This is a genomic window from Pseudomonas sp. Fl4BN1 (assembly GCF_009908285.1).
Classification (GTDB): Bacteria; Pseudomonadota; Gammaproteobacteria; order Pseudomonadales; family Pseudomonadaceae; genus Aquipseudomonas.
This window is the reverse complement of record NZ_JAAARM010000009.1, coordinates 55,354-225,630: the sequence shown is the minus strand read 5'-3', so window position 1 is coordinate 225,630 and position 170,277 is coordinate 55,354. Positions and strand designations below refer to the sequence as shown.

Sequence of the window (170,277 nt, the reverse complement as noted above, 5' to 3'; positions counted from 1 at the left end):
CATCTGGACCTCTCCTCTGATGCACGCTGCCTTTTGGCCGCCCCCACCCACCCGTTGCCTGATCAGGCAAGCGGGCAAGTGTTGCCGAACCAAAAGGCAGCGTGCATCAGAGGAGAGGTCCAGATGAAGCGTCATGTCATAGGTGCAAGCCTGGTGTTGATCAGTTGCGCCAGTATCGCCGTCGAACCCGTCCCTTCCGAACCGGTGCGCAGCAATGCCGCCAACAAGCCCTTTCCGCATATTTCCTGGCGCAGCGATGACGGTGACAGCAGCCTGGATATCGGCGGCGCCCTGCGGCTGAACTACCGCGACGAGCATTGGCAGACCACGGAAAACAACGGCCGGTTGCTGTTCGATACCTTCCGCCTGGATGTCCAGGCCACCTACAAGAATCTCTACAGCGACCTGGGCTACTGGTTCCAGGACGACGGCAAGCACTCCATCGACCGGGGGTTTGTCGGCTACCGGCTGACCCCGCAAGCAACCCTGCAATTGGGCGCACCGTTCAAGCCCTTCGGCCTGGAACCCTATCCGCAGTTCGGCTGGAGCTACCACATCCCGTTCTTCCTCGGTTACGGCTCCAGCGCCGGCAGTGGCCTGAAGTACAGCTACAAGGACGCGGACTGGGATGTGCAACTGGCCTACTTCCCACGGATGCTGCCCAGTGACATCCGCTACTCGCCGGAAGTCGGGCGCTTCGCCGACCTCAAGGACAACGCCATCGCCGCCGTGCAGTCGCGCCAGGACAATGAGAAACGCAACCAGCTCAACGCCCGGGTGGCCCGGACCTTCAGCGTCGACGACTGGAAATCCGAGATCGGCGCCTCCCTGGCCACGGCCCAGCTGTACAACGCCAGCACCCGGGACAACGGCGACTACTGGGCCGCCGGGCTGCACGCGGTGATCAACAAAGGTCCCTGGACCCTGACCACCCAGGCCATCCGCTACCAGTTCGATCCGCAGAACCCCACTGGCGTCAGCAAGGACTCGGTGCTGATGGGCGGCAACGGCCTGACCCCGGCCTACCTGATTGCCGCCAAAGCCAGCGTGGCCTCGCTGAACCTGGGGTATGACATCTACACCCCACGGCTTGGCCAGTTGAAGAAGATCAAGCTGTACAACGACTACAGCCGCATGCGCAAAGACCAGAAGAACTGGGACGACTCGCAGATGTACACCGTCGGAGCGCAATTCCTGGCGATGCCGGTGATGGCCTGGCTGGACCTGACCTGGGCCAAGAATGCCAACCCCTATGGCGGCGCGGAGAATGGCAGCGGCTTCACCAGCACCACCTCCAGCGGCAGCAACCAGTGGTATTACCGGACCAACATCAACATCGGCTACTACTTCTGATCCCCCGCGCCGGTAGGAGCCGGCTTGCCGGCGAACAAGACCTCAAGACCGGCGCCGCTCAAACGGGCCCCTTCGCTGGCAAGCCAGCTCCTACAGCTGGCAGGGAGATTGCGGGGAGTGTAGGAGCCGGCTTGCCGGCGAAGCCGTTCTTGCGGGCCCCTTGGGGCCCCTGTTCGCGGGGTTTTGCGGGGCGTGACAAGAACCGATTCAGCCTCCCGCCCCGCCTGCCGTTCCTCGGCTCGACGCGCTATATGCAGACGGCGAGCCCGCGCACCGGTATAGTGCGCCCCCTCTCCACGTGGGCAGCCGTCGGTAACGAGGCTCAAACCCACGGGAAACCCGAACTAATAACAACCCGCGAATAGAGAACCGGGACGAACAATCGCCCCACCGCTTTGCCGTGCGTGCAGTCAGCGGTGTAACAGAATGTTTCCGTCCGCTCTGCTTTTGCCTACACAAAAAACAGCGAGGAATACTCCATGCTCGAAGTCATCAACGACTTCCTCTCAGGGAAAGTGCTGATCGTGCTCATTGTCGGGCTCGGCAGCTACTTCACGATCCGCTCGCGTTTCGTTCAACTGCGCCACTTCTTCCATATGTTCTCGGTGTTCGGCGACAGCCTGAAAAGCAGCGCCGGCCAGCTCAGCTCGTTCCAGGCGCTGATGCTCAGCCTCGCCGGCCGGGTCGGCGCGGGCAACATCGCGGGCGTCGGCATCGCCGTGACCCTGGGTGGCCCGGGCGCCGTGTTCTGGATGTGGGTGACCGCGCTGGTGGGTATGTCCAGCAGCTTCTTCGAGTGCTCCCTCGGCCAGCTCTACAAGCGCTGCGACTCCGAAGGCCAGTACCGTGGCGGCCCGTCCTACTACATCCAGCACGGCCTGCAGAAGCGCTGGCTGGGCATGATCATGGCCTTCCTGCTGCTGGTGACCTTCGGCTTCGCCTTCAACGGCCTGCAAGCCCACGCCGTGACCCACTCGCTCAAGGACGCTTTCAACTTCGACACCACCTACTCCGGCATTACCATGGCCGTGCTGCTGGGCCTGGTGTTCGTCGGTGGTATCAAGCGCATCGCCAAGGTCGCCGACCTGCTGGTACCGGTGAAAACCCTGGCCTACATCGGCGTGACCCTGTACGTGATCGTGCTGCAGATCGACCACGTGCCAGGAATGCTGATGACCATTGTCAAAAGCGCCTTCGGCCTGGACCAGGCCTTTGGCGGCCTGATCGGCAGCGCCATCATCATGGGCGTGAAGCGTGGTGTGTTCGCCAACGAAGCGGGCCTGGGCAGTGCGCCGAACGTGGCCGCCGTGGCCTCGGTCGAGCACCCGGTCGCCCAGGGCGTGGTTCAGGCATTCAGCGTGTTCCTCGACACCTTCATCATCTGCACCTGCACCGCGTTGCTGATCCTGCTGTCGGGCTTCTATACCCCGGGTTTTGAAGGCGACGGCATTGCCCTGACCCAGAACTCCCTGGCGGCGGTCGTCGGCGAATGGGGCCGGGTGTTCATCTCGGTGGCCCTGTCGTTGTTCGTGTTCACCTCGATTCTCTACAACTACTACCTGGGCGAGAGCAACCTGCGCTTCTTGATCGGCGAAAACCGCAAGGGGCTGATCGCCTACCGGGTGCTGGTACTGGTCCTGATTTTCTGGGGCGCGGTGGAGAACCTGGGCACGGTGTTCGCCTTCGCCGACATCACCATGACCCTGCTGGCCTTCGTCAACCTGATCGCCCTGTTCCTGCTGTTCAAGATCGCCCTGCGCGTGCTCAAGGACTACGACGACCAGCGTGCCGCAGGCATCAAGACCCCGGTGTTCGACTCCAGCAAGTTCCCCGACCTGGACCTGGACACCAAGGCCTGGCCGGCCAACCCGCAGATCCCGGCAGTCAAGACCGAAGCCGAGGCCGTTGCGGCCAACGCCAGCCCAGCGCAACGCTGAGTGCTGAAAGTCGGGCGACGTCCTGTCGCCCGACGTGACACCGCGCGTGGCCAGAGGCATGCTTCTGGCCCACGCTGCCATCGCTCAGGAGAAGCTCAATGAATTCCCCTACTTTCCCCGCCGCGCAACCGGTCATGGTGCTGTACACCGGTGGCACCATCGGCATGCAGGCCAGCGCCGACGGCCTGGCCCCGGCGTCCGGCTTCGAAGCCCGGATGCGTGCCTACCTCGACAGTCAGCCCGAGCTGGTGGTGCCGGCCTGGCGCTTTCGCGAGATGGCGCCGCTGATCGACAGCGCCAACATGACCCCCGACTACTGGCAGCGCCTGCGTGAAGCGGTGGTCGAGGCGGTCGAGGTGCAGGGCTGCGACAACGTGCTGATCCTGCACGGCACCGACACCCTGGCCTACAGCGCCGCCGCCATGAGCTTCCAGCTGCTGGGCCTGCCGGCGCGGGTGGTGTTCACCGGCTCGATGCTGCCGGCCGGGGTGCCCGACAGCGACGCCTGGGAAAACCTCAGCGGCGCGTTGCTGGCACTGGGTCAAGGCCTGGCGCCAGGGGTGCACCTGTACTTCCACGGCGAGCTGCTGGCGCCAACCCGCTGCGCGAAGATCCGCAGCTTCGGCCGGCATCCGTTTGCCGCCCTGCAACGCAAGGGCAGCGGTGCCAGGACCGAGGCCACTCCGCCAGCGCTGGACTACCGCCGGACCAAGCAACCGGCCAAGGTCGGCGTGCTGCCACTGTTCCCCGGCATCAGCGCCAAGTTGCTGGACGGCGTGCTTGATAGCGGGATCCAGGCCCTGGTGCTGGAATGCTTCGGCAGTGGCACCGGTCCCAGTGACAATCCGGCGTTCCTCGCCAGCCTCAGGTGCGCCCAGGACCGCGGCATCGTGGTGGTGGCCGTGACCCAGTGCCATGAAGGCGGGGTCGAGCTGGACATCTATGAAGCCGGCAGCCGCCTGCGCGGCGCGGGTGTACTGTCCGGTGGCGGCATGACCCGCGAAGCGGCGTTCGGCAAGCTCAATGCCCTGCTCGGCGCGGGGCTGAAGAACAGCGAAGTGCGACGCCTGGTGGAACTCGACCTGTGCGGCGAGCTGAGCTGAAGCACACGCTCGGGAGCCGGCAGCGACTGCGGTAGCCGCCGGCTCGACGACGAGCAGGGGATGGCTGTCAGGTTACTTCTTGACCGAGTAATCCTGGCCCCAGACCCGCACCGAACTCGAACTCTCGATCGGCCCTTCAAACACGAACTTCTGCCGCACGGCCGCCTTGGCCGGGATGGTGACTTCGTCCGGGTTGTCGAGGCTGACAGTCAGGTTGTTGGCGTAACCGTCCTGGTCGATCGCCAGCAGGGCGCCGGTCTGCTTGAGGTTGATCAGCCGCAACTGGCTGTCGCTGCTGTTCTTGAAACCCAGGGTGACGTTGAAGCTATCGCCGACGGCTTCGGTCTTCAATACCTGGACATCGACGCGGCCTTTCATTTGCTCACGGGAGGAAATGATCGAGGCACCGTCGACGCCTTGCGCCGATTGGCGACCATCGAGCACACCTTCGCTGACGCCGCCCAAGAGGTTCTTGCCTGCCGAGATGGCTGACGAGACGGCTGACTTGGCAGAGTCCTTGATGGTGCTTTCGCTGCCTGGCTCAGCCTCGGCCAGGCACAGCGAACTCAGGAGCAAGCCGGACACCAGAAGCAGGGAACGCGCAGGGATGAGGGTCATACATAGTCCTTTATCGGGGTTGCTGCACCGCCACCTCAGGCGGTGAATGGCAGGCAGGTTGCACCAATCAAAGCGCCAAGTCACTCACTACACAACGCCCGGAATGCTGCATGCCGCTGGCAGGCAAACCGCAGGCCTGAGCGCGGGCGGCATGCAACTTGCTCGGGTTTTCGGTCTTCTCCAGGCTGGAATCTGCGCATGCTGCACTCGCACCTCACCACCCTCAATGCGGTTTCACTGGTTCTCAATACCTTCAAGGACCAGGGCCAGGACAGCGAAGCGCTGTTGGCCGGAAGCGGCATCAACGCCGCCGACCTGAGCCGCGCCGACACCCGCATCACCACCAATCAGGAAATGCTGGTGTGCGCCAATGCCGTCGCCCTGCAACGGGACATCGGCCTGGAACTGGGCCGGCGCATGCACGTTTCCTCCTATGGAATGCTCGGCTACGCCCTGCTCACCAGTGCCACCTTAGGTGACGCTTTGCGCCTGGCCATGCACTACCCGGCGCTGCTGGGAACACTTTTCGAGCTCAGCCTGGAAGCCGATGGCCCGCGAATCTGGCTCACCGCTGCCGGTTATCGCGAATGTCCGGAGCTGGCAGCGTTCAATACCGAATTCTGTCTGGTGTCGATGAAGGTCATCTGCGACGACCTGTTGGGCCATCCTTTGCCGTTGCTCGGGGCACGCTTCGACTATCCGGCGCCGGACTATCAACAGCGCTACCACGAACCGTTCGACGGCCCCCTGCAATTCGACGCCTGCAGCAACGCCTTCGCCTTCGACCAGCGCTGGCTCGACCAGCCGCTGCCACTGGCGGACGTGATCACTCATCAGGCCATGGCCGAACGCTGCCGCAAGCAGAACACCGAGTTCACCGGGCGCCAGGCCTGGCTCGGGCGGATCCGCCAACTGCTGGCGGCGCAACTGGATGCCGCGCCGGGCCTGGAAGGGCTGGCGGAGCAAATGAACTGCTCGGCCAGGACCCTGCGCCGACACCTCAAGGACCTGGGCTGCAGCTATCAGGAACTGCTCGACGAGCTGCGTTTCGAGCGGGCCAAGCAGATGCTCTGCGAAGACCAGCTGCCCATCTACCGGATTGCCGAGGCCCTGGGCTTCAGCGAGACCGCGAGCTTTCGTCATGCCTTCATCCGCTGGAGCGGCGTGGCGCCGAGCCAGTTCAGGCCCTGAGACAAACCCCGGCACACAACCGCCGATTGCATTACATTGCCGACCTTTCTACCGGCAAGGGACTGCAACGTTGAACCTATCCTCAGGCGCCATCTCCCGGCGCATTGGCCTGCGCGGGCTTTGCCTGGCGCTGGTGCTGCTGACCGGCGTACCCGTCGCCCAGGCCTTCGACCTGTCCAAAATCCGCTGGTGGGAAATGCAGAAAGGCATCCTCCTGGACGATCCGGAAACCGCCACGCTGCAACTCGAACCATTCCCCCTGCCCGGGCTGGCCCGGACGCCGGCACGGGTGATCCTCAGCCAATACCACGGGCTGTTCTATCTCAACGCCTATGAGGATCAGCAGTACCGGCAGCGGGTGTACAAGTCAGCGCCGCTGCCGCTGTTCGATACCCAGGCGCTAAAGGCCTGTGTGCCAGAGCAGCGCCCCGTTGAGACCACGGACAACTGGCCGCAGAGCAAGCATCTGGAACCCGCCCTGAGCCTGACCAAACTGAGTTTCGACTGCCAGAGCCCGGCCTGGCAGCTCAGCCATCGCTACCTGCTGGTGGACAGCCGCGATCCCCTGCGGCCGTTGCTGGCCATCGGTCATCGCCAGGGCGAGGCGCAGATTGACTTCATCCCGCAGCAACCGATCAGCCCCGAGCTCCAGCAGCAATGGCTCAAGGCCCTGCAGAAGTATCCTCAGTTGCTCGATCCGTTCGACGCCAGCACCGGCCAACTGACGGTCCAGCCCTATGTCGCGGCGCCGACACCGGAGCAGGTCTGGACAGAGTTCCGCCAACTGCACGCGCAATTGCGCGACGCCAGGGACAAGGCCCCGGGAATCGCCCGGGTCGAAGACTTCTTCACCCGCCATGACTTTCGCCAGATCGCCCCCGAGCGAAGTGTCTACCCCGGCCTGCTCAACGACATCGCCTATTGGGCCACCGAGGCTGGCCAGTTGCAGAGCGCCCGGCCCTGGCTGGCGTACGTGCTGCTCCGCGACCCTGGACGCATGCCGACCTATCTCAATCTGGCGGACCTGGACTGGCGCCTGTACGAACAGGAGCCCACGAACTCCAAGCAGCTGGGCCGGGCCATGGAGAACTATCGGCTGTACTGCGGGCTGCGCCTGCAACGCCAGCTCGGAATACCCGCCAGGGTCACCCAGCGCCTGAATCTTGCGGCGGCCAGCGAACAGGCCTGCCAGGGTTCCTTGCCGCTGGTGGCAGCGGTGGACCAGGGTGACGAGGCCGAAGTCCGGCGCCTGCTGCAGAGCGGCCTGCGCAGCGACGTCATCGCCACCGACGGGCGCCCGGCGCTGTTGCACGCGCTGGATAAACCCAACCTCGATATCGCCCGGCTGTTGCTGGCCCATGGCGCCCGCCCCCAGGGCCAGTACAACGGCCGCACCCAGGTGTTCCTCGCCATGCGCCGCGACCTCAAGGACAACCCTGACCTGAGCCAGGCCACACGCCTGAACTTCCTGCTGCAGGCCGGCGCCGCCATCGATGAACAGGATGCCCAGGGCGGCACCGTGCTTCAGGAAATGGCCAAAGACCGCGACGATATCGAGCGTTTCAACTGGCTGCTGCAACACCCACAGAACCTCGACAAACGCAGCGGGCCAGACGCCGAAACGGCGCTGTACCTGGCGCTCAAGGCGGGCAACTACGCCGCTGCCAGGCAACTGATAGCAGCCGGCGCCGACCTTAACCTGAGCTATGGCCGCTATTTTTGCGACAAGCAGCCCAGCCGCGAAAGCCTGCTGATGATCGTGGCCGAACAGGGCTCGCCCGAGGTCATCAATCCCTGGGTCAGCCAGCAAGAGAGCCTGGACATGTTCACCCTGCTTCTACAACGTGGCGCCGACCCCAACGTCGGCCGCTATTGCGCGCAAAACGGCTACACCTGGCTGCTGGAGATCATCGCCCGTCGCAAGCGCGACGACATGCTCAAGGTGCTGCAAGGTTTTGCGCCGCCACCGCCGGCGACGGCGTTTCGTCTTTGAGGCGTAGCGCCGAACCCGCTGCGCCGCTGCGACAAAGCCCGGCACAACAGCGCCGATTGCATTACATTGCCGACCTTTCTACCGGCAAGGGACTGCAACGTTGAACCTATTTTCAGGCGCCATCGCCCGGCGCATCGGCATTCGCGGGCTTGGCCTGGCGCTGGTGCTGCTGGCGGGCGCACCCGCCGCCCAGGCCTTCGACCTGGACCTGGGCGCGATCAAATGGTCGGGAATGGCTCGCTACTTCGTCATCGACTATCCGGAAACCGCCACCCTGGAGCTCAAGCCGTTCCCCGTGCCGGGCCGGGAGCGGGTGCCGGCGCGGATCCTCCTGACCCAGTATCGCGGGCTGTTCTACCTCAACGCCTATCAGGACCTGGATTACCGGCAACGGGTCTACAAGTCGCCACCCATTGCCCTGTTCAGCCCCGAAGACCTGCGGGCCTGCATGACCCCGGAGTATCCGGTGCAGGTCGCCGACAACTGGCCCGCGACCAATGCCCTGGACACCGGCATCATCCTGACCTCGATCGACTTCAACTGCAAAAAGCCCAGTGATTGGCAACTCAGCCAACGCTACCTGCTGATCGACCACCGCGATCCGCAGCACCCGCTGCTGGCGATCAGTCACCGCCGGGACCTGAGCCAGCTGGAGTTCACCCCGCTGCAACCCATCAGCGAGGAAACCGGGCAGCAATGGTTGCAGGCCCTGCAGACATTCCCGCCATGGTTCCGCCCCTTCCCCCGCGGCACTGGGCCGATCACCCTCAACCCCTATGTAGCAGAGCAGGCTCCGGACCCGGAGAGCATCTGGAAGCAGTTCCGCGCGTTGCACGAGCAACTGCGCAGCGCCAAGGACAAGCAACCGGGCATCAACCAGGTGGAGGACTTCTTCGTCACCCATGACTTTCGCAGCATCGCCACCGAGCGCCGTGAATACGCCGGCCTGCTCAACGACATCGCCTACTGGACCAGCGAAGCTGGGCAGCTGAGAACCGCCCGCCCCTGGCTCAAGGAAGTGCTGCGCCGCGACCCCGGGCGCATGCCGACCTACCTCAACCTGGCAGACCTGGACTGGGCGATCTACCAGCAGCGAACCCTGGACAACGTCCACCAGGGCCGGGCCATCGAGGGTTACCGGGTGTATTGCGGCCTGCGCCTGCAACGCCAGATGAGCATCCCGCCGCGGGTGCTGCAGCGCCTGGGCCTGAACGCCGCCAACCCCCAGGCCTGCCAGGCCTTCTGGCCCCTGGTAGACGCCGTGGATGCAGGCGACCTGACCGAAGTGCAGCGCCTGCTGGCCACTGGCATCAGCGGCGAGGTCATGGCCGACGATGGCCGCAGCGCCCTGTTGCACGCCCTGGACGCCCCCCGCCTGGACATCGCCCGGCTGCTGCTGGAACACGGCGCCCACACCAGCGGCCTGTATAACTGGACCACCCTGGCGACCCTGGCCATGCGCCGTGACCTGGGCGACAGCCCCGACCTGAGCCAGGGCGGGCGCCTGAAGTTCCTCATCGAAGCCGGCGTCGCCATCGACGAGCCCGACAGCCAGGGCCAGACCCCACTGATGCAGATGGCCGAGCAAAGGCGCAGCCTGCAAGGCTTCAGCTGGCTGATGCAGTACCCGCAAAACCTCGACCTGCGCAGTACGAGTGAGGGTCAGACCGCGCTGTACCGGGCGTTCTCGGGGAACAACTATGTGGCCATGAGGCAGTTGATAGAGGCCGGCGCCAACCTCAACCTGAGCTATGGCCGTGGCACCTGCTATAACCAGCCGGTCGGCGAAAGCCTGCTGACCCTGGTGGCCGACAAGACCTCCGCCGACGACAAGGCCCCCTACGTCAGCCAGCAAGACACCCTGGACCTGTTCACCCAGCTGCTGGAAAAAGGCTCCGATCCCAATGTCGGCCAGCACTGCGAGAAAAAGGGCTACGCGCTATTGCTGGAAGCCATCGCCCGGAAAAAACGCGAGGACATGCTCAAGGTCTTGCAGCGCTTCGCTCCCGCCCCACCCGCCAACTGAATCGGATGGCGCCCCGCAATAGGGCGCCATGCTTCTTTAGGGGGCGAATTTCGGTCAAACACTTTGGCCAGATCGATCCCCTTTTGGCCGCTCCTGCCGTTCTCCGAAACCCCGCGTCCCGCAAGACTGTGCTGCACCGAATCAGCCTGCGGAGAACAAGAAAATGCTGACGATCTACTCGGACGATCACCACCTGCACCACGGCCGTTGTGAACTCATCGACGGGCAACTGATGCCCTGCTTCGAAATGCCTTCCCGGGCCGACCATGTGCTGGACCGGGTGAAATACCGCAACCTTGGCTCGGTAGAGGCACCCAAGGACTTCGGCCTGGGGCCCATCGAGCGCATCCACAGCCGCGCCTACCTGGACTTCTTCAAGGGTGCCTGGGCGCGCTGGGCCGCCCAGGGCATCGACGGCGACCTGCTGCCCTACACCTGGCCGGCGCGTACCCTGCGCAGCGTGATCCCCACCAGCCTGCACGGCCAACTCGGCTACTACAGCTTCGACGGCGGCGCGCCAATCACCGCCGGCACCTGGCAGGCCGCCTACAGCGCAGCGCAAGTCGCCCTTACCGCCCAGGCGGTGATCCAGCGCGGTGCCCACAGTGCCTTCGCCCTGTGCCGGCCACCGGGACACCACGCCGCCGGCGACCTGATGGGCGGCTACTGCTACCTGAACAATGCGGCCATCGCCGCCCAGGCGTTCCTCGACCAGGGCCACAAGAAAGTCGCGATCCTCGATGTCGACTACCACCACGGCAACGGCACCCAGTCGATCTTCTACGACCGCAGCGACGTGCTCTTCACCTCGATCCACGGCCACCCGGAAGCCGAGTTCCCGTTCTTCCTCGGTTATGCCGACGAGTGCGGCGAAGGCGCCGGCGAAGGCTGCAACTTCAACTACCCATTGGCCGCTGGCAGCGGCTGGGATGCCTGGAGCGCGGCCCTGGAACAGGCCTGCAAGCAGATCGACAGCTACGACGCCGACATCATCGTGGTGTCCCTGGGCGTCGACACCTTCAAGGACGATCCGATCTCCCAGTTCAAGCTCGACAGCCCGGACTACCTGGCCATGGGCAAGCGCATCGCCGCCCTCGGCAAGCCGACGCTGTTCGTCATGGAAGGTGGGTACGCAGTGGCAGAAATCGGCATCAACGCCGTGAACGTTCTCGAAGGTTTTCAAAGCGCCCAGTGAGGGACTCGAAACATGAAAAGATTCCAACGCCTCATCGTTCCGGCCCTGTGCGCAACCCTGCTGGGCACCGCCGCCCACGCTGAAGAACGCACCCTGCGGGTCTACAACTGGTTCGACTACATCACCCCCAAGGCTCTGGAAGACTTCAAGACCCAGAACAGCCAGGTGAAGCTGGTCTACGACATCTTCGACACCAACGAAGCCCTGGAGGCCAAGCTGCTCACCGGCAACTCCGGGTACGACGTGGTGGTGCCGTCCAACGTGTTCCTGGCCAAGCAGATCGAAGCCGGGGTGTTCCAGCCCCTGGACCGCAGCAAGCTGCCCAACTGGAACCACCTGGACCCCAAGCTGATGAAGCTGATCGAGGCCAACGACCCGGGCAACAAGTTCGCCGTGCCCTACATGTACGGCACCATCCTGATCGGCTTCAACCCGGACAAGATCAAGGCCGCCCTCGGCGACAAGGCGCCGGTGGACAGCTGGGACCTGATCTTCAAGGAAGAGAACATCAGCAAGCTCAAGCAGTGCGGCGTGGCCCTCTTGGACTCGCCGTCGGAAATCCTGCCCCTGGCCCTGCAGCACCTGGGCCTGGACCCCAACAGCAAGAAGCCGGCAGATTATGAGAAGGCTGAAGCGCTGCTGATGAAGATCCGGCCGTACATCACCTACTTCCACTCGTCCAAGTACATGGCCGATATCGCCAACGGCGACATCTGCGTCGCGGTGGGTTATTCGGGGAGCTTTTCCCAGGCCGCCAACCGCGCCAAGGAAGCCAAGAACGGCGTGACCGTGGACATGCGCCTGCCCAAGGAAGGCGCACCGATCTGGTTCGACATGCTGGCGATCCCCAAAGGCGCGAAGAACCAGGAAGATGCCTACACCTTCATCAACTACCTGCTGCAACCCCAGGTGATTGCCCCGGTCAGCGACTTTGTCGGTTATCCCAACCCGAACAAGGACGCCACCGAGCTGGTGGACCCGTCGATCCGCAACAACCCCAACCTGTATCCCACCGAAGCGGCGATGAGCACCCTGTATACCCTGCAGCCGTTGCCGCGTGATGCCGAGCGGGCACGGACCCGGGCCTGGACCAAGATCAAGTCCGGGACCTGATTCGTCAACAGCACAGCGGCGGTGTGCGGGTTGCCGGCGGACGACGGTGGCGCGGTTGGCGATAGACCGCGGCGCCGGGTTCGCCGGCAAGCCGGCTCCTACAGCTTTGCGTTCAGCAGCCGGTGAGGCCTTGGGGGGTGCGCTCTTCGGCGAAGAACCAGGGACGCAGGCGCACGCCCACGCCGTTGCCGATAAACGCCGCCACCAGCCACAACCAGCCGTGCAGGCTGCCGGAGGCGATGCCGCTGAAATAGGCGCCGATGTTGCAGCCATAGGCCAAGCGCGAGCCGTAGCCGAGTAACAGGCCACCGATCACCGCCGCTACCAGGGAGCGGGTAGGAATCTTCAAATTCGGCGCAAAACGCCCCGCCAATCCCGCCGCCAGCAAGGCACCGAGGACAATGCCAATGTCCATGACGCTGGTGATGTCCTGCCACACCGGGGCTGCCAGGGCCTTGGCATTCGCCGCGCCCTGCCAGAACACCCAACTGCTCACGTCCACACCCAGGCCGCTGGCGACTTTCGCCCCCCACAAGGCGAACGCCGAGGTGATCCCCCACGGCCGACCCGCCAGGGCCAGGGTGGCGAAGTTCAACAGGGCCAAGGCCACCGCGCCCCAGACCAGCGGCCAGGGACCGCGCAGCAGCCGGCGCCAGCCCTGATGCTGACTGCTCACCGGCGCTTCCAGGTGGCCGTAGCGACGCTTTTCCAGGGTCTGGGTCAGCACGGCGATCAGCGCGAACAGACACAGGCTCATCCCCATTGCCGGCCCCACGCCGAAACTCTGGACGATGGAGATCGGCGGCAGCGACGGCAGGGCGAACCACCAGTCGACGTGATGGGTGGCAATCAGCGAACCACAGATGAAGAACGCCAGGGTTACCAGCATCCGCGCATTGCCACCGCCGACGGTGAACAGGGTGCCAGAGGCGCAGCCGCCGCCCAGTTGCATGCCGATGCCAAAGATAAAGGCACCAAAGATCACCGAGACGCCCGCCGGCGCAACCAGCCCTACCACCGGCTGGCCGAACAGGGTTCCAGCCCCCAGCGCAGGGAAGAACAGCAGCACCGCCAGGGCCAGCATGACCATCTGCGCCCGCAGGCCAGCGCCGCGACGGTCACGGATAAACACCCGCCAGGCCGAGGTGAAGCCAAAGGCGGCGTGATACAGGGTCAGCCCCAGGGCCGCCCCCAACAGCAACAGCAGGACCTGGCGTGGCCCCACCTGGGCCTGCAGGAACAGGGCACCGGCGACCAACAGCAGCAAGGCGAACAGAGGCGCGCCGAACTGGCGTTGCGGCGCCACAGAGAGGGTCTGGCTCATGAGGGTTCTCGGGCTTGGAAATGGCCGCGAGTATACCCCGTCAGACTCGCCAGGCCTGGCGCAGACGGCTCAGGGCAGACTGGATATCTGCCTCAGGCACGGCGGCAAAACCCAGCACCAGCCCGGCCCGTTGGTCCTCGGGCAAGGGGGTTTCCGGCAGCCAGTAAGTGCTCAGGCCACTGATCTCGACATCGACAGCGGCCGCCTGCGCCAGCAACTCTCGCTCCCGGGCCAGACTGTCCACAGCCACCGTCAGGTGCAGCCCGGCCGCTACACCGGGCAGCGGCCCGACGCCATCGATTGCCGCCGGCCAGCCGGCCAGCAAGGTGTTGCGCCGGCTCAGGGCCGCCCGGCGCATGCGCCGGATATGCCGCTGGAAATGCCCGGCCGCCATGAATTCGGCCATCACTGCCTGGGTGCTGACCTCGGAATGCCGTACGTCTACCGCCCGGCGCTGGGCGAAGGCCTGCACCAGGTTCGGCGGCAGCACCAGGTAACCCAGGCGCAGCGCCGGGAATGCGACCTTGCCGAAGGTGCCGACGTAGATCACCCGCCCTTGCCGGTCCAATGCCGCCAAGGGGGCCAACGGCGCACCGCTGTAACGGTACTCGCCGTCGTAGTCGTCCTCGACGATCCAGCCCTGGCTGCGCTCGGCCCAGGCCAGCAGTTCCAGGCGCCGGGCCAGACTCATGATCACTCCGGTGGGGTACTGGTGGGACGGCGTGACATAGACCAGGCGACAGTTGTGCAGTTGCTCCAGCTGGCGACAGTCAATGCCCTCCTGATCCACCGCCACGCCCTGCAGTTGCGCGCCAGCCACGGCGAAGGCATGGCCGGCCGCCCGATACCCGGGGTTTTCCACAGCCACGGCATCGCCTGGCTCCACCAGCAACTGTGCACAAAGGCTAATCCCTTGCTGCGCGCCACTGGTGATCACAATTTGTTCAGCGCTGCATTGCAGTCCCCGGGAGCTGCGCAAATAAGCGGCAATCAGACTGCGCAGGCGCGAATCGCCGGCCGAATTGCCGTAGCACAGGTGACGCAGGTCCGGCCTGCGCCAGAAAGCCGCATTCAGCTTGGCCCAGACCTCGAACGGGAACAGGTCGAAAGCCGGCACGCCGACCCGAAAAGCCCGCGGCGGTCCACTGGGCGGAGTGTTCAAATGGTGCTTTTGCAGCCGCTGCAAACCACTGCTGTGGATAACTTCACTGGATGTAATCCCAGGTAAATCTACTGATTTTGTGGATAAACCTGTGGGTAAGCCTGTTGAAAACCCTGTGGATAGTTTTGTGGATAATTTTTTGATCGGCAGGTGGGTTTCCGAAAACTGGGCCACGTAGGTGCCGTCGCCGACCCGACCTTCGATAAACCCCTCGGCGTACAACTGGTCGTAGGCCCGTACCACGCTGTTCCGGGAAATCCCCAGGGCGGCGGCCAGGTCGCGGCTGGCGGGCAAGCGCGTCCCGCTGGCCAGACGGCCATCCAGCACCCGCAGGCGCAAGGCCTGGTACAGCTGGCGGCTGAGGCCCTGGCGGCGATCCAATTCGATGCCGGCCGGATTGAAAGACAGCGGAGGTACGGCACTGCTCATCGACATGCTCCGAAGATTGGACCCATGAAATAGACCAATGATGGCTCTTACAACGAACCATTAGCCTGCCTAGGATGCAACCACACGCCAAGGATTTTCTATATGTACCTACCGCGCGCTTTCGTTGATGAAGACCTCTCCCGCTTGCACCAAGTGATCCAGCAGAGCCGCCTGGCGACCCTGGTGACCTGGGGCGATCAAGGCTTGCAGGCCAGCCACCTGCCGCTGTTGCTGGACGGCGCGCAAGGTCCCAATGGCACCCTTTATGGGCACCTGGCCAAGGCCAACCCACAGTGCGCGGAATTGGCCAATGGCGCCGAGGCGCTGGTGATCTTCACCGGCGAGGACGCCTACGTCAGCCCGTCGTTCTATCCGAGCAAGGCCGAACACGGCAAAGTGGTGCCGACCTGGAATTACGTGGCGGTGCACGCCTACGGCCAGCCCGAGGTGTTCAGCGATCCTCATCGCTTGCTGAACCTGGTCAGCGCCCTGACCGATCGCCATGAAAATGGCCGCGCGCAACCGTGGAAAGTGGACGACGCCCCCGCCGACTACATCGACGGCATGCTCCGGGCCATCGTCGGTTTTGCCCTGCCGATCCAGCGCCTGGAAGGCAAGCGCAAGCTCAGCCAGAACCGCAGTGCCGAAGATATCGCCGGGGTGCGTGAAGGCCTGGCGGCCAGCGCCGACCTGGGTGACCAACAACTGTCCCGCCTGATGCCCTAGGTTTTCGTACCCAACAATCAAGGAGTGTTCATGAGCCAGATCCAGATCCGCCCCGTCACCGCCGCCGACCACGCCACCTGGCTGCCGTTATGGCAGGCCTACTTGCGCTTCTACGCAACCGAACTGGCAGACGCCGTGACCCAGAGCACCTGGCAGCGTTTTCTCGATGCCCGTGAGCCGACCCACGCCGCCCTGGCCTGGGATGGCGAGCACGCCGTGGGCATGGTGCATTTCATCTACCACCGCTCCAACTGGAGCATCGAGAACTCCTGTTACCTGCAGGACCTGCTGGTGTCCCCGGAACAACGCGGCACCGGTGTCGGCCGCCAGTTGATCGAGTTCGTCTACGCCCAGGCCAAGCAGGACGGCTGTGCCAAGGTTCATTGGCTGACCCACGAAAGCAACGCCACGGCCATCCAGCTCTATGAGCGCATCGCCGAGCGCCCTGGTTTCATCCAATTCCGTCACCCTCTCTGACCCAAGGAGCCACTGCATGTCGACTTCACTCGCCGATTGGAAAGGTGCTCCCAGCCCTTCGGCCACCCTCCTGGAAGGGCGCTTCATCCGCTTGGAAAAACTCGACCCGGCGCGCCACGGCGATGACCTGTTCCAAGCCCTGGAAGGCCCCGGCGCCGACCCCAAGCTGTGGAACTACCTGCCTTACGGCCCGTTCCCCGAGCGCCCGGCATTCGATGCCTGGCTGAGCAACAACGCGGCAGCCAGCGACCCGTACTTCTTCACCGTGATCGACCGTGCCAGCGGCCAGGCCCAGGGCATCATCAGCCTGATGTCGATCGTCGCGATCCAGGGTCGTATCGAGATCGGCCACGTGACCTTCGGCGCGCCGATGCAGCGTTCGCCCAAGAGCACCGAGGCGGTCTATCTACTGGCCAAGGAAGCCTTCGCCCTGGGTTACCGGCGCCTGGAATGGAAGTGCAACAACGCCAATGCCCGCTCGCGCTATGCCGCAGAGCGCCTGGGCTTCAGTTTCGAAGGGGTGTTCCGCCAGCACATGGTGACCAAGGGGCAGAACCGCGATACCGCCTGGTTCTCGATCCTGGATGGGGAATGGCCCGCTATCGCCCAGGGTTTCGAGCAGTGGCTGAGCGATGAAAACCAGAGCGGCTCGGGGCAGCTCAAGTCCCTGGCGGAGTGTCGCGGCTAAGCGGGGGGTTCGCCGGCAAGCCGGCTCCTACGAGGATTGCGGTGAACCCGAACCTTGCCGGCGAAGGGCTCAGCCGAGCTTCTGCGCCAACACCGCAATGTGCTCCGGCCCGATGCCGCAGCAACCGCCCACATGGCTGGCACCGCGCTGGTGCCAGTCCGCCACCCAGTGCAGATAACCCGGTGGGTCCAGGTCTTCGCGCAGCGGGCACAGGCCATCGTTGGCAGTGGCATCCTCGGGCTGCGGCGGGAAGGCGTTGGCGTACACGCCGATGTGGATCTGCACGCCCAGGCGCTCGAAGGTTTCACGGGCCACATCCACCGCCGCACCAATCACTTCCGGCTGGCTGCAGTTGAACAGCAGGGTCTGGACGCCCAACTGCGCCGCCACCGCCGCCGCTTCTGCCACCGGCTCGCCGGAGCGCAGGCGCGGCACGTCATCGACGTCTTCATCCTTCAGGGTGAAGGACAGCCAGAACGGCTTGCCGTCCTTGGGCAGGCCGGCGTGGATGGCCCGCGCCTCGGCGATGGAGCTCTGGGTTTCCGCCAGCCACAGGTCCACGAAAGGCGCCAGCCCCTTGATCAGCGGGCTCAGCACTTCCTCGACCCGCGCAGCGTCGAACAGATCCGGGCGATAGGAACCGAATAACGGCGGCAACGAGCCCGCGACCCGCACCGGCTTGCCGGAAGCCTGCACTGCACGACGTGCCAGTTCACCGGCCAGGGCCGCCAGGGCCTGGCCCTCAGCGGCAAAACGCTCTTCGCCAATGTGGAACGGCACCACGGCGTAGCTGTTGCTGGTGATCACATTGGCGCCGCTGTCGATATACGCCGCGTGCACCGCTTCCACCGCCTGCGGCGCCTCGATCAGCGCCAGGGCCGACCACTCGGGCTGCCGGAACGGCGCGCCGCGGCGCTGCAGTTCACGTCCCATACCGCCATCCAGAATCACCGTGCTGTCTGCGCCCATATGCTTTTCACTCATATGCTTATGAAAAAAACTCACTATCTGAGCCGTTCTTATAACTATTAAATACGCACCATCCAGTTAATAACAACTCTTTTTCAGTCAGGATTCCGATGAACTTCAAACCGTTGCTGGCCCTCGGCCTGACCACTCTTTTCGCCTCCTCCCAGGCCTTCGCCGGCGCTGCCCTGGAGCGTATCGAGCAGAAAAAAGAGCTGGTGGGCGTGCTGATGGAAAGCTACCCGCCCTTCTCCTTTCTCAATGAGCAGAACCAGCTGGACGGCTTCGACGTCGACGTGGCCAAGGCCGTGGCCGCCAAGCTCGGGGTCAAGCTGCGCCTGGAGACACCGTCCTGGGACGTGATCGCCGCCGGACGCTGGAGCGGGCGCTACGACATCTGCATCTGCTCCATGACCCCGAGCAAGGCCCGCGCCGAAGTCTTCGACTTCCCGGTGCAGTACTACGCCTCGCCGGCGGTGATCGTGGTCAACGCCAAGGATGAGCGGATCCACCGCGCCAAGGACCTGAGCGACAAGAAAGTCGGCCTGACTGCCGCCTCCAGCTACGAGAGCTACCTGAACAAGAACCTGGTGATCGAAGGCGCTGAAGACACCCACCTGCAATATCCCTTCGAGAATGTGCAGATCGCCCCCTACGACACCGACAACGTGGCCTTCCAAGACCTCGGCCTGGGCCCCGGTGTGCGCCTGGATGCGCTCCTCACCAACCTGGTCACCGCGCAACCACGGCTGACCCAGGATTCGCGCTTCAAGCTGGCCGGCGAGCCGCTGTACGCCGAGCCCAACTCGGTGGCCATCGAGAAAGGCGATGCCCAGTGGGACGCCAAGGTGCGTGAAGTCTTCGCCCAGCTGAAGCAGGACGGCACCCTGAGCCAGCTGTCGCAGAAATGGATCGGCGCCGACATCAGCCAATGACTTCCTTCCCGCCATCTGCACAGCCACCACAACCGCTGGCCGAACCACGACTCAAGCGCCTGCTGGGGTTTCGGACCCGGCTGTACCTGACCTGGGCGACGCTGCTGGGCCTGTTCGCCAGTTTCTTCCTGAGCTTCGACCTGAAGTTCTCGATCATCCTCGACAAGCTGCCAAACCTGCTGGGCCTGCACCTGTCTCCCAGCGGATTTCTCCAGGGCGCGGCGCTGACCCTGTTTCTCTGCGCCTGCTCCATCGTCGCCTCGTCGCTGCTGGGGTTCGTTACCGCCCTGGCGCGACTGTCCAGCAGCGCCGTGGCCTTCGGCATCGCCAGCTTCTATGCCTCGTTCTTTCGCGGCACACCGCTGCTGATCCAGATCCTGCTGATCTACCTCGGCCTGCCGCAACTGGGGGTGGTGCCGGGAGCCATTACTGCCGGGATCATCGCCCTGTCACTGAACTACGGCGCCTACCTCAGCGAGATCTTCCGCGCCGGCATCCTCGGCGTGCCCCACGGCCAAGGCCAGGCCGCCATGGCCCTGGGCATGAGCAACAGCGTGATCTTCTGGCAAGTGACCCTGCCCCAGGCCATGCGCACCATCATCCCGCCGGCCACCAACCAGTTCATCTCGATGCTCAAGGATTCGTCGCTGATCTCGGTGATGGGGGTCTGGGAAGTGATGTTCCTGGCCCAGTCCTACGGCCGCTCCAGCTACCGCTACATCGAGATGCTCAGCACCGCGGCGCTGATCTACTGGCTGCTGTCCATCGGCCTGGAGCTGATCCAGGCGCGGATGGAAAAGCATTACGGCAAGGGTTACGCCAAGCGCGGCTGAGGTTCAGGCGAGCGCTGAAGGCTCGGGAGCAGAGCGCTCAGGCTCATCGAGCAGCGAACGGGCACGGCTGGTCTTCTGCACTTTCACCACCCCCATCTGCAGGCCGAACGGCTTGAACACCCCAGTCAATGATTTGAGGGTCGGGTTGCCGTCACCGTGTTCGATGTGGATCAGGGTGCGCAGGGAAATCCGGCACATGCGGGCGAACTGGTGTTGGTGCAGCCCCGTGACTTCAGTGCGCAGGCGCTTGACCGCCTCGCCAATCGGCAGGCGACCGGCCGCCATTTCCTGCTGGATGTGATCGATCAGGGCCCCGCGTTCTTCCAGCGTCATGTTCATCGCAATCCCCACTCCTGCAGGCGTCGGTCCAGGTGGCGCAAGTGAATGCGCGGATGATTCAAGGTGGCTTCGGGCAAGCCGCCGGCACTCAGCAGGTCCGGCAGGGCCCGCAGGTGTTCGGCATCCGCGCGCAGGCGCGTCAGGGCGGCTTCGGGGTCGAGCAGTGGCTTGAGGCTGGCGCACACCAGGCGCCAGTCGACGTCACCGGCCACTTCCATGCGCCCGGGCCATTTGGTGGTGCGGGCAATCCCCTCGTCATCCATGACCTTGGGCGCCAGGTCATGGATCGGGGCCAGGCGTACCCCAGCATCAGTGCGCACCACCGAAAGCGTGCGGCCATGATTGTCGGTGTTGCCAAGGATCCTGTTGAGCAGATCGCGCCGCAGGTAGTCCGCCACCAGTTCGGGGATCGACGCCTCCTGGCCAGTGGCGCGCCACAGTTCGGCGAGGATCCCCAGTACCTCGGTATGGCGCATGCCTTGGCCATGGCCCACCAGCCCGGCCAGGGAATAGATCGACTCCACTGCCAGACGCTCGACTCCGGCGGGCGTCCGCCGACGGTCAAAACGCTGCATCCACAGGCTGGGCTTGCGAGCTTCTTCCAGGGCCAAGCCTTGCGCCGATACCGTATCGACTCCCAGTTGCTGCAGCGCCCGGTAATAGTGGAACTCGCTTCTGAGGATGTCGCAGGCGTTCGGCGAAGCCGGGTTACGGGGGAACTTCACCCACCAGTGACGCGTTGCCGCAGCGTCGTCGAGCAGCGCATCGGGGTACAACAAGCCCTCGCGGTTTTCTGTCAGCAACAGCTTGGGCGCTTCGTCGCCGAGGCTCGCCGTGCCACCAAAAGCCGCTGCCTGCTCATGGGCGTATTCAAGAAAGCGGTTATCCAGGGTCACCACCTGCTCCCGGGTGAAGCCCAGGGCCGGACGCCTGTGCAGCCCTGCCAGGGACTCCTTGATCCGCAGACGGCCAATGGGCGCCGCGGTGCTTCGGGCCAGGAGGAACAACTCGCTGCCCATGCCATCGGGCCGCTCATGGCCGATCTGCCGGAGCAAAAAGCTGCGCGCCGCCGGCGTGGCGACCAGGTCATAAAGAAAGGCCGGCGCCCGGTCTTCTCGCCAGGGCTCCCAACCCAAAGGGATCTGTGCACTGACCGAACGGCCCAGCGGGCTGGCAACCGCTTCCAGGTTGTCCACCAGATACTGCGGGACATAACCAAAGCTGCAAGGGCTGGCAAAGCCCGCTTCAGGTTTGTCGAAACTCAGGGTCATGGCATCGGCCCACGCCCCTGCGCCGTAGAGCTGCAACGTCAGCCGGAACATTGGGGTACCTGCAATTTGATGCGCTTCAATAGACGTTCCGCCTCAATCATGCGCGCATTATATTGCAGTTTTTCCAAGCCACTGAACCAGTAAGTGCATTTAATTACATTTCAAGAAACTATCCTTCTCAAAAAATGCATTAAATGACACTTCAGAAAAGCAAAAAAAGGGGAGCCGTAGCTCCCCCGAGGTAAACAGTTGCAGATAAAGGCCTGAACTCAGCCCTCGATCTCGATCAGGATCTCGCCCGGGTTGACCCGGTCGCCCTTGGCCACGTGGATAGCCACGACCTTGCCGGCAATTGCCGCCTGGACTTCGGTCTCCATCTTCATGGCTTCGGTGATCAGTACGGCCTGGCCGGCCTTGACCACATCACCTTCCTTGACCAGCACATCAACAATGTTGCCCGGCATGGTGGTGCTGACATGGCCCGGCGCGCTGGCCTGCTTGCGCTTGCTGGTGCCGCCGCCAACGAACTCGTTGAGCGGTTCGAACACCACTTCTTCCGGCATGCCATCAATGGACAGGTAGAAGTGACGCTTGCCTTCGGCCTTGACCCCGACACCGGTGATGTCGACGCGATAGGTCTCGCCGTGGACGTCGATGACGAACTCGGTGGGCACGCCTTCACCGCCCGGCTTGCTGACGCCACCGGCTTCAGGGATCGGCAGCAGCACTTCCGGAACCAGGGTGCCGGCCTCACGCTCTTCGAGGAACTTGCGCCCGATGTCCGGGAACATGGCGTAGGTCAGCACGTCTTCTTCGGAATGGGCCAGGCCGCCGATTTCACCGCGCAACTTGGTCATTTCCGGCTTCAGCAGATCGGCTGGACGTACGTCTATCACCTCTTCGCTGCCGATGGCCTGGCGCCGCAGGTGCTCGTCCACCTGGCCCGGCGCCTTGCCGTAGCCACCTTGCAGGTAGAGCTTCACTTCGTTGGTGATGGTCTTGTAACGCTCGCCGGCCAGCACGTTGAAGAACGCCTGGGTGCCGACGATCTGTGAGGTCGGGGTGACCAGCGGCGGGTAGCCCAGGTCGTGACGGACCCGTGGGATCTCGGCCAGCACTTCGCCCATGCGGTTCAGCGCGCCCTGCTCTTTCAACTGGTTGGCCAGGTTGGAAATCATCCCGCCCGGCACCTGGTTGACCTGTACCCGGGTGTCCACGGCGGTGAATTCGCTTTCGAACTGGTGGTACTTCTTGCGCACGGCGTAGAAGTACAAACCGATCTCCTGCAGCAGCTCCAGATCCAGGCCGGTGTCGAACTCGCTGCCTTTAAGGGCGGCGACCATCGACTCGGTGCCCGGGTGGCTGGTGCCCCAGGCGAAGCTGGAGATGGCGGTGTCGATATGGTCGGCGCCGTTCTCGATGGCCTTGAGCTGGCACATCGCGGCCAGGCCGGCGGTGTCGTGGGAGTGAATGAACACCGGCAGCGACAGCTCGGCCTTCAGCGCCTTGACCAGCTCACCGGTGGCGTAAGGGGTCAACAGGCCAGCCATGTCCTTGATCGCGATGGAGTCGCAACCCATGGCCTCCATCTGCTTGCCCTGGGCCACGAAGGCCTCGATGGTGTGCACCGGGCTGGTGGTGTAGGCGATGGTGCCCTGGGCATGTTTGCCGGCGGCTTTCACCGCCTCGATGGCCACCCGCAGGTTACGCACGTCGTTCATCGCGTCGAAGATGCGGAACACGTCGATGCCGTTGACCGCCGCCTTGGCCACGAAAGCCCTGACCACGTCGTCGCTGTAGTGGCGATAGCCCAGGAGGTTCTGGCCGCGCAGGAGCATCTGCAAACGGGTGTTGGGCAACGCGGCGCGCAGTTTGCGCAGGCGCTCCCAAGGGTCTTCCTTGAGAAAGCGCACGCAGGCGTCGAAGGTCGCGCCGCCCCAGACTTCCAGGGACCAGTAGCCGACTTTGTCGAGCTTGTCGCAGATCGGCAGCATGTCTTCGGTGCGCATGCGGGTCGCCAGCAGCGATTGGTGAGCGTCACGCAGGATGGTGTCGGTAACAAAGATCTTCTTGGACATGAATGTATTCCTCACAGGCCTGCGTGGGCGGCAATGGCGGCGGCGATGGCCAGGGCCAGCTCTTCGGGTTTGCGCTTGATCGAGTAGTTGGTCAGTTCCGGGTGGCTCTCAACGAAGCTGGTGTTGAACTGACCGCTACGGAATTCCGGGTTGCGCAGGATTTCCTGGTAATAGGCGGCGGTGGTCTTGACCCCTTGCAGGCGCATGTCGTCCAGGGCGCGCAGGCCACGGTCCATGGCTTCTTCCCAGGTCAGGGCCCAGACCACCAGCTTCAGGCACATGGAGTCGTAGAACGGCGGAATGGTGTAGCCGGTGTAGATCGCCGTGTCGGTACGCACACCAGGACCGCCGGGCGCGTAGTAGCGAGTGATCTTGCCGAAGCTGGGCAGGAAGTTGTTCTTCGGGTCCTCGGCATTGATCCGGAACTGCAGGGCGAACCCTCGGTGCTGGATGTCTTCCTGTTTCACCGACAGGGGCAGGCCCGAAGCGATGCGGATCTGCTCGCGGACGATATCGATGCCGGTGATTTCCTCGGTGATGGTGTGTTCCACCTGCACCCGAGTGTTCATCTCCATGAAGTACACCTCGCCCTCGGCGAGCAGGAACTCCACGGTGCCGGCGTTTTCGTAACCCACGGCCTTGGCTGCGCGCACGGACAGGTCGCCGATGTAGGCGCGCTGCTCCGGGGTCAGTTGCGGGCTTGGGGCAATCTCGATGAGCTTCTGGTTGCGGCGCTGGATCGAGCAGTCGCGTTCGAACAGGTGCACCACGTTGCCAAAGCTGTCACCGAGGATCTGCGCCTCGATGTGCTTGGGATTGACGATGCATTTTTCCAGGAACACTTCCGCCGAACCAAAGGCCTTGGTCGCTTCGGAAATCACCCGGGGGAAGGCTTGTTCGAGTTCTTCGCGGCTGTTGCAACGGCGGATACCGCGGCCGCCACCACCGGAGGTGGCCTTGAGCATCACCGGGTAGCCGATGCGGTCACCTTCGAGCAGGGCTTCGGCGATGTCCGCCACGTTGCCCTCGGTGCCCGGGGTCACCGGCACGCCGGCCTTGATCATGCTGCGGCGGGCTTCGGTCTTGTCGCCCATGCGACGAATCACTTCCGCCGATGGACCGATGAACTTGATTCCACGTTCGGCGCAGATGTCCGCCAGTTCAGCGTTTTCCGAAAGGAAACCGTAGCCGGGGTGCAAGGCATCACAGCCGGTTTCCACCGCCAGGTTCACCAGTTTGCGTGGGTTCAGGTAGCCGGCCAGCGGCTCGGCGCCAATGCTGTGGGCCTCATCCGCACGCTTTACATGCAAGGCATGGCGATCGGCGTCGGAGAAGATCGCCACCGAACGGATGCCCATCTCGGCGCAGGCACGCACGATTCGTACGGCAATCTCACCACGGTTGGCGATCAGGATTTTTTTTATCACTTGGAGGTTCCCTTGAGCCGTTGGAACAAACGACCCGCTAGACCGAGTCGGCGCGTGACCAAATGTTTCAGATCAGTCGCAGCGACACACTAGCTCTGCAGAGGGATTAACAAAAATCAATAATTATTGGGTTGGCCATAAGTAAAGACTTATAGTCACCGCACCAGCCCTTGGCGCGAGCACTCAAAGAATGCGTAAGTCCTTGATGAGACTGACATTACGTCAGTTGCAGGTGTTCAATGAAGTCTGCGATCTACGCTCCTACAGCCGCGCCGCCGATGAGATGAATCTTACCCAGCCTGCGGTTAGCCTGCAGATTCGTCAGCTGGAGGAGCTGATTGGCCAGCCGTTGTTCGATTACGTCGGCAAGAAGCTCTACATGACCGAAGCCGCCGAAGCCCTGCAACGGGCCAGCCGGGACATCTTCGGGCGCCTGGAGAACCTCGACATGCAACTCTCCGACATGCAGGGCTCGCTGCAGGGCCAGCTCAAGCTGGCGGTGGAATCCAGCGCCAAGTACTTCGTCCCGCATCTGTTCGCGGCCTTCAAGCGCCAGCACCCGGAAGTCCATCTACAGCTGACCGTGGTCAACCGGGCCCAGGTGATCCGTCGCCTCTCGGACAACCGCGACGACCTGGTGATCATGTCCATGGTGCCCCAGGACATGGAGCTGGAATTCCTGCCGTTTCTCAACAATCCGATCGTCGCGGTGGCCCCGCCGGATCATCCCTTGAGCCATATGGGCCCGCTGCGCCTGCAGGACCTGGAGCCTTATACCCTGGTGCTGCGCGAGCAGGGTTCCGGCACCCGCCTGGCCTGTGAGGAGTACTTCAAGGAGAAGCGCGTGCACTTCACCCAGATCCTCGAAGTGTCGTCGGCCGAGGCCCAGCGTGAGTGTGTGCGGGCAGGTCTGGGCGTGGCCTTGCTGACGCGCCATGCCCTGAACCTTGAGTTGGCGACCGGCGGCCTGATCGAGTTGCCGGTCGAAGAGCTGCCATTGCTGCGCAGCTGGTGCCTGGTGCAGGCCAAAGCCAAACGCCTATCACCGGTAGCGCATGCGTTCCTGGGATTCATCCGCAGCGAACGGGTGCAGATCAGCGGGCTGGTTGAGCGCTTCGACGGGAAGCTGCGGGTGCAGCCTGCCAGTAGTTGACGGCCTCAAGCTCGGGGTAATCATTGATTTCCTGCTGCAATTGACGCAGCTCGGAGCGGTGTTCGATCGCACGACGAAACTCCATGCGACGGTGGTCTTCCTGCTGACGACGAGTCTTGACTGCGCTGTTGCTGTCTTCGTAAGGCCGGGCCATTTCAGGTCTCCCAATGCGAGTACGGAAGCTTCACGATGGAGGACGGCGGTTACGATTTGGCGGCGGGCGGGTTACAGGACGATGAACATTCACCTGGCAACCACCGCCCTGGGCGATGGTTGGCTTGCGTAGGAGCCGGCTTGCCGGCGAAAGCGTCCGTCAGGGCAATGCACAACCCGGCCCCCCTCGCCAGCAAGCGCAACACCGCCCGAACGCCCCTAGCAGGAAGACTCAGTCGTCCAGGGCTTTCACCGACTTGGGCGACAGGCGCAGGCTGCGAAGGCTGCGCTTGACGCTCTTGAGGTGGTTGACCAGGCTCGGACCGCGGGCCATGGCCACGCCCATCGCCAACACGTCGATCACCACCAAGTGGGCGATACGCGAGGTCAGCGGGGTGTAGATCTCGGTGTCTTCATGCACGTCGATGGCCAGGTTGACCGTGGACAGTTCGGCCAACGGTGTCTGGCTCGGGCACAAGGTAATCAGCGAAGCGCCACTTTCACGCACCAGGTTGGCGGTGATCAGCAGGTCCTTGGAACGTCCGGACTGGGAAATGCAGATGGCCACATCGGTGGGTTTCAAGGTCACCGCCGACATCGCCTGCATGTGCGGGTCGGAATAGGCCGCCGCAGTGAGCAGCAGGCGGAAGAACTTGTGCTGGGCATCCGCCGCCACCGCACCCGAGGCCCCGAAGCCATAGAACTCTACGCGCTGGGCCTGGGACATGGCGGTCACCGCCTGCTGCAGCGCCACCGGATCGAGCTTCTCGCGAACCTCCATCAGGGTGTGCAGGGTGGTGTCGAAGATCTTCAGGCTGTAGTCGGCGACGGAATCGTCTTCATGAATCGCGAACTGGCCGAAGCTGGCCCCGGCCGCGAGGCTCTGCGCCAGCTTGAGCTTCAGGTCCTGGAACCCCGAACAACCGATGGCGCGGCAGAAGCGCACGATGGTCGGCTCGCTGATGCCCACGTTGTGGGCCAGGTCCGCCATGGAGCTGTGCATCACGGCCGCAGGATCAAGGAGCACGTGATCGGCGACCTTGAGCTCCGATTTGCGTAACAAATGACGTGACTGGGCGATGTGCTGCAACAGGTTCAAAGGGCTGGACTCATTGTTATTGGCTGACGCCGGGGATGTAGCGAGCTTGTAGTTATACTACATGAATGGTCTTTTTGCCTGCTCAATGCATCAAGAAAGTACCTGCCTGCCCCCATTTTCAGCGAGGTACGACTTATGTAGCCGTTGTGGCAGGCAGCGCCAACCGCTACCGGGTCTGAGCCTGCAGCAACAGCGCGAGGCCTTCGGCATTCACCGGGCGACTGATCAGGTAACCCTGTACTTCGTCACAGTGCTCAGCACGCAAGAAGGTCAGCTGGCCAGGATCCTCAACCCCCTCGGCCACCACTTTCAACGACAGGCCGTGAGCCATGGCGATGATCGCCCGGGTGATCGCCGCATCCTCGCCGCCTTCGGCCAGCCCACGAATGAAGGCCTGGTCGATCTTCACGTAGTCCACCGGAATCCGCTTGAGGTAGCTCAGTGACGAGTAGCCCGTGCCGAAGTCGTCAATGGCCAGCTTCACCCCCAGGTCACGCAGTTGCTTGAAGGTCGCGATGATGTGCTCGACGCTGTCCAGCAACTGGCTTTCGGTCAGTTCCAGTTCGAGAAAATGCGGCGCCAGGCCGGTTTCTTCCAACACCTGGCGCACCAGGCTGACCAGCTTGCCCTGGCGCAACTGATACACCGACAGATTGACCGAAACACGAATCGGCTCCAGGCCCTGGCGCTGCCATTCACAGGCTTGCCAGCAGGCCTGGCGCAATACGAACTCACCGATGGGACCGATCAGCCCGGTCTCTTCCGCCAGGCCGATAAAGTCCCCCGGCGGCACCCGCCCCATGGTCGGATGATCCCAGCGCACCAGGGCTTCTGCGGCATTCAAGCGGCCCGTGGCCAAGCACAGTTTGGGCTGGTAGAAGACCATCAACTGGTCTTCTTCGATGGCCTTGCGCAGCTGGTTTTCCAGTTGCAGGCGCTCCAGGGTGCTGGCCTGCAGGCTCTCGGTATAGAACTGGAAGTTGTTGCCGCCCAGGTGCTTGGCGTGGGCCATGGCCATGTTTGCCTGGCTCACCAGGGCTGCAATCTCCCGGGCACTGTCCGGCAGCATGCTGATGCCCATGGAAGCGCTGACCACCAACTCATGGCCATCGACCGTGATCGGCAGGCGTAGCTTGCTCAGCAGCCGGGTGGCGACCCTGGTCAGGCTGGAGAGGCTGCCATAGGCATCGAATAGCACGGCGAATTCATCCCCGGACAAACGGGCAATGGTGTCGGCTTCCGGCAAGGCATTGACCAGTCGCCGGGCCATCTTCTGCAGCAGCAGGTCGGCCACTTCATGGCCGAGGCTGTCGTTGAGCAACTTGAAGCGATCCAGGTTGATGTGCAGCAAGGCCAGGCTGCGACCGCCCTGGCGCACCCGCTGATGGGCCTCGCGCAGGCGTTCGCGAAACAGTGAGCGGTTGGCCAGCCCGGTGAGCTCGTCGTAATGCGTGAGGTAGCGCATGCGCTCCTCGGATTCGCGCCGGGCCGAAAGATCGGCGAAGAAGCCCACGATATGTCGGACTTTTCCCCGTTTGTCCCGCACTACGTTCAGTTGCAGCCATTGCGGGTAGAGCTCGCCATTCTTGCGCGCTTCCACCAACTCGCCCTGCCAGCTGCCGTGCTGCTCCAGGGCCTGATGAATCAACGGATAATGCCGACGGGCGTCGCGACTGCAGGACAACTCCACCACGTTGCGCCCCAGCATGTCCTCGATCTGGAAGCCGGTGACCTGGCTAAAGGCCTGATTGACGGCGATCAGGGCGTAATCGGGGTCGAGGATGACAATGCCTTCACTGGCCGCCTCGAACACCGTCGCCGCCAGGTTGCGCTGCACTTCTTGTTCCTTGTCGATGCTGATGTCGCGCCGCGTGCCGACCATGCGCAGCACCCGCCCACTGGGGCTGCGCTCCACCGCCCGGCCACGGTCCTCGATCCACACCCAATGGCCGGCGCCGTGGCGCACCCGGTATTCCACCTGGTAATCCTCGCTGCGGCCCTTCAGGTGCTCCACCAGGGCACGCTTGAGCAGAGGCAGGTCCTCGGGGTGCAGGCGCGGCTTGAGATGGCTGAGCATCGCCGTGACACCCTCCGGCTCCAGGCCGAACAGCTCCTTGAGCTGAGTGTGATGGACCTCGTCGGTCTGCAGGTTCCAGTCCCACAGCCCCAGCTCGCTGGCCTTCAGGGCCAGGGCCAGGCGCGCCTCGCTCTTGCTCAGGGCCTGGTTGGCCGCGTCCAGCTCCAGGCTGCGCTGGGCCACGCGCTGCTCCAGCTCGGCCTGGGCCTCACGCAATTGCTCCTCGGCCCGCCGACGCTGCTCGACCTCCCGGGCCAGTTCGCGGTTGAGGTGGCCGCTGCGGCTCTGGGCGTCCTGCAGGTGTTCAATCAGGGCCTGGTTCTGAAAGCGCCGCAACAAGCCACGCTGGAGCAAGCGGTTGACCTGCCAGGCCACCACACTCAGCGATACCAGGAGAATCAGCCCCAGCCAGCCCCAGCCACGCTGCAGGTCATCGCCGCCCCAGAACAGATAGGCAATCGCCGGCAACAGGCAAGGCAGGGTGAACGATAGGAAAGCCTGCAGGCTGACGGCATAGGCCACGCTGGCGGAAAGAATCGCCGCGCCGATCAGGCCGAATACCCAGGCCTGCTGCAGGAAGCTGTCGGTAGGCACCAGGGCAATCCCGGCGCAGGCCAAGGTCAGGCCGCTGACCGCTGACCCCAAGAGAAACATGCGTTGCCAGATAGCCTGCGCCTGGCGACTGGGAATCGCTGAATCGAAGGCCGCCACCTGGATCACCCGCAAGGCCACCAGGGCCAGCAGCCAGACCATCCACACGCTGAGCAACAAATAGCGCTCAGGGCTCCAGAGCAACCAGGTACACACCAGGCCGTTGAGCAACATGAACAAGGTAGGCAGCAAGGAGCCCTGATACAGCAGGCGCGTACGCTCCACTGCCATCTCGACGGCGTAATGCTGGCGGATAACCCGCGGCTCCACGAAGGGGCCGAACAGGTCGGGGTTAAGTGTCATAGGCAGTGTTCTTATAATGGTTGAGCCCGAAACGTCGCCGGAGCATACACAAGCAAACGCCCGAGCCAAACTGCTCCAGGTCATAAAATCGATAAAACCAAACCGCTGCAATCCGTCCCGAAAGTGTCCAGGCGAGACGCGCCAATGGCTGCAGCCCATGACCAACCAGTCGTCCTCAAGGGTTGTTTTATCGGCTAATGCGAAGCCGGGTTTGCCCGGGGTGGCGCAGCCCCCTAGAATGCGCCGATGCGCGATGATCTCTCCCTCCTGTTGAACTCCCTCAACGATGCCCAACGCCAGGCCGTAGCCGCCTCCGTGGGTCGTCAGTTGGTCCTGGCCGGTGCTGGCTCCGGCAAAACCCGAGTGCTGGTGCACCGTATCGCCTGGTTGATCCAGGTCGAGAACGCCTCGCCCCACTCCGTCCTGTCGGTGACGTTCACCAACAAGGCCGCCGCCGAGATGCGCCACCGCATCGAGCAGCTGATGGGCATCAACCCGGCCGGCATGTGGGTGGGCACCTTCCACGGTCTGGCGCACCGCCTGCTACGGGCTCACTGGCAAGAAGCCGGGCTGAGCCAGACCTTCCAGATCCTCGACAGCGACGACCAGCAACGTCTGGTCAAGCGAGTGATCCGCGACCTGGGCCTGGACGAGCAGCGCTGGCCGGTACGTCAGGCCCAGTGGTTCATCAACGGGCAAAAAGACGAAGGCTTGCGTCCACAACACATTCAAGCCAGCGGCGACCTGTTCCTGGCCACCATGCGCAGCATTTATGAGGCCTACGAGGCCGCGTGCCAGCGCGCCGGGGTCATCGATTTCTCCGAACTGCTGCTGCGCGCCCTGGACCTGTGGCGCGATCACCCGGGACTGCTGGCGCACTATCAAAAGCGCTTCCGTCATGTGCTGGTGGACGAGTTCCAGGACACCAACGCCGTGCAATACGCCTGGTTGCGCCTGTTGGCCAAGGGCGGCGACAGCCTGATGGTGGTGGGCGACGACGACCAGTCGATCTACGGCTGGCGCGGGGCGAAGATCGAGAACATCCATCAGTACTCCGCCGACTTTCCGGACGCCGAGACGATCCGCCTGGAGCAGAACTACCGCTCCACCGCTGGCATCCTCAAGGCCGCCAACGCCCTGATCGCCAACAACACCGGGCGCCTGGGCAAGGAATTGTGGACCGATGGCGGCGAAGGCGAAGCGATCAACCTGTACGCAGCCTTCAACGAACACGATGAAGCGCGCTATGTGGTGGAGACCATCGAGAGCGCGTTGAAGACCGGCATGGCCCGCAGCGACATTGCCATTCTCTACCGCTCCAACGCCCAATCCCGGGTGCTGGAGGAAGCCCTGCTGCGGGAACGAATTCCGTACCGCATCTATGGCGGCCAGCGCTTCTTCGAACGGGCCGAAATCAAGAACGCCATGGCTTACCTGCGCCTTCTGGAAGGCCGGGGCAACGACGCGGCCCTGGAGCGGGTGATCAACGTTCCGGCCCGGGGTATCGGCGAGAAAACCGTCGAAGCCATTCGTGAGCATGCACGCCACAGCGATGTATCGATGTGGCAAGCCCTGCGCCAGCTGGTGGCCAATAAAGGCCTGACCGGTCGTGCGGCCGGCGCCCTCGGGGCCTTTATCGAGCTGATCGAGAACCTCGCTGCCAAGACCCTGGAAATGCCCCTGCACCTGATGACCCAGACGGTGATCGAGCAGTCCGGGCTGATCGCTTATCACCAGGCGGAAAAAGGCGAGAAAGGCCAGGCCCGGGTGGAAAACCTTGAGGAACTGGTCAGCGCCGCACGTAACTTCGAGACCACCGAAGAAGACCAGGAACTGACCCCCCTGGCGGCCTTCCTCGGCCATGCCTCGCTGGAAGCCGGCGATACCCAGGCCGACGAACACGAAGACAGCATTCAGCTGATGACCCTGCACAGCGCCAAGGGCCTGGAATTTCCCTACGTGTTCCTGGTGGGCATGGAAGAAGGTCTGTTCCCTCACAAGATGAGCCTGGAAGAACCCGGCCGCCTTGAGGAAGAACGCCGCCTGGCCTATGTCGGCATTACCCGGGCGATGCAGAACCTGGTGATGACCTATGCGGAAACCCGTCGTCTGTACGGCAGCGAAACCTACAACAAGGTCTCGCGCTTCGTACGCGAAGTGCCCAAGGGGCTGATTCAGGAAGTGCGTTTGTCCAACAGCGTCAGCCGACCTTTCGGCGGCGGCCAGTCACAAAGCACCAGCAGCCTGTTCGGCGGCACCGAGATTCCTGATACCGGCTTGAGCCTGGGTCAGACGGTGCGGCATTCGGTATTCGGCGATGGCGTGATCCTCAATTTCGAAGGTGCCGGCGCCCAGGCCCGGGTCCAGGTGAATTTCAGCGAAGGCAGCAAATGGCTGATGCTCGGCTATGCCAAGCTGGAAGCCATCTAACCTCCCACGGTTGGCTTGTGTAGGAGCTGGCTTGCCAGCGAATCTCACTGGCGAAGATCGGCTCAAGGGCCTCTTCGCCGACAAGCCGGCTCCTGCAGGGCAAACAATGGAAGCGCGAACATGGGTTCAGGCTTTTTTTCCTCGTGGACATTCTGGGCCCTGTTGTCGGCGACTTTTGCTGCTTTGACCGCGATCTTCGCGAAAATCGGCATCGAAAACGTCAATTCCGACTTCGCCACCCTGTTGCGCACCGTCGTGGTACTGGTGAGCCTGGCCTTGATTTTGTACGCAACGGGCCAATATCAGTCCCTGGGATCGATTTCCCCCAAGAGCTACCTGTTCCTGCTGCTGTCCGGGCTGGCGACAGGCGCTTCCTGGCTGTGCTATTTCCGCGCCCTGAAACTCGGCCCCGCTTCGCTGGTAGCGCCGGTGGACAAACTCAGCGTGGTATTCGTCGCGATCATCGGCGTGGCACTGCTGGGGGAAAAACTCGATCTGCGGCAATGGGGTGGAATCGGTCTGATCTCCGCCGGTGTGGTGCTACTGGCACTGCGCCGCTGAACGGCCAATGGGCTGGAACCAAAGCCGCGTCCTTATGGACCTGAAGCCGATCGGCGAGCATGATTGCCGACAGCGCTGAACCAAGCCTGTCAGGCAAAAGCCCGAAACATTATGCCGCTCGCCACTGACACTTCACCTGTGCAATATGGCGCGCGTGCCATCCACAAATGGGAACCCCCTTTATGAAACGTTTTCTTAGCATCGCCATGGCGCTGTGCATCGGCCTGACGATGAGCCTCGACGCCAACGCCAAGCGCTTCGGTGGCGGCAAAAGCGTCGGCGCTGCCCCGACCCACCAAACTCGCCAGGCGGCACCCACCGCTCCGGGCGCTCCCGCCGCGGCAGCAACAGCTGGCGCAGCCGGTGCCGCGGGCGCCGCAGCCAAAGCCGGCGGTGCTTCGCGCTGGCTCGGCCCTCTGGCCGGCATCGCGGCCGGTGGCCTGCTGGCCTCCATGTTCATGGGCGGCGGCTTCCAGGGCATGCAGATCTTCGACATCCTGATCATGGCGGTCATCGCCTTTGTGATCTTCCGCTTTATCGCCGCTCGTCGTCGCAAGCAGCAGGAGCAATACGCTCCCGCGGGCCACGCGCCAATGCAGCGTGAAGCCTTCGAACCTCAGCAACCTGCTGGCGGCTCGATCTTCGGTGGTTCGGCAGCACCTGCCGCGCGCCCGGTGATCAACGCTCCGGCGTGGTTCAACGAAGCGAATTTCGTTGAAGCTGCGCGCAACCATTTCCAATCCCTGCAGCAACACTGGGACGCCAATGAAATGGACAAGATCGCCGAGTTCGTCACCCCGCAGATGCTGCAATTCCTGAAACAGGAACGTGCTGATCTGGGCGACAACTTCCAGTCGACCTACATCGACAACCTGCAAGTGCAGCTTGAAGGTGTGGATGACCGTGCCGACAAGACCATCGCCACCCTGACCTTCAGTGGTGTGTCGAAGAGTTCGCGCTTCGACCAGGGCGAAGTGTTCAGCGAGAGCTGGAACATGGAACGCGCCCAGGGCGATAACCAGCCATGGCTGGTAGCAGGTATCCGCCAGAACGGCTGATTCATTCTGCTGTCACAGCTGTAAGGCAAAACCCCGACTCAGGTCGGGGTTTTGCATTTCACGATTGCACTTATAGCAAGCTACTGTATAAACCGCCGTCAAATAACCGCGCCATAGAGCTAAGAGGACCCAGGCCGTGGAAGAAGTCATCGAACAACTCCGAGAAGCCAACGAACCGGTACCCGTCCCCCTGGAACTGCCGGACGAAGACCAACTGGTGGAAATTGAAGAACAGCTGTTCATCAATATCCCATTCGTCTTCAAAGAGTTCCTGTTGACGGTCAGTGATGTGGTTTACGGCAGCCTGGAACCGGTCACCGTCACCGATCCGCAATCCCATACCTACCTGCCGGAAGTGGCTGCGACCGCCTGGGACATGGGCGTGCCTCGCGAGCTGATCCCGATCTGCCAGGACGGTGACGACTACTACTGCGTCGAAGAAGACGGCACCGTGGTGCTGTGGTCCGGCGAAGAAGAGCTGATCACCGAAGAGTCCTGGGAGTCGGTATGGCACTGGGCGCGGGACGTCTGGCTGGAAAGCTGAGCACCCCCTGAGATTCGAAGAGGCTCGCCAGCGCCCTGCTGGCGAGCAGCTAGGTCAATGCCCGCCGTTGTCCTTGCTGTGATCGAAGGTTTCAATCAGCGCCACCTGCATCCGCGTGTGCACTCGGATGAACCAGCGCCAGAGCACGGCGGCCACCGCTGCCGCCACCACCACGATCAGCACCAGCAGCTCCAGCGTGGGCAGGATGCTCGACGACAGCGCCGCCAGCAGCAGGAAAATCACCAGCAACGACAGGATCGGGATCACCTCGGCGATCACCCGGCGTACCCGTTGGGTATGGCGCCCGGCCATTTCCGCCTTGACCCCCATCTCCGCCAGCAGCATCGACAGCGCCTTGAGCTTGCGGTAGGCGGCGATCAGGAACGGCAGCGACAGCAACAAGGCCCCACCCCAGATCAGCGCTTTCTGCCAGCTTGGATCACTGACCCAATCCGCCAGATAGGCACCAATGCGCTTGGCGAAATAACCGCCGGAAAAGAAGATCGCCACCACCAGCGCCAGGTTCACCCCCACTTGCAGCAGAATCTTGCGGATCATCGACGCCAGCAATGCGCCCTCGCCGTGGGGCTGGATGCTGCGCAGCCACTCGCCGTACATTCCCAGCACCCGGCTCAGGCGGCTGGGCAGAACCCCCGCCAACTTCAGTGACAGCGGATCGGCGGCGCGGATCAGATAAGGCGTGAGCAAGGTGGTGATAGCCGATACCGCTACCGCCACCGGGTACAGGAAGTCGCTGGTGACCTGCAGGGTCATGCCCAAGGCCGCGATGATGAACGAGAATTCGCCAATCTGTGACAGCCCCATCCCAACCCGCAAAGAGGTGCGTCCGTCGTTACCGGCAATAAACGCCCCCATGCCGCAGGACAGCATCTTGCCCAGCACCACCGCCACAGTGATCACGGCGATCGGCCAGGCGTACTGCAGCAGGATTTGCGGGTCGATCATCAGGCCGATGGCGACAAAAAAGATCGCGCTGAACAGATCGCGGACCGGCTCGATCAACCGCTCGATCTTCAGCAACTGACGGGACTCGGCCATGATTGCGCCGATCAGGAACGCCCCCAAGACCATGCTGTACTCCAGCTTGACCACCAGCAGGCAGAAGCCAAAACACAGCCCCAGCACGGTAATCAGCAGCATCTCGTTGCTCTCGAACTTGGCCACATAGGCCAGCAAGCGCGGCACTAACAGGATGCCGATCACCAGCGCCACGATCATGAACAGCGAGAGCTTGCCGACGGTGGAAAACACTTCGCCGGAGCTGACCGTGCCACTGACTGCAATGCTCGACAGCAAGGCGATGATGCCGATGCCGAGAATGTCCTCGACGATCAAGACGCCGAAGATCAACTGGGCGAATCGCTCGTTCTTCATCTTCAGGTCGTTGAGGGCCTTGACGATGATGGTGGTGGAGGAAATGGCCAGGATCGCCCCAAGGAACAGCGAATCCATGGTGCTCCAGTCGAACCAGCGACCGATCTCGTAGCCGATCCAGATCATCAGCACGATTTCCAGGAAGGCCGCGATAAAGGCCGTGGCGCCGACCTTGAACAGCTTGCGCAGACTGAATTCCAGCCCCAGGCAGAACATCAGGAAGATCACCCCCAGTTCGGCCAGGGTCTTGATCGTCTGTTCGTCGTGGATCAGGCCGAAGGGGGGCGTATGCGGGCCGATGATGAAGCCGGCGACGATGTAGCCCAGCACCACGGGTTGCTTGAGCCGATGAAAGAGAATGGTCACCACGCCCGCGACCAACATGATGACTGCCAGATCCTGAATGAAACTGATGGCATGCATGGCCGGGGTTCTCCTTGAATGAGGGGCGGCGGAGATCGCCTAAAAAGAAAAATCTGATCAGTAGACGTAAATATCCAAAATAGGAGCGGAAAATGCCCTGAAACGGGTGTTTTGCAGGTTAACACCGCGACTTCCGGCAGAAAGGCGGTGCAATATAAGGAAACAGATCCACCGAAGCGTGACGGCCCGGCGCGGCCCGACGTCCGGTTATCGATGGTTTGAAAACTCTTCGACCAAGCACCCGCAGAGGTGCTCCAGCAACCCCTGCCTAGAACCGTGAGCGTGCTATGGAACCCGGAAACGCCCAGCTGTCGATGACGGTATTGATGACCCCTGACATGGCCAATTTCTCTGGCAATGTCCATGGCGGCACCCTGCTCAAGTACCTCGATGAAGTCGCTTATGCCTGTGCCAGCCGGTATGCCGGTCGCTACGTGGTGACCTTGTCGGTGGACCAGGTGATTTTTCGCGAGCCGATCCATGTCGGTGAACTGGTGACCTTCCTGGCCTCGGTCAACTACACCGGCAATACCTCGATGGAGGTGGGCATCAAGGTGGTCACCGAGAACATCCGCGAGCGTTCGGTGCGCCACACCAACAGCTGCTTCTTCACCATGGTGGCGGTGGACGACCAGCGCAAACCCGCCCAGGTGCCGCCGCTGCAGCCCGAGACCAGCGACGGTAAACGCCGCTACATCCAGGCCCAGCAACGCCGGCAGATCCGCCAGGAGCTGGAAAAGCGCTATCAGGAGATCAAGGCCGACGGCCCTTGATCCTCAAGCAGATACGCTGATCCAGCGGGACCACGGACGGTCCCTTCGCCACACGCCTGCCTCCCCCGGCCAGAGCCTCCAGCGCTCGGCCACAAGCCCCCCGGCCTTTGCAAGCAGTCTTCTGCGGTCATCCAGAATGGCCAGATCGATCCCTTTTTGACCACATAGAGAGTTATGCCTGCGGGGCACCACTGCCAGAATCGATGGGCAAGGCACATACGCACTTCCCGTCCGGGGAGCCTTCGAGCCAACGAACGCGTGAGAACAATAACAATGCCCAGCGCCACTCCCTCTCCCAGCAGCCCCTCCTTGTCCACCCGCAGCGCCAGCCTCGGCGACGACTTCACCCACAGCGCCCAGGGCACCACGCTGCGGCGCATTCTCGGGCTTCCGGCCCTGGTGTTCTTCGGCCTGGTGTATATGGTCCCGCTGACCGTCTTCACCACCTACGGCGTGGTTACCCAGATCACTGGTGGGCGCACCGCCGCGGCCTATGTAATCACCCTGCTGGCGATGATCTTCACCGCCCGCTCCTACAGCGTCATGGTCAAGAAGTACCCCATCGCCGGCTCCGCCTATTCCTACGCCAGCCTCAGCTTCGGTCCGGGTATCGGCTTCCTGGCCGGCTGGTCGCTGCTCCTGGATTACCTGTTCCTGCCGATGATCAACTACCTGGTGATCGGCCTGTTTCTCAACCTGACCTTTCCGGCCGTGCCAGCCTGGGTCTTCGTGGTGGCGACCATCAGCCTGGTGACCGTGCTGAACATCCGCGGGATTGGCTCGGTGTCGAGCATGAGCAACCTGATCGTCTGCGCCCAACTGGTGTTCGTGGTGGTGTTCGTGGCGCTGGTGGCGCGCCAGTTGGCCGGGGCCGAAAGCATGGATCTCGGCGCGCCCTGGCTCGGCGACGGCAGCCAGAGCGGGCTGTTGCCGTTGATGGCGGGAGCGGCGGTGCTGTGCCTGTCATTCCTGGGCTTTGACGCGGTATCGACCCTGGCCGAGGAAACCCGCGATCCGCGCCGGGACATTCCCCGAGCCATCCTCATCACCACCCTGGGCGCCGGCCTGTTGTTCATCCTCTTGGCCATGGCCAGCCAGCTAGCCTTCCCCGGCAGCAGCTTCAAGGATGCCGACTCGGCGGCCAGCGAAGTCATGCTGCACGCCGGCGGCCGCTTCCTGGAGATGTTCTTCACCGCCACCTATGTCGCCGGCGCTGCCGGTTCGGCCCTGGCCTCACAGGCCTCGGTGTCACGCATCCTGTTCAGCATGGGCCGCGACGGCATCCTCTCACGGCGTCTATTCGGTACTTTGTCCGAGCGCTACAAGACGCCAGTGATCGCTATTGTCCTGGTATCGCTGGTGTCCCTGCTGGCGGTGGTCATCGATCTGACCACCCTGGCCTCGATGATCAGCTTCGGTGCACTGGTGGCGTTTTCCGTGGTCAATCTGGCGGTGATCAAGAGCCACTTGGGCCAAGGCCAGCCACGCACCGGAATACGGCTGCTGCAGTACGGCCTATTGCCGTTGATCGGCTTCGCCCTGATCGTCTGGCTCTGGACCAGCCTCTCGGCCCTGACCCTGGGGATCGGCATGGCCTGGTTCGCCCTCGGCCTGGCCTACTTGGGAATACACACCCGAGGTTTCCGCCAGCCGGCACCGACGGTGCAGTTCTCCGAGCAGGCCTGAGTCGCGGCCCGCCGGTCGCGCTCAGAGGCCGATCGGCGTGGCCTCGAAACGCACCCGTGGATGGGCAATACGATCCTGGGCCCGCACCAGCTCCAGCTCATAGCTGGCACAGGCCTGGGTTTCCAGGAGCACTTCATGCACCGCTGCGGCGGTGAATTCAAACGCCGCCACCAGGCTGTCACCCAGCAGCACTCGGGCCAGGAACAGGCCTGAAGTCAGGTCGCCCACCCCCACCGGCTGGCGCGGGAACGCCAACAGCGGACGCCGCAGGTGCCAGCTGCCATCGGCGGTCACCAGCAGCATCTCGAAGCCTTCAGCCAGTTTGCCCGGGTAGTCCAGATGCTTGACCAGCACCGCCTTGGGGCCCTTCTCCAGCAACGAGCGAGCCATGCCCAGGCAATCGAACAGTGATTGCGGCTTGCGTGCGCAGAAGCTGTCCAGTTCCAGCTGGTTGGGGCAGAGGAAGTCGGCCATGGCCACGGCTTCATCCAGCAGGAAATCGCTGACTTCCTCCGGCACGCTGCAGCCCTTTTCCGGATGGCCCATGACCGGGTCGCACAGGTACAGGGCCTTGGGGTTGGTCGCCTTGATCCGCGCCACGCCGCTGAGGATCGCCCGGCCCTGGGCCGCACTGCCCAGATAGCCGGAGAGGATCGCATCGCAGTTGCCCAGCTCGCCGATGGCGGCAATACCTTCCACCAGTTCGGGAATCTGTTGCGGTGCCAGCACTTCTCCCGCCCAGTGACCATACTGGGTGTGATTGGAGAACTGTACGGTGTTCAGGGGCCAGACATTCACCCCGACCCGCTGCATGGGAAATACCGCGGCGCTGTTACCGGCGTGGCCAAAAACCACATGGGACTGGATCGCAAGCAGGTGAGGCGTACGTTTCATGCAGGATTTTCCATAGAACCGGTGGAATTCAAGCCGCGCAGTATGCGACTAAACGCAGCCTGTACGACAGACCGGAGACGCAGTTAAGCTGATGCTACTTCGTTGGAGCAAACTTTCATGCTGACCCTTGGAAACATCTTGGTGCTGATGCTGCTGGCGACCGGCGGCGCCTGGCTGTGGCACAACCACGGCCTGCGCGAGCGAGCGCTGGCGCGGGTCAAGCAGCACTGCGCCAAACTCGATATCGAGCTGCTGGACGGCAACGTCGCGCTCAAGCGTATTGGTTTCGTCAAGGACGCCAATGGCCGTCGGCGCCTGGCGCGGATCTACAATTTCGAGTTCACCGTGACTGGCGAAACCCGCCACGCCGGGACCATTACCCAGTTCGGTGCCCATAGCGCGCATATTGAACTTGCGCCCTACCCGTTTGAAGCCAAGGAGCCATTGCCCAGCGCCGAAGTGATCGAGCTGAGCCAGTGGCGCGACGAACACCGCAAGTGGCGTAATTGAGATTCGCTGGCAAGCCGGTTCCTGCAATCCTGCGGTTATAGACGGCAGGCAGCCAGGCTGGCTTGCAGCGCAGCAACATCCTGAGCATCACTGAAAATCAATTCCAGGCGTGAATCCCGACGCCACTCACTGGGCAGCCAATTGAATGGCGAATTGTCCAGACCGTTGCCTGAGCGCCAGCCTTCACTGCTGTGGATCACCAGCTTGGCCCGCCGCCAATCGAGATTCTGCAACCAGTGATCGACTCGGGCCAGATCGAACTGCTGGCTCGGATGCCAGCGCCAGCCAATGCTCCAACCTTCTGCCTGGGACTGGCTGAGGCAGATCGGCACCCCCGGATCACTCCAGAGCGCCGCTAGCTGCGCCAATCCCTGGGGCACCGCGAACGGCTCAAGCGCCGTCCCGGCACTGACCTCCAGGCCCGGTAGCTCCGCCAAAGGCAAGGCCGCATGGCGAGTCCAGAACAGGGGAATGTCCGGCAATTGTTCCAGCACGCGCAAGCGATCGCTGTCACTGAGCAGCTCATCCTTGTTCAGCACCAGCAAACCGGCGCTGGACAGAGCCTCCTGCTGCGCCTGGGGCAGCGGCTTGCCGGCGGCCAGGGCCTGGGCGTCCAGCACCAGCACACAGGGCTGCAACGCCAACACCCCCTGCCACGGCGCAACACTCAGTTGCTTGAGCAACTGCGCCGGGTGGCCAAGGCCGGACGGCTCGATGAACAAACGGTCCGGCTTGGCTTTGCGCAACAGGCGCCCCAGGCCCACCTGGAACGGCGCGCCGTTGACGCAGCACAGACAGCCGCCAGCGACTTCGCCGAGGGCGATACCGTCTTCATCCCGGGTCAGCAATGCCGCATCCAGGCCGATCTGGCCAAATTCGTTGATCAGCACCGCCCAGCGCTCATTAGCCGGGCGCTGGCTCAGCAAATGACGAATCAGGCTGGTCTTGCCGGCGCCCAAAGGGCCGGCGATCACGTGAGTGGGGATGTTCTGCAGCATGGGAAGGGGTTCCGAAAGCTTGTGGAGTGATGCTACGCCCTTCCCTCCCGGGGCGAAAATCCGCTAGGCCCGTAGCCGTTGCTGCAGGTTCGGGCCATGTTCGGACAATAGGCACCGGAGGGGCTTTGCGGGCCTCTCGGGCGGGGGCACTTCAGTGCCCGATGGCGGCCTTCGACAGAGGCTCCCGAAAACCCATGGAGGACCAGAGAATGGGAGCAATCAACCCAGCCAATCAAGGGTAAGGATCAACCGACGCTCACCCGGCGCCGGCTGCGGCGAGCGGTGAATCAGGCCGAAGCCTTCGTTGCCGTGCCATTTCTCCCCCTTGAACAGCGCCACTTCGCCGCTGGCGATCTGCTGGATCAACGCCGGATCCAGTGGCTCGGCCTCGGCACGCCCGAGCTGCCGGCGGTCCATCCGCCCTTCGCGCAACCACTGGCTGCCCACGCCGGCATAGGTGGTGATCAGGCGCACCGGTACATGGTCCACGTGAAAGCGCGGGCACATGGCCTTGTCCAGCATCCGCAAGCGCAGCCCCACGCGCTTGGCTCCGAGCAAGCAGGCAAAGGCGCTGACCAACCAGGAAACATCGGCGATAAAGCCGTCATAACCCTGTAAATCACTGAAGCCCGAGGCCAGGCCACGCAGGTTCGGCTCCGAGTCTTCATCCGGCAGCTCCAGGGACAAGGACTCCGCCAACGGTTCGTCCAGGGACAACAGCAGCTCGCCGAAATCCGCGATATGCGCCGGTAGCTGACGCTGCCAGAGGCCGAGGTTTACCTCGTCCTCCAGCACCTGCGCCAGCACCGCCGGGGTTGTGCCAATGGCCGCGCGGCGTGAAATCACAGGCTCGACACTGGGCAGCAACAGCCACCTGGCCGGTGGCTGGTTAACCAGCGGTGTCACTGGGGAGCTCAAGGTCAGCATCAGGCAGCCTCGTCTTCATGCCAGGGTCCGAAGGGGTCGCTCATCAGACTCCAACCCTCGACGCCAAGCGCCATTTCATCGTCGTCCAGCAGGCACAGGTCCAACTCGGCACAAAGCCGGGCGAAGTCGATGTTCTGGCCGATGAACACCAGTTCCTGTCGGCAGTCGCCGGTGGCCGGGGTCCAGTTGTGCATGATCGCCGCAGTGCTTTCCTCGTCCTGGGGCCATTGCTGCTTAGGCACGAAACGCCACCAGCGTCCGGCAAACCCGTGGCGCATCAGACCGCCGGCCTGGGACCAGCTACCAGCCTCCTGATACTTGCTGGCCAGCCAGAAGAAGCCCTTGGAGCGCAGCAGCTTGCCGTTGACCCAGGTCCGGTTGATGAAGTTGAAGAAGCGCTCAGGATGGAACGGCCGTCGCGCCCGGTAGGCGCTGGAAGCGATCCCGTACTCCTCGGTTTCCGGCACGTGCTCGCCACGCAGTTCCTGCAACCAGCCCGGTGCTTGGGCCGCCCGCTCGAAGTCAAAGCGACCGGTGTTGAGGATCTTGGTCAACGGCACCTGCCCCATGACCATGGGGATTATTTCCGCCTGGGCATTGAGGCGCGCCAGGATCGCCATCAGCTCCAGACGCTCGTCGCTGCTGATCAGGTCGATCTTGCTGATGAGGATCACATCGGCAAACTCCACCTGCTCGATCAACAGGTCGCTGATCGAACGCTCGTCTTCCTCTCCCAGGGTTTCACCCCGTGAGGCCAGGCTTTCTGCTGCCTGGTAATCCAGCAGGAAGTTCATACCGTCGACCACGGTGACCATGGTGTCGAGCCGGGCGATATCTGCCAGGCTCTGGCCCGATTCGTCGCGAAAGGTGAAGGTCTCGGCCACCGGCAGCGGCTCGGAAATGCCGGTGGATTCGATCAGCAGGTAATCAAAGCGTCCCTCACCGGCCAGTTTGCCCACTTCTTCCAGCAGGTCCTCGCGCAGGGTGCAACAAATGCAGCCGTTGCTCATTTCCACCAGCTTTTCTTCGGCGCGGTTGAGGCTGACATCACGCTGCACCTCGCTGCCGTCGATGTTGATTTCGCTCATGTCGTTGACGATCACTGCCACCCGCAGGTTATCGCGGTTGCGCAGCACGTGATTGAGCAGGGTGCTTTTACCGGCGCCGAGAAAGCCGGATAGCACGGTAACGGGAAGACGCTGGGTCATCGGTTGATCCTCATCAGGGTCGCGGCTGGGTCAAAACGCCCGTTGGTGGCGTTCGCGCAGCTCTTGGCGTTCTTTGGCTTCAATACACAGGGTGGCGGTAGGCCGCAACAGCAGACGTTTCAGGCCGATGGCCTCGCCGGTGTCACGGCACCAGCCGTACTCACCACGGGCCAAGTGCTCCAGGGCCTCGTCAATCTTGTCGAGGAGCTTCTTTTCCCGCTCCAGCAGGCGCAGTTGCCACAGCCGCTGTTCTTCGGCGCTGCCGATGTCGGCGGGGTCGCTATGGGCCTCGTGTTCACGCAGTTGGTCGAATTCGGCGGCGATGCGCTCCTGCAGTTCGCTGCGCTGGGCCAGCAGCAAGTCACGAAAGAAGCCCTGCTGGGCATCATTCATGTAGTGCGCGTCGGGTTGGGCGAGAAGATCTTGTTCAGTCATGGCGAGTCACGGTCAGGCTTTGTTTTGATGTTATATTATAACAATGCAAATTAGCCAATCCTCTCTTGCCGCCCACGACGAAGGGCGCGATGCTGCGCCCCTGTCGCCACGAGAATCGCCATGCGCCTTGTCTTGCCCACCCTGCTCTCAAGCCTGTTGCTGTTTGCCGGCCATGCCGTCGCGGCCGTGCCCAGTACCCTGGCCAGTTGCACCCGCAGTGCTACCCTGCTGGCCTGCGTCGATCCCCTGGGCAACGCCTACAGCGTCGCTACCGCCGGCAGCACCACGTACTTGCGCGGGTTCGAGGTGATCGGCAAACGCTATTGGGCGCAAACCAACAGCCGCTACGGACAACTGACCTTCTTCACCGGCCTGGCATCCGACGGCGAGGCCTGGGTGGGTTACAGCCAACGCGTGGGCTGGACCACCCGCAACCGCTTCTCCAGCTCCGGCGGCAGTAGCGCCAAGTTCACCTGCAGCCGCATCACCGGCTGCTAGCCCAACGCGGCGGCGGAGCAGACTTGCCAGCGAACCAGGCGCCGCAGCCCCCTTGATACAGCCCATTCGCCAGCAAGCCGGCGCCTACACCGAGCCCTTGTTTTTCGACTCCTGGAGCCAGGCCATGTAGCTGTTGGCTGGCGGATTTTTCTCGAAGTAGCGCTGCAGGCCTTTGAATAAACCATCGGCAATTGCCTGCTGATGCCGTGCAGTGACCAGGCGCTGGCTGTCGCGGCTGTTGGAAATGAACCCGGTCTCCACCAGGATCGATGGCACGTCCGGGGACTTGAGCACCGCGAACCCGGCCTGCTCGACGCGTTTCTGGTGCAGGGTGGTGATCCCGGCCAGGCTGTCCAGCACCGTGTTCCCCAGTTGCAGGCTGGCGGCAATGGTGGCGTTCATCGACATGTCGAGGATCACTCCGGCCAGCATCGGGTCCTTGTCCTTGAGGTTGAGCAAACGGGTGGCCCCCAACAGATCGGCGCCGTTTTCCCGCTGGGCCATGAACCGTGCTGTGGCCGAGGTCGCACCACCTTCGGACAGGGTGTACACCGAGGCACCCGAGGCGGTGAGTCGCGGTGCGGCGTCGGCATGCACCGAGATGAACATGTCGGCCTTATGCTTGTGGGCAATCTCCACTCGCTTGCGCAGTGGCACGAAGAAGTCGTCGTTACGCACCAGCTTCACGTCGAAACCCTTCTCGCGCTTGAGTCGCTTGGCCAACAACTGGGCGATGGACAACACCACATCCTTTTCCCGTTCGCCCCTGGCCCCCACCGCACCCGGATCCTTGCCCCCGTGCCCGGGGTCCACCACGACGATGATGTTGCGCTTGGGATGCGATCTATCCACCGACACCTCGGGCTTGACCAGCGGTGCGGCTGCCGCGGCGATCTGCAGCGGCGCCTTGCCAGCGTGGGACAGGTCCAGCACCAGCCGATGCCCCTGCCCGCCCTGGGGCGGCAGGAGAAAACTGTTGAGCCGCACCGGCTCACTCAGATCAAGGACGATCCGCGTATCGCCCTGGCCAAAATGCCCGGAGCGGATCGAACGAATCACCGTATTGGCCAGGGCCAACTGACTGAAGTCGCCACTCAGGCGGGCCCCGCTCAAATCGATGATCAAGCGCTCCGGCGCACTGAGGGTGAAGGTCTTGTACTGCACCGGGCCACTCAGATCGAGCACCAGCCGCAGCTTGTCGGGGTCTTTCCACAACCGGGCATTGCGGATCTGCGCAGCGGAAATACTCCAGGGAAACATCAGGGCCGTACCGGCCAACAGCAGGTTGAGCAATTGACGTCTGTGCATGACAAATACCGCAAATAGGGGAGCGTCCGTACTCACAAGGCAGGCTGAAGAAACGGCGAGGAAAAATTTCCCATCGAACGCATTGTTATAATATAACATGTCGAATTATTTCCTACGACGGACCTGCTCATGAACGCGCTGACTCTGCCGGATATTGCCGCGCAGGCCTCACGCCAAGCCTTGCCTTTGGAATGGGTAGGCATGTGCGGCATTGCCTTACCTGTAGTGATCGACAGTCAGCGGGTCGCGGCCAAAGCCGATGCCGGGGTCAGCCTCGACGACGGCGAGGCGCGCGGTATTCACATGTCGCGCCTGTACCTGGCCCTGGAACTGCTCGAACAGGAAAACCTGACCCCGGCTCTGCTGCGTCAGGTGTTGCGGCGTTTTCTCGACAGCCACCAGGGTTTGGCCCACAGCGCCTACCTGCGCATTCACCTCGACTTGCTGCTCAAACGCCCGGCCCTGGTCAGTCCATTGGCCGGCTGGAAGAGCTATCCCTTATGCATCGAAGCGCGGCTGAAAAACGCGATGTTCCACGTGGAACTAAAGATCGACGTGCCTTATTCCTCAACTTGCCCGTGTTCGGCAGCCCTGTCCCGGCAGTTGATTCAGCAGCAATTCGTCGATGATTTTGCCAATCAGCCGTTGCAGCATGCCGATGTTCTCGCCTGGCTGGGATCGACCCAAGGCATTGTTGCCACACCCCACAGCCAACGCAGCCATGCCGAACTGCGCCTGCGCCTAGACGATTTCCTCGACGAACTGCCGCTGATTGCGCTGATCAATGACGCTGAAAACGCCCTGGGCACCGCAGTGCAAACCGCAGTCAAACGCGCCGACGAGCAAGCCTTCGCCCTGGCCAACGGACAAAACCTGATGTTCTGCGAAGACGCCGCCCGCCGCTTGAACCTGGCCCTGCGTCGCTCCCCTGGAGTCAACGCCTTCCACTTGCGCGTGGTGCATGCAGAAAGCCTGCACGCCCATGACGCGGTGGCTGAAAGCCGTTGGAACTGGGAGGCTTGATGATCAGTTGCCAAGCATTACGCTGGGGCGCTCCCGGCCAGCCAATGACCCCAGCCTTGGATCTGCACCTGCCCACCGGCAGTTTTAGCGCGATCATCGGCGCCAACGGTTCAGGCAAAAGCAGCCTGTTGAAGGTCCTGGCCGGATTGCAAAAACCGCTGGCCGGCAAAGTCGATCTGGCAGTCCCGCAACGTGGCGGATTGTCATTCCTGCCTCAACAGCAACACCTCGACCGGCAGTTCCCCATCAGCTTGGAAGAACTGGTGGCCGGCGGATTCTGGGGCAAGCGTGAACCGACCAGGACCCGGGCGGAAAAGCTGCAGGCCGCACTCGCAGACTGGTGTTTGAGTGGCTTGGAAAAGCGCTCGCTGATGGCGCTCTCCGGCGGTGAATTACAACGTGCGCTGCTGGCTCGCCTGAGCCTGACCGAGGCCTCTCTGTTGCTGCTGGATGAACCCCATGCAGCCCTGGATGAACTGGGCCAAACCCTGCTCTGGCAACACCTGCATGCCTGGCATGCCCAGGGCCGGACCTTGGTGGTGGTCTGTCATGACTTGGCTGCAGTGCGTCAGCACATCCCCCAGACGCTGCTGATCAAAAGCAGCGGCTGTGTCTTCGGCCCCAGCCGGGAACTGATCGCTCCACAATTCCAGACACAGGTAGCTTGATGCAGATCGCCGCACATCTCTGGCAGCCGTTCAACGAGTTCATGTTCATGCGCCGGGCCTTGCTCGGCGGCCTGGTCCTGGCTTGCAGCACTGCCCCTTTGGGGGTGTTTCTGATCCTGCGCCGCATGAGCTTGATCGGTGATGCAGTAGCCCACGGCATTCTCCCTGGCGCCGCCCTGGGATTTTGGTTTGCTGGCCTGAGCCTACCGGCGCTGACCCTCGGCGGCCTTGGCGCCGGCCTGGGCATGGCGGGCCTGGCCGCCTGGATCACCCGCCGCACCGGCCTGCGGGAAGACGCCAGCATCGCCGCCATCTACCCCATCTCCCTGGCCAGCGGCGTGCTGATTCTTGGGTTGGCCGGCAAACGCCTGGACCTCTTGCACCTGTTGTTCGGCTCCGCCCTGGCGGTGGACGGCCCGACCTTGCAGGGCATGCTCTGGGTCTCAGCCGTCAGCCTGCTGGCCATGACACTGATCTACAAACCGCTGCTGCTAGACACCCTCGACCCGTTGTTCCTGCACAGCGTCAGCCGCCTCGGGCCTTTGGCCCACGGCCTGTTCCTGGCCCTGGTAGTGCTCAACCTGGTGATTGGTTTCCAAGCCATCGGCGCGTTGATGGTGGTGGGGCTGATGATGCTGCCGGCCGCCGCCTCGCGTTTCTGGAGCCGCCGCCTGCCCTTGCTGATGGGCATCGCCGCGCTGCTCGGCTGCCTCTCGGTTTGGCTCGGCCTGCTGCTGTCGTTCCATTACTCGCTGCCCAGCGGACCCGCCATCGTGCTGGTGGCGGGCGCTCTGTACCTGCTGTCCGTGGTGTTCGGGCCGGTGCACGGCTTGCTGCACCGCCCACCGTTGCTCACATCCCCATGAGGTGTTTCCCGATGCGCGCTCTACTCGTGCTGTTCAGCCTGCTGTTGCCGCTGTCGCTGTCGACCGCCCACGCTGCGGACAAACTTGCCGTGGTCACCAGTTTCAGCATCCTCGCCGACATGACCCGCCAGGTCGGTGGTGAGCATGTGCAGATCACCAACCTGGTGGGCGCCGATGAAGACGCCCACACCTACGAACCAAGTCCGGATGACGCCAAGGCCCTGCTCAAGGCCCGGCTGATCATCAAGAACGGCCTGGGCTTCGAGCCCTGGCTGGATCGCCTGGTGGCCAGTACCGCCACCAAGACTGCGCTGATCACTGCCAGCCGCGGGGTGATTCCACGGACCCTGGAGGAAGACGGCGAAAGCATTCCCGACCCTCACGCCTGGCACAACCTGGCCAACAGCGAACTCTATGTGAACAACATCACCAAGGCGCTGATCGCAGCCGACCCGGCCCATCAGGCCGACTACCAGCGCAACAGCCAGGCTTACCTGAAACAGATCTATCACCTGCTGGCCGAAGCCAAGGCCAAGCTCGGCTCGCTGCCCCCTGGCAACCGCAAGATCGTCACCTCCCACGATGCCTTCGGCTACCTGGGCCAAGCCTACGGTATCGACTTCATGGCGCCCCAGGGCTTGTCCACCGAGCGTGAGCCATCGGCCGCCGAAGTCGCGGCGCTGATCACCCAGATCCGCAACGCCAAGGTCAAGGCAGTGTTCATGGAGAACATCAAGGACGCACGCCTGCTCAAGCAGATCGCCGAAGAAAGCGGTGCCCATATCGGTGGCACCTTGTACTCCGACGCCCTCTCGGCCAGCGGCCCGGCCAGCACCTTCACCGGGCTGTTCGAATACAACCTCAATACCTTGTACGAGGCCTTGAGCCAGCCATGATCCGACGCCCGCCGCTGTCGATGCTGGACCTGGAAAGCGCCGCCATCGGTAGCCGCTGGCCACTGACTGCCGTGCTCGATGCCCTGCCCTGGAACAGCGATGGGCTGATCGCCGCCATCGCCCAGCAACACGACAGCGGCGAGGTGCTGATGCTGGCCTGGATGAACCGCCGGGCCCTGGCCGAAACCCTGGCCAGCGGCCAGGCCTGCTACTGGTCGCGTTCGCGCCAGTGCCTGTGGCGCAAGGGTGAAAGCTCCGGGAACCGGCAGCGCCTGGTCGAAGCGCGCCTGGACTGCGATGGCGATGCCGTGTTGCTGCAAGTCGACCAGTACGGCCCTGCCTGCCACACCGGCCGCCCCAACTGTTTCTACAACGCCATTCGCGATGGCGCGGTGGAAGTCATCAGTTCCCCCATGAAGGACCCGCGCCATGATTCGTAAAAACCCTTCCGGTGACCTGCCGGTGATCGCCGAATCCGCTTACGTGGACAAGACCGCAATCATCTGCGGCAAGGTGGTCATCGGCGACAACGTCTTCGTCGGCCCCTACGCAGTAATCCGCGCTGACGAGGTGGACGCCTCCGGGCAGATGGAAGCTATCACCATTGGCGCCAACTCGAACATCCAGGACGGCGTGGTAATCCACTCCAAATCCGGCGCAGCGGTAACCATCGGCCAACACACTTCCATCGCCCACCGCTCCATCGTCCACGGCCCCTGCGTGGTCGGCGACCGAGTGTTCATCGGTTTCAACAGCGTGCTGTTCAACTGCGTAGTCGGCGACGGCAGCGTGGTCCGGCACAACTCGGTGGTGGACGGCCGCGATTTGCCCAAGGGTTTCTATGTGCCCTCCACCACCCGGATCGGCCCCAAGACCGACCTCGGCCAATTCCCTCCGGTGAGCGTCAGCGCATCGGAGTTTTCCGAAGACGTGGCCCGCACCAACGTCGACCTGATCCGCGGCTACAAGGCCCTGCAGAACGAGTTTTAAGCATGAGTCGAATCCTCATTCGCAATGCCCGCCTGGTCAATGAAGAACGCGTGTTCGACGCCGACCTGCTGGTGCGCAACGGCCGTATCGAAACCATTGGCAGCCTCGATCACCTCAGCGCCGAATTGGAAATCGATGCCCAGGGCCAGTGGCTGCTGCCGGGAATGATCGACGACCAGGTGCATTTTCGTGATCCCGGGGCGCCGGAAAAAGGCAGCCTGTACAGCGAGTCGCGGGCAGCGGTGGCCGGCGGCATCACCAGTTTCATGGACATGCCCAACACCTCGCCGGCGACCCTGACCCTGGACGCCCTCAACGACAAGAAGCGCCGCGCGGCGGTCGCCTCAGTGGCCAACTACGGCTTTCACTTTGGCGTCAGCAACGACAACCTCGACACCATCGCCGCCCTCGATCCCACCCAGGTAGCCGGGGTCAAAGTGTTCATGGGAGCCTCCACCGGCAACATGCTGGTAGACGATCCTCTGGTACTGGATCGGTTGTTTCGCCAAGTACCCACCATCCTCCTGGCCCACTGCGAACACACCCCGAGCATCCAGGCCAGGCAACAGCGCTGGCAGCAACTCTATGGCGAGCAGATTCCCGCCGCCGCCCACCCGCGGATCCGTGATGCCGAGGCCTGCTACCGCTCCTCGTCCCTGGCCGTGGAACTGGCGAAGCAACACGGCACCCGCCTGCACGTCCTGCACCTGACCAGCGCCCGGGAACTGGCGCTGTTCGAGGACCGGCCCCTGGCCGAGAAACGCATCACTGCCGAAGTCTGCCTGCACCACCTGCTGTTCGATGAACGCGACTACTCGCGCCTTGGCCACCTGATCAAATGCAACCCGGCGATCAAGACCCAGGCCGATCGCGATGCCCTGCGCCAGGCCCTGAACAGCCATCGCCTGGACGTCATCGGCACCGACCACGCGCCCCACACCTGGGAGCAGAAGCAGTTGTCCTACACCCGCGCGCCTTCCGGCCTGCCGCTGGTGCAACACGCGTTGCCGGCGCTGCTGGAACTGGTGGCTGATCAGCTACTGCCCCTGACCACCCTGGTGGCCAAGACCAGCCACCGAGTGGCCGATCTGTTCGCGATTCCCGACCGCGGCTACCTGCGCGAAGGCTACTGGGCCGATCTGGTGCTGATCCGCGCCGAGCCTGAAGGCATGGCCGTGGACAGCCAGCCGATCCTCGCCCACTGCGGCTGGACACCCTTCGCCGGCCAACGCTTGCGCCATAGCGTCAGCACCACCCTGGTATCGGGCCAGCTCGCCTGGCACCAGGGCCGCCTGTACGACGACTGCCAGGGCCTGCCCCTGCGCTTCAACCGCTAACCCCACACGCCTTACCAAGGACCACTGAAGATGATCCGCATCACCCTGCCTGATGGCTCGTACCGTGAGTACGACCAGCCGTTGTCCGTGTTCGAGGTGGCCGCCAGCATCGGCAGCGGCCTGGCCAAAGCCGCCGTAGCCGGGCACGTCGATGGCCGTTTGGTGGACTGCGACTATCTGCTGGAAACGGATGCCAACCTGAGCATCGTTACCGCTCGCGATCCGCAAGGGCTGGAGGTGCTGCGCCACTCCTGTGCCCACTTGTTGGCGATGGCGGTGAAACAGCTGTATCCCTCGGCGCAGGTCGCCATCGGGCCGGTGATCGAAGACGGCTTTTTCTATGACTTTGCCTACGAGCGCCCTTTCACTCCCGAAGACCTGAGCCTGATCGAAGCGCGTATGACCAGTCTCGCCGCCACCAATCATTCGCTGCGCCGTCGGGAGCTGTCCCGCGAGCATGCATTGGAATACTTCAGCGCTCTGGGCGAGGACTACAAGGTCGAGTTGATCCGCGACCTGCCGCCGGACGCTGTGCTGTCGCTGTACCGCCAGGGGGACTTCGAGGACCTGTGCCGTGGCCCTCACGTTCGCTCCACCGGGCTACTGCGAGCCTTCAAATTGACCAAGGTGGCCGGTGCCTACTGGCGTGGCGACGCCAACAACGCGCCGCTGCAGCGGATCTACGGCACCTGCTGGGCCAACCGCCAGGATCTGGACGCCTATCTGGCCCGCCTGGAACAGGCGGCCAAGCGCGACCACCGCAAGCTGGGGCAACAACTGGACCTGTTCCATTTCGACGACTGCGCACCGGGCTCAGTGTTCTGGCACGCCAAGGGCTGGACCCTGTTCCAGCAACTGATCGGCTACATGCGCCGGCGCCAGGAACAGGCCGGCTACGAAGAAGTGAACACCCCGGACGTGATGGACCGCTGCCTCTGGGAAACCTCCGGCCACTGGCAGAACTACCGCGACCACATGTTCACCACCAGCACCGAGGACCAGCGCACCTTCGCCCTCAAGCCGATGAACTGCCCAGGCGCGGTAGCGATCTTCGGCCACCGCCTGAAGAGCTACCGCGACCTGCCGCTGCGTATCGCCGAGTTCGGCAAGGTCCACCGCTACGAACCGTCAGGTGCCCTGCACGGCCTGCTCCGGGTGCGTCACTTCACCCAGGACGACGCCCACATCTTCTGTACCCCGGAACAGATGCAAGGCGAATGCGCCAGCACCATCGCCCTGGTGTTCGATATCTACAAGGAGTTCGGTTTTGCCGAGGTGGCGGTAAAGCTCTCTACCCGCCCGGCCAACCGCATCGGCAGTGACGAAGTCTGGGACCAATTGGAAAACGCTCTGATCGGCGCCCTGCAGAGCATGCAGGTCGACTATCAGCTCAACCCGGGAGAAGGCGCCTTCTACGGCCCAAAGCTGGAGTTCGTGCTGCGGGACGCAATCGGGCGCGACTGGCAGTGCGGCACCCTGCAAGTCGACCTCAACTTGCCCGAGCGCTTCGCCATCAGCTACATCAGCGACAGCGGCGAACGTCGGCAACCGGTGATGCTGCACCGCGCACTGTTCGGCTCCCTGGAGCGCTTCATCGGCATCCTCATCGAACACTATGGCGGCGCCCTGCCCCTATGGCTGGCCCCGCAACAGGTGGTGGTGCTGAACATCAGCGAAGCCCAGGCGGATTATGCCCGGGAAGTCCGCGACACCCTGCGCCAACACGGACTGCGGGCCAGTGCCGACCTGCGCAACGAAAAGATCGGCTACAAGATCCGCGAGCACAGCCTGCAGAAAGTACCGTACCTGCTGGTGATCGGAGACAAGGAAAAGCAAGGAGGCTACGTCAGCCTGCGCAGTAGGAACGGCGAGGACCTGGGCCGCCTGACGCTGGAGCAGGCCCTGGCCCGTATCGTCTAGCCGCTTATGAGGCGCGAGGTTTTACCGTGCCGCAGTCCTGTCCCAGCCACACCGCACGGGTGTCCATGCTGCCGTTCTGCTGTAGGCCGGTGGCATTGAAGGTGCCGATCACATGGGTGGTGAACTCGCGATCACTGATGAACTTGGCCACCCCATTGCCCTGGGCTTTGGGGCAACTGAAGCGAAACTTCCACTGATTGCCGTTGCGCTCGGTGATTTGCTGCTGGCAACCCGATTGCGGGTCCTGCAGCGGAATGGTGTCGGACTGCACCTGGGCCTGGGTCAGGCACGCGCGGATGCCCTTGCCACCCATGGTCACGCCCTGCTTCTCCAACATCGCCCGCTGCTCCGGGGTCATTTGCTGCTGCAACTGGCCAAGAATCAACGACAGGTCCGGCAGGTTCTGGTCCTCGATCTTCATGTTGCTGCTGGTCAGCTCCCACAACCCCGGCTGCAGCATCTGCGCCTGCGCAACCACCGGAAGCGCCAGCCCCGCAGCCAAGGCCCAACCCAGTAAATGAAGTTTCATCGAATGACTCCTAGACAATAGTGGCCGTTAGACTTCGGCCAGGGCTCGGTGTTGCATACAGAATAAAATAGCGACTTTCGCTATAGAACATGGTCTTTTAGGGGGTGAATCTTCAGGAGCAAGGTTGCCCCATGGATTATTTCGGCCCGCACATCTTCGGCTATATCATCGCACTGCTGCATTCTCTCGGACTGATCGCCGCCATCCATGCGGTGCTTACAGTCAGGACCGCCCAAGGCGCCATCGCCTGGGCCCTGTCGTTGATGTTCATGCCGTACCTGACCCTGGTGCCCTATCTGGTATTCGGCCGCAGTACCTTCGACGCCTATATCCAGGCGCGGCGCCAGGCCAACGTGGAAATGCACAAGGCCATCAATGCCCTGAACTGGCGCCCCTGGGTCGAAGAAGCCCTGACTGCCCGGGCCTCCAAGGCCTATGCCTCACTACGCGCCATGCCCAAGCTCGGACGCATGCCCTGCCTGGCCAACAATCAGGTGCGCCTGCTGGTCAACGGCGACGCCACCTTCGAGGCGATCTTCAACGCCATCCGCCGCTCCCACAAGGCCGTGCTGATCCAGTTCTTCATCATTCACGACGACGACCTGGGCCGACGCCTGCAACGCCTGCTACTGGAGAAAGCCGCCGAAGGGGTATCGATCCACCTGCTCTACGACCGCATCGGCAGTCATTCCCTGCCCAACAGTTATGTACAGACACTGCGCGACGCCGGAGTCCAGGTCCACGCCTTCGCCACCCGCAGCGGCTGGCTCAACCGTTTCCAGGTGAACTTCCGCAATCACCGCAAGATCGTGGTAGTGGACGGCGTGCTGGGTTTTGTCGGCGGGCACAACGTCGGCGACGAATACCTGGGCAAGAAACCACCGCTGGCGCCCTGGCGCGACACCCATATCCAGGTCGCTGGCCCGGTGGTGGCCTGCCTGCAGGAATCCTTCGCCGAAGACTGGTTCTGGGCTGCACGGGAGTTGCCACCGCTGATCCTTCCGGACACTTATCCGGATGACGGCGTGCTCTGCCAATTGCTCGCCAGCGGCCCGGCCGATGCCTACGAAACCTGCTCGCTGTTCTTCGTCGAGGCGATCCACGCGGCCACCGAGCGGGTCTGGATCACCAGCCCGTACTTCATCCCCGACGAAGCCGTGTTCGCCGCTCTGCGCCTGGCGGTGCTACGGGATGTGGACGTGCGCATCCTGCTGCCGGCGCGCCCGGATCACCGCATCGTCTATGCCGCCTCCAGCCTGTTCGCCTTCGAGGCAGTCAATGCCGGGGTGCGGGTGTTCCGTTACCAGCCGGGGTTCTTGCACCAGAAGGTGGTGCTGATCGACAACGAGATCAGCGCCATTGGCAGTGCCAACCTGGACAACCGGTCGTTCCGCTTGAACTTCGAAGTGATGCTGCTGACCGTGGACGACGACTTCGCCACTGAGGTGGAGCAGATGCTGGAAGCCGACTTCGCCAAAGCGCGGGAAATCGCCAAGGAAGAAAGCCGCCAGACCCACCGCCTGCAACAACTGGGCATGCGGGTCGCGCGGCTGATTTCTCCGATTCTGTGAATGCCAGCGTCAAGGATTGTAGAGATCGTCGCGGGTCCAGGGCAGTTCATGGCTGCCGTCGGCATGGGGTTTGACCGCGAGGATCTGGTGCAGGTTGATCCAGCCCTTGGCGAACGCATAGGCGCAACCCGCCAGGTACAACCGCCAGATCCGTAATGCTTGCTGTGGAACCTGTTGGGCGGCGGCCTCGAGATTGTCTTCCAGGCGCTCGCTCCAGTGGTCCAGGGTGCGGGCGTAATGCATCCGCAGGCTCTCGACATCGACGATTTCCAGCCCGACCTCGCTGATCTGCGCCGAGATCATCGACAGGTGCGGCAGCTCACCGTTGGGGAATACGTAACGCTCGATGAAATCCCCCGCACCGCGGCCAACAGGTCGTCCGTCGATGTGCTTGGCGGTGATCCCGTGGTTCATCACCAGCCCACCCTCGCGCACCGCCTTGAACAGGGTCTGGCAATACTCCGGCAGATTGGCGTGGCCGACATGCTCGAACATACCGACGCTGACCACCTTGTCGAAGCGGCCATCCTGGGGCAGGTCGCGATAGTCCAACAGCTGCAACTCCACCAGATCGTCCAGGCCTTCGGCACTCACCCGCTCACGGGCCAGGGCCAGTTGTTCCTTGCTCAAGGTAATGCCGAACACCTTGGCGCCAAACTCACGGGCAGCGTAGCGAGCCAGCCCGCCCCAACCGCAACCGACATCCAGCAGATAGTCCCCCGGTTGCAGGCGCAGCTTGCGGCACAGGTGGCGGAATTTGGCTTGCTGGGCTTGTTCCAGGGATTCGCTGCCGGTCTCGAAGTAGGCACAGGAATAGGCCATGTCACTGTCGAGCCAGAGCTGATAAAAAGCGTTGGACAGGTCGTAATGGTAGGAAATGGCGGCGGCGTCAGTGGCTTTGTCGTGCTGTGAACGCACCGGCTGATTGTCCTCACCGTCCTCCAGCAAGGCTTGGCTCAGTTCATCGCAGACCCGGATGACTTCGCTGATGGAGCCTTCGAGCTCCAGCTTGCCTTCGACAAACGCGCCCCCCAGGGCGTCGAGGCTGGGGTGGGTGAATTGCGCCACCAATTGCGGGTCCTTGACCACAATAGTGACGTTGGGGTCCGGCCCCAGATTGAACTCATGACCGTCCCAGAGCCGCAGGCGCAAGGGCAATTGCAGATTCTGTAAGGCCGGTGGAAGTTGCACGAGCATGGAAAATCCCCCTTGTTTCAGACGTCTGAAATGAGGGTAGACCATCCTAGAAAACTAGCTGGCTATCGATCTGATAGCGGTTTTCTATGATTCACTGCGCATAACCAGGCCGTCTTCGACCCACTGTTTCAGCCAGGTAACCGCCTGCAGCGGGGCCCCCTCGGCATAAATGACGGCCAGTTCGGCGCAGAGCTCCGCAAAATTCCAACGCTCTTCAATCATGCCTTTCAATGCCCATGTCTCCTCGGTCGACAGGCTGCGGTAGCGACAGACTCGCTCCACTCGCCAGACCAGACAAAGCTGCTCTTCGTCGAGCAAGGCACTGGCGGGGAAATCCGCCTGATCCTTGACCGCTCGCCACTGCGCCACACTGTTATAGCGACAGCCGAGCCACTGCACACAAGGCGCCAGCCCCAGTTGCAGCAACGGCCATTCCTCGGCATCCAGGGTCGCCATGGTCGACACCGTCAGTACCTCAGCCTCGACGGCGTCGAATGCCAGGGTAAAGGCCCACTCCAATCGCGCCAGTTCCGCCAGGGGTGCGCCCTGCTCCGCCACCAGATGACCGAGGATGAACTCGGCAAAACCCTGCCCCAGCCAACGCAGGCTGAAATGCCGGGACGGCGATTGACGTATGTAAGCGGCGGCCAGGGCTTCAAACTCTTCATCCCCGAGCCAATACAAAATCGCCGGGAAGTCCGTGACCATGACCTCCAGCAGCCGCGCCCGATAAGCGTTGTGATAAATCGCCAGGCCGGTGCCAACATCCAGGGTCGGGCCGCCGATCAGGCTGTCACCCAACACAGCGTCCGCCTGGGGCTGGACTCCCAACAGATAGGCCTCAAAGGTCAATTGCCAGTCGTTCAGGCGCATTGCTGTCTCCCGGCCAGGGTCTGCCGGCCCAGGTCACGCGCCTTGTGCAATTCGGCGAGCAACTCGTCCAGGGGCGGAAAATGATCGTCACGCTCCAGTAGGGTCGCCACGGGTCCCAGGTGTTCGAGTGTCCTCTGATACAACTCCCAGACCGGATCGCACACTGGATGGTCATGGGTGTCGATCACATAGTCGCCATAGTCCTGGTGCCCAGCCAAATGCAGTTGCCGCACTCGCTGAGCCGGCAAGCCCTGGATGAACTGCCAGGGATCGAAACCATGATTGCGCGAACTGACGTAAACATTGTTTACGTCCAGCAACAGCTCACAGCCGCTGAGTTGGCTCAAGGCGGCAAGAAACTCCCACTCGCTGAACTGATCCGCCGCTGCACGCACATAGCTGGAAACGTTCTCCAACACCAGCGGACGCTCCAGCAACTCCTGCACCTGGCGCACCCGGTCCGCCACGTAATGCAGGCTCTCTTCGGTGTAGGGTAATGGCAGCAGGTCGTGCAACTGATGGGCGTTGCCACGGCTCCAGCACAGATGATCGGAAATCCATGCCGGGCCAACCCGCTTGGCCAGTTGCTTGAGCTGGCCCAGGTAATCCCGATCCAGGGCATGGGGGCCGCCAATCGACAGCGACACTCCGTGCATCACGATCGGATAACGCTCGGCGATGGCGTCCAGGTAATACAGGGCCTTGCCGCCCTGGACCATGAAGTTCTCGGACACCACTTCGAACCAGTCGATGTCCGGTGCTTCATCGAGAATCTGCTGATAGTAGGCACTGCGCAAACCCAGGCCGTAGCCCAGGCTTGAAGGGAAATCAGACATCGTGAACTCCTTGCAAAGTGGCCGCAGCGGTCGTCAATCCACTGCGGCAGCACTCGATCGCCGCTTACTCGCCGACTTTGCCGCCTGCTTTGTCGCACGCCGCCTGAGTCATGGCCTTGAAACCCTGACCTTTGCAGGCGCCCATGCCTTTACAGGCGTGGTCTTTAGTCTTGCAGTCGTTCTGGCCTTTGCAAGCGTTGACGCCGTAACAATGAACTTGGGCATCAGCGGCCGACGCTTGAGTGACAACACCAGCAAACATAGTGGCGGCAGCGAAAGCCAAGGCGGCGCCGGCAACGGTTTTTTTCATGTTCATTTTTATTTCCTCAATAGTCGCAGGGGGTTGGCGGGACGCTTGTTCAATCCCGTCCTAGCACTAGAGAGAGGAGGACTCCCGGCGTTACAGCCGGGATGAAAAAAAACTACAGGCGAGCAACCGACTCACAAAAAAACCAGCACCGGCGAGCGCTGGCTTGCCGACGAACGTCGTCTTCACAGCTTCAACAGCGGCTCCTGGAACCGCAACAACCGTCCGGCATTGCCCAGCACCAGCAAAGTGCTGAGGTTGTGCAACACCGCAGCGATCATCGCCCCCGCCGCTCCCAGCCAGCCAAAGGCGGCAAAGGCGACAATGGCCAGGGTCCAGCCCAGGCCGATGATCACGTTGACCTGCAAGGTGCGCCGGCATTCACGACTCAAGCGCACGCAGGTTCCCAAGCGCCGCAGGTCGCTGCCGATCAGCACCACATCGGCCGAAGCCAGGGCGATATCCGCGCCACCGGCGCCCATCGCGACGCCCACCACCCCAGCCTTGAGCGCCAGGGAATCGTTGATGCCGTCTCCCACCACCATCGGCCGGAAGCCCTTGTCGATTTCCCCCAGCACCCGCTGGAGCTTGTCTTCCGGCAAGGCCTGGGCCTCGACATCGCTGATGCCCACTTCCTGCGCCAGACTGTCCGCGACACTTTGCCGGTCGCCGGTCAGCAGCAACTGGCGACCCAGCCCCAGCTCACGCAATTCCTCCAGCGCTTGCTGGGCTTCGGGTTTGACGCTGTCCGCCAGCAGCAGCCAGCCGAGGAACTCGCCATTGAGCGCCAGGCCGGCAATCGGCCCGTCATGCCCCGGGACAGGGCGGGTGTTGATTGCCAACTGGGCAAACAACTCCGGACGCCCTAAAGCGGCCTCGCCTTGTTCGGTACGCGCCACCACGCCGAGCCCCTGGCGCTCATGGATATCACGCAGTGACCACTGCTGATCCTGGCTCACCAGCCCGGCCAACGCTCGGCTTACCGGGTGACTGCTAGCCGAGCCCAGGCTGGCGGCGAGGGCGAGCATCGCCCGTTGATCCTCCTGGGCAGTGTCGATGGCTTGCAGGCGCAGGGTGCCGAAAGTCAGGGTGCCGGTCTTGTCCACCACCAATGAAGTCAGGTCCGCCAACTCTTCGAGAAACGCCGAACTGCGGATCAGGATGCCGTGGCGCGCCGCTACGGCGATCCCGGCAATCGCCGTGGCCGGCGCCGACAACACCAGGGCACAGGGACAGGCCGCCACCAGCACGGCAAGCATGGCCTGGGCATCATTGGTGATGAACCAGGTCACCGCCGCCAACAACAGCACCAGCACCAGATAGCTGCCGGCGTAACGCTCCAGCAGACGGGTGATGGGCGGCTTGGCCCGTTCGGCGCTTTGCATCAGGGCGATCACCTTGCCCAGGGTCGACTCTTCGCCGGTACGGGTCACCTCCAGGCGCAACAGGCCGTCGAGATTGATCGCCCCGCCGAACACCTGCATGCCCACCGCGGCTTCCAGGGGCACCGACTCACCGGTGATCGGCGCGGTATCCAGGCTCGCCTGGCCGGACACCACCACACCATCGGCGGGCACCCGGTCACCGGCGCGAACCTCCACCAGGTCCCCGGCCTTGAGGGTGGCATTGTCCACCTCCAGCACACTGCCATCGGCCTGGACCCGACGCGCCTGACTGCGGGTCAAACGGCCCAGGGCATCAATGGCTTCCTGGGAGCCGATCACACTGCGCTCCTCCAGCACATGGCCGAAGATCATGATGATCGGCAGCAAGGCGGCGGTCAGCAGATCACCGGTGGCCCAGGCACCGAGCATGGCCAGGGCAATCAGTTGATCGGTGATGCCGTGCAGGCTCGGATAACGCAGGCTGAACCAGGCCGAGCGCATCACCGGCACGGCCACCAGCAGCGAGGCGACACCCAGTAGCAATTGACTGACGCCGACCTGCTCCGGGGCCAACCAGCGCCACACCAGCCCAAGCCCCAGCAACCCCAGGGCCAGCATCGCCAGGGTCAACTGACGCGCAGCACTGCATTGCTCGGTCGAAGTCAGCATGCTGACCGGGGCCGTCCCTTGGCGAGAAACTGTCATTGTTCGGCTCCCTGAATGATCAGGCGGGAATCGTCTTTGGGATTGACCGTAGTCACCGAGCCGGCCTGGCCGAGAATCTTCGGCAAACGCTCGCGGTAGATACGCAAGAGCATTTGCGGATCGGTACCGTTGCGTTGCGCCTGGGCCAGGCTCTGTACGGTGGCGGTCTGGGCCTGGGCCAGGGCTAGACGCTCACTGGCTTGGGCATGAGCCACTTGCAGGCTGTGGTCAGCTTGTTGATTGGCACCCTGAGTGAGTTTCTCAGCCTCGGTGCGGGCATTGGCCACGGCCTTGTCGGCTTGCTGGCTGGCGGTCAGTACCGCGTTGAAGGCGCTCACCGCCGGGCCGGGCAGACTCGATTGCACATCCACCCGTGTCACCTCGACACCAATGCCCTGACCACTGGCGGTCAACTGCGCCAGGCGCTGATTGATGCTTTGCAGCAGATCACCACGTAAACGCTCACGACGTTCAGCGGCCTGATTGTCGCTGCCGATCAACTCCGGACGTGCCACCAGGATGGTGTCCAGATCCCGGGCCGCAGTCAGTGCTAGCGCGCTGCGGGTCACCAAGCGGTCGAGGGCCGGCAGCACATGCTCGCCCTGCAAGACATAAGCGTAGGGCTCACTGACCTTGTAGAACACCCGTACATCGAGTTGCACGACACCGGCATCACCGGTAAGCAAATAACCCGATCCGGCCAGGGCATCACTCAAGGGCGTGGCCAGGCTCGCCAACCGATCGCCCTCCAAGGCCGCGTCGGAACGCAGCAGACCCTCAACCCGACGCTCCAAAACCCGGTCTGCAGCAGGCAGCAATATCACTTGCTCAAAGGGACGGGGCCAGGCCAACAGCAACCCGGCATTCTGCACCCGTTGCAGCGCGCCAAAGTGCAAAACCAGCGCCCGGTCTTGCGGATCGATCTGCCGCACATTGGACACCGCCCAAGCCAGCGCAGCCAGCACGGTTACCGCATACAGCGCGATAAACGCCAGGCGCCCGGCCTGAATCCACGGGCTGCCCAGCTCATTTGTTCCACGTGGAACCTTATTCATGGCTGCGATCCAGGCGCTTTATTGGGCAAGCTCGGCGGGCCATCCACCAGCACCCGGAACGGCGCCGCATCGGTGCGCAGGATCAGTTTGGTGCCCGGTGTCACCACCGTTTCCAGAGTGTCGAGGGAGCGCAGCAGGTTATACAGCTGCGGTGAGCTGGCGTAGGCACGACCATAAATCTGCGCCGCTTCAACCCGGGATTGCGCCTCGATATCTGCCGCTTTCACCGTGGCATTGGCCTGGACTATCCGCGCGTCGCGCTCGGCGGCGGAGCGGATCTGTGCCGCTTCACGCTTGCCGATGGCCGTGCGCTCAGTGGCGATGGTTTCTCGCTCGGCGCGCATCCGATCCACGGTTGCGGTCAGGGTCACCGAGGGCAGGGTCAAGCGCTCGATGCCAACCTGTACCACTTGCACTCCGTAAGTGGAGAGCAGTTGTTGATCGATCTGTTTGCGCAGCTGCGCTTCAAAGTCGGCGATTCGGACCTTGCCGGCATCGGTATTCACCAGATCCGCCAGATCGAAACTACTGGCGGTGGTTTCCAGCGCCGAGCCGACAAAGGTGCGGATCTGCCGTGCCGCTTCATCGGGCTGGTTCTGCACCGCCCGCATGAAACGCTGCACGTTGTCTGGGTCGCCCTGCACTCGCCAGGCGACGTAGGCCTGAACGATGATGCGCAGACCGTCGCGGGTGCCCACGTCCTGCAAACCGCTGGAAGTGGTGCGCAAACGCAGATCCACCGGGATCGCCGCTTCGAAAGGTGCCGGCCAGCGCCAACTCAGTCCTGGTTCCAGCAGCACTCGCGCCGGATTGCCGAAGCGAGTGATCACCGTCGCCTCTCCGGAGCGCACTTGCACCAGACTGGCGGCCGCCACGGCAAACAGCACCAGCACTACTGCCCAGCCCATGCGCCGCCAGGGAAAAGGCCCCGCCTCGCCCGGAGCACCATGATGATGGTGGTGATGCCCATGATGGTGATGATGGCCATGGTCGTGAGCGGCGTGATCGTGAGTATGGGAAGACTGGCTCAATGGTCGGCTCCTGGCTGAGCGGCTTTACGCGGCGCCACTGGGTCGGCCGGTAAGGTAAACGTACGCAGATCGAGGGTCGGCGCACTGTCGCCCCCCAGACGATGATCAAGAATCAGCAATTTGGCCTGGCTCAGGCCCTGGCTCAGCTGACTCAGGTATTGCTCAAGGACGAATGCCTGCCCCGCGCCGGCGTAGGCCTTCTGCTCGGCGGCAAACCGCAGGTCGGCGGCCTGGGCCGTGGCCTGGAGTTGATGGGCATCGGCGCGCGCCTTGTCGTTGACCACACTGGCCTGCAACTGCGCCTGGTTGGTCTGTTCGGCAGCCGCGCCGCGCTCCCGGGAAATCAGCGCCTGGGCAGCAATCTGCGCCGCCTGCACGCCGTGATAAGCATTGGCCGCACCGGCCGGCGGGTGAATGGCCTCGACCACCGTTGCAAGAATTTCCACCCCACTGTCGAGCTTGCCCAGGTCAGCCTGCACCGCTCGGCCAATGTCATCCGCCAGGCGGGTGCGGTCTTCGCCCAGAAGGCCATCGAGGGTTCGCGAGGCAAAATCGTGTACCAGTACCCGGCTGGCGGTACTGCGAATCAACGTCGGCACATCGTTGCTGTTATAGGTTGCTGCCAAGGCTGCGGCATCATCCAGGCCGATGCGGTAGACGAAGCGCACGTCCATGTTGACGATCTGGAAGCTCTGCTGCTGAGCGTTGCCGCTGGCAATCACCTGGGATTTGTCATTCACATGGCTGGCATCCCACAGGCGATTGGCGATCTGTGGCGCCGGCCCTTCGGCCGCAGCCAACTGCACCGGTTGCGGGGTATCGCCCACGCTAGTGGCCAGTTCATGGACCACGCCGTTTTCAACGCTCAGCACCCGCCCCAAAGGCCAGGGCAGGCCCACGTGCAACCCTGGGCCGAAGACTTCCACAGGCTTGCCAAAACGCTCGTAAATACCGCGATTCTGCAGCAAAATCTCATGAACACCGGTCAACAGCCAACCCACCAGCAGCACCAGGGCCAGCACGGGCAGAAAGGCCCGGCGCATGTAGGCAAAGGCCCAGATCTGCCGCAGATCGATGCCAAAACGGTTGTGTAACTCATGCTGCAGGCTGAGCAGCGGCTGCGGTGGCCAGCGCAGCATATCGGCGACAAAGCTGTGGGCCAGCAAACGCGGCTCCAGTTGTTCGCGTTGGGGGCTGAACAGTGACAACAGAGCCCGCAACAACAGCTCACCCGCCACCAGAACCGGCAGCAAGCCCATCAACACCGCCAAGCGTGCCGGCCAGAGTGCCGTGTCACTGCTGAATAACAGGCACAGCGCACTCACCAGCAAACAAACAATGGATACCCGCAACAGTTGCGCCAGGGCGCCGGCTTCCGGCCATTCCCCTGAGTGTTCCTGGGCCAGCTGCCGCTCCAGTACCAGCAGGGCAAAAGCCAGCAGCAAGGCCAGCACCGCAAACACACTGGCACTCAAGCCAAGGCCGGTGGCGGGCAACGACAGGTTGAAGACCTGCACGCCACAATAAAGGATCAGCAGCGACCAGCCGGCGAGCCACAGGGTCGGCGCACCTATCTGCTGCAACAAACGACGCCAGCGCACAGCCAGAACAGCCGAGAGACGCCCGAGAGGCTCACCCCCAGGCTCATCCATCACCTGGGGCGCTACTGCGGGCGGCGGATTGATTGCCGCTTCCCGCCAGCGGCTGACCCAGCAGGCCGATTGCAGGCCCGCCACCGCTACCAACAGCGCACAGGACAGGTTCACCAGAATCACCGGCCAGATCGTCAGCGCAGCGAACAAATCGACGAACACCGCCGACACCAGCCCCAGCACCGCCAGGCCAAACAATGCAGTGCCCCAGCGCTGCAAACGCCCAGCGTGGAACGCCGCCTGCTGGAACCGTGGCAAGGCGGCCACTTCGGCCCCCTGCGTCTCAAGATCGACTTGCATACCACCCCGCCGCTCTAGTCCGGCCTCGGGGATAGATCCCGGGCCGAAGAAATCCAAAACAATTCGTTACTGTATAACGATTCGAGTGAAATTTTTGTCGCGCGCCATGCCTTTTCATCTATTACGTGCGTCGAACACCCAGAGACCGCTGTTTGATCGTGCATAAACTTCTGATGTCAGCCCCCTGGCATTTAAGGCAATAATCCAACCCTGCCTACCGCGTGCGACAAGGAACCGTCCCATCATGCTCTCGATCTACCAGCTCAAACCGCGCTTTCAAAACTTGCTGCGGCCGTTGGTGCAGCGCTTGTACGACAACGGCACCACAGCCAATCAGATCACTGTATTGGCCGCCGTCATCTCGTTGCTGGTGGGCGCGTTGATCGCCCTGTTTGCCAGCCACACCTGGCTCTTCGCCCTGATTCCCCTGTGGATGATCCTGCGCATGGCGCTGAACGCCATCGACGGCATGCTGGCCCGGGAATTCGGCCAGCAGTCGCGCTTGGGTGCCTACCTCAACGAGCTCTGCGACGTGGTCGCCGACAGCGCCCTGATCTTGCCTTTCGCCCTGCTGCCCGACGTCAGCCTGCTACTGGTGCTGGCGGTGACCCTGCTGGCGCTGTTCAGCGAATATGCCGGCGTGCTCGGGCCGATGATCGGCGCCTCACGGCGCTACGACGGGCCCATGGGCAAAAGCGACCGCGCCTTCATCCTCGGCGTGCTGGCCACCGGCATCGCCCTGGGCTGGCTCAGTGCCCTGTGGATCAACGGTGTGCTGGCACTGGTCGCCGCGCTGCTGGTCTACACCCTGATCAACCGGGTCCGCCAGGGCCTCAAAGAAGTTCAGCACAATGCTCCCTCTGCATAAGGAAATGGCTATGCGCGACGCTCAACACCAGACGTTCCGGACCCATGACGGTGTCGAACTGTTTTACCGCCACTGGCCGGCCACTGAAGTGGCCCCTGGCGAACCGCGTCAGGCGGTGATGTTGTTCCATCGCGGCCACGAGCATTCGGGGCGCATTGCACACCTGGTGGATGAGTTGAACCTGCCTCAGGTCGATTTCTTTGCCTGGGACGCCCGCGGCCATGGTCAGTCGCCGGGAGCCCGGGGCGACAGCCCGAGCTTCGCCACCAGCGTGCGCGACGTGCAGACCTTCTGCGACCACTTGGCCAGCGCCCACCAGATCGATGAAGAAAACATTGCCGTGGTGGCCCAGAGCGTCGGCGCGGTGATCGCCGCCACCTGGGTGCACGACTACGCCCCGCGGATCCGCTCCCTGGTGCTGGCGTCCCCTGCCTTCAAGGTCAAGCTGTACGTGCCCTTCGCCCGCTCCGGCCTGGCCCTGATGCGGCGCTTTCGCGGCAACTTCTTCGTCAACAGCTACGTCAAGGCACGCTTCCTCAGCCACGACCCGGAACGGGTACGCAGCTACGACAGCGATCCACTGATCACCAAAGCGATTTCGGTCAACGTCCTGCTGGGCCTGTATGAAGCAGCTGACCGAGTAGTGGCCGATGCCCAAGCCATCCAGGTACCGACCCAATTGCTGATTTCCGGCGCCGACTTCGTGGTGCACCGCAAGCCCCAGGAACAGTTCTTCGAGCGCCTGGGCAGCCTGCAAAAGGAAAAACACATCCTCCCGGGCTTCTTCCACGACACCCTGGGCGAGAAGGAACGGGCCCCGGCGATTGCCAGCGCCCGCCGATTCATTCAGCAGAACTTCCTGCGCCCGCTGAACCGCCCTGCCCTGCTGGATGCCGATCGCCTGGGCGTCACCTGCGCCGAATCCGAATCCCTGGCCGCGCCATTGCCACACAACTCCCTGCGCGACCTGTACTGGCGTGCCACTCGCGCCAGCATGCGCCTGGGCAGCCAGCTGTCGGCAGGGGTCAAGCTGGGCTTCGACACTGGTTTCGACTCCGGCAGCACCCTGGACTACGTCTACCGCAACCGCCCCACCGGGCATTCACCGTTGGGTCGGATGATCGACCAGAACTACCTGAACTCCATCGGCTGGCGCGGCATTCGCCAACGCAAGCTGCATGTGGAGGAACTGCTGCGCCTGGCCATGGAGAAACTCCGTGAACAGCACAACGAAGTACGCATCGTCGACATCGCCGCCGGCCACGGGCGCTACATCCTCGAAGCCCTGCAAGGGGTCAGCCCGCTGCCGGAATCGATCCTGCTGCGTGACTACAGCGACATCAACGTGCGCGACGGCAGCGCCCTGATCGAGGAGAAGGGCCTGGGTGAAATCGCCCGCTTCGTCAAAGGCAACGCCTTTGATCGCGAAGACCTGGCTGCCCTCGATCCGAAACCGACCCTGGCGGTGGTGTCCGGGCTGTATGAGCTGTTCGCCGACAACCAGATGGTCGGCGGCTCCCTGGCCGGCCTGGCCAGCGCCGTGGCGCCCGGCGGTTTCCTGGTGTACACCGGCCAGCCCTGGCACCCGCAGCTGGAACTGATCGCCCGTGCCCTGACCAGCCACCGTGAAGGCCAGGCCTGGGTCATGCGTCGCCGGACCCAGGCGGAAATGGACCAGTTGGTGGAGGCCGCAGGCTTCCGCAAGATCACCATGCGGGTGGATGAATGGGGCATCTTCAGCGTGTCCCTGGCCGTACGGGTGCAATGATGGGCAATACCGGGTTGCCCCCGCGCGAACCGGGATTACTGAAACCCGCGGTGCTCTGGCTGCTGTTGCTGGCACCGCTGTTTTTCAGCACCTACGGTTTCGCCACCTGGGTTACCGCACAACGGGACGACGTCGCCAGCCTGGTCTTCGACTGGGAACGGCACATGCCGTTCTGGGCCTGGACCATCGTGCCCTACTGGTCCATCGACCTGCTCTACGGCCTGTCCCTGCTACTGCCGCGCAGCCGTGACGAGCTCAAGCGTCATGCCCTGCGCTTGCTCACCGCCCAGCTGATCGCGGTCAGTTGCTTCCTGCTCTGGCCACTGCGCTTCACCTTCCCCCGGCCGGAGCTGGACGGGGTGTTTGGCTGGCTGTTCGCGGTGTTGGCGGGCTTCGACAAGCCCTTCAACCAGGCGCCCTCCCTGCACATTGCCCTGCTGGTGGTGCTCTGGGTCTGTTATGCGCGGCATACCCAGGGTTTCTGGCGCTGGCTGGTGCATGGCTGGTTTGCGTTGATCGGGGTGTCGGTGCTGAGCACCTATCAACACCACTTTATCGACGTGCCCACCGGCGCCCTGGCTGGTTGGCTGTGTGTCTGGCTGTGGCCGCTGGATCGCCCCAGCCCACTGTTCAGTGCCCATCCGGCACGCGACCCGAGACGTCGCCAACTGGCCCTGCGCTATGGCCTGGGAGCAGCGCTTTTAGCCCTGGCGGCCGGCACCTGGGGCGGCACTGGCCTGTGGCTGATCTGGCCTGCGGTGGCGCTATTGCTGGTGGCCTTGAACTACGCCTTGCTGGGCGCCGAGGGTTTCCAGAAACGTGTGGACGGTAGCCTCAGCCCCGCCGCGCGCTGGCTGCTGGCGCCCTACCTGGCGGCGGCCTGGATCAACTCGCGGCTGTGGACAAAAAAGCACCCACAGCCGGATCAGGTTGTGGATAACGTCTGGCTGGGACGCCTGCCAACCCCGGCAGAGCTCAAGCACAGCCCGTTTGTCGCAGTGCTCGACCTGTGCGCCGAACTGTCCCTGGACAGCCAGCAGTTGCAGGGCTATCAGAGCCTGCCGGTGCTCGACCTCTGCGCCCCCAGCCCGGAGCAGTGCCTGGCCGCGGCGCAGGCCATCGAACGTCTGCGCCAGCACGGCCCCTTGCTGGTGTGCTGTGCCCTGGGTTATTCGCGCAGCGCCACGGCGATTGCCGCCTGGTTGCTGCACAGCGGCCGTGCGGCCACGGTGGACGCCGCCATCGTGCAAATCCAGCGGGCCCGTCCGCAGATTGTCCTGCAAGCGGCCCATCGCCAGGCCCTTGAGACGTTGCTCCCTGCCAAGAGGGCGGCCCATGTCCACTGAAATGCAACTGCACAGCGTCGCCAGCCTGCTGCGCCAGGGCCGGGCCCTGGATCAGTTATCCACAGGGCTGACCCTGCTCGGTGCTCTGTACGGCCTGGGCCAGTACCTGCTGGCCAGCGTCAGCCTGGGGGGCCTGCTCATCAGCGTCGCCCTGATCCTGCTGGGGCTTGTGGAAAAGTACCTGGCGCTGCGGGTGGCTTTCGATGCCGATCTGTTTCAGCGCGTGGCCGATACCCCGGCCTCCCTGGAACACAGCACCCAGGCCCTGGATCAGGCCCTGGGCGCCCTCGGCCTGATGCCTGCCGAACGTGGCGGCCGCCCCTGGAATGAACGCAGCCGCGGTGCCCTGGGCCTGCTGCGCCGTCAGGCGCTGCTGCTGGCAGCACAAGTGCTGGTGATATTGAGCTTGATCCTGGCCAGCCCCTGGCTGACCTTCGCCGGATAAGGAATGCATATGTTCGAACCCCTGGTCGCCAACCTCATCACCTCCGCAGCCCGCAGCATTACTGGCGCACGCAGCCTGTGGCTCGGCTCGGCACCACAGGCGGTGCAGCGGATCTACTTCGCCAACCACAGCAGCCACGGCGACTTCGTGCTGCTCTGGGCCTCCCTGCCACCGGCACTGCGCAAACTGACGCGGCCCGTGGCCGGTTCCGACTACTGGCAGAAAAGCGGCCTGCGCCGCTACATCATCAACCGGGTGTTCAACGGCGTGCTGATCGACCGCGAGCGCAAGGAGCCTGTGGATAATCCTCTGCAACCGATGCTCGACGCCCTGGAGCATGGCGACTCACTGATCATCTTCCCAGAAGGCACACGCAACCTGGAAGACGGCCTGCTGCCGTTCAAGAGTGGCATCTACCACCTGGCCAAGAGTTATCCACAGGTCGAGGTGATCCCGGTATGGATTGCCAACCTCAACCGGGTCATGCCCAAGGGCCGCTTCCTGCCCCTGCCGCTGCTGTGTACCACCAGTTTCGGTGCACCGCTGACCCTGGAAGAAGATGAAAGCAAGGAACACTTCCTCGAACGCAGCCGCGCCGCGCTGCTGGCCCTGGCCCCGGAGCACGCCTGAGATGGATAAGCAGACCCTGATGTTGTTCGGCGGCATTGGCGCCATTCTGGTGCTGGCCTCGCTGATTGGTTTCATCCTCAAGCTACGCACCCGTGGCACGCCCAATCCGGTGATCGACAACCTCAATGCGCGGATCAACGCCTGGTGGGTGATGGTGCTGGTGATCGGCATCGCCTTCTGGCTCGGCACTGCAGCGGTGATCCTGTTGTTCTACGCGGTGTCCTTCTATGCCCTGCGCGAGTTCCTGACCCTGACCCCGACCCGGCGCAGCGACTACCCGGCGCTGGTGGCGGCGTTCTACCTGGCGCTGCCGCTGCAGTACCTGCTGATCTACTCCGACTGGTACGGGCTGTTCTCGATCTTCATCCCGGTCTACGTGTTCCTGCTACTGCCGATCCTGGCGTCCCTCGGGGGCGACAGCACGCACTTCCTGGAACGCGCCTCCAAGGTCCAGTGGGGGTTGATGATCGCAGTGTTCTGCGTGTCCTTCGTCCCGGCCCTGTTGACCCTGGACATCGCCGGCTACGAAGGCCGCAACCTGCTGCTGATCGCCTACCTGGTGATCGTCGTGCAGCTCTCGGACGTGCTGCAGTACGTCTGTGGAAAACTTTTCGGCAAACGCAAGATCGCCCCCAACCTGTCGCCGTCCAAGACCGTTGAAGGGTTTGTCGGCGGCATCCTGCTGGCCTCGATGATCGGTGGGGCGTTGTTCTGGATAACCCCGTTCAACATCTGGCAGTCGTTCCTCATCGCCCTGCTGATCAACCTGCTGGGGTTTGCCGGCGGCATCGTCATGTCGGCGATCAAGCGCGATCGCGGGGTCAAGGACTGGGGGCACATGATCGAAGGCCACGGCGGCATGCTCGACCGCCTGGATTCGGTGTGTTTCGCCGCACCGATCTTCTTCCACCTGGTGCGCTACTGGTGGACTTGAGGCGCTAGCCTTCACCTCACCCCGGCAAGTGCCCCAATGGCAGGGGCCCCGGGGTTTTCACCGTGTGAATGGCGAAGTTGCTGCGGATATCGCTGACGCCGGGGATCTTCAGCAGGCAACCGGTGAGGAAACGGTCATAACCGCGCAAGTCTGGAACGACGACCTGCAGCAGGAAATCCGACTCGCCGGACACCAGGAACGCCGAGATCACCTCCGGTAACTGCAACACCGCCAGGCGAAAGGCTTCGGCCTCGGCGTCGTTGTGCCGCTCCACCTTGACCCCGACGAACACCGTCAGCCCCAACCCCACTTCATCGCGATCCAGGGTCGCCTGATAGCCACGAATCACCCCGGCCTCTTCCAGCATGCGCACCCGGCGCAGGCAGGGTGACGGTGACAGGCCGATTTCCTCTGCCAGTTGCACATTGCTCAAGCGACCATCGCGCTGCAGGGCGGCGAGGATCTTGCGGTCGTAAGCGTCGAGTTTCATATTTGGCATATTCGGATGGTAGCTCTGCTAAATACTGGAAGGTTATGCCAATTTCAGCGGTCTTGCTGGCTGATTACGCAAGCACCTGCCCGGGTCTTCGGCCCTAAACTGGGCGCACCAACTCGACAACGAATGGGGTGCAAGGTGGCGCAACTGTGGATGTATTTCCTGGCGTTGGCGGTGGTCTATCTGCTGCCCGGGCCCGACATGATCCTCCTGCTGCAGACCGGTGCCCGCCAAGGCAAGGCCCAGGCGCTGGCCACCGCCCTGGGGCTAGCCGTGTCCCGCAGTTGCCACGTGGCCCTGGCCGCCTTGGGCCTGGCAGCACTGTTCAAGGCCGCACCCTGGACTTTCGACCTGGTGCGCCTGGTAGGCGCCGCCTATCTGCTATGGATCGGCATCCAGTGCCTGCGCGCGAACCTGTTGCCCAGCCTCGACAACACCGGCGCGGCGGCCACACCCCTGCGCTGGCGCCAGGCGATCCAGCGCGGTCTGTTGACCAACCTGTTGAACCCCAAGGCGCTGCTGTTCTGCTCGGTGTTGCTGCCGCAGTTCGTCGACCCCCAGGCCGGCGCGGTGGTGCCGCAATTCGTCACCCTCGGCGTACTGCTGGTGGCGGTGGGCGGGATGTTCGACTGTTGCTACGCCCTCGCCGGTGCCGGACTGGGCCGCTGGATGCAGCGCAGCCCTTCGGCGCAACGGTTGCAACAGTGGCTGTTCGGTAGCCTGCTGATTGGCTTCGCCCTGCGCCTGACCTTTGTCCAGCAGGCCTGAGGACAAGCAAACCTGAGTGGCAAGCGCGTCCTCCTGACCACAATCAGGCGGTTTGCCGGCGGCGCCAGAACAGGTAGGCGGCAGCCAGCAGGACGACGCCGCCACCGGCAGCCGCCAGCTTGTGTCGCTCCACTGTAGAACGAGACTCAGCCAGCCACTGGGTCAGGTAGCGCTTGTTGGCGCTGCCGAAGTCCGGCTCTTCGCAGTTCATGCCGAAGTTGCCGGCCCACTCCACAAAGGGACCGTTTTCCACGTAGCGCTGGTAGTACTCGATCTCGGCATCGCTGCCGCGGGTCCAGCGCGCCGCCTTGCACAGCACCGCGGCATAGGCCTGGCTGGTATGGGGCAGGAAATCCGCGGCGCGGTTGCCCAACTCCCCGGCCACGTAGCGATAGTGGTAGCGCACATCGGGTTCGGCCGTGGTGGAGCGCTGGCGCTGCACTTCGTCGGCGCTGATCAGCGGGCCCGCCTGCACCGGCGGGATTTCCAGGCTGTAGCTGCCCCACAGGCTGTGGTAATCCGGGCCCATCTCGTAGCCGAGGATCTCCATCCCCGATGCCCGCGCCAGCTGGCCCGCCTGGTAATAGGCCTCGGCCCGCCCCGTGGGCAGCCAGGCCGATTCGGCGCTGCGCCGGTGTTCGCCATAAGCCTTGGCGACGGCCTGGCGCTCGGGGCTGTAGAAGTAGCCCCAGCCCTCTTCGTAGCGACCTTCGCGCAGCAGTCGTCGGCCCAGCAGTTCGCGCACCTGGGCGGCAATCGGCAGGCTCTCGTAGTAGGCATCGGGTTGCTTGGGGGTGGGCGGCGGCGCGGGCACCTGGGTGTCGACGAAGTGCTTGAGTTCATCCAGGGTCAGCACCCGCTCCGCCACGGTCGCCGCGTCGTGCCAGTAGATGTCGCCACTGCGGTAGAGCAGCTCGAACGCTTGCACGTAGTCACCGCGATCCAGGGCCAGCAAGGCGCTTTCGCCTTCTACCCGGCAGCCCGGCTTGAGGTCTTCATAGTTGCCGTCGTAGTCGCCACGAAAGCCCCAGCTCTCGTCCCGGGGGAAGGCCGCGGCGGCCTTGGCGTAGGCGGCTGCGGCCGCCACCTTGTCGCCGTCGCGCAGCGCCAGCTTGGCCCGCAGCCACCAGGCCAGGCCGCCGTCGCCGGCATGCTCCAGCAGTTGCTTGGTGGTGACGAAATCGCCGTTCTGGTAATTCAGCGCTGCCAGCCGATCAGCGTTGTCGAACGTGCCGGCGGTGACCTGGCTCAGCAGCTTGATCAGGTTCTGCTCGGCAGCCGGCTTCTCGCCAAAGGACCAGCCCTGGTGCGAGACCAGCGAGGCAGTGAGCAAGCGCGCCACCGCAGGCTGCTTGAGCTGTTCCAGCAGTTGCGCGTCCGACAGGCCGCCCAGCTCGCCCACCACTTGCTTCAGGGAGCTGTAGCCGACGTCCGAACCCAACAGGTTCTGGCTGGCATACAGGTCGATGGCCTGGCTCCACTGGTTCTGGTTCTTCAGAATGCGCGCCTCTTCTCCCAGGCTGGCGATGCCCAGTTCCAGGGGGTCGCTGAAGCCATCGATGTTCAGTTGACGGGTCTGGATGAAGGCCTGGCGCGCCGCCTGCAAGGTGGCACTGCGCCCCTGCTCGTCCAGCTCGTTGGCTTGTTCACTGATGGCTTGCAGGGCCCGGCCCAGGGAATAGGCGGCCCAGGTACTGCGCAGTGCACGCTGCTCGGCGGGCAGCGCCAGCACTTTGCGGAAATACTCCGCCGCCAGCTCATGATCCCCGGCGCCGAAGGCCACGGCGCCGGCGGTGTAGAGGTTGATCTCCGGCGGCAGGCTGGCCCCTTGTTGTTCCGCTACGTGTCCGTCGTTGAGCTTGCGCAGCTGGCCGACCAGGGCTTTCTGAGCCTCGTTCAGCCCTTGCTGTTCCGCTGAGTTTCGCTCTTGCACCTCGTAGCTTTCAGGCAGGTTGTAATCACGGCTGAAGGTATTCTCGGCCACGGGCTTGAGCCCGGCTATGGCCTTTCCCAGCCGGCTGACTTCGAACCGGAAACTGCCTTCAGGCAACTGCGCCAGGGTCTGCGAGCGATCTTCCAGCAGGCGCATGGGAAAGGTCGGACCGCAGGCCAGGGCCGGGGCCAAGGGCAGGCACAGGCTCAGGCACAGCAGGTAGCGGGATCTAGGGACGAACATGTGCAGCTCCTTGGTCAATTTTTGTACAGCGAGCCCAGCCCACGGCCCGGATGCCGCCCGCCGCCAAGCGGCCGGTCTGCTGGCGGGTCAACAGCAATTGGCCGTCACGCAATTGGGCGGTGTAGCCGCCGAGCCCGTCAAATCCGTCACATTGGGCAACGGCCAGGGTCAGTTGTTCAGGTAACGGCCGATCGAGGTTGCCCGAGTTGCTCAAGCTGATGTCGAAGAGGCCATCCTGCTCCTGCAGGGCCACCGTCAAGCGGCTGTCGAGAGTGTCGCCACGGGCTACTGCGCGCAGGGTGTCGAGGCTCCAGGCCCGTACATCGCCCTTGAGAGGCAAGCGAAACCAGATCAGGCCAGCCAGGTGCGGCGGCGGCTCATGGCGCAGGGTCTTGGCCAGTTGGCTCAGTTGCTCGGGGTCGGCCATCAACTCCTGGCGCTGACCGCGGCGTGCAATCGGCGCTTCGCTTTCCACCACGGGCACACCCTGGGCACCGGGCAGCAACGCCACGCCGTAGGCAGGCAATGCCAGGTAGAAAGGTTTGTCGCTGATCTTCGCCCAGCGCCTGGCCCATTGTTCAGCCTGCCCGGGATCGAACAGGCCGCGCCGTGGATCGCTCACCGCGTGCACCTGGAGCACGCTGCTGTCGACCTGGGCCAACAGCCCGGGCAGTTCGCGGCTGTCGAGCCAGGACGGCAGCGCAGTGATGCTCAGGGCCAGGTTCACCGGCAGCACCGCTCGCAATCGCTGTAGCAGCTCGGCGTAAGCCGGCAACCGTGCAGTGCCGGCATCGTGGTCGATCTCGATACCGGCGAGGGTCAGCCCCTGCCCTTGCCAGTCGACCAGCAGTTGCTGCACTTGGCGGATGATCTCGGCCTGATCCAGGGACGGCAGTTGGCCATCCAGGCGGACCACCGCGATCAGCGGGCGCCCGTCCTGCTTGAGCAGGCCTGCGTCGATCCGCGCGCGGCTCCAGCCGGCCTGTGGAAAAGCTTGCAGCGCCAGGACCCGGAGGCAGGAGAAATCCTCTCGGGAAGCGGCCAGGGCTTCGGCGTGGGCGGGAGTCCACTGGCGCTGCCAGATATAGAGTTGTTGGTCGAGGGGCGGCGCGTCTTCATTACGGCAGGCATTGAGCAGCAGTGCGCAGAACAATAAGGCGAGGAGGCGCAGCGAGACCCGGGGGAGCATGAATCGTTGATTCCCTTTAACGCAAAAAGGCCCTGTGTTGCCGCAGAAAGAGCTGGCGCCAACGCTCACCCAGATCGTGCCAGCCTACGCAGGGGCGGGGCTGGCGGCAATCGCTGGCTGGGACTTTTTTCTCCGTCCTATAGGTCCAGTACCAAGGGCTGCGAATGTTTATCCACAGCCGCGGGCAACGCACAGCAAATCAGTACCTGCCCGGCTTCTGGCAATTGCGGCGGCACCTGTGGATAACTGACCTGGCCGCTGAGCAGCCGAGTCTGACAGGTGCCACAAGAACCGCCCCGGCAACTGAACTCCGGACGCAGGCCAGCGCTTTCCGCCAGCTGTAGCAGGCTGCCGCTGCCGGGATGCCAGGACAGCTCCTTGCCCGCCCGCTGGAAACGCACCGCCACTGCCTGGGTGGCGGCCGGCGGTTGCATGAACGGCACAGCCTGGGGATCGGGCTGGCGGCGCAAGGTCGAGGGACCGAACGTTTCGGCGTGGATCTGCCCGTCGCGGAGGTCCAGGGCCCGCAGGCTGTCGTACAGGTCCTGGGTAAAGGCGCCGGGACCACAGAGAACAAAATCCGCGGAATCAAAATCCAGCTCCCGCTGTGCAAGCAGCAGTTGCACATCAATCCGTCCGCGCAGATCGAAGGCGGCACCCGGTTGTACTCCTGCTTCCGGCTGACTGAGCAGGCGCAGCACCTGCAAGGAGTCTCCTGCCTGCACCTGCAAGGCTTGCAGCTCGGCAGCGAAGGGCTGCTCGGCGAGGCTGCGCGAACTCTGGATCAACCAGGTGGGCCGGCTGCGGCGGGTGCGCAAGCCCTGGTAAAGCACCTCCCGTAGCATCGACAGTAGAGGCGTAATACCCACTCCAGCCGCCAACAGTACCAGCGGCCGTGCAGCTAGAGGATCAGCGCTGAAGTGGCCTTGGGGCGGCCGCGCCTGCAGCAGGTCGCCGACCTTGACCTGCTGGTGCAGGTAGCTGGAAACCAACCCTTCACGCTTGACGCTGATCCGCAGGAAACCATCAGAAGGCGCACTGGACAGGCTGTAGGTGCGAATGAGTGGTTGGCCTTCGATCAGCACCCGCAGTGGCAGATGCTGGCCGGGCAAAAAGCTCGGCACGCCCGCATCATCGGCCGGCTCCAGGTAGAACGAGCGAATGCTGCGGCTCTCGTCCTCGATACGCACCACCCGTAACGGTCGCCATTGCTGGCCCAGGGTTGCCGCTCGCAACCGCGCCTCGGCTTGCTGCCAATTGCCGGTCAACAGGCTGTTCGGGGAAAAGGCCTGCAACTGCCAGCGCAGGGACAGGGCCGCGGGCCGCCGCACCAGTTGTTCCACGGTAAAGCGCCACAGCCGCTCGGCGCCCTGGAAAGCGCTGATCAACGGCCCGTCGAGAATGATCTCGGTGCGACCACTGAGCTGCAGCAACTCGCCGCTGTGAAAGTCGATGAACAGCAAGCCCGCCCGAGGATTGAGCAGCAGGTTGCCCAGGGTATTGAAATACAGGTTGCCGGCGAAATCCGGGATGGTCAGGCAATTGCCCTCGACCCGGACGAAACCGGCCTGCCCACCACGGTGGGACACGTCCACCGAACGCTGGCCTTCCAGGTCGACGTAGCTGGCAACAAAGAAGGTGTCGGCAGCGCGGATCAGGCTCTGCGCCGCCTCGTCCAGATCCCGCCGATGCTCGGCCGGGCGACTGGCGGGATCGCTCAAGGGTACCTGTTGCAACGCTCGCAGCTGGATGTACTGCGGGCAATTGCCGAAGGACTGTTGCACGCTCACGCTGAAACCGTCCCGGTCCAGGGTACTGATCCTTCCATTGAGACGATTGCGCCGCCGGGTATGCAGTTCGATACCCAACAGGCCCAGTGCCGCGCCCTCGTGCAATGGCAACGGATCGTCGACCGCCGGCAGGCTGTCCAGGCGCAACAAGGTGGCCTGGGGCGCCTGGGCGAAACCGGGCGGGCCTTCGAGAATGCTCGCCCAGGGATCACCGTTGGCATCCACTGCGCCCACCAGGATGAACGGCAGCTGCCCGTAGAACTGCCGGTGCTGGTCGGGCATGGCCTGGCGGATGACTTTGCCGCCGAAGCTGTGCATGCGCTCGGCCACCCCGGCCTGGGCCTGCAATTGCCGCTCGCCGGCATGCCAAGGTGAATTCGAACTCATGTCGTCGCCTCCACAGGATGGCGCCTCAGGCGCTTTTCAAACCCGCCGCGGTGGACGGCATGGGGACAAAGCCGGGCAAGGCTTCGATCCGCTCCAGCCAGGCCCGCACGTGGGGGTAGTCGGCCAGTGACACGTTGCCCTCCGGGGCGTGGGCGATATAGCTGTAGCCGGCAATGTCGGCGATGGTCGGCTGCTGGCCCACCAGGAATGGCCGGCTCGCCAACTCCTGATCCATGACCTTGAGCAAGGCGTGGGAGCGGGCGATGACCTCTTCGGCATTGAAAGGCGCGCCAAATACCGTGATCAGACGCGCTGCGGCCGGACCAAAGGCAATCGGCCCCGCTGCCACGGACAACCAGCGCTGCACCTGGGCCGCTCCCACCGGGTCGGTGGGCAGCCAGCGACCGCGGCCGTAGCGTTGCGCCAGGTACACCAGGATCGCGTTGGAATCCGCCACCACCACGCCCTGATCATCAATTACCGGCACTTGGCCAAAGGGGTTGAGGGCAAGGAAGTCGGCCTGCTTGTGGGCACCCGTGACCAGGTCGACAAAGATGGTTTCGGTAGGCAGGTCCAGCAGGGACAACATCAGCTCCACGCGATGGGCATGCCCGGAACGGGGAAAGTTGTAGAACTTGATGGGAAGCAGCGACATGGTCGACTCCGCAGGCAGCAGCGCGGTCCAAGTACCACGCGGGGAGGCCTATCTTCGTCCCTGGGGAAAAACAACAGAATCACCAGAAATCGCAATCCATCATTTCATCCAGCGCAATAAACCTGATCAAGGATTGAGCGCTGGATGTTCCCGCAGGGCCTGCACGGCGAAGTCGACAAAGCTGCGCACCCGCGCCGGCGCCTTGCGCCCACCCTGGTACACCACGTGGATCGGCAGGGGCGGCAGTTCGAAGGCTTGGAGAACAATTTCCAATTGGCCCGCCGCAACCTTGTCGGCGACCTGATAGGACAGCACCCGAGTCAGGCCCAGCCCCAGGCAGGCAGCACTGATGGCCGCCTGGTTGGCACTGACCAGCAAACGCGGTTCAGGACGAATGCTCAGGGCACGACCGGCATCATTGAATTGCCAGTTGCGCGCCTGGCCGATGGACGACGGCGCGATCACCGGCGCCTGCCGCAAGTCATCGGGGTGTTGCGGGCGACCCTGGGCGGCCAGAAATTCCGGCGCGGCGCAGACCACCCGGCGCACCTCGCCAACACGGATACCGTGCTGGCCACTGTCGGGCAACTCGCCAATCCGCACGGCCACATCGATGCCCTCCTCCACCATGCTCGCGACCCGGTCCACCAGCAGCGCGTTGACGCTGACCTGTGGATAACGTTGCAGGTAGCGCACCAGCAACGGCGTGACGAACAGCTCGCCAAACAGCACCGGAGCGGTCAGGGTCAGTTGGCCCCGGGGCTGGGCGTGAATGCCGGCGGCCGAGGCTTCGGCGTCCTGGACCTCGGCGAGAATGCGTCGGCAGTCTTCCAGGAAGCGTTGCCCGGCTTCGCTCAGGTGCACGCTGCGGGTGGTACGAATCAACAGCTGGGTGCCGATCCGTTGCTCCAGGGCGGCGACGGCCCGGGTGACGCTGGCCGCCGACAGGTTCAGGCGGCGCGCGGCGGCAGCGAAACCCTGTTCCTGAGCCACGCAGACGAACACCTGCATTTCCTGAAATCTATCCATGAACCTGCTGCCGATGGCTTGAAGAGTGGCTGGCAGCCGAGGTTACAGGCTGCCTTCGACATCCTCCAGGCTGAAGGTCTCGCTGTTGTCGTCGTAGGAGAAAATCTCCGCGTAACGGCCCCAACTGATCACCGACTCCAGGGTTTCCTCCACCGCCGAGTCATTCAGCGAATCTTCCAGTTCCTGCTCGAAACGCACCCGTGGCGCCCAATGCCCGCGGCGCTCCTGCAACACGCCGCGAATCCGTGCAGCCAGGGGCACATAGCGGATCAGGTGCTCGGCAAACAGGGTCTTGCGCTCCTGGGTGCCGTAATCGGCGAACAAACGGCCGGCCTCGGTCAAATGGATGTCGGCGCCCTTGAGCTCGACGAACCCCAGGTGTTCGAGTATTTCCGTCACCGGGAACAGGTCATCGACCTCCAACAGCAAGCGCTCAGCCACGCTGGAGAGCCCGGCCTGCCCGTGATAGGGCTCGACGGCCAGGGCACCGATCAGGCCGGCCATCAGGTTGGTGGAGACTTCCGGCAACGGGCTGCCGACTTGCAGCTCGGCCTTGCCACTGCCCGGTTCGGCGCTGCGCCGATCGGTCATCAGTGCATAAATGTCATCGACCATTCGCCGGAACGCCGGGTCCAGGCGGTTGCGCGGCTGGGCGAAAGGCACGGTGATCTGCGCCACCACTCGCCCTGGATTGGACGACAGCACCAGGATCCGGTCGCACATCAGCACCGCTTCCTCAATGTTGTGGGTGACGATCAGGATCGACTGGATCGGCAACTGGCCGCCGCTCCACAGGTCCAGCAAGTCGGTCCTGAGGGTTTCTGCAGTGAGCACATCCAGGGCAGAAAACGGCTCGTCCATCAGCAACAGGGTCGGGTTGACCACCAGGGCCCGGGCGAACCCGACCCGCTGCCGCATGCCGCCGGACAGCTCCCGGGGATAGGCGTTTTCAAAGCCGTCGAGGCCGATCAGGTCGATGGCCTCCAGCGCGCGCTTGCGGGAAGCCTTGGGTTCGACCTGCAGCGCTTGGAGCCCTGCCTCGACATTTTCCAGCACCGTCAGCCAGGGAAACAGGGCAAACGTCTGGAACACCATGGCCACGCCCTCGGCCGGCCCGCTGAGTAACGAGCCGTTGTAACGCACCTCGCCCGAGGACGCCTGGATCAGCCCGGCGATGATCCGCAACAGGGTCGACTTGCCGGACCCGGAGCGCCCGAGCATGCCGACGATCTCCCCTTCGTGCAGGCTCAGGTCGACGTCGCTCAATACCTGCAGCTCGTCCTTGCCCTTGCCGAAACCATGACTGACGTTGTTCAGCGAGTAGATTTCCCGCGCTGGAGCGGTTTTTTCGGTATGGCCATTCATCAGATCGACACCCGTCAGTTCAGTCGCAACTTGTTTTCCGCTATGGCATACAGCGGCCGCCACAGCAGACGATTGAAGGCCACGACAAAGAACGACATGACCACCACCCCGAGGGTGATTTTCGGAAAGTCGCCGGCGGCCGTGGTCTGGGCGATATAGGCCCCCAAGCCATGGGCAACCACCTTGTCTTGGCCCCAGGAAACGAATTCGGAAACGATGCTGGCGTTCCACGCCCCCCCGGACGCGGTGATCGCCCCGGTGATGTAGTAGGGGAAGATTCCCGGCAGCATCACCTGGCGCCACCACTGCCAGCCGCGAATACGGAAGTTGGCTGCGGCCTCGCGAAAGTCATTGGGGAAAGCGCTGGCCCCGGCGATCACGTTGAACAGGATGTACCACTGGGTGCCCAGTACGATCAGTGGGCTAAGCCAGATGTCCGGGTTGAGCTGGTAATGCAGGATGAAGATGACGAACACCGGAAACAGCAGGTTGGCCGGGAACGCCGCGAGAAACTGCGCCAGTGGCTGGATCTTCTCCGCCAGGTGCGGGCGCAGGCCGATCATCACCCCCAGGGGCACCCAGACCAGCGACGCAAGGAAGATCAGCAGCACCACCCGCAACAACGTGATGCACCCCAGCCAGAGCACATGCCAGAACTCGTCGAAGGTCACTTCGCTGCCGACGTAGAGGACGATGTGGTACAGCGCATAGAGGGTCAGTAGGCCAATGCCGGCGCCCCACAGCCAATCGATCAGGGTAGAAACCTGCGGGCTGGCGACCATGCTCCGCCGCGGCGAACGCAGCGGGCTCAAACGCAGGTTGCCGAGTCGCGCCAGGCTTCGGGTCAGCGGGCGCAGCAAGCGCTGCACGACCCGGGTGCGCTGGATCAGATTAAGCACCCAGGACTCGGGAGCGCCACCCTGGGCGGCGGTGTTTTCCATGCGGAACTTGTCGGCCCAGGCCACCAGCGGGCGAAACAGGAACTGATCGTAGATCAGGATCACCACGATCATGGTCAGTATCACATAGCCCACCGCATGCAGGTCGCGCTGCTCGATAGCGGTGGCCAGGTAGGCCCCCACGCCCGGCAGGGTGATGGTCTTGTCGCCGACGGTGATCGCCTCCGAGGCCACCACGAAGAACCAACCGCCGGACATGCTCATCATCATGTTCCACACCAGCCCGGGGATGGCGAACGGCACGTCGAGCTTGCAGAACTTCTGCCAGCTGGAGAACTGCAGGTTGCTCGCCACCTCCTCCAAGTCCCGCGGCAAGGTGCGCAGGGACTGGTAGAAACTGAAGGTCATGTTCCACGCCTGGCTGGTGAAGATGGCGAAGATCGCCGCGCACTCGGCACCCAGCACCCGGCCGGGGAACAACAGCAGGAAGAAGGTCACGGTAAAGGAGATGTAGCCCAGCACCGGCACCGACTGGAGGATATCCAGCACCGGCACCAGGAGCTTGCCGGCACGTCGGCTCTTGGCGGCGAGGGTGCCATAGACCAGGGTGAAAATCAGCGAGGCGACCATCGCCGCGAGCATGCGCAAGGTGGTACGGATGGCGTACTCGGGCAAGTCACTGGGGTCCAGGGAGATGGCCTGGGTTTCCAGGGTCGAGATCGGCGCCCAGGTCTGGTGTGCGCCGATCGAGAAGAACAGCAAGAAGCCTATCACCAGAGGCAGGGCGATCAGGTCCCAGCGGTTGGGCAACAAGCGCCGGGTAGTAGCCGGTATGTAGTGACGCAATACCCTGTTCATGGTCAGTCAGGTTCCCGGTTGCGTTCAGAAAGCGGTCCAGGACCGCCCATCAACACCCACTAGCATGGCCCAGCGCAGCGGCGCTCGACTGGCGACCACAGCGCTCTACCTACACTCTAGCGGGGCAGCGAAATCACGGAGGAAGGCCACAGCAGGAAAAACCACGAAGTGCGACGGCACCGTTTGCAACGGCCTCAGGCAAGGCATGCACTGAAGCGTTGAACAGCGCCGATGTTGAACTCGGTGTCCCCTGGGGTGGCCCATCGAGAATGGACAGGCTCCATCGACTGCTGGGTCCTCGAAGGTCGTCAAATGAAAGTTTGCAAGGGTCGGCAGCTTTTGGATCAGCCACAGCTGTAGCCACCTACCTGGCAGTGAAGACCGAGTATAAGTTTCAAAATGTTACAAAAGTATAAAGCTGACGTAACTTTTACACAGGCCTATCCAGCTGTGGATAGATCGCTGCCAGGGCGGCATTGGTAAAACAGCGGACAAAGAAAAAGGAGCGCCTGTTATCAACAGGACGCTCCTTGATCCGGGGGGCTTCAGTCAGGCGAGGCCCAACTGTGGATAACTCACTCCACGGTAACGGACTTGGCCAGGTTGCGTGGCTGGTCGACGTCGGTGCCCTTGAGTACCGCCACGTAGTAGGACAGCAACTGCAGCGGGATGGTGTAGAGAATCGGCGAGAGGATGTCGTGGATGTGCGGCATCTGGATCACGTGGGTGCCTTCGCCGTTGCTCATGCCGGCCTGTTCGTCGGCGAACACGATCAGTTCACCGCCCCGGGCCCGCACTTCCTGCAGGTTGGATTTGAGCTTTTCCAACAGCTCGTTGTTCGGCGCCACGGTGACCACCGGCATGTCGTTATCCACAAGCGCCAGCGGGCCGTGCTTGAGCTCACCGGCCGGGTAGGCTTCGGCGTGGATGTAGGAAATCTCCTTGAGCTTGAGCGAGCCTTCCATTGCCACCGGATACTGGGCGCCACGGCCGAGGAACAGGGTGTGGTGCTTGTCGGCGAACAGCTCGGCGGTCTTTTCCACCACGCTGTCCATCGCCAGGGCTTCGCCAAGGCGGATCGGCAAGCGGCGCAGTTCTTCCACCAGCTCGGCTTCAACGCCGGCAGCCAATGTGCCGCGGACTTGGCCCAATGACAGGGTCAGCAGCAGCAGGCCCACCAGTTGGGTGGTGAAGGCCTTGGTCGAGGCCACGCCAATTTCGCGACCGGCCTGGGTCAGCAGGGTCAGGTCCGATTCACGCACCAGGGAGCTGATGCCAACGTTGCAGATTGCCAGGCTGGCGAGGAAACCCAGCTCCTTGGCGTTGCGCAAGGCAGCCAGGGTGTCGGCGGTTTCGCCGGACTGGGAGATCGTCACGAACAGGCTGTCGGGTTGCACCACCACCTTGCGGTAGCGGAACTCGCTCGCCACTTCGACCTGGCACGGAATGCCGGCCAGTTCTTCCAGCCAGTAACGGGCAACCATGCCGGCGTGGTAACTGGTGCCGCAGGCGACGATCTGCACATTGCGCACTTTGGCGAACAGCTCGGCGGCCTGAGGACCGAAGGCCTGGACCAATACCTGATTGGCACTCAGGCGACCTTCCAGGGTGCGTTGCACCACGGACGGCTGCTCATGGATTTCCTTGAGCATGTAGTGACGGTACTCGCCCTTGTCCGCTGCTTCGGCACCATCGCGGTACTGCACCGCTTCACGCTCCACGGCCTTGCCGTCGATGTCCCAGATCTGCACGCTGTCACGGCGGATTTCAGCGATATCGCCTTCTTCCAGGTACATGAAGCGGTCGGTGACCTGGCGCAGGGCCAGTTGGTCGGAAGCCAGGAAGTTCTCCCCCAGGCCAAGGCCGATCACCAGCGGGCTGCCGCTGCGGGCGGCAACCAGGCGATCCGGCTGACTAGCGCTGATCACTGCCAGGCCATAGGCGCCGTGCAGTTCCTTGACCGTGGCCTTGAGGGCGACAGTCAGATCCCCCAGGTCCTTGAGCTTGTGGTTCAGCAAGTGGGCGATGACTTCGGTGTCGGTGTCCGAAGTGAACACATAACCCAGGGCCTTAAGCTGTTCGCGCAGGCTTTCGTGGTTCTCGATGATGCCGTTGTGCACCACCGACAGATCGCCGGAGAAATGCGGGTGAGCGTTACGCTCGCACGGCGCGCCGTGGGTGGCCCAGCGGGTGTGGGCGATGCCCAGGCGACCCACCAGCGGCTCGCTGTTCAGGGCTTGTTCCAGCTCGCTGACCTTGCCCGGACGGCGCATGCGCTCGAGCTTGCCGGCGTTGGTGAAGACCGCCACCCCGGCACTGTCGTAACCGCGGTATTCGAGGCGCTTGAGGCCTTCCAGCAAAATGGCGGTGATATTGCGTTCAGCAACGGCGCCAACAATTCCACACATGGTTTCTCTCCTAGCTGACAGCCGCGCAAATCAAAGTTATGCCGCGGGCCTGAATCTGGTCGCGGACCTCAAAGGGCAGGCGATCATCGGTAATAAGGGTATGGATGCTGCTCCACGGCAGCTCCAGGTTGGGAATCTTGCGGCCGATCTTGTCGGATTCGACCATCACCACCACTTCACGGGCCACTTCGGCCATCACTCGGCTCAATCCCAGCAGCTCGTTGAAGGTGGTGGTGCCACGGGCCAGGTCGATGCCGTCGGCACCGATAAACAGTTGGTCGAAGTCGTAAGAGCGTAGAACCTGTTCGGCCACCTGGCCCTGGAAGGACTCGGAGTGCGGGTCCCAGGTGCCGCCGGTCATCAACAGCACCGGTTCATGCTCCAACTCGCTCAGGGCGTTGGCTACATGCAGCGAGTTGGTCATGACCACCAGCCCGGGCTGCAGGCCCAGTTGGGGAATCATCGCGGCGGTGGTGCTGCCACTGTCGATGATGATTCGGGCGTGTTCACGGATACGCTGCACCGCAGCCCGGGCGATGGCCTGCTTGAAAAGGGATACCGGTTGGCCAAGGTCGCTGACCAGTTCCTGGGGCATGGTAATCGCGCCGCCGTAACGGCGCAGCAGCAAGCCATTGCTCTCCAGGGCAGCCAGGTCCTTTCGAATCGTAACTTCCGAAGTTTCGAAACGTTTGGCCAACTCGTCGACACTCACTTCACCCTGTTCATTGAGCAAGGCAAGGATATTGTGACGACGCTGGGGCGTATTGCGCTTCGACATGGAGGCTCTAAGTTTCGATTCGAAAGATAATGCGCGCATTTAAAACCCATGATCGAAACTTCGTCAAGCGCGGAGGTGAAAAAAATCGCTGGCGCGGCATTCGCCGGCAAGCCGGCTCCTACACCGATCGGTAGGAGCCGGCTTGCCGGCGAAAGAGTTGTGGATAACTTCAGCCCTTGGTGATTTTCTCCGGCCGCTTCCAGCCGTCGATGTTCTTCTGCCGCGCCCGACCCACTGCAAGCTGGGCTTGTGCGACATCCTGGGTGATGGTGGAACCGGCAGCCGTGGTGGCCCCGGAAGAGATATCCACAGGCGCCACCAACGAGTTGTTGGAGCCGATGAACACGTCCTCGCCCATCACCGTCTTGTGCTTGTTCACCCCGTCGTAGTTGCAGGTGATGGTGCCGGCGCCGATGTTGGTGCGGGCGCCGATCACTGCATCCCCCAGGTAGCTCAGGTGGCCGGCCTTGGCGCCCTGGCCCAGGTGAGCGTTCTTCAGTTCAACGAAGTTACCCACATGGGCCTTGGCCTCCAGCACGGTGCCGGGACGCAGGCGCGCGAACGGCCCGGCATCGCTGCCCTCGCCGAGCACAGCGCCGTCGAGATGACTATTGGCCTTGATCACCACGCCCTTACGCAGGGTGCTGTCCTTGATCACGCAGTTGGGGCCGATCACTACGTCGTCCTCGATCACCACCCGGCCTTCGAGGATCACGTTGATGTCGATCAGCACATCGCGACCCACAGTGACCTCGCCGCGTACATCGAAACGCGCCGGGTCGCGCAAGGTCACGCCCTGGGCCATCAGCCGGCGAGCAGCACGCAGTTGGTAGTGCCGCTCCAGCTCCGCCAGTTGCTTGCGGTCGTTGGCGCCCTGCACTTCCATGGCGTCGTGCGGTTGCTCGGTGGCGACGATCAGGCCGTCGCTGACCGCCATGGCGATCACGTCGGTCAGGTAGTACTCGCCCTGGACGTTGTTGTTCGACAAGCGGCTCATCCAGTCACCCAGCCGATGAGTCGGGACCGCGAGGATGCCGGTATTGCCTTCGGTGATCGCCCGTTCGGCATCATTGGCGTCTTTTTGCTCAACGATGGCCATTACCTGGCCTTCGGCGTTACGCACAATACGCCCGTAGCCGGTCGGATCGTCCAGCTCGACGGTGAGCAGGCCCAGTTGTTCGGAACCGACCTTTTTGAGCAGGCGTTGCAGAGTCTCGACTTCAATCAGCGGTACGTCGCCATAGAGGATCAGCAACGTGTCTGCGGTAATGAAGGGTACGGCTTGAGCCACGGCATGACCGGTGCCCAGTTGCTTGTCCTGCAGCACGAAATTCAGGTCATCTGCGGCCAGACGTTCACGAACCGCGTCCGCACCATGGCCGATCACCACATGGATCTTTTGTGGATCAAGTTGCCGGGCGCTGTGGATAACATGCCCCAGCATGGAGTTGCCGGCGACCGGGTGAAGGACCTTCGGCAGCGCCGAGCGCATGCGGGTGCCTTGACCGGCAGCGAGGATAACGATTTCGAGAGACATGACTGGCTACCAATCCTGGGTGGTCAGCGACTGTGACCGGGGGGTGAATTGCAGAAAAAGAAAAAGGGTAGCCGAGGCTACCCTTTTTAATCAATCACGCATGGAGCGAGCGGCTTAGCCGCCGAACTTCTTGCGGATCTGCTGGACGGTACGCAGCTGAGCTGCGGCCTCGGCCAGACGTGCAGCAGCAGAACCGTAGTCGAAATCTGCGCCTTTTTCATTCAGGGCCTTCTCAGCAGCCTTGACGGCTTCCTGAGCGGAGGCTTCGTCCAGGTCGGCAGCACGTTGCACGGTGTCGGCAAGAACCTTGACCATGTTCGGCTGAACCTCGAGGAAACCACCGGAGATGTAGAACACCTCAGCTTCCCCGCCCTGCTTGATCAAGCGGATCGGACCTGGTTTCAGATTAGTGATCAGCGGTGCGTGACCCAGAGCGATACCAAGATCACCCAGTTCGCCGTGCGCGATCACCATCTCGACCAGACCGGAGAAAATCTCTCCTTCCGCGCTGACGATATCGCAATGGACTGTCATAGCCATCTGCTTGCCTCAACCTAAATTAGCGCCCGTTGCCGGGCGCCTGGATTACAGTTTCTTGGCTTTCTCGATCGCTTCTTCGATGCCGCCGACCATGTAGAACGCTTGTTCTGGCAGGTGGTCGTAGTCACCGTTGAGGATGCCTTTGAAGCCAGCAATGGTGTCTTTCAGGGAAACGTATTTACCCGAAGCACCGGTGAAGACTTCAGCCACGAAGAACGGTTGCGACAAGAAGCGCTGGATCTTACGAGCACGGGATACCAACTGCTTGTCGGCTTCCGACAGCTCGTCCATACCCAGGATCGCAATGATGTCCTTCAGCTCTTTGTAGCGCTGCAGCACGTACTGAACGCCGCGAGCGGTGTCGTAGTGCTCCTGGCCGATCACGTTCGGATCCAGCTGACGCGAAGTCGAGTCCAGTGGGTCTACCGCTGGGTAGATACCCAGGGAAGCGATGTCACGGGACAGAACGACAGTGGCGTCCAAGTGGGCGAAGGTGGTCGCTGGCGACGGGTCGGTCAAGTCATCCGCAGGTACGTATACCGCTTGGATCGAAGTGATCGAACCTTCCTTGGTCGAAGTGATGCGCTCTTGCAGCACGCCCATCTCTTCAGCCAGGGTCGGCTGGTAACCTACAGCCGAAGGCATACGGCCCAGCAGTGCGGATACTTCAGTACCGGCCAGGGTGTAACGATAGATGTTGTCGACGAACAGCAGAACGTCGTTACCTTCGTCACGGAACTTCTCGGCCATGGTCAGGCCGGTCAGGGCTACGCGCAGACGGTTACCCGGCGGCTCGTTCATCTGACCGTAAACCAGTGCCACTTTGTCCAGAACGTTGGAATCCTTCATCTCGTGGTAGAAGTCGTTACCCTCACGAGTACGCTCACCCACACCGGCGAACACGGAATAACCGCTGTGCTCGATGGCGATGTTACGGATCAGTTCCATCATGTTTACGGTCTTGCCTACACCGGCACCACCGAACAGACCAACCTTGCCGCCTTTGGCAAACGGGCAAACCAGGTCGATAACCTTGATGCCGGTTTCCAGCAGGTCGTTGCCGCCTGCCTGGTCTGCGAAAGATGGTGCAGCGCGGTGAATACCCCAGCGCTCGTCGGTGTCGATCGGACCAGCTTCGTCGATCGGGTTGCCCAGAACGTCCATGATCCGGCCCAGGGTCGCTTTACCGACCGGTACGGAGATGGCTGCCTTGGTGTCGATAACGTCCAGACCGCGCTTCAAGCCTTCGGTGGAACCCATCGCAATGGTACGAACCACGCCGTCGCCCAGCTGTTGCTGAACTTCCAGAGTGGTTTCCGCGCCTTGAACTTTCAGCGCGTTGTAGATGCTCGGTACGCTGTCGCGTGGAAATTCCACGTCGATAACGGCGCCGATGATTTGAACGATACGTCCGCTACTCATAGCTGGATCCTCTGAATATTTGAACCGTTAAACCGCGGCAGCGCCGCCGACGATTTCCGAGATCTCTTGGGTGATCGCAGCCTGACGCGCCTTGTTGTAGATCAGCTGCAAATCGCTGATCAGATCACCGGCGTTGTCGGTAGCGTTCTTCATTGCGATCATCCGCGCGGCTTGTTCAGCTGCGTTGTTCTCGACCACCGCCTGGTAGACCTGCGACTCCACGTAACGGACCATCAAGCCGTCCAGCAGCTCCTTGGCATCCGGTTCATAGAGATAGTCCCAGTGGTGCTTGAGTTCTTGATCCGGGGTTGCCTCCAGTGGAATCAACTGCTCCACGGTCGGCTGCTGGGTCATGGTGTTGATGAACTTGTTGGATACCACGGACAGGCGGTCAATCCGGCCTTCCAGGTACGCATCCAGCATCACCTTGACGCTGCCGATCAGGTCATTGATCGACGGTTCTTCACCCAGATGGCTGATAGCTGCAACGACGTTACCGCCGAAGTTGCGGAAGAAGGCCGCACCCTTGCTACCGACCACACACAGATCGATCTCGACGCCTTGTTCGCGGTTTACCGCCATGTCCTTGACCAGGGCCTTGAACAGGTTGGTGTTCAAGCCACCACACAGACCACGGTCACTGCTCACCACAACGTAACCGACGCGCTTGATAGCACGGTCGATCATGAATGGGTGACGATATTCCGGGTTGGCGTTGGCCAGATGACCAATAACCTGGCGGATGCGCTCCGCATAAGGACGGCTAGCAGCCATGCGCATTTGTGCCTTGCGCATTTTGCTGACCGCCACTTTTTCCATGGCGCTGGTAATTTTTTGCGTGCTTTTGATGCTCGCAATCTTACTGCGAATCTCTTTTGCGCCTGCCATGTAACACCTATCAGGTTAGCAAGCGGGAGCCTTGCGGCTCCCGCTGCGGCTTACCAGGTTTGGGTGGCTTTGAACTTCTCGATACCGGCTTTGAGGCCAGCGTCGATTTCGTCATTGAAGTCACCCTTCACGTTGATCTTCGCCATCAATTCGGCGTGATCGCGGTTGAAGTAAGCAATCATGGCCTGTTCGAAGCTACCAACTTTGGCAATCTCGACGTCCGTCAGGAAGCCACGTTCAGCGGCATACAGGGACAAGGACATGTCGGCGATGGACATCGGCGCGTATTGCTTCTGCTTCATCAGCTCGGTAACGCGCTGACCATGCTCAAGTTGCTTGCGGGTCGCTTCGTCCAGGTCAGAAGCGAACTGGGCGAATGCCGCCAGTTCACGGTACTGAGCCAGAGCGGTACGGATACCACCGGAGAGCTTCTTGATGATCTTGGTCTGAGCGGCACCACCCACACGGGATACCGAAACACCGGCGTTCACAGCTGGACGGATGCCAGAGTTGAACATGGCCGATTCCAGGAAGATCTGACCGTCGGTGATGGAAATCACGTTGGTCGGAACGAACGCGGAAACGTCGCCAGCTTGAGTTTCGATGATCGGCAGTGCGGTCAGGGAACCGGTTTTGCCGGTCACTGCGCCGTTGGTGAACTTCTCTACGTACTCTTCGGAAACGCGAGATGCGCGCTCCAGCAGACGGGAGTGGAGATAGAACACGTCGCCTGGGTAAGCTTCACGGCCTGGTGGACGGCGCAGCAGCAGGGAAATCTGGCGGTAAGCCACTGCTTGCTTGGACAGATCGTCATAAACGATCAGCGCGTCTTCACCGCGGTCGCGGAAGTACTCGCCCATGGTGCAACCGGAGTACGGTGCCAGGAACTGCAGCGCAGGAGATTCCGAAGCACTGGCAGCCACGATGATCGTGTTGGCCAAGGCGCCGTTTTCTTCCAGTTTGCGAACCACGTTGGCGATGGTCGATTGTTTCTGACCGATTGCTACGTAGACGCAGAAGATGCCGCTGTCTTTCTGGTTGATGATCGCGTCGATCGCCAGAGCGGTTTTACCGATCTGACGGTCACCGATGATCAGCTCACGCTGGCCACGGCCGACAGGAATCATGGCATCGACAGCCTTGTAGCCAGTCTGTACAGGCTGGTCTACCGACTTACGCCAGATCACGCCTGGAGCAACTTTCTCGACCGCATCGGTCTCGGTGTTGTTCAGCGGACCTTTGCCGTCAACTGGGTTACCCAATGCATCGACTACGCGACCCAGCAGTTCCTTACCAACCGGAACTTCGAGGATGCGGCCAGTGCACTTGGCGCTCATGCCTTCAGCCAGAGACTGGTAAGCGCCCAATACAACGGCACCTACAGAGTCTTGCTCAAGGTTGAGGGCCATACCGTAGACACCGCCCGGAAACTCGATCATCTCGCCGTACATGACGTCGGCCAGACCGTGAATCCGCACGATACCGTCAGAAACGCTGACGACTGTGCCTTCGTTACGGGCTTGGGAGGTCACATCGAGCTTGTCGATGCGGCCCTTGATAATTTCACTTATTTCGGAAGGATTGAGTTGCTGCATTGCTCTGCTGCCCCTTCAAACTCAAGATTTCAATGCTTCGGCAAGGTTCGCGAGTTTGCCGCGAATCGAGCCATCGATAACCAGGTCGCCGGCGCGGATTACGACGCCACCAATCAAGCTGGCATCCTCCGCAGCGTGCAGTCGCACTTCCCGGCCGAGCCGTGCACTGAGAACCTTGGCGAGTTTGTCTTGCTGTTCTTGGTTCAATGCGTAAGCACTGGTGACGTCCACATCTACCGACTTCTCTTGTTCAGCCTTGTACAGGTCGAACAGAGCCGAGATCTCCGGCAATAGCAGGAGACGGTCGTTTTCGGCGGCAATGTGAATGAAATTCTGTGCCTGTGCATCAAACTTGTCGCCACACACTTCGATAAAAGTGTTGGCCTTTTCTGCGCTCGTCAGTCGCGGGGCCTTAAGCACGCGCTGCATGGTGTCATCTTGTGACACCGCTGCAGCCAGGCCGAGCATGGCTGACCAAGAGGCCAGCTGCTGGTGGGCCTGAGCGTGCTCGAAGGCCGCCTTAGCGTAAGGTCGGGCCAACGTGGTCAATTCTGCCATGATCGCCCTCGCTTAAATTTCAGCAGCCAGTTTGTTAACCAGCTCTGCGTGCGCGTTTTGATCGATTGTGGCACCCAGGATCTTCTCTGCGCCATTGACTGCCAGGCTACCCAGTTGGGCACGCAGCGCGTCTTTGACACCGTTCAGTTCCTGTTCGATCTCGGCCTGAGCCTGAGCCTTCACACGATCAGCTTCGACACGAGCCTGTTCACGGGCTTCGTCGACGATCTGAGAACCGCGCTTCTTGGCTTGCTCAATGATTTCAGCTGCCTGAGCTTTAGCTTCGCGCAGTTGCTGACCCGCTTTATCTTGGGCCAGCTCCAGGTCACGAGCTGCTCGGCTGGCAGCGTCCAATCCATCCGCGATCTTCTTTTGACGTTCGTGCAAAGCAGCAATGACCGGAGGCCAAATGAACTTCATGCAGAACAATACAAAAATTAAGAACGCAACGGACTGGCCAATCAGGGTTGCATTAATGTTCACGCCAACACCTCGCTCGTTCGTTGTCCGTCACACCAATCAACTCGAATAATCGAGTGATTAGCCAGCGAGTTGACCAACGAAGGGGTTTGCGAAGGTGAAGAACAGAGCGATACCAACACCGATCATGGTTACGGCGTCGAGCAGACCGGCAACGATGAACATTTTAACTTGCAGCATTGGAACCATTTCTGGCTGACGCGCTGCGCCTTCCAGGAACTTGCCGCCCAACAGGCCGAAACCAATTGCGGTACCCAGTGCGCCCAGGCCGATCAACAGTGCAACAGCGATAGCGGTTAGACCAACTACAGTTTCCATCTTTCCTCCCGACTTTTACGTCGTATGGTTTAGGTTTTTTAGATTAAAGCGGTAAAACAAATCGTTTCATCGAGCCCGAGAAGGGCCCCCTCTCGCCGCAACGAGAGGGACATCAGACTAGTCGAGACTGGTCTTAATGGTTCTCTTCGTGCGCCATCGACAGGTAGACGATGGTCAGCATCATGAAGATGAATGCCTGCAGGGTGATGATCAGGATGTGGAACACTGCCCACGCCCATTGCAGAACCACACCCAGGCCGCTGAGCCACAGCAGGCCACTGCCGAACATCACCGCGATCAGGATGAACACCAGTTCGCCGGCATACATGTTGCCGAACAGACGCAGTGCCAGAGAGATCGGCTTGGCAATCAGGGTCACGAATTCCAGCAGGAAGTTCACCGGAATCAACAGCGCCTGAACCACAATGTTCTTGCTGCCGAACGGGTGCAGGGTCAGTTCGCCGATGAAGCCGCCGATGCCCTTGATCTTGATGCTGTAGAAAATGATCAGCGCGAATACCGACAGGGCCATGCCCAGGGTCGCATTCGGGTCTGTGGTCGATACGGCACGGAATGGAATGTGCGAATCACCGGTGATCAACATGGCCAGTTGTGGAATCCAGTCCACTGGAACCAGGTCGATGGCGTTCATCAGGAACACCCAGACGAAAATGGTCAGTGCCAGCGGCGCGATTACCGGGCTGCGGCCGTGGAAGCTGTCCTTCACGCTGCCATCGACGAAGCCAACCATGACTTCAACGAAGTTCTGCAAAGCGCCCGGCACACCGGAAGTCGCTTTCTTCGCCGCCATGCGGAACAGAAGAATGAAGATCACACCCAGTGCGACAGACCAGCCGAGGGTATCGACGTGGAATGCCCAGAAGCCCATTTCCTTGGCTTCTGCTGCGGAGTGGGCAAAGCCCCAGCTCCCATTGGGTAGCTGACCGAAGGTCAGGTTCTGCAAGTGGTGCTGGATATAGCCCGAAGCGGTTGTTTCTGCTGACATGGTTGCCTCAAACGCCCTAAGGTCTCGAAAGTCTTGTTCTCATTAGCAGGGGAGCGAACCAGCTGACCATCTGGGTCAGCACGAAGACGCCGAATACAGCTAGCGGCGCCAATGGCTTCACACCTGCAAACGTCAGTGCAAACAGCACCGCCGTCAAAATCAATTTGCCCGCCTCACCGGCATAAAAAGACCGGACGATGGCTTGGGCTGCTCGGGCGCCGGAAAACCGAAATGCCCTGCGAGCAAAATACACATTGGGTAGCAAGGCTATCAGTCCTCCGCAAAGGCCTGAATATCCGGCTACGACTCCCCGCCATTGCCAGAGCGCCAGAGCGGCTATCAGTAGAATGACCAACTGCGCCAATAAAACCGGAAAAACCGCCAAGCGATGAAACGGCAAGCGGTTTGGCGTGCGGGTTTCCATCGCTCTTGCTCCTCATGGGTCGGCTGCCAGAATTCAATAACTTGGCATAATTTGTGCCGACAAAATGCGCGCAGAGTATAGGGGCGGTTCAGCCCCTATTCAACTGCCAGGTAGTGATTTCCGACTGCGCGCTACATAAGGAAATGTTTCAGCGGATGTGAGCGAGGACGCCTTGTAGCTCATCCAGGGAGTTGTAGCCAATCACCAACTGCCCTTTGCCCTTCTTACCGTGGCGGATCTGCACCGCAGAGCCCAGGCGCTCGGCCAGGCGCTGCTCGAGACGGGCAATATCCGGGTCTGTCTTGACCGGTTCAGCAGGCTCCTGGTTGCCACTCAACCACTGGCGTACCAGGGCTTCGGTCTGGCGCACAGTGAGGCCTCGTGCGACAACGTGTCGCGCCCCTTCAACCTGTTGATTTTCCGGCAATCCGAGCAATGCACGGGCATGACCCATTTCCAGGTCGCCGTGGGACAGCATGGTCTTGATCACCTCAGGCAAGGCAATCAGGCGCAGCAGGTTGGCTACGCTGACACGGGACTTGCCCACTGCTTCGGCGACCTGCTGCTGAGTCAGCTGGAATTCCTGCTGCAAACGCTGCAGGGCAACTGCCTCTTCGATGGGATTGAGATCTTCGCGCTGGATGTTCTCGATCAGCGCCATGGCGATGGCGGTTTCATCCGGTACATCGCGGACCATTGCCGGGATGGTTTCCTGGCCAGCCTGCTGGCTGGCACGCCAGCGGCGTTCACCGGCGATGATTTCAAAGCGACCGGAACCGATGGGACGCACCACGATCGGCTGCATCACGCCCTGGGCCTTGATGGAGTTAGCCAGTTCCTCCAGCGCCTGGGGGTCCATGTCGCGGCGTGGCTGGTACTTGCCACGCTGGATCAGGTCCAGCGGCAGGTGTTGCAGCTCGCGCTGGTCAGCCTGCACCGCTTGTTCTTCCAGTGCACTGACAGTCGGACCACTCAGCAGTGCATCCAGTCCACGTCCGAGACCACGTTTCTTGACGGCCATGGGGATTCCTTAAGTTGGCTGGGCGGCTGCGGCGCGGGATTGTTTACGTTGCCGGCGAACCATCTCGCCCGCCAGGGCCAGATAGGCCAGCGCGCCACGGGATTGTTTGTCGTACGCCAATGCCGGCATGCCGTAACTCGGCGCCTCGGCCAAACGGATGTTGCGCGGAATCACGGTGTCGTACAGCTGCTCACCGAAGTGCTCCTTGAGCTGCGCGGAAACATCGTTCATCAGGCTCAGGCGCGGATCGAACATGGTGCGCAGCAAACCTTCGATCTTCAGCTGAGGATTGAGCAATTCAGCAATGCGCTTGATGTTATCCACAAGGTCGCTCAGGCCTTCCAGTGCGAAGTATTCGCACTGCATGGGGATAATTACCCCGTCGGCGGCCACCAGGGCATTGAGGGTAAGCATCGACAGCGACGGTGGGCAGTCGATCAGAATGTAGTCGTAGTTCTCACGGATAGGCGCCAAAGCACTGCGCAGGCGGCTTTCCTTCATCTGCATTTCCAGCAGGACCACTTCCGCCGCAGTCAGGTCGCGGTTGGCCGGCAGCAGTTGATAACCGCCGTGCTCGGAGAAATGCATGGCCTGGGCCAGGTCGCATTCACCGATCAGCAAGTCATAGACCGAGTTTTCCAAACCGTGTTTATCCACACCGCTACCCATGGTGGCGTTGCCCTGTGGATCAAGATCGATCAACAGCACCCGGCGCTTGGTTGCGACCAGGGATGCTGCGAGGTTGATGCAGGTGGTGGTCTTGCCCACGCCACCTTTTTGGTTCGCTATCGCGAATACCTTAGCCATTCTTGCTTGTGTTCCCAATCATGCCGTGCGGCGCAGTATCAGCAGATGGCGTTGGCCTTGGCAACCAGGTACGGCCAAGGCGTGTTCGCTATCGAGGTGGAAGTCTGCCGGCAATGCTACCAGCTCATCAGCGGGATGAACGCCCTTCATTGCCAGCCAACGTGTATCGCGATCGCCAAGGTGGCGAGTCCAGTTGCTGAAGTTCTCCATGCTGCTGAAAGCCCGGGAGATGATCCCGTTAAACGGCTGTTCCGGCTGGAAAGCTTCAACACGACTGTGGATAACTTGCAGGTTATCCAGTTTCAATTCGAGTTTGACCTGGGTCAGGAAGCGGGTTTTCTTGCCATTGCTGTCCAGGCAGGTCACTTGCGAGTCTGGAAACAGGATAGCCAGCGGAATACCAGGCATCCCGCCGCCACTGCCGACATCCAGCCAGCGGCCATTTTCGATGAAGGACATCACGCTCAGGCTATCGAGCAAGTGGCGCGAAACCATTTCATCCGGATCGCGGACAGCTGTGAGGTTGTAAGCCTTGTTCCATTTGATCAACAGGGCCAGATAACCCAGCAGCAACTCGTGCTGGGTTTGTGTCAGGTTGACACCGAGCTGGCGAGCACCTGTGGATAACTCTTCGGCGTGTTGCGAGGTGACCAACGAACTCAAGCGCTTTGCTCCAACTGACGGCCCGCGCCGCGTTTTTTCAAATGAATCATCAACAGGGAAATCGCCGCAGGCGTCACACCTGGAATACGTGAAGCCTGGCCCAAGGTCTCTGGACGGGTAGCGCCCAACTTGCTCTGGATCTCTTTGGAGAGCCCAGAAATGTTGGTGTAATCGATATCCACAGGCAGCTTGGTGTCTTCACTGGCCCGCAGACGAGCAATCTCATCCTGCTGGCGATCGATGTAACCGGCGTATTTGGTCTTGATTTCAACCTGTTCGGCGACCTGTGGATCTTCTGCGCCCTGCCCGGTCACTTCGACCAGACCAGCGTAGTCGATTTCCGGACGGCTCAGCAGGTTCAGCAGGTTGTATTCGTGAGTCAGCGGCGTACCGAATTTTTCGGCAATGGCATCGCCCTGCTCGGTACCTGGGCGAACCCAGGTGCTTTTCAGACGTTGTTCTTCCAGCGTAATGCTTTCGCGTTTTTTGCAGAACGCAGCCCAGCGAACGTCATCCACCAAACCCAGCTCGCGACCTTTCTCGGTCAGGCGCAGGTCGGCGTTATCTTCACGCAGGATCAGGCGGTATTCAGCGCGGGAAGTGAACATCCGATACGGTTCCTGGGTCCCCAGGGTAATCAGGTCGTCGACCAATACTCCGATGTACGCCTCATCGCGACGCGGGCACCAGCTGTCTTTGCCCTGTGCACGCAATGCTGCGTTGGCGCCAGCCAGCAAACCTTGGGCGCCGGCTTCTTCGTAGCCGGTGGTGCCATTGATTTGCCCGGCAAAGAACAGGCCGCCGATAACTTTGGTTTCCAGGCTGTACTTCAGGTCCCGCGGATCGAAGTAGTCGTACTCGATCGCATAACCAGGACGCACGATATGAGCATTCTCCATACCGCGGATCGACTGGACGATCTGCAACTGCACATCGAACGGCAAGGATGTGGATATCCCGTTCGGGTACAGCTCGTGAGTGGTAAGACCTTCCGGTTCGATAAAGACCTGATGGCTTTCCTTGTCGGCGAAGCGATGGATCTTGTCTTCAATCGACGGGCAGTAACGCGGGCCAATACCTTCGATCACACCGGAATACATCGGCGAACGATCAAGGTTGGAGGCAATGATTTCGTGGGTGCGGGCATTGGTGTGAGTGATCCAGCAGCTGACTTGCTGTGGATGCTGCTCTTTGGACCCCATGAACGACATGACCGGAATTGGCGTATCGCCTGGTTGCTCGGTCATTACCGAGAAATCCACAGAACGCCCATCGATACGCGGTGGGGTACCGGTTTTCAGACGACCGACGCGTAAAGGCAATTCGCGCAGACGCTGAGCCAGGGCAATCGACGGAGGATCACCGGCCCGGCCACCGGAATAGTTCTGCATGCCGATGTGGATAAGTCCACCCAGGAAGGTACCGGTGGTCAACACCACGGACTCTGCGAAGAAACGCAGGCCCATCTGGGTGACCACACCCCGTACCTGATCCTGTTCAACGATCAGGTCATCAGCGGCCTGTTGAAATATCCACAGGTTCGGCTGGTTTTCCAGCGCTTCGCGGACAGCTGCCTTGTACAGAACCCGGTCGGCCTGGGCGCGAGTAGCGCGCACGGCCGGGCCTTTGCGGCTGTTCAATACGCGAAATTGAATACCACCTTTATCTGTAGCCATGGCCATCGCGCCGCCCAGGGCATCGATTTCCTTGACCAGATGGCTTTTACCAATCCCACCGATTGCGGGATTGCAGCTCATTGCTCCGAGGGTTTCCACGTTATGCGTCAGCAACAGGGTTTTTGCCCCCATGCGTGCTGATGCAAGTGCTGCCTCGGTACCGGCATGACCGCCGCCGATGACGATCACTTCAAAACGGGAAGGGAAATCCACCACGCACCTCGTGCCTGCTTCAAGTAGGAGTAATTAGGAATAGTTGTTGGGTTGGTTTTTGGATCAAGGCGGCAAGTATAGGGAGTTCGCCCTTTCTAAAGAACCCTTTGCACAAAATTTAACCAGCTGTGGATGACTCACGGACAATAGAAATTAAAAGAGAGAGATTTATTAAATCTTTGTTTTTATGTTTATTCTTATGCACCACCTTATCTGTGGATAGATTGCTACAGACCTTTATATTCAATGTGTACAGAGAATTTAAACTCTGTGGTTAGGTACTGATGAGCCCCTTGGATAAGCGCTTTAAACCTGTGGATGAATGGGGGTGTTATCCACAGGGGTAGTTATCATCAGTTTTCAGGTCCTGTTATCAACTGAGCTAAAGGGCAGTTATGCACAGGGCTTAATCCACAGAAATGGCCACCCGAGCGCCCACAGCAATACCCTTCGAAGGACCAAGCTCCCGCGAAGATCGAAAAAAACCGTAGGGCAGGCAAAAAAATAGGTCGCCGGAGCGACCTATCTGTGGGTAACCGCTTACTCAGGCCAGAGTTGCGGAAACAACTCATGCTCCAGGGGTGCCCCGGCCGACAATTGCTCGACCAGGCCGGGAAACTCCGGAGACGTGCGCCAGGGCCTAGGAGCATGGCGCATGTCTTCCCCGAGGAAGCGCAGGGAGAACGCCCGTCGCCGTCGATCTCCTCCGACGCCCCCGGCTCCGTGCAGGGTCAGCATGTGAAAAAACACGGCATCTCCGGGCTGCAGTTCCCAGCCAAGAATATTCCACGCCGAACGATCGGCCTCGATATCCGGAAGATCCGCCAGGCTACCTTCCGGAAACCATTTAGCTTGATTGTCGAGAAAGGTTCGGGGCATCAGCCAGGGTCCCAAGTGAGAACCCGCGACAAACTCCAGGGTCGACTCTCGGGCAACCGGGTCCACCGGCATCCACATGCTGCAATTCTGTCGTCCCTCGACGTTGTAGTAAGGCTGATCCTGGTGCCAGGGCGTGCGCTGTCGAGTGTTGGGTTCCTTGACCAGCAAATGATCGTGATACAGCCGGGCTTGTTCACTGTCCATCAACTGCGCTGCCACATGACCGACCCGGCTTTCGAAAATGAACCGCCGATAGGCCGGATTTTCGCTCCAGTTGCAGAAGTCCTCGAAGAACCAGCCAGGATCATCAGGCCGGCTGGCGACCTTGGCCCGTTCGCTGGGAAGTGCCAGGTTGTGCTCGATGCCCTGCTCCAGCAGGGCGACTTCATCAGTGTTGAACAGTTGGCGAATGCAAACCGCACCATCGCGCTGGAAGGCTTCAACAGTAGAACGCGGCAACTCGAATGATCGCATGGGGTTATCCCTTTTCATGAGCTTCAATACCGGCCTCGCTCGCAGCATTGCCCGGTTTTATCCATATCCAATAGGCCAGCGACAGCAGTGCCAGCCAACCCAGTCCTACATACAACGCCAAACGAGTCTCGGGGAATACGCCCAGCACCACGAAAATGAACAGCATGAAGACCACGGTGCAGTACTGGCCAGCGGCCCCCAGCGGCACTGGAAAGTGCAGTGCTTCGATCTCATTGGCGGTCATGCCACGGCGCATGGCCATCTGCGACAGCAGGATCATCAGCCAGACCCAGACCACCGAAAAGGTCACCAGCGAAGCGAAGATCAGGAACAGTTCTTCCGGTACCCAGTAATTGAGTAGTACTGCCAACAGCAGCGCCACTGACATCACCAGCACCGTCATCCAGGGCACGCCGAATTGTGAGGTCCTGGCGAACACTGCTGGGGCCTGGCCAATGGCGGCCATGCCGTACATCATCCGGCCGGCGCTGAAAATGTCGCTGTTGATCGCCGAGACCACTGCAGAAATCACCACGATATTCAGCACAGTGGCCGCCGAGTCTATTCCCAGGCTGCTGAATATCTGCACGAAAGGACTGCCCTGGCTGCCAATGCTCGACCAAGGAAACAATGTCAGCAGAACCAGCAAGGTAAGGACATAGAAGATCAGGATCCGCAGCGGTACCGAGTTGATGGCCTTGGGAATCATGCGTTGCGGATCCTTGGCCTCGCCGGCGGCGATGCCAATCACTTCGATCCCGCCGAACGCGAACATGACAATGCTGAAGGAGGCAATCATGCCCTCCAAGCCATTGGGGAAAAAGCCGCCATAGTTCCAGAGATTTCCCAGCCCCCCACTGCTATGGCCTTCTCCCAACTGGATACCAAACAGCAATACGCAAAACCCGCCAACGATCATCGCGATGATGGCACTGACCTTGAGCAGCGACAGCCAGAACTCCATCTCGCCAAACACCCGCACGCTGCACAGATTCAAGGCACCGATCCCCAGGACGATGCTCAGCACCCAGATCCATCTGGGTGTATCGGGGAACCACAATCCCATGTAGACACCGAAGGCCGTGACATCCGCCAGGCACACCATGAGCATCGAGAAGGCATAGGTCCAACCGGTGAGAAATCCTGCGAAGCGTCCCAGATAGTTGCTGGCATAGTGCCCAAAGGAGCCGGATACCGGGGTTCTGACGGCCATTTCTCCCAAGGCACGCATGGTCAGGTAAATGGCTGCACCACCAATCAGGTAAGCCAGCAGGACCGAAGGGCCGGCCCGCTGGATGGCGGCCGCCGAACCATAGAACAACCCAGTACCGATAGCCGAGCCCAAGGCAATGAAACGAATATGTCGAGTACTCAAGCCACGGTGTAAAGCAGAGCCCACGTTAGCCATGTCTGTTCCTTGAATGCGTTCACATCACGAGCCGGCGTCCATTGGCCGACATGCAGGCTCAATATCAAGATTTTTCCTAGATGTATGAACCTGTACAAAAACAGTGATGCAAATTGGGAACCACTTTGTAAAACCGGCTAACTTCGTCGATTAGTCAGGCATTTACCGATTTAACAGCGATAAACGAGTGATCTATGGATAGAGGCTGTTACTCAAGGTCGCAGGTCCGGAGGTGGATAGCTGCAGGGGGGATAAAGGTAACGCCCGTAGACAGTGCTCCGGGCAAAGTTACCCACAGGCAGAAAACCCCAGCTGTCACCGCCGGGGACTTCGATGAGCCTGTAACTACTTGCCGATGCAGAAGCTGGAGAAAATACGTCCCAGCAGATCATCGGAACTGAATGCCCCAGTGATTTCCCCCAACGACTGCTGGGCCTGGCGTAGATCTTCAGCCAGCAATTCACCGGCCCCGGCCAAGGTCAGTTGCGCCCGGCCATGTTCCAGCGCGGCGCTGGCATAGCGCAGGGCTTCCAGATGCCGGCGGCGGGCACTGAAGCTGCTCTCGGAGGTCTGCTCGTAACCCATGCAGGCCTTGAGATGGTCACGCAACAACTCCAACCCAGCCCCTGCGGACATGGCGCTGAGGCTGATGGTGACGTGGCCATCGTCACAGGTTTCCAGGGCGATGGGTTCGCCAGTCAAATCCGCCTTGTTGCGGATCAGGGTGACCTTGGCCGGATCCGGACGTTGTTCGAGAAACTCTGGCCACAAGGCGAAAGGATCAGCAGCCTCTGCTGCAGTGGCGTCCACTACCAACAGCACCCGGTCGGCTTCGCTGATGGCCTTGAGGGCCCGCTCGACGCCGATTTTTTCCACCTGATCCTCGGTGTCCCGCAGGCCAGCGGTGTCGACCACGTGCAACGGCATGCCATCGATGTGGATATGTTCACGCAGGATGTCCCGCGTGGTGCCGGCGATTTCGGTGACGATAGCGGCCTCACGCCCGGCCAGGGCATTGAGCAAGCTGGATTTTCCCGCGTTCGGCCGGCCAGCAATCACTACCGTCATGCCATCACGGAGCAAGGCGCCTTGACCGGCTTCACGCAGCACTGTGGATAACTCGTCGCGAACCGCATCGAGCATGCTCAATACGTGGCCGTCGGCCAGAAAGTCGATTTCCTCTTCAGGAAAATCAATCGCCGCTTCGACATAGATTCGTAGGGCGATCAGCTGTTCGGTCAACTTATGCACACGCTGGGAGAAGGCTCCCTGCAGCGAGCGCAAGGCATTGCGCGCGGCCTGTGCGGAGCTGGCTTCGATCAGGTCGGCAATCGCCTCGGCCTGAGCCAGGTCGAGTTTGTCATTGAGGAAGGCGCGTTCGCTGAATTCACCCGGCCGGGCCAGACGGCAGCCCAGTTCCAGGCAACGCTGCAGCAGCATGTCGAGAACGATGGGACCGCCGTGCCCCTGGAGCTCCAGCACGTCTTCCCCGGTGAAGGAGTTCGGCCCCGGAAAATACAGGGCAATGCCTTCATCCAGCACCTCTTCCTGCTCACTGAGAAACGCGCCGTAATGGGCAAACCGTGGCTTCAACTCGCGGCCACTGATGGCCTTGGCCGCCGCGCCCGCCAGAGGCCCGGAAATCCGTACGATGCCCACGCCGCCGCGGCCTTGGGCGGTAGCAATAGCGGCGATGGTTTCACGAGGGACATTCATAACCCGACATCCAGACAAAAGTGACAGATAGCAAAACGCCCCACTAGGGGGCGTCTTGTGTGGTTATCCACAGCGTAGGTCAGGCAGCAGCTTTGGTCGCCGCTTCGATCTTACGAGTGATGTACCACTGTTGTGCGATCGACAGGCAGTTGTTCACTACCCAGTACAGCACCAGACCGGCTGGGAACCACAGGAAGAAGAAGGTGAAGATGATCGGCATCATTTTCATCACCTTGGCCTGCATCGGGTCCGGAGGCGTCGGGTTCAGCTGCTGCTGGATGAACATGGTAGCGCCCATGATAATCGGCAGAATGAAGAACGGATCCTTGATCGACAGGTCAGTAATCCACAGCATGAACGGAGCTTGACGCATTTCCACGCTTTCCAGGAGTACCCAGTACAAGGACAGGAAAACCGGCATCTGCACGAGGATTGGCAAGCAACCACCCAGCGGATTGATCTTCTCTTTCTTGTACAGCTCCATCATCGCCTGGGACATTTTCTGACGATCGTCGCCAAACTTTTCCTTCAGCGCAGCCAGTTTCGGCGCCACTGCACGCATACGTGCCATGGACTTGTAGCTGGCGGCCGACAGTGGGAAGAAGATCCCCTTGATCAGCATGGTCAGGAAAATGATCGACCAGCCCCAGTTACCCACCAGGCTGTGGATATGTTGCAGCAGCCAGAAGATTGGCTGAGCAATGAACCACAGGAAGCCGTAATCCACAGTCAATTCCAGACCTGGGGACAACTCTTTCAGCACGGCCTGGCTTTTCGGACCGGCGTACAGAGTGGCGCTGGTTTCAGCCTTGGCACCTGGAGCAACGGTCATCGAAGGGCCGGTGTAGCCGATGATGTAGTTGCCTTTGCTGTCTTTACGCGCCAGGACCTGGTTGTTCTCGCCTTTTGGCGGAATCCAGGCGGTCACGAAGTAGTGTTGCAACCAGGCGACCCAACCACCCTGAACATTTTCAGTGATCGGCGCCTTGGTTTTGTCCTCGTTCACCTTGTCCATGTCTTTCATGGACACTTTTTTGTACGGCTCGGAACTTGTCCACAGGGCTGCGCCCAGGTAAGTCGCGGTGCCGGTGGCGGTGCTGGAGGACGGATCGGAACTGGCGTCGCGCTTGAGCTGGGCGAACATCGCACCGGTCCAAGGTTGAGCGCTTTCGTTGTCGATCAGGTAGGAAACGGTGATGTCATACAAGCCGCGCTTGAGGGTGAAGCGCTTGATGTAGTTGACGCCGTCCTTGCTGAACTTCAGGTCGACCACCAGTTGGTCCTGACCGTCAGCCAGTTGATAACTTTTCTTCTCCGAGGAGTAGACAGGGCGACCAGCTGGGCTGGCGTCCGGGCCATTGCTGCCAATCAGGCCACTTTGTGCCAGATAAGTCCGTTCGTTGCCGTTATCGAACAGCTGGAAAGGAATTTCCGGGTGGTCCTGACGACGTGGATACAGTGGCAAACGCAGTTGTGCGATATCCCCACCTTGTGGATCGACAGCCAAGTCGAGCACATCCGTTTTGATCTGGATGAGATCTTTACTTGCCGCTACCGGCGCTTCGGCGGGTGCAGTGTTGTCGCTTGCTGCGCGCGGAATGTCGTCATTGGCAGCAGAAGTGCCAGTTTGAGTATCCGGCAAGCCCGGAGTGGTCGTGCTGGAAGCAACATTCTGAGTCGGCAGGGCAGCCTGGCCATAATCCTGGTTCCATTGAAGAACCATGACATAGGACACGATTGCCAGGGCGACGATCAGGATCGTGCGTTTGATATCCATGATTACTCGGCCATCGAAGAAGAACGGGAGGTAGGGATAGGTGGAACCGGGTCATAACCACCGGGATTCCACGGATGACAGCGACCTAAACGACGAAAGGTCAGCCAGCCACCGCGCAGAAGGCCATGATTTTCGATGGCTTCATACGCGTAGCAGGAACAACTGGGGTAGAAACGACAGTGACTGGCCATCAGAGGACTAATGGCATAGCGATAAAACTGGATCGGAACGAGGGCCAGTTTACGCATCTGGACTGTCTACCCCTACAGTTTCGGATTTGACTTCTGGTACCGGCTTGCTGCGCGCCAGGCGTTTCCAGAGCTTACCGAAATGCTGAATCAATTCGGGGTTTTCTACATCGCCCAAACCTTTGCGCGCGACGATAACGATATCCCATCCGACCAGTGAATCCTGGTGGAGACGAAACGATTCGCGCATCAGGCGCTTGAGGCGATTGCGCTCAACGGAGAGCTTTACGCTCTTTTTCCCGATCACAAGCCCCAGACGGGGATGATCAAGATCGTTATTGCGCGCAAGGAGCAGGAGATTTTTCCCCGGAACCTTGCCGGTAGGGGAGTCAAAGACCGCCTTGAAGTGCCGGGGAGTAAGCAGACGCTTGTCCCGACTGAAGTCCTGACTCACCTCCAGTACCGGATTATCAAACTGCCAGACGCGCACGACCTTTGGCGCGACGACGCGACAGGACAGCCCGACCGTTCTTGGTAGCCATGCGAGCACGGAAACCGTGGGTACGAGCGCGTTTGATAGTGCTTGGTTGGAAAGTACGTTTCATGTCGTGTTACCTGGTTCGTCCACAACGGGCCGGAATGGCCCCCGTTTTAAGAGATCGGCGATTCTAGAGAAAGCAAGCCTCTAGGTCAATTTCCAACCAGCTTTTCCTTTATCTATCTATGTCCGGGTTCAGGATTGTGAGCTCAGGTCAGCTAGATATAAAAATAAAGAAGGAAAGTATTTAAAGCTTTTCTGTAAAGCTTATAAAAGCTAGGGACGCCATCTTCTGTGGATAACTACCTTTAGCCCTTATAGGCCGTACTGTACAGAGAATGACAACACGGTTGAGAAGCAGTGTTCTGCCTGTGCTGCACTGTCGGAAAAGCTGTGTGTGAAAAGGGTTGTTATCCACAGGCGAGTTACCCACAGAGTTCAACCCCGAGTTGTGCAACGACCTCAAGCAGGGTTATCCACAGAGCTTATGCACATACCATTGGTCGTGTTTATTCAGGGTAAGGCGTTGATTCTTAGCGTTCTCAAGGCACGCTACATGTGGATAAGTGGGCGGCTGATCGCTACAATAGCCGCTTGTTTTTGCCTCACCGGCTTTCAACTTAGGGGATATCCGTGTCAGTGGAACTTTGGCAGCAGTGCGTGGAGCTTCTGCGTGATGAGCTGCCTGCCCAGCAATTCAACACTTGGATCCGTCCGCTACAGGTCGAAGCCGAAGGCGACGAGTTGCGTGTATACGCACCGAATCGTTTTGTTCTCGATTGGGTCAACGAAAAGTACCTGGGGCGTGTGCTCGAGCTACTGGATGAGCACGGCAACGGTATGGCGCCGGCTCTTTCCTTATTAATAGGCAGCAAACGCAGTTCGGCGCCTCGCGCTGCGCCCAATGCCCCGCTGGCCGCCGCCGCTTCCCAGGCGTTGCAAGCTAACGCGGCTCCGGCAGCTCCGGCACCCGTCTCTGCTCCGGCGAAAAAAGCCGCGACGCAGAAGGCCGCCGAGGTCAGTACAGAGCCCTCTCGTGACAGTTTCGACCCGATGGCGGGCGCCAGCTCCCAGCAGGCACCGGTACGTGCAGAGCAACGTACCGTCCAGGTAGAAGGTGCGCTCAAGCACACCAGCTACCTGAACCGCACATTCACCTTTGAGAATTTTGTCGAAGGCAAGTCCAACCAGCTGGCCCGCGCAGCGGCCTGGCAGGTGGCGGATAATCCCAAGCATGGCTACAACCCGCTTTTCCTTTATGGCGGCGTCGGTCTGGGTAAGACCCACTTGATGCATGCCGTGGGTAACCACCTATTAAAGAAGAATCCGAATGCCAAGGTCGTGTACCTGCATTCCGAGCGGTTTGTGGCAGACATGGTCAAGGCGTTGCAGCTCAACGCGATCAATGAATTCAAACGCTTCTATCGTTCGGTCGACGCGCTGCTGATCGACGATATTCAGTTCTTCGCCCGTAAAGAGCGTTCCCAGGAAGAGTTCTTCCACACCTTCAACGCCCTGCTCGAAGGCGGCCAGCAGGTGATTCTCACCAGCGACCGTTATCCAAAGGAAATCGAAGGGCTGGAAGAGCGCCTCAAGTCCCGCTTCGGCTGGGGCCTGACGGTGGCGGTAGAACCGCCGGAACTGGAAACCCGGGTGGCGATCCTGATGAAGAAGGCCGACCAGGCCAAAGTCGAACTGCCTCATGATGCGGCGTTCTTCATCGCCCAGCGGATTCGCTCCAACGTCCGTGAACTGGAAGGCGCACTCAAGCGGGTCATCGCGCACTCGCACTTCATGGGTCGCGACATCACCATCGAGTTGATTCGCGAATCCCTGAAGGACCTGCTGGCCCTGCAGGACAAACTGGTGTCTGTGGATAACATCCAGCGCACCGTCGCCGAATACTACAAGATCAAGATTTCCGATCTGCTGTCCAAGCGACGCTCGCGTTCGGTGGCCCGTCCGCGTCAGGTGGCCATGGCCTTGTCCAAGGAGCTGACCAACCACAGCCTGCCGGAAATCGGCGATGTGTTCGGCGGCCGCGACCACACCACCGTGTTGCACGCCTGCCGCAAGATCAATGAACTTAAGGAATCCGACGCGGACATCCGCGAGGACTACAAGAACCTGCTGCGTACTCTGACCACTTGATGACACCAACGCAGCTTATTAAGGCAAGGGACTAGACCATGCATTTCACCATTCAACGCGAAGCCCTGTTGAAACCCCTGCAACTGGTCGCCGGCGTCGTCGAACGCCGTCAGACCTTGCCGGTGCTTTCCAACGTGCTGTTGGTTGTCGAAGGCCAGCAACTGTCGCTGACCGGTACCGACCTGGAAGTCGAGCTGGTCGGTCGTGTGCAGCTTGAAGAGCCGGCAGAGCCGGGGGAAATTACCGTTCCCGCGCGCAAGCTGATGGACATCTGCAAGAGCTTGCCCAACGACGCCCTGATCGACATCAAGGTCGACGAGCAGAAGCTGGTGGTAAAGGCCGGTCGTAGCCGCTTTACCCTGTCGACCCTGCCAGCCAACGACTTCCCGACTGTGGAAGAAGGCCCGGGCTCGCTGACCTGCCAGCTGGAGCAGAGTCGGTTGCGTCGCTTGATCGAGCGCACCAGCTTCGCCATGGCCCAGCAGGACGTGCGCTACTACCTCAACGGCATGCTGCTGGAAGTTTCTGCCGGAATCATCCGTGCCGTGGCCACCGACGGTCACCGCCTGGCCATGTGTTCGATGCAGGTGGATATCGGCCAGCCGGATCGCCATCAGGTGATCGTGCCGCGTAAAGGCATCCTCGAACTGGCCCGCTTGCTCACCGAGCCCGATGGCAGTGTCAGCATTGTCCTGGGTCAGCACCATATCCGTGCCACGACTGGTGAATTCACCTTCACCTCCAAGCTGGTGGACGGCAAGTTCCCGGATTACGAGCGTGTGCTGCCCAAAGGTGGCGACAAGCTGGTACTGGGCGATCGTCAGGCCCTGCGTGAAGCCTTCAGCCGTACTGCGATCCTGTCCAACGAGAAGTACCGCGGCATCCGTCTGCAATTGGCCAATGGTCAGTTGAAGATCCAGGCCAACAACCCGGAGCAGGAAGAAGCGGAAGAAGAAGTGGGTGTGGAATACAACGGCGGTGCGCTGGAAATCGGCTTCAACGTCAGCTACCTGCTGGACGTGTTGGGGGTGATGACTACCGAGCAGGTGCGCCTGATCCTGTCCGACTCCAACAGCAGTGCGCTGGTGCAGGAATCCGACAACGACGACTCGGCTTACGTTGTCATGCCGATGCGCCTGTAATCATGCTCAGCGGAAGCTAGATGTCCCTCAGTCGCGTCTCGGTCACCGCGGTGCGCAATCTGCACCCGGTGACCTTCTCCCCCTCCCCCCGCATCAACCTTCTCTACGGCGCCAATGGCAGTGGCAAAACCAGCGTGCTGGAAGCCATCCACCTGCTGGGGCTTGCCCGCTCGTTTCGCAGTGCGCGCCTGTTACCGGTGATCCAGTATGAGCAGCTGGCCTGTACCGTATTTGGCCAGGTGGAGTTGGCTCAGGGTGGGCACAGCAGCCTGGGAATCTCCCGGGATCGCCAGGGGGAATTCCAGATCCGCATCGATGGTCAGAATGCCCGCAGTGCGGCACAGCTGGCGGAGATCCTGCCGCTGCAACTGATCAACCCCGACAGCTTTCGCCTGCTGGAAGGTGCACCGAAGATCCGTCGGCAGTTCCTCGACTGGGGTGTGTTCCATGTGGAACCTCGTTTCATGTCCACCTGGCAGCGCTTGCAGAAGGCCCTGCGGCAGCGGAACTCATGGCTGCGGCATGGTACACTTGACGCCGCTTCGCAAGCGGCCTGGGACCGGGAACTGTGTCAGGCCAGCGCTGAAATCGATGAATACCGCCGCGCTTACATCAAAGCCTTGAAACCAGTCTTTGAGCGGACCTTGAGCGAACTGTTGGAGCTCGAGGGCCTGACGCTTAGCTATTACCGTGGTTGGGACAAGGAACGAGAGCTCAGCGAAGTACTCGCGACCTCCCTGCACCGTGATCAGCAAATGGGTCATACCCAGGCCGGTCCCCAACGTGCTGATCTGCGTCTGCGCTTGAGTGGGCACAACGCCGCGGACATCTTGTCCCGTGGCCAGCAGAAGTTGGTGGTCTGTGCCTTGCGCATTGCCCAGGGGCACCTGGTCAGCCAGGCCCGCCGCGGTCAGTGTATTTATCTAGTGGATGACTTGCCGTCCGAGCTGGACGAGCAGCACCGCCGCGCTCTATGTCGCTTGTTGGAAGACTTACGCTGCCAGGTGTTTATCACCTGTGTAGATCACGAATTATTGAGGGAAGGCTGGCAGACGGAAACGCCAGTCGCTTTGTTCCACGTGGAACAAGGCCGTATCACCCAGACCCACGACCATCGGGAGTGAAGGCATGAGCGAAGAAAATACGTACGACTCGACCAGCATCAAGGTGCTAAAAGGTTTGGATGCCGTACGCAAACGTCCCGGTATGTACATTGGCGACACCGATGACGGTAGCGGTCTGCACCACATGGTGTTCGAGGTGGTCGATAACTCGATCGACGAAGCTTTGGCCGGCCATTGCGACGACATCAGCATCATCATCCACCCGGACGAATCCATCACCGTGCGCGACAACGGTCGCGGCATCCCGGTGGATGTGCATAAAGAGGAAGGCGTTTCCGCAGCAGAGGTCATCATGACCGTGCTCCACGCCGGCGGTAAGTTCGATGACAACTCCTACAAGGTATCCGGCGGTCTGCACGGTGTAGGTGTGTCGGTAGTGAACGCGCTGTCCGAGGAACTGATCCTCACCGTACGCCGCAGCGGCAAGATCTGGGAACAGACCTACGTCCACGGTGTACCGCAAGATCGGATGAAGATCGTTGGCGACAGCGAAACCACCGGTACCCAGATCCACTTCAAGCCTTCGGCTGATACCTTCAAGAACATCCACTTCAGCTGGGACGTCCTGGCCAAGCGGATTCGTGAACTGTCGTTCCTCAACTCCGGTGTCGGCATCGTCCTCAAGGATGAACGCAGCGGCAAGGAAGAGCTGTTCAAGTACGAAGGCGGCCTGCGTGCGTTCGTTGATTACCTGAACACCAACAAGACGCCGGTCAACCAGGTGTTCCACTTCAATGTCCAACGTGAAGACGGCATTGGTGTAGAAATCGCCCTGCAGTGGAATGACAGCTTCAACGAGAACCTGTTGTGCTTCACCAACAACATTCCGCAGCGCGACGGCGGCACCCACTTGGTGGGCTTCCGTTCGGCACTGACCCGGAACCTGAACACCTACATCGAACAGGAAGGCCTGGCCAAGAAGCACAAGGTTGCCACCACCGGTGACGACGCTCGTGAAGGCCTGACCGCGATTATCTCGGTGAAGGTACCGGATCCGAAGTTCAGCTCCCAGACCAAAGACAAGCTGGTGTCTTCCGAAGTGAAGACCGCTGTCGAGCAGGAGATGGGCAAGTTCTTCTCCGACTTCCTGCTGGAAAACCCCAACGAAGCCAAGTTGGTGGTGGGCAAGATGATCGATGCTGCGCGTGCTCGTGAAGCGGCGCGTAAAGCCCGTGAAATGACCCGCCGCAAGGGCGCGCTGGATATTGCCGGCCTGCCGGGCAAACTGGCGGACTGCCAGGAAAAAGACCCTGCCCTGTCCGAACTCTACCTGGTGGAAGGTGACTCTGCTGGCGGCTCCGCCAAGCAGGGACGCAACCGCAAGACCCAGGCGATCCTGCCGCTCAAGGGCAAGATCCTCAACGTTGAGAAGGCGCGCTTCGACAAGATGATCTCCTCGCAAGAGGTCGGCACCTTGATCACCGCGCTGGGCTGTGGCATCGGCCGCGACGAGTACAACATCGACAAGCTGCGTTATCACAACATCATCATCATGACCGATGCTGACGTCGATGGTTCGCACATCCGTACCCTGTTGCTGACCTTCTTCTTCCGTCAGTTGCCAGAGCTGATTGAGCGTGGCTACATCTACATCGCTCAGCCGCCGCTGTACAAGGTCAAGAAGGGCAAGCAAGAGCAATACATCAAAGACGACGAGGCCATGGAAGACTACATGACCCAGTCGGCGCTTGAAGATGCCAGCCTGCACTTGAACGACGAAGCCCCTGGGATTTCCGGCCCTGCGCTGGAGGCTCTGGTGAATGACTTCCGCATGGTGATGAAGACCCTCAAGCGTTTGTCGCGCCTGTACCCGCAGGAGCTGACCGAGCACTTCATCTACCTGCCGGCCGTGAGCATGGAGCAATTGTCCGATCACGCGGCCATGCAGGATTGGTTGGCCAAGTTCGACGTCCGTCTGCGCACTTCCGAGAAGTCCGGCCTGGTCTACAAGGCCAGCCTGCGTGAAGACCGTGAGCGTAATGTCTGGCTGCCAGAGGTCGAGCTGATCTCCCACGGGCTGTCCAACTATGTCACCTTCAACCGCGACTTCTTCGGCAGTAATGACTACAAGACCGTCGTCTCTCTCGGCGCTCAACTGAGCACCTTGCTGGACGAAGGTGCTTATGTTCAGCGTGGCGAGCGCAAGAAAGCGGTGACCGAGTTCAAGGAAGCCCTGGATTGGTTGATGGCGGAAAGCACCAAGCGTCACACCATCCAGCGATACAAAGGTCTGGGCGAAATGAACCCTGAGCAACTGTGGGAAACCACCATGGACCCAAGCATGCGCCGCATGCTCAAGGTGACCATTGAAGACGCCATCGGCGCCGACCAGATCTTCAACACCCTGATGGGTGATGCGGTCGAGCCACGTCGCGACTTCATCGAAAGCAATGCCCTGGCGGTGTCCAACCTGGATTTCTGATCCGCAGCGGCACCTCAAAAGCCAACGCCTAGCGTTGGCTTTTTTTTGCGCGGACATCATGGCGTTGTCTGTGGATCATGTAGCTGTTCTGCTCAACAGGAAGGCAAGGAGCCTATGAGTCGATTCAAGATTTCTCCATGGCTGTCCAGTTCCGGTGGCCCCTTGGTGGTGATGGGTGAAGGCTTGGCCGGTCTGTGGCGTGGCCTCGACGGTGATCCCTCGGATTACCACAGGGCGTGTCAGATGGATGACTATGCCGGTCGGCTGGCGGGTGTCGATGGCGACATTCTTGTCCTGGGTGACGAGCCTTTGGACACGGCGATTGCCACGGCAGACGATGCCTTGCTGATTATCCGATGGATGTGCGCCCCATCTGAGGCCGAGGTGCTGGCGCAGCTTGAGTTGCTTGAGCTTGGTCCACTGACCCCGATCGAGCGATTGAGTATTGATTGGTCAAGCGACGCGCTGGTGCTGTTTGATGGGGCCGACCGGTTTGATCCACAGGCTTGTCTGCACCTTCAACTGCTGTCGCCGCACAGCGAGGTATCGACATTCCGCTACCCGCCCACGCCCGATACCGCCCTGTTGATCCACCAGATAGTGCCTCGCTAGTGGGCCCATCCGCACTGAGGTTTGGCATGCATGGATAGGCAGCATTACCTTTTTGATGAGCAACGCTACCCCATTGCCTGGCGGTTCAATGCTCGGGATTGTGGGTTGTCCGATAGCGACAAACAGCGTCTGTGCTTGTACCAGCAGGCGCAGTCCCAGGCGCTATGGGATGAGTGGGTTGCGGTTTCGCACCTGATGAGCGTCAGCGCCGGGACGTTTCAGGTCAGCGAAACGACCACCCTGGATTTCAAGCGTCGGGCAGACGGCGCCGGGTTTTTCCAGAAGACCCTAGAGGGTGAAAAATGGCTCTGGTTGTTCTGGGGCAGGTGCTGCGCAGCACAGGTGCCCAGGGATATTTTTATAAAATGCTGGGACGACTTTTTCTATCCATCCGATGAGAATACGGTCCTGGTCATGCCGGGCAGTGCAGAGGTCATATTTTCCTTCGAGGAAAACTTCTTTCACGGACAGTTTGTGAGGCCCATGGCGGCGCCTTTGTGAGATGGGATGGAAAACTCGACAGCACATGCTTCGAGACGTGTTTATCGAGCAGTTGACCCCGCTACTCAGCTGAGCCCGGCTCGGCCCTTTTCACCCTTTGTCAAAACAGCAATCGCTCGGAAATTGGTTATGGATGATGAAAACCAGGAAATATCGATTCGGGTTGTCGCGGGGCAGAACAACCACGGCCCGGTCTACGAGCCGCTGCATGTACGTCGGATCGATGAGGACAGTTACGAGATTCTCTATTCACCAGGGCTGACGCTGAACCTGGCCAAGGGCGACATTATCTCGATCAAGGACCCCCAGGCCCCCGCCGTGGTGCTCAAGCGTGGCGGCAACTTCTGCATCCATATTTATGCCAATCACATCCCTGAAGAACACATCGTTGCCCTGGCGGCGGATGTGGCGACCGAATTGGGCGGCATGCTCGACGGGCGTTACAAGGGCAATCTGACATTGTCGGTACCAGCGCTAAATGGCATGGACAACATCGCCTTGTTCTTCAACCGCTTCCGTGAGATCACGGGCATCGAGTGGTACTACGCCAACATCTATAAAAACCTCGATGACACCGATGACGAGACCTTGCTCAATTGGTGGCTGGATAGCTGATCGCGAACGGAGTGAAGACGAGCATGGGCTACGAATATTGCCTGGTGTTTGATGAGCCGCTGGACGTGCGGCAGGTCATGCATAGACTGCGCGGCAGTGCGGATTGTGTGCGGGCTGCAGAGCAGGTGGTCGAGTTCAAGGACCCTGGCCTGGGCAGCAGCGCCGACTATGATCTGCGCCTGACCTTCGAGAGTGACCATAGGCTCTGGATGGAGCTGCTGTTCCGGACCGCGGCGTTACACAAGTGCCTGGAGCCGGTGCTGCGAGGGCGTCGTTTCCGGTGTTTCGAAGAGGGTGACAGCGATGACGAGGTTGCACTCGAACAGGTCTTTGCGCTGGGCCGTATTCTCCCCGTTTTCCCTTGATGGCTGGCCCAATGAACCCAAGACAGAAGCTTATCTGTGAACGCTACGACCTTGCTCCCCAGGCACCGGAGCCGATGATTGCACTGGCCACCGGCTCCCTTGCGCAGTCGCCCATCTACGGCACCCGGGTCGAGTTGCCGGAGAACGGCACGGTCAGTTGGTTTTTCCACTGCGGCGAACATTCCGCCGCTGTGGATTTCTACCAGCCTCTGTGCGCCGAGCATCTGCTCGAGCTGTTGCCGGAGGTGATCGATTACCTGTATCTGCCGAGCGGGACGCATTTCATCATCGACCGCGGCGGCTATGAAGATGTCTGGCGGGACCTGGAATGATATCAAGCCGCTTTTGACGGCAAGCAGTCAGTTGCCCTGCTCGTCAGGCGACGCGACACTTTCCAGGCGATAGCCATAGCCGTAGATCGTCAGCAGTTGCCAGCCCCGATCGGCCGTCAGCCCCAGCTTGTTACGCAGGCGGTAGATGTGGGTATCCAGAGGCCGTGAGGAAACGATTTCCTCATGGGTCCAGAAACGCTCATAGAGGTACTCCCGGGACAGCGGTCGCCCCAGGTTGGCGAACAGGCAGCGGGCCAGGCGGTACTCGCGTTCGGTGAGGCTGATGGGGGCGCCGGCGCGGGTGACGGTCAGCTCGGCATCGTCGAAGTTCAGGTCGTTGAAGCTCTGCACCTCTTCACTGTTGTTGCGCTGCAAGCCGTGGCGGCGCAGCACCGCGTTGACCCGGGCCTTGAGCTCGTTGGGACGAAAGGGCTTGCTCAGGTAGTCGTCAGCCCCGGTGTTCAGGGCCTGGACGATGTCGCTCTCGGCATCGCGGCTGGTGAGCATGATGGCCGGTGGGGGCGAGTCCATGTGTTCCCGGGTCCAGCGCAGCAATGACAGGCCACTGAGGTCCGGTACTTGCCAATCGAGAATCAGCAGGTCGAAGGTTTCCCGCCGCAGTTGGCGCAACAGGTCTTCACCGCGCTCGAAGCTGTGCAGGGTCCAGGGCTGTTCGCCAGCGCCGGGAATTTCTCGCAGTGTCTGTTCCACCCGTGCCAGTTCTGCGGGTTCGTCATCCAGTATTGCGACACGCATGCGAGGCAGTTCCTTATGGTTCGGGGAGCGCACGAGGCGGTGGCTTGCGCTCTGCGGGCTAGGCAGAAGTTTAGGCTCCAGAACTGAATCTGAACAATTGTGGCGAATTGCTCTTGGGGCCCTGCTCCCTCGGTACGCTGATATCAAATAGCCGGTAATACGCCAGGAGCACTGGTGTCGCCGGACTGTTGCAGCGGCACGATACCGGCTCGAACACGCAAGGAAAACAATCATGGGGAACATGTTCAGGAAAGGCCAGGCCGCCGTTGTTGGAATCTTCAGCGGTAAGGATCCGATACGCTTTTTCAGTCTGTTGCTGGCCGCCTATCTCGGGGTCAATGCCAGCACTATGCATTCATCTGCAGCGCCTTCCTACACGGCAGTGATGCCCGAGTACACGCGAATGGCGTTGCCCAGCCCTGTCGATTCATCACTGACCCTGGATGCAGAACCGGTGATGGGGCGCATAGCACTGCCTTCCCGCGCCCAGCAATCGGTTCAACGCTGGGTTTTCTAGGGGCGCTGTGGATGATTCTGAACAAATATTGCAAATCCGTCGCAGCCGCCCAGGCAGCGTTACATTGCTTGCCGCTGAGTGGCACACGGGGGCACCTGGAAGTGCTCCGACACAGGGAGTGTCAACCGCCAGGCTGGCGGGACAACGCGCGCCTGCGTGCGTCGTTGAAGGGGAAAACAGGGAGTGCCTCCTCAGGACTCTGGATCGGGCGACTGGTCGCTTCGATCCCGACACAAGGATGTGTCACTTTTTTCTCCCCTGAATCTCCTCCCCCCTTTGCTTCACCACCACCTCCCGCTCCTGAACGGGCGGCATCATGCAGTGTCCGGCTTTCTGCCAGTGACCAGCCTCAGGTATGGTGCGTAGGATTTCGCCGTGGTTTCCCCAAAGGCTCAAAGCATATCCATGAATGACCTCTGCCCTTCTCCGTCCGCTGGCCGGTCTCAGGTGGCGCGAGCCGCACTGCTGTTGGCGGGGTTGATCCTGCCGCTGTGCACCGTGCAGGCCGCCCCGCAACGCCTGCCCTATATCGATGACAACCAGCAATGTCGTGGCCAACCGCTACCGGCCACGGTCGAACACTTGACCGGTGAAGCCTGGAAGCTGGACGCCAAGGGCCGTGAGGTGGCTCTGGAAGAAGGCATGAGCATTGATGAAAAAGAGGGCGTCAAGACGTCGCCATCAGCGTTTGTCAGCTTGTCCTTGGGGGATGGCTCACGGGTGGTGCTGCCCTCCAGCTCACAGATCACCTTGCAACTGAACAACCAGTACCGGATTCCTCAGGTGGTCCTGGAACAGGGGCAGATCGAGTCCTATGTGATCAAGCGCAGCAGCGACCATGATCGCTTCCAGATCGTCACTCCGGTGGGCGTGTTGGGGGTGCGCGGCACCCATTTCCGAGTGCGCAATGATGATCAACAAGCCCTGGTGGAGGTGCTCAACGGGCAGGTGGCGGTGAGCCGGGAGGAAGACTCACCGGGCAAGGCTGCGCCGCGTGCTCGCAAGCGTCCTGTGGATAAACCCGCAGGGCCGGTGCCGGGCGAGGTCCAGGTCATGGCGCGTCAGGGCTTACGGATTCAGAAACAAGGTGAGTTGAAGCCGGTGGAACTGCTGGCGGCGCCCAGGTTGTTGGGGCAGGCCGGTCAAATCGCCGCGCTGCCGGTTTGGCAACTGATCCTGCAACCCTTGCCGGGTGCCCGTCGTTACCGAGCCCAGGTGGCCACTGACAAGGATTTCCTGAATATCAAGCAGGAGCAGTTCTCCAGTACCCCGGAAGTCAACTTCACTGGTTTGAAGGCATTTTTCTATCACGTGCGCCTTTCGGCGTTCGACGAGCATGGCCTGGAAGGAGAGACCGGGGTTTATGACATCTTCTATTACCCCAGAACCACCCGTGTTCAATAACTCGTCGGCAGACCGCTGATGGGCCTGTGGAGCCGCCGCACCGATGGCCGTGAGTCAACCCAGGCCCAGCATCTGTTCCGGCGCCTGGTGCGGCAGTGGTTGTGGGTCAGCCTGATTCTGCTGCCACTGACGGCGGTGCTGTCCCTGAGCCACGGCCTGGCCCTGAACAACCTGTTCTATGACAATCTGCGGCGTTTTACCCCGCTGCCGGTAGACCCACGAATTCTGCTGGTGACCATCGATGACTACAGCCTTCAGCAATTGGGTCGTTGGCCCTGGCCCCGGGCGATCCATGGCGAGTTGCTGGACCGGCTGACTGCCGCCGAGGTCAAGGGCGTGCTGTTCGATGTGATCCTCAGTGAGCCTGGCGCTACGCAGGAGAACGATACCCGCCTGGCGGCTGCCCTCTGTCGCGCCGGCAACGTATTCCTGCCAGTACTGCGTGAGGGCGCCGCCCGCTATGGCCAGGACCTGGCCGAGATCCCTCCGGTAGCGCTGCTGCGCAACTGTGCCCGGGGCCTGGGTCACATCAATGCTGAAGCGGATGCCGATGGCACGGTCCGCAGTGTCTACCTGCAGGAAGGTCCGCAGCAGGCACCTCGAGCGCAACTGTCCTGGTTGCTTTACCAACTCACCGAAGCCGACCCGCTTTTACCGCTGATGCCGGGTTCCGGGAGTCCCCTGGTCGCCCAGGGCTGGCTGCGTGCCAACCTGGTACGTATTCCCTTTATCAGCAAGGCCGCGGGCTTTCCCAGCGTGCCTTATGCCAGTGTGTTGCGGGGCGAAGTGCCAGCGCAGCTGCTGCGGGGTCGGTTGATCCTGGTGGGGTCCACGGCTCCAGGGCTGGGGGATCGCTACGTGACGCCGCAATCCGGCAGCCAGGGCACCACCCCGGGAGTCGAGATCCAGGCCAACCTGCTTAACGGTCTGTTGCAGCATCGCAGTATTGTCGCCCTGGGCAAATGGTCGGGAATGCTCTTATCCATGGCCTTGACCGCCGCCCTGCTCGGTCTGCTGCTTTGGCGTCCGCGCCACGCCTTGTGGATAACCCTGGGTTGCATAGGCTTGGCGTTGCTGGGGTCGGTACTGATGCTGCGCCTGGGGTTCTGGTGGTCGCCGGTAGCGAGCCTATTGGGCATGCTGCTGGCGTATCTGATCTGGAACTGGCGCCGGTTGAGCGTGATCCTGGCCTATTTCGGCTGGGAGCTTGCGCGCCTCGACAGCGAACCCAAGGTGCTACCGGAGCGACGCCGTAGTCAGACGCCGGTGGGTGATGTGTTGCAAGGGCAGATTGTCGCCCTGGAGCAGGCTTTGAGCCGGACCCGGGATACCCGGCGCTTTATTGCCGACGGCCTGGAATATCTGCCGGTAGCGACCCTGATCAGTGATCCGGACGGCAAGATCCTGCTGGCCAACCGCAATGCCCGTGATGTGTTTGCCCATTCGCTGATCGGGCAGGCCCTGATCCCGCAACTGGCGCTCCTGGGGTATCCGGGGTTGGCAGAACCGGCCTTGTACCCGAGCCTGGCGCAGTTGCCCGCAATAGAATTCCGCGATGTTCAGCAACGCAGTTTGCGCATGGAGTTGGTGCCTTTGCTGCCGGTGGACAGCGACACACCGATCGGCTGGTTGTTGAGCCTGACCGACCTGAGTGTCGAGCGCGATGCCGAACAGCAGCGCGGAGTGCTGCTGCGGTTTCTTTCCCACGATTTGCGCGCGCCCCACTCAGCGATCCTTGCGCTGCTGGATGTCCAGCGTCATCAACCCTCGCTGCCCAAGCAGGTATACGCCCAGATCGAGCAGCAGGTTCGCCGGGCGCTGGGGCTGACCGACGCCTTCGTGCAACTGGCCAAGGCCGAATCGGAGGCCTATCAGTTCGAGCCGAGCATGTTCGCCATGCTGGTACTGGATGTCTTCGATCAGGCCACCACCCTGGCTCAGTTGAAGAATATCGGTCTGCGGCATGATCTGGATGAAGAAGCGGAAGGCCTGGTCCTGGCGGATCAGTCGCTGCTGACCCGAGCCCTGTTCAATCTGCTGGAGAATGCCATCAAGTACAGCCCGGCAGGCTCCACCGTAAGCGTGCAAGTCAGTTGTGCCGAAGGTTGGCTGCGTTGCGAGATCCGCGATGAAGGCCAGGGGATTGCGACTGCGGATCTGCCCCTGCTGTTCGGCCAATACCAGCGCTTTGCCTCGGCCAAGGGCATCGACGGCCTGGGCCTGGGCTTGTCCATGGTCAAGGCGGTGGTGGATCGGCATCACGGGCGCATCAGCTGCAAGAGCGTGGTAGGCCAGGGCTCGTGCTTCATCCTCGAGCTGCCCCTGCTGGAGGACCTGTAGCTGCTGGAATGCCGTAGATCATCCCGGTACTTGAGGCCCTCGGAAGGCGCTGTGCGCCTTATCTCAGCCTGCAGTCATTGCGGATCGATTTCTTGCCTTCAGAAAAACTTATGCACGTTTTTCAGTATTTTATGAGCTCTTGAAATATACATATAAATCAGTGATTTATACGTAAATTTTAGCCATTGTACGAAAAGTCGTACACAGGTTATCCACAGAAGCTCATACAGCAATCTTATCCGCAGGAGTGGCCAATGGTGGCAATGAGCCCATATCCCGCTGAGCCTGTTCGTTCCATGCTGCCACCCGGTCATTGAGCTCGGCGATGGCCCGTGGGCCGCTGCCTTCGGCATACATCGGTGCGCCAATGGTCACGGTGATGGTGCCGGGACGCTTGGCCCAGCCGCTCTTCGGCCAGTACTTGCCAGCATTGTGGGCCACCGGCAGCACCGGCAGGTCGGCGTTCACCGCCAGGGCGCTGCCGCTGCGGGAAAATTTGCCGACCTGGCCGAACGGCACACGGGTGCCCTCAGGGAAAATCAGCACCCAGACGTTGTCCTTGAGCAGCTCGTTGCCCTTGCTCGCCACTTGCTTGAGGGCGGCTTTGGGGTTGTCCCGATCAATGGCGATGGGCCGCAGCATGGCCATCGCCCAGCCGAAGAACGGCACAAACAGCAACTCGCGCTTGAGCACTTGGCTCAGAGGCTCGAAGTAGGCCGAGAGGAAGAACGTTTCCCAGGTGCTCTGGTGGTTCGAGACGATCACGCAAGGCCGTTCGGGGACGTTTTCCGCGCCCTGTACTTCCACGCGGATGTTCAGAAATACCTTGGTCAGCCACAGTGCGCAGCGGCACCAATAGACGTTGATAAAGCGATAGCGCGCCTTGAATGGCAGGAACGGCGCGATAAAAAAGCTCAAGGAGCACCACAGCAAGGAACTGGTGCCCAGCAGCAGGTAAAAGAAGAAGGTTCTGATGGCCTGCAGGATCGACATAGCGGCATTTACCATTGCGGGCATGCCCGCCTGTTAAAAAGCGCTCTCCCAAACAGTCCTAGGTCAGGATGCCAGAAGGGGCCTAATTGTGGATAAGTTCAGCGGCAATGGCCGCCAGGTCGTCAAATATCAGGGTGCCTACCGGCAGGGTTTTCCCCAGGGTCTTTTGGCCTTTCCCGGTCTTTACCAATACTGGCTGAGAGTCGACGGCTTTTGCGGCCTCCAGGTCACCGAGACTGTCACCAACAAACCATAGACCGGTCAGATCCGCCTGGTAGTGCTCGGCAATGGTTCGCAGCATGCCCGGTTTCGGTTTGCGACAGGCGCACCCTTCGTCGGGGCCGTGGGGGCAGTAGACGATCAGCCCAACCTCACCACCCTGCTCGGCCACCAGCTCGCGCAGGCGCGCATGCATGGCATCGAGAGTGGCCAGGTCGTAGTAGCCGCGAGCGATGCCGGACTGGTTGGTGGCAATCGCCACCGTCCAGCCGGCCTTGCTCAACTGCGCGATGGCTTCGATCGAGCCGGGGATTGGAATCCACTCCTGCACCGATTTGATGTAGGCATCGGAGTCGTGATTGATCACGCCATCACGATCGAGTATCAGCAGTTTCACAGCAGTTCCTTACCTGATCAGCTCAGTACCGAAATGTCCGCCACGCCCAGGAACAGGCCCCGCAGTCGCGCCAGCAGTGCATAGCGGTTGGCTCGTACCTTGGCGTCTTCAGCATTGACCATTACCGCCTCGAAGAAGGCGTCCACCGGTTCGCGCAGGGCGGCCAGGCGGGCCAGGGTCTCGCTGTACTGACGGGCCGCGGCCATTGGCTGTACAGCCTGATCTGCCTGCTGGATTGCCGAGTACAGGGAGAACTCGTTGGCGTTGTCGAAGTACTTGGCTTCGATGGTGGTCGGCACATTGCCTTCGACTTTGCTCAACAGGTTCGACACGCGCTTGTTCACCGCAGCCAGGGCGGCGGCTTCCGGCAACTTGCGGAACGCCTGTACGGCTTGCACGCGCTGGTCGAAGTCCAGGGCCGAGCCCGGCTTCAGGGCTCGCACCGACAGGTAAGTGGCTACATCCACGCCTTCGTCTTCGTAACGGGCACGCAGACGGTCGAAGATGAACTCCAGCACCTGCTCGGCCAGGCCGGCGGCCTTGACCTTGGTGCCGAAAGCGCTGACGGCGAATGCCACGGCGTCGGTCAGGTCGAGGTCGAACTTCTTGTCGATCAGGATGCGCAGTACACCCAGGGCTGCACGACGCAGGGCGTAGGGGTCCTTGCTGCCGGTGGGCAGCATGCCGATACCGAAGATACCCACCAGGGTGTCCAGCTTGTCAGCGATGGCCACGGCGGCACCGGTGATGGTGCTCGGCAGCTCGGCGCCGGCGCCACGAGGCATGTACTGCTCGTTCAGGGCCAGGGCCACGTCTTGCGGCTCGCCGTCATTGAGGGCGTAGTAGTAACCGGCAACACCTTGCATTTCCGGGAACTCGCCGACCATCTCGGTGGCCAGGTCGCACTTGGAGAGCAGGCCGGCGCGGGCTGCGCGCTGGGCGTCGCCACCGATGCGCGGGGCAATGAACGCTGCCAGCTTGGAAATGCGCTCGGCCTTGTCGTAGACGCTGCCGAGTTTTTCCTGGAAGACCACGTTCTGCAGGCGCAGGTTGAAGTCTTCGAGCTTGTGTTTCTTGTCCTGCTTGAAGAAGAACTCGGCGTCGGTCAGACGCGGGCGCACGACTTTCTCGTTGCCCTCGATGATCTGGCGCGGGTCCTTGCTTTCGATGTTGGCCACGGTGATGAAGCGCGGCAGCAGCTTGCCGTCGACGTCCAGCAGGCAGAAGTACTTCTGGTTGTCCTGCATGGTGGTGATCAAGGCTTCCTGGGGCACGTCGAGGAAACGTTCCTCGAACGAGCACACCAGTGGCACTGGCCATTCCACCAGCGCGGTGACTTCGTCCAGCAGGTCTGCCGGCACGATCGCCGTGCCTTCCTGCAGGGTTGCCAGCTCTGCGGTGCGCTTGCTGATCAGCTCGCGGCGCTCGTTGGCGTCGGCCAGTACGTAGGCGGCACGCAGGTCATTGAGGTAGTTGGCCGGCGCCGTGATGCGTACGTTTTCCGGGTGATGGAAACGGTGACCACGGGAGTCGCGACCGGCTTTCTGGGCGAGGATGGTGCAGTCGATGACTTCATCGCCCAGCAGCATTACCAACCACTGGGTCGGACGCACGAACTCTTCCTTGCGCGCAGCCCAGCGCATGCGCTTGGGGATTGGCAGGTCGTTCAGCGAGTCTTCGACGATGGTCGGCAGCAGGCTGGCGGTGGGCTTGCCCTGGATGCTCTGGCTGTAGCGCAGCTTGGGGCCGCTCTGGTCGATTTCGCTCAGGTCCACGCCGCACTTCTTGGCGAAGCCGAGGGCGGCCTGGGTCGGGTTGCCGTCGGCATCGAAGGCGGCCTGGCGTGGTGGGCCGTCGAGGTTGATGCTGCGGTCTGGCTGCTGGGTAGCCAGACCGGTGATCAGCACTGCCAGGCGCCGTGGCGCGGCATAGACCTGCTTGGCCTCGAAGCTCAGGCCAGCGCTCTGCAGGCCTTTCTCGATGCCGGCCAGGAAGGCGTCGGCCAGGGTGTTCAGGGCTTTTGGGGGCAGCTCTTCAGTGCCCAGTTCAACCAGAAAATCTTGCGCACTCATTGTGCCGCCTCCAACTTAGCCAACACTTCATCACGCAGGTCCGGGGTCGCCATCGGGAAGCCCAGCTTGGCGCGAGCCATCAGGTAGGCTTGGGCCACGGAGCGCGCGAGGGTGCGTACACGCAGGATGTACTGCTGACGGGCCGTCACCGAAATTGCTCGGCGCGCGTCCAGCAGGTTGAAGGTGTGCGAGGCCTTGAGGACCATTTCATAGCTTGGCAGTGGCAGCGGCTGATCCAGCTCGATCAGGCGCTTGGCTTCGCTTTCGTAGAAGTCGAACAGTTCGAACAGCTTCTCGACGTTGGCGTGTTCGAAGTTGTAGGTCGACTGCTCCACTTCGTTCTGGTGGAACACGTCGCCGTAGGTGACCTTGCCGAACGGGCCGTCGGCCCAGACCAGGTCGTACACCGAGTCCACGCCCTGCAGGTACATGGCCAGGCGCTCCAGGCCATAGGTGATCTCGCCGGTCACCGGATAGCACTCGATGCCGCCCGCTTGCTGGAAGTAGGTGAATTGGGTCACTTCCATGCCGTTGAGCCAGACTTCCCAGCCCAGGCCCCAGGCGCCCAGGGTCGGCGACTCCCAGTTGTCTTCGACGAAACGGATGTCGTGCACCAGCGGGTCCAGGCCCACATGCTTCAGGGAGCCCAGGTACAGCTCCTGGAAGTTTTCCGGGTTGGGCTTCAAGACCACCTGGAACTGATAGTAATGCTGCAGGCGGTTGGGGTTTTCGCCGTAGCGGCCGTCAGTCGGGCGACGACTGGGCTGCACATAAGCGGCGTTCCAGGTTTCCGGGCCGATGGCCCGCAGGAAGGTAGCGGTGTGGAAAGTGCCGGCGCCTACTTCCATATCGTAGGGCTGAAGTACCACACAACCTTGCTCGGCCCAGTACTGCTGGAGGGCGAGGATCAAGTCTTGGAAGGTACGCACGGCTGGCGTAGGCTGGCTCACGAAATTCACCTGTTACTTGGGCTGCGATTTAAGGAGCGGGAGTATACCCGATTCAGTCCTGCGCACGCCCCCTGGAGCCTTATGCCACGCTGCTTTTGGTGTTCCGAAGATCCGCTGTACATGGCATATCACGATCAGGAGTGGGGCGTGCCGCTGCGCGATGGGCAGCGCTTGTTCGAGTTGTTATTGCTCGAAGGGTTCCAGGCTGGCTTGTCATGGATCACCGTGCTGAAGAAACGCGAGCGTTATCGCCAGGTGCTGTTCGGCTTCGATGTGCAGCGAGTGGCGCAGATGAGCGATGCGGAGATTGACGAGCTGATGCTCGATCCGGGCATCATCCGCAACCGTCTCAAGCTCAACGCCGCCCGGCGCAATGCCCAGGCCTGGCTGGAGCTGGAAGACCCGGTGGGGTTGCTCTGGTCGTTCGTCGGCGGCGTGCCGAAGATCAACCACTTCAAGGACCGCAGCGAAGTTCCGGCGGTGACCCCGGAAGCCGAGGCCATGAGCCGCGGACTGCAGAAAGCCGGCTTCACCTTCGTCGGTCCGACCATCTGTTATGCCCTGATGCAGGCCTCGGGCATGGTCATGGATCACACTCGCGACTGTGATCGCTACGCCATCCTTGCGGATGCGCGGTTAGAATAGTCGGCTGCGACTAGATCATGACCTACAGATCAGGAGTCATTTGTGGATAAGTTCAAAGGCGCCCTGCTGGTGGGCGCTCTGCGGTTGTTTGCCTTGCTGCCCTGGCGTGCGGTGCAGGCGGTCGGCACGGCCATCGGCTGGATCATGTGGAAGACCCCCAACCGCTCCCGCGACGTGGTGCGCATCAACCTGGCCAAATGCTTTCCGCAGATGGACCCGGTCGAGCGCGAGCGGCTAGTCGGACAGAGCCTCAAGGACATCGGCAAATCCCTGACCGAAAGCGCCTGTGCCTGGATCTGGCCGGCGCAGCGCTCGATCGAGCTGGTGCGTGAAGTCGAGGGCCTCGATGTGCTCAAGGATGCCCTGGCCTCGGGCAAGGGCGTGGTCGGCATCACCAGCCACCTGGGCAACTGGGAAGTGCTCAACCACTTCTACTGCAGCCAATGCAAACCGATCATTTTCTACCGTCCGCCGAAGCTCAAGGCGGTGGACGAACTGCTGCGCAAGCAGCGGGTGCAACTGGGCAACCGCGTGGCGGCCTCCACCAAGGAAGGCATCCTCAGCGTCATCAAGGAAGTGCGCAAAGGGGGTGCAGTGGGCATCCCCGCCGACCCGGAACCGGCCGAATCCGCCGGGATCTTCGTGCCCTTCTTCGCCACCCAGGCGCTGACCAGCAAGTTTGTGCCGAACATGCTGGCCGGCGGCAAGGCCGTCGGCGTGTTCCTGCATGCCCTGCGCCTGCCTGATGGGTCGGGATACAAGGTGATCCTCGAAGCGGCTCCGGAAGAGATGTACAGCACCGATACCGAAACCTCCTGCGCCGCCATGAGCAAGGTGGTCGAGCGTTATGTCGGGGCTTATCCGAGCCAGTACATGTGGAGCATGAAGCGCTTCAAGAAACGCCCGCCGGGTGAGGCGCGCTGGTACTGATAGAGTTGGCACGATCTGTGGATAACCCCAGCGGGGAGTTATCCACAGCACACTGAACAAGGGCGCAGAAGATGTCCGAGCACCGCAAGTCGTTTCGTATCAAGATTCAGCACGAGAGCATTGGCGAATGCCTGGGGCAGACCCGCAACCTGTCCGCCAGCGGCGTCTATGTGCAAAGTCCGGTCCTGGCGAAGTTGCCTAAGGGCGCAGTGGTCTATGGCCAGGTGCAGGGCCTGTCGGAGAGCGCTCCGCGGGTGCGCATGGAAGTGATCCAGGTGGATGCGCAAGGGATTGCCCTGCGTTACCTGTGAAAGGCAGCGGCTACAGGGGCTTCAGGACTGGCGATCGAGCTTCTTGAGGAACACGGTCATTTCCTTTTCCGCCTGCTTGTCACCGTGGCCACGGGCTGCTTCCAGCCCCTGCTCCCAGGCCTGGCGCGCTGCTTGAGTGTCGCCCTGCCCCTGGCAAGCCTTGCCCAGCAGCTTCCAGGCCGCTGAATACTTGGGATCAAAGGCCACGCAGTGTTGCAGGTGCTCGGCGGCCTTGGCGTACTCGCCCTGATCCAGGTAACCCTTGCCCAGGCCGAAGCGCAGCAGCGCGTTATCCACACCCTTGGCGAGCATTTTTTCCAGCGATTCAAGCATCGTTGTCACTCCTGTGGGCTGGCGCAGCAGCGCCGGATTTTTTGCGGGCCGCACCCTTATGGGGCAATCGCAGCCTGTGGCAGAGGCCACAGGGCCGCGTTTGATCAGAAGAAACTCAGGCCAACGTGGAACAGTTTCTCCACATCGCGGATGTGCTTTTTATCCACAAGGAACAGGATCACATGGTCCCCTGCCTCGATCACGGTGTCGTCGTGGGCGATCAGCACTTCTTCATCACGAATGATCGCGCCGATGGTGGTGCCCGGCGGCAGGCCGATGTTCTCGATGGCCCGGCCGATCACTTTGCTCGACTTGGCGTCGCCATGGGCGATGGCCTCGATGGCTTCTGCCGCGCCCCGGCGCAGGGAGTGCACGCTGACGATGTCGCCACGGCGCACGTGGGTCAGCAGGGTGCCGATGGTCGCCAACTGCGGGCTGATGGCGATGTCGATGTCGCCACCCTGGATCAGGTCGACATAGGCCGGGTTGTTGATGATGGTCATGACCTTTTTCGCCCCAAGGCGCTTGGCCAGCAGCGAGGACATGATGTTGGCCTCGTCGTCGTTGGTCAGGGCCAGGAAGATGTCGGCGTCGGCAATGTTCTCTTCCAGCAGCAGGTCGCGGTCCGAGGCGCTGCCCTGCAGCACCACGGTGCTGTCCAGGGTGTCCGACAGATAGCGGCAACGGGCCGGGTTCATCTCGATGATCTTTACCTGGTAGCGGCTTTCGATGGCTTCGGCCAGGCGCTCGCCGATCTGCCCACCACCGGCGATGACGATGCGCTTGTAGGACTCTTCAAGCCGGCGCATCTCACTCATCACCGCCCGGATGTGGGCCTTGGCGGCGATGAAGAACACCTCGTCGTCGGCCTCGATCACCGTATCGCCCTTGGGCATGATCGGCCGGTCGCGACGGAAGATCGCCGCTACCCGGGTATCGACGTTGGGCATGTGCTCGCGCAGTTGGCGCAACTGCTGCCCCACCAGTGGGCCGCCGTAGTAGGCCTTGACCGCCACCAGCTGGGCCTTGCCCTCGGCGAAGTCGATCACCTGCAGGGCGCCGGGGTGCTCGATCAGGCGCTTGATGTAGTTGGTCACCACCTGTTCGGGGCTGATCAGCACGTCCACCGGGATCGCGTCGTTGTCGAACAACCCGGCGCGGGTCAGGTAGGCGGCCTCGCGGACCCGGGCGATCTTGGTCGGGGTGTGGAACAAGGTGTGGGCGACCTGGCAGGCGACCATGTTGGTTTCGTCGCTGTTGGTCACCGCCACCAGCATGTCGGCGTCATCGGCGCCGGCCTGGCGCAGCACCGTGGGAAAGGAGGCACGGCCTTGCACGGTGCGAATGTCCAGGCGATCGCCGAGGTCGCGCAGGCGTTCGCCGTCGGTGTCCACCACGGTAATGTCGTTGGCTTCGCTGGCCAGGTGTTCCGCCAGCGTGCCACCGACTTGGCCGGCACCGAGGATGATGATCTTCATCCAGTCACTCCCTTAAAACCGTTTAGCCGCGAGCCGCGGCAATCTTGATCAGCTTGGCGTAGTAGAAGCCGTCGTGGCCGCCCTCTTGCGCCAGCAGCTGGCGCCCGTGGGGCTGCTTGAGGCCGGCCGCAGGCTGCCCCAGTTGGCCGCCGATGTCCAATTCACGAGCGCCCGGGGTGCGGGCCAGGAACGCCTCGATCACTTCGGTGTTCTCGGTGGGCAGGGTCGAACAGGTGGCGTAGAGCAGGATGCCGCCGACTTCCAGGGCCTGCCACATGGCGTCCAGCAGCTCGCCTTGCAGTTGCGCCAGGGCGGCGATGTCTTCGGGCTGACGGGTCAGCTTGATGTCCGGATGGCGGCGGATCACCCCAGTGGCCGAGCACGGCGCGTCCAGCAGGATCCGCTGGAACGGTTTGCCGTCCCACCAGACCTGGGTGTTGCGGCCATCGGCGGCGATCAATTGGGCGTCGAGCCCCAAGCGATCGAGGTTCTCCCGGACCCGTACCAGGCGCTTGGCTTCCAGGTCGACCGCCACCACACCGGCCAGGGCCGGCTCGACTTCGAGGATATGGCAGGTCTTGCCTCCCGGTGCGCAGCAGGCGTCCAGCACCCGTTGTCCCGGTGCCAGTTCCAGCAGGTCGGCGGCCAGCTGTGCGGCTTCGTCCTGCACGCTGACCCAGCCCTCGGCAAAGCCCGGCAGGCTGCGGACGTCACCGGCCTCGTCGAGAACGATGCCGTCCTGGCTGTAGACGCACGGCTTGGCGGCTACGCCGGCCTCGCTCAGCAGCTTGAGGTAGGCGTCCCGGGATTGGTGACGGCGGTTGACCCGCAGGATCATCGGCGGGTGGGCGTTGTTGGCGGCGCAGATGGCTTCCCACTGCTCGGGCCAGAACGCCTTGAGGGATTTTTGCAGCCAACGTGGGTGCGCGGTACGCACCACCGGGTCGTGTTCCAGTTCGGCCAGCAGGGCTTCGCTTTCGCGCTGGGCGCGGCGCAGCACGGCATTGAGCAGGGCCTTGGCCCAGGGCTTCTTCAGCTTGTCGGCGCAGCCTACGGTTTCGCCGATGGCGGCGTGGGCCGGCACCCGGGTGTAGAGCAGTTGATAGAGGCCCACCAGCAGCAGCGCCTCGACATCGGCATCCGCCGCCTTGAAGGGCTTCTGCAGCAGCTTGGCCGCCAGTGCCGACAGCCGTGGCTGCCAGCGTGCGGTGCCAAATGCCAGGTCCTGGGTGAAGCCGCGATCGCGCACTTCGACCTTGTCCAGCTGGATCGGCAACGAGCTGTTGAGCGAGGCCTTGCCGTTGAGGACCGCGGTCAGTGCCTTGGCGGCGGCCAGGCGCGGGTTCATTGGGCGTCCGCCGTTTGGCCGAGCAGCGTGCCGATGGCGAATTTCTCGCGGCGGCTGTTGAACAGGTCGCTGAAGTTCAGCGCCTTGCCACCGGGCAGTTGCAGGCGGGTCAGGCACAGTGCCTGCTCACCACAGGCAACGAGCAGGCCGTCCTTGCTGGCGTCGAGGATCTGCCCCGGAGCGCCTTGGCCTTCAGCCAGTGTGGCGGCCAGGACTTTCAGGGCCTCGCCATTCAAGGTGCTGTGGCAGATCGGCCAGGGATTGAAGGCCCGTACCAGACGCTCCAGCTCCACGGCGGGGCGCTGCCAGTCGATGCGTGCCTCGTCCTTGTTCAACTTGTGGGCGTAGGTGGCCAGGCTGTCGTCCTGGATTTCGCCTTCCAGGGTGCCGGCGGCCAGGCCCTGGATGGCTTGCAGTACGGCCGGCGGGCCCATTTCGGCGAGGCGGTCGTGCAGGCTGCCGCCGGTGTCCTGGGTGCTGATCGGGGTGCTGACCTTGAGCAGCATCGGCCCGGTATCCAGCCCGGCTTCCATGCGCATCACGGTCACCCCGCTGTGTGCGTCACCGGCTTGCACGGCGCGCTGGATCGGCGCCGCACCGCGCCAGCGTGGCAGCAGGGAGGCGTGGCTGTTGATGCAACCCAGGCGTGGAATATCCAGCACCACCTGCGGCAGGATCAGGCCGTAGGCCACCACCACCATCAGGTCCGGCTTGAGCGCCGCCAGTTCGGCTTGGGCCTCGGCGTTACGCAGGGTCGGCGGTTGCAGCACGACAATGTTGTGCTCCAGCGCAAGCTGCTTGACCGGGCTGGGCATCAGTTTTTGTCCACGGCCGGCCGGGCGATCCGGTTGGGTGTAGACCGCGACGATCTCATAAGGGCTGTCGAGCAGGGCCTTGAGGTGTTCGGCGGCGAACTCGGGAGTGCCGGCAAAGACGATGCGCAGTGGCTCAGTCATGGGAATTCTCGGTAGTAAACATGCGGAAAAGAAAAAGGCTTGCCGCTGCAAGCCTTTGGAAGAGGAGCATCAAGCGTTCTGGCGATGCTGCTTTTCCAGTTTCTTCTTGATCCGGTCACGTTTGAGTGTGGACAGGTAGTCGACGAACAACTTGCCGTTGAGGTGGTCGCATTCGTGTTGGATACACACCGCGAGCAAGCCTTCGGCGATCAGTTCGTAAGGCTGGCCATCACGGTCCAGAGCCTTGACTTTGACGCGTTGCGGACGGTCGACGTTCTCATAGAAGCCCGGTACCGAGAGGCAACCTTCCTGATACTGGTCCATCTCGTCGGTCAGGGCTTCGAACTCGGGGTTGATGAACACCCGGGGTTCAGTGCGGTCTTCGGACAGGTCCATGACCACGATGCGTTTGTGCACGTTGACCTGGGTCGCCGCCAGGCCAATGCCTGGGGCCTCATACATTGTTTCAAACATGTCATCGACCAACTGACGCACTTCGTCGTCCACTACCTCCACCGGTTTGGCGATAGTGCGCAGGCGCGAATCGGGGAATTCGAGGATGTTTAAAATGGCCATAAGCGTAATTGCTACACGTGTGAAGTAAGGGCGGAGTCGGCGTCCTGGCAGGTCCTGGACCTGGGTCGCCGATGCAAAACGTGCTCAGGGAAGGAGCGAGCCGCGCAGGCTCTGGCGTTTTACGCGAACCTACATAATAAAGGGATTCAGCCCATGAGGAAATCACTGATCGCCTTGCTGCTGTTGGGCTGGACTGCCATCGGTCAGGCCCAGGTGCATCTCAAGGACGGTTATCCACAGCATTGTCGGGTGACGGCGGGCGATACCCCGTGAAGCAGTGCCAGCCGCTATCTGCAACAGCCCTGGCGATGGAGCGAGTTTCGACCGGTGGATTGCCGTTGCTAGGACAAACTCAGCGATGGGCTCGTACTCCAGGCCTTGCGCTCGCTGGCGCCGCTGGACACGGCGCGCGACCCTTGCGGGCAGCCTTTCCTCAACAAGTTACCAACAGACTTATCCACAGCTTGTTCCGGTGCCGAGCGGCCCGATGACGATCAAGGATGATCCATGTCGCACTCGAATGCTGCTGCCATTTCCCCGGCCGAACTGGAGGCCCGTCTACGTTTGCATGGCCTGCCCGGCTTGGGTGCCATGCGCTTTCAGCGTTTGCTTCAGGCCTTCGGTTCTGCTTCCAAAGCCCTGGTCGCTCCCGCGGCTGCCTGGCACTCGCTGGGCCTGCCGAAGGCCTGTAGCGATGCCCGGCGCAGCGTCGAAGTCCGTGATGGTGCCCGCCGCGCGTTGGCCTGGATAGACAACCAGGCCCAGCATTTGCTGATGTGGGACCAGCCCGGCTACCCGGCCTTGCTGGCGCAGTTGGAGGATGCGCCACCGCTGTTGTTCGTGGCCGGTGATCCGTCGATCCTGGAGTTGCCGCAGTTGGCGATGGTGGGCAGCCGCCGTGCTTCGCGGCCGGGACTGGACACCGCTGCAGCGTTTTCCCGGAGCCTGGCCGGGGCCGGTTTCGTGATCACCAGTGGCCTTGCCCTGGGCATCGACGGTGCTGCGCACCAGGCGGCCCTGGAGGTTGGTGGACGTACCGTGGGGGTGCTGGGGACGGGCCTGGAAAATTTTTATCCACAGCGGCATCGGGCCTTGGCCAAGACGATGATCGAGCAGGGCAGCGCGGTGATTTCCGAGCTCCCGCTGGACACCGCAGCGCGTCCGGAACACTTCCCCCGGCGTAACCGGATCATCAGTGGCCTGTCCCTGGGCGTGCTGGTGGTGGAGGCCAGCGTGGCCAGCGGTTCCTTGATCACCGCTCGCCTGGCGGCGGAGCAAGGCCGCGAGGTGTATGCCATTCCCGGCTCTATCCACCACCCGGCAGCCCGGGGCTGTCATCAACTGATCCGCGATGGCGCGGTGCTGGTGGAAAGCGTTCAGCACATACTTGAGACCCTGAGAGGCTGGCAGCAGCTGCCGCCGACCGCTTTCCCCCTGGCCGAGACTTGCGCGGATCCATTGCTGGCCCTGCTGCAGGCCGCGCCCTATAGCAGCGAGGCCTTGGCCGCTGCCTGCGGATGGCCCTTGCCCCGGGTGTTGGCGGCCCTGACCGAGCTGGAGATCGAAGGTCGCGCGGTCAATGAAAACGGGCGTTGGTTTGCACGCCTGAGCTAGGTTTTATAAGCAGGATCGGTAAACTGCGCACAGCTTTTATCTGGAGAGTCGGCAATGGTCAGCAGTTGGCGTGTGCAACAAGCCGCACGAGAGATTCGCGCAGGGGCGGTGATTGCCTATCCAACCGAAGCGGTCTGGGGCCTGGGGTGCGATCCTTGGAATGAAGAGGCGGTGGATCGCCTGCTGGCGATCAAGTCACGGTCAGTGGACAAGGGTCTGATCCTGATCGCTGACAATATCCGTCAGTTCGACTTCCTCTTCGAGGACTTCCCGGACACTTGGATCGATCGCATGTCGAGCACCTGGCCGGGACCCAATACCTGGCTGGTGCCCCACCAGGATCTGCTGCCCGAATGGGTTACCGGGGTACACGACACCGTGGCCCTGCGGGTCAGTGATCATCCGCAGGTGCGTGAGTTGTGCGCCTTGGTCGGGCCGTTGATTTCTACCTCGGCCAATCCCCAGGGGCGGCCGGCGGCTCGGACGCGGATTCGCATCGAGCAGTATTTCCGCGGGCAGTTGGACATGGTCCTGGGCGGCAGCCTGGGTGGGCGCAAGAACCCGAGCCTGATTCGTGATCTGGCTACGGGCAAGGTGGTGCGGCCTTCTTGAAAAGCGGTGCCGGCCAGCCGGCTCCTGCAGGAATTGCATTGCAGGAGCGGCCGGGCGGCCTGCGCTTGCCGCCGCAGACGTCTAGGGCAACAACACCGTCGAGCCGGTAGTACGCCGCGCCGACAGTTCGATGTGGGCCTTGGCTGCGTCCGCCAGGGGGAAGCGCTGGCCAATCTCGATCTTCAGCTTGCCGCTGGTGATCATGCCGAACAGCTCGTCGGCCATGATCTGCAGGTTCTCGGCGTTGTTGGCGTAACTGGCCAGGGTCGGCCGGGTCACGTACAGCGAGCCCTTGGCCGAGAGAATGCCCAGGTTCACCCCGTCCACCGCACCCGAGGCATTGCCGAAGCTGACCATCAGGCCACGCGGTGCCAGGCAGTCCAGGGATGTCAGCCAGGTGTCCTTGCCCACGCCGTCATAGACCACCGGGCACTTCTTGCCATCGGTCAGTTCCAGTACCCGCTTGGCCACGTCCTCATGGCTGTAGTCGATGGTTTCCCAGGCGCCCAGGGCCTTGGCGATGGCGGCTTTCTCCGGCGAACTGACGGTGCCGATCAGCTTTACCCCAAGCGCCTTGGCCCACTGGCAGGCCAGGGAACCGACGCCGCCCGCTGCGGCATGGAACAGCACGGTTTCGCCGCCCTTGAGTTCATAGGTCTGGCGCAGCAGGTACTGCACGGTGAGGCCCTTGAGCATCACTGCGGCCGCTTGTTCGAAGCTGATGCTGTCCGGCAGGTGCACCAGGTTGGCTTCCGGCAACACATGCGCTTCGCTGTAGGCGCCCAGCGGCCCGCTGCCATAGGCCACCCGGTCGCCGATCTTGAAGCGGGTCACGGCACTGCCGACGGCCTCGACCACCCCAGCCCCTTCGGCCCCGAGGCCCGATGGCAGTGTCGGTGGCGCATACAGGCCGCTGCGGAAATAGGTGTCGATGAAATTCAGGCCGATGGCCTGGTTGCTGACGCGAACCTGCTGCGGGCCGGGTTCGGTTGGGTGGTAATCCACATACTCGAGTACTTCGGGGCCGCCATGGGCACGGAACTGGATTCGTTTGGCCATCTGCACTCTCTCCTCGGTCGTCGCGTGAAAGTGCTCTATCGGACTCCTCCGCTTGACCTTCGTCAACTGCGGCAGGCCCCGGCGCGGTGTTATGCTACGCGCCCATTTGCGCCGGCCTGCGTTTCATCCCTAGCGCCGCGTAGCTTTGCCCGATCCAAGGTGATGCCATGACTACCCGCACCGAGGCCGTAAAAGCCTACCTGCTCGACCTGCAAGACCGCATTTGCGCTGCACTGGAAACCGAAGACGGTAGTGCACGCTTCATCGAGGACGCCTGGACCCGCCCTGCTGGCGGCGGCGGCCGTACCCGGGTGATCGGCGACGGTGCGGTGATCGAAAAGGGCGGGGTCAACTTCTCCCATGTGTTCGGCAGCGGTCTGCCGCCATCGGCCAGCGCCCACCGTCCGGAACTGGCCGGTCGTGGTTTCGAGGCCCTGGGCGTGTCGCTGGTGATTCACCCGCACAACCCGCATGTGCCGACGTCCCACGCCAACGTACGTTTTTTCATCGCCGAGAAGGAAGGTGAAGAACCAGTCTGGTGGTTCGGTGGCGGCTTCGACCTGACCCCTTACTACGGCAACATCGATGACTGCGTGCACTGGCACCGGGTTGCCGAGCGTGCCTGCGCGCCTTTCGGTCCCGAGGTCTATCCGCGCTACAAGGCCTGGTGCGACAGCTACTTCCACATCAAGCACCGCAACGAGCCCCGGGGCATTGGCGGTCTGTTCTTCGATGACCTGAACGAGTGGGACTTCGACACCAGCTTCGCTTTCATGCGGGCGATTGGCGATGCCTATATCGAGGCTTACCTGCCCATCGTCCAGCGGCGCAAGGCTACTGCCTACAGCGTACAGCAGCGGGAATTCCAGGAGTTCCGCCGTGGCCGTTATGTGGAGTTCAACCTGGTCTATGACCGTGGCACCCTGTTCGGCCTGCAATCGGGTGGCCGCACCGAATCGATCCTCATGTCGCTGCCGCCGCAAGTGCGCTGGGGCTACGACTGGAAGGCCGAGCCGGGCAGCGAAGAAGCGCGCCTGACCGAGTACTTCCTGCAGGATCGCGACTGGCTGGCTGGCAGCAACTAAATACCGCGCCTGCCGTAGGCGCTGGCCAGCCAGTGCCTGCAGGTTGCCGTTGGACAAAGGGTTGAGAGATGGATCAGTACGTCGTTTTTGGTAATCCGATCGGCCACAGCAAGTCGCCGCTGATCCATCGGTTGTTCGCTGAACAGACCGGCCAGCGCCTGGAATACAACACCCTGCTGGCGCCCCTGGATGATTTCGCCGGCGCCGCCCGCAGCTTCTTTGCCCGCGGCTGCGGGGCCAATGTCACGGTACCGTTCAAGGAAGATGCCTATCGCTTGTGCGACCGCCTGACCGAGCGCGCCCAGCGGGCCGGTGCGGTGAACACCTTGCACAAGCAGGCCGATGGCAGCCTGCTGGGGGACAACACCGATGGCGCCGGATTGGTGCGTGACCTGACGGTGAACGCCGGGGTCAGCCTCAAGGGCAAGCGGATTCTGCTGCTGGGTGCCGGTGGTGCGGTGCGCGGTGCCCTCGAGCCTTTGTTGGCGGAGCAACCGGCGTCGGTGGTGATTGCCAACCGCACCGTAGAGAAGGCCGAATTGCTGGCGGAGCTGTTCGCCGACCTGGGGCCTGTGGCGGCCAGCGGTTTCAATTGGCTGCAAGAGTCGGTGGACCTGATCATCAACGCCACCTCCGCCAGCCTGTCGGGCGAGCTGCCGTCAATAGCCAGCAGCCTGATCGAACCGGGCCACACGGTGTGCTACGACATGATGTACGGCAAGGAGCCGACGCCATTCTGCCGCTGGGCCAGCGAACATGGCGCCGCACTGGCGCTGGACGGCCTGGGCATGCTGGCCGAGCAGGCCGCGGAAGCCTTCTACCTGTGGCGCGGTGTGCGTCCGGACAGCGCCCCGGTGCTGGCCGAACTGCGCCGCCAATTGGCTCTGTAACCGCGGCACTGTGTAGGTGCTGGGTTGCCAGCGCCGACGGTCTTGCGGCAGGTGCCGATTCTCCGGGGCCATGCGCTGGCCAGTCGGCAGCTACGGACCATGTTTCAGTCCTCGAAGTGGATCGGACACCGCTGCGGTCCTTCCAGCTTGATCAATTCCTCTTTCACCGTCTGCCGTGCCCGGCGCAGTGTCAGGCTGCGGCCCTGGCGCTTCAGCCGGCGTGCCTCCTGGTGCAGCATTTCCACGCCTGAGTAATCGATGAAGTTGATCTGCCGCGCGTCGATCACCAGCCTCGGCGCATGGCAGCGTTGCATGCGCACCTGCAGGTAGTGGCTGGCGCCGAAGAAGATCGAGCCGCCGACCCGCAGGATGTCTTCATCCCCTTCACTGGATTGCTGCACCCGGGGTTGCGAGGTGCGCTTGAGGTAGAAGAACAGCGATGCCAGGACTCCGGCATAGATCGCCGTCTGCAGTTCCAGGAGCAAGGTGGCGATGCAGGTCAGGCTCATCACCACGAACTCGGCGCGACTGACCCGGAACAAGGCGCGAATCCCCCGGTGATCCACCAGCCCCCAACAGATCAGCAGGATGCTCCCGGCCATGGCGGGGATCGGGATGTGGGCGATCAACCCGGCGCCGGTCACCGCGAACAGTGCCACCCAGAGTGCCGAGAACACCCCGGCCAGGGGCGAGCGTGCACCGGCTTCGTAACTCAGTCCGGAGCGGGTGAATGAGCCCGAGGACAAGTAGCCGGAGAAGAACGCGCCGACGATGTTCGACAGTCCCTGGGCGCGGACTTCCTGATTGGCGTCCAGCAGTTGTTCCGAGCGGGCCGCCAGCGAGCGGGCAATTGACAAGCTGGTCACCAGCCCGAGCATGCCCACTGCCACGGCGCTGGGCAGTAGGCGCAGGATCAGTTCCAGATCCAGTGGCAGCGGGCTCAACGGTGGCAGTTGGCCGACGAAGGCACTGACCAGTCGGACCTGGCCAAACATCCCCGGCAGCAGCCATACCACCAGCCCGCTGAGCAGCAGGCTGAGCAACAGGCTCGGCCAGCGTGGCGCCAGCAGCTTCAAGGTGAGCCCGACCACCAGGGTGCCAAGCCCCAGCAGCAGCGAAGGCGGGTCCACGGCGTCCAGGTGTTCCAGCAGCAAGGTCAGGCTATTGAGGGCAGTGGCCTGGTTCGGCAGGTCCAGGCCCATCAGGTTGGGCATCTGGCCCAGGGCGATCACCACCGCCGCACCGAGGGTGAAGCCCAGCACCACCGAGTGCGAGACGAAGTTCACCAGGGCCCCGAAACGCAGCATCCCCAGCAGCCACTGGAAGACCCCGGCCAACAGGGTCAGCAGCAGGATCAGGGTGATGTAGTCCTCGGACGCCGGCACCGCCAGGGGGCTGACACTGGCGTAGAGCACAATGGAAATCGCCGCCGTGGGGCCACAGATCAAGTGCCAGGACGAGCCCCAGAGGCAGGCGATCAGCACCGGAACAATGGCCGCGTACAGCCCGTATTCCGCAGGCAGGCCGGCGATCAAGGCGTAGGCGATGGATTGCGGCAGGGCGAGGATCGCGCCGCTCAGGCCCACCAGCAGATCGCGGCCGACACTGGTGCGGGTCTGCTGTGGCAGCCAGCTCAGGAAAGGCAGGAGTGAATGGCGGTTGGGCCAGGCCATGGTTCCTCGCGGGGTGGGGACGGGACGAAGTGTCAGGGTGGAGCGTCAGCGGATGGGGTGCAAGTCTTGAGAGCCGTTCGCCCGTATGAGCTGGCTTGCCAGCGAATGGCCAAGGCGAACGGCGCGTCTCGATCTACAACCTGGCCTTGACCGCCGTCAGGGCATCCTTGTCGTCGAGGGTCCGGACCCCTTCCAGCCATTGCTCCAGCACCGCCGGGTTGGCCTTGATCCAGGCCTTGGCCGCTTCGGTATTGCTCAGCTTGTTGTTCGCTACCTCGGCCATGATGCTGTTCTCCATGTCCTGGGTGAAGCGCAGGTTGCCCAGCAGCTTGGCGACATTCGGGCAGGCCTGTGCATAACCCTTGCGGGTCAGGGTATAGACGCTGCCGCTGGTGCCAAAGTACTTATCGCCGCCGCTGAGGTAATGCATTTTCAGTTGCACGTTCATCGGGTGTGGGGTCCAGCCGAGGAAGGTCACGAAGCGCTGTTTCCGGGTGGCCCGGGACACTTCGGCAAGCATTGCCTGTTCGCTGGACTCGATCAGCTTCCACTGGCCGAGGTTGAATTGGTTGTTCTTGATGATTTCCTGCAGCGACAGGTTGGCCGGGGCGCCGGAGCCGATGCCATAGATTTTCTTGTCAAACTGGTCGGCGAACTTGTTCAGGTCGGCAAAGTCATGCACGCCCGCGTCCCAGACGTAGTCCGGGACCGCCAGGGTGAACTCGGTGCCCTCCAGGTTCTTCGCCAGTTGGATGACTTCGCCGTTGGCCACGAACTTGTCGTAGAAGCCCTGCTGCGCCGGCATCCAGTTTCCCAGGAATATGTCTACCTGGCCGTCCTTGAGACCGCCATAGATGATGGGTACGGCCAGGGTGTCGACCTTTGTCTTGTAGCCCATGCCGTCCAACAGCAAGCCGGTGATGGCGTTGGTGGCGGCAATGTCGCTCCAGCCCGGATCGGCCATTTTCACCGTTTCGCATGAGTCGGCCCTGGCAGATGTGCTGCCCAGGGCCAGGAGCCCGACCGCCAGTGCTGTGGATAACCTTTGCATGCTCTTCCCCTCACATTATTGGTTTTGGCAGGGTTGTGGATAACGAGCCTTGCGCTCCAGGTCATCGAGGTCGATGTGGTTGCGCATGTATTGCGCACTGGCGTCCACCAGTGGTTGGTGATCCCAGCTCTTGAGCTTGCCCCGGCTCAGCGCCTCGGCCACCAGGCGGCGGCGGCGCTGGCTGGCCAGGACCTGTTGATGGATGGCCGGGATGTCCCACTTGGCCCGGGCTTCGGCAAGGAAGGCTGCGAATACTGGCCGATGTTCGGCTGACTGGCTGAGGTCGCTGTGTTCTTGCGGGTCGTTGTGCACATCGAAGAGTAGGCACGGGTCGTCTTCGCTGTAGATGAACTTGTAGGCGCCACGGCGAATCATCATCAGCGGGCTGATGGTGCCTTCGGCCATGTATTCGCCGAACACTTCATCATGCCCGCCGCGCCCTTGCAGATGTGGGATCAGCGAGCGGCCGTCCAGGGGCAGATCGGCTTGCACCTGGCCGCCGGCCAGCTCCACCAGGGTCGGCAACAGGTCGGCCGTGGACACCGCGGCGCTGACCCGTCCGGCGGCGAATTGCCCTGGTGCGCAAATCAGCAGCGGCACCCGTGCGGCCATTTCGAACCAGTGCATTTTGTACCAGAGGCCGTGTTCGCCGAGCATGTCGCCGTGGTCGCCGGAAAATACGATCAGCGTGTCGTCCGCCAATCCGGTGTCTTCCAGGGTCTGCAGCAGCTTGCCGACGTTGCTGTCGATGTAGCTGCAGGCACCGAAGTAGGCGCGGCGCGCATCGCGGATCTTATCCACAGGCAAGGGCTTGTCCCACAGGTCGTAGACCTTGAGCAGGCGCTGGGAGTGTGGATCCAGCTGGCTTTGCGGAGGGGTTTGCGGCAGTGGAATTTCATCGTCGTGGTACAGGTCCCAGAACGCCTTGGGAATGGTGTACGGGTCGTGAGGATGGGTCATCGAGACGGTGAGGCAGAATGGCTGCTCACCAGCCTCGCGGACATGGTCGAACAGATACTGCTGGGCCTTGAACACCACCTCTTCGTCGAAATCCAGCTGGTTGGTGCGTATGCAGGGCCCGGCCTGCAGCACCGAGGACATGTTGTGGTACCAGCTGGGGCGCACCTCGGGCTGGTCCCAATTCACCGCCCAGCCGTAGTCGGCGGGGTAGATGTCGCTGGTCAGGCGTTCTTCGTAGCCGTGCAACTGGTCCGGTCCACAGAAGTGCATCTTGCCCGAGAGCGCTGTGCGATAGCCCAGACGTCGCAAGTAGTGGGCGTAGGTGGGCACGTCGGCAGGGAAGTCGGCGGCGTTGTCATAGGCGCCGATCTTGCTCGGCAATTGACCGCTCACCAGGGTGAAGCGCGACGGTGCGCACAGCGGGCTGTTGCAGTAGGCGGCATCGAATACCACGCCTTTAGCAGCCAGGCGGCTGAGGTGTGGCAGCTGGATCGGCGATGAACCGTAGAACGGCAGCAAGGGCGCGGCCATCTGGTCGGCCATGATGAAAAGAATGTTCTTGCGCTTCATGGGTTCGCGGCATTCCATAGTCGATGGTTATGCGAGAGTGCTGCGATTGAGCATGGATTCCCTGTCTTTTGCGGTAAAGCCCATGCAAGGCAATGACTAGGATAAGTGCAGCTTATGTATGAAGCCCTTGGCGATTTGTCCCTGGACCTGTTCCGAGTGTTTGAAGCGGCGGCCCGTTTACGCAGTTTCACTGCCGCGGCGCTGGAGCTGGGCACCACACAGCCGGCTATCAGCCAGCAGATCAAGCGGCTGGAGGAGCAATTGAACGTGCGCCTGTTCGACCGGATCTACCGGGGCATCGAACTGACCGAGTCCGGGGCCTTGCTGCTGGAGCAGGTGCAGGCTGGTTTGCAGAGTATCGATGCCGGCTTGAGTGCCCTTCGCCAACAGCATCAGCACGAGGTGTTGCAGGTGGCCACGGATTTCGCCTTTGCCGCCTACTGGTTGATGCCGCGCCTGCACCGCTTTCATCAGGCCAACCCGCAGGTGGACGTCAGCCTGGTCACCAGCGAACGCAGCCACAGCATGCTGCGCAGCGATATCGACGTGGCGGTGCTGTTTGGCGATGGGCGTTTCAAGCAGGGGCAAAGTCGCTGGCTGTTCGGAGAGGAAGTGTTTCCGGTGTGCAGCCCGCTGCTGCTCAAGGAGCGCATCGCGCCCCTGCCCGTGCGCTCCTTGCTGGAGTTGCCGCTGCTGCACCTGCGTGGCGAAAACAGCAGCCATTGGTTCGACTGGAATGGGGTGTTCCGTGAGTTGGGCATTGCCACCGCGCCGGCCCCGGGGCAATTGCGCTTCGATAACTACACCTTGCTGATCCAGGCGGCTATCGGCGGCCAGGGCGTGGCCATCGGCTGGCGCCACTTGGTGGACAACCTGCTGGATCAGGGCCTGCTATGCCGGCCGATCGCCGAAACGCAGATCTCCAGCTACGGCTACTACGTGGTGCTGCCCCAGCGTAAACGCCGGGGACCGTTGATCCAGCGTTTCGTTGACTGGCTGATGAGCGAGCAGGCCGACAGCGCTCAATCCCTCAAGGGGCTGTCGCTGCCATCCATCGCCCAGTAATCGGCGCCTTGAGCAGGCGTCACAGGGTTGCATGTGGTTGCCCTGGCTCCTCAGTGATACCGACGCCTGCGCAAGGACGACTAACCATTCCGGTCACTCACTGGCCTGGGCGGGTTGAACTTCAGCAAGGCCCGGGAGATTGATGACCTGCGCGCGTCAGCATGGACGCACTGACTGGACGACTCATGGCACCATGGCGCATTTGCTTGAACAGCGGATCTGCCGTCCTCATGAGGTGATGGCCTGTTTTGCACAGGCTGAGCGGGACATCTGAGGCAAGCCGGAAGGTTCGATTTTATCGCGAGGTTTTGCATGCAACGGATCAAGGGTTATCACGCCCACGTGTATTTTGACGCCAGCACCATCGACCAGGCCCGAGCTTTGTGCGAGCAGGCGGCGCAGCTGTTTGCCGTGAAAATGGGCCGGGTCCACGAGCGGCCGGTGGGGCCGCATCCGGACTGGAGTTGCCAACTGGCGTTCACGCCGCAAGTGTTTGCCGATGTGGTGCCATGGCTGGCGCTCAATCGCCAGGGGCTGGTGGTGTTTCTACATCCGGATACAGGCGATGACCTGCTGGATCACACTGATCATGCGATCTGGATGGGGGCGATGCGGCCGTTGGATTTGACGGGATTTTGAGGGGCGACGGTGCGTCGGCAAGCCGGCCCCTGCCAGGGTCGGCTTTGTACAAAAACTGATCAGTAGAGCACGCCGTCGAGTATGTCGTAGACGATGCCGCTGCCCACTTCGATCAGGAAGACGTCAGCGCCCATGCGTCGCCATTCATAACCCGGATACACCGGCAGGCGCGACAGTGCGCGGTTGTCCAGGCGTTCGCCGTAGTAGCCGCGAGGCAGCGGTTGGCCGCGCATCAGGTGAACGCCGGGAGGTGGAGGCGCGCCCCGCACGAAGTAGCCGTGGTTGTCGCGAATAGTCTGACGCACCGGACCGAAATCCCGGGGTGGGCCACCACGCCGGTCGTATTCCGGGCCGCGATGATCGCCGCCGCGGTTGTCCCAATGACCTTGTTGTGGACCTGCGCGATCACCCCCACGATCATAATCACCACGGTCGTCGGCCATGACGTGCAACAACGGGCTGGCGCTAAGCATCAGCACTGCGGCACTGGCAATCAGACGTTTGGGCATTTTCATCAGGTATTCCTCGCGGCACAAACAGCAAAAAGGGTTTCAGAACATTGGTTCTGAAACCCTCGGTCTTGCCAGATTAGTCTGCATCCAGAGGCGCTAATTCCTCTGTATCAGGAACTTTACCTTCAGCTGACACGGGCCTTACGCACCCCTTCGGACAGGGCCGCGCACAGGTTCAGGACGCCGTCCACCGCTTGCTCGGAAGACTCGGCGTTGGCGATGTGGTCGATCAGCGCCGAACCCACTACCACGCCGTCTGCCAGGCGAGCGATGGCCGCTGCCTGTTCCGGAGTGCGGATACCGAAACCGATGCTGACGGGCAGGTCGGTATGGCGGCGCAGACGGGCCACGGCCTCTTCCACATGCTCCAGGGTGGCAGCGCCGGCACCGGTCACCCCGGCCACCGAGACGTAGTAGACAAAGCCCGAGCTGCCGTCGAGCACTTTCGGCAGGCGCGCGTCGTCGGTGGTCGGGGTGGTCAGGCGGATGAAATCGATGCCCGCGGCCTGGGCCGGGTCGCACAGCTCACTGTTATGTTCCGGCGGCATGTCCACCACGATCAGGCCATCGACACCGGCGGCCTTGGCGTCGGCGACAAAGCGTGGCACGCCGTAACGGTGGATCGGGTTGAAGTAGCCCATCAGCACCAGCGGCGTGTCGCTGTTGCCTTCGCGGAACTCGCGGACCATCTGCAGGGTTTTCGCCAGGTTTTGCTTGGCCCCCAGGGCGCGAATGTTGGCCAACTGGATTGCCGGGCCGTCGGCCATCGGGTCGGTAAAGGGCATGCCCAGTTCGATCACGTCGGCCCCGGCACCGGGCAGGCCCTTGAGGATCGCCAGGGAGGTGTCGTAGTTCGGGTCGCCGGCAGTGACGAAGGTCACCAGGGCGGCGCGGTTCTGTTGCTTCAGCTCGGCAAAGCGGGTTTGCAGGCGGCTCATCAGTGTTTCTCCTGCTTGGATTGCTCTTGTTGAGAGTGTTCCATGTGGTGCATCACGGTCTGCATGTCTTTGTCGCCACGGCCCGAGAGGTTGACCACCATCAGGTGATCCTTGGGCAGGGTCGGCGCGCGCTTGAACACTTCGGCCAGGGCGTGGGCGCTTTCCAGGGCCGGGATGATGCCTTCCAGGCGGCAGCACTGGTGGAACGCGGCCAGGGCTTCGTCATCGGTCACCGAGGTGTATTCGACGCGACCGATGTCATGCAACCAGGCGTGTTCAGGGCCGATGCCGGGATAGTCGAGACCGGCGGAAATCGAATGGGCGTCGATGATCTGGCCATCGTCGTCCTGCAGCAGGAAGGTGCGGTTGCCGTGCAATACGCCGGGTACGCCGCCGTTCAGGCTGGCGGCGTGCTTGCCGGTCTCGATGCCGTAGCCGGCGGCTTCTACGCCAATGATCTGCACGTCCTTGTCATCGAGGAACGGGTGGAACAGGCCCATGGCGTTGGAACCGCCGCCGATGCACGCCACCAGGCTGTCCGGCAGGCGGCCTTCCTGGGCTTGCAGCTGCTCGCGGGTTTCCTTGCCGATCACTGCCTGGAAGTCGCGGACCATGGCCGGGTATGGGTGCGGGCCGGCCACCGTACCGATCAGGTAGAAGGTGCTGTCGACGTTGGTCACCCAGTCGCGCAGGGCTTCGTTCATCGCGTCCTTCAGGGTGCCGGTGCCGGCCACCACCGGGATCACTTCGGCGCCCAGCAGCTTCATGCGGAACACGTTGGCCTGCTGGCGCTCGATGTCGGTGGTGCCCATGTAGATCACGCAGTCCAGGCCGAAGCGCGCGGCCACGGTGGCAGTGGCCACGCCGTGCATGCCGGCGCCGGTCTCGGCGATGATGCGTTTCTTGCCCATGCGCCGGGCCAGGAGGATCTGGCCGATGCAGTTGTTGATCTTGTGGGCACCGGTGTGGTTCAGCTCTTCGCGCTTGAGGTAGATCTTGGCGCCGCCACAGAACTCGGTCAGGCGCTCGGCGAAGTACAGTGGGCTGGGACGGCCGACGTAGTCGCGCTGGAAGTAGGCCAGTTCCTTGAGGAACTCGGGATCTTCCTTGGCTGTTTCGTATTCGCGGGCCAGGTCGAGGATCAGCGGCATCAGGGTTTCAGCCACGTAACGGCCGCCGAACGCGCCAAACAGGCCGTTGTCGTCAGGACCATTACGCAATTGGGACTGGGTCATTGGAGCGCTCCCGGGGAAGTTCGTAGTGATAAGCCTTCATGGAAAGAAAGCTTTGAAGAAAGACAATGAGGCTCACTCTACCCCTCACCCCCGGCGCTGAAAACCGATAAGATCGCCACAACCTGTCAGGAAAACTCAACTATCCCATGAGCCGCGAGCTGCCCCCCCTGAATGCCCTGCGGGCATTCGAAGCCACTGCCAGGCTCAACAGCGTCAGCCAGGCTGCCGAGCAATTGCACGTAACCCACGGCGCGGTCAGCCGGCAATTGAAGGTCCTCGAAGAGCACCTTGGGCTGAGTCTCTTCGTCAAGGAAGGCCGTGGCCTTAAACTCACAGATGCCGGGGGGCGCCTACGGGACGCCAGCAGCGAAGCCTTTGAGCGCCTGCGGGATGTCTGCGCCGAATTGACCCAGGGCAGCGCTGATGCGCCTTTCGTACTGGGCTGTTCCGGCAGCCTGCTGGCGCGCTGGCTGATTCCCCGTCTGGGGCGGTTGAATGCCGACTTGCCGGACCTGCGTCTGCACCTTTCTGCCGGTGAAGGAGATCTGGACCCCCGACGCCCAGGGCTGGATGCCCTGCTGGTGTTTGCCGAGCCGCCGTGGCCGACGGACATGCAGGTCTATGAACTGGCCGGCGAGCGCATCGGCCCGGTGCTCAGCCCGCGTTACGCCGGTTACCCGGGCTTGCGCGAGGCGCCGGCCAGCGTGCTGGCGCAGGAGCCTTTACTGCACACTACATCGCGTCCCCAGGCCTGGCCCAGTTGGGCGCGGCACAACGGCATCGACGCCGACGGGCTGAAGTACGGGCAGGGTTTCGAGCATTTGTATTATTTGCTGGAGGCGGCCGTCGCCGGGCTGGGGGTGGCGATTGCCCCGGAGCCGCTGGTGACCGAGGACTTGCTGGCAGGCAGGCTGGTTGCCCCATGGGGTTTTTCCGACACCCCGGGGCAACTGGCGCTGTGGTTACCCAAGCGCGCCGCAGACGGGCGCGCTCGGCAATTGGCGCAGTGGCTGAAAAACGAACTGCGCCAGCAGGCTTAGTTGCCGCGTTTGCACAGCAGGTAAGCGGCCAGCAGGCCGATGGCCCCGACGGCGACGCCGGCAGTGGTCCAGGGGTGTTCCTGGGCGTAGTCGCGGGTGGCGATCCCGGTTTCACGGGTTTTCACTTTGACTTCTTCATAGGCATCGCTGAGCAGGCTACGGGAGTGCTTGAGTGCGCTCTCGGCATTGCTCTTGAGCGCCTTGAGGGTTTTGCGCGACTCATCAGAAGCGTCGTCCTTAAGGCTTTCCAGCGATTTGAGCAGGCTTTCGATCTCGGCTTCCATACTTTCCAGCGAGGCTTTGCGTAACGAGGTGTTGGCCATGTCGGCTCTCCTGCAGGGTGATGAGTGAGGTGTGTAGGTTCCGACTGCGGGGCTTGGGGAAAGTGCAGAAAATCTGAACGTCCACTTGGGATAGGGCGCCCCAAGTAATAAGAAAAATCACTGCTAGGCTGTAATTCACAGCTAAAAAGGAGAGCGCCATGACTGATCATCACACCTACAAGAAAGTCGAATTGGTGGGTTCGTCGCCGAACAGCATCGAAGATGCGATCAACAATGCCTTGGCCGAGGCATACAAGAGCATCAAGCACCTGGAGTGGTTCGAGGTGACCGAAACACGCGGTCATATCAAGGACGGTAAAGCGGCGCACTTCCAGGTCACGCTTAAGGTCGGCTTTCGGATTGCCAATAGTTAAAGGCTTGAGCTAGGCTCAGGAACTTGTGCGCTGGCCGAGTGCCATAGGAAGTGGCAAAGCGCTACAACTGTCTTGAGCTTTTGTCAGGCTGGCCTCAATGCCGCCTCTTTTGATCCGACCAGGGAATGTGACCGATGAAAAAACTAGTACTAGCAGCCGCTTTGTTGAGTCTTGCGGGAACTGCCCTTGCTGCCGCCAAGCCGTGCGAAGAGCTGAAAAGCGAAATTGCCGCGAAGATTGATGCCAAGGGCGCCAAGCATTACTCGCTGGAAGTGGTCGAGAAAGGCGCGGCGGCTGACGGCAAAGTGGTCGGCACCTGCGAAGCCGGCACCAAGGAAATTGTCTACAAGCGCAGTTGAGCCTTTGTAGATGCCCATTGAAAAGCCGACGCCAAGGCGTCGGCTTTTTTGTGCCTGAAAAAACAGCCTTCCTGCGGGCTCAGCCTTTCATCACCTGTGACAGCAGCTCATAGGAATGCAGGCGATCGGCGTGCTCGTACAGGTCGCAGGTGAAGATCAGCTCATCGGCACCGGTCTGTTCGATCAGCACTTGCAGCTTGGCGCGGATTTTCGCCGGGCTGCCGATCATCGCCAGTCCCAGGAAACTCATTACCGCTTCCTTCTCATGGGGCAGCCACAGGCCGTCCATGCTCTGCACCGGTTTGCGCTGCACCAGGCTCTGGCCACGCATCAACGCGAGGATTCGCTGGTACACCGAGGTGGCGAGGTAGTCGGCCTGCTCATCGGTATCCGCCGCTACCAGAGGCACGCCGAGCATCACGTAAGGTTTGTCGAGCACGGCCGAGGGTTTGAAATGATTGCGATAGACGCGAATCGCCTCATGCATGTAGCGCGGTGCGAAATGTGAGGCGAAGGCGTAAGGCAAACCCCGCTCTCCTGCCAATTGCGCGCTGAACAGGCTGGAACCCAGCAGCCACACAGGCACGTTGGTCCCGGTGCCCGGAACTGCAATCACCCGTTGTTCTGGCGTGCGAGGGCCGAGATAGGCCATCAGTTCGGCGACATCGTCGGGGAAATCATCGGCGCTGCCGGAGCGTTCCCGGCGCAGGGCACGGGCGGTCATCTGGTCTGAACCCGGAGCACGGCCCAGGCCCAGGTCGATACGGCCTGGGTACAGGCTTTCCAGGGTGCCGAACTGTTCGGCAATCACCAGCGGCGCGTGGTTGGGCAGCATGACCCCGCCGGAGCCGACACGAATGCTTGACGTGCCACCGGCCAGGTAGCCCAGCAATACCGAGGTGGCGGAGCTGGCGATGCCGTCCATGTTGTGGTGTTCAGCGACCCAGAAGCGGTTGTAGCCGAATTTTTCCACATGCTGCGCCAGGTCCAGGGAGTTGCGCAGGGACTGTGCGGGGCTGCCGTCTTCGCGGACGGGCACCAGGTCGAGGGTCGAGAATTTAACAGCGGACAGCGGTTTCATAAGCCTGCTTCTCCTGGAGGGCGAGCAGGCTTTTGTCATGAGCCAAAACCTGCCGAATTCTGTAAGTCAGACCTATGCAATGTGGGCATATACCCGAGTTTCAATAGTCAGAGTGAGTTTGTCGGGTAAACAAGCGTCGATCACCCCGGCTGAACTTTGCCTGCGGATCTATCCTCAGAACCCTTAGGCAGCGCAAACCATAGCGGTGCGAGCCTTCGCACCGGTTCTTGAGGAGAAAGAGATGAGTATCAAAAAGAAAGCCTCGGCTCATTGGCAAGGTGATCTGAAAACCGGTATCGGCTCGATTTCGACTGAAACTGGGGTATTGCGTGAGGCGCCTTATGGCTTCAAGGCTCGCTTCGAGGGTGGCAGGGGCACTAATCCGGAAGAGTTGATCGGCGCCGCCCATGCGGGCTGCTTTTCCATGGCGCTGTCGATGATTCTCGGGGACGCCGGGCTCAAGGCCGAGAGCATCGACACCCAGGCGGAAGTGACCCTGGATCAGCTCGATGGCGGTTTTGCCATCACGGCGGTGCACCTGATCCTCAAGGCAAAGATCCCCGGGGCCAGCCAGCAGCAGTTCGATGAACTGACCAGCAAGGCCAAGGAGGGGTGCCCGGTGTCCAAGGTGCTCAATGCCAAGATCAGCCTGGAGGCAACCTTGGTCAGCTGACTCAAGGGCCTCGCCGGCCAGCCGGCTCCTATGCGCATCTGCTAGGAGCCGGGTGTTCCAGTCTGTGCGACAGATCAGAACTCGTTTCCCGCAAATGTGGTCGAATACGCGACTGCGGCTTCAGCGTACGCTCGTGCGCGCCGTAGCAAGGGAGCTTTAGATCATGAAACGTTTTGCCTTGGCGGTAGTAAGTTGCGCGCTGGCCACATCGGCCCTGGCTGCGCCCAAGCCCTGTGATGAACTCAAGGCCGAGATCGAAGCCAAGATCCAGGCTCAGGGCGTTGCGTCCTACACCCTGGAAATCGTCAGTAACGACGAAGTTCATGACAACAACATGGTGGTCGGCAGCTGTGAAAACGGCACGAAGAAGATTATCTACCAGAAGAACGATCGCTGAACCTGTTCAGGGCACACAGTTGATCATGCGCTCCTCGGCGACGATCTCGCGCTGGGCGTTGTACAACCGGGCGCTGGGGGTGAACGCCAGGTTGCGCGCCTCCAGGCGATAGCGCTGGCCGGCCTGGAAATGGTCATAGCGCACACTCAGATAGCACAGCCGCTCCTGAGGATCGGTGTTCATGCCCATGCCGCCGGCGGAGACTTCGAAGTCGAAACGCACCATCAATTCGTGGCTGCCGGGGCTGACCTGGAAGTAGCGGCCGTCGCTCAGGCGCTGGTTATCCAGGCGCTCGGCCATCACCAACTTGCCGCCCGGGGTCGGAGTGGCCAGGTCGATCCAGGCCTGCTGCGGATCGACGCTGGGCAACGGCGTGCTGCAAGCACTGAGGGTGGTAAGGGCGAGGATCAGCAGTGGCTGGCGCATGATGAGGGCCGAATGAGCGAGAGGCTCTCAGCATAGCGCCGATCAGCTGCGCTGGCAGCCTGCGGGCTGGGCATTGCCAAGTAGAGTGTGCTGCTCGTCGTAGAGCCTGGCCCAAGGGTGGAAGCCAATGTTGCCGGCTTGTACCTGGTAGCGCTGGCCGGCGCTGAAATCGGTGAATTTCACATTCAGCTGACAGTCGCGCCACAGCGGCTCGGCGTCCGGGCCGATGTTGCTTGGCTGTACGGCGAACTGGTAGCGCAAGGTCAGTTCATGGCTGCCGGGCTGGACCTGGAAGTAGCGCGGGTCGAGGGTGCTCTGTTTGTCCACTTCCAGGGCTTGCAGGTGGCTGTCCCGGGGCGGTGTGAGGTCGATCCAGGCTTGCGCCGGGTCGGGGGCGGGTAGCCCGGCGCAACCGGCGAGGGTCAGCAGTCCGGCGCTCAATAGCAATACGCGCATGGCGAAACTCCAGGCAGGCGAGATAGTCTTGCGGGCAGACTCTCTCTGGATGATTCGATGTGAATAGGCTGCGTCCAAGCCATGGGGTACTTGATCTTCTTTTGCGCCTTTTGTTTCCGGCCCTGATGCTTTTGCTGCTCAACGGTTGCAGCAGCATCGGCTACTACAGCCAGTTGGCCGGCGGTCAACTGCAGCTGTTGCGGGGGCGCACGCCGGTGGCCCAAGTGGCGGCCGACCCTTCCCGCGACCCGACCCTGCGCGCCCATCTGCTGCAGTCGCAACAGGCCCGGAGCTTTGCCAGTCAGCACCTGCATCTACCGGATAACCGCAGCTACCGCCTGTACGTCGACATCGGCCGGCCCTATGTGGTGTGGAACGTGTTCGCCACGCCGGAGTTTTCCCTGAGCCCGCAAACCCATTGCTTCCCCATTGCCGGCTGCGTGGCCTACCGCGGCTATTACAGCCAGGGCGCGGCCCGGGGTGAAGCGGCGTTGCAGAAGCAACAAGGCATGGACGTGGCGATTGGCGGTGTGGAGGCTTATTCGACCCTGGGCTGGTTCGATGACCCGATCATCAGCTCGATGATGCAGTGGGGCGATGAGCGTCTGGCGACCCTGATCTTTCATGAGCTGGCGCACCAGCGTTTTTATGTGAAGGACGACACTGAATTCAATGAGTCCTACGCCACCTTCGTCGAGCAGGAAGGTACCCGGCAGTGGCGGACTTACCGCGCCCTGCCGCCGCTCAACAACACTGAGTTGCGTCAGCGTGATCAATTCACCCAACTGGTGCTCGATACCCGTAAACGCCTGGAACAACTGTATGCCCTGCCCTTGCCCACCGAGCAGATGCGTCAGCGCAAGGTGCAGGAGTTCGAGCGCATGCGCCGCGACTATCGTCAGTTGCGTGATAGTCAATGGGCTGGTTCCACGCGCTATGACGCCTGGATCAATGCCCCGTTGAACAACGCCCGTTTGCTGCCCTTCGGTCTGTACGACCAGTGGGTGCCGGCGTTTGCCGAGTTGTTCAAGCAGGTGAATGGGGATTGGCCGGCGTTCTTCCTGGCAGTGGAGAAGCTGGGGCGATTGCCGGCAGATCAGCGTAAGGCAGCCTTGATCAAGTTGCCGGATGCGTTCGCTGGCCAGCCGGTTGCTGCACCTGTCCAGTAGCTGGCCGGCGAAGGGATTGCCCTAGCGCGGCAGAAACGCCTGGCGCAACTCGCTCAGGGTTTCGAAGTGATAGGCCGGCGCCTCTGCACTCAACTCTTCACGGCTACCAAAGCCATAACCCACCGCTGCTGCATCCAGCCCGTTGCGCCGGGCGCCGATCAGGTCGTGCTTGCGATCACCGATCATCAGGGTGCTGGCCGGGTCGAGCTGTTCCTGTTCCAGCAAATGCGCGATCAGCTCCACCTTGTCGGTGCGGGTGCCGTCCAGTTCGCTGCCGTAGATCACCTTGAAATGCCGGGCGAAGTCAAAGTGGCGGGCGATCTCCCGAGCGAACACCCAGGGCTTGGACGTTGCGATGTATAGCTGGCGCCCTTGCCCACCGAGGGTTTCCAGCAACGGCGTGACGCCATCGAAGACGCGGTTTTCATACAGGCCGGTGACCTTGAAGCGCTCGCGGTAGAAATTCACCGCTTCCCAGGCCCGGGCTTCATCGAAGTCATAGAACTGCATAAAGGCTTGCAGCAGCGGTGGGCCGATGAAGTGCTCCAGTTTGGTCAGGTCTGGCTCATCGATCCCCAGCTTGGCCAGGGCAAACTGGATCGAGCGAGTGATGCCCTCACGAGGGTCGGTCAGGGTGCCGTCAAGGTCGAACAATACGGTTTGGTAATGCATGGGAGTTCCCGGGCAGAGCAACAGTTGATCAGGGGCGGTCGTAGCCTTCGGCCAGGTGCAGGTCTTTGAGCTTCACGTAGTTGGCGGCGCTGTAGGTGAAGAAGGCTCGTTCCTTGTCGGTCAATGGCCGCACTTGTTTCACCGGGCTGCCGACGTAGAGGAAGCCGCTTTCCAGGCGCTTGCCTGGCGGCACGAGGCTGCCGGCGCCGACGATCACCTCGTCCTCCACCACCGCGCCGTCCATGACGATGCTGCACATGCCGATCAGCACACGGCTGCCGATGCTGCAGCCGTGGAGCATGACCTTGTGGGCGATGGTCACGTCATCGCCGATCAGCAGCGGGAAGCCATCGGGGTTGAAGGGGCCGGCGTGGGTGATGTGCAGCACGCTGGCGTCCTGCACGCTGGTGCGCGCACCGATGCGGATGCGCTGCATGTCGCCGCGGATCACGGTCATGGGCCAGACCGAGCTGTCGGCGCCGATCTGGACGTCGCCGATGACCACCGCCGAGTGGTCGACAAAGGCCCGCTCGCCAAGTTGTGGCGTCACGCCCTGATATTTTCTAATCGCTTTCATAGACATTCCTGTGGCTGCATCCGGCGCCGATTGTAATTTAAGATGGTCGCTATCGATCCGGGAAAATCGTCGAAAATGAGGGATTTCCTTAGCTGAATGCCCTTCTTTGGCCAAGGTGTCAATAATCTGGCATAATGGCTGGCCGTCTCTGGAAAGGAGTATGTTTATGACCACCTTGCGCATCAGATCTTCTGCGAGCAAGGCCGGAAGTAAAGCGGCTATAGAAACCCGTGAATCAATCGCAGTGCATGTCGCGGTATATCTGCGTCGCGGTGGACAGATTGAAAAGATCGCCAAGGGCATCAGCGGTCTACCGAAAAACGGCTCCTGGCATCTGAACAGGAGACGAAAATAATTTCCGGAGGGGGCTTGCGCCCCCTCTCTGTTTCTTGCTGCTCTATAAACCTCTACCCAGACGCAATCTACAGGTGAATGCCTTGAGCTCCAGCAATCCCCTCCTGCAGGACTTCGACCTGCCGCCCTATTCCGCCATTCGTCCCGAGCACGTCCAGCCTGCTATCGAGACTCTGCTCGCGGATAACCGCGCCGCCACCGCCAAGCTGCTGGAGCAGCAGGAAGGCACGCCGACCTGGCAGGGCCTGGTGCTGGCGCTGGACGAACTGGGCGCACGCCTTGGCCGCGCCTGGAGTCCGGTGAGCCATCTGAACGCCGTGTGCAATAACGCCGAGCTGCGTGCTGCCTACGAGGCTTGCCTGCCGATGCTGTCCGAGTACTGGACCGAGCAGGGTCAGAATCGCGAGCTCTTCAAGGCCTACGAGGCCCTGGCCGGCAGCCCCGAAGCAGCTGGCTTCGATGTGGCGCAGAAGACCATTCTCGAGCACACCCTGCGTGACTTCCGCCTGTCTGGCATCGACCTGCCGGTGGATCAGCAGCAGCGCTACGGCGAAATCCAGATGAAGCTTTCCGAACTGGGCAGCCGCTTCTCCAACCAGCTGCTGGACGCTACCCAGGCCTGGACCAAGCACATCACTGACGAAACGGCCCTGGCCGGCCTGACCGATTCGGCCAAGGCGCAGATGGCCGCCGCGGCCCAGGCCAAGGAGCTGGATGGCTGGCTGATCACCCTGGAATTCCCCAGCTACTACGCAGTGATGACCTACGCCCAGGACCGTGCCCTGCGCGAAGAGGTCTACGCCGCCTATTGCACCCGCGCCTCGGACCAGGGCCCTAACGCCGGCCAGAACGACAACGGTCCGGTGATGGAAGAAATCCTCGACTTGCGTCAGGAACTGGCCAAGCTCCTGGGTTTTGCCAGCTTCTCCGAGCTGAGCCTGGCCACCAAGATGGCTGAGTCCAGCGATCAGGTGCTGAGTTTTCTGCGAGACCTGGCCAAGCGCAGCAAGCCGTTTGCCGCCCAGGACCTGGAGCAACTGCGGGCCTATGCCGCCGAACAAGGCTGCGCCGATCTGCAAAGCTGGGACAGCGGCTTCTACGGCGAGAAGCTGCGCGAGCAACGCTACAGCGTGTCCCAGGAAGCCCTGCGCGCCTACTTCCCCATCGACAAGGTGCTGAGCGGGCTGTTCGCCATCGTTCAGCGTCTGTATGGCATCGAGATCGCCGAGCAGAAAGGTTTCGATACCTGGCATCCCGATGTGCGCCTGTTCGAGATCAAGGAAAACGGCCAGCACGTGGGCCGTTTCTTCTTCGACCTTTACGCTCGCGCCAACAAGCGTGGCGGTGCCTGGATGGACGGTGCCCGTGATCGTCGCCGCACCGTTGACGGGGTGTTGCAGAGCCCGGTGGCCAACCTGGTGTGCAACTTCACTCCGGCTGACAGTGGCAAGCCCGCGCTGCTGACCCACGATGAAGTCACCACCCTGTTCCATGAGTTCGGCCACGGTCTGCACCACCTGCTGACCCGCGTCGAGCACGCCGGTGTGTCCGGGATCAACGGCGTGGCCTGGGATGCGGTGGAACTGCCGAGCCAGTTCATGGAGAACTGGTGCTGGGAGCCGGAAGGCCTGGCGCTGATCTCCGGTCACTATGAAAGCGGCGAACCGTTGCCTGAGGATCTGTTGCAGAAGATGCTCGCGGCGAAGAATTTCCAGTCCGGGCTGATGATGGTGCGCCAGCTGGAGTTCTCGCTGTTCGACTTCGATCTGCATGCCACCCACGGCGACGGTCGCAGTGTGCTGCAGGTGCTGGAAACCGTGCGTGATGAGGTCTCGGTGATGCGTCCGCCGGCGTACAACCGCTTCCCCAACAGCTTTGCCCACATCTTCGCCGGCGGTTATGCCGCGGGTTACTACAGCTACAAGTGGGCGGAAGTGCTGTCGGCTGACGCTTTCTCCAAGTTCGAGGAAGACGGCGTGCTCAATCCGGCCACTGGACGAGCGTTCCGCGAGGCGATCCTGGCTCGCGGCGGCTCCCAGGAACCGATGGTGTTGTTCGTCGATTTTCGCGGACGGGCACCGTCGATTGACGCACTCTTGCGCCACAGCGGCCTCAGTGAGGACGCGGCAGCATGAGTGAAGCACCCGTGAAGACCAAGAGACGCTTTATCGCCGGGGCGGTCTGCCCGGCGTGCAGTGAGCAGGACAAGCTGATGATGTGGAGTGAGGACAACGTGCCTCATCGCGAGTGCGTGGCCTGTGGTTACGCTGACACCCTCAACGAGCAGGGTTTGTCAGTGCCCAAGGAGCTCGGGACGCGGGTCAACATCACCACGCCGAAAGTGGCGGACACCAAGGTGCAATCGGTGCAGTTCTTCCCCAACCCCAAGTTGAAGAAAAAGCCTGACTGACCGCGCAAGAAAAAGCCGGCTCCTGTGTAGGAGCCGGCTTGTCGGCGAATCGATTCGCCCCCCTTCCCTTCGCTAGAGCGCTCTCGCGAGCAAGCGCGCACCTACAAGGTTCTGCTGTGTATCAGTTGCTCAGCGGCTTGCTGGCGCCCACCGTCTCGAACCAGCTTTTCACCGAACAGGTGGCAAACACGCTGGTGCTGCAGTCGCCATTGGCCAGCGCAGTGCGCAATTTGTCGATATTGGCCTGCATCATGTAGCGAATGCCGTCCTTGAAGTGGGAACTGTCGCCGAACCCGCCCTGGGTCATTTCATTCAGCGCATCTTCTTTGCTCCAGCCCTGGACCACCACCCGATACATTGCCGACATCAGGCCGGTGCGGTCCGAACCATGCTTGCAGTGCATCAGCACCGGGCCTTGGGCTTCGGCGGTCTGGATGGCGCGCAGGGCCTTGAGCACGTCGGCGTCATCCACGTGGTTGGTGCGGTAGGGCAACTGCACCTGGTTGATGCCCGGGGCCGATAGCCAGCTGGAGTCGGACTCTGGGAGGAAGTTGATCACCGTCCCGACCTTGAGTTTCTCCAGCAGCGGTACTGCGCCTTTGTCCGGCAGGGCGCTGCGGTACAGAGTCGGCGACATCTGATACAGGTTGTACTGTTTTTCCACCGGTTGGGCCCACTGCTCCGGGCGATTGGTGGGGGCATCAGCGGCTTGGGCCTGCGCCCCGGCGATCAGTGCCAGCAGCGACAGACAAAGTGCAGGAATGAAGCGAATTCTGGACATGTGAGGGGGGCACTGATTGGGGGCATTGAATGTCATGCAGTGTCCCTTGCACTCGGTCAAAGCCCCGTGAGCCCACTGTCAAAGAAACGTGAAGCTGAAGCGCATTTACAGCGGTTTCTGATCTTTTTTCCGACTGAAACGATTCATCTTGATGCTTAGCCTGCTACCATTTGTAACTAAAGTTTGCTGATGTGTTCATAAACCGGGGGCCTCCCCGGCCTTTTGCGTTGCCCAAACATAAAGTCGCGCCATGACGCGGCTGAACAATCCATCAATGCCTGATGAGGTGCACCCATGTCTGATCAAGATCGAGACAACCCGCGGCGTGAGTTCTTGCGTAAATCCTTGACCTTGATCCCTGTGGTCACCGTCGCCAGTACCGGCCTGGGCAGTTCCATGCTGGCGGCCGCGCCCGAGACTGTCGCCCCTGCCAAGCCGGCCGCCCCGGGCCAACTGCCCAGCGCCAGCCAGAGCTATGCGCCAAGTTACTTCAGCGCCGAAGAGTGGGCCTTCATCAAGGCGGCAGTGGAACGCCTGATCCCGGCGGACGAAATAGGGCCGGGCGCCCTGGAAGCCGGGGTGCCGGAGTACATCGACCGACAAATGAACACGCCTTACGCCGCCGGTGCCCTGTGGTACATGCAAGGCCCGTTCAAGGCTGACGCCGCGCCGGAGATGGGCTGGCAGAGCAAGCTGGTGCCCAAGGACATCTATCGCCTGGGCATTGCTGCTGTGGATGCATGGTGCAAAGACCTCAAGGGCCAAGTTTTTGCTGCTCAAGACAGCGCTACCCGAGACGCTTTGCTCAAGCAGCTGGAGGCCGGAATCCCGCAGTTCGATGCACTCCCGGCCAAGCTTTTCTTCAATCTGTTGCTGCAGAACACCAAGGAAGGCTTCTTCAGTGATCCGATCCACGGGGGCAATAAAGGCCTGGTGGGCTGGACCCTGATCGGTTTTCCCGGCGCGCGCGCCGATTTCATGGATTGGGTGGAACGCAACGAGCAATACCCCTTCCCGGCAGTGTCGATTCGCGGCGAGAGGGCTTGAGCATGGCAACGGTAATGAAGAAGGTCGATGCAGTGATCGTCGGGTTCGGCTGGACCGGCGCGATCATGGCCAAGGAGCTGAGCGAGGCCGGGCTCAACGTGCTGGCCCTGGAACGTGGGCCAATGCAGGACACCTACCCGGACGGCAACTATCCCCAGGTGATCGACGAACTTACCTACAGTGTGCGCAAGAAACTCTTCCAGGACATTTCCAAAGAGACGGTGACCATCCGCCACAGCGTCAACGATGTGGCCCTGCCCAACCGTCAGTTGGGTGCTTTCCTGCCGGGCAACGGCGTGGGCGGTGCCGGCCTGCACTGGTCCGGCGTGCACTTTCGCGTAGACCCCATCGAATTGCGCATGCGCAGTCACTATGAAGAACGCTACGGCAAGAATTTCATCCCCCAGGACATGACCATCCAGGACTTCGGCGTCAGCTATGAAGAGCTGGAGCCGTTCTTCGATTACGCGGAAAAAGTCTTCGGTACCTCGGGCCAGGCCTGGACCGTGAAGGGCCAGTTGGTCGGCGACGGCAAGGGTGGCAACCCTTATGCGCCGGATCGCTCGGACCACTTCCCGCTGGAGTCGCAGAAGAACACCTATTCCGCACAGCTGTTTCAGAAAGCAGCTGGTGAGGTGGGCTACAAGCCTTACAACCTGCCATCGGCCAATACCTCTGGGCCTTACACCAATCCCTACGGCGCGCAGATGGGGCCGTGCAACTTCTGTGGTTTCTGCAGCGGCTACGTTTGCTACATGTATTCCAAGGCATCGCCCAATGTGAACATTCTGCCGGCCCTCAAGCCGCTGCCGAACTTCGAATTGCGGCCCAACTCCCACGTGCTCAAGGTCAACCTCGACAGCAGTAAGACCAAAGCCACAGGTGTCACCTACGTCGACGGCCAGGGCCGGGAAATCGAGCAGCCGGCGGACCTGGTGATCCTCGGTGCCTTCCAGTTCCACAACGTGCGTCTGATGCTGCTTTCGGGTATCGGAAAGCCCTACGACCCGATCACCGGCGAAGGGGTGGTGGGCAAGAACTTCGCCTACCAGAACATGGCCACCATCAAGGCCTACTTCGACAAGGACGTGCACACCAACAACTTCATCGGCGCCGGCGGCAACGGCGTGGCGGTGGACGACTTCAACGCCGACAACTTCGACCACGGCCCACACGGCTTCGTCGGCGGCTCGCCGATGTGGGTCAACCAGGCCGGCAGCCGGCCAATCGCCGGCACCTCCAACCCGCCGGGCACTCCGGCCTGGGGCAGTGCCTGGAAGAAAGCCACCGCCGACTACTACACCCACCAAGTGTCCATGGACGCCCACGGTGCGCATCAGTCCTACCGTGGCAACTACCTGGATCTGGACCCGGTGTACCGTGATGCCTACGGCCTGCCTCTGCTGCGAATGACCTTCGACTGGCAGGAAAACGACATCAAGATGAATCGCTTCATGGTCGAGAAGATGGGCAAGATCGCCGAGGCGATGAACCCCAAGGCCATTGCCCTGCTGGGCAAGAAGGTCGGTGAACACTTCAATACTGTGTCCTACCAGACCACTCACCTCAACGGTGGCGCGATCATGGGCGTCGACCCGAAAACCAGTGCCCTCAATCGCTATCTGCAGAGCTGGGACGTGCACAACGTCTTCGTTCCGGGGGCTTCGGCCTTCCCTCAGGGCCTGGGCTACAACCCCACCGGCCTGGTGGCGGCGCTGACCTATTGGTCGGCCCGGGCGATTCGTGAGCAGTACCTGAAAAACCCCGGCCCACTGGTTCAGGCATAAGGAGCGATGACCATGAAAGCATTCGTTATCGCCACCTTGGCGCTGCTGGGCAGTGCCTCGCTCTACGCCACTGAAGCCGATCAGCAGGCGTTGGTCAAACAGGGTGAATACCTGGCCCGTGCCGGTGACTGCGTGGCCTGCCATACCGCCAAGGACGGCAAGCCGTTCGCCGGCGGGCTGCCGATGGAAACCCCTATCGGGGTGATCTACTCCACCAACATCACCCCGGACCAGAGCGGTATTGGCGGCTACAGCTTCGAGGACTTCGACAAGGCCGTGCGCCATGGCGTGGCCAAGAGCGGCAGCACCTTGTACCCGGCCATGCCCTTCCCGTCTTATGCACGGGTCAGCGACGCCGACATGCAGGCGTTGTACGCCTACTTCATGAAGGGCGTAGCACCGGTGGCCCGGGACAACCAGGACAGTGATATCCCCTGGCCACTGAGCATGCGCTGGCCGCTGTCGATCTGGCGCTGGATGTTCGCGCCGAGCGTGGAGACCCCGGCGCTGGCGACCGGCAGCGATCCTGTGATCAGCCGCGGCGCCTACCTGGTGGAAGGCCTCGGCCACTGTGGCGCTTGCCATACGCCACGGGCCCTGACCATGCAGGAGAAGGCCCTGAGCGCCAGCGACGGCAGTGCCTTCCTTTCCGGCAGCGCACCGTTGGAAGGCTGGATCGCCAAGAGCCTGCGCGGTGACCACAAGGACGGCCTGGGCAGCTGGAGCGAAGAGCAACTGGTGCAGTTTCTCAAGACCGGCCGCAGCGATCGCAGCGCGGTGTTCGGCGGCATGAGCGATGTGGTGGTGCACAGCATGCAGTACATGACCGAGGCTGACCTGACGGCGATTGCCCGCTACCTCAAGTCATTGCCGGCCAATGACCCCAAGGACCAGCCGCACCAGTACGACAAGCAAGTGGCTCAAGCCCTGTGGAAAGGTGACGACAGCAAGCCGGGCGCGGCGGTGTACATCGACAACTGCGCGGCCTGTCACCGTACCGATGGCCACGGCTATACCCGGGTGTTCCCGGCGCTGGCAGGCAACCCGGTGCTGCAATCGGCGGATGCCACCTCGCTGATCCATATCGTGCTCAAGGGCGGCACCCTGCCGGCGACCCACAGCGCGCCTTCGACCTTCACCATGCCGGCGTTCGCCTGGCGCCTGTCGGACCAGGAGGTGGCCGACGTGGTCAACTTCATCCGCAGCAGCTGGGGCAACCAGGCATCGGTGGTGAAGCCCGGGGACGTGGCGGCGCTGCGCAATGGCGACCTGCAGAGCACCTCCAACGATGACCTGGGGCAGGTCACCAGCCACTGACCCCAAGGCCGGCGCCCGCTGTGGGCGCCGGCCCGGGATGGCTGTTCAGCCCTGGCCGAAGCGCTGGATGCCCAGGCGGCTTTCCAGCTGATAGCCGGCGATGCAGTGCGTCAGCCCGGCGTTCGTCAGGTCCTCCCAGCTTGCGGGCAGCAGGCCGATGCCATCGTGGTAGGGGCTCCAGCGCACCTCGGAGAACTTCGGGTCTGCTGCATCGAAGGGCTGATGGTCGCTCACCGCGGCCTTCTCGATGTCCTGGGTGCACAGGTCGAACTCGCAGGCCAGGCCCCAGAGCTGGCCATCCGGTGCCTTGACGATGATCAGGTCGGCGCCTTGTTCGTAGCTCGGGAGGTAGGCGTCTGCCGCGTAGAAGATCTTTTCCAGCGTGCCGGGTGTCCTGGGCATGCTTGTGCTCCTGTTCTTTGAGCCTGCCTTATACGCTAACGGCACAAAACTGTAGGAGCCGGCTTGCCGGCGAAGGTGCGGCCTGCATCGTGCGGGGAGCCTTCACTTACAGGGCTGGGTTTCGGTCCGGCGGTGCTGGTCAGACAAATCCGACTCCATTACTGTATGCACATACAGTAATGGAGCGCCCTCATGTTCAGCCCCCTGCCTCCTCGTGGTCGCGGCACCGCGAGCAATCCGCACAATCGCTTCGCCCCCAACCGCTCGGTGGCCGAGGATGACGGCTGGTACCAGGAAGTGCCGCTGACGCAGGGCACCGAAGTGCGCTTTGAAACCGCCAAGTCGATCATCACCCGCAACAGTTCGCCGGACCTGCCCTTTGACCGTTCGATCAATCCCTATCGCGGCTGCGAGCATGGCTGCATCTATTGCTACGCGCGGCCCAGTCACGCCTATTGGGACCTGTCCCCGGGACTGGATTTCGAAACCAAGCTGATCGCCAAGAGCAATGCCGCGGCCTTGCTGGAGCAGCAGTTGTCCAAGCCCGGCTACCGTTGTGCGCCGATCAACCTGGGCTCCAACACCGATCCCTACCAGCCCATCGAGCGGGAACAGCAACTGACCCGGCGCACTCTGGAGGTGCTGCTGCGCTATCGGCACCCGGTGACCATCGTCACCAAGGGTTCGCTGATCCTGCGGGACCTCGACCTGCTGAGCGAACTGGCCCGGCAGCGGCTGGTCGCGGTGATGATCAGCCTGACCACCCTGGACGATGAGCTGAAGCGGATTCTCGAACCGCGGGCGGCGGCGCCCAAGGCACGCTTGCGGGCGATCCGGGTGATGCGTGAAGCAGGCATCCCGGTGGGGGTGCTGTGTTCGCCGATGATCCCGATGATCAACGACAGCGAGCTGGAAAGCCTGCTCAGCGAGGCCCATGCCGCCGGGGCGCAGAGCGCGGCCTACATGATGCTGCGGTTGCCCCTGGAAGTGGCGCCGCTGTTCGAGGAATGGCTGGCGGCGCATTACCCGCAGCGGGCGGCCCACGTGCTCAGCCTGATCCGTCAGAGCCGGGGCGGTGAGCTCTACGACAGCCGTTTCGGTGCCCGCATGCGCGGTGAGGGGCCCTTCGCCGACCTGCTGGCCCAGCGCTTTACCAAGGCACTCAAGCGCCTGGGGCTCAACGGTCGCGAAGGCTTCGATCTCGATTGCTCGGCCTTCTGTCCGCCGGGTGGGCAGATGTCGTTGCTGTGAGTGGCATTGGCCTATCGTTGAGGAGTGGGCGCCGCTGGCCGAGGTACGCGGGTCACCTTTTGCCATCGCCCATAGTGGCGTTCTAGAGCGCTCCATTCAGTTTTAGTTAAGTTTTTACCGTGACCTTGTCCATCCTGTGACTGATGGGTCTCGGTCGGCGGCTCGGTTATTTTTTAATCGATTGCTGGCGTCGTGCCGGATAATTCTGGAAAATTCACCCAATCCGACAGAGAGGCATGAATCATGAGTGATAAGGATAAACAGCCGTTGGCTGCGTCGGCTCCCGCACCCACCGAGGTTGCCGAAACTGCCGATGCAGCGTTGCAGCATATCGTTGACGGCTTTTTGCATTTTCATCATGAAGTCTTCCCGCAGCAGGAAGAATTGTTCAAGAAGCTCGCCACTGCCCAGCGGCCGCGGGCGATGTTCATCGCTTGCGCGGATTCGCGCATCGTTCCCGAGCTGATCACCCAAAGCTCCCCCGGCGACCTGTTCGTGACCCGTAACGTGGGCAACGTGGTGCCACCCTATGGGCAGATGAACGGCGGTGTGTCGACGGCGATCGAATACGCGGTGCTGGCCCTCGGGGTACACCACATCATCGTCTGCGGGCACTCGGACTGCGGCGCCATGCGTGCGGTACTCAACCCGCAAAGCCTGGAGAAGATGCCCACGGTCAAGGCCTGGCTGCGCCACGCCGAAGTGGCCCGGACCATGGTTGACGAGAACTGTGATTGCGCCGATGAAGCCTCGAGCATGCATGTGCTGACCGAGGAGAACGTCATCGCCCAGTTGCAGCATCTGCGCACCCACCCTTCCGTGGCTTCGCGCATGGCCAACGGGCAATTGTTCATCCATGGCTGGGTCTACGACATCGAGACCAGTTCGATCAAGGCCTACGACGCGGACAAGGGCTGCTTCCTGCCGCTCGATGGCACCCACCCGGTGCCCATGGCGACGCCCAAAGCGCGCTTCTAAATCCCCTGTGTGGCTATAGCCAGGACCGCCGTTTGCGTGGTCCGGCTTTGCCACGCCTGGAGTAAATGTCGGGAGAGTTGGGGTTATCGAGGCTCGGGGTTGGAAACGCTGTTTTGCAAGGCGCTTGAGTTCCATCCGCTGGATTGGAGTTGTGTCTGCTGGAGGTTGAAATCGAGGCCTGACTTGAAGGTTGCGATGCGGAGCGGGAGGCTTGGTCCCTTCGCCACAAGACTCGGTTCGAGCCTTGCTGGCGAGGATGGGAGTCAGGCGGCGGGCTGGTCGAGTTCCAGTTCCACGCCTAGCTGGCGTGACAGGCACGGCCAGCGCTTCCAGGCGGCCTCGGTGTCCGGGCTGTTGAGTTTGTCGCGGTAGGCTTCCACTGACTCCAGGGCGAAGCTTTCTTCGTCGAGCATGGCGTCGACCGCGTGATGCACCGCCTCATCCAGCTGGTTGGCGAAGGTCTCGCCGATCAATTGGTGAGCGATCAGGTTGGCGACCGTCATGTCCTGGGGGATCAGTGGACGGCCGAAATGCTTGATGTACAGGTCGTTGACTTCTTCTACCAGGCGCAGTGCCAAGTAGGCTTCGTCCAGCAGGCTGTCGAGGCCGACGTGGCCTTCCATGATGGCCGGAGGCTGGAGGAAGAACTGTTCGGCGATCTTCAGCACGGGTTTGATCTGCGATTCGATACCGGCTTCCCGGGCGACCGCGTTGGCGGCGTCCAGCAGGTCCGGGACCTGATTGATGTAGGCGCTGACGAAACGGGTCATGACGCCCTTGGCGTCGACTTCGGGCAGCAGGATGGCGGGGTGCAGGTGTGGCAGTTGCGTTTCCAACTGACGGGTCAAAAGGCCCGTGCTGGCTTCGTGTTGCTGGGCCAGTTGGATCTGCTCGCGCAGGGCGGCGGTGTTCATGAAAACTCCAGGGAACAAGGGCAATTGAATAGGGAAGACATAAGTTAGCGCGCTCACGAAATCGCCTAAGACGCATTTGTCATAATTATTTCATGCTTAGTCATCACGGTTATATCGTTCTGCCATCCCGGGCCTGCGACTCCTTTCCTACCGTGGCCTGCAACCTCCCTGGCAAGTGTTTCAGCTGATTTACGCCCTGCGTTGCGAGGTGAGAGTCGCTGTCTATACTCGCCCTTGTATGAAGTTAGCTGATGACGCCCGACTGCATGTGCAGCGAAGGCCCGGCGGTTTAAGTTCGTAGTCTAGGCAGCCGCTCCCTTGCCGCAGGTGAAAGCCGGCGGGATAACAAGAACGATAAGGGGAACCCGCAATGATGCGACATCCACATGTCTGGATGGGCCTCCTGTTGTGGTCGATATTCAGCCAGGCGCAGGCCGCCTGGACCGTGAATATGACGCCTGGGGCTACCGAGATAAGCCACGCGGTATTCGACCTGCACATGACCATCTTCTGGATCTGTGTGGTGATCGGCGTCATCGTCTTCGGCGCGATGTTCTGGTCAATGATCGTTCACCGTCGCTCCACCGGCCAGGTCCCGGCCAAGTTCCACGAAAGCACCACCGTGGAAATCCTCTGGACCATCATCCCTTTCCTGATCCTGGTGGCCATGGCAGTGCCTGCAACCGCGACCCTGATCAAAATGTACGACACCAGTGAGCCGGACGTGGACATTCAGGTCACCGGCTACCAGTGGAAGTGGCACTACAAATACCTGGGCCAGGATGTGGAGTTCTTCAGCAACCTGGCGACCCCCGCCGAGCAGATTCACAACAAGGCCGCCAAGGGCGAGCACTACCTGTTGGAAGTCGACCAGCCGCTGGTGCTGCCGGTGGGCGCCAAGGTGCGTTTCCTGGTGACCGCCGCCGATGTCATCCACTCCTGGTGGGTACCGGCCTTTGCGGTCAAGCGCGATGCCATCCCCGGTTTCGTCAACGAAGCCTGGACGCGGGTTGACCAGCCCGGGATCTACCGTGGCCAGTGCGCCGAGCTGTGTGGCAAGGATCACGGCTTCATGCCGATCGTGGTCGAGGTCAAGAGCCAGGCCGACTATGACACCTGGATGGGCGAGCGCAAGGCCGAGGCCGCCAAGCTCAAGGAGCTGACCAGCAAGGAATGGACCCTCGACGAACTGGTGGCCCGTGGCGACAAGATCTATCACACCACCTGCGTTGCCTGTCACCAGGCGGAGGGCCAGGGCCTGCCGCCGATGTTCCCGGCGCTCAAGGGTTCGAAGATTGCCACCGGCCCCAAGGAGGCTCACCTGAGCCTGGTGTTCCACGGCAAGCCGGGTACTGCCATGGCGGCCTTCGGCAAGCAGCTGTCTGAAGTCGACATTGCTGCGGTAGTGACCTACGAGCGCAACGCCTGGGGCAACAACAAGGGTGACATGGTCACGCCCAAGGAAGTCCTGGCGCTGAAACAGGCGGAAAGCAAATGAGCCGGCCTTTCGGGTATTTGCGCAACCGGTCGCGGCACGCCGCCGCCGATCATCCAGTCCATTCGCTCGCAGGAGACAGGACATGAGTACTGTGATCGATGACCACGGCCAAGCCGGCCATGATGACCACGCCCATGGCCCCGCCAAAGGCCTGATGCGCTGGGTACTGACCACCAACCACAAGGACATCGGGACTCTGTACCTGTGGTTCAGCTTCTGCATGTTCCTCCTGGGTGGTTCCTTCGCCATGGTGATCCGCGCCGAGTTGTTCCAGCCCGGGTTGCAGATCGTCGAGCCGGCGTTCTTCAACCAGATGACTACCATGCACGGCCTGGTGATGGTCTTCGGTGCGGTGATGCCGGCTTTCGTCGGCCTGGCCAACTGGATGATCCCGCTGATGATCGGCGCGCCGGACATGGCCCTGCCACGGATGAACAACTTCAGCTTCTGGCTGCTGCCGGCGGCCTTCCTGCTGCTGGTCTCGACCCTGTTCATGCCCGGTGGCGGGCCGAACTTCGGCTGGACCTTCTACGCCCCGCTGTCCACCACCTATGCGCCGGAAAGCGTGACGTTCTTCATCTTCGCCATCCACCTGATGGGCATCAGTTCGATCATGGGAGCGATCAACGTAATCGCCACCATCCTCAACCTGCGTGCCCCGGGCATGACCCTGATGAAGATGCCGCTGTTTGTCTGGACCTGGCTGATCACCGCGTTCCTGCTGATTGCGGTGATGCCGGTACTGGCCGGCTGCGTGACCATGATGCTGATGGACATCCACTTTGGCACCAGCTTCTTCAGCGCTGCCGGCGGCGGTGACCCGGTGCTGTTCCAGCACGTGTTCTGGTTCTTCGGCCACCCCGAGGTGTACATCATGATCCTGCCGGCCTTCGGCGCGGTCAGCTCGATCATCCCGACCTTCAGCCGCAAGCCGCTGTTCGGCTACACCTCGATGGTCTATGCCACCGGGGCCATCGCTTTCCTGTCGTTCATCGTCTGGGCGCACCACATGTTCGTAGTGGGCATCCCGCTGGTGGGCGAACTGTTCTTCATGTACGCCACCCTGCTGATCGCCGTGCCCACCGGGGTCAAGGTGTTCAACTGGGTGAGCACCATGTGGCAGGGCTCGCTGACCTTCGAGACGCCGATGCTGTTCGCCGTGGCCTTTGTCATCCTGTTCACCATTGGCGGTTTCTCCGGGCTGATGCTGGCCATCGCCCCGGCGGACTTCCAGTACCAGGACACCTACTTCGTGGTGGCGCACTTCCACTACGTGCTGGTGCCTGGAGCGATCTTCGGGATCTTCGCCTCGGCCTACTACTGGCTGCCCAAGTGGACCGGGCACATGTACGACGAAACCTTGGGCAAGCTGCACTTCTGGCTGTCCTTTGTCGGCATGAACATGGCGTTCTTCCCCATGCACTTTGTCGGGCTGGCGGGCATGCCGCGGCGGATTCCGGATTACAACCTGCAGTTCGCCGACTTCAACATGGTTTCGTCCATCGGGGCTTTCACCTTTGGCGCGACACAGATCTTCTTCCTGTTCATCGTCATCAAGACCATCCGTGGCGGCAAGCCGGCTCCGGCCAAACCCTGGGAAGGCGCCGAGGGGCTGGAATGGAGCATTCCATCACCGGCGCCGTATCACACCTTTGTCACGCCGCCGGAAGTGAAATGAACATCTGTGTTGTAGGAGCGAGCTTGCTCGCGAAGGCGTCGGGCCAGGCGCTAGAAGGCGTCGCCCGCTTCGCCGGCAAGCCGGCTCCTACAAGTTCGGGAGGGGCTTGAGATGGCCGATATTTCGTTGAAGAAGCTGGTCACCCGCCTGTTGCTGGTGGTGGTGGCGATGTTTGTCTTCGGCTTTGCCCTGGTGCCGATCTACGACGTGATGTGCAAGGCCCTGGGGATCAATGGCAAGACCGGTGGGCAGTACTCGGCGCAAGGTGAGCAGGTGGATGTGTCGCGTCAGATACGGGTGCAGTTCCTGTCCACCAACGCCATCGACATGGTCTGGGATTTCTACCCCAAGGCCGATGACATCGTGGTCCATCCGGGGGCCGTGAACGAGATGATTTTCGTCGCCCGCAACCCTAGCAACCACCCGATGAGCGCCCAGGCGATCCCGAGCATTTCCCCCAGCAGTGCGGCCATGTATTTCCACAAGACCGAGTGTTTCTGCTTCACCCAGCAAGTGCTGCAACCCGGCGAGAAGATCGAGATGCCGGTGCGTTTCATTGTCGATCGCGACATGCCCAAGGATGTGAAGCACCTGACGCTGGCTTACACGCTGTTCGATATCACCGCGCGTCATCCACCGGTGGCGGTCAGCGCCAAGACGGGTGGTTAAGAGGTTCCAGCGTGACCGATTAAGGAGAACAATAAATGGCGACTCATGAGCACTATTACGTTCCCGCACAGAGCAAGTGGCCGATCATCGCGACGGTGGGCATGTTTGTCACCATGTTCGGCCTGGCAACCTGGTTCAACGACCTCAAGGCGGCGCGCCCGGAATCCCATGGCCCGTTGATCTTCTTCGTCGGCGGCTTGTTGCTGGCCTACATGCTGTTCGGCTGGTTCGGCGCGGTGATCAAGGAAAGCCGTGCCGGTCTCTACAGCGCCCAGCTTGATCGCTCGTTCCGCTGGGGCATGAGCTGGTTCATCTTCTCCGAAGTGATGTTCTTCATGGCCTTCTTTGGCGCGCTGTTCTACGTGCGTCATCTGTCCGGACCCTGGCTGGGAGGCGAAGGCCACAAAGGCATCGCCCATATGCTCTGGCCGAACTTCGAGTTCGTCTGGCCGCTGCTCAACAACCCCGATCCGAAACTCTTTCCCTCGCCCAAGGGCACCATCAGTCCCTGGGGCCTGCCGCTGCTCAACACCGTGCTGCTGGTGAGCTCCAGCGTCACGGTGACCATTGCCCACCATGCGTTGAAAAAGGGCCATCGCGGGGCGCTGAAAATCTGGCTGGCGCTGACCGTGTTGCTGGGCTGCGGGTTTCTCGGCTTTCAGGCTCAAGAGTACATCCACGCCTATCACGAGCTTGGTCTGACGCTGGGGTCGGGTGTCTACGGCGCGACCTTCTTCATGCTCACCGGGTTTCACGGTGCCCACGTGACCATCGGCACGTTGATCCTGTTCGTGATGCTGATGCGCATCATGCGTGGGCATTTCGACGCCGAGCACCAGTTCGGCTTCGAAGCCGCCAGTTGGTACTGGCACTTCGTCGATGTGGTCTGGATCGGTTTGTTCGTTTTCGTCTACGTGCTCTAAGGCAGTCTTACCAGGGGGCGTGGGATACCAACTGACCGCTGAAGAAGCCCCAGGCGATAAGGCCGACGGTGATCGCGGCCAGGCATACACGAATGCTCAGGGACGTCAGCAGGCGCTTGGATTGACTGTCGTCCTTGACCAGAAAGAACAGGCCGCTGAACAGGCTGATAACCGTGGCAATCAGCGTCAGGACGATGGCTGCTTTGAGCATGGTGGGACTCCGGGGGAAGCGCGATGCACATCAGTGTAGCGAGTCGATTTCATAACTTTGCGGGCAGGCCATGAAGGGCTTCCGGCCGGGAGTCGTGCCGACCCTGGTGGTGCTGTTGCTGCTGCCGGTGCTGGTTTCCCTGGGCTTTTGGCAGCTGGGCCGCGGCGAGCAGAAACGCCAATTGCTAAGCAGCTATGCCGAACGCCGTGCGGCTGAACCGGTGGCTTTGTTCGAGCTGTTGGCCGCCGAGGATCCGGCCTTTCGCCGGGTCCGCTTGCATGGTCATTTCGATGGGGATCACAGCCTGTTGCTGGATAACCGCATGCACGACGGCAAGGTTGGGGTCGAGCTGCTGCAGCCCTTTCTCGACCAGGCCAGCGGTCGTTGGTTGCTGGTCAATCGCGGCTGGCTGCCCTGGCCCGACCGGCGCACGCCACCGGTGTTCAACACCCCGGAACAGAGCCTGAGCCTGGATGCCTGGGTTTACATTTCTCCGGGCACTGCGTTCCAGCTGCATGCCGACCCGGCCGGCGCTTCCTGGCCACGGTTAATCACCGCGGTAGCCCCAGAGGCGTTATGGGCCGAACTGGGGCGCAGTGGCTTCAACCATGAAGTGCGCCAGGAGTCTGGTCCTGGTGCCTACCTGACCGAATGGCCGGTGGTCGCCATGGGCCCGGAAAAACATCAGGCCTATGCGGTGCAGTGGTTCGCCATGGCCCTGGCCCTGTTCGCCCTCTACCTCTATTTCGGCTGGCACAACACACGGGAGAAACGCCATGGGAGCGGCCATGA

Annotated in this window: 164 protein-coding genes (2 of these 164 cut by a window edge); 79 read left to right on the top strand and 85 right to left on the bottom strand. The window is 61.9% G+C overall.

All coding sequences use genetic code 11. The annotated features are described in order from the left end of the window. Positions 1-123 precede the first annotated feature (123 nt). From GV818_RS13235 to GV818_RS13225, 3 genes are all read left to right on the top strand, one after another. Positions 124-1,353, top strand: a complete 1,230-nt coding sequence (locus GV818_RS13235; protein ID WP_161776746.1) for a hypothetical protein — start codon at positions 124-126, stop codon at positions 1,351-1,353. A 479-nt stretch (positions 1,354-1,832) separates the two neighbouring features. Continuing rightward, positions 1,833-3,290 carry an alanine/glycine:cation symporter family protein gene (locus GV818_RS13230; protein WP_161752698.1) on the top strand — a complete coding sequence of 486 codons (1,458 nt, stop codon included), beginning with the start codon at positions 1,833-1,835 and terminating at the stop codon, positions 3,288-3,290. Positions 3,291-3,388: 98 nt separating this feature from the next. Continuing rightward, complete coding sequence (locus GV818_RS13225) at positions 3,389-4,393, top strand: asparaginase (RefSeq protein WP_161752696.1); 1,005 nt, start codon at positions 3,389-3,391, stop codon at positions 4,391-4,393. Between the two features lie 72 nt (positions 4,394-4,465). On the opposite strand, the gene GV818_RS13220 is transcribed toward GV818_RS13225, so the two are convergent. Next, positions 4,466-5,011, bottom strand: coding sequence for a hypothetical protein (locus tag GV818_RS13220; RefSeq protein ID WP_041120452.1), 546 nt, complete (start codon positions 5,009-5,011; stop codon positions 4,466-4,468). A 198-nt stretch (positions 5,012-5,209) separates the two neighbouring features. On the opposite strand from GV818_RS13220, the gene GV818_RS13215 reads away from it, so the two are divergent. From GV818_RS13215 to GV818_RS13195, 5 genes are all read left to right on the top strand, one after another. Then, complete coding sequence (locus GV818_RS13215) at positions 5,210-6,202, top strand: AraC family transcriptional regulator (protein ID WP_161752694.1); 993 nt, start codon at positions 5,210-5,212, stop codon at positions 6,200-6,202. 70 nt (positions 6,203-6,272) lie between these two features. Continuing rightward, positions 6,273-8,195, top strand: a complete 1,923-nt coding sequence (locus GV818_RS13210) for an ankyrin repeat domain-containing protein (protein ID WP_372242091.1) — start codon at positions 6,273-6,275, stop codon at positions 8,193-8,195. A gap of 100 nt (positions 8,196-8,295) precedes the next feature. Then, entirely contained in the window at positions 8,296-10,221 is a 1,926-nt protein-coding gene (locus GV818_RS13205; protein ID WP_161776745.1) for an ankyrin repeat domain-containing protein, read from the top strand. Between the two features lie 163 nt (positions 10,222-10,384). Next, a complete protein-coding gene (locus GV818_RS13200; protein WP_161776744.1) occupies positions 10,385-11,416 on the top strand; it encodes a histone deacetylase family protein in 1,032 nt (343 codons plus the stop codon). A 12-nt stretch (positions 11,417-11,428) separates the two neighbouring features. After that, entirely contained in the window at positions 11,429-12,529 is a 1,101-nt protein-coding gene (locus GV818_RS13195) for a polyamine ABC transporter substrate-binding protein (protein ID WP_161776743.1), read from the top strand. 112 nt (positions 12,530-12,641) lie between these two features. On the opposite strand, the gene GV818_RS13190 is transcribed toward GV818_RS13195, so the two are convergent. Both GV818_RS13190 and GV818_RS13185 read right to left on the bottom strand, forming a co-directional pair. Further along, the gene (locus GV818_RS13190; RefSeq protein ID WP_161752687.1) at positions 12,642-13,853 is read right to left on the bottom strand and encodes a YeeE/YedE family protein; all 1,212 of its coding nucleotides are present in this window, start codon (positions 13,851-13,853) and stop codon (positions 12,642-12,644) included. A gap of 40 nt (positions 13,854-13,893) precedes the next feature. Next, positions 13,894-15,444: a PLP-dependent aminotransferase family protein gene (locus GV818_RS13185; protein WP_161752685.1), complete on the bottom strand. Its 1,551-nt coding sequence runs from the start codon at positions 15,442-15,444 to the stop codon at positions 13,894-13,896. Between the two features lie 102 nt (positions 15,445-15,546). On the opposite strand from GV818_RS13185, the gene GV818_RS13180 reads away from it, so the two are divergent. The 3 genes from GV818_RS13180 to GV818_RS13170 are packed head-to-tail and all read left to right on the top strand — an operon-like array spanning position 15,547 to position 17,335. After that, positions 15,547-16,170: an FMN-binding negative transcriptional regulator gene (locus tag GV818_RS13180; protein ID WP_161776742.1), complete on the top strand. Its 624-nt coding sequence runs from the start codon at positions 15,547-15,549 to the stop codon at positions 16,168-16,170. 30 nt (positions 16,171-16,200) lie between these two features. Next, on the top strand, positions 16,201-16,647 hold the full coding sequence (locus tag GV818_RS13175; RefSeq protein ID WP_161752682.1) for a GNAT family N-acetyltransferase: 447 nt from the start codon (positions 16,201-16,203) through the stop codon (positions 16,645-16,647). A 16-nt stretch (positions 16,648-16,663) separates the two neighbouring features. Next, positions 16,664-17,335: a GNAT family N-acetyltransferase gene (locus tag GV818_RS13170; protein WP_161752680.1), complete on the top strand. Its 672-nt coding sequence runs from the start codon at positions 16,664-16,666 to the stop codon at positions 17,333-17,335. Positions 17,336-17,404: 69 nt separating this feature from the next. Here GV818_RS13170 and GV818_RS13165 read toward each other — a convergent pair whose 3' ends face one another. Next, entirely contained in the window at positions 17,405-18,304 is a 900-nt protein-coding gene (locus tag GV818_RS13165; protein WP_161776741.1) for a homocysteine S-methyltransferase family protein, read from the bottom strand. A gap of 110 nt (positions 18,305-18,414) precedes the next feature. Between GV818_RS13165 and GV818_RS13160 the strand changes: the two genes are divergently transcribed. Together GV818_RS13160 and GV818_RS13155 are read left to right on the top strand one after the other, a co-directional pair. Beyond that, a complete protein-coding gene (locus tag GV818_RS13160) occupies positions 18,415-19,236 on the top strand; it encodes an ABC transporter substrate-binding protein (protein WP_161776740.1) in 822 nt (273 codons plus the stop codon). Further along, entirely contained in the window at positions 19,233-20,069 is an 837-nt protein-coding gene (locus tag GV818_RS13155; protein WP_161776739.1) for an amino acid ABC transporter permease, read from the top strand. The genes GV818_RS13160 and GV818_RS13155 overlap by 4 nt, the downstream gene beginning before the upstream one ends. Before the next feature lie 3 nt (positions 20,070-20,072). Here the strand turns inward: GV818_RS13155 and GV818_RS13150 are convergent, their stop codons facing one another. The 4 genes from GV818_RS13150 to GV818_RS13135 form a co-directional block, all read right to left on the bottom strand. Further along, positions 20,073-20,408: a helix-turn-helix domain-containing protein gene (locus GV818_RS13150; protein WP_161752672.1), complete on the bottom strand. Its 336-nt coding sequence runs from the start codon at positions 20,406-20,408 to the stop codon at positions 20,073-20,075. Next, a complete protein-coding gene (locus GV818_RS13145) occupies positions 20,405-21,679 on the bottom strand; it encodes a type II toxin-antitoxin system HipA family toxin (protein ID WP_161753116.1) in 1,275 nt (424 codons plus the stop codon). The genes GV818_RS13150 and GV818_RS13145 overlap by 4 nt, the downstream gene beginning before the upstream one ends. Positions 21,680-21,948: 269 nt before the next feature. Further along, positions 21,949-23,757, bottom strand: coding sequence for a sodium-extruding oxaloacetate decarboxylase subunit alpha (oadA, locus tag GV818_RS13140; protein ID WP_161776738.1), 1,809 nt, complete (start codon positions 23,755-23,757; stop codon positions 21,949-21,951). An 11-nt stretch (positions 23,758-23,768) separates the two neighbouring features. Next, a complete protein-coding gene (locus GV818_RS13135) occupies positions 23,769-25,184 on the bottom strand; it encodes an acetyl-CoA carboxylase biotin carboxylase subunit (protein ID WP_161752668.1) in 1,416 nt (471 codons plus the stop codon). Positions 25,185-25,374: 190 nt separating this feature from the next. Here GV818_RS13135 and GV818_RS13130 point away from each other — a divergent pair, with 190 nt between their 5' ends. Continuing rightward, on the top strand, positions 25,375-26,337 hold the full coding sequence (locus tag GV818_RS13130) for a LysR family transcriptional regulator (protein WP_161752666.1): 963 nt from the start codon (positions 25,375-25,377) through the stop codon (positions 26,335-26,337). On the opposite strand, the gene GV818_RS34430 is transcribed toward GV818_RS13130, so the two are convergent. From GV818_RS34430 to GV818_RS13115, 3 genes are all read right to left on the bottom strand, one after another. Then, a complete protein-coding gene (locus GV818_RS34430) occupies positions 26,279-26,491 on the bottom strand; it encodes a PA3496 family putative envelope integrity protein (RefSeq protein ID WP_161752664.1) in 213 nt (70 codons plus the stop codon). The two genes, GV818_RS13130 and GV818_RS34430, sit on opposite strands and share 59 nt — an antisense overlap. A 231-nt stretch (positions 26,492-26,722) precedes the next feature. After that, positions 26,723-27,589, bottom strand: a complete 867-nt coding sequence (hexR, locus tag GV818_RS13120) for a transcriptional regulator HexR (protein WP_161752658.1) — start codon at positions 27,587-27,589, stop codon at positions 26,723-26,725. Between the two features lie 166 nt (positions 27,590-27,755). After that, positions 27,756-30,620 carry an EAL domain-containing protein gene (locus tag GV818_RS13115; RefSeq protein WP_161776737.1) on the bottom strand — a complete coding sequence of 955 codons (2,865 nt, stop codon included), beginning with the start codon at positions 30,618-30,620 and terminating at the stop codon, positions 27,756-27,758. A 246-nt stretch (positions 30,621-30,866) separates the two neighbouring features. Between GV818_RS13115 and uvrD the strand changes: the two genes are divergently transcribed. The 4 genes from uvrD to GV818_RS13095 all read left to right on the top strand — a co-directional run bounded on the left by uvrD (position 30,867) and on the right by GV818_RS13095 (position 35,213). Beyond that, complete coding sequence (uvrD, locus tag GV818_RS13110; RefSeq protein ID WP_161752653.1) at positions 30,867-33,050, top strand: DNA helicase II; 2,184 nt, start codon at positions 30,867-30,869, stop codon at positions 33,048-33,050. Between the two features lie 120 nt (positions 33,051-33,170). Continuing rightward, positions 33,171-33,611, top strand: coding sequence for an EamA family transporter (locus GV818_RS13105; protein ID WP_161752651.1), 441 nt, complete (start codon positions 33,171-33,173; stop codon positions 33,609-33,611). 182 nt (positions 33,612-33,793) lie between these two features. Beyond that, on the top strand, positions 33,794-34,669 hold the full coding sequence (locus GV818_RS13100; RefSeq protein WP_161752649.1) for a Tim44 domain-containing protein: 876 nt from the start codon (positions 33,794-33,796) through the stop codon (positions 34,667-34,669). Positions 34,670-34,805: 136 nt separating this feature from the next. Further along, positions 34,806-35,213: an SMI1/KNR4 family protein gene (locus GV818_RS13095; RefSeq protein WP_011064330.1), complete on the top strand. Its 408-nt coding sequence runs from the start codon at positions 34,806-34,808 to the stop codon at positions 35,211-35,213. 54 nt (positions 35,214-35,267) lie between these two features. Here the strand turns inward: GV818_RS13095 and GV818_RS13090 are convergent, their stop codons facing one another. After that, on the bottom strand, positions 35,268-37,031 hold the full coding sequence (locus tag GV818_RS13090; protein WP_161776736.1) for a cation:proton antiporter: 1,764 nt from the start codon (positions 37,029-37,031) through the stop codon (positions 35,268-35,270). Between the two features lie 287 nt (positions 37,032-37,318). Here GV818_RS13090 and GV818_RS13085 point away from each other — a divergent pair, with 287 nt between their 5' ends. Together GV818_RS13085 and GV818_RS13080 are read left to right on the top strand one after the other, a co-directional pair. After that, the gene (locus GV818_RS13085) at positions 37,319-37,804 is read left to right on the top strand and encodes an acyl-CoA thioesterase (protein ID WP_025131551.1); all 486 of its coding nucleotides are present in this window, start codon (positions 37,319-37,321) and stop codon (positions 37,802-37,804) included. 273 nt (positions 37,805-38,077) lie between these two features. Next, positions 38,078-39,490, top strand: coding sequence for an APC family permease (locus GV818_RS13080; protein WP_256679465.1), 1,413 nt, complete (start codon positions 38,078-38,080; stop codon positions 39,488-39,490). A gap of 21 nt (positions 39,491-39,511) precedes the next feature. Here GV818_RS13080 and pdxY read toward each other — a convergent pair whose 3' ends face one another. Further along, entirely contained in the window at positions 39,512-40,384 is an 873-nt protein-coding gene (gene pdxY / locus GV818_RS13075) for a pyridoxal kinase PdxY (RefSeq protein ID WP_161752643.1), read from the bottom strand. 117 nt (positions 40,385-40,501) lie between these two features. On the opposite strand from pdxY, the gene GV818_RS13070 reads away from it, so the two are divergent. Next, the gene (locus GV818_RS13070; RefSeq protein WP_161752641.1) at positions 40,502-40,894 is read left to right on the top strand and encodes a DUF3301 domain-containing protein; all 393 of its coding nucleotides are present in this window, start codon (positions 40,502-40,504) and stop codon (positions 40,892-40,894) included. Positions 40,895-40,929: 35 nt separating this feature from the next. Here the strand turns inward: GV818_RS13070 and GV818_RS13065 are convergent, their stop codons facing one another. The 4 genes from GV818_RS13065 to dksA all read right to left on the bottom strand — a co-directional run bounded on the left by GV818_RS13065 (position 40,930) and on the right by dksA (position 44,462). Further along, positions 40,930-41,892, bottom strand: a complete 963-nt coding sequence (locus GV818_RS13065; RefSeq protein ID WP_161752639.1) for a CobW family GTP-binding protein — start codon at positions 41,890-41,892, stop codon at positions 40,930-40,932. Between the two features lie 219 nt (positions 41,893-42,111). Continuing rightward, entirely contained in the window at positions 42,112-42,819 is a 708-nt protein-coding gene (locus tag GV818_RS13060; RefSeq protein WP_161752637.1) for a DUF1826 domain-containing protein, read from the bottom strand. Next, entirely contained in the window at positions 42,819-44,027 is a 1,209-nt protein-coding gene (zigA, locus tag GV818_RS13055; protein ID WP_161752635.1) for a zinc metallochaperone GTPase ZigA, read from the bottom strand. Before zigA ends, GV818_RS13060 begins: the two co-directional genes overlap by 1 nt. A gap of 30 nt (positions 44,028-44,057) precedes the next feature. Continuing rightward, on the bottom strand, positions 44,058-44,462 hold the full coding sequence (gene dksA / locus GV818_RS13050; protein ID WP_161752633.1) for an RNA polymerase-binding protein DksA: 405 nt from the start codon (positions 44,460-44,462) through the stop codon (positions 44,058-44,060). Between the two features lie 120 nt (positions 44,463-44,582). Here dksA and GV818_RS13045 point away from each other — a divergent pair, with 120 nt between their 5' ends. Further along, on the top strand, positions 44,583-44,960 hold the full coding sequence (locus GV818_RS13045; protein ID WP_161752631.1) for a glutamine synthetase: 378 nt from the start codon (positions 44,583-44,585) through the stop codon (positions 44,958-44,960). A gap of 84 nt (positions 44,961-45,044) precedes the next feature. Here the strand turns inward: GV818_RS13045 and GV818_RS13040 are convergent, their stop codons facing one another. Next, positions 45,045-46,268 (bottom strand): N-acetylmuramoyl-L-alanine amidase, encoded by a 1,224-nt coding sequence (locus GV818_RS13040; protein ID WP_161752629.1) that lies wholly within the window; start codon positions 46,266-46,268, stop codon positions 45,045-45,047. A 129-nt stretch (positions 46,269-46,397) separates the two neighbouring features. On the opposite strand from GV818_RS13040, the gene folE2 reads away from it, so the two are divergent. Genes folE2 through thrS form a run of 8 tightly spaced genes read left to right on the top strand, consistent with a single transcriptional unit; the run spans position 46,398 to position 53,968 of the window. Beyond that, the gene (gene folE2, locus GV818_RS13035) at positions 46,398-47,291 is read left to right on the top strand and encodes a GTP cyclohydrolase FolE2 (protein ID WP_161776734.1); all 894 of its coding nucleotides are present in this window, start codon (positions 46,398-46,400) and stop codon (positions 47,289-47,291) included. Continuing rightward, the gene (locus GV818_RS13030) at positions 47,291-47,959 is read left to right on the top strand and encodes a metal ABC transporter ATP-binding protein (protein WP_161776733.1); all 669 of its coding nucleotides are present in this window, start codon (positions 47,291-47,293) and stop codon (positions 47,957-47,959) included. Before folE2 ends, GV818_RS13030 begins: the two co-directional genes overlap by 1 nt. Continuing rightward, complete coding sequence (locus tag GV818_RS13025; protein ID WP_161752623.1) at positions 47,959-48,825, top strand: metal ABC transporter permease; 867 nt, start codon at positions 47,959-47,961, stop codon at positions 48,823-48,825. The genes GV818_RS13030 and GV818_RS13025 overlap by 1 nt, the downstream gene beginning before the upstream one ends. Positions 48,826-48,836: 11 nt before the next feature. Next, a complete protein-coding gene (locus GV818_RS13020) occupies positions 48,837-49,721 on the top strand; it encodes a metal ABC transporter substrate-binding protein (RefSeq protein WP_161776732.1) in 885 nt (294 codons plus the stop codon). Next, positions 49,718-50,161, top strand: a complete 444-nt coding sequence (gene hisI / locus GV818_RS13015; protein WP_161752619.1) for a phosphoribosyl-AMP cyclohydrolase — start codon at positions 49,718-49,720, stop codon at positions 50,159-50,161. The genes GV818_RS13020 and hisI overlap by 4 nt, the downstream gene beginning before the upstream one ends. Then, positions 50,151-50,711 (top strand): carbonate dehydratase, encoded by a 561-nt coding sequence (locus GV818_RS13010; RefSeq protein WP_161752617.1) that lies wholly within the window; start codon positions 50,151-50,153, stop codon positions 50,709-50,711. Before hisI ends, GV818_RS13010 begins: the two co-directional genes overlap by 11 nt. A 2-nt stretch (positions 50,712-50,713) precedes the next feature. After that, on the top strand, positions 50,714-52,048 hold the full coding sequence (locus GV818_RS13005) for a dihydroorotase (RefSeq protein WP_161776731.1): 1,335 nt from the start codon (positions 50,714-50,716) through the stop codon (positions 52,046-52,048). A gap of 30 nt (positions 52,049-52,078) precedes the next feature. Next, positions 52,079-53,968 (top strand): threonine--tRNA ligase, encoded by a 1,890-nt coding sequence (gene thrS, locus GV818_RS13000; protein WP_161776730.1) that lies wholly within the window; start codon positions 52,079-52,081, stop codon positions 53,966-53,968. A 4-nt stretch (positions 53,969-53,972) separates the two neighbouring features. Here thrS and GV818_RS12995 read toward each other — a convergent pair whose 3' ends face one another. Continuing rightward, positions 53,973-54,497, bottom strand: a complete 525-nt coding sequence (locus GV818_RS12995) for a DUF3617 domain-containing protein (protein WP_161752611.1) — start codon at positions 54,495-54,497, stop codon at positions 53,973-53,975. Between the two features lie 131 nt (positions 54,498-54,628). On the opposite strand from GV818_RS12995, the gene cls reads away from it, so the two are divergent. Continuing rightward, positions 54,629-56,068, top strand: a complete 1,440-nt coding sequence (gene cls / locus GV818_RS12990; RefSeq protein ID WP_161752609.1) for a cardiolipin synthase — start codon at positions 54,629-54,631, stop codon at positions 56,066-56,068. 9 nt (positions 56,069-56,077) lie between these two features. Here cls and cfaB read toward each other — a convergent pair whose 3' ends face one another. The 8 genes from cfaB to hflK (GV818_RS12950) all read right to left on the bottom strand — a co-directional run bounded on the left by cfaB (position 56,078) and on the right by hflK (GV818_RS12950) (position 65,409). Further along, entirely contained in the window at positions 56,078-57,265 is a 1,188-nt protein-coding gene (gene cfaB / locus GV818_RS12985) for a C17 cyclopropane fatty acid synthase CfaB (RefSeq protein ID WP_161752607.1), read from the bottom strand. 84 nt (positions 57,266-57,349) lie between these two features. Continuing rightward, the gene (locus GV818_RS12980; protein ID WP_161776729.1) at positions 57,350-58,138 is read right to left on the bottom strand and encodes an HvfC/BufC N-terminal domain-containing protein; all 789 of its coding nucleotides are present in this window, start codon (positions 58,136-58,138) and stop codon (positions 57,350-57,352) included. Next, positions 58,129-58,974: an MNIO family bufferin maturase gene (gene bufB, locus GV818_RS12975; protein ID WP_161776728.1), complete on the bottom strand. Its 846-nt coding sequence runs from the start codon at positions 58,972-58,974 to the stop codon at positions 58,129-58,131. Before bufB ends, GV818_RS12980 begins: the two co-directional genes overlap by 10 nt. A gap of 64 nt (positions 58,975-59,038) precedes the next feature. Continuing rightward, a complete protein-coding gene (gene bufA2 / locus GV818_RS12970; protein ID WP_161752601.1) occupies positions 59,039-59,290 on the bottom strand; it encodes a BufA2 family periplasmic bufferin-type metallophore in 252 nt (83 codons plus the stop codon). Positions 59,291-59,466: 176 nt separating this feature from the next. Beyond that, on the bottom strand, positions 59,467-61,371 hold the full coding sequence (locus GV818_RS12965; RefSeq protein ID WP_161776727.1) for a heavy metal translocating P-type ATPase: 1,905 nt from the start codon (positions 61,369-61,371) through the stop codon (positions 59,467-59,469). After that, on the bottom strand, positions 61,368-62,426 hold the full coding sequence (gene hflK / locus GV818_RS12960) for a protease modulator HflK (protein ID WP_161752597.1): 1,059 nt from the start codon (positions 62,424-62,426) through the stop codon (positions 61,368-61,370). The genes GV818_RS12965 and hflK (GV818_RS12960) overlap by 4 nt, the downstream gene beginning before the upstream one ends. Beyond that, entirely contained in the window at positions 62,423-63,457 is a 1,035-nt protein-coding gene (gene hflC, locus GV818_RS12955; protein WP_161776726.1) for a protease modulator HflC, read from the bottom strand. The genes hflK (GV818_RS12960) and hflC overlap by 4 nt, the downstream gene beginning before the upstream one ends. After that, positions 63,454-65,409, bottom strand: coding sequence for a protease modulator HflK (gene hflK / locus GV818_RS12950; protein WP_161776725.1), 1,956 nt, complete (start codon positions 65,407-65,409; stop codon positions 63,454-63,456). Before hflK (GV818_RS12950) ends, hflC begins: the two co-directional genes overlap by 4 nt. A gap of 244 nt (positions 65,410-65,653) precedes the next feature. Between hflK (GV818_RS12950) and GV818_RS12945 the strand changes: the two genes are divergently transcribed. The 6 genes from GV818_RS12945 to GV818_RS12920 are packed head-to-tail and all read left to right on the top strand — an operon-like array spanning position 65,654 to position 71,400. Next, positions 65,654-66,277, top strand: coding sequence for a CDP-alcohol phosphatidyltransferase family protein (locus GV818_RS12945; protein WP_161752591.1), 624 nt, complete (start codon positions 65,654-65,656; stop codon positions 66,275-66,277). A gap of 10 nt (positions 66,278-66,287) precedes the next feature. Then, positions 66,288-68,045 carry a bifunctional alpha/beta hydrolase/class I SAM-dependent methyltransferase gene (locus GV818_RS12940; RefSeq protein ID WP_161752589.1) on the top strand — a complete coding sequence of 586 codons (1,758 nt, stop codon included), beginning with the start codon at positions 66,288-66,290 and terminating at the stop codon, positions 68,043-68,045. After that, positions 68,045-69,391 (top strand): phosphatase PAP2/dual specificity phosphatase family protein, encoded by a 1,347-nt coding sequence (locus GV818_RS12935; protein ID WP_161776724.1) that lies wholly within the window; start codon positions 68,045-68,047, stop codon positions 69,389-69,391. Before GV818_RS12940 ends, GV818_RS12935 begins: the two co-directional genes overlap by 1 nt. Next, complete coding sequence (locus GV818_RS12930; protein ID WP_161752585.1) at positions 69,381-69,836, top strand: hypothetical protein; 456 nt, start codon at positions 69,381-69,383, stop codon at positions 69,834-69,836. Before GV818_RS12935 ends, GV818_RS12930 begins: the two co-directional genes overlap by 11 nt. 9 nt (positions 69,837-69,845) lie before the next feature. Next, positions 69,846-70,466 (top strand): lysophospholipid acyltransferase family protein, encoded by a 621-nt coding sequence (locus GV818_RS12925; protein WP_161776723.1) that lies wholly within the window; start codon positions 69,846-69,848, stop codon positions 70,464-70,466. A 1-nt stretch (position 70,467) separates the two neighbouring features. Then, positions 70,468-71,400, top strand: coding sequence for a phosphatidate cytidylyltransferase (locus tag GV818_RS12920; protein ID WP_161752581.1), 933 nt, complete (start codon positions 70,468-70,470; stop codon positions 71,398-71,400). 16 nt (positions 71,401-71,416) lie between these two features. Here the strand turns inward: GV818_RS12920 and GV818_RS12915 are convergent, their stop codons facing one another. Then, positions 71,417-71,890, bottom strand: a complete 474-nt coding sequence (locus tag GV818_RS12915) for an Lrp/AsnC family transcriptional regulator (RefSeq protein WP_108544961.1) — start codon at positions 71,888-71,890, stop codon at positions 71,417-71,419. Between the two features lie 132 nt (positions 71,891-72,022). Here GV818_RS12915 and GV818_RS12910 point away from each other — a divergent pair, with 132 nt between their 5' ends. Further along, positions 72,023-72,664 carry a LysE family translocator gene (locus GV818_RS12910; RefSeq protein ID WP_178124879.1) on the top strand — a complete coding sequence of 214 codons (642 nt, stop codon included), beginning with the start codon at positions 72,023-72,025 and terminating at the stop codon, positions 72,662-72,664. A gap of 43 nt (positions 72,665-72,707) precedes the next feature. Here the strand turns inward: GV818_RS12910 and GV818_RS12905 are convergent, their stop codons facing one another. The 30 genes from GV818_RS12905 to rpmH all read right to left on the bottom strand — a co-directional run bounded on the left by GV818_RS12905 (position 72,708) and on the right by rpmH (position 106,393). Further along, the gene (locus tag GV818_RS12905; protein WP_161776721.1) at positions 72,708-74,840 is read right to left on the bottom strand and encodes a hypothetical protein; all 2,133 of its coding nucleotides are present in this window, start codon (positions 74,838-74,840) and stop codon (positions 72,708-72,710) included. Next, entirely contained in the window at positions 74,827-76,029 is a 1,203-nt protein-coding gene (locus GV818_RS12900) for a DUF3142 domain-containing protein (protein ID WP_161776720.1), read from the bottom strand. Before GV818_RS12900 ends, GV818_RS12905 begins: the two co-directional genes overlap by 14 nt. Positions 76,030-76,166: 137 nt before the next feature. Continuing rightward, on the bottom strand, positions 76,167-78,206 hold the full coding sequence (locus GV818_RS12895) for an FAD-binding oxidoreductase (RefSeq protein WP_161776719.1): 2,040 nt from the start codon (positions 78,204-78,206) through the stop codon (positions 76,167-76,169). Between the two features lie 25 nt (positions 78,207-78,231). Then, a complete protein-coding gene (locus GV818_RS12890; protein WP_161776718.1) occupies positions 78,232-78,861 on the bottom strand; it encodes a glutathione S-transferase family protein in 630 nt (209 codons plus the stop codon). Positions 78,862-78,987: 126 nt separating this feature from the next. Next, positions 78,988-79,890, bottom strand: a complete 903-nt coding sequence (locus GV818_RS12885) for a LysR family transcriptional regulator (protein ID WP_161752568.1) — start codon at positions 79,888-79,890, stop codon at positions 78,988-78,990. 42 nt (positions 79,891-79,932) lie between these two features. Beyond that, positions 79,933-81,255 carry an ABC transporter ATP-binding protein gene (locus tag GV818_RS12880; protein ID WP_161752540.1) on the bottom strand — a complete coding sequence of 441 codons (1,323 nt, stop codon included), beginning with the start codon at positions 81,253-81,255 and terminating at the stop codon, positions 79,933-79,935. Between the two features lie 14 nt (positions 81,256-81,269). Beyond that, positions 81,270-83,012 carry an ABC transporter permease gene (locus GV818_RS12875; protein WP_161776717.1) on the bottom strand — a complete coding sequence of 581 codons (1,743 nt, stop codon included), beginning with the start codon at positions 83,010-83,012 and terminating at the stop codon, positions 81,270-81,272. A 575-nt stretch (positions 83,013-83,587) separates the two neighbouring features. Beyond that, entirely contained in the window at positions 83,588-85,420 is a 1,833-nt protein-coding gene (glmS, locus tag GV818_RS12870; protein WP_161752537.1) for a glutamine--fructose-6-phosphate transaminase (isomerizing), read from the bottom strand. A 10-nt stretch (positions 85,421-85,430) separates the two neighbouring features. Next, the gene (locus tag GV818_RS12865) at positions 85,431-86,198 is read right to left on the bottom strand and encodes a DeoR/GlpR family DNA-binding transcription regulator (protein ID WP_161752534.1); all 768 of its coding nucleotides are present in this window, start codon (positions 86,196-86,198) and stop codon (positions 85,431-85,433) included. Between the two features lie 169 nt (positions 86,199-86,367). Further along, positions 86,368-87,735 (bottom strand): bifunctional UDP-N-acetylglucosamine diphosphorylase/glucosamine-1-phosphate N-acetyltransferase GlmU, encoded by a 1,368-nt coding sequence (gene glmU / locus GV818_RS12860; RefSeq protein ID WP_161776716.1) that lies wholly within the window; start codon positions 87,733-87,735, stop codon positions 86,368-86,370. Positions 87,736-87,849: 114 nt separating this feature from the next. Further along, a complete protein-coding gene (locus GV818_RS12855) occupies positions 87,850-88,275 on the bottom strand; it encodes a F0F1 ATP synthase subunit epsilon (protein WP_009041460.1) in 426 nt (141 codons plus the stop codon). A 45-nt stretch (positions 88,276-88,320) separates the two neighbouring features. Further along, on the bottom strand, positions 88,321-89,697 hold the full coding sequence (atpD, locus tag GV818_RS12850; protein WP_161752530.1) for a F0F1 ATP synthase subunit beta: 1,377 nt from the start codon (positions 89,695-89,697) through the stop codon (positions 88,321-88,323). 27 nt (positions 89,698-89,724) lie between these two features. Then, positions 89,725-90,585 carry a F0F1 ATP synthase subunit gamma gene (gene atpG / locus GV818_RS12845; protein WP_011064382.1) on the bottom strand — a complete coding sequence of 287 codons (861 nt, stop codon included), beginning with the start codon at positions 90,583-90,585 and terminating at the stop codon, positions 89,725-89,727. 50 nt (positions 90,586-90,635) lie between these two features. Continuing rightward, entirely contained in the window at positions 90,636-92,180 is a 1,545-nt protein-coding gene (atpA, locus tag GV818_RS12840; RefSeq protein ID WP_161752528.1) for a F0F1 ATP synthase subunit alpha, read from the bottom strand. 21 nt (positions 92,181-92,201) lie between these two features. Then, the gene (locus tag GV818_RS12835) at positions 92,202-92,738 is read right to left on the bottom strand and encodes a F0F1 ATP synthase subunit delta (RefSeq protein ID WP_161752526.1); all 537 of its coding nucleotides are present in this window, start codon (positions 92,736-92,738) and stop codon (positions 92,202-92,204) included. Between the two features lie 12 nt (positions 92,739-92,750). Next, on the bottom strand, positions 92,751-93,221 hold the full coding sequence (locus GV818_RS12830; protein ID WP_161752524.1) for a F0F1 ATP synthase subunit B: 471 nt from the start codon (positions 93,219-93,221) through the stop codon (positions 92,751-92,753). A gap of 57 nt (positions 93,222-93,278) precedes the next feature. Continuing rightward, positions 93,279-93,536, bottom strand: coding sequence for a F0F1 ATP synthase subunit C (gene atpE / locus GV818_RS12825; RefSeq protein ID WP_002555987.1), 258 nt, complete (start codon positions 93,534-93,536; stop codon positions 93,279-93,281). A gap of 133 nt (positions 93,537-93,669) precedes the next feature. Beyond that, entirely contained in the window at positions 93,670-94,542 is an 873-nt protein-coding gene (gene atpB, locus GV818_RS12820; RefSeq protein ID WP_161752522.1) for a F0F1 ATP synthase subunit A, read from the bottom strand. Positions 94,543-94,558: 16 nt separating this feature from the next. Further along, positions 94,559-94,966 carry a F0F1 ATP synthase subunit I gene (locus GV818_RS12815; RefSeq protein WP_161776715.1) on the bottom strand — a complete coding sequence of 136 codons (408 nt, stop codon included), beginning with the start codon at positions 94,964-94,966 and terminating at the stop codon, positions 94,559-94,561. 148 nt (positions 94,967-95,114) lie between these two features. Next, positions 95,115-95,987: a ParB/RepB/Spo0J family partition protein gene (locus GV818_RS12810; protein WP_161752518.1), complete on the bottom strand. Its 873-nt coding sequence runs from the start codon at positions 95,985-95,987 to the stop codon at positions 95,115-95,117. Between the two features lie 9 nt (positions 95,988-95,996). After that, positions 95,997-96,794: a ParA family protein gene (locus tag GV818_RS12805; RefSeq protein ID WP_161752516.1), complete on the bottom strand. Its 798-nt coding sequence runs from the start codon at positions 96,792-96,794 to the stop codon at positions 95,997-95,999. 18 nt (positions 96,795-96,812) lie between these two features. Further along, positions 96,813-97,457, bottom strand: coding sequence for a 16S rRNA (guanine(527)-N(7))-methyltransferase RsmG (gene rsmG / locus GV818_RS12800; protein ID WP_161752514.1), 645 nt, complete (start codon positions 97,455-97,457; stop codon positions 96,813-96,815). After that, the gene (mnmG, locus tag GV818_RS12795) at positions 97,454-99,346 is read right to left on the bottom strand and encodes a tRNA uridine-5-carboxymethylaminomethyl(34) synthesis enzyme MnmG (protein WP_161752512.1); all 1,893 of its coding nucleotides are present in this window, start codon (positions 99,344-99,346) and stop codon (positions 97,454-97,456) included. The genes rsmG and mnmG overlap by 4 nt, the downstream gene beginning before the upstream one ends. Positions 99,347-99,886: 540 nt before the next feature. Further along, positions 99,887-100,699: a phytanoyl-CoA dioxygenase family protein gene (locus GV818_RS12790; RefSeq protein ID WP_161752511.1), complete on the bottom strand. Its 813-nt coding sequence runs from the start codon at positions 100,697-100,699 to the stop codon at positions 99,887-99,889. Between the two features lie 4 nt (positions 100,700-100,703). After that, on the bottom strand, positions 100,704-102,107 hold the full coding sequence (locus GV818_RS12785) for an amino acid permease (protein WP_161776714.1): 1,404 nt from the start codon (positions 102,105-102,107) through the stop codon (positions 100,704-100,706). A gap of 345 nt (positions 102,108-102,452) precedes the next feature. Further along, positions 102,453-103,823, bottom strand: a complete 1,371-nt coding sequence (gene mnmE, locus GV818_RS12780; protein WP_161776713.1) for a tRNA uridine-5-carboxymethylaminomethyl(34) synthesis GTPase MnmE — start codon at positions 103,821-103,823, stop codon at positions 102,453-102,455. Positions 103,824-103,902: 79 nt separating this feature from the next. Continuing rightward, positions 103,903-105,600, bottom strand: coding sequence for a membrane protein insertase YidC (yidC, locus tag GV818_RS12775; RefSeq protein ID WP_161776712.1), 1,698 nt, complete (start codon positions 105,598-105,600; stop codon positions 103,903-103,905). Positions 105,601-105,602: 2 nt separating this feature from the next. Then, positions 105,603-105,848, bottom strand: a complete 246-nt coding sequence (yidD, locus tag GV818_RS12770) for a membrane protein insertion efficiency factor YidD (RefSeq protein ID WP_010465488.1) — start codon at positions 105,846-105,848, stop codon at positions 105,603-105,605. Beyond that, a complete protein-coding gene (gene rnpA / locus GV818_RS12765) occupies positions 105,841-106,242 on the bottom strand; it encodes a ribonuclease P protein component (RefSeq protein WP_368668858.1) in 402 nt (133 codons plus the stop codon). Before rnpA ends, yidD begins: the two co-directional genes overlap by 8 nt. 16 nt (positions 106,243-106,258) lie before the next feature. Beyond that, on the bottom strand, positions 106,259-106,393 hold the full coding sequence (gene rpmH / locus GV818_RS12760) for a 50S ribosomal protein L34 (protein WP_003213577.1): 135 nt from the start codon (positions 106,391-106,393) through the stop codon (positions 106,259-106,261). Between the two features lie 566 nt (positions 106,394-106,959). Between rpmH and dnaA the strand changes: the two genes are divergently transcribed. From dnaA to GV818_RS12715, 9 genes are all read left to right on the top strand, one after another. Continuing rightward, a complete protein-coding gene (dnaA, locus tag GV818_RS12755; RefSeq protein ID WP_161752503.1) occupies positions 106,960-108,477 on the top strand; it encodes a chromosomal replication initiator protein DnaA in 1,518 nt (505 codons plus the stop codon). 38 nt (positions 108,478-108,515) lie between these two features. Continuing rightward, positions 108,516-109,619, top strand: coding sequence for a DNA polymerase III subunit beta (gene dnaN / locus GV818_RS12750; protein WP_161752501.1), 1,104 nt, complete (start codon positions 108,516-108,518; stop codon positions 109,617-109,619). A gap of 20 nt (positions 109,620-109,639) precedes the next feature. Further along, positions 109,640-110,743, top strand: coding sequence for a DNA replication/repair protein RecF (gene recF / locus GV818_RS12745; protein ID WP_161752499.1), 1,104 nt, complete (start codon positions 109,640-109,642; stop codon positions 110,741-110,743). 4 nt (positions 110,744-110,747) lie between these two features. Then, positions 110,748-113,165, top strand: a complete 2,418-nt coding sequence (gene gyrB / locus GV818_RS12740; protein WP_161752497.1) for a DNA topoisomerase (ATP-hydrolyzing) subunit B — start codon at positions 110,748-110,750, stop codon at positions 113,163-113,165. A 114-nt stretch (positions 113,166-113,279) separates the two neighbouring features. Further along, positions 113,280-113,777 carry an Imm21 family immunity protein gene (locus GV818_RS12735; protein ID WP_161776711.1) on the top strand — a complete coding sequence of 166 codons (498 nt, stop codon included), beginning with the start codon at positions 113,280-113,282 and terminating at the stop codon, positions 113,775-113,777. A 30-nt stretch (positions 113,778-113,807) separates the two neighbouring features. Then, the gene (locus GV818_RS34425) at positions 113,808-114,278 is read left to right on the top strand and encodes a hypothetical protein (RefSeq protein WP_161776710.1); all 471 of its coding nucleotides are present in this window, start codon (positions 113,808-113,810) and stop codon (positions 114,276-114,278) included. A gap of 129 nt (positions 114,279-114,407) precedes the next feature. Further along, the gene (locus GV818_RS12725; RefSeq protein ID WP_161776709.1) at positions 114,408-114,893 is read left to right on the top strand and encodes a DUF4265 domain-containing protein; all 486 of its coding nucleotides are present in this window, start codon (positions 114,408-114,410) and stop codon (positions 114,891-114,893) included. A gap of 23 nt (positions 114,894-114,916) precedes the next feature. Continuing rightward, positions 114,917-115,258, top strand: a complete 342-nt coding sequence (locus GV818_RS12720; protein WP_161776708.1) for a hypothetical protein — start codon at positions 114,917-114,919, stop codon at positions 115,256-115,258. An 11-nt stretch (positions 115,259-115,269) separates the two neighbouring features. Next, positions 115,270-115,590 (top strand): immunity protein Imm33 domain-containing protein, encoded by a 321-nt coding sequence (locus tag GV818_RS12715; RefSeq protein WP_178124878.1) that lies wholly within the window; start codon positions 115,270-115,272, stop codon positions 115,588-115,590. 27 nt (positions 115,591-115,617) lie between these two features. Here GV818_RS12715 and GV818_RS12710 read toward each other — a convergent pair whose 3' ends face one another. After that, positions 115,618-116,346, bottom strand: coding sequence for a response regulator transcription factor (locus GV818_RS12710; RefSeq protein ID WP_161752485.1), 729 nt, complete (start codon positions 116,344-116,346; stop codon positions 115,618-115,620). Positions 116,347-116,578: 232 nt separating this feature from the next. On the opposite strand from GV818_RS12710, the gene GV818_RS12705 reads away from it, so the two are divergent. The 3 genes from GV818_RS12705 to GV818_RS12695 all read left to right on the top strand — a co-directional run bounded on the left by GV818_RS12705 (position 116,579) and on the right by GV818_RS12695 (position 120,607). After that, entirely contained in the window at positions 116,579-116,863 is a 285-nt protein-coding gene (locus GV818_RS12705; protein ID WP_161776706.1) for a hypothetical protein, read from the top strand. Between the two features lie 405 nt (positions 116,864-117,268). After that, positions 117,269-118,267, top strand: coding sequence for a FecR family protein (locus tag GV818_RS12700; RefSeq protein ID WP_161752482.1), 999 nt, complete (start codon positions 117,269-117,271; stop codon positions 118,265-118,267). 18 nt (positions 118,268-118,285) lie between these two features. Continuing rightward, complete coding sequence (locus GV818_RS12695; RefSeq protein WP_161776705.1) at positions 118,286-120,607, top strand: CHASE2 domain-containing protein; 2,322 nt, start codon at positions 118,286-118,288, stop codon at positions 120,605-120,607. Positions 120,608-120,829: 222 nt separating this feature from the next. Here the strand turns inward: GV818_RS12695 and GV818_RS12690 are convergent, their stop codons facing one another. The 4 genes from GV818_RS12690 to glyQ form a co-directional block, all read right to left on the bottom strand. Continuing rightward, on the bottom strand, positions 120,830-121,600 hold the full coding sequence (locus GV818_RS12690) for a lysophospholipid acyltransferase family protein (RefSeq protein WP_161752478.1): 771 nt from the start codon (positions 121,598-121,600) through the stop codon (positions 120,830-120,832). 82 nt (positions 121,601-121,682) lie between these two features. Further along, positions 121,683-122,216, bottom strand: coding sequence for a D-glycero-beta-D-manno-heptose 1,7-bisphosphate 7-phosphatase (gene gmhB, locus GV818_RS12685; protein ID WP_161776704.1), 534 nt, complete (start codon positions 122,214-122,216; stop codon positions 121,683-121,685). Between the two features lie 17 nt (positions 122,217-122,233). Further along, positions 122,234-124,288, bottom strand: coding sequence for a glycine--tRNA ligase subunit beta (gene glyS, locus GV818_RS12680; protein WP_161776703.1), 2,055 nt, complete (start codon positions 124,286-124,288; stop codon positions 122,234-122,236). After that, on the bottom strand, positions 124,285-125,238 hold the full coding sequence (gene glyQ, locus GV818_RS12675; protein ID WP_025132111.1) for a glycine--tRNA ligase subunit alpha: 954 nt from the start codon (positions 125,236-125,238) through the stop codon (positions 124,285-124,287). The genes glyS and glyQ overlap by 4 nt, the downstream gene beginning before the upstream one ends. Before the next feature lie 81 nt (positions 125,239-125,319). Here glyQ and tag point away from each other — a divergent pair, with 81 nt between their 5' ends. The 3 genes from tag to GV818_RS12660 all read left to right on the top strand — a co-directional run bounded on the left by tag (position 125,320) and on the right by GV818_RS12660 (position 127,124). Beyond that, positions 125,320-125,883 carry a DNA-3-methyladenine glycosylase I gene (gene tag / locus GV818_RS12670; RefSeq protein WP_161752472.1) on the top strand — a complete coding sequence of 188 codons (564 nt, stop codon included), beginning with the start codon at positions 125,320-125,322 and terminating at the stop codon, positions 125,881-125,883. A 42-nt stretch (positions 125,884-125,925) separates the two neighbouring features. Then, on the top strand, positions 125,926-126,813 hold the full coding sequence (locus tag GV818_RS12665; protein ID WP_161752470.1) for a lysophospholipid acyltransferase: 888 nt from the start codon (positions 125,926-125,928) through the stop codon (positions 126,811-126,813). A 71-nt stretch (positions 126,814-126,884) separates the two neighbouring features. Beyond that, positions 126,885-127,124 (top strand): PilZ domain-containing protein, encoded by a 240-nt coding sequence (locus GV818_RS12660; protein ID WP_161752468.1) that lies wholly within the window; start codon positions 126,885-126,887, stop codon positions 127,122-127,124. A 21-nt stretch (positions 127,125-127,145) separates the two neighbouring features. Here the strand turns inward: GV818_RS12660 and GV818_RS12655 are convergent, their stop codons facing one another. From GV818_RS12655 to def, 5 genes are all read right to left on the bottom strand, one after another. Then, the gene (locus GV818_RS12655; protein WP_161752466.1) at positions 127,146-127,457 is read right to left on the bottom strand and encodes a tetratricopeptide repeat protein; all 312 of its coding nucleotides are present in this window, start codon (positions 127,455-127,457) and stop codon (positions 127,146-127,148) included. A gap of 104 nt (positions 127,458-127,561) precedes the next feature. Continuing rightward, entirely contained in the window at positions 127,562-128,935 is a 1,374-nt protein-coding gene (trkA, locus tag GV818_RS12650) for a Trk system potassium transporter TrkA (protein ID WP_161752464.1), read from the bottom strand. A gap of 22 nt (positions 128,936-128,957) precedes the next feature. Continuing rightward, positions 128,958-130,283: a 16S rRNA (cytosine(967)-C(5))-methyltransferase RsmB gene (gene rsmB, locus GV818_RS12645; protein WP_161752462.1), complete on the bottom strand. Its 1,326-nt coding sequence runs from the start codon at positions 130,281-130,283 to the stop codon at positions 128,958-128,960. After that, the gene (gene fmt, locus GV818_RS12640; protein ID WP_161776702.1) at positions 130,280-131,239 is read right to left on the bottom strand and encodes a methionyl-tRNA formyltransferase; all 960 of its coding nucleotides are present in this window, start codon (positions 131,237-131,239) and stop codon (positions 130,280-130,282) included. Before fmt ends, rsmB begins: the two co-directional genes overlap by 4 nt. A 69-nt stretch (positions 131,240-131,308) precedes the next feature. Then, positions 131,309-131,815, bottom strand: coding sequence for a peptide deformylase (def, locus tag GV818_RS12635; RefSeq protein WP_161752458.1), 507 nt, complete (start codon positions 131,813-131,815; stop codon positions 131,309-131,311). 507 nt (positions 131,816-132,322) lie between these two features. Between def and dprA the strand changes: the two genes are divergently transcribed. Both dprA and GV818_RS12620 read left to right on the top strand, forming a co-directional pair. Then, the gene (gene dprA, locus GV818_RS12625; RefSeq protein WP_161776701.1) at positions 132,323-133,429 is read left to right on the top strand and encodes a DNA-processing protein DprA; all 1,107 of its coding nucleotides are present in this window, start codon (positions 132,323-132,325) and stop codon (positions 133,427-133,429) included. Between the two features lie 54 nt (positions 133,430-133,483). Beyond that, positions 133,484-134,041, top strand: a complete 558-nt coding sequence (locus tag GV818_RS12620) for an L-threonylcarbamoyladenylate synthase (RefSeq protein WP_161752454.1) — start codon at positions 133,484-133,486, stop codon at positions 134,039-134,041. 81 nt (positions 134,042-134,122) lie between these two features. On the opposite strand, the gene GV818_RS12615 is transcribed toward GV818_RS12620, so the two are convergent. Continuing rightward, on the bottom strand, positions 134,123-135,100 hold the full coding sequence (locus GV818_RS12615; protein WP_161776700.1) for a quinone oxidoreductase family protein: 978 nt from the start codon (positions 135,098-135,100) through the stop codon (positions 134,123-134,125). 167 nt (positions 135,101-135,267) lie between these two features. Here GV818_RS12615 and hemF point away from each other — a divergent pair, with 167 nt between their 5' ends. Together hemF and aroE are read left to right on the top strand one after the other, a co-directional pair. Beyond that, on the top strand, positions 135,268-136,185 hold the full coding sequence (gene hemF, locus GV818_RS12610; RefSeq protein ID WP_161752450.1) for an oxygen-dependent coproporphyrinogen oxidase: 918 nt from the start codon (positions 135,268-135,270) through the stop codon (positions 136,183-136,185). Between the two features lie 68 nt (positions 136,186-136,253). Next, positions 136,254-137,075: a shikimate dehydrogenase gene (gene aroE / locus GV818_RS12605; RefSeq protein WP_161776699.1), complete on the top strand. Its 822-nt coding sequence runs from the start codon at positions 136,254-136,256 to the stop codon at positions 137,073-137,075. A 104-nt stretch (positions 137,076-137,179) separates the two neighbouring features. Here the strand turns inward: aroE and GV818_RS12600 are convergent, their stop codons facing one another. The 3 genes from GV818_RS12600 to betC form a co-directional block, all read right to left on the bottom strand. Next, the gene (locus GV818_RS12600) at positions 137,180-138,748 is read right to left on the bottom strand and encodes a SulP family inorganic anion transporter (RefSeq protein WP_161776698.1); all 1,569 of its coding nucleotides are present in this window, start codon (positions 138,746-138,748) and stop codon (positions 137,180-137,182) included. Between the two features lie 133 nt (positions 138,749-138,881). Further along, complete coding sequence (choX, locus tag GV818_RS12595; protein WP_161752444.1) at positions 138,882-139,799, bottom strand: choline ABC transporter substrate-binding protein; 918 nt, start codon at positions 139,797-139,799, stop codon at positions 138,882-138,884. Between the two features lie 15 nt (positions 139,800-139,814). Continuing rightward, on the bottom strand, positions 139,815-141,329 hold the full coding sequence (betC, locus tag GV818_RS12590; protein ID WP_161776697.1) for a choline-sulfatase: 1,515 nt from the start codon (positions 141,327-141,329) through the stop codon (positions 139,815-139,817). Between the two features lie 114 nt (positions 141,330-141,443). Here betC and GV818_RS12585 point away from each other — a divergent pair, with 114 nt between their 5' ends. Beyond that, a complete protein-coding gene (locus GV818_RS12585) occupies positions 141,444-142,394 on the top strand; it encodes a choline sulfate utilization transcriptional regulator (protein WP_161776696.1) in 951 nt (316 codons plus the stop codon). A gap of 312 nt (positions 142,395-142,706) precedes the next feature. Further along, on the top strand, positions 142,707-143,033 hold the full coding sequence (locus tag GV818_RS12580) for a DOPA 4,5-dioxygenase family protein (protein ID WP_161752438.1): 327 nt from the start codon (positions 142,707-142,709) through the stop codon (positions 143,031-143,033). Positions 143,034-143,092: 59 nt separating this feature from the next. Here GV818_RS12580 and GV818_RS12575 read toward each other — a convergent pair whose 3' ends face one another. The 3 genes from GV818_RS12575 to trpB all read right to left on the bottom strand — a co-directional run bounded on the left by GV818_RS12575 (position 143,093) and on the right by trpB (position 145,718). Next, positions 143,093-143,548 (bottom strand): RcnB family protein, encoded by a 456-nt coding sequence (locus GV818_RS12575; RefSeq protein WP_161776695.1) that lies wholly within the window; start codon positions 143,546-143,548, stop codon positions 143,093-143,095. Between the two features lie 122 nt (positions 143,549-143,670). After that, a complete protein-coding gene (gene trpA / locus GV818_RS12570; RefSeq protein ID WP_161752434.1) occupies positions 143,671-144,483 on the bottom strand; it encodes a tryptophan synthase subunit alpha in 813 nt (270 codons plus the stop codon). Continuing rightward, positions 144,483-145,718 carry a tryptophan synthase subunit beta gene (gene trpB, locus GV818_RS12565; RefSeq protein ID WP_161752432.1) on the bottom strand — a complete coding sequence of 412 codons (1,236 nt, stop codon included), beginning with the start codon at positions 145,716-145,718 and terminating at the stop codon, positions 144,483-144,485. The genes trpA and trpB overlap by 1 nt, the downstream gene beginning before the upstream one ends. Before the next feature lie 146 nt (positions 145,719-145,864). On the opposite strand from trpB, the gene GV818_RS12560 reads away from it, so the two are divergent. Then, on the top strand, positions 145,865-146,758 hold the full coding sequence (locus GV818_RS12560; protein ID WP_161776694.1) for a LysR family transcriptional regulator: 894 nt from the start codon (positions 145,865-145,867) through the stop codon (positions 146,756-146,758). Here the strand turns inward: GV818_RS12560 and GV818_RS12555 are convergent. Continuing rightward, positions 146,755-147,081 carry a DUF883 family protein gene (locus tag GV818_RS12555; protein WP_161752428.1) on the bottom strand — a complete coding sequence of 109 codons (327 nt, stop codon included), beginning with the start codon at positions 147,079-147,081 and terminating at the stop codon, positions 146,755-146,757. The genes GV818_RS12560 and GV818_RS12555 overlap by 4 nt on opposite strands. Positions 147,082-147,239: 158 nt before the next feature. Between GV818_RS12555 and GV818_RS12550 the strand changes: the two genes are divergently transcribed. After that, entirely contained in the window at positions 147,240-147,455 is a 216-nt protein-coding gene (locus tag GV818_RS12550; protein ID WP_161752426.1) for a dodecin, read from the top strand. Positions 147,456-147,589: 134 nt separating this feature from the next. Further along, complete coding sequence (locus tag GV818_RS12545) at positions 147,590-147,814, top strand: DUF1161 domain-containing protein (protein ID WP_161752424.1); 225 nt, start codon at positions 147,590-147,592, stop codon at positions 147,812-147,814. Positions 147,815-147,893: 79 nt separating this feature from the next. Here the strand turns inward: GV818_RS12545 and GV818_RS12540 are convergent, their stop codons facing one another. Continuing rightward, the gene (locus GV818_RS12540) at positions 147,894-148,895 is read right to left on the bottom strand and encodes an LLM class flavin-dependent oxidoreductase (RefSeq protein WP_161752422.1); all 1,002 of its coding nucleotides are present in this window, start codon (positions 148,893-148,895) and stop codon (positions 147,894-147,896) included. A gap of 241 nt (positions 148,896-149,136) precedes the next feature. Between GV818_RS12540 and GV818_RS12535 the strand changes: the two genes are divergently transcribed. Both GV818_RS12535 and GV818_RS12530 read left to right on the top strand, forming a co-directional pair. Continuing rightward, complete coding sequence (locus GV818_RS12535; protein WP_161776693.1) at positions 149,137-149,568, top strand: OsmC family protein; 432 nt, start codon at positions 149,137-149,139, stop codon at positions 149,566-149,568. A gap of 163 nt (positions 149,569-149,731) precedes the next feature. Continuing rightward, the gene (locus tag GV818_RS12530) at positions 149,732-149,965 is read left to right on the top strand and encodes a DUF1161 domain-containing protein (RefSeq protein ID WP_161752418.1); all 234 of its coding nucleotides are present in this window, start codon (positions 149,732-149,734) and stop codon (positions 149,963-149,965) included. Between the two features lie 6 nt (positions 149,966-149,971). Here GV818_RS12530 and GV818_RS12525 read toward each other — a convergent pair whose 3' ends face one another. Both GV818_RS12525 and GV818_RS12520 read right to left on the bottom strand, forming a co-directional pair. Next, positions 149,972-150,391, bottom strand: coding sequence for a hypothetical protein (locus GV818_RS12525; RefSeq protein WP_161752416.1), 420 nt, complete (start codon positions 150,389-150,391; stop codon positions 149,972-149,974). Positions 150,392-150,433: 42 nt separating this feature from the next. Further along, positions 150,434-150,847, bottom strand: coding sequence for a hypothetical protein (locus GV818_RS12520; protein ID WP_161752414.1), 414 nt, complete (start codon positions 150,845-150,847; stop codon positions 150,434-150,436). Positions 150,848-150,972: 125 nt separating this feature from the next. Between GV818_RS12520 and GV818_RS12515 the strand changes: the two genes are divergently transcribed. Next, complete coding sequence (locus tag GV818_RS12515) at positions 150,973-152,016, top strand: aminopeptidase (RefSeq protein ID WP_256679466.1); 1,044 nt, start codon at positions 150,973-150,975, stop codon at positions 152,014-152,016. Positions 152,017-152,037: 21 nt separating this feature from the next. Here GV818_RS12515 and GV818_RS12510 read toward each other — a convergent pair whose 3' ends face one another. Together GV818_RS12510 and GV818_RS12505 are read right to left on the bottom strand one after the other, a co-directional pair. After that, positions 152,038-152,688: an HAD family hydrolase gene (locus GV818_RS12510; protein ID WP_161776691.1), complete on the bottom strand. Its 651-nt coding sequence runs from the start codon at positions 152,686-152,688 to the stop codon at positions 152,038-152,040. Between the two features lie 28 nt (positions 152,689-152,716). Continuing rightward, the gene (locus tag GV818_RS12505) at positions 152,717-153,265 is read right to left on the bottom strand and encodes a gamma carbonic anhydrase family protein (protein WP_161752409.1); all 549 of its coding nucleotides are present in this window, start codon (positions 153,263-153,265) and stop codon (positions 152,717-152,719) included. 175 nt (positions 153,266-153,440) lie between these two features. Between GV818_RS12505 and GV818_RS12500 the strand changes: the two genes are divergently transcribed. From GV818_RS12500 to GV818_RS12490, 3 genes are all read left to right on the top strand, one after another. Then, positions 153,441-153,620, top strand: a complete 180-nt coding sequence (locus tag GV818_RS12500) for a hypothetical protein (protein WP_178124883.1) — start codon at positions 153,441-153,443, stop codon at positions 153,618-153,620. 82 nt (positions 153,621-153,702) lie between these two features. Next, positions 153,703-155,754, top strand: coding sequence for an oligopeptidase A (gene prlC / locus GV818_RS12495; protein ID WP_161776690.1), 2,052 nt, complete (start codon positions 153,703-153,705; stop codon positions 155,752-155,754). Continuing rightward, positions 155,751-156,029 (top strand): YheV family putative zinc ribbon protein, encoded by a 279-nt coding sequence (locus tag GV818_RS12490; protein WP_161752403.1) that lies wholly within the window; start codon positions 155,751-155,753, stop codon positions 156,027-156,029. Before prlC ends, GV818_RS12490 begins: the two co-directional genes overlap by 4 nt. 121 nt (positions 156,030-156,150) lie before the next feature. Here GV818_RS12490 and GV818_RS12485 read toward each other — a convergent pair whose 3' ends face one another. Beyond that, entirely contained in the window at positions 156,151-156,810 is a 660-nt protein-coding gene (locus GV818_RS12485; RefSeq protein ID WP_161752401.1) for a phosphatase domain-containing protein, read from the bottom strand. 294 nt (positions 156,811-157,104) lie between these two features. Between GV818_RS12485 and GV818_RS12480 the strand changes: the two genes are divergently transcribed. From GV818_RS12480 to GV818_RS12470, 3 genes are read left to right on the top strand one after another with little or no spacing between them, the layout of a single operon-like run. Beyond that, positions 157,105-157,857 (top strand): gluconate 2-dehydrogenase subunit 3 family protein, encoded by a 753-nt coding sequence (locus GV818_RS12480; protein ID WP_161776689.1) that lies wholly within the window; start codon positions 157,105-157,107, stop codon positions 157,855-157,857. A 2-nt stretch (positions 157,858-157,859) separates the two neighbouring features. Beyond that, positions 157,860-159,644: a GMC family oxidoreductase gene (locus GV818_RS12475; RefSeq protein WP_161776688.1), complete on the top strand. Its 1,785-nt coding sequence runs from the start codon at positions 157,860-157,862 to the stop codon at positions 159,642-159,644. A 12-nt stretch (positions 159,645-159,656) separates the two neighbouring features. After that, positions 159,657-160,961, top strand: a complete 1,305-nt coding sequence (locus tag GV818_RS12470; RefSeq protein ID WP_161776687.1) for a c-type cytochrome — start codon at positions 159,657-159,659, stop codon at positions 160,959-160,961. Positions 160,962-161,006: 45 nt separating this feature from the next. On the opposite strand, the gene GV818_RS12465 is transcribed toward GV818_RS12470, so the two are convergent. Continuing rightward, positions 161,007-161,363: a hypothetical protein gene (locus tag GV818_RS12465; protein WP_161776686.1), complete on the bottom strand. Its 357-nt coding sequence runs from the start codon at positions 161,361-161,363 to the stop codon at positions 161,007-161,009. A gap of 192 nt (positions 161,364-161,555) precedes the next feature. Between GV818_RS12465 and GV818_RS12460 the strand changes: the two genes are divergently transcribed. Further along, positions 161,556-162,614, top strand: coding sequence for a PA0069 family radical SAM protein (locus GV818_RS12460; protein WP_161776685.1), 1,059 nt, complete (start codon positions 161,556-161,558; stop codon positions 162,612-162,614). Positions 162,615-162,857: 243 nt separating this feature from the next. Continuing rightward, the gene (locus GV818_RS12455; RefSeq protein WP_161752389.1) at positions 162,858-163,592 is read left to right on the top strand and encodes a carbonic anhydrase; all 735 of its coding nucleotides are present in this window, start codon (positions 162,858-162,860) and stop codon (positions 163,590-163,592) included. 263 nt (positions 163,593-163,855) lie between these two features. Here the strand turns inward: GV818_RS12455 and GV818_RS12450 are convergent, their stop codons facing one another. Next, positions 163,856-164,506, bottom strand: a complete 651-nt coding sequence (locus GV818_RS12450; RefSeq protein WP_161752387.1) for a hypothetical protein — start codon at positions 164,504-164,506, stop codon at positions 163,856-163,858. Positions 164,507-164,876: 370 nt separating this feature from the next. Between GV818_RS12450 and coxB the strand changes: the two genes are divergently transcribed. The 4 genes from coxB to GV818_RS12430 all read left to right on the top strand — a co-directional run bounded on the left by coxB (position 164,877) and on the right by GV818_RS12430 (position 169,274). After that, entirely contained in the window at positions 164,877-166,004 is a 1,128-nt protein-coding gene (coxB, locus tag GV818_RS12445) for a cytochrome c oxidase subunit II (RefSeq protein WP_161752385.1), read from the top strand. Positions 166,005-166,086: 82 nt separating this feature from the next. After that, positions 166,087-167,682: a cytochrome c oxidase subunit I gene (gene ctaD / locus GV818_RS12440; protein WP_161752383.1), complete on the top strand. Its 1,596-nt coding sequence runs from the start codon at positions 166,087-166,089 to the stop codon at positions 167,680-167,682. Positions 167,683-167,793: 111 nt separating this feature from the next. After that, positions 167,794-168,351: a cytochrome c oxidase assembly protein gene (locus GV818_RS12435; RefSeq protein ID WP_161776684.1), complete on the top strand. Its 558-nt coding sequence runs from the start codon at positions 167,794-167,796 to the stop codon at positions 168,349-168,351. 35 nt (positions 168,352-168,386) lie between these two features. Next, positions 168,387-169,274 carry a cytochrome c oxidase subunit 3 gene (locus tag GV818_RS12430; protein WP_161752379.1) on the top strand — a complete coding sequence of 296 codons (888 nt, stop codon included), beginning with the start codon at positions 168,387-168,389 and terminating at the stop codon, positions 169,272-169,274. Between the two features lie 7 nt (positions 169,275-169,281). On the opposite strand, the gene GV818_RS12425 is transcribed toward GV818_RS12430, so the two are convergent. Then, on the bottom strand, positions 169,282-169,485 hold the full coding sequence (locus tag GV818_RS12425) for a twin transmembrane helix small protein (RefSeq protein ID WP_161752377.1): 204 nt from the start codon (positions 169,483-169,485) through the stop codon (positions 169,282-169,284). Positions 169,486-169,555: 70 nt separating this feature from the next. Here GV818_RS12425 and GV818_RS12420 point away from each other — a divergent pair, with 70 nt between their 5' ends. Next, positions 169,556-170,277, top strand: partial view of an SURF1 family protein gene (locus tag GV818_RS12420; protein ID WP_161776683.1) — the 5' portion only. 19 nt of this gene lie beyond the right edge of the window; the window shows 722 of its 741 coding nt (coding positions 1-722); its start codon is at positions 169,556-169,558; its stop codon lies beyond the right edge, outside the window. Next, positions 170,262-170,277, top strand: the beginning of a protein-coding gene (locus GV818_RS12415; protein WP_161776682.1) for a hypothetical protein. It continues 575 nt past the right edge of the window; only the first 16 of its 591 coding nucleotides appear in the window; the start codon lies at positions 170,262-170,264; its stop codon lies beyond the right edge, outside the window. Before GV818_RS12420 ends, GV818_RS12415 begins: the two co-directional genes overlap by 35 nt.

What these genes read in the sequence shown, in the direction of transcription:
- uvrD (WP_161752653.1), top strand. Translation starts at nt 30,867, where the DNA reads ATGCGCGATGATCTCTCCCTCCTGTTGAACTCCCTCAACGATGCCCAA.
- GV818_RS12920 (WP_161752581.1), top strand. Translation starts at nt 70,468, where the DNA reads ATGGATAAGCAGACCCTGATGTTGTTCGGCGGCATTGGCGCCATTCTG.
- GV818_RS13180 (WP_161776742.1), top strand. Translation starts at nt 15,547, where the DNA reads ATGTACCTACCGCGCGCTTTCGTTGATGAAGACCTCTCCCGCTTGCAC.
- GV818_RS13220 (WP_041120452.1), bottom strand. Translation starts at nt 5,011, where the DNA reads ATGACCCTCATCCCTGCGCGTTCCCTGCTTCTGGTGTCCGGCTTGCTC.
- GV818_RS13115 (WP_161776737.1), bottom strand. Translation starts at nt 30,620, where the DNA reads ATGACACTTAACCCCGACCTGTTCGGCCCCTTCGTGGAGCCGCGGGTT.
- GV818_RS12965 (WP_161776727.1), bottom strand. Translation starts at nt 61,371, where the DNA reads ATGACAGTTTCTCGCCAAGGGACGGCCCCGGTCAGCATGCTGACTTCG.
- GV818_RS12525 (WP_161752416.1), bottom strand. Translation starts at nt 150,391, where the DNA reads ATGCGCCAGCCACTGCTGATCCTCGCCCTTACCACCCTCAGTGCTTGC.
- trkA (WP_161752464.1), bottom strand. Translation starts at nt 128,935, where the DNA reads ATGAAGATCATCATCCTCGGTGCCGGCCAAGTCGGTGGCACGCTGGCG.
- GV818_RS12520 (WP_161752414.1), bottom strand. Translation starts at nt 150,847, where the DNA reads ATGCGCGTATTGCTATTGAGCGCCGGACTGCTGACCCTCGCCGGTTGC.
- atpB (WP_161752522.1), bottom strand. Translation starts at nt 94,542, where the DNA reads ATGTCAGCAGAAACAACCGCTTCGGGCTATATCCAGCACCACTTGCAG.
- GV818_RS13085 (WP_025131551.1), top strand. Translation starts at nt 37,319, where the DNA reads ATGGAACCCGGAAACGCCCAGCTGTCGATGACGGTATTGATGACCCCT.
- hemF (WP_161752450.1), top strand. Translation starts at nt 135,268, where the DNA reads ATGACTACCCGCACCGAGGCCGTAAAAGCCTACCTGCTCGACCTGCAA.
- glmU (WP_161776716.1), bottom strand. Translation starts at nt 87,735, where the DNA reads ATGTCTCTCGAAATCGTTATCCTCGCTGCCGGTCAAGGCACCCGCATG.
- GV818_RS12980 (WP_161776729.1), bottom strand. Translation starts at nt 58,138, where the DNA reads ATGCGCCTGAACGACTGGCAATTGACCTTTGAGGCCTATCTGTTGGGA.
- GV818_RS12555 (WP_161752428.1), bottom strand. Translation starts at nt 147,081, where the DNA reads ATGGCCAACACCTCGTTACGCAAAGCCTCGCTGGAAAGTATGGAAGCC.
- GV818_RS12890 (WP_161776718.1), bottom strand. Translation starts at nt 78,861, where the DNA reads ATGTCGCTGCTTCCCATCAAGTTCTACAACTTTCCCCGTTCCGGGCAT.
- def (WP_161752458.1), bottom strand. Translation starts at nt 131,815, where the DNA reads ATGGCCATTTTAAACATCCTCGAATTCCCCGATTCGCGCCTGCGCACT.
- GV818_RS13150 (WP_161752672.1), bottom strand. Translation starts at nt 20,408, where the DNA reads ATGAACATGACGCTGGAAGAACGCGGGGCCCTGATCGATCACATCCAG.
- GV818_RS13060 (WP_161752637.1), bottom strand. Translation starts at nt 42,819, where the DNA reads ATGCTGACCTTGAGCTCCCCAGTGACACCGCTGGTTAACCAGCCACCG.
- dprA (WP_161776701.1), top strand. Translation starts at nt 132,323, where the DNA reads ATGTCGCACTCGAATGCTGCTGCCATTTCCCCGGCCGAACTGGAGGCC.
- GV818_RS12480 (WP_161776689.1), top strand. Translation starts at nt 157,105, where the DNA reads ATGTCTGATCAAGATCGAGACAACCCGCGGCGTGAGTTCTTGCGTAAA.
- GV818_RS13190 (WP_161752687.1), bottom strand. Translation starts at nt 13,853, where the DNA reads ATGAGCCAGACCCTCTCTGTGGCGCCGCAACGCCAGTTCGGCGCGCCT.
- rsmB (WP_161752462.1), bottom strand. Translation starts at nt 130,283, where the DNA reads ATGAACCCGCGCCTGGCCGCCGCCAAGGCACTGACCGCGGTCCTCAAC.
- GV818_RS12585 (WP_161776696.1), top strand. Translation starts at nt 141,444, where the DNA reads ATGTATGAAGCCCTTGGCGATTTGTCCCTGGACCTGTTCCGAGTGTTT.
- GV818_RS13185 (WP_161752685.1), bottom strand. Translation starts at nt 15,444, where the DNA reads ATGAGCAGTGCCGTACCTCCGCTGTCTTTCAATCCGGCCGGCATCGAA.
- GV818_RS12490 (WP_161752403.1), top strand. Translation starts at nt 155,751, where the DNA reads ATGAGTGAAGCACCCGTGAAGACCAAGAGACGCTTTATCGCCGGGGCG.
- glmS (WP_161752537.1), bottom strand. Translation starts at nt 85,420, where the DNA reads ATGTGTGGAATTGTTGGCGCCGTTGCTGAACGCAATATCACCGCCATT.
- cls (WP_161752609.1), top strand. Translation starts at nt 54,629, where the DNA reads ATGGATTATTTCGGCCCGCACATCTTCGGCTATATCATCGCACTGCTG.
- atpG (WP_011064382.1), bottom strand. Translation starts at nt 90,585, where the DNA reads ATGGCAGGCGCAAAAGAGATTCGCAGTAAGATTGCGAGCATCAAAAGC.
- GV818_RS13170 (WP_161752680.1), top strand. Translation starts at nt 16,664, where the DNA reads ATGTCGACTTCACTCGCCGATTGGAAAGGTGCTCCCAGCCCTTCGGCC.
- GV818_RS12450 (WP_161752387.1), bottom strand. Translation starts at nt 164,506, where the DNA reads ATGAACACCGCCGCCCTGCGCGAGCAGATCCAACTGGCCCAGCAACAC.
- atpA (WP_161752528.1), bottom strand. Translation starts at nt 92,180, where the DNA reads ATGCAGCAACTCAATCCTTCCGAAATAAGTGAAATTATCAAGGGCCGC.
- GV818_RS13200 (WP_161776744.1), top strand. Translation starts at nt 10,385, where the DNA reads ATGCTGACGATCTACTCGGACGATCACCACCTGCACCACGGCCGTTGT.
- GV818_RS12905 (WP_161776721.1), bottom strand. Translation starts at nt 74,840, where the DNA reads ATGTTCGTCCCTAGATCCCGCTACCTGCTGTGCCTGAGCCTGTGCCTG.
- GV818_RS13105 (WP_161752651.1), top strand. Translation starts at nt 33,171, where the DNA reads ATGGGTTCAGGCTTTTTTTCCTCGTGGACATTCTGGGCCCTGTTGTCG.
- GV818_RS12790 (WP_161752511.1), bottom strand. Translation starts at nt 100,699, where the DNA reads ATGCGATCATTCGAGTTGCCGCGTTCTACTGTTGAAGCCTTCCAGCGC.
- cfaB (WP_161752607.1), bottom strand. Translation starts at nt 57,265, where the DNA reads ATGCTCGTGCAACTTCCACCGGCCTTACAGAATCTGCAATTGCCCTTG.
- GV818_RS13165 (WP_161776741.1), bottom strand. Translation starts at nt 18,304, where the DNA reads ATGGGCGCAGACAGCACGGTGATTCTGGATGGCGGTATGGGACGTGAA.
- aroE (WP_161776699.1), top strand. Translation starts at nt 136,254, where the DNA reads ATGGATCAGTACGTCGTTTTTGGTAATCCGATCGGCCACAGCAAGTCG.
- bufB (WP_161776728.1), bottom strand. Translation starts at nt 58,974, where the DNA reads ATGTCTGATTTCCCTTCAAGCCTGGGCTACGGCCTGGGTTTGCGCAGT.
- thrS (WP_161776730.1), top strand. Translation starts at nt 52,079, where the DNA reads ATGATCCGCATCACCCTGCCTGATGGCTCGTACCGTGAGTACGACCAG.
- GV818_RS12485 (WP_161752401.1), bottom strand. Translation starts at nt 156,810, where the DNA reads ATGTCCAGAATTCGCTTCATTCCTGCACTTTGTCTGTCGCTGCTGGCA.
- GV818_RS12815 (WP_161776715.1), bottom strand. Translation starts at nt 94,966, where the DNA reads ATGGAAACCCGCACGCCAAACCGCTTGCCGTTTCATCGCTTGGCGGTT.
- GV818_RS12720 (WP_161776708.1), top strand. Translation starts at nt 114,917, where the DNA reads ATGGGCTACGAATATTGCCTGGTGTTTGATGAGCCGCTGGACGTGCGG.
- GV818_RS13130 (WP_161752666.1), top strand. Translation starts at nt 25,375, where the DNA reads ATGCGTAAGTCCTTGATGAGACTGACATTACGTCAGTTGCAGGTGTTC.
- GV818_RS12575 (WP_161776695.1), bottom strand. Translation starts at nt 143,548, where the DNA reads ATGAAAATGCCCAAACGTCTGATTGCCAGTGCCGCAGTGCTGATGCTT.
- GV818_RS12620 (WP_161752454.1), top strand. Translation starts at nt 133,484, where the DNA reads ATGGTCAGCAGTTGGCGTGTGCAACAAGCCGCACGAGAGATTCGCGCA.
- GV818_RS12515 (WP_256679466.1), top strand. Translation starts at nt 150,973, where the DNA reads ATGCTTTTGCTGCTCAACGGTTGCAGCAGCATCGGCTACTACAGCCAG.
- GV818_RS12435 (WP_161776684.1), top strand. Translation starts at nt 167,794, where the DNA reads ATGGCCGATATTTCGTTGAAGAAGCTGGTCACCCGCCTGTTGCTGGTG.
- GV818_RS12690 (WP_161752478.1), bottom strand. Translation starts at nt 121,600, where the DNA reads ATGTCGATCCTGCAGGCCATCAGAACCTTCTTCTTTTACCTGCTGCTG.
- GV818_RS12705 (WP_161776706.1), top strand. Translation starts at nt 116,579, where the DNA reads ATGGGGAACATGTTCAGGAAAGGCCAGGCCGCCGTTGTTGGAATCTTC.
- GV818_RS12785 (WP_161776714.1), bottom strand. Translation starts at nt 102,107, where the DNA reads ATGGCTAACGTGGGCTCTGCTTTACACCGTGGCTTGAGTACTCGACAT.
- GV818_RS13080 (WP_256679465.1), top strand. Translation starts at nt 38,078, where the DNA reads ATGCCCAGCGCCACTCCCTCTCCCAGCAGCCCCTCCTTGTCCACCCGC.
- GV818_RS12725 (WP_161776709.1), top strand. Translation starts at nt 114,408, where the DNA reads ATGGATGATGAAAACCAGGAAATATCGATTCGGGTTGTCGCGGGGCAG.
- GV818_RS13005 (WP_161776731.1), top strand. Translation starts at nt 50,714, where the DNA reads ATGAGTCGAATCCTCATTCGCAATGCCCGCCTGGTCAATGAAGAACGC.
- folE2 (WP_161776734.1), top strand. Translation starts at nt 46,398, where the DNA reads ATGAACGCGCTGACTCTGCCGGATATTGCCGCGCAGGCCTCACGCCAA.
- hisI (WP_161752619.1), top strand. Translation starts at nt 49,718, where the DNA reads ATGATCCGACGCCCGCCGCTGTCGATGCTGGACCTGGAAAGCGCCGCC.
- GV818_RS13215 (WP_161752694.1), top strand. Translation starts at nt 5,210, where the DNA reads ATGCTGCACTCGCACCTCACCACCCTCAATGCGGTTTCACTGGTTCTC.
- GV818_RS12865 (WP_161752534.1), bottom strand. Translation starts at nt 86,198, where the DNA reads ATGTCGAAGCGCAATACGCCCCAGCGTCGTCACAATATCCTTGCCTTG.
- GV818_RS12600 (WP_161776698.1), bottom strand. Translation starts at nt 138,748, where the DNA reads ATGGCCTGGCCCAACCGCCATTCACTCCTGCCTTTCCTGAGCTGGCTG.
- GV818_RS12735 (WP_161776711.1), top strand. Translation starts at nt 113,280, where the DNA reads ATGAGTCGATTCAAGATTTCTCCATGGCTGTCCAGTTCCGGTGGCCCC.
- GV818_RS12465 (WP_161776686.1), bottom strand. Translation starts at nt 161,363, where the DNA reads ATGCCCAGGACACCCGGCACGCTGGAAAAGATCTTCTACGCGGCAGAC.
- betC (WP_161776697.1), bottom strand. Translation starts at nt 141,329, where the DNA reads ATGAAGCGCAAGAACATTCTTTTCATCATGGCCGACCAGATGGCCGCG.
- GV818_RS12700 (WP_161752482.1), top strand. Translation starts at nt 117,269, where the DNA reads ATGAATGACCTCTGCCCTTCTCCGTCCGCTGGCCGGTCTCAGGTGGCG.
- GV818_RS12535 (WP_161776693.1), top strand. Translation starts at nt 149,137, where the DNA reads ATGAGTATCAAAAAGAAAGCCTCGGCTCATTGGCAAGGTGATCTGAAA.
- coxB (WP_161752385.1), top strand. Translation starts at nt 164,877, where the DNA reads ATGATGCGACATCCACATGTCTGGATGGGCCTCCTGTTGTGGTCGATA.
- GV818_RS13235 (WP_161776746.1), top strand. Translation starts at nt 124, where the DNA reads ATGAAGCGTCATGTCATAGGTGCAAGCCTGGTGTTGATCAGTTGCGCC.
- GV818_RS13020 (WP_161776732.1), top strand. Translation starts at nt 48,837, where the DNA reads ATGCGCGCTCTACTCGTGCTGTTCAGCCTGCTGTTGCCGCTGTCGCTG.
- GV818_RS12695 (WP_161776705.1), top strand. Translation starts at nt 118,286, where the DNA reads ATGGGCCTGTGGAGCCGCCGCACCGATGGCCGTGAGTCAACCCAGGCC.
- zigA (WP_161752635.1), bottom strand. Translation starts at nt 44,027, where the DNA reads ATGACCCAGCGTCTTCCCGTTACCGTGCTATCCGGCTTTCTCGGCGCC.
- tag (WP_161752472.1), top strand. Translation starts at nt 125,320, where the DNA reads ATGCCACGCTGCTTTTGGTGTTCCGAAGATCCGCTGTACATGGCATAT.
- GV818_RS12550 (WP_161752426.1), top strand. Translation starts at nt 147,240, where the DNA reads ATGACTGATCATCACACCTACAAGAAAGTCGAATTGGTGGGTTCGTCG.
- GV818_RS13175 (WP_161752682.1), top strand. Translation starts at nt 16,201, where the DNA reads ATGAGCCAGATCCAGATCCGCCCCGTCACCGCCGCCGACCACGCCACC.
- bufA2 (WP_161752601.1), bottom strand. Translation starts at nt 59,290, where the DNA reads ATGAACATGAAAAAAACCGTTGCCGGCGCCGCCTTGGCTTTCGCTGCC.
- GV818_RS12615 (WP_161776700.1), bottom strand. Translation starts at nt 135,100, where the DNA reads ATGGCCAAACGAATCCAGTTCCGTGCCCATGGCGGCCCCGAAGTACTC.
- GV818_RS12425 (WP_161752377.1), bottom strand. Translation starts at nt 169,485, where the DNA reads ATGCTCAAAGCAGCCATCGTCCTGACGCTGATTGCCACGGTTATCAGC.
- GV818_RS12835 (WP_161752526.1), bottom strand. Translation starts at nt 92,738, where the DNA reads ATGGCAGAATTGACCACGTTGGCCCGACCTTACGCTAAGGCGGCCTTC.
- GV818_RS34430 (WP_161752664.1), bottom strand. Translation starts at nt 26,491, where the DNA reads ATGGCCCGGCCTTACGAAGACAGCAACAGCGCAGTCAAGACTCGTCGT.
- yidC (WP_161776712.1), bottom strand. Translation starts at nt 105,600, where the DNA reads ATGGATATCAAACGCACGATCCTGATCGTCGCCCTGGCAATCGTGTCC.
- dnaN (WP_161752501.1), top strand. Translation starts at nt 108,516, where the DNA reads ATGCATTTCACCATTCAACGCGAAGCCCTGTTGAAACCCCTGCAACTG.
- GV818_RS12545 (WP_161752424.1), top strand. Translation starts at nt 147,590, where the DNA reads ATGAAAAAACTAGTACTAGCAGCCGCTTTGTTGAGTCTTGCGGGAACT.
- GV818_RS12710 (WP_161752485.1), bottom strand. Translation starts at nt 116,346, where the DNA reads ATGCGTGTCGCAATACTGGATGACGAACCCGCAGAACTGGCACGGGTG.
- GV818_RS12715 (WP_178124878.1), top strand. Translation starts at nt 115,270, where the DNA reads ATGAACCCAAGACAGAAGCTTATCTGTGAACGCTACGACCTTGCTCCC.
- GV818_RS12560 (WP_161776694.1), top strand. Translation starts at nt 145,865, where the DNA reads ATGAGCCGCGAGCTGCCCCCCCTGAATGCCCTGCGGGCATTCGAAGCC.
- yidD (WP_010465488.1), bottom strand. Translation starts at nt 105,848, where the DNA reads ATGCGTAAACTGGCCCTCGTTCCGATCCAGTTTTATCGCTATGCCATT.
- GV818_RS13065 (WP_161752639.1), bottom strand. Translation starts at nt 41,892, where the DNA reads ATGCTGCAGAACATCCCCACTCACGTGATCGCCGGCCCTTTGGGCGCC.
- GV818_RS13040 (WP_161752629.1), bottom strand. Translation starts at nt 46,268, where the DNA reads ATGCACAGACGTCAATTGCTCAACCTGCTGTTGGCCGGTACGGCCCTG.
- GV818_RS13030 (WP_161776733.1), top strand. Translation starts at nt 47,291, where the DNA reads ATGATCAGTTGCCAAGCATTACGCTGGGGCGCTCCCGGCCAGCCAATG.
- GV818_RS12470 (WP_161776687.1), top strand. Translation starts at nt 159,657, where the DNA reads ATGAAAGCATTCGTTATCGCCACCTTGGCGCTGCTGGGCAGTGCCTCG.
- GV818_RS12655 (WP_161752466.1), bottom strand. Translation starts at nt 127,457, where the DNA reads ATGCTTGAATCGCTGGAAAAAATGCTCGCCAAGGGTGTGGATAACGCG.
- GV818_RS12475 (WP_161776688.1), top strand. Translation starts at nt 157,860, where the DNA reads ATGGCAACGGTAATGAAGAAGGTCGATGCAGTGATCGTCGGGTTCGGC.
- GV818_RS34425 (WP_161776710.1), top strand. Translation starts at nt 113,808, where the DNA reads ATGGATAGGCAGCATTACCTTTTTGATGAGCAACGCTACCCCATTGCC.
- GV818_RS12510 (WP_161776691.1), bottom strand. Translation starts at nt 152,688, where the DNA reads ATGCATTACCAAACCGTATTGTTCGACCTTGACGGCACCCTGACCGAC.
- GV818_RS12945 (WP_161752591.1), top strand. Translation starts at nt 65,654, where the DNA reads ATGCTCTCGATCTACCAGCTCAAACCGCGCTTTCAAAACTTGCTGCGG.
- GV818_RS13100 (WP_161752649.1), top strand. Translation starts at nt 33,794, where the DNA reads ATGAAACGTTTTCTTAGCATCGCCATGGCGCTGTGCATCGGCCTGACG.
- gyrB (WP_161752497.1), top strand. Translation starts at nt 110,748, where the DNA reads ATGAGCGAAGAAAATACGTACGACTCGACCAGCATCAAGGTGCTAAAA.
- GV818_RS13225 (WP_161752696.1), top strand. Translation starts at nt 3,389, where the DNA reads ATGAATTCCCCTACTTTCCCCGCCGCGCAACCGGTCATGGTGCTGTAC.
- GV818_RS13195 (WP_161776743.1), top strand. Translation starts at nt 11,429, where the DNA reads ATGAAAAGATTCCAACGCCTCATCGTTCCGGCCCTGTGCGCAACCCTG.
- GV818_RS13155 (WP_161776739.1), top strand. Translation starts at nt 19,233, where the DNA reads ATGACTTCCTTCCCGCCATCTGCACAGCCACCACAACCGCTGGCCGAA.
- GV818_RS12915 (WP_108544961.1), bottom strand. Translation starts at nt 71,890, where the DNA reads ATGAAACTCGACGCTTACGACCGCAAGATCCTCGCCGCCCTGCAGCGC.
- atpD (WP_161752530.1), bottom strand. Translation starts at nt 89,697, where the DNA reads ATGAGTAGCGGACGTATCGTTCAAATCATCGGCGCCGTTATCGACGTG.
- GV818_RS12810 (WP_161752518.1), bottom strand. Translation starts at nt 95,987, where the DNA reads ATGGCCGTCAAGAAACGTGGTCTCGGACGTGGACTGGATGCACTGCTG.
- GV818_RS12895 (WP_161776719.1), bottom strand. Translation starts at nt 78,206, where the DNA reads ATGAGTTCGAATTCACCTTGGCATGCCGGCGAGCGGCAATTGCAGGCC.
- GV818_RS12925 (WP_161776723.1), top strand. Translation starts at nt 69,846, where the DNA reads ATGTTCGAACCCCTGGTCGCCAACCTCATCACCTCCGCAGCCCGCAGC.
- glyS (WP_161776703.1), bottom strand. Translation starts at nt 124,288, where the DNA reads ATGAGTGCGCAAGATTTTCTGGTTGAACTGGGCACTGAAGAGCTGCCC.
- pdxY (WP_161752643.1), bottom strand. Translation starts at nt 40,384, where the DNA reads ATGAAACGTACGCCTCACCTGCTTGCGATCCAGTCCCATGTGGTTTTT.
- rpmH (WP_003213577.1), bottom strand. Translation starts at nt 106,393, where the DNA reads ATGAAACGTACTTTCCAACCAAGCACTATCAAACGCGCTCGTACCCAC.
- GV818_RS12530 (WP_161752418.1), top strand. Translation starts at nt 149,732, where the DNA reads ATGAAACGTTTTGCCTTGGCGGTAGTAAGTTGCGCGCTGGCCACATCG.
- hflK (WP_161776725.1), bottom strand. Translation starts at nt 65,409, where the DNA reads ATGCAAGTCGATCTTGAGACGCAGGGGGCCGAAGTGGCCGCCTTGCCA.
- GV818_RS13045 (WP_161752631.1), top strand. Translation starts at nt 44,583, where the DNA reads ATGCGCCTTGTCTTGCCCACCCTGCTCTCAAGCCTGTTGCTGTTTGCC.
- GV818_RS12580 (WP_161752438.1), top strand. Translation starts at nt 142,707, where the DNA reads ATGCAACGGATCAAGGGTTATCACGCCCACGTGTATTTTGACGCCAGC.
- GV818_RS12455 (WP_161752389.1), top strand. Translation starts at nt 162,858, where the DNA reads ATGAGTGATAAGGATAAACAGCCGTTGGCTGCGTCGGCTCCCGCACCC.
- fmt (WP_161776702.1), bottom strand. Translation starts at nt 131,239, where the DNA reads ATGACTGAGCCACTGCGCATCGTCTTTGCCGGCACTCCCGAGTTCGCC.
- GV818_RS13230 (WP_161752698.1), top strand. Translation starts at nt 1,833, where the DNA reads ATGCTCGAAGTCATCAACGACTTCCTCTCAGGGAAAGTGCTGATCGTG.
- GV818_RS12880 (WP_161752540.1), bottom strand. Translation starts at nt 81,255, where the DNA reads ATGAATGGCCATACCGAAAAAACCGCTCCAGCGCGGGAAATCTACTCG.
- GV818_RS12540 (WP_161752422.1), bottom strand. Translation starts at nt 148,895, where the DNA reads ATGAAACCGCTGTCCGCTGTTAAATTCTCGACCCTCGACCTGGTGCCC.
- GV818_RS12430 (WP_161752379.1), top strand. Translation starts at nt 168,387, where the DNA reads ATGGCGACTCATGAGCACTATTACGTTCCCGCACAGAGCAAGTGGCCG.
- GV818_RS12900 (WP_161776720.1), bottom strand. Translation starts at nt 76,029, where the DNA reads ATGCTCCCCCGGGTCTCGCTGCGCCTCCTCGCCTTATTGTTCTGCGCA.
- recF (WP_161752499.1), top strand. Translation starts at nt 109,640, where the DNA reads ATGTCCCTCAGTCGCGTCTCGGTCACCGCGGTGCGCAATCTGCACCCG.
- trpA (WP_161752434.1), bottom strand. Translation starts at nt 144,483, where the DNA reads ATGAGCCGCCTGCAAACCCGCTTTGCCGAGCTGAAGCAACAGAACCGC.
- GV818_RS12910 (WP_178124879.1), top strand. Translation starts at nt 72,023, where the DNA reads ATGGGGTGCAAGGTGGCGCAACTGTGGATGTATTTCCTGGCGTTGGCG.
- GV818_RS13010 (WP_161752617.1), top strand. Translation starts at nt 50,151, where the DNA reads ATGATTCGTAAAAACCCTTCCGGTGACCTGCCGGTGATCGCCGAATCC.
- atpE (WP_002555987.1), bottom strand. Translation starts at nt 93,536, where the DNA reads ATGGAAACTGTAGTTGGTCTAACCGCTATCGCTGTTGCACTGTTGATC.
- GV818_RS12930 (WP_161752585.1), top strand. Translation starts at nt 69,381, where the DNA reads ATGTCCACTGAAATGCAACTGCACAGCGTCGCCAGCCTGCTGCGCCAG.
- GV818_RS12505 (WP_161752409.1), bottom strand. Translation starts at nt 153,265, where the DNA reads ATGAAAGCGATTAGAAAATATCAGGGCGTGACGCCACAACTTGGCGAG.
- GV818_RS12935 (WP_161776724.1), top strand. Translation starts at nt 68,045, where the DNA reads ATGGGCAATACCGGGTTGCCCCCGCGCGAACCGGGATTACTGAAACCC.
- mnmE (WP_161776713.1), bottom strand. Translation starts at nt 103,823, where the DNA reads ATGAATGTCCCTCGTGAAACCATCGCCGCTATTGCTACCGCCCAAGGC.
- trpB (WP_161752432.1), bottom strand. Translation starts at nt 145,718, where the DNA reads ATGACCCAGTCCCAATTGCGTAATGGTCCTGACGACAACGGCCTGTTT.
- GV818_RS12805 (WP_161752516.1), bottom strand. Translation starts at nt 96,794, where the DNA reads ATGGCTAAGGTATTCGCGATAGCGAACCAAAAAGGTGGCGTGGGCAAG.
- ctaD (WP_161752383.1), top strand. Translation starts at nt 166,087, where the DNA reads ATGAGTACTGTGATCGATGACCACGGCCAAGCCGGCCATGATGACCAC.
- GV818_RS13145 (WP_161753116.1), bottom strand. Translation starts at nt 21,679, where the DNA reads ATGACCCTGAGTTTCGACAAACCTGAAGCGGGCTTTGCCAGCCCTTGC.
- GV818_RS13025 (WP_161752623.1), top strand. Translation starts at nt 47,959, where the DNA reads ATGCAGATCGCCGCACATCTCTGGCAGCCGTTCAACGAGTTCATGTTC.
- dksA (WP_161752633.1), bottom strand. Translation starts at nt 44,462, where the DNA reads ATGACTGAACAAGATCTTCTCGCCCAACCCGACGCGCACTACATGAAT.
- GV818_RS12855 (WP_009041460.1), bottom strand. Translation starts at nt 88,275, where the DNA reads ATGGCTATGACAGTCCATTGCGATATCGTCAGCGCGGAAGGAGAGATT.
- GV818_RS12940 (WP_161752589.1), top strand. Translation starts at nt 66,288, where the DNA reads ATGCGCGACGCTCAACACCAGACGTTCCGGACCCATGACGGTGTCGAA.
- GV818_RS13070 (WP_161752641.1), top strand. Translation starts at nt 40,502, where the DNA reads ATGCTGACCCTTGGAAACATCTTGGTGCTGATGCTGCTGGCGACCGGC.
- hflK (WP_161752597.1), bottom strand. Translation starts at nt 62,426, where the DNA reads ATGAATAAGGTTCCACGTGGAACAAATGAGCTGGGCAGCCCGTGGATT.
- GV818_RS12460 (WP_161776685.1), top strand. Translation starts at nt 161,556, where the DNA reads ATGTTCAGCCCCCTGCCTCCTCGTGGTCGCGGCACCGCGAGCAATCCG.
- GV818_RS12660 (WP_161752468.1), top strand. Translation starts at nt 126,885, where the DNA reads ATGTCCGAGCACCGCAAGTCGTTTCGTATCAAGATTCAGCACGAGAGC.
- GV818_RS13090 (WP_161776736.1), bottom strand. Translation starts at nt 37,031, where the DNA reads ATGCATGCCATCAGTTTCATTCAGGATCTGGCAGTCATCATGTTGGTC.
- oadA (WP_161776738.1), bottom strand. Translation starts at nt 23,757, where the DNA reads ATGTCCAAGAAGATCTTTGTTACCGACACCATCCTGCGTGACGCTCAC.
- GV818_RS12885 (WP_161752568.1), bottom strand. Translation starts at nt 79,890, where the DNA reads ATGGATAGATTTCAGGAAATGCAGGTGTTCGTCTGCGTGGCTCAGGAA.
- GV818_RS12875 (WP_161776717.1), bottom strand. Translation starts at nt 83,012, where the DNA reads ATGAACAGGGTATTGCGTCACTACATACCGGCTACTACCCGGCGCTTG.
- GV818_RS12995 (WP_161752611.1), bottom strand. Translation starts at nt 54,497, where the DNA reads ATGAAACTTCATTTACTGGGTTGGGCCTTGGCTGCGGGGCTGGCGCTT.
- choX (WP_161752444.1), bottom strand. Translation starts at nt 139,799, where the DNA reads ATGCAAAGGTTATCCACAGCACTGGCGGTCGGGCTCCTGGCCCTGGGC.
- GV818_RS13160 (WP_161776740.1), top strand. Translation starts at nt 18,415, where the DNA reads ATGAACTTCAAACCGTTGCTGGCCCTCGGCCTGACCACTCTTTTCGCC.